This is a genomic window from Cereibacter azotoformans (assembly GCF_021391315.1).
Classification (GTDB): Bacteria; Pseudomonadota; Alphaproteobacteria; order Rhodobacterales; family Rhodobacteraceae; genus Cereibacter_A; species Cereibacter_A azotoformans.
The window spans coordinates 1937933-2162261 of the sequence record NZ_CP090021.1 but is presented as its reverse complement, the minus strand read 5'-3'; the positions used below and the strand labels follow the sequence as shown (position 1 = coordinate 2162261).

Below are 224329 nucleotides of genomic sequence, written 5' to 3'. Positions count from 1 at the left end.
TGTCCGCTCGGGCGCGGTCAGCCTGATCGTGGTGGATTCGGTCGCGGCTCTGACGCCGAAGTCCGAGATCGAGGGCGATATGGGTGACATGCAGATGGGCTCGCAGGCCCGTCTGATGAGCCAGGCGATGCGAAAGCTGACCGCCTCGATCGGCCGATCCAACTGCATGGTGATCTTCATCAACCAGATCCGGATGAAGATCGGCGTCATGTTCGGCAGCCCCGAGACGACGACGGGCGGCAACGCCTTGAAGTTCTATGCCTCTGTCCGGCTCGACATCCGCCGAACCGGCGGGATCAAGGACCGCGACAATGTGATCGGCAACACGACCAAGGTGAAGGTGGTGAAGAACAAGGTGGCCCCGCCGTTCCGCGAGGTCGAGTTCGACATCATGTATGGCGAGGGCATCTCGAAGACGGGTGAACTGGTCGATCTTGGTGTCAAGGCGGGCGTTGTCGAGAAATCCGGCTCCTGGTATTCCTACGGCGACGAGCGGATCGGGCAGGGGCGCGAGAACGCCAAGGCTTTCCTCCGCGCCAATCCGTCGGTTGCAGGTGACATCGAGGACAAGATCCGCGCCTCGCACGGGCTCGATTTTTCGACCGGAGAGATCGGCAAGGACGACGATCTGGTGGACATGTGACGCTTCTGCGCGTCGAGGTGGACAGCCCCGGCGCGCAGCATTAAACGAGACGGCGAACCGCAGATCCGCCTGACAGAGGCTTCCTTCATGCCGTCCTTGAACGATATCCGCTCGACCTTCCTCGACTATTTCCGACGCAACGGGCACAGGGTCGTGGAGTCGAGTCCGCTCGTCCCGCGCAACGACCCGACGCTCATGTTCACGAACTCGGGGATGGTGCAGTTCAAGAACTGCTTCACCGGGCTTGAGCATCGTGACTACACCCGGGCGACAACGGCGCAGAAGTGCGTCCGTGCGGGCGGCAAGCACAATGACCTGGACAATGTGGGTTACACGGCCCGGCATCACACCTTCTTCGAGATGCTGGGGAACTTCTCCTTCGGCGACTATTTCAAGTCGGAGGCCATCCCCTTCGCATGGGAGCTTCTGACCAGGGACTTCGATATCCCGCGGGAAAAGCTGCTCGTTACCGTCTATCACACCGATGACGAAGCCGCCTCGATCTGGAAGAAGGTGGCGGGCCTGCCGGATGACCGGATCATTCGCATCCCGACCAACGACAATTTCTGGATGATGGGTCCCACGGGCCCGTGCGGTCCCTGCACCGAGATCTTCTACGATCACGGTCCCTCGATCTGGGGCGGTCCGCCCGGCTCCGCGGATGAGGATGGCGACCGATTCATCGAGATCTGGAACCTCGTCTTCATGCAGAACGAGCAGCATCCCGATGGGTCGATGACGCCGCTGCCCAAGCAGTCGATCGACACCGGGATGGGGCTCGAGCGGATCGGCGCGCTCCTCCAGGGCAAGCATGACAACTACGACACCGACCTGATGCGCAGCCTGATCGAGGCTTCGGCGCATGCGACTTCGACCGATCCGGATGGCACGGGCAAGACTCACCACCGCGTCATTGCCGACCATCTCCGCTCGACCTCCTTCCTGATCGCCGACGGGGTGATGCCGTCGAACGAGGGGCGCGGCTATGTGCTGCGCCGGATCATGCGCCGCGCGATGCGTCATGCCCATCTTCTGGGCGCACAGGATCCCGTCATGCACCGCCTGGTGCCCGCCCTGGTTCGGCAGATGGGGGCCGCCTATCCCGAACTGACCCGTGGTCAGGCGCTGATCGAGGAGACGCTGAGGCTCGAGGAAACCCGCTTCCGCCAGACGCTCGACCGCGGTCTGCGGTTGCTTGAGGATGAACTGGATCGTCTGCCGGAGGGCTCGCCGCTGCCGGGCGAGGCGGCCTTCAAGCTCTACGACACCTACGGTTTTCCGCTCGACCTGACGCAGGACGCGCTCCGCGAAAAGGGGCGCAAGGTGGATGTCGAGGGCTTCGAGGCGGCGATGGCCGAGCAGAAGGCCAAGGCTCGCGCCAGCTGGTCCGGCTCGGGTGAGACCAAGGATGCGGCGATCTGGTTCGATCTGGCCGAAAAGCGCGGCGCGACCGAATTCCTGGGCTATGATACGGAAAAGGCCGAGGGGCAGATCCTCGCGATCGTTGCGGGCGGGGCGGAGATCGCTTCGGCCACGCCCGGTCAGACGGTTCAGATCATCCTCAACCAGACCCCCTTCTACGCCGAATCCGGCGGTCAGGTCGGGGACACGGGTGAGTTGCGCACCGACACCGGCCGGGCCCGGATCACGGATGTCAGAAAGGGGCAGGGGCTCTTCCTGCATTTTGCCGAAGTGACGGAGGGCGAGATCCGGCCGGGTCAGGGCGCGGCGCTCGAGGTGGATCACGCCCGGCGTTCGGCGATCCGGGCGAACCACTCGGCCACCCACCTCCTGCACGAGGCGCTCCGGCGGGCGCTCGGTGATCATGTCGCGCAGCGGGGCTCTCTGAATGCTCCCGACCGGCTACGCTTCGACTTCAGCCACTCCAAGGCGCTCAGCGCCGAGGAACTGGCCACGGTCGAGGCCGAGGTGAACCAGTTCATCCGCTCGAACGGAATGGTCGAGACGCGGATCATGTCGCCCGACGACGCGCGGGCGCTCGGCGCCCAGGCGCTCTTCGGCGAGAAATATGGCGACGAGGTGCGCGTGGTCTCGATGGGCACGCTCGCCGGCTCGGGCAAGGGCATGGACGGCCAGACCTATTCGCTGGAGCTGTGCGGTGGCACGCATGTGGCGCGGCTGGGCGACATCGGTCTGTGCGTGATCCTCGGCGACTCGGCTTCGTCCGCCGGTGTGCGTCGGATCGAGGCGCTGACCGGGGAGGGCGCGCTGGCCCATCTCAACGAGCAGATGCAGCGGCTGGCCCAGGTGGCGGCCACTCTGAAGGCGTCGCCAGCCGAGATGGTGGACCGCGTCAAGGCGCTGGTCGAAGAGCGTCGGCAGCTTCAGAACGAGGTGGCGCAGCTGCGTCGTGAGGCGGCCATGGGCGGCGGTGCCGCCGCCGAGGCCAAGGACATCGGCGGCGTGAAGTTTCTGGCCCAGATCGTCCAGGGTGTGCCGGGCAAGGACATGCCGGGGCTCATCGACGAGATGAAGGCGCGCGTGGGCTCGGGCGCCGTGCTCCTGATCTCGGACACCGCCGGCAAGGCGGCACTGGCCGCCGGTGTCACGCCGGACCTGACCGACCGGCTGTCCGCGGTGGCGCTGGTCAAGGCCGCGGCCGAGGCGCTCGGCGGGCGCGGCGGCGGCGGGAGGCCGGACATGGCGCAGGCGGGCGCGGCCGACGCGTCTCAGGCCGAAGCGGCGATCCGCGCGGTTGAAGCGGTGATCGGAGGCTGAGATGGCGACTGCGCTCTGGATTGCGAATGTGGACGTGACCGACGCCGAGGCCTATGGCCGTTACGCCAAGGGCGCGGGCCCGGCGATTGCCGCGCACGGGGGTGTCTTCCTTGCCCGCGGCGGCCGCCATGTGCAGCTCGAGGGGCGCGACCGTTCCCGCAACGTTGTGGCGCGCTTTCCGTCGGTCGAAGCGGCGGTGGCCTGCTATCACTCGGCCGAATATCAGGCGGCGCTCGATCATGCGCGGGGTGCATCGGTCCGGGATCTCGTGGTGGTCGAAGAGGTCGAGTGAGGACGCGGCCCCTGCGCTCTCTGTCGCGGGGGGCGCTATAGTAACGGTTTCCTGATGCGACGGCTCGTGGTTCGGGGTATCGTGGCCACGAGCAGTAGATGGGGCAGGGCGAACATGCCGGAACCGCTGCGCGCCGGCGGAGCGCGTTGATCATGTGCCGTTGGGCCGCCTACATCGGGGCGCCGATCTTCCTCGAGGAAGTCGTGAGCCGCCCCGGACACTCGCTGATCCACCAGAGCCACTGCGCGACGGAATGCGGCACGGCGATCAACGCCGACGGCTTCGGCATCGCCTGGTATGGCGAGCGGCCCGAGCCGGGGCTCTATCGCGACGTCTATCCGGCCTGGAGCGATCCGAACCTTCGCAGCCTCACCGCGCAGGTGAAGTCGGGCCTGTTCCTCGCCCATGTCCGCGCCTCGACCGGCACCGCCACCAGCCGCAACAACTGCCATCCGTTCGTGGTCGGCCGCTGGAGCTTCATGCACAACGGGCAGGTCGGCGGTTACGACCTGTTCCGTCGCGATGCCGACATGCTGATCCCGGAGGCTCTCTACGGGCACCGCAAGGGGGCCACGGACAGCGAGGTGCTGTTCCTCGTGGCCCTGGCCGAGGGTCTCGAGCAGGATCCGAAGGGCGCGCTCGAGCGGGCGGTTCAGGGGCTGGAGCGGCTCTCGCGCGAGAAGGGGAACGTCCCCCACATCCGCCTCACGGCGGCGCTCTCGGACGGCGAGCGGCTTCATGCGGTGCGCTATGCCTCGGACGATCAGGCGCCCACGCTCTATCACCGCTGGAGCCTGCGGCGCGGCGGCCGGGCGGTCGTGTCCGAGCCGCTCGAGCAGGACGAGGGCGACTGGCTGCCCGTGGCCCCCGCCTCCTTCTGCACCTTCGAGGGTGAGGCGGTCAGGATCGAGCCGTTCCGACCCGCCGCCCAGGCCGAAGCGGCCTAACGAAAAAGGGCGCCGCGGGGGCGCCCTCCGTCACTCGGCGGCCTTCGCGGCGCGCTTGCGCTCATGCGGATCGAGATGGCGCTTGCGCATACGCACGATCTTGGGGGTCACCTCCACCAGCTCGTCATCATCGATGTAGGCGATCGCCTGCTCGAGCGAGAGCCGGACCGGGGGCGTGAGGCGCACGGCCTCGTCCGTGCCTGAGGCGCGGACGTTGGTGAGCTTCTTGCCCTTCAGCGGGTTCACCTCGAGATCGTTCTCGCGCGAGTGCTCGCCGATGATCATGCCGACATAGACGGCTTCCTGCGCGCCGATGAAGAGATGGCCCCGCTCCTCGAGGTTCCAGAGCGCATAGGGGACCGAGCTGCCGTTTTCCATCGAGACGAGCACGCCGACGCGGCGGCCCTCGATCGGGCCCTTGTGGGGCGCCCATTCGTGGAAGACGCGGTTCAGCACGCCGGTGCCGCGGGTATCGGTCAGGAACTGGCCGTGGTAGCCGATCAGCCCGCGCGAGGGCACATGCGCAATGATCCGGGTCTTGCCGGCGCCCGCCGGCTTCATCTCGACCAGCTCGCCCTTGCGCGGCCCGGTCAGCTTTTCGATCACCGCGCCGGTGAACTCGTCGTCCACGTCGATGGTCACTTCCTCGATCGGCTCCATCCGCTGGCCGTTCTCTTCGCGGAAGAGCACGCGCGGGCGCGAGATGGAGAGTTCGAAGCCTTCGCGGCGCATGTTCTCGATCAGCACGCCCATCTGCAGCTCGCCCCGGCCCGCGACCTCGAAGGCCTCGCCGCCGGGCGTGTCGGTGACCTTGATCGCGACGTTGATCTCGGCCTCCTTCATCAGCCGCTCGCGGATCACGCGCGACTGGACCTTGTTGCCGTCCTTGCCGGCGAGCGGCGAATCGTTGATCCCGAAGGTCACCGAGATGGTGGGCGGGTCGATCGGCTGCGCCGGCAGCGGCACATCGACCTCGGGTGCGCAGAGCGTGTCGGCCACGGTCGCCTTGGACATGCCGGCCAGGGTCACGATGTCGCCCGCCTCGCCCACCTCGATCGGGGTCTGCGAAAGGCCGCGGAAGGCCAGCACCTTCGACACCCGGAACTGCTCGATCCGGTCGCCGGTGCGCGAGAGCGCCTTGAGCGTGTCGCCGGCCTTGACCGTGCCGGCCTCGACCCGCCCCGTCAGGATACGGCCGATGAACGGGTCGGCCGAGAGCGTGGTGGCCAGCATGCGGAAAGGCTCGTCGCGGGCGGCGAGCTGTTTCGGCGCCGGCACATGGCGCAGCACCAGCTCGTAAAGGGCCGACAGATCCTTGCGCGGCCCGTCGAGCTGCTCATCGGCCCAGCCCGAGCGGCCCGAGGCGTAAAGCACGGGAAAATCGAGCTGATCGTCATCCGCGCCGAGGTTGGCGAAGAGGTCGAAGACCTCGTTCAGCGCGCGGTCGGGCTCGGCGTCGGGCTTGTCCACCTTGTTCAGCACCACGATCGGCCGCAGCCCCAGCGCCAGCGCCTTCGAGGTCACGAACTTGGTCTGCGGCATCGGCCCTTCGGCCGCATCGACCAGCAGCACCACGCCGTCCACCATGTTCAGGATGCGCTCGACCTCGCCGCCGAAATCGGCGTGACCGGGGGTATCGACGATGTTGATGCGCTTGCCCGACCATTCGAGCGAGGTGCATTTCGCCAGGATGGTGATCCCGCGCTCGCGTTCGATGTCGTTGCTGTCCATCGCGCGCTCGGCCACGGCCTGGTTGTCGCGGAAGGCGCCGGACTGCTTGAGGAGCTCGTCCACGAGGGTCGTCTTGCCATGGTCGACGTGCGCGATGATGGCGATGTTGCGAAGCTCCATCGGGGTTCTCTCTCGGGTAGGGATCAGGGGTTCGTGCGCGGCGTTACATGACGCGGCGCAGAAAGGCCAGAGTTTTCCGGCGGGGCGGAGAAGAAGCGTCAGGTCGCGATATAGCGATCACGGCGGTGGTTGATCGCGATCACCAGGTTCACGACCAGCGCGCCGAGGAAGGACCAGGCGACAAGCGGCCACTCCCGCAGCAGGAGCGCCACGGCAAAGAGCACGGCATCAAAGGCGAGCTGGGTCCAGCCGGCACGAAAGCCGGTCCTGTCCTGCAGATAGAGCGCGAGGATCCCGATCCCGCCAAGGCTCGCACCATGGCGGAAGAGCGCGAGGAGCGCCGAGCCCGAGGTGAGCCCGAACAGCACCGCTCCAAAGGCCGGGTCGAGATGCGCAAACGAGATCCACTGGGGCATGACCTGCGCCAGCGCCGACAGGAGCGCCACTGACAGGAAGGTCTTGATCGTGAAGGCCGGCCCCATCCGGCGGTAGCCCAGCCAGTAGAAGGGGATGTTGATCGCGAAGAAGACCGGCGCAAATCCCCATCCGGTCGCATAGGAGATCAGGACCGCGAGGCCCGCCGTCTGGCCCGTCACCAGGCCAAGATGCGTGAGGATGGTGATCCCGAAGGCTGCCATCGTGCAGCCATAGGCGATGGCCTGCGCGTCTTCGAGTCTGGTATGGGCGGTTGCCTCGGTCATCACAGGATCCATCGTTTAACTCAGGGCGATCCCCCGAACAGGCCTGCCCCGTCTGCAAAGCCCCCCCAACAGCCACGTCCCTCGCAAACATCAGCCGGAACGGCCGCACAAGCGATGCCCCACGGAAGGCCGGCCCCTTCGCACTTTCACTCTGGAAAAATATCCTCGGGGGGTCCGGGGGGCAGACAGCCCCCCGGCTTTCGGCGCATCTCAGGCGCCGAGGGCGCGGTCGAGATATTCGTCCACCTTTTCCAGATAGCCCATCGTCGTCAGCCACTTCTGGTCCGGCCCCACCAGAAGCGCGAGATCCTTGGTCATGAACCCGTCCTCGACCGCCTGCACCGTCACCCGCTCCAGCGTCTCGGCGAAGCGCATGAGTTCCGCGTTGTCGTCGAGCTTCGCCCGGTGCTTGAGCCCGCCCGTCCAGGCGAAGATCGAGGCGATCGAGTTGGTCGAGGTCTCCTTGCCCGCCTGGTGCTGGCGGTAGTGCCGCGTCACCGTGCCATGCGCGGCCTCGGCCTCCACCGTCTTGCCGTCCGGCGTCATCAGCACGCTCGTCATCAGCCCGAGCGAGCCGAAGCCCTGCGCCACCGTGTCCGACTGCACGTCGCCATCGTAGTTCTTGCAGGCCCAGACATAGCCGCCCGACCATTTCAGCGCCGAGGCCACCATGTCGTCGATCAGCCGGTGCTCGTAGGTGATGCCCGCGGCCTTGAACCTGTCGGCAAATTCCTCCTCATAGACCTTCTGGAAGAGGTCCTTGAAGCGGCCGTCATAGGCCTTGAGGATGGTGTTCTTGGTCGAGAGATAGACCGGCCAGCCGAGGTTCAGCCCGTAGTTCATCGAGGCCCGCGCGAAGTCGAGGATCGACTCGTCGAGGTTGTACATCGCCATGGTCACGCCCGAGCCCGGCGCGTCGAAGACCTCGCGCTCGATCACCGTGCCGTCCTCGCCCACGAACTTGAGCGTGAGCTTGCCCTTGCCGGGGAAGCGGAAGTCGGTGGCGCGGTACTGGTCGCCGAAGGCGTGGCGGCCGACGACGATCGGCTTCGTCCAGCCCGGCACGAGGCGCGGCACGTTCTTGCAGATGATCGGCTGGCGGAAGATCACCCCGCCGAGGATGTTGCGGATGGTGCCGTTCGGGCTTTTCCACATCGACTTCAGGCCGAACTCCTCGACCCGCGCCTCGTCGGGGGTGATGGTCGCGCATTTCACGCCGACGCCGTACTGCTTGATCGCGTTGGCCGCGTCGATGGTGATCTGGTCCTCGGTGCGGTCGCGCTCCTCGATGCCGAGATCGTAGTAATGCAGGTCGATGTCGAGGTAGGGCAGGATCAGCTTCTGCTTGATGAAGTCCCAGATGATGCGGGTCATCTCGTCGCCGTCGAGTTCGACGACGGGGTTGGCTACCTTGATCTTCGACATGGTGAGGCTCCCGGAATGATTGATCACGCCCCGCATAGCGGAAAAGCCCGCTGGAGAAAAGCCCGGTATGCCAAGGTATACCGGATCAGCCCGCGGGGGCGTCGAAATAGCGCCGGGTCAGGGCGCGGACATGGTCCCAGAGGCGCGGCGCGCCTCGGGCGATCTTGACGCCGACTCGTGCGTCGAGTTGGTCGGAGCTGACGTTGAAATCGCGCCAGGTGCCGCCGCCGGACTCGAGATTCTGCATGACCGGCTGAACCCGGTCGATGGAGCGGGCGAAGATCGCATCGGGCGAGACGCCCTCCTCGAACTCATCCCACAGCGCCCGGAGGGTTCGTGCCTGGTCCTCGGGCAGAAGGCCGAAGAGTCGGTCGGCCGCCGCGGATTCGGCCTCGGCCACCGAAACCGCGTCATGGCTGCCGTGGATCGGCGTGTCGCCGCAGTCGATCTCGACGAGATCGTGGATCAGCAGCATCTGCAGGACGCGGTCGATCCGCACCTCGGGCCGCGCCTGATCGGCCAGCACGAGGGCATAGAGCGCGACATGCCAGGAATGTTCGCCCGAATTCTCGCGCCGCGAGGCGTCGCAGAGCGTGTTGGCGCGCAGGACGGATTTCAGCCGGTCGGCCTCGGCCAGGAAGGCAAGCTGCCGGCCGAGCCGATCGCTCACCGCGAGACCTCGGTGAGCCGCCGCTTCACATAGTCGGACACCTTGGCGACCATCGGGTTCATGTGCGCCTCCTCGTCCTTGAAGAAGTGGTCGGCACCCTCGATCTGCTCGTGGGTGATGGTGATGCCCTTCTGCTCGTGCAGCTTGTTCACCAGCGAGACCGTATCCTTCGGCTGCGCCACGCGATCGGCGGTGCCGTTGATGATCAGGCCCGACGAGGGGCAGGGCGCCAGGAACGAGAAGTCATACATGTTGGCCGGCGGAGCCACCGAGACGAAGCCCGTGATCTCGGGCCGGCGCATCAGGAGCTGCATCCCGATCCAGGCGCCGAAGGAAAAGCCCGCGACCCAGCAGTGTTTCGCGTTCTGGTTCATCGACTGGAGATAGTCGAGCGCCGAGGCCGCATCCGACAGTTCGCCGATGCCCTGGTCATACTCGCCCTGCGACCGGCCGACGCCGCGGAAATTGAAGCGCAGGACTGTGAATCCGAGCCGGTAGAAGGCATAGTGAAGGTTGTAGACGACCTTGTTGTTCATCGAGCCGCCGAACTGCGGATGCGGATGCAGAACGATGGCGATGGGGGCGTCACGGTCCTTCTGGGGGTGGTAGCGGCCTTCGAGCCGGCCCTCTGGGCCTGCGAAAATGACTTCGGGCATCGCCTCGCCTTGCCTGTTTCTTCCGGGCGTATTCTTGACAAAAACGCTCGGGCAAATTAGAACCATTCCACCTGGGCGGAGGACCCGCCCCGGAACCGTAACGAGTTAAGCGGCCTGCTGCTTGGCGTCAATGGATTTGGCGGAAACAGAAAAATGAAACTCTCGACCAAGGGTCGGTATGCGATGGTGGCGCTGGTGGATCTGGCCCTCGCGCAGAAGTCGGGCAACGAGCTTGTCTCGCTTGCGGAGGTCTCGAAGCGGCAGGACATTTCGCTGCCCTATCTGGAACAGCTTTTCGTCAAGCTGCGGCGCGCGGGGCTGGTCGAAGCGGTGCGCGGGCCGGGCGGCGGCTACAAGCTGGCGCGGGACGCGCAGGAGATCCGGGTCAGCGAGATCATGGAAGCGGTGGAAGAGACGGTCAATGCGATGCATACCGGCGCTGGTGCAAGTGGAGGCGTTTCGGGCTCGCGTGCACAATCCTTGACCAACCGGCTGTGGGAGGGGCTGTCGGCGCATGTCTATGTCTTCCTTCACCAGACCCGTCTGTCGGACATCATCAAGAACGAGATGCGTCCATGTCCGGCGGTGCCGGCGCTGTTTCGAGTTGTTGTCGAGGATTGAGCGGTTGGTGTCGCGGCCGGTCGCCGGGGGCTGCCGCCCCCGGGCCCCCGCGGATATTTCCGCCAGAATGAAGGGTGAAGGGTGAGGTCGCGCATCTATCTGGACTGGAACGCCACGGCACCGCTGCGCCCCGAGGCGCGGGCGGCGATGGCCTCGGCGATGGATCTGGTCGGCAATCCCTCGTCCGTCCATGCCGAGGGCCGTGCGGCGAAGGCGCTGATGGAGCGCGCGCGGGCGCAGGTGACGGCGGCTCTGGGCGCCGATGGCGCCGATGTCGTCTTCGTCTCGGGCGCCACCGAGGCCGCGGCGCTGGCCTGTGCCGGTCGCGGCCTGCTGTGCGCCGAGGTCGAGCATGAGGCGGTGTCGGCCTGGTGCCATTCGTCGCTGCCGGTCGATGGGGACGGTCGGGTTAGGGTGGATGATCCTGCCCGGACCGCCCTGCAGATGGCCAATTCCGAGACCGGGATCCTGCAGGATCTGCCCGAGGGGCTGGCCGTCTCGGACCTGACGCAGGCCTTCGGAAAGGTGCCCTTCGCCTTCAACTGGTTGGGCTGCGCCATGGGATTCGTTTCGGCGCACAAGATCGGCGGGCCGAAGGGCGTGGGGGCGCTGGTGATCCGGCGCGGGCTCGATCTGGAGGCGCGGCTGAAGGGGGGTGGCCAGGAGATGGGGCGCCGGGCCGGGACGGAGAACCTGATTGGAATCGCAGGGTTCGGGGCCGCGGCGGAGGCGGCCGCGCGCGATCTGGCGGCGGGCGCATGGGAGTCTGTCCTTCAACTTAGAAATATTCTAGAATTGTCGTTGTGCGAGGACGGCAAAGGAACTATTTCTGTCGGGAAAGCGGCCCGTCGGCTTCCGAACACGCTCTGCCTTGTCACGCCCGGCTGGAAGGGCGAGACGCAGGTGATGCAGATGGACCTTGCGGGATTCGCCGTCTCGGCCGGCTCGGCCTGTTCGTCGGGCAAGGTGAGGGCGAGCCGGGTGCTGCGGGCGATGGGACTGGACGAGACGTCCGCCGCTTCGGCGCTGCGGGTGTCGATCGGGCCGGGAGTGACGGAGGCCGAGGTGATGCGCTTCGCCGAGGCCTGGCTCCGGGCGCGCGACCGGCACAGGGCCCGCGCCGCCTGATGGATCGGGCCGCCCCGCGGGGGCGGTGCAAGTGGCAAGACGGGGCCGCGCCCCTTGGAACGGAGACTGAGACCGATGGCGACACTGGAAGAGACCGTGGTTCCCGAGGTCCGCGACGGCGTCGATCGTGAGACGATCGAGACGGTCCAGGCGATGGCCGGCAAGTACAAGTACGGCTGGGAAACCGAGATCGAGATGGACTTCGCCCCCAAGGGGCTGAACGAGGACATCGTGCGGCTGATCTCGACGAAGAACGATGAGCCGGAGTGGATGACCGAATGGCGGCTGGCGGCCTATCGGCGCTGGGTGCAGATGGAAGAGCCCCGCTGGGCGATGCTCAACTACCCCGAGATCGACTACCAGGACCTCTACTACTACGCCAAGCCCAAGAGCATGGACGTGAAGCCGAAGTCCCTGGACGAGGTCGATCCGAAGCTGCTGGAGACCTACAAGAAGCTGGGCATCCCGCTGAAGGAGCAGGCGCTTCTGGCCGGGGTCGAGGGCGCCGACGGCCCGGACGCGCCGCGTCAGGTGGCGGTGGATGCGGTGTTCGATTCGGTTTCGGTCGGCACCACCTTCAAGGCGGAACTGGCCAAGGCCGGGGTGATCTTCTGCTCGATCTCGGAGGCTGTGCGCGAGCATCCCGAGCTGGTGAAGAAATATCTCGGCTCGGTCGTGCCGCAGTCGGACAACTATTTCGCGACGTTGAACTCGGCCGTCTTCTCGGACGGGTCGTTCGTCTATATCCCGCCGGGCACCCGCTGCCCGATGGAGCTGTCGACCTATTTCCGCATCAACGCCGAGAACACCGGCCAGTTCGAGCGGACGCTGATCATCGCCGACAAGGGCGCCTATGTGAGCTACCTGGAAGGCTGCACCGCGCCCAAGCGCGACACGAACCAGCTTCACGCCGCGGTGGTGGAGATCGTGGTGCTGGAGGACGCCGAGGTGAAGTATTCCACGGTGCAGAACTGGTATCCGGGTGACGAGGAAGGCCGGGGCGGCATCTACAACTTCGTGACCAAGCGGGCCGACTGCCGCGGGGCGCGGTCCAAGGTGATGTGGACGCAGGTCGAGACCGGCTCGGCGATCACCTGGAAATACCCCTCCTGCATCCTGCGGGGCGACGACAGCCAGGGCGAGTTCTACTCGATCGCCATCGCCAACAACGCCCAGCAGGCCGACACCGGCACCAAGATGATCCATCTGGGCAAGAACACCCGGTCGCGGATCGTGTCCAAGGGGATTTCGGCCGGCAAGGCCCAGAACACCTATCGCGGCCTTGTGTCGATGCACCCGAAGGCCACGAACAGCCGCAACTACACCCAGTGCGACAGCCTGCTGATCGGCGACAAGTGCGGGGCGCATACCGTCCCCTACATCGAGGTCAAGAACAACTCGAGCCGGGTCGAGCACGAGGCCACCACCTCGAAGGTCGATGACGACCAGCTGTTCTACTGCCGCTCGAGGGGCATGGACGAGGAAGAGGCGGTGGCGCTGGTGGTGAACGGCTTCTGCAAGGAAGTGCTGCAGGCCCTGCCGATGGAGTTCGCCATGGAGGCGCAGGCGCTGGTCGCCATCAGCCTCGAGGGGAGCGTCGGGTGATCGCGGCGCCGGCCCATGACTCCCTTTGTGGTGCAGGCGCTGATCCTCGGCACGGGCGTGGGCGCGGGGCTCTGGCTTGTCTGGTGGCGCGTGGGGCAGCCCTCGGGCCTCAGGCGCTGGGGCATGGCGCTGGCGGCGGGGCTCTTCTGCGGGGCGGCCTCGTTCGTGATCTCGCGCGCCATCGCCTCGGTCTGACGGAGGCCGGGCGATGATCGTGACCACCACCCCCGGCGTCGAGGGCCATCAGATCGCCACCTACCACGGGATCGTGACGGGCGAGGCGATCCTCGGCGCCAACGTGATCCGCGACCTCTTCGCCGGGATCACCGATTTCATCGGCGGGCGCTCGGGCGCCTACGAGAAGGAACTGGGCCGCGCCCGCGAGACCGCGCTGTCCGAGATGGAGCAAGCCGCGCGGGCGAAGGGCGCGAATGCCGTCGTCGGTGTCGATCTCGATTACGAGGTCATCAACAACATGCTGATGGTGTCGGCCTCCGGCACCGCCGTCACCATTGCCTGAGGAAGAAAGATGCTCGAGATCAAGAACCTGCACGTCAAGCTTGAAGAAGAGGACAAGGTGATCCTGAAGGGGGTCAACCTGACGGTCGAGGCCGGCAAGGTCCATGCGATCATGGGGCCGAACGGCTCGGGGAAATCGACGCTGTCCTATGTGCTCGCGGGGCGCGACGGCTATGAGGTCACCGAAGGCTCGGCCACGCTCGACGGCGAGGAACTGCTGGAAATGGAACCCGAGGTGCGGGCTGCGGCGGGCCTCTTCCTGGCCTTCCAGTATCCGGTCGAGATCCCGGGCGTGGGCAACATGACCTTCATGCGCACCGCTCTGAACGCGCAGCGCAAGGTGCGCGGCGAAGAGGAGATGAGCGCGGGCGACTTCCTCAAGCTCGTGCGCGAGAAGGCCAAGGCGCTCAAGATCGACGCCGACATGATGAAGCGCCCGGTCAATGTGGGCTTCTCGGGCGGCGAGAAGAAGCGCAACGAGATCCTGCAGATGGCGGTGCTGGAGCCCCGGATGTGCATCCTCGACGAGACCGACTCGGGGCTCGACGTGGACGCGCTGAAGCTGGTCTCGGAAGGGGTGAACGCGCTGCGCGACGCGGGCCGCGGCTTTCTCGTGATCACCCACTACCAGCGGCTGCTGGATCATATCCAGCCGGACGTGGTGCATATCATGGCCAATGGCCGGATCGTGAAGACCGGCGGGCCGGAGCTTGCGCTCGAGGTCGAGAAGAACGGTTACGCCGACATCCTGGCGGCGGAGGAGGCGTGATGGCCGAGGCTCTGCCGAAGGACGATCTGCTGGCGGCGCGGATCGCCGGCCTGTCGTTCCCCAATGAGGGTTGGCAGGCGCCGGCCCGCTTCGACGCGCTGGCGCGGCTGACCGCCATGGGCCTGCCGGGGCGGCGCGACGAATACTGGCGCTACACCGATCCCGCCAGCTTCAACCGTGCCGAACCGTTCCCGGCCCCCACCTTCGACGACGACGGCGAGGGGATGGTGTTCGAGGGCATCGACCGGCTCAGGCTCGTCTTCGTCGATGGGGTGTTCGATGCCGAGGCCTCGGATCCGCTGGCGCTCGATCATGTCGAGATCGGGCTTCTGTCGGCGGCGCAATCCGACATCCACTGGGCGCGCGAGCTTTATGGCGTGCTCGAGGCGCGCGGGCAGGTGCCGGTGAAGCGTCCCTTCGCGGCGCTGAACACGGCCTTTGCGACCGAAGGGGTGCTGATCCGGGTTACCGGCTACGTTCCGCGGCCGATCGCGCTGATCTACATCCATTCCTCCGACACGTCGGACGCGATGCTGCACCATTGCATCCGCGTCGAGAGCGGGGCGGACGTGACCATCCTCGAGAGCGGTCCGGCGGCGGCGCGCTTCACGAAGGTGATGGAAGTGGACGTGGCCGAAGGCGGGCGCTTCCACCATATCCGGGCGCAGGGCCGCGACCATGACCGGCGCGCCTCGACCCACATCTTCGCGCGGGTGGCGGGCAAGGGGCTCTTCAAGTCCTTCACGCTGACGGCCAATGGCGTGATGACCCGCAACGAGGCGGTGATCGAGCTGGTGGGCGACGAGGCGGTGGCCCATGTTGCGGGCGCAGCAATGGGCGACGGCCGCTTCCACCACGACGACACCGTGTTCGTCACCCACGAGGGCGAGTGCTGCGAAAGCCGCCAGGTCTTCAAGAAGGTGCTGAAGAACGGCGCCACCGGCGTCTTCCAGGGCAAGATCCTGGTCAAGCCCGGCGCGCAGAAGACCGACGGCTACCAGATCAGCCAGTCGCTGCTGCTCGACGGGGATTCGGTCTTCCTCGCCAAGCCCGAACTCGAGATCTACGCCGACGATGTGAAATGCTCGCACGGCTCGACCTCGGGGGCGATCGACGAGACGGCGCTCTTCTATCTCCGCTCGCGCGGGGTGCCGCTGAAAGCCGCACAGTCGCTTCTGGTGCTTGCCTTCCTCGCCGAAGCCATTCAGGAAATCGAGAACGAGGAAATCGCCGAGGACATCCGGCAGCGGCTGGAGAACTGGCTGGCGCGTCACGAGCATTGAATGGCTGTTACCACCGACATCGTCCAGAGTTATCGTCACCCCCGCACCGTCATCCGGCGGTATCTCGATGCCGGTGAGAACGAGGGGCGGGCGCTTGTCATCCTGATGGGCGCCTGCCTGCTGATCTTCGTCTCGCAATGGCCGATCCTGGCGCGGCAGGCCTATCTCGATCCCTCCCAGCCGCTCGAGGCGCGGATGAGCGGGGCGCTGATGGGCACGGTCTTCCTGCTGCCACCGATCTGCTACGGGATCGCGGCGCTCAGCCATCTGGTCGCCCGGCTGTTCGGTGGCCGGGGCAGCTTCTTCGGCGCGCGGCTGGCGCTGTTCCTCGCGCTGCTCGCCACCGCGCCGCTCATGCTGCTGAACGGCCTTGTCGGCGGCTTCATCGGTGAAGGGACGGGCGTGCTGATCGTGGGTTTCCTCGTGCTGGGCGGGTTCCTCGCCATCTGGCTTTCCATGCTGATGGAGGCCGAGCGATGAGCCTCTCCCTCGGCGATCTGCTGCGCCTGGCGCGCTTCACCGTCACCAGCCCGCGAGAGGGCGCGCGCGCCCTCATGGCGATGGGCCTGCCGATGGAGGCGCGCTGGATCGCGCTGGTCCTGACGGCGGTCGGCGCGGCGCTCGTGACCTTCATCGGTCTCACGCTTCTGCCGCAGGACGTGCGGAACCTGATCGGAGACGACCTGCCGAGCCCGCTCTTCAGCGCGGGGCTTCAGGTCGGGCTGCTGGCGGTGTCGGCGGGGCTCATCTACCGGATCGGGGTCTGGCGCGGCGGCCGTGGCAGCTTTCCCGATGCGGTCCTGCTTGTGGCGTGGCTGCAGTTCATCCTGCTCTGCCTCGAGGTGATCCAGCTTGTGGCGCAGCTCATCCTGCCGCCCTTCGCGGATCTGCTCGGCGTGGTGGGGATCGTGCTCTTCTTCTGGCTCCTGACCCATTTCGTGGCCGAGCTGCATGGCTTCACATCCACCGTCGCCGTCCTTGGCGGCATCCTGCTCACGCTCTTCGGCATGGCCTTCGTGCTGGCCGCGATCCTGATGCCCTTCCTGGGCGGCTGAGGTTTTCCATGTTCGACGTCGATGCCATCCGGCAGGACTTTCCGATCCTCGCGCGCGAGGTGAACGGCAAGCCGCTCGTCTATCTCGACAACGGCGCCTCGGCCCAGAAGCCGGCCGCGGTGATCGAGGCGATGAACCTCGCCTACAGCCACGAATATGCCAACGTCCACCGCGGGCTGCACTACCTGTCCAACCTCGCGACCGACAAGTACGAGGCCGTGCGCGCGACCATCGCCACCTTCCTCAACGCGCCTTCGCCCGAGGAGATCGTCTTCACCACCGGCACGACCGAGGGGATCAACCTTGTCTCCTACGGCTGGGCGGCGCCCCGGCTTCAGCCGGGCGACGAGATCGTGCTCTCGATCATGGAGCATCACGCCAACATCGTGCCCTGGCACTTCCTGCGCGAGCGGCAGGGCGTGGTGCTGAAATGGGTCGATGTGGATCAGAACGGCGACCTCGATCCGCAGGCGGTGCTGGATGCCATCGGGCCCAGGACGAAGCTCGTGGCGGTCACGCACATGTCGAACGTGCTGGGCACGGTGGTCGATGTGGCCGCAATCTGCGCGGGTGCGCGCGAGAAACGCGTGCCGGTGCTGGTGGACGGCTCGCAGGCGGCGGTGCACATGCCGGTCGATGTCAGCGCGATCGGCTGCGACTTCTACGCCATCACCGGCCACAAGCTCTACGGTCCCTCGGGGTCGGGCGCGATCTGGATCCGCTCCGAGCGGATGGAGGAGATGCGCCCCTTCCTCGGCGGCGGCGACATGATCCATGAGGTGACGCGGGATACCGTCACCTACGCCAAGCCGCCCATGAGGTTCGAGGCGGGCACCCCCGGCATCGTCCAGCAGATCGGCCTCGGCGTGGCGCTGCATTACATGATGAACGTGGGCATGGCCGAGATTGCCGCGCACGAGCGCATCCTGCGCGATCACGCGCGGGACCGGCTGGCCGCCCTCAACTGGCTGGATGTGCAGGGCAACTCGGCGGGGAAGGGAGCGATCTTCTCCTTCACCATCCGGGGGGGCGCGCATGCGCACGACATCTCGACCGTTCTCGACCGCAAGGGCGTGGCGGTGCGGGCGGGCACCCATTGCGCCATGCCGCTGATGCAGCATTACGGGCTCGGCGCCACCTGCCGCGCCTCCTTCGCCATGTACAACACCACTGACGAGGTGGACCGGCTGATCGAGGCGCTTGAACTCTGCCACGACCTATTCGGCTGAAAGTCTGCCTCAGGCGGCCGCCACCAGCAGGAACAGAAGCGCGAGCAGCCCCATCCCGCGGCGATAGAGCGTCAGGCCCAGACGCAGCTCGGCGGCGCCAGGGTCGGGGTCACCGGCATTGAGCCAGGGCTCCGCCGACACCCGATCGCCATAGTTCCGCGGGCCCGAGAGCCGCACGCCCAGCGCACCCGCCATCGCGGCTTCGGGCCAGCCCGCGTTGGGCGAGCGGTGGGCGCGGGCGTCGCGCCGCATCGTGGCCAGCGCCGTCCGGGGGCTGCGGGAGACCAGCGCGAACAGCACCCCCGTCAGTCGCGCCGGGATCAGGTTCACCCAGTCGTCCGTCCGCGCCGAGGCCCAGCCGAAGGCCTCGTGCCGCGGCGTGCGATGGCCGATCATGGAATCGAGCGTGTTGATGGCCTTGTAGGCCGCGATCCCCGGCAGGCCGAACAGCAGGCCCCAGAAGAGCGGCGCCACGATCCCGTCCGAGCTGTTCTCGGCCAGGCTTTCAAGCGCGGCCCGCGCCACGCCCGCCTCGTCGAGCTGCGCGGGATCGCGGCCCACGATCATCGAGACCGCCCGCCGGGCTTCGGGAAGGTTCCCCCGTTCCAGCGGGTCCGCCACGGCCTCCACATGCTCGTGCATCGAGCGGAGGGCCACGAGGGGCCAGGCCAGGAGCCCGGTCAGAACCGCCCCCATGAGGCCACCCGGCAGGAGCGTCTGCACCAGCGCCGCAGGCAGGGCCGCAGCCAGCACCGTGACCCCGAGCGCCGCAACGCCCGCGCGCCGACGCTGAGGCTCGGTGCCGCGGTTCCACCGAGCATCGAGGGCCGTGATCAGCCGACCCATCCAGACGACCGGATGGCCGATCCGGGCGTGGATCCGGTCGGGCCAGCCGAGCGCCGTGTCCGTGGCCATCGCCACCAGCATCGCACCCGCATGGAACATCGCCTGACCCTCGATTTCCCGGCGGCCAGAGGGGCCGTCCGGGCCTCGCCTTTCAGCGAAATCGGTCGCTTATGCAAGTGCCGATCCATCCGTTCGACGGTCAGCCTGTCGGTTTGGGCAAGTCGCGTTTCGCGGCGCAAACAGGTAGAACGATTCCAGCAAAGCAACCGTCAGGTCGATTGTCTCTCGTGTCCCGGAGTATCCCGATGCCGCAGTTCCATCATCGTGACAATGCCCGCCTTGTTCGCCACGGGCGCTGGGTTCTGGGTCTGTCGCAAGAGGATTTTGCGGCACGCGTCGGTCTTGACGTGACGGATGTGCGGGCGCTGGAAGCCGGTCGCTCGGGTTCCAAGACCAACTCGGTCTCGGCCCTGGAGACGCTGCTCGCCGCGGGCTTGCAGGGCATGCCGGCCGGTCGCGGCTGATCCCTCCCTCCTGTTTGTCCGCAAGCGCACCCTTGGGTGCGCTTATCTGTATCCGGCGGCCTGAAGTTCGAACAGTTCGGCGTAGCGCCCGGGCCGTGCCACCAGTTCGTAATGCGTGCCGCTGGCCTCGACCCGACCGTTCGCCAGCACGAGGATCCGGTCCGCCATCCGCACCGACGAGAAGCGGTGCGAGATCAGAACCGCCGTCCGTCCGGCCGACAGCTCCTTGAAGCGCTGGAAGACCTCGAACTCCGACCGTGCATCGAGCGCGGCCGTGGGTTCGTCGAGGATGAGCACCTCGGCATCGCGCATGTAGGCGCGGGCGATCGCGAACTTCTGCCACTCGCCGCCCGAGAGCTCGATCCCGTCGCGGAACCGCTTGCCGAGCATCTGGCCGTAGCCTTCCGGCATCCGTGCCACGATCCGGTCGGCGAGGCTGCGGCGCGCGGCTTCCTCGATCCGCGCCGGCTCGTCTCGGTCCTCGATCCGGCCGACGGCGATGTTTTCGCCCGCGCTCAGGGAGTAGCGCACGAAGTCCTGGAAGATCACCCCCATCGCCCCGCGCAGCGCCACCGGATCGAAGCTGCGCAGATCCTGCCCGTCGAGCAGGATGCGCCCCTCGTCGGGATCGTAGAGCCGCGCCAGGAGTTTCACGAGCGTGGTCTTGCCGGCGCCATTTTCGCCCACGAGCGCGAGCGTCTCGCCGGCCCTCAGCTTGAAGGACAGGTCGCGCACGGCCCAGCTCTCGGCCCCCGGATAGCGGAATCCCACGCCCTCGAAGCGGAAGCCCTCGCGGATGGGCCGGGGCAGGGCCCGCGGTTCGGCCGGGGGAAGGATCGTGGGCTTCTGGCGGAAGAAGCCGAAGAGATCCTCGAGGTAGAGCGCCTGGGAGGCGGTGGTCGAAAAGCCGGTGAGCAGCCCCTCGACAAGGCCGCGCAACCGGAGGAACGAGCCCGCAAGGAAGGTCAGGTCCCCGATCGACAGCCGCCCGGTGAGGGTGGCGCCGATCATCCAGAGATAGGCGAGGTAGTAGCCCGCCGTCCCCAGCGCGCTGAAGAGCGTGCCCCAGGCCGCGCGCGCCGAGGCGATGCGCCGCCGGGCGCGGTAGAAGCTCTCCGAGAGGGTGCGGTAACGCTCGATCAGGAAGGGGGCGAGGCCGAAGATCTTGATTTCCTTGGCTGTCTCCACGCCGGCGGCCGTGACGCGGATATAGTCCAGCTCGCGCCGCTCGGGCGTGCGGCGGAAATCGAGATTGTAGTTCTGCGCGTTGAAATGCGCCTCGCCCAGAAAGGCCGGGACCAGCGCCGCCACGAGGAGCAGGATGAGCCAGGGGTTGTAGAGCACGAGGCCCCCGGCCAGCGAGGCCACCGTCACCCCGTCCTGCATCAGCGTGAGGATCTGGCCGGTCAGCGTCATGCGCCCGCCGGACTGGCGCCGGGCCCGCTCGAGCCGGTCCTGGAACCCCGCATCCTCGAAGGCGGCAAGGTCGAGGCTGGCCGCATGATCCATCAGCCGCACCGACGAGGCCATCGTCAGCCGCTCGGTCAGCAGCGTGTCGATGAGCCCCCCGAGCCGACCGAGCAGGTCCGAGAGGATCGCGAGCAGGAACTCCGCCCCAAGGAGGAGGACGAGCGTGCCGGTGCTGTCCGTGCCGATCCAGCCCAGCGGTCCCGTCTCGGGCGCAGGTGTCGCGGCAAGGCGCACCACCTCGTCGATGATGAGCTTGCCGAACCAAAGGGCCGTCACCGGGATCAGCGCCCGCACCAGCCGGACGAGCAGGCTCAGGACCAGCAGTCCGGGGCTGGCCTGCCAGACCATCCGCAGGAAGGGCGGCACGTTGCGCAGCGCGGCCCAGCGGGCGCGGAAGCCGGGAAGGTCGGGGGCGGGATCGGATCTCATCGGCGGACCTTTGGCCGCTTCGGCGGCAGAGTCAAACCGCCCCGCGCCGTCGCGGCCGGGGCCCGCGTGCCGGCGGCTGCGGCCCTACGCCGCAAGTGACCGGGTCGCCTTTCGCCCCCGGTGGCGGGGGGCCTAGAAGGCGGCCATGACTCACGTCCCCACCCAGATCTCTCCGGCCGATGCCGGGGCGGGCCGCCAGCCGTGGCCCGAGCGGCTCGGCCGGTGGCTGCGCGACCATCAGCGGCTGGTGGGGCGTCTGCAATGGGGGATGGTGGCCCTTTATCTGCCGCTGGTGTTCCTGCCGCCGTTCCTGCCCGACACGGGGCAGGGGGCGCAGGTCGGCGCGACCTTCACCCTGTTTGCCCGGATCCTGCTCTGGGGGATCTGGCTTCCCGGAGTGCTGGTGTCCGTCCTTGTCCTGGGCCGGCTCTGGTGCGGGCTTCTCTGTCCCGAGGGCGCTCTGACGGCGGCCGCCTCGCGCCATGGGCGTGGTCACGCGATCCCACGGTGGATGAAATGGCCGGGCTGGCCGTTTGTGCTCTTCGCTGCGGTGACGGTCTACGGGCAGATGATCTCGATCTACGACAACCCGCGGTCGGTGGCGCTGATCTTCGGCTTGACGACGGGCTCGGCCCTGCTGGTGGGCTGGCTCTACGGCAAGGAAAAGCGGGTCTGGTGCCGCTTTCTCTGCCCGATGAACGGGCTCTTCGCCATGCTCGCCAAACTGGCGCCCATGCACTACCGCGTGGATGCCCGCGCGTGGGACGCCTGCAGCCCGGCGCGCGCGCGCGCCATGCGCTTCAACTGCGAGCCGATGGTGCCCGTCCGCACGATGGAGAGCGCCTCTCCCTGCCACATGTGCGGCCGCTGCGCGGGCTTTCGCGACGCGGTGCGCCTCGAACTGCGTGGATGGGGCGCGGAGGTGACGAGAACGCCCGGTTCGCCCGCCGAGAGCCTGCTTGTGATCGCCGGCCTGATCGGTCTGGGCTCGGCCGTCTTCTGGTGGCCGCACGCGCCCTGGCTCGGCGCCCTGACGGAGACCCTGGCGATCGAGCGGCCGGCGCCCTGGTTCCTCTTCGCCGCCGCGGACTCCGGCATGACGATGGGCGAGGGGGTGGCGCGTCTCCTGACGCTGGCGGTCCTTGCGATCACCCTGTCGGCGGTCGTGGCCCTGCCCCTTGCGGTGGCGGATCGCGGCAAGGGCCGCTTTCACCGCCTCGCCCTGACGCTCCTGCCGCTCGCGGCCGGGGGCCTCATCGCAGGGTTTGCGCGGAGCGCCTGGGCCTTCCTGCCTCCCCACGCTGCGCCGTTCGACGCGCGGCTGGTCTGGAGCGGCCTTCTTCTCGCCTCGGCCGTCTGGTCCTTGGGCCTGGCCCGGCGCCTTTCGGGCGGCGCCATGCGCGCCATCGGCGCGGCGCTGGTGATTCCCGTCGCCGGATGGCTGCTGGTGATCTGGTCATGACCCGCTTGTCCGATTGGCGGAAACAATCGCCGCAGGTGCAGGGTGCGAACAGGTGCCGCAGGTTCGGCACGTCCGGTCTTTATCCCTCCGCAGCGCAACAATGTCCGCTTTGCCGAGGCCCTGCCCCCATGAGGATGCCGGCCGCCAAGGAGTTGGGCACAAGTTGGCTGTATGGTCAAAGAGCCGCGTCATTTTGTCGCTTGCCATGCCGCCCCGGTCCTCGGGTAAGGTGCATGGGGATGGCAGTTTTTAATTTAAATTTGAATGGGCTTAGGGGGTAAACGGTGGACGGAAGCAAAATGGATGAACGCATGACCGCCTCGCGACGGTTTCATAGCGTTGCCCAACTCCGGGAGCTTCTACTTGGACTGGAACATGATCTGGGCATATCCGATCTGTCGCGCAATGAGCTGGACGTGCTCTATGCGGTGAAGCTCCTCGGGGAATCAGAGGATTCAATCGTCCGTTCGGATGCGATCCGGCGCCATTCCCTTTGCAGCGCCATCGCCACGCCGACCTTCCACCGCGCCCTCCGTTCGCTGGTGGAGAAGGGCTTCGTCGATCACGCGCCCATGACCAAGGCGCGGGCCTACAAGCTGGGCAGCCGCGCCGCGCAGATCGCCCACTGAGGCCGGCGGTCACGGTCAAGAGGAAGTGCGCGGTGGCGGGTTTTCCCCGCACCGCGAACCGCCTATCAGAGACCCATGACCATTGTCCTGCTCGTCACCGCCCTGGCGGCCCTGTTCATCGTGATCGCCGCCTGCGAGCCCGTCGCCGCGCGGCTCAGGCTGCCCTATACGGTGGTGCTGGCCGTGGTCGGAGCGGCGCTCGGCACGCTCGCGCTCTGGCTCCAGCGCAGCGGCGTGGCGGCCACCTTCCCGCCCGAGGTGGCCGAGTTGCTCTCGCTGCCGATCCGCTCGAGCGTCTTCCTCTTCATGTTCCTGCCGACGTTGCTGTTCCAGGTCTCGCTGAGCCTGAACATCCGGCGGATGATCGACGACTGGGTGCCGATCCTCGTGATGGCCGTGGTGGCGGTGCTGGTCTCGACGCTGGCCATCGGCTTTGCGCTGCAGCCCTTCAGCTCGATGTCGCTGGCCGCCTGCCTGTTGCTCGGCGCCATCGTCTCGACCACCGATCCTTCCGCGGTCGTCTCGATCTTTCGCTCGATCGCCGCCCCGCAGCGGCTGACGCGGATCGTCGAGGGCGAGAGCCTGCTGAACGACGCCGCGGCCATCGCGCTCTTCGGCTTTTTCCTGACCTTCGTCATGGCCGGCGTGCCCGATCCGACGCTGCGCGACGCGGTCGTCCAGTTTCCGCTGCTGATCGTCGGAGGGGTCGCGCTCGGCTATGGCATGGCCCGCGTCGCCCTGTCGCTGATGACGCGCATGGCGTCCTACCCCACGGCGCAACTCTCGCTCAGCCTCGCGCTGCCCTACCTCACCTATGTCCTGGCCGAGCAGGGGCTTCAGGTCTCGGGCGTGATCGCGGTGGTGACGGCGGGGATCGCCATGAACCTCGCAGGCCCCGGACGCCTCAGCCCCGCCACCTGGAAGCTTCTCAGCGACACATGGGAGATGCTCTCGCACTGGGCGGGCTCCCTCATCTTCATCGTGGCGGCGCTGCTCATCCCGCGGCTGATCGGGCGCGCGACGGAATGGGATCTCGTGCTGATCGGGGTGGTTGCGCTGGCGGCGATCGTGGCGCGGGCGGTGATGCTGTCGGGGCTGCTGCCGCTTCTGACCCGGCTCAACCTCTCGCCCAAGGTCGAGCGGCCCTACCGCGTGGCGATCCTCTGGGGCGGGCTGCGGGGCGCCGTGACGCTGGCGCTGGCGCTGGCGGTGACCGAGAACCCGATGGTGCCGCCGCATGTGAAGCGCGAGGTGGGCATCCTCGCCACCGGATTTGTCCTGTTCACGCTGATGGCGCAGGGCACCACGCTCCGGTGGGTGATCCGGCGGCTCGGCCTCGCGCGGCTGACTCCGCTCGATCTGGCGCTTTCGAACCAGGTGATCGCCGTCGCGCTGCAGAACGTCCGCGAGGAAGTGGCCGCGACCGTGCGTGAGCGCGAGCTTGACCCCCAGATCGTGCGCGCCGAGGCCAAGAGCTTCGGCCAGAGGCTGACCCGCGCGGTGGAGCTGGCCGATGACAGCGCCGACGACATCCCGGACCGCGACCGGATCACGCTGGGGCTCCTGGCGCTGGCGGGGCGCGAGCGGGATGCGATCCTGGCCTCCTTCCGCCAGCAGATCATCCCGCCCCGCCTCGCCGAGGCGATGCTGGTCGATGTGGACCGCCTGATCGAACGGACGCGCCTTCAGGGCCGCGACGGCTACCGCTCGGCCGGCCGGCTCGCGCTCGGCTACGGGCGGCGGCATCGGGTGGCGGTCTGGGCCCACAACCGGCTGAAGATCTCGCGCTGGCTGAGCCAGCTCACCTCGGACCGGTTCGAGATGCTGCTGACCCAGCGGCTGATCCTCGGTGACCTGCACAAGCTGATCGACGGCAAGATCCGCCGCATCCACGGCCGTCGGGTGGCCGAGATCCTGCATGAGATGCTCAAGCGCCGCGAGGATGAGACCGAGCAGGCGCTCGAAGCGCTGCGCCTGCAATATCCGGGCTATTCCGGCGAGATGGTGCGCAGCTTCATCCGCCGGACCGCGCTGCAGCTGGAACTGCGCGAATACGAGACGCTGCGCGATGACGGCCTCATCGGGCAGGAGCTGTTCATGACGCTGCGCCAGCGCATCCAGATCGCGCGCGGCAAGAAGGAGCGGCGGCCGCGGCTCGATTTCGCGCTGCAGAAATCCGAGCTGGTGCGCCAGTTCCCGCTCTTTGCCGAGATGGAAGAGGATCAGCTGCGCGTGCTCGAGCGGCTGCTGCAGACGGTCTATGTCCGGCCGGGGGATGTGCTCCTGCGCCGCGGCGACGTGCCGCGCAAGGTCTTCTTCATCGCCTCCGGCGCCGTGGAATCCGATGTGGCGGGGCAGAAGGTGCGCCTCGGGCGCGGCGAGATGTTCGGCCAGCTCGCGATCCTGACCCGCAAGGCCCGCCGCGCCCAGGTGACCGCGATCAGCCACGGCACGCTCCTGAGCCTCGACGAGACCCGTTTTCTGGAACTCCTGCGCCGCAACAAGGCGCTGCAGCAGGCCGCGGTGGACAGCGCCGCGCGCCGCAACGTGACCATCGACCTCAGCGCGACCTGACGCCGGTCGCGCCGGCGCAGCCTGAAAGGAGTGCGCCTTTCAGTCTGGCTCAAATATCCTCGGGGGGAGTCCGGCCGCAGGCCGGGCGGGGGGCAGACAGCCCCCCTCTTCGCGTCCCAGACGACGGGTGCCCGCGTCTCAGGTGCGGACGCCGGCAAAGCGGGTCTGCCACTCGGCCCGTTCCTCGTCGGTGATCTTGCGGAAGAGCACGTCCGGCGTCGTGAAGGCATGGCCCGCCGGGAGCCGCTCGAGCGCCGCGGCCACATCGGTGGGCCAGCTCCAGTCGTCGCAGCCGAGCGAGGCCATCGTCGAGGCCGCCGCATCCGGGATGAAGGGCCGCGAGATCACCGCGTAGAGCCGGATCAGGTTCAGCGAAAGGCGGATCATCGCCTGTGCCCGCTCGGGATCGGTCTTGACCACCGTCCACGGCGCGGCGGATTGCAGGTATTCGTTCCCGGCGACCCACAGCGCCCGCAGCTCGGTCGCGGCCTTGCGGATCTCCATCGCCTCCATGCAGGATTCGTAGGCGGCCAGCCGCTCCTGCAGCTCGGCGATCAGCTGGTGCTCGCGCTCGCCGAAGGCCCCGCCCGCAGGCACCGTCTCGCCGAACTTCGAGCGGCAGAACTTGGTCACGCGGCTGACGAGGTTGCCCAACACGTCGGCCAGATCCTTGTTGACCGAGGCCTGGAAGTTCTCCCAGGTGAACTCGCTGTCCGAGTTCTCCGGCGCGTGGGACAGAAGCCACCAGCGCCAGTAGTCGGCAGGCAGGATCGAGAGCGCCTGGTCCATGAACACGCCGCGGCCCTGGCTGGTCGAGAACTGGCCGCCGTCATAGTTCAGGTAGTTGAAGGACTTGATGTAATCCACCAGCTTCCACGGCTCGCGCGAGCCCATGATGGTCGCGGGGAAGGAGAGCGTGTGGAAGGGCACGTTGTCCTTGCCCATGAACTGGACGTAGCGCACATCCCCGGCGCCCTTGTCGGTGCGCCACCAGCGTTCCCAGTCGGCCTCCGTCTTGCCGTTGGCGTCGGCCCATTCCGCGGTGCCGGCAATGTATTCGATCGGCGCGTCGAACCAGACGTAGAAGACCTTGCCCTCCATCCCCGGCCAGGGCTGGTCGCCCTTCTTCACCGGCACGCCCCAGTGCAGGTCGCGCGTGATGCCGCGGTCCTGCAGCCCGTCGCCGTCATGGAGCCACTTCTTCGCGATCGAGGTGGTCAGCACCGGCCAGTCGGTCTTGCTGTCGATCCAGGCCTCGATCTCGTCCTTCAGCGCGCGCTGGCGCAGGTAGAGGTGCTTGGTCTCGCGCACCTCGAGATCGGTCGAGCCCGAGATCGCCGACCGCGGGTTGATCAGGTCGGTGGGGTCGAGCTGCTTGGTGCAGTTCTCGCACTGGTCGCCGCGGGCCTTGTCATAGCCGCAGTTCGGGCAGGTGCCCTCGATGTAGCGGTCGGGCAGGAAGCGGTTGTCGGCGACCGAGAAGACCTGCCGCTCGCTGACTTCCTCGATGAAGCCGTTTTCGGCGAGTTGCCCCGCGAAATGCTGGGTCAGCCGGTGGTTCCGCGCGCTCGACGAGCGGCCGAAGTGGTCGAACGACAGGCGGAAGCCCGCGGCGATCTCCTTCTGGATCTCGTGCATCTCGGCGCAGTAGACCTCGACCGGCTTGCCGGCCTTGGCGGCGGCCAGCTCGGCCGGCGTTCCGTGCTCGTCGGTGGCGCAGATGAACATCACCTCATGGCCGCGGCCGCGCATGTAGCGGGCGTAGAGATCGGCCGGAAGCTGGCTTCCGACGAGATTGCCCAGGTGCTTGATCCCGTTGATATAGGGGATCGCCGAAGTGATGAGTATCCGCGCCATGCCCAGAAATCCCTGTGTCCCGACCGCGCGCTGTTTAGCGCCGGACGCACGCGAGGGCCAGAGGATGATTGCGCGGCCGGCGCATCGGGTCGCCCTGCGGGTCGGGGTCAGTCGGGGGCGCGGCTCTCGATCTCGAGCCCCTGGCGCGCGCGGCGCAGGAACCAGCCCGCCGGCGGCTCCATCCGGGCGCGGAGGCGGCCAAGCCGCCAGCGCCCGCCCGGCGCGGGGGCAAGCTGCCAGCGCGTCTCGATCCCCGTCGCCCCGCCGGCCGGCGTGAGCAGCAGCCCGATCGGCGGATCGGCTCCGGCGGCCGCCGCGCCGGCTTCGGCGGCCAGATGCAGACGGCGCACCGGCGTCAGCGGCGGCGGCTCGGGCAGTTCGGCCACCACCAGCGGCACCGCGCCCGACCGCAGCGCCTCTTCCATCGACCAGAGCAGATCCTCGGGCCGCCGGGTGCGGGCGAGGATCAGCCGGCCCGGTTCGGCAAAGGCGCAGACCCCGTCGGGATAAAGCCGCTCGGGCCGCCATCCGGGATGGATCCAGACCACCGGCCCCCGCATCTCGGCCATCAGCAGGATCGCGAGCAGCCGCCGCGCCGGGCCGCAGAATTCGTGCACCCTTCCCCGTGCGAGCGAGAGATCGCCCACCAGCCGCTGCATTGGCCGCACCCGTGCGCCCTGAGGGTCGAGAAGCTGAGTCGTCATGCGCCAACCCTTGCATGTTCGCCCTGTGTTCTCAATCCCTCTGGCCGGGGCAACCTTGCCATCGCGGGTGGGTGGGCTAGGCTGCATCCGCAGAAAAGGAGCCCCATGATGAAGCTGATCCCGCTGGGTCGCACCGACCTGACCGTCTCCGAATTCTGCCTCGGCACGATGACCTGGGGCAGCCAGAACAGCGAGGCCGAGGCCCATGCCCAGATCGATCTCGCGCTCGATCAGGGGGTGAATTTCCTCGACACGGCCGAGATGTATCCCACCAACCCCGTCCTGCCCGAGACCGTCGGCCGGACCGAGACGATCATCGGACACTGGCTTGCCGCGCGCGGCGGGCGCGACCGGATCGTGCTTGCGAGCAAGATCACCGGCGAGGGGAGCCCCGCCGTCCGCGACGGCGAGCCGGTGACGCCGACGAGCCTCCGCCGGGCCCTCGAAGGCTCGCTCGGGCGGCTGAAGACCGATCATGTCGATCTCTACCAGATCCACTGGCCGAACCGCGGCTCCTACCATTTCCGCAAGATGTGGAGCTACGCGCCCCCCGGCGGCGCCGAGGCCGTGCGCGAGAACATGCTCGCCGTGCTCGAGGAGGCGCAGGCGCTGGTGGCCGAGGGCAAGGTGCGCCACATCGGCCTGTCGAACGAGACGGTCTGGGGGGCGGCGCAATGGCTCTCGCTGGCCGACCGGCACGGGTTGCCGCGGATGGCGACGATCCAGAACGAATATTCGCTCCTCTGCCGGCAGTTCGACACCGACTGGGCCGAGCTGTCCGTGCTCGAGGAGATGCCGCTTCTGGCCTATTCGCCGCTGGCGGCGGGGCTTCTGTCGGGAAAATATGCGGGCGACGTGACGCCGGACGGTTCGCGGCGCGAACGCAACGCGACGCTGGGCGGGCGGGTCACCCCCACCGTCTTCGAGGCGGTGGCGGGGTATCTGGGCATCGCCGCGCGGCATGGGCTCGATCCGTGCCAGATGGCGCTGGCCTTCTGCCGCACGCGGCCCTTCCCGGTGATCCCGATCATCGGCGCGACGTCGCTCGACCAGCTGCGGACCAACCTCGGCGCGGCGCGGCTGGTGCTCGATCCCGAGGTGCTGGCCGAGATCGCCGCCGCGCGTCGCGCCTGGCCCGCGCCCTTCTGAAAGCCCTTGCAGAGGCGCCCGCCTTCGCGTCCTCTGGCCCGGAGGACGGGCGGGCCGCCCTTGGGGGACGAAACGAGACGACATGCGCCGATCGCTCTTCCTTGTGGCATTGATTGCACTGGGTGCATGCAGCCTCGGCTCCGGCTCCGGCTCGGGCGGGGACGATGCCCGGTCGCTGGCGACGCCAGCCGTCGAGGAGACGGCGCTGGCCGAGCCCGAGGCGGCGGCCGCCGTGCCCGCCCCCCCGGCGACGTCCCCGACCGAGGCCGCCCCTGTGGCGAAATCCCCAAGCCAGCTTGCCTGCGAGGCAAGCGGCGGGCGCTACCTGCGGGTGAAGGCGCTTTTCACCTGCGTGAAGACCCCGCGCGACGCCGGCAAACGCTGCACGCGCGAGTCGGACTGTTCGGGCCGGTGCCTCGCCCGCTCGCAGAGCTGTGCGCCCTTCGATCCCCTCCTGGGCTGCAACGACATCCTGGACGATGAGGGGCGGAGGACCACGCTATGTCTCGACTGAGGCTTCTGCCCCTGCTGCTGCTGGCCGCCTGCGCATCCCGCGCGCCGGAACCCCCTCCTGCCAGCTTCCGCGATACCGGCCAGCCGATCTGGTCGAACGCGGTGTTCGAGCCGGCGCGCATCGCGGGCGAGTGGCGCGAGGTGGCGGCCTTCGCACCCCCCGGCGCCTGCCGTCCCGGCGGTGCCTCGATCCAGCCCGCGGCGGGAGGGCTCGAGATCCGCGGGCGCCTCTGCCTTGGCGGGCGCGAGACCGCGCTTGCCGGTCCGCTGGACGTCACCGGGCCCGGCCGGCTTCTTCCTGCGGGGGGAACCGAGCCCTGGTGGGTGCTGTGGGTGGATACGGACTATCGCACCCTCGCCATCGGCACGCCCTCGGGCCGGTTCGGCTTCGTGCTGAACCGGGGCGGGCCGCTGCCGCCCGACCGTCTGACCGCGGCCCGCGAGATCCTCGAATGGAACGGCTACGACCTGGGGCGGTTGGCCCTGTTCTGACGTCAGGAGTGCTCATGCTGCGACCGACCCTCGTCCTTCTCTGCCTGGCCATGCCCGCCCTTGCCGACGAGAGCCCGTGGCTCGGCGACTGGGCCGCCGACCCGGACTGGTGCGCGCAGGCGGGGCGGACGGGCGAGGTGCCCGAAGCCCCCATCCGCATCACCGACAGCGAGTTGCTGGGCTACGAGAACCGCTGCCGGATCACCGAAACCGACCCGTTGCAGATCCTGCCCGGAGCGGAGCTGGTGCTCGAATGCGTGGCCGAGGGCGAATCCTTTGCCGATGCGCGGCTGCTGGTGATCGACGCCGCCGACTCGATGCTGATGCTGGTTCCGGGGGCCGAGCCGCTCCGTCTCAGCCGCTGCCCGGACGGCGCCGCTGCGGAGTGAGGCGGGCTCACACCAGCCGGCGGAAGGTCGGAACCGGCCCGGAATTGTCGAAGAAGGGCACGCCGGCCGAGCCCTCGCCGTTCGCCAGCAGGGCAGAGACTTCGGCCAGCACCACTTCGGTGATGAAGGGCAGATCCAGCCGCCGCGCCTGTTCGAGAGGCAGCCACTGAAGATGCGAAAGCTCGTCGCAGGCGGCCGAGAAATCCTCGGGATCGCCGGCCAGGCGCGCGGCATCGGCCAGGAAGAAGCGCGCGTCGAACCGGCGCGGGCGGCCGGGCGGCGTGATGGCGCGGAAGACGAAGCGCAGCGCCGAGCCATCCGGCACAAGCCCGCGGGCCGCGAAACCGCGCCAGCCCTGCGGGGCCTCCCAGCGGCCGGGCAGGCCGAGCGGCAGGCCGGTCTCTTCCCACAGCTCGCGGATCGCGGCGGCCGCCAGGGCCGAGGCGCCCGGCGCGTCCTGGCCCAGCCGGCGCAGGCAGTCGGGGGCCGGCAGGGCCGCCAACGGCACGTCGGCGTCCACCGCATCCACGGCACCGCCCGGAAAGACGAACTTCGACGGCATGAAGGCCGCGGCCGCGCCGCGCATTCCCATCAGGACCTGCGGCCCCGACGCCCCGTCGCGCAACAGGATGACCGTGGCCGCGGGCCTGATCCGCGTCTTGTCATCCGCTGCCGGTTCTGCTGCCAAATCCATGCATCCTCTTCGCCCATTGCAGGCCCACCATGGCGCCTTTGAGGCGGGGCAGCAAGAAGAGCGAGAGGGCGACCGTGCCGATCCCGAAGATGGTGGCCAGCATGGCCGGATCGGGGCGGAACTCGACGAAGGCCCACAGGATGACCGGCGCCATCAGGTGGCCGACAATGAGGATGGTGAGATAGGCCGGCCCGTCGTCGGCGCGGTGGTGATGGAGGCTCTCGCCGCAGACCGGACAGTTGTCGCGCACCGTCAGATAGCCACGCATCATCGGACCCGAGCCGCAGCGGGGGCAGACCCGGTTCCACCCGCGCCAGAGCGCGGGACCGAGAAGCCGCTCTTCGTCCTCGGCTTCGAAATCCAGTGAACCGTCCCGCATGCTGCCTCCGACTCGCAAGCACTCTCCGGATGCCGAACGTGCGAGGCAGCGCCCTGTTCCGATATGGCGCGGATCTTAATCCATGTGTTTCGGATTCATCTATTGCGATTTTCGGCCAAGCCGCGACGGAACCCCGGCCGGGGGGCGTATGAGATGCGCAAACAGGCAGCAGCGGCTGTCGCGACGCAAGGAGATACAGAGATGACTCGTTCCACCATGCTGAAGGCTGCAGCCCTCACGGCCCTTGTCCTGTCTGCGGGGGGCGCGATCGCCCAGCAGGGTCAGGGGATGGGCCCGGGGGCCGGACAGGGTCAGGGGATGGGCCAGATGGGCCAGATGGGCCAGGGGCAGGGAATGGGGCCCGGCCCTTGCGCGCAGGGCGCCGACTGCCCCGCGGCGGGCATGGGTATGGGACCCGGCGCGGGCGCTGACCGCGGCCGGGGCGGCTTTGGCCCGCGTGGCCCGATGATGGACTTCGAGGCCCTCGACACGGATGGCAACGGCACGGTGACACGGGCCGAACTGGAAGCGGCCCGCGCGGCGCGCGTGGAGAATGCCGATGCGAACGGCGACGGCCTGCTTTCGGCCGAAGAGCTGACCGCGCTGCATGCCGCACGGATGATGCCGCGGATCGAGGCCAAGACCCGGCGCATGATCGAGCGGTTCGACGCGAACGGCGACGGGATGCTCTCGGTTTCGGAACTGGCCGCCGGGCCCGGTCCGCTGATGTTCTTCGACCGTCTGGATGCGGATGGCGACGGCACGCTGACCCGGGAAGAGGCGCAGGCCGCCGGGAAGTCCCGCGGCCGCGGCCACCACGGCCACCACGGCCCGCGGTTCTTCGACCGCTGAGACGGTGTCTCCCGCCCGGCGCCGTGTGTCGCCGGGCGGGAAATTGCAGGTTCGGCACGGTTGCGCTAGTCCGGGAACAGGATGGAAATGCCGTTCGACGCCCTTTCCGACGTCTCTGACGAGGCGTTGCTCGTGCTCTACGCCAACGGTGACCCGGCGGCGGCGCGGGCGCTGACGCTGCGGCTGGCTCCTCGGGTGCTGGCCGTGGCCACGCGGATGCTGTCGGACCGGGCCGAGGCCGAGGATGTGACGCAGGAGGCGATGCTCCGGCTCTGGCGCGTCGCGCCCGACTGGCGGCAGGGCGAGGCGCGGGTCTCGACCTGGCTCTACCGGGTGGTGTGCAACCTCTGCACCGACCGGCTGCGCGGCCGTCGCCGGCGGGCCTCGACGACCCTCGATGATGCACCCGAGCCGTGCGACGCCGCTCCGGGTGTCGAGGCGGCCATGATCGAGGGCGATCGGATGCGGGCGCTCGACGCGGCGCTGGCGGCGCTGCCCGAACGCCAGCGGCAGGCGGTGGTGCTGCGCCACCTCGAGGGGCTCTCGAATCCCGAGATCGCCGAGGTGATGCAGGTCGGGGTCGAGGCGGTCGAGAGCCTGACCGCGCGGGGCAAGCGGGCTCTGGCGGCGCTGCTCGCGGGGCAGCGGGCCGAACTGGGTTATGGAGAAGGCTGAGATGCGCGACAGCGATCTGGACGATCTTTTTGCCGAGGCGCGGCGAGAGTCTCCCGCGCCCTCCGCCGATCTGATGATGCGGATCCTTGCGGATGCGGCTGCCGAGATGCCGGTGCAACCGGCGCCGGTCCGGTCCGTGCCGCGGCGGACGGCAGGCGCCCGGTTCGCGCTCTTCGGCGGCGGAGGGCTCTTTGCCGGCCTCGCGACCGCAACGCTGGTCGGGGTCTGGATCGGCATCGCCCAGCCGCCTGTTGCCGAGGTGCTCTGGCCGGGCACCTCGGGCGACCCGCTGGAAACGATGGACCTCGCGCCCGGTTACGAACTCTTTGCAAGCCTCGACGCGCCGGTGGAAGGCTGAGACATGACCGAGATGACACCCAAGCCCACGCCGCGCTCGCCGCTCTGGATGAGGATCGCGCTGGCCGTTTCCCTTGCTGTCAACCTGGCCATCGTCGGGGTCGCGGGAGGATCGTTCTGGCGCGTGCATTCCGAGGGCGGGATGCGGGGCCCGGTGCGCGACCTGGGTTTTGGCCCCTTCTCCGAGGCGCTGGCGCCCGAGGATCGCAGGGAGATGCGGCAAGCCTTCCTCGACCAGCGGGGCGACTTCCGCCAGGTGCGCCGCGAGATGCGCGAGGATTTCCGCACGATGCTGGCGACCCTGCGGGCCGAGCCCTTCGATCCCGTCGCCCTGCAGGCCGTCCTCGACCGGCAGCAGCGGCGCGGGGCCGAGGCCGCGGCGCTGGGCTCGCGGCTTCTGGCAAGCCGGATCGAGGCCATGACCCCGGCCGAGCGTCGCGCCTTCGCCACCCGGCTCGAGGCGAGCCTGACCCGCAAGGGCCATCACGGCGAGCGCCACGAGGCGCGCGGGCGCGACTGATCCCCGCGCTTCTGTCGCACTGCGGCATCCCACGGGAGCCGCCGCGACGGCGCCAGCGCGACTCCTGGTTCGGCCGAAGGATCAGGCCACGGCGCTTCGCTCGATCGTGACCTGGTTCCGCCCGCCCGATTTCGCGATCAGAAGCGCGCTGTCGGCGCGGTTGACCACTTGATCCACCGTCTCGACCCGGCGCCCCCCGTCATCCAGCGAGAAGGCGAGACCGACCGAGATCGTCACCCGCAGGCTGCCGCCGCAGGGGAGGCTCACGGGCTGTTCCTCGATGGCCTCGCGCAGCCGTTCGGCCACCGCGCGGGCCTCGTCGGGACGCCGGACGTCGGGCAGAGCCACCAGAAACTCCTCGCCGCCGATCCGGGCGATCAGGTCGCCGGGGCGGAGGTTGGCGTGAAGCCGCCGCGCCACCTCGACCAGCACGGCGTCACCCGCCCCGTGGCCCCAGCGGTCGTTCACCGACTTGAAGCGGTCAAGATCGATCACCATCACCGCGAACCGCTCGCCGGCCGCCTGCGCCCTTTCGGCCACGGCCGCGAGATGCGCGCCGGCGTAGCGGCGGTTGTAGAGCCCCGTCAGCGGATCGACGACCGCAAGGCGCAGCCCGTTCTGCAGGGTGGCCCGCGTGGCGTCGGCCCGGCGCTTGCGGCGCAGGAGGTTCCTCAGCCGGAGCCGGGCCTCGCGCGGGTCGAAGGTCGCCGGCAGCAGGTCGTTCGCGCCGAGGTCGTAGGCCATCGCGGCGCCTTCGCCCGCCACCTCGCCCCGGACGATGCAGACGGCCGCGTGCCGCGTCCCCGCCCGGCTCCGCAGGTCGGACATGAGCCGCAGCCCGCCCCCGGGGCCGTCGAGGTCGGCATCGATCAGGAAGATGTCGGGGGTGGTGCCGCCCTCGGCCAGCGCCTCCTCGCGGCTCTGGACCAAGAGGCGGTCCGGCATCAGCGCCTGCAGCTCCTTCCGCCAGCGCATCGCAAGCTCGGTCCGGCCGGCGACCAGCGCGATCAACCCCGGTCCCTCGAAGGCCTCCGCCTGCTCGGCAAGGCCGAGCGCCCGGAGCGCCGCGCCGCGGATCGCCCCCTCTCCGGGCGTGTCGCGCAGCCGCATCAGCCGCCGCAGCCGCGCCATCAGCACCAGATCGTCCACCGGCTTGGCCATGTAATCGTCCGCCCCCTCGGCCAGCGCCTCGAGCCGGATCCCGGCATCGCGCGAGGCCGAGATCATGATCACCGGGATGTCGCGGGTGACCGGGTCCCTGCGCAGCCGGCGCAGCACCTCGATCCCGTCCAGGTCCGGCAGGCTGCAGTCGAGAAGGATGAGGTCGGGGATCTCCGCCCGCGCCAACGTCAGGCACGAGGCCCCGTCGCCCGCCAGAAGCGGACGGTAGCACGCCGCCGCCAGCTTGACCTTGAGGACGATGCGGTTCGTCGCAACATTGTCCGTAATAAGAACCTTCCCGCCCATTACGTTTGTATTCCTGCCTCGCCAGGCCCACAGATTGGGGCGGAAACGGTTAAAACTTCCTTTCGGATCTACCGTGGATGTGCTTTGACCGGGGCGCGCAGAATGACACGGGGGATCATCATGCGGCAACAAATCGCCGAGACGCTGGCGCTGGAGGCCCTCGGCTGGATCGCGGCCCAGGAGGGGTTGCTCGACGCCTTCCTCCACATGAGCGGCGCCACGATCGAGGATGTCCGCCGCGACGCCGGAAAGCCGGCCTTCCTGATCGGCGTGCTCGACTTCCTCATGGCGGAAGATGCCCGCGTCATGAGCTTTTGCGACGCGCATGGGCACGATTATGAGGCGCCGATGCGCGCACGCGCCGCACTGCCGGGCGGTAGGGCCCATCATTGGACATGATCCCGTTGCAAAGGTTTTGCAGCTTGCGCACTGTTTCCGCGCGTAGGGAGGACGCGACATGATCCACGGCATCATCTTCGACAAGGACGGCACCCTGTTCGACTTCCGCCGGAGCTGGGGGGCATGGTCCGCTCATCTGCTGCGCGAGATCGCCGCGGACGAGGGCCAGGCGCGCGGGCTCGCGGAGGCGATCGGATACGACATGGAGACGGGCGCCTTCGCCCCCTGGAGCCCGGTGATCGCCTCGACCGCCGACGAGATCGCCGACCGGCTTTTGCCGCTGCTGCCGGGCTGGGACAAGCGCGCGCTGGTGACACGGATGAACCTGCTCGCGGCCGGGGCAGAGATGTCCGAGGCGGTGCCGCTGGCGCCGCTGCTGGCCGCCTTGCGGGCGCGCGGGCTGAAGATCGGCCTGGCCACCAACGATTCCGAGGCTCCTGCGCGGGCCCACCTTGGCCGGCACGGGCTGACCGAGCTTTTCGACTTCATCGCGGGCGCGGATTCGGGCCATGGCGGCAAGCCCGAGCCGGGAATGCTGCTGGCCTTCGCCGACCGCGTGGGCATCGCGCCGGGCAATGTCGTGATGGTGGGGGACTCCGCGCATGACCTGCTGGCCGGGCGGGCGGCCGGCATGAGGACGGTGGCGGTCCTGACCGGAATCGCGGTGGCCGAAGAGCTGTCGGAACATGCCGATGTGATCCTGCCCGACATCGGCGGCCTTGCCGACTGGATCGACGGCCTCGCCGCCGCCTGAACCGCCCGCGCCTGAGCGGACGGCCGCCGGGCATCTGGAAGCCCGCGCCCGATCGGGTTAGCGTCGCGCTCGCGCGGCAGGCGCGCCGGAGCGGCGGAAGGCGATGGATCGGAACATGCGGCAGCGGCTGATGATGGCGGCGATGGGCGGGCTTGCGGGCCTCTGCCTGCATCTGCTGCTCGAGGTCTCGCAACAGAACCTCGTGCCCGAGCGGCTGGCGCTGGCGGCGACCGGCTTTGCCGCCGTCTTCTTCGGCGGCTGGCTGAGCCTGACCGGCCCGCTGCCCGTGCGGCGCGCGGCGTTGGGGGCAGGGGCCGTCGCGGCGGTCGTGACCTTCTTCCTTCTGCTGACGAGCCTGCGCTTCGACGGGACCAGCGCCATGTTCGACACGGGCGGCAGCGTCCTGCCGGTGCTGGTCCTGGCGCTGGTCCCCTTGCCCTTCCTCGTCGCGCAGGCCAGCGGCCACTGGCGCGACTATCCCACGCTCTTCACCGCCGCCTGGACCATCGTGGTCCGCATGGCGGCGGCCTGGCTGTTCACCGGGCTCGTCTGGGTGCTGATCCTGCTGTCGGATGCGCTGCTCGAACTGGTCGGCGTGAACCTGATCGGGAAGATCACCCATTCCGAGGTGGGGCCCTGGCTCATCACCGGCCTGTCGCTGGGCGTGGCCCTGGCCGTGGTGATGGAGTTCGCCGACCTGATCTCGCCCGCGCTGGTGCTCAAGCTGTTGCGGCTGGTGCTGCCGCCGGTGCTGCTGGTGATGGTCCTCTTCATCCTGGGCCTGCCCGCGCGCGGCTTCGACACGATCATCGGCAGCGTGCCCGTCGCGCAGACGCTGATCGTCATGGCGGCGACGGCGGCGCTTCTGGTGACGACGGCCGTGGACCAGAGCGACGCCGAGGCCGTGCAGGGCGCCTTCATGCGCCGGGCGACCCAGGCGCTGGCGCTGATCCTGCCGGTGCCGGCGGTGCTGGCCGGCTGGGCCCTCTGGCAGCGGGTGGACCAGTTCGGCTGGACGCCCGAGCGGCTGGCCGGGGCGGTGGCGGCCCTCGTCGCGCTGGCCTACGGGGTGATCTACGCCGGGTCCGTCCTGTCGGGCCGCCGCTGGATGGAGCGGATACGCTCAGGCAACATGATCATGGCGCTGGCGCTGCTGGCGGCGGCCGCGGCCTGGCAGTCGCCCCTGCTCGACGCGACCCGCATCTCGGCCCGCGACCAGCTGGCGCGGGTTCTCGACGGCCGGACCGGGCTGGCCGATCTTGATCCCTACACCATCGGCCGCTGGGGCCACGAGGGGGCCTCGGCCCTCGAGGCCCTGCAGCGCAAGGCGTCCGAGCCGGGTCAGGAGGCGCTGGCCGACCGGCTCATCCATCCGGCCGTGCCGGGGCGGGAGAGGGCGGCCGAGGATCTCTCGGTCGAGATTGCCAACCTGATGGAGGTCCGGCCCTCGGGCAAGGAGGAGATGCGCGAGGCCATCGTGGCGCGGCTGGCTCCGGCCGAGCGGAGGCTCTGGCGCGACGCCTGCCGCCAGAGCCTGCCGGATGGCCGGCCGGGCTGCGTGATGGTGGTGGGCGACTTCCTGGCCGAGCAGCCCGGCGACGAGGCGCTGGTGCTGATGCTCCGGCGCGGCGGTCTCGACATGGCGGCCTTCTCTCTGCGCGACGGGCTGCTTGAGGCGCTGTCGGTCCATTCCATCGGCCGGGGCGACTGGGGCGAGGCGGCCGAGCTGATCGCGGCGCAGCTCGACGGCGCGCCCGACATCGCGCCCGCGCCCGTGAACCGGCTGAGGCTCGGCGACACCTCGGTGATCCTGGTCCCCTGAGCCCCTTCGCCATTTGTTAACGGCGCGACGCTAGGCTTCCTGCCGACAAGGGGGTGCGGTCCATGCATGGCTTGGTGAACAGGGCGCTCGAGTGCTTTCTGCGCGACACCTACAGCCCCGCGCTCTGGGCCGAGGTGGCGCATGGCGCGCGGCTCGGCTTCGGCAGCTTCGAGCCGATGCTGATCTATGACCTCTCGCAGACAGAGGCCGTGATCCTGTCCGCCGCCTCCCGGCTCGACCGCCCGCGCGAGGCGCTGCTCGAGGATGTGGGGACCTATCTCGTCTCGCATCCCACGACCGAGCGGCTGCGCCGCCTGCTGCGCTTCGGGGGCGTGACCTTTGCCGATTTCCTGCATTCGCTCGACGATCTGCCCGACCGTGCCCGCCTCGCACTGCCCGAGCTGGAACTGCCCGACCTGCGGCTGACCGCCACGGGGCCGCATCGGTTCCGTCTGGTCTGTGCCTCGCCGATCGCGGGAATGGGGCATGTGATGCTGGGCCTGCTGCGGGCGATGGCCGACGATTACGGCGTTCTGGTGCTGCTCGAACATCGCGGCCAGAGCGCCGAGGGCGAGGTCGTGTCGATCGCGCTTCTCGATGCGGCCTTCGCCGCGGGCCGGCCGTTCGATCTGGCGGAGCGTCTGGGCTGATGGGGGCCGCGGCGACCGGGATCGGCATTGGCGCGGGCGGGCTGGACCTGCTGATGCCCATGCATCTGCGGCTCGATCCGTCGGGTGCCATCTCGGGCTGCGGGCCGACGTTGCGCAAGCTGTTCCCCGAGCCTCCGCTGGGCCGGCCCTTCTTCCATCTCTTCGAGGTGTGCCGACCCGCGGGCATCGAGACCACGTCCGCCCTCTCTGCCCGGTCCGGCACGCGGCTGCATCTGGCGGCCCGCAACGGCAGCGGCGTGTGCCTGCGCGGCGTGGTCACGCCGCTGCACGACGGGCGCGGCCTGCTGCTGAACCTCTCCTTCGGGATCTCGGTGCTCGAGGCCGTGCGCCGTCACGGGCTGACGAACGGCGATTTCGCGGCTACCGACCTGACGGTGGAACTGCTCTATCTGGTCGAGGCCAAGACCGCCGTCACCGAGGAACTCCACCGCCTGAACCGTCGGCTCGAACAGGCGCGCCGCGCCGCCGAGGAAGAGGCGCTGACGGACGAGTTGACCGGCCTGCGCAACCGACGCGCTCTCGATCAGGCGCTCGAGGCGGCGATCCTGACGCGCCAGCCCTTCGGGCTGATGCATCTCGACCTCGATTTCTTCAAGGAGGTGAATGACAGCTTCGGCCACGCCGCGGGCGATCATGTGCTGCGAAGCGTGGCGCAGGTGCTCGCGCGCGAGACGCGCTCGGGCGATACGGTGGCGCGGATCGGCGGCGACGAGTTCATGATGATCTTCCCCGGTGTCGCGGATGCCGAGCGTCTGAGGAAGGTTGCGCGCCGGATGATCGCCGAGGTGGACAAGCCGATCCTGTTCGAGGGCCGCCCCTGCCGCGTCGCGGCCAGCATCGGCATGACGCTCTCGGTGCTCCATGATCCGCCGGAACCGGCCCGGATCCTCGCCGATGCCGACGCCGCGCTTTATGCGGCCAAGCGGGCGGGCAGGGGGGTGGCGGTCATGCGACAGGTCGGAGGCCGGCGGCCGGCCGGCGCGCAGCCCGGCCCCTAGCCGTGCGCGCCTGAGGCTTGTGCCGCCTCGTCCGTTGCAGGCCGGCCCGCGCCCTCGCTCCACCAGACCGGCATGGCGGCAAGCTCGGCCCAGATCCGCCCCGCCTTGCGCAGCGATCGGCTGTCCCCGCCTTCGCCTGCCTCCGCCCCGCCGAGCATCGCAAGATCGTTCAGATGGCCCAGCTCGTCCTGCAGATCCTTCATCCGATCGAGGAAGGTTTCCTGGGGCTCTCCCGGCCAGACCGGGCTGAAGAACTCGGCCGTGTAGCGCATCGTCTTGAGATCCTTGCGCAACTCGTGGCGCGCCTCATCCGGCATCGCCTCGAGGTCGATGCCGTGCGACAGGCAGGTGGCCCAGGCATCGCCCAGGGCACGACCGCCGATCAGCGCGGCCGGCGCCTCGGCCAGCACCTGCGCGCGGCGGCCGCCACGCGTCCAGCCCTTCCCCGCGAGCGTCTTGCCGAGCTTCGGCGTGAAACAGACCGCCTTGCGCTTCTTCAGCCGCTTGCGCACCTTCTGCCGGATACGGTCCGTCCGCTCGGACTCCTTGCCCCGATGGTCGTCCCGCACATCGGCATCCCGCAGATCGCCGATGATGCGAAACAGGTCGCGCGCCCGTCGGCCGGACTTCCGCGCGAACTTCGGAGCGAGGATCGGATCGAAGGCCATCAGGGCCGTTCGCAGCCGCCGCAGGGCCACGCGCGCCTTGTGCGGGCCCTCGGGGTCGTCCGTCTCCATCATCCGGGCAAGATGGGCGTCAAAGGCCGAGCAGCACTCCTCGGCGACCTGGCGCAGCATGGCCTCGGCCGTCCCGCAAGCGGCCTCTTTCTCTTCCATGTCGCGCGCCATCCGTTCCTCCTCTTGCACCACCGACCCTCAGCCCCGGAAGATCCGCAGCGTCGCCATCCCGGCGTCGGCCAGATCCATCACCCGGGCAAGATAATGCTCGCGTGCGACAAATCCGCGACGGCCCGAGCCGGTGAACTCGTCCTCGAGCGCGTCGATCAGCCGGTTCAGGCGCCGCTGGTGGATGCCGAGCCAGCTCTGGACCGGATCGGCCAGGACGCCGGCGAAGGCCGCGAACACCGAGCCCGCCAGCATGAGGGCGACCACCACCGCGACGGTCTGAAGCGGCGAGGCCACCGCCGGAAAGAGCCCGAGCCAGACCGACCCCAGCATGCCGCCCAGTGGGAACGCGGCCAGCGCCGCCTGATGGGCCAGGATCGCCGAAAGCGTGGGCGCAAGCGAGAGGACGCCCGGGGTCAGCGTCTTGAAGGCAAGCGCCCCGGCGCCCAGGGTGCTGACGGCCGTTGTCATCTCGGCCACGGCCGACCGGGTGCCGGTGTAGTCGCCGAGCCGCGCCGCCACCCGCGTCTCGACCCCCGCCTCGAGCCGCTGCCGGATCAACGGGCGCAGCGCAGGTTCGGCCAGCAGCGCCTCGGCCAGCGCATCGCGTGACGAGGCGCGGCCGCACGGCAGTTCCAGCAGGTCCACGACGATCCGGCGCTCGGTCTCGCGGGCGACGGCGGTGGGCAGCAGGATGCGCCGGGCGCGGAGCCAGCACGCCACCCCGCGCGCACGAACGGCATCGGCCGCCAGCGCGCCCAACCGCGTCGCGATGAACAGCGGAGACAGCGCCACATTCAGCGGCGCCTTCAGGATGTCCCAGCCGAGGGCGTGGCGATGCAGCCCCAACGTGCCGACGAGCCCGAAGTTGCGGCGGACAAAGCCCGGCACCTTGTCGCGGCGGCGGCGGAAGTAGCTGCGCCCCGCCCCGATCAGCGCAGCCTCTGTCTCGGCATCCATCTCCGGCTCTCCTTCCCGAGTGGGAGAGATGGGAGGCGCGCCCTGACGCCGCAAGCGTCAGGCGAGCCGCACTTCCTCACTGGTGCCATCCAGCGCCATGAGCCAGCCGCGCACGGCCAGTTCGGGATGGCGCTGCTTCACGGCAAGCGCAAAGGTGCGCATCATCTCGGTGTGGACCAGCGTCTCCTTGTCGGGCGTGTCCACCGCCTCTTCGCCGAGCGCGAGCTTGTAGGCGCCGCAGTCGCGGTGATCGAGGACGATGACCTCCTCGATGTGGTGGAGTTGGATCGCCACGTCGAGATGCGACCAGAAGGTCGAGCGCCAGGCGGCGAAGCGGTCGCTGATCGCGCCGAGCGACGCGCCGGCCAGGGTGACGTGGTCATAGGCGTCATGCAGGCCCTTGTCCTCCATGAAGCGCACGAAATCGTCCACCAGCCGGTAATCCATGCACGAGAGCATCAGCGCCCGGGCCTTGCCCGAGGCTGCTGCGGGCGTGCCGGCGAGCAGACCGGCGCCGGCTCCGGCCGCCGCGAGCCGCATGAACTGCCGCCGCGCGATCGCGCCGTCGCGGGCCTTGGTCGAACATCCTTCACACATCGTTTGCCACCTTTACGATCCCGACGGCCCTGCGGCCGCATCCTGTGCCTCTCGCTATGCACGATCCGGTGCGGCGGGCAAGCTTTGGGTTGACGCCCCCCTGCGGCATCGCATTAGCCTTTGCAAAATGACAAGAAGGAGCCTGCCTTGGACGTCGCCATCTTCAGCGCCAAGCCCTATGACCGCCAGTTCCTGACCGCCGCGAACGAGGACCGTCACCGGCTGGCCTTCATCGAGGCGCGCCTGTCCGAAGAGACGGTGCGCTTTGCGGGCGGGGCCGAGTGCATCTGCGCCTTCGTGAACGATCAGGTGACGGCGCCCGTCGTCACCGAGCTTGCCGCGGCGGGGACGCGGCTGATCGCGTTGCGCTCGGCCGGCTTCAACCATGTGGATCTGGTGGCGGCCGAGGCTGCGGGCCTGACGGTCGGGCGGGTGCCGGCCTATTCGCCCCATGCGGTGGCCGAACATGCGGTCGCGCTGATCCTGACGCTGAACCGCAACACGCACCGCGCCTTCAACCGTGTGCGCGAGGGCAATTTCGCGCTCGAGGGGCTGCTGGGGTTCGACCTGTGCGGAAAGACGGTGGGCGTCGTGGGGACGGGTCTCATCGGGCGCACCTTCGCGGGCATCATGCGCGGCTTCGGCTGTCGGGTGATCGCCTCCGACCCCTATCCGTCCGACGAATGCGCGGCCATGGGCGTGACCTATGTGCCGCTCGAGCAGCTCTTTGCCGAGGCCGACATCATCAGCCTGCAATGTCCCCTGACGCCCGACACGCACCACCTGATCGACGACCGCGCCATCGGGCTGATGAAGCGCGGGGTGATGATCGTGAACACGAGCCGCGGCGCCGTCGTCGATGCAAGCGCGGTGATCCGGGGCCTTAAGAGCGGCGTGATCGGCGGGCTCGCCCTCGATGTCTATGAGGAGGAGGCCGATCTCTTCTTCGAGGATCTCTCGCAGAAGGCCATCCAGGACGATGTCTTTGCGCGTCTCCTGACCTTTCCGAACGTGCTGATCACCGGCCATCAGGCCTTCTTCACCCGCGAGGCGCTGACCGGCATCGCCCGGACGACGATCGACAACATCAACGCCTTCGAGGACACGGGCCGCGTTCTTCATCCCGTGCTGGCGCCGCGCTGAGGCGCGGCATCCGCAGGATTCTCGGATCGGCAGCGGCGCCCCGCTGATCCGCCGGGGTTGCCGGTTGCAGCGGTCGGACAAGTGGGGCAAAAAGGGCCATCGGCGTCCGATGCGCCAGAATCCATGGACCGCATCCGGTGGCACTGGCTCTCCATCTGATAAACAGTTTCGCCATGATGGGCGCGATCGCGCTCATCTATGGCGGGGTCCAGCGACTCGGCTGGTCGCGGCCCGCGCGGCATGTGCTGCTGGGCCTGGCCTTCGGCTTCGGCGCAAGCGTGCAGATGATGCAGTCGCTGACGCTGGCTCCCGGCATCATCGTGGACAGCCGGGCGCTCTTCATCGGCTTTGCCGGGGCGTTTCTCGGCCCGCTCGGGGCGATGGTGGCCCTCGTGTCGAGCGCCATCCTGCGCATGTCGTTCGTGTCCACCGCCTCGCCGGTCATTGCCATCGTCTCGATGTGCGTCGCCGCCCTCATGGGCTCGCTCTGGCCGCCCGTGCGGAGCTGGCTCGGTCTCGGAGACCTCGGCGGGCTCGTGCTGCTGGCTGCGATGATCTCGCTGCCGCTCGTCGTGCTGGCGTGGCTGCCGGTCGACCCGGAACATTCCCGCCTGATGATCGGGATGATCCTCGTCCTTCTCAATCTGGCGGGGGCGCTTGTCTTTGGCACGCTTCTGCAGCGGGAACGGTCCGCCGCGCAGCGTGAGCGGGCGCTGGTCGCCGAAACGCAGACGGACGCCCTGACCGGCGTGCTGAACCGGCGCAGCTTCGAGCGGCGGTTTTCCGATGCGGACGGCCTCGCCGGGTCGCGGGGGACGGGCCTGATGATCGTGGACATTGACCATTTCAAGCGCGTGAACGATGTCCATGGCCACGAGGCGGGCGACATCGTGCTGCGCGCCGCGGCCACCCGCCTGCGCAATGCGGTGCGGCCCGGGGACAGCGTGATCCGGCTGGGCGGCGAGGAATTCGCGGTGCTTCTTCCCGACGTGGATGCGCAGGAGGCCGAGCGCGCGGCGCATCGGCTGCAGCGGATGCTGACGATGAACTGCCGGATCGACGAGGCGCGGCGCGTGGACATCACGGTAAGCATCGGCGTGACCCATCTTCCGCCCGGAAGCGCCGCCCTTCCCGTGGCCAGCCGCACGGCCGACGGCGCGCTCTACCGCGCCAAGAGCGACGGCCGGGCGCGGGTCGTGTTCTGCCCCTGCACCTGAGCCACCCCGGTCATTCGCGCTTCGCGGATGACGGGATCAGCCCCGCGCCTCCTTGACGGACTCCATCGCCACATGGGTCGAGGTGGAGGCGACGAAGGGCAGCGTCGAGAGTTTCTCGCCCAGCACGCGGCGGTAGTCCTGAATGTCGGCGGTGCGCACCTTCAGCAGATAGTCGAAGCGGCTGGCGATCATGTGGCACTCCTCGACCTCCGGCACCGCGAGCACGGCACGGTTGAACGCCTGCAGCGCCGTTTCGCGCGTGTCCGACAGCTTGACCTCGACATAGGCCACATGCGCGAGGCCCATGCGGATCGGGTCGAGCCGCGCGCCGTAGCCCGTGATGACGCCCGCGGCTTCGAGCCGCTTCATCCGCGCCTGCGTCGGCGACTTGGTCAGCCCGATGCGCCGGGCCAGCTCGGTCGCGCTGACGCGGCCGTCGGCGGCCAGAACCCGAAGGATCGCGCGGTCGAAACGGTCGAGTTCCAGCGCCATGCGGCCTGCCTTGCATTCTACATTCAGCCGATCCGGCCGCCCATCTTCGAAAATCAGGACGAACGGCTTTCGGTTGCAGGATAATCTAGGCGAAAGAGGAGTTCCCGTCCATGCTCGCCGCCGTCCCGCAGCCGCCCCTGAGCGACCGCCCCACCGAGGCCGACCTCGTCGCCCGCCTGATCGCCGAGGCCGATCTCGATGCCGAGGCCCGTGCCCGCATCGTGGCCCGCGGCGCGTCGCTCGTCCGCCGCATCCGCCAGGGCTCTCGCCCCGGCCTGATGGAGGGGTTCCTCGCGGAATACGGCCTCTCCACCGACGAGGGGATCGCGCTCATGTGTCTGGCCGAGGCGCTGCTGCGGGTGCCCGACGCCGACACGATGGACGCGCTGATCGAGGACAAGATCGCGCCGTCCGACTGGAACCGCCATCTCGGGCGATCGGCCTCGAGCCTCGTGAATGCCTCGACCTGGGCGCTGATGCTGACGGGCAAGGTGCTTGACGACCGCGAGCCGGGGGTGGCCGGGCATCTGCGGGGGCTCATGAAGCGGATGGGCGAGCCGGTGATCCGGGCGGCCGTGGCGCGCGCGATGAAGCAGATGGGGCGGCAGTTCGTGCTGGGCGAGACGATCGAGGACGCGCTCGACCGCGCGGCCGAACTGGAGGGCAGGGGCTACAGCTACAGCTACGACATGCTGGGCGAGGCCGCGCGGACCGAAGCCGATGCGCGGCGCTATCATCTGGCCTATTCGCGGGCGATCACCGCCATTGCCGCGGCCGCCCGCAGCCGCGACATCCGCGACAATCCGGGGATCTCGGTCAAGCTCTCGGCGCTTCATCCGCGCTACGAGGTCGCCAAGCGCGCCCGTGTCATGGCCGAGCTGGTGCCGCGCGTCACGGCGCTGGCGGGGCTCGCACGGGCGGCGGGGCTGGGCTTCAACATCGACGCGGAAGAGGCCGAGCGGCTGGACCTCTCGCTCGAGGTGATCGAGGCCGCGCTGTCCGAGCCGTCGCTGGGCGGCTGGGACGGGTTCGGCGTGGTGGTGCAGGCCTACGGCCGCCGCGCGGGCGAGGTGCTGGACCGGCTTTACGGGATGGCCGTCCGGTTCGATCGCAAGCTGATGGTGCGGCTGGTGAAGGGCGCCTACTGGGACGGCGAGGTCAAGCGCGCGCAGGTGCTGGGGCTGGAGGATTTCCCGGTCTTCACCCGCAAGATGGCGACGGATGTGAGCTACATCGCGCAGGCCCGCAAGCTCTTCGCGATGTCGGACCGGATCTATCCGCAGTTCGCCACCCACAATGCCCACACGGTCGCGGCGATCCTCGAGATGGCCGAGGGCCGCCCGTTCGAGTTCCAGCGCCTGCACGGCATGGGGGAGCGGCTGCACGATCTGGTGCTGGCCGAGGAAGGGACGCGCTGCCGGATCTATGCGCCGGTGGGCGCCCACCGCGATCTGCTGGCCTATCTCGTGCGGCGGCTGCTCGAGAACGGGGCGAACTCGAGCTTCGTCAACCAGATCGTCGATGAGAGCATCCGCCCCGAGGCGGTGGCGGCCTGTCCGCTGACCGCGATGGAGGGGATGACGCCGGTGCCGAATCCGGTGCTGCGCACGGGCTCGGATCTCTTTCCGGGGCGGCGCAATTCGCGCGGCTTCGATCTCGCCTCTGAGGCCGATCTCGCGCTGATCGACAGCGCCCGCGCCCCGCACCAGACGGCGCTGTTCGACGCGCGGCCGTTGCTTGCGGGCTCGCTCGCCGGCGGCCAGCGGCGCGAGGTGGCCAATCCGGCGACGGGCGCGCGGGTGGGCAACGCCATCCCGGCCAGCCTGCCCGATGTCGAGGCGGCGCTGCACCATGCGGTGCCGTGGGAGGCGCGCCCGGAAGATCGGGCGGAGGTCCTGCAGCGCGCAGCCGACCTGTACGAACAGGCGTTCGGCCCCATCTTTGCCCTTCTCGCGCGCGAGGCCGGCAAGACGCTCCCCGATGCGGTGGGCGAGCTGCGCGAGGCGGTCGATTTCCTGCGCTACTATGCGGCCGAGGGCGCAGCGCTGGACGGGGCCCCCCTCGGTACGGTTGTCTGCATCAGCCCGTGGAACTTCCCGCTTGCGATCTTCACCGGCCAGATCGCGGCCGCGCTGATGGCGGGCAACGCGGTGCTGGCCAAGCCCGCGGAACAGACGCCGCTGATCGCGGCGCTGGCGGTCGAGCTTCTGCACCGGGCGGGCGTGCCGACCACCGCGCTCCAGCTTCTGCCGGGCGAGGGGGGAACGGTCGGCGCGGCGCTGACGCGCGATCCGCGGGTGAAAGGCGTGGTCTTCACCGGCTCGACCGAGACGGCGCTGGCGATCCGGCGGTCGATGGCGGAGCATCTCGATCCGTCCGCGCCGCTCATCGCCGAGACGGGCGGGCTGAACGCGATGATCGTCGATTCGACCGCGCTGCCCGAGCAGGCGGTGCGCGACATCCTCGCCTCGGCCTTCCAGTCGGCGGGCCAGCGGTGCTCTGCCTTGCGCTGTCTCTACCTGCAGGAGGATGTGGCCGAGGGCGTGCTCGAGATGCTCTTCGGCGCGATGGACGAGCTTCGGCTGGGCGATCCGTGGGATCTTGCGACCGACGTGGGCCCCGTGATCGACGCCGAGGCGCAGGCCGGCATCCGCGACTGGATCGCCACGGCGCGCGCCGAGGGGCGCGTGCTCAAGGAACTGCCGATGCCCGAGGGCGGCACCTTCGTCGGGCCCACGGTCATCCGGGTCGCCTCGATCCGCGAGATGGGGCGCGAGATCTTCGGGCCGGTCCTGCATGTGGCGACCTTCCGGGCCTCCGGGATCGACCGGGTGATCGAGGAGATCGAGGCCACCGGATTCGGGCTGACCTTCGGCCTGCATTCGCGGATCGACGACCGGGTGCAGACCCTCGTGGGACGGCTGCGGATCGGCAACATCTACGTCAACCGCAACCAGATCGGCGCGGTTGTGGGCAGCCAGCCCTTCGGCGGCGAGGGTCTGTCGGGCACGGGGCCCAAGGCGGGCGGGCCGTCCTACCTGGCCCGGCTCCGTGCCCGGCCCGCACCGCCCTCGATCGGAGCGGGTGCCGATCACGAGGCGGGCGAGGCCGAGGTGCAGGCGGCGCTCGACCGGCTGGCCGATGAGGTGGGCCTGTCGCTCTCCACCCATGTCCTGCCGGGGCCCACGGGCGAGTCGAACCGCCTGTCGTGCCTTCGCCGCCCGCCGCTCCTGTGCCTCGGGCCGGGGGCAGAGGCCGCGCGGGCGCAGGCCGAGGCGGTCCGGGCCCTCGGCGGGCTTGCGATCGAGGCGCCGGGTCTGCCGGCCACGGCGCTCGGGCGGCTTGGCGGCTTTTCGGGGGCGCTGCACTGGGGCGGGGCCGAGGAGGCCCGGCCCCATGCGCTGGCCCTCGCGGGGCGGGCGGGGCCGATCCTGCCGTTGATCGGAGGGTTGCCGGACGACGCCCATGTGGTCGTCGAGCGGCATCTGTGCGTCGACACCACCGCATCTGGGGGCAATGCCGAACTGCTCGCGGCCGCCTCGGCCACGGGCTGAGGGCTGCGCCGGTCGGTCCTGCCGCCGCAGCCCCGGCGTCGGGGCGGCCCATCCCGGCTTGACGCCGCGCCGCGGATCGGGAACGCTGCGCCATGTTCCCCATCCGCGACCACAATCCCTCCGGCCGCACGCCCTATGTCACCTACGCGCTGATCGCGGCGAACGTCCTGATCTTCCTGCTGATGCATTACGGCGCCCCGTCACGGCTGGCGCTCGAGGCGGCCTTCTTCAACTGGGGTCTTGTCCCGGCCGAGCTTCTGCAGGGCACGGGTTACGAGGGGATCTTCACCTCGATGTTCCTGCACGGCGGCTGGGCGCATCTGCTCGGCAACATGCTCTTTCTCTACATCTACGGGGACAATCTCGAGGATGTGATGGGCCACGGGCGCTTTGCGGGCTTCTACCTCGCCTCGGGCCTTGCGGCGGCGGCCGCGCAGGTGCTGGCCGATCCCTTTTCGTGGATCCCGATGGTGGGCGCCTCGGGGGCCATTGCGGGGGTGATGGGGGGCTACCTGCTGCTCTTCCCGCGGGCGAGGGTCGATGTGCTGATCATCATCGTGATCTTCTTCCGCATCATCCCGGTGCCCGCCTTCCTGCTGCTCGGGCTGTGGTTCCTGTTCCAGATCATCTCGGGCGTGGCGGTGCCGACCGATCAGGGCGGCGTCGCCTACTGGGCCCATGCGGGAGGGTTCGGCGCGGGCATCCTGCTCACGCTGCCCTTCTGGCTCGCCCGTGGCGGTCCGGCCTTCTGGCGGCGCACGCACGGGCTGCCGCCCCATCCCCAGACGGCGCTGCCGCGATCGCGCGTGCCGCTGGTGCGCAGGCGGAAATGAGGCGCCGCCTCATTCGCCCCGGATGATCTTGCGGAAGGGCTCGAACAGGTTCTGGTTGCCGCAGATCAGCGAGCCGTCGATCGGGTTCTGGTCCTGGCGGATGCCCGAGATCAGGCCACCGGCCTCGCGCACGAGCACCACGCCCGCCGCCACGTCCCAGGCGCTCACGCCGCGCTCCCAGTAGCCGTCGTAGCGCCCCGCCGCCACGTAGGCGAGGTCGAGCGCGGCCGAGCCCCAGCGCCGCACGCCCGCGCAGGCGGGCATCAGCCGCGCCAGATCCTGCAGGGTCGCGGGCAGGGTGGGACGACCGCCGAAGGGCACGCCGGTGGCAAAGATCGCCTCGATCATGTGGCGCCGGCCCGAGACGCGCAGGCGGCTTTCGTTCATCCAGGCGCCGGCGCCCTTCTCGGCCCAGAACATCTCGTCCTTGGCGGCGTCGAAGATGACGCCCGCCACGATCTCGCCCTTGTGCTCGAGCGCGATCGAGACCGCCCAGTGCGGCAGGCCGTGGAGGTAGTTCGTGGTCCCGTCGAGCGGATCGACGATCCAGCGGCGGGTCGGATCCTGTCCGGCCGTCTCGCCGGTTTCCTCGCCCAGCCAGCCGTAGGTGGGGCGGCCGCCCATCAGCTCCTCGCGGATGATGCGCTCGGCCTCGCGGTCGGCCTTCGAGACGAAGTCGCCGGGCCCCTTGGCGGAGACCTGAAGGTTCTCGACCTCGCGGAAGTCCTTCACGAGCGAGCGCCCCGCCTTGCGGGCCGCCTTGATCATCAGGTTGAGGTTCGCGCTGCCTTGCATCCGTCCGGCTCCATCCGTTCAAGGGCGCTGCTATAAGGCGAGGCGAGGCGGAAGGGAAGGGAGGAACGCGGCCCCCGCCGCCGCGCCCTCGGCCCCTCAGCCCGCGAAGGTGCGCAGTGCCACGAAGACCGCCCCCGACAGCAGCGCCGTCGCCGGCACGGTGACAACCCACGCCGCGCCGATGGTGAGGAAATGCGCCCGCCGCACCAGCTTGCGGCGCTTGCGTTCGTCGGGCGGCAGCGGCTTGCCCTTGATCAGCCCGAGGGCCCGGCTGCGACGTTCGGCCTGCCATTCGCGGTAGAAGCCCACGCCGAAGATGCCGCCCACCGCGATGTGGGTCGAGGACACGGGCAGCCCCAACCCCGACGCCACGATGACAGTGATCGCAGCCGAGAGGGCCACGCAATAGGCCCGCATCGGGTTCAGCTTGGTGATCTCGGACCCGACCATGCGGATCAGCTTCGGCCCGAAGAGCACGAGGCCGAAGGAGATGCCGCCCGCGCCGATGATCATGACCCAGAGCGGGATCGCCACCCTGGCCGCCGTGTCGCCGTTCGAGACCGCATGGACGATGGCCGCCAGCGGGCCCACCGCGTTGGCCACGTCGTTGGCGCCATGGGCAAAGGACAGCAGGGCCGCCGACACCACCAGCGGCAGTCCGAACAGCTTCTTGAGCGATTTCTTGCGGTTCTCCATCCCCTCGGACTGGCGCCGCACCAGCGGCCGGGTGAGGAAAACCGTCGCCACGCCGATCGCGAGGCCGATCATCACCGCCGCCGGAAGCTGCACCTCCATGACCTTCCGCAGCCCCTTGAGCGCCAGATAGGTCGCAAAGGCGGCCGCCATCACCCCGATCAGCAGCGGCACCCACAGGCGGGCGGCCGCGATCTTGTCCTCGGCGTCGAGCAGCCGGTTCTTGATGAAGGCGAGGAAGAGCGCCGCAAAGACGCCGCCGAGGACGGGAGAGATCACCCAGCTCGCGGCGATCTGGCCCATCACCGGCCAGTTCACCGCCGACATGCCGGCGGCCATGATCCCCGCCCCCATGACGCCGCCCACGATCGAATGGGTCGTCGAGACCGGCGCGCCGATGGCGGTCGCGATGTTGAGCCAGACCGCCGCCGCGATCAGCGCGGCCATCATGGCCCAGACGAAGATCCCCGCCTCGGCGACCGAGGCCGGATCCACGATCCCGCCCGAGATGGTGCTCACCACATCGCCGCCCGCGATCAGCGCGCCCGCCGTCTCGAAGATGGCGGCGATGGCGAGCGCCCCGGTCAACGTCAGGGCATTGGCACCGACCGCGGGGCCCATGTTGTTGGCCACGTCGTTGGCGCCGATGTTGATCGCCATGTAGGCGCCGAAGGCCGCGGCCGCGACGATCACCAGCGAGTTGGGCGTCCCTCCGGTGATCAGCGAGGCCGCCACGCCCGCCACCACGATGAAGACGAGCGCGACCCCGATCGAGATCAGGGGGCGGCCGACGAACTGGCCGGCCTCCTCGAGCTGGACGATCCGCTTCAGGTCCTTGTCGAGTGTCTTCCACTGGTTGATCGAGGGGCTCGCGCCGTCGGGCGTCGTATCGGCAGGACGGGTCGGTGGGAGGGTCATTCCAGGCCTGTCATGTGAGTTTTGCGCGGTGGAGGTATCGTTTTGCGCTTCTTCGGGCAATGTGATTCCGCCCGGTGGCGCGCGGCGCCATCCGGTTGCGACGTCGTGTGCGCGGCTTTGTTCCCGTCAGCTTCTCTGCAGCTTGACCGGCTCGGTCCGGCCCAACCTCAGGAAATGGGCCATGAAAGGCTTGGTCGCATCCTCGGCCCGCGTCGCGGCATAGAGGCGTTTGGTCACCGTCTGCGGCCCCAGCGGGCGGGTCACATAATCGGCATGGCTGCGGATGTCGCGCAGCACCCAGTCGGGCAGCACGGCCACTCCGCGATTCGAGGCCACCAGCATCAGGATCACGGCCGTCAGCTCGACCTGCCGGGTTCCGCGCGGCTCGACCTTGGCCGGTGTCAGCACCTCGGTGAAGACATCGAGCTTGTCGCGCGAGACGGGGTAGGTGATCAGCATCTGGTCGCGGAAATCCTCGGCCGAGATGAAATCCCTTTGCGCCAACGGGTTGGAGGACGCGGCGACGAAGGTCGGGTGGTAGTCGAAGAGCGGATTGAAGACCATGCCCTCGACCGTCACCGGATCCGAGGAGATCACGAGGTCCACCTCCTCGCGCATCAGCGCGGGCAGGGCCTCGAAGGCGAGGCCCGCCCGGATGTCCACGTCGATCTCGGGCCAGGCGTGGCGGAACAGCTCCAGCACGGGAAACAGCCACTCGAAACATGCATGGCATTCAATGGCGATATGCAGCCGCCCCGTGCGCCCCGAGCGGAGCGCGCGGAACTCGTCTTCCAGCGCGTCGATCTCGGGCAGGATGCGCTCGGCCAGCCGCAGCATCCGCACGCCGGCGGCCGACAGCTTCAAGGGCTTGGAACGGCGCACGAAAAGCTCGATCCCGGCCTGGTCCTCCAGCCCCTTGACCTGATGCGACAGGGCCGACTGGGTCATGTTCAGCATGTCGGCCGCGCGCGCCAGACCCCCCGCCTGATGGATCGCGCGGATGGTGCGCAGGTGGCGGAGTTCGAGGTGCATGTTACAATTCGCCTCATATTGATCTTGAGCATTATGAATTTGTCTCACATGGCCGATGCTGCCACAAGAGAGGCAAGGAACAGGAGACAGTCCCATGGCCAGACCGCGCATCTCGTTCGAGTTCTTCCCGCCGCAGACGCTCGAGGCGTCCTTCCGGCTGTGGGAGACGGCGCAGATGCTGGCGCCGCTGAAGCCCGACTTCGTGTCGGTGACCTACGGCGCGGGCGGCACCACGCGCAAGCTGACCCATGATGCGGTCGAGACGATCCACAACCACTACAAGCTGAACGTGGCCGCGCACCTGACCTGCGTCGATGCGACGAAGGCCGAGACGCTCGAGATCGCGAATTCCTACGCCGAGGCCGGCGTGACCGAGATCGTGGCGCTCCGGGGTGACGCGCCCAAGGGGGCCGAGCGGTTCACGCCGCATCCCGAGGGCTTTGCCAATTCCATCGAGCTGGTCGAGGCGCTGGCCGCCACCGGCAAGTTCAAGCTCCATGTCGGCGCCTACCCCGAGCCGCATCCCGACTCGGCCGACACGCTGGCCGATGTGCGCTGGCTCAAGCGCAAGATCGAGGCGGGCGCGAGTTCGGCCATCACCCAATTCTTCTTCGAGGCCGATACCTTCCTGCGCTTCCGCGATCTCTGCGTGAAGGAGGGGATCCGCGCCCCGATCATTCCCGGCATCCTGCCGATCGAGAACTGGTCAGGGGTGAAGAAGTTCGCCGCCCGCTGCGGGGCGCAGGTGCCGGGCTGGCTCGACGAGGCCTTCGCCAACGCCAAGCGGGACGACCGGGAAGAGCTGTTCTCGGTGGCGCTTTGCACCGAGCTGTGCGACCGGCTGCTGTCGGAAGGGGTGGAGGATCTGCACTTCTACACGCTGAACCGCCCGACCCTGACGCGCGAGGTCTGCCACGCGCTCGGCATCCTGCCCGAGGTGGCCCTGCAGAACGTGGCCTAATCGGCCGGCAGCGTAGGGAAGGACGCCCGGGGAGCTCCCGGGCGCCGTCGTTTCAGGCGCGCGAGAGCACCATCCAGGGCCGGACCTGCTCAAGCCCGCGGGTCACCAGCGCGGCGGCGACGGCCTTGATCAGGTCGCCCGCCAGGAAGGGCGTCAGCAGAAGCGCGGCCTCGGGCAGCGTCTTGCCCAGTTTCCAGGCCATGCCCACCACGCCAAAGCCGTAAAGCACCACGATCCCGCCGAGGATGCTGCCGGCCAGCGCCGACCATGTCACCGGGGCGCGCCATTTCTCGACCACGAGGCCGGTCACGAAGGCCGCCACCGGGAAGCCCACGACAAAGCCCGCCGTCGGGCCCGCCAGCACGCCGATCCCGCCACGGCCGCCCGACAGAAGCGGCAGCCCGAGGAACACCAGCACCAGGAACAGCAGCACCGCAAGGGCGCCCTTGCGCGCGCCGAGAACGGCGCCGCAGAGCATCACGCCCAGCGATTGCGCGGTGATCGGCACGCCCGACATGAGCGTGATCTGCGGCACGAGGCCGAGCACGGCGATCAGCGCCGCGAAAAGCGCCACATAGGCGACGTTGCGTTCCATGAAGTCCTTCTCCCTACAATCCGCCCCGGGCGCGCAGCGCCTCTGCCACCTGTTCGGCATCGTCGAGCGCCCCAAGGGCCAGCGGAACGACGATCCTCCAGGTGGGGCGTCGCGCGCTTCGTGCCCGCCAGGCTTCAATGAGCCGCTCTGCACGCGCAAGTAGCACCGGCGTGAAGCGGATGACAAGCGCGATGGAAACGGCCAGCAGGTGCGGCTCGAGTCCGAGGCGACGCAGCGGCCGGGCGAGCCGCTCGAGCACGGCGATCATCGCGTCGAGCCGTGTCGTCATGGTCACCAGATTGGCCAGCGCCACCGCGATCAGAAGCTTCACTCCGATGCCGGCGCCGCGCTCGATCTCGCCCGTCCAGCCGTGCCAGAGCGCGAGGATGAGCAGAAACGGCCAGAGCGGCCGCAGCATCCTGAGCCCGTGGCGCGCAAACTCGAGCCCCTGTGCCGCATAGAGCGCGAGTGTGCCCGCCAATGCCGCCCCCAGCGCCGGCAGCCCCTCGAGCGGGGCGAGGGCCACCGCAGCCAGCGCCAGCGCCCCGAGCTTCAGCCCCGCGGGCAGGCGGTGCAGGCGGGTCTCAACCGGCGAGGTCAGCGTCAGCATCGAGGCCCCCCAGATGCTCCATCTCGGCCCGGAAGGCCGAAGCCACCTCGGGCGCGGGTCCATCCGCCCGTACCCGGCCCTGTTCCAGCCAGATCACCCGGTCATGGTCTGCGACCGCGGCCGGATCGTGCGAGATCGTCACGAGGCGCTGGGGCAGCGCGGCCAGCCTGCGCGACAGGCGGATCTGCGTCGGAAGGTCGAGGCCCGAGAAGGGCTCGTCGAGCAGGATGGTGCGCGGCGCCATCGCCAGCACCGACAGCAGGCAGAGAAACTGCTTCTGGCCCTGCGACAGGGTGGCGACCGACGCCGCCGCCCAATGGGCGCGCCCGTGGGCGGCCAGCAGGTCGCGCGCCGCCCGGCGCGCCTCGGCGGCGCTGCGTCCCATCTGCTTCAGGCCGAACGCGAGCTCCTCCTCGACGGTGGGAAAGATGATCTGGTGCTCGGGGTTCTGGAAGAGGATGCCGATCGCCCCCAGCATCGCCCGCCGGTCCGAGGCGGGCTCGATCCCCTCGACCGTCACCCGGCCATCGGTCGGCGCCACCAGCCCGGCCATCAGGCGCAGGAGCGTCGTCTTGCCCGAGCCGTTGGGTCCGAGGATGCCGATCCGCCGCTCGGTCAGATGCAACGAGATCCCCGACAGAATCGTGCGCCCGCCAGCCGCGTAGGTGGCGCGATCGAGGCGGATGCCCATGTCCGAAGGCGAGGAGGCGTGCTGCATTCCGGCCTCTTAGCCGCGCCGGGCACGGCTGTCAAGCGGCAGCGCCACGCGATCTGAGGCATTCACCTGTCGTTAATCATTCGTCGCCATTGTCCGACGCTGGTCCATCCGAGGCAACCATGCGGCCACAGGCACAGAATCCCTCCTTTCCCGACCGCGAGCGCGTGGACCGGCTGCGGCTGATCCGCTCGCGCCGGGTGGGGCCCGCGACATGGCGGCGCCTGATGGCCGAGCATGGCAGCGCCACCCAGGCGCTCGAGGCGCTGCCCGGCATCGCGTCCGCGGCCGGGATCGAGCGGTACGAGGTCTGCCCGGTTCCCGTCGCGCTGAAGGAGATGGCCGCCGGACGCGCGCAGGGGGCCGCAATGATCTGCCTCGACGATCCGGCCTATCCCGCCGCGCTGGCCCAGATCGCCGATGCGCCGCCGATCCTCTGGCTGCAGGGAGACGCCGCGCTTCTCGCGCGGCCGATGGTCGCGCTGGTGGGGGCGCGCAACGCCTCGAGCCTCGGGCTCAGGATGGCGCGCAAGCTGGCGGCGGCGCTGGGCGAGGCGGGTTATGTGGTCGTCTCGGGCCTCGCCCGCGGGATCGACGCCGAGGCGCATGAGGCCGCCCTCGACCGTGGCACGGTCGCGGTTCAGGCGGGCGGGGTGGATGTGATCTATCCTTTGGAAAATGCGGCGCTGGCCGGCCGTATCGCCGCCGCCGGCTGCCGGATCTCCGAGCAGCCGATGGGGCTCGTGCCGCAGGCCCGCCATTTCCCGCAGCGCAACCGCATCGTCTCGGGGCTGGCGCAGGCGGTGGTGGTGGTCGAGGCCGCGGCCCGCTCGGGCAGCCTCATCACCGCAAGGGAGGCGCTCGAGCAGGGGCGCGAGGTGCTGGCGGTTCCCGGACACCCGTTCGATCCGCGGGCGGCCGGCGGCAACCAGCTCATCCGAGAGGGTGCGACCCTCGTGCGCCATGCGGCCGATGTGATCGAGGCCATCGGCACCCTTCGGGCCGCCGCGCCTTCCGATCCGCAGCCCGATCCGCCGCGGCGCCCGCTTTGCGATGTGGCGCCTGTCCACAGCCTGATCTTCGACCGGCTCGGCCCCGTTCCCGTGCCCGAGGATCAGCTGATCCGCGACCTGTCGCTGCCCGCGGGGCGCGTCGCGCAGGAGCTGGTGGCGCTCGAACTCGAGGGTCGCATCCAGCGCTATCCGGGGGGCCTCGTGTCCCGTCCGGCATGATCGGCCACCTCGGTCGCCCCCGAGCCGCGCATTGACATTGGCGCGTGATCCCCCACATGGTTCCGCGCCAATCCGCAGAGAGGGTTCCATGGCTGTCGTCGTCGTCGAAAGCCCGGCCAAGGCCAAGACTATCAACAAATACCTGGGCTCCGACTATACGGTTCTGGCCTCTTACGGGCATGTCCGCGACCTGCCGGCCAAGGATGGATCGGTCGATCCCGAGCATGAGTTTGCCATGACCTGGGAGGTTGCGGCCGACTCGAAGAAACACGTCCGCGCGATCGCCGAGGCGCTGAAGACCGATGACACGCTGATCCTCGCCACCGACCCCGACCGCGAGGGCGAGGCGATCTCGTGGCACCTGCAGGAGGCGCTGGCCTCGTCGCTGAAGAAGGGCAAGACCGTCAGCCGGGTGACCTTCAACGCGATCACCAAGGCCGCGGTGACCGAGGCGATGAAGGCGCCGCGGCAGGTCGATACGGCGCTGGTCGAGGCCTATCTCGCCCGCCGTGCGCTGGATTATCTGGTGGGCTTCACGCTGTCCCCGGTGCTCTGGCGCAAGCTGCCGGGGGCGAAATCGGCGGGGCGGGTGCAGTCGGTCTGCCTGCGCCTGATCGTCGAGCGCGAGATGGAGATCGAGGCCTTCCGTGCCCGCGAGTTCTGGACCGTCTCGGCCGTGCTCGTCACCCCGCGCGGGCAGGAGTTCGAGGCGCGTCTGACCGGTCTGGGCGGCAAGAAGCTCGACAAGTTCGACCTGCCCACCGCCGAGGCCGCGGAACTGGCGGTGCAGGCCGTGACCTCACGGCCCCTCAAGGTCGCCTCCATCGAGGCCAAGCCCGCCAGCCGCAACCCGTCCGCGCCCTTCATGACCTCGACCCTGCAGCAGGAGGCGAGTCGCAAGTTCGGCATGGGCGCGAAACAGTGCATGTCGGCGGCGCAACGGCTCTATGAGGCCGGCCACATCACCTACATGCGGACGGACGGCATCGACATGGCGCCCGAGGCCGTCATGGCCGCGCGCGACGAGATCAAGCGGCGGTTCGGGGCGGACTATGTCCCCGACAGCCCCCGCATGTACAAGAACAAGGCCAAGAACGCGCAGGAAGCCCACGAGTGCATCCGGCCCACCGACATGTCGGCCTCGCCCGAGAAGCTGGGTCTGACCGACGCCGACCAGCGCAAGCTTTACGAACTGATCTGGAAGCGGACGCTGGCCAGCCAGATGGCGGCCGCCCGGCTGGAGCGGACCACGGTCGAGATTGCCTCGGCGGACGGGCAGGTGGGGCTGCGCGCGACGGGGCAGGTGGTGCTCTTCGACGGCTTCCTCAAGGTCTATGAGGAAGGCCGCGACGACCGCGGCGAGGGCGACGAGGACGAGGGCCGCCTGCCGCAGATCATGGCAAACGAGGCGGTGGACAAGAAGTCCATCACGCCCGAGCAGCACCACACCCAGCCGCCGCCGCGTTATACCGAGGCGACACTGGTCAAGCGGATGGAGGAACTCGGCATCGGCCGGCCCTCGACCTATGCCAGCATCGTCTCGACGATCCAGGACCGGGAGTATGTGCGGAAGGACAAGAACCGGCTGATTCCCGAGGACAAGGGGCGGCTGGTGACAGCCTTCCTTGCGAACTTCTTCCGCAAATATGTCGAATACGATTTCACCGCCGATCTGGAAGGCGAGCTTGACGACGTCTCGGCCGGCGAGCGGAACTACAAGGAAGTGCTGGCGCGGTTCTGGCGCGATTTCTCGGCGGCGGTGGCGGAAACGGCCGATCTGCGTATCGGCGAGGTGCTCGACAAGCTCGACGATTTCCTCGCGCCCCATCTCTACCCGCCGCGGCCCGACGGGTCCGATCCCCGGATCTGCCCGACCTGCGGCTCGGGGCGTCTGCATCTGAAGACGGCGCGGGGCGGCGGGGCCTTCATCGGCTGCGGGAACTACCCGGAATGTCGCTACACGCGGCCGATCTCGGTCACGGGCGATGAGGACAACGCGATCTCGCCCGATGGCAAGCTCCTTGGTCATGACGAGGATGGCCAGCCGATCACGCTGCGCTCGGGCCGGTTTGGTCCTTATGTGCAGAGGGGCGAGGCGACGGCCGAGGTGCCGAAGCCGCCGCGGGCCAGCCTGCCCAAGGGCTGGGCGCCGGACTCGGTCGATCTCGAGCGGGCGCTGATGCTGCTGAACCTGCCTCGGCTGGTCGGGCAGCACCCCGAGGACGGTCAGCCGGTCGAGGCTGCGATCGGCCGCTACGGACCTTACGTCAAGCACGGCTCGACCTATGCGAATCTGCCCGATGTCGAGGACGTCTTCACCATCGGCATGAACCGCGCCGTCGAGGTTCTGGCGCAGAAGGCCGCCGGCCGGCGCGGTGCCTCGGCCCCGGCGCAGCCGATCAAGGAGTTGGGAGAGCATCCCGACGGCGGAGTTCTGGCCGTGATGCCGGGGCGTTACGGGCCTTACGTCAAGTGGGGCAAGGTGAACGCGACCCTGCCGAAGGGGGTCGAGCCCGAGGCGATCACCCTTGAGGAGGCTCTTGCGCTGGTGGCCGAGAAGGCGGGCAAGGCGCCGAAGAAGAAGGCACCCGCCCGGAAGGCCGCCAAGGCCGAGGGAGAGCCGAAGAAGGCCACCAAGGCCGAGGGCGAGGCGAAGAAGGCCGCGCCGAAGAAGGCCGCGGCCAAGAAGGCGGCCCCGAAGGCCTCTGGGAGGAAGAAGACGGCGCCGGACACCGACGCCGCCTGATCAGACCGTTCCGCGCGGATCGATCAGACGGCCCATGACCGAAGCCGGGCGGATGGTGCCGATCACCGATCCGCCCTCGGTCACGGCAAGCTCGTTCGCGCCGTCGCGCAGCTTCTCCATCACCGTCCGCACCGTGGCGTCGGCGCCGACGCTCTGGCCCGCGGCGGAGGGCCCGGCCTCCATCACGTCGCGCGCGGTCAGCACGCCCAGCGGGTTCATGTGGGCCACGAAATCGGCGACGTAATCCGAGACCGGGTTGGCGATGATCTCGCGCGCGGTGCCGCACTGGACGATCCGCCCGCCCTCCATCAGCGCGATGCGGTTGCCGATCTTGAAGGCCTCGTCGAGGTCGTGGCTGACGAAGATGATGGTGCGCCGCAACTTGCGCTGAAGGTCCAGAAGCTCGTCCTGCAGGCGCGAGCGGATCAGCGGGTCGAGCGCGGAGAAGGGCTCGTCCATCAGCAGGATCGGCGCCTGGGTCACGAAGGCGCGGGCGAGGCCCACCCGCTGCTGCATCCCCCCTGACAGCTCGCCCACCTTGCGGTCGGCCCAGGCCGAGAGGTTGACCAGCGTCAACTGCTCGTCCACCAGCGCCCGCCGGTCCCGCGCGGACATTCCCGCCATCTCGAGACCCAGCCCCACATTGTCGCGCACCGTCCGCCAGGGCAGGAGGCCGAACTGCTGGAAGACCATCGCGATATGGCTGAGGCGGAGCCGGCGCAGGTCGGCGGGGGTGGCGTTCGTCACCGACATCATCCGGTCGCCGTCCGACACCCGCACCTCGCCCCGCACCACCGGGTTGAGCCCGTTCACGCCGCGCAGCAGCGTGGACTTGCCCGAGCCGGAGAGGCCCATCAGCACGAGGATCTCGCCCTCGGCCACGCTCAGCGAGCAGTCGTGCACGCCCAGCACCTGTCCGGTCTCGGCCTGCACTTCGGCCCGGCTCCTGCCCCGGTCCATCAGCGGCAGGGCGCGTTGGGGATCGTCTCCGAAGACAATGGAGACCCGGTCGAATTCCACGGCGGTCATTTGCGCGTGACCCTCAGCATGCGGTCGAGAATGATCGCCACCACGACGATGATGAAGCCTGACTCGAAGCCGAGCGCGGTGTTGACGGTGTTGAGCGCGCGCACCACCGGCACGCCAAGGCCGTTCGCCCCCACCAGCGCCGCGATCACCACCATCGACAGCGACAGCATGATGGTCTGGTTGAGGCCGGTCATGATCTGCGGAAACGCCCAGGGCAGTTCGACCTTCCAGAGCCTCTGGCGCGGAGTGGCGCCAAAGGCCGTCGCGGCTTCCTTGAGGGCGAGGGGGGTGGAGGAGACGCCGAGATGCGTCAGCCGGATCGGGGCGGGCAGCACGAAGATCACGGTGGCGATCAGGCCCGGCACCATGCCCAGGCCGAAGAAGACGATGGCCGGGATGAGATAGACGAAGGTCGGCAGCGTCTGCATCAGGTCGAGGATCGGGCTCATGACCTGGTAGAGGCGCGGCCGGTGCGCCGCGGCGATCCCGAGCGGCACTCCGATCGCCATGCAGGTGACGCAGGCGAGCAGGATGAGCGTGAGGCTCTGCATCGTCTCGCGCCAGTAGCCCTGGTTCAGGATGAAGGCGAAGCCCACCACCACCAGGGCCGCCACGCGCCAGCTGCGCTGGAGATACCAGGCGAGGCCCGCCAGGATCGCGATGATCAGGAGCGGAGGCGAGGCCCCGAGCACGCCCAGTATCGCGTCGATCACCGCCTGCATCATGCGGCTGATCAGGTCGAAGAACGGCCCGCCGTTCGCGTTGAGCCAGTCGAACATCATCTTCGACCAGCGGCCGACTGGCAACTTGTGGTCGGTCAGCCAATCCAGCATGCGCACCCCGTCTGTTGTGGATCGATCCGAGGCGGGGCTTCGGGCGGGTCGGGGCGATCTGCCCGGACGGCCGAAGCCCCGGAAGCCGCGCCCCGGGGGCTGATCCCTGCGGAACGCGGCCGGAGGCGCAGCCTCAGAGGCCGAGGGTCTGCTTCACCACCGGAAGGCCTTCCTGGCCGTCGGTCGTGGTCACGCCCGCGAGCCACGGGTCGATCGTGTCCGGGTTGGCCTTCAGCCATTCGAGCACGGCCGCGTCGGGCTCCATCCCGTCGTCGAGGATCTTGCCCATGATCTCGTTTTCCATGGGCAGGCTGAACTTCTGCTGCGACAGCAGTTTGGTCACGTTGGGGCATTCCTCCTTGAAGCCCTTGCGCGCCACGGTCTTGACCACGCCTTCCTCGCCGAAGAAGTCCTCGCCGCCCGGCAGGTATTTCAGCGAGAAGGTGGCGTTCATCGGGTGCGGCTCCCAGCCGAGGAAGACCACGCCCTTTTCCTGCGGGTAGAAGCGGGCGACCTGCGCCAGCATCCCCTGCTCGGAACTCTGGACGACCTCGAAGCCCTCGAGCGGGTTGCCGGCTTCGGTCAGGCTGAGGAGATATTCGTTTCCCTCGTTGCCGGGCTCGATCCCATAGACCTTGCCATCCAGCTCGTCCTTGAAGCTGGCGATGTCGGCATAGGTCTTCAGGCCCTTGTCGTAGAGGTAGGTGGGCACGGCGAGCGTGTATTTCGTGCCCTCGAGGTTGATCGTGATCTCCTCGATCGTGCCCTTCTCGAGATAGGGGCCGATCGCCCCCTCCTGCGCCGGCAGCCAGGTGCCGAGGAACACATCCACGTCGCCCTTGTCCATCGAGGCATAGGTGACCGGCACGCCGAGGATGTCCACCTCGACCTCGTAGCCCAGGGCCTCGAGGATCTGGCGGGTGGCCGAGGTGGTCACGGTGATGTCGGTCCAGCCGACATCGGAGAAGGTCACCTCGCGGCACTGGTCCTGGGCGAGCGCAGGTCCCGCAAGGGCCAGGGTGGAGGCGGCGGCCAGCAGGGCCTGTCGGATGGGCGTCATGGTGTCTCCCCGTTTTTTGTTGATTGACGAGTCAATAAACTTCACGATAGCTCCCGGCTTGGCAACCACAAAATCAGGTGTCCTTCACATGCCGAAACTCGGGATGGAGCCTATCCGAAAGGCCGCGCTCGTCAAAGCCACGATCGCCGAGATCGGCCGGGCAGGTTCTCTCGATGTGACGGTGAGTCAGATCGCTCGACAGGCCGGCATGTCTTCCGCGCTGGCGCATCACTATTTCGGTGGGAAGGAAGCCCTTTTCCTTGCGGCGATGAGTCACGTCCTGTCGCTCTATGGGGCCGAGGTCCGCGGCGCGCTGAAGGGGGTTCGCACGCCCGAGGCGCGGATCACCGCGATCCTGCAGGCCTCGTTCTCGCCCACCAATTTCCGCCGCGAGGTGGTGGGGGCCTGGCTGAATTTCTATGTGCTGGCCCAGACGGTGCCCGAGGCCCGGAGGCTTCTCGGGATCTATCAGCGCCGGCTGCGGTCGAATCTGCTTGTGGGGTTGCGGCCCTTGGCCGGGGCGCAGGCGGGCGAGCTGGCCGACGGGCTCGGCGCCCTGATTGACGGCCTCTATCTGCGCGAGGTGCTGAAGGACGGCCCGCCCGATGGCGCGGCCGCCGTCGCCTGTGCCCGCGCCTATCTGAAATCCCATCTGAAGGAACCGACCCCGTGAGAGCCCAGCCCGCCGCCAGCCATTTCGTTGACGGCCGCCCGCTCGAGGATGCGGCCGGCGCGCCGATCCCCGTGATCCACCCGGCCAATGGCGAGGAGATCGCGCGCCTGCACGAGGCCACGCCCGCCGTGATCGAGGCGGCGCTGGCGTCCGGCGCGCGGGCGCAGAAGGACTGGGCCGCGCTGCGCCCCGTCGAGAGGGCCCGCATCCTGCGCCGTGCCTCGGACCTGATCCGCGCGCGCAACGAGGAGCTGAGCATCCTCGAGACGCTCGACACCGGCAAGCCGCTGCAGGAGACCCTGGTGGCGGACTGGCCCTCGGGCGCGGACGCGCTGGAGTTCTTTGCGGGCCTCGCGCCCGCGGTGACGGGCGAGACGGTCCCGCTGGGGCAGGATTTCGTCTATACAATCCGCGAGCCGCTGGGTCTCTGCGTGGGCATCGGGGCCTGGAACTACCCCAGCCAGATCGCCTGCTGGAAGGCGGCGCCGGCGCTGGCCCTCGGCAATGCGATGGTGTTCAAGCCGTCCGAGGTGACGCCGCTCGGCGCGCTGAAGCTGGCCGAGATCCTGATCGAGGCGGGCCTGCCGCCGGGGCTGTTCAACGTGGTGCAGGGGCGCGGCGCGGTGGGCGCTGCGCTGGTGAGCGACAGCCGGGTGGCCAAGGTCTCGCTGACGGGCTCGGTGCCTACGGGCCGGCGCGTCTATGCCGCCGCGGCCGAGGGCGTGCGCCATGTCACGATGGAACTGGGCGGCAAGTCGCCGCTGATCGTCTTTGACGACGCCGATCTCGAAAGCGCCATCGGCGCGGCGATGCTGGGCAACTTCTATTCGTCGGGCCAGATCTGCTCGAACGGGACGCGGGTCTTCGTGCAGAGGGGCCTCAAGGAGGCGTTCCTTGCGCGTCTGGCCGAGCGCGCCGATGCGATCCGCATGGGCGATCCGCTGGACCCCGAGGTGCAGATGGGCCCGCTGGTGTCGCAGGCGCAGCTCGAGAAGGTGCTGGGCTATATCGAGAAGGCCCGCGCCGAGGGGGGGCGGCTGGTCTGCGGCGGCGAAGCCTCGGTCAGCCCGGGCTGCTACGTCCAGCCCACGGTCTTTGCCGATGTGACGGACACCATGACCCTCGCGCGCGAGGAGGTCTTCGGGCCGGTGATGGCGGTCCTCGACTTCGAGACCGAGGAGGAGGTGATCGCGCGGGCGAACGCCACCGACTTCGGGCTTGCCGCCGGGGTCTTCACGGCCGATCTCACGCGGGCGCACCGGGTGGTGGCGCAGCTGCAGGCCGGGACCTGCTGGATCAACGCCTACAACCTGACGCCGGTCGAGGCGCCCTTCGGCGGGGTCAAGATGTCGGGCGTGGGCCGCGAGAACGGCCGCGCGGCCGTCGAGCACTACACGCAGGTGAAGTCGGTCTATGTCGGCATGGGGCCGGTGGACGCCCCCTACTGAGGAACCGCGATGTTCGATTATGTGATCGTGGGTGCCGGCTCGGCCGGCTGTGCCATGGCCTACCGGCTGGGCGAGGCGGGCCGTTCGGTGCTGGTCATCGAGCATGGGGGGACCGATGCCGGCCCCTTCATCCAGATGCCGGCGGCGCTCTCCTATCCGATGAACATGGGGATCTACGACTGGGGCCTGAAGACCGAGCCCGAGCCGCATCTGGGGGGGCGGGTGCTGGCCACGCCGCGCGGTAAGGTGATCGGGGGCTCGTCCTCGATCAACGGCATGGTCTATGTCCGCGGCCATGCGCGCGACTTCGACCACTGGGCCGAGGCGGGGGCTGCGGGCTGGGGCTTTGCCGATGTGCTGCCCTATTTCAAGCGGATGGAGAACTGGCACGTTCCGGGCGACGTGGACTGGCGCGGCCATGACGGGCCGCTGCATGTGACGCGGGGGCCACGTTCGAACCCGCTGTTCAACGCCTTCATCGAGGCGGGCCGGCAGGCCGGCTATCCGGTCACCGAAGACTACAACGGCGCCGCGCAGGAGGGCTTCGGCCCGATGGAGGCCACGATCTGGCAGGGCCGGCGCTGGTCGGCGGCCAACGCCTATCTCAAGCCCGCCATGAAGCGGTTCGGCGTCAAGGTCACGCGCGCGCTCGCACTGCGCGTGGTGATCGAGGAGGGCCGGGCGGTCGGCGTCGAGGTTCAGCGCCGCGGTCGGCGCGAGGTGATCCGGGCGGGGCGCGAGGTGATCCTCGCCGCCTCCTCGATCAACACGCCGAAACTGCTGATGCTGTCGGGCATAGGGCCGGCCGCGCATCTGGCCGAGCATGGGCTGCCCGTGGTGGCCGACCGGCTGGGCGTGGGCCGGAACCTCCAGGATCATCTGGAGGTCTACATGCAATACGCAAGCCTCCTGCCGGTCACGCTCTTCAAGCACTGGAACCTGCGCGGCAAGGTGATGGTCGGCGCGCAGTGGCTGTTTACGGGGCGCGGCCTTGGCGCCTCGAACCAGTTCGAGGCCTGCGCCTTCATCCGCTCCAGGCCCGGGGTGGATTATCCCGACATCCAGTATCACTTCCTGCCGATCGCCGTGCGCTATGACGGCAAGGCCGCGGCCGAGGGGCACGGTTTTCAGGTCCATGTCGGACCGATGCGCTCGCCCTCGCGCGGGTCGGTCACGCTGCGGTCGGCCGATCCCGAGGCCGCCCCGGTAATCCGCTTCAACTACATGTCCACGCCCGAGGACTGGGACGACTTCCGCCGCTGCATCCGCCTCACGCGCGAGATCTTCGGGCAGGAGGCCTTCCGCCCCTTCGTGAAGGGCGAGATCCAGCCCGGGCCGGCCTGCCAGTCCGATGACGAGATCGACGCCTTCATCCGCGAGCATGTCGAGAGCGCCTACCACCCGTGCGGCACGGCGCGGATGGGGCGGGCGGACGATCCGATGGCGGTGGTCGATCCCGAATGCCGGGTGATCGGCGTGGCGGGGCTGCGCGTGGCCGACAGTTCGATCTTCCCGCGGGTGACGAACGGAAACCTGAACGCCCCCTCGATGATGGTGGGCGAGAAGGCGGCGGACCATGTGCTCGGCCGGACGCCGCTGGCGCCCTTGAACCACGAGCCCGTGGTGAACCCGAACTGGCGCGTGGCGCAGAGGTGAAGTTGAGGTTTTCAACGTTCCTTAGCTCTTCCTTAATCCTTTCTTAACCCTTCCTTAACTTCCGGCTTGCCTTTCGGCGCCCGAGCGTCGAAGCCTGCCGGCATGTTAAGACTTTGTTCGCTTCTCGTTCTGCTCGCCCTGATGCCGTCCGCCGGGGCCGCTGCGGCCCTCGAGGGACCCGCGCGCGTCATCGACGGAGACACGCTGGAAATCGAGGGCGTCCGCGTGCGCCTGTTCGGAATCGACGCGCCCGAGCGCAACCAGACCTGCGGCGAGCGCGATCTCCTGTGGTCCTGCGGGGAATGGGCGACCGAGCGGCTCGAGCTGTTGCTGGGCGGCGGGCAGGTCCGCTGCACCGGGGCCGAACGCGATCGCTACGGGCGGCTTCTCGCCACCTGCGAGGTGGATGGGCAGGATGTCGGCGCGCGCATGGTGCGGTCGGGTGCGGCGCTCGCCTACCGGCGCTATTCCATGCGCTATGTCGGCGAGGAGGGGCGGGCGCAGGCGGAGGGGACGGGCGTCTGGTCCGGGCCGATGCAGCGCCCCGAGGATTATCGCCACAGTCCGCCGGCGCCGCCTCCGCCGGGCGAGTGCGCGATCAAGGGCAATGTCTCGAAGAACGGCCGGATCTACCATCTGCCGGCGCAGGCGGATTACGATCGCACCGTCATATCCGGCCCCGAGGAACGGTGGTTCTGCAGCGCGCGCGAGGCCGAGTCGGCGGGCTTTCGCCCGGCGCGCCGCTGACATTGATGCGCGTCAAGGCGCGAAAAGAATCTCCGGGCTAGCTTTTCCTTAACGAAACCAAGAGGGAGCACGGCATGATCCACACCCCGCACGAGCTGATGGCGGATCTTCCGGACGTGACCGGGACGAGCGGCACCCTCAGGAAATCCGACCCGCATTTTGCGCGTCTTGTCTGGAATGAACGCGGCTGAACCTCGTGGTTCACAGGGTCCCACCTCGGACCGCTGACCCGGGCACGCACCGGATGAGGATCGCGCCATGAGCGCGTGCATATGAGACGGCTTGCAGGCCGCCCATGGGCGACCTGCTAATCGACAATCTCGTAGGGCAACAACCCGCGCCGGTCGGGGTCCACCCGAAGGCGCTTTTCCAGCGGCGGCACAGACCGCTGGTGGCACTCCTGCCGGTCACAGATCCGGCAGGAGATGCCGATCGGCTCGAACCTCCCCTTCAGATCGAGCCCGTCCGCATAGACCAGCGCATCGGCGTGCTGCAGCTCGCAGCCGAGCCCGATGGCGTAGCGGCGCACGGGCGCCGTGAACGACCCCCCCGGTTTCGACACGTCCCGCGCCAGCAGCAGGTAGCGCACTCCGTCAGGCGTCTGGGCGAGCTGGCGCAGGAACTGGCCCGGCGTCTCGAAGGCGCGGTGGACGTTCCACAGCGGGCAGGCCCCGCCGAAGCGCGCGAACTGGAAGCGCGTGGCCGAATGGCGCTTGGTGATCGTGCCCGCCTGATCCACCCGCACGAAGAAGAAGGGCACGCCCTTGGCGCCGGGCCGCTGCAAGGTGGACAGCCGGTGCGCCACCTGCTCGATCGAGGCGCCGAACAGGTCGGCCAGCCGCTCCAGATCGTGCCGCGTCTCGGCCGCCGCCTGCAGGAAGGGGCGGTAGGGCAGGAGGGCCGCCCCTGCGAAATAGTTGGCCAGACCGATCTTGGCGATCTCGCGCGCCTCGGGCGTCTGGAACCGTGCGAGATCCAGCGTCGCCTCGAGCAGGTCGTTCTGCGTCAGCAGCGCCACCTGATGCAGAAGCTGGAACCGCTGTGTGGGCGCGGCGGCGCGTGCCGACAGGCGCAGCGCATTGCCCTCGCGGCTGCGGATGGCCGGCATGTCCGAGATCTGCAGCTCGATCCCCGCCCGCGCCAGCGTCTCCATCGCGGCGGCGAGGATGTCGCGCCGGACCCCGCCGGGGGCTGCGTAATGTTCGGCCGCGCGGTCCACCGCGTCGATGTAATTGTCGCAATAGTGGAAGAAATCGCGCACCTCCTCCCAGGGCGAGGGGCGCAGGTCGGCCTCATCCCGCCCCAGCGCCTCGTCGAGCGAGGCGAGGCGCTCGTGCGTCTGGCGGTAGGCGCGGTGCAGGTCGAGAAAGGCCCGCGCCAGCGCCGGGGCGTTCGAGGCCACGAGCCTCAGGTCGGCGAGCGGCGGGCTGTCGGTAAAGATCGGATCGGCCAGCGCCTCGCGCATGTCGGTGACGATCCGCTCGGCCTCGGAGGTGGTGAGCTTGGTCACATCCACCCCGAACTCCTGCGCAAGCGCGAGGACCACGGTGGCCGAGACGGGCCGGTGGTTGTTCTCCATCTGGTTGAGATAGGGCAGCGAGGCGCCCAGCCGCTCGGCAAAGACCTTCTGCGTCAGGCCGAGCTTGACCCGAAGCTCGCGCAGTTTCGCCCCGGCGTAGAGTTTCTGCGCCATCTCCGGCCTCCCTTTGCAAAGCTGGTTGTGCCTTTGCAAAGGGTGCGCGTCAACGGCCCCGTCAGGTGGGCAGGCCGAGCGACCGGGCGCGCCGGATCACCCACAGGATGGCCGCGATCGAGGCGAGGCCCGAAACCAGCATGATGACGATCAGCGGCATCTCTCCGCCTTCGACGGTCAGCACCGCACCGGCGAGCGCGGCCAGCGCCGCGCCGCCGCCGATCATGATCGCGCCGCCGAGGCCCGAGGCCGTGCCCGCAAGCTGCGGATGGATCGACAGCATCCCGGCGTTGGCGTTGGGCAGCACCATGCCGTTGCCCAGCCCCACGGCCGTCATCATGCCGAAGAAGAAGGTGGGATGGTGCAGCCCCGCCAGCGTGCCGCCCATCAGGATCGCCAGCCCGCCGGTCGTGGCCACCGACCCCCAGAGCACCATCCGGTTCATGCCCATGCGGATCGAGTAACGGCCCGACAGGAAGTTGCCGACCGCGTAGCCGATGGCGGGGGCGGCGAAGTAGATTCCCACCTGCGAGGAGGAGAGGTGGAAGATCTCGGTCCCCACGAAGGGCGCGCCGCCGAGATAGGCGAAGAAGCAGCCCGAGGCGAAGGCCGCGCAAAGCACATAGCCCCAGAACCGCTGCGAGCCGAGCAGCGCCGGATATTGCCGCATCTGCGCCCCGAAGCTGACCGGCCGGATCTCGGATGTCTCGCCCAGATCGGCCCAGACCAGCGCCGTGACCGCCACCCCCAGCGCCAGCAGCAGCGCAAAGTTCGCATGCCAGCCGAACAGCTCGTCCAGCACGCCGCCGATCACCGGCCCGATCATCGGCACCAGCGACATGCCCATCGTGACATAGCCGATCATCGAGGCCGCCTGCTCATCCGGCACCATGTCGCGCACGACCGCCCGGCTGACCACGATCCCTGCGGCAATCACCGCCTGCGCCATGCGGAAGAAGAGGAAGACCTCGGCCGTGGGCGCCACGAGCGTCCCCACCGTCGCCAGAAGGAAGAGCCCGAGCGACCACAGGATCACGCTGCGCCGCCCGAACCGGTCCGAGATCGGCCCGACCAGCACCTGCAAGACCGCGCTCAGGCCGAGATAGAGCGCGACCGACAGCTGGAGCAGCTGGTAGGGCGCCTCGAACCAGGCGGCCATGCCGGGCAGCGAGGGCAGGAAGATGTTCATCGACAGCGCCGCAAGCCCCGTCAGCATCACGAGCGTGATGATGTGGGGCGGCGACTGCCGGTTCAGGAAGCGGGGAGGGGGCAGGGCAAGCATCGTCGAGAGTTAGGCCTCCTGCGACGAACTGTCCATCAGCTCCAGCGATGGAAGATGAAGAAAGCCCCCAGCCCGATGAAGGCAAATCCGAGCAGATGATTCCATTGCAGCGGCTCCTTCAGGTAGAGCACCGAGAAGGCGGCGAAGACGGCCAGCGTGATCACCTCCTGGATGGTCTTGAGTTCGGCGGCCGAGAAATGGCCGTGTCCGATCCGGTTCGCCGGCACCTGAAGGAGATATTCGAAGAAGGCGATCCCCCAGCTCGCGAAGATGACGATGAGAAGCGGCGCGGTCTTGAACTTCAGGTGCCCGTACCAGGCGAAGGTCATGAAGATGTTCGACGCGAGAAGAAGCCCGATGGTGACGAAAGGCACCGGAAGCGTAGGCATGGAGGGGTCCTGTTTGCGGATTTGCGATTTGCACGCTGCGCTGGCAAAGTAATTTGCAAATATCCCGAAATTTTCTTTCGCAGCAGCGGGCTCCTGACTATGGTGCGCCGAAATTCGGGGGGCAAGGCCATGAAAGACATTCTCCAGGAACTCGAAGATCGTCGCGCGATCGCCCGCGCCGGGGGCGGGCAGCGCCGTGTCGATGCCCAGCACAAGCGCGGCAAGCTGACGGCCCGCGAACGGATCGAACTGCTTCTCGATGAAGGCTCGTTCGAGGAGTTCGACATGTTCGTGCGCCACCGCTGCACCGATTTCGGGATGCAGGACGACCGGCCCGCAGGCGACGGCGTCGTGACCGGCTGGGGCACGATCAACGGCCGCATGGTCTATGTCTTCAGCCAGGACTTCACGGTGTTCGGCGGCTCTCTGTCGGAGACGCACGCCCAGAAGATCTGCAAGATCATGGACATGGCGATGCAGAACGGCGCGCCGGTGATCGGGCTGAACGACTCGGGCGGCGCGCGGATCCAGGAGGGCGTGGCCTCGCTCGCCGGTTATGCCGACGTGTTCCAGCGCAACATCATGGCCTCGGGCGTGATCCCGCAGATCTCGGTGATCATGGGGCCCTGCGCCGGCGGCGCGGTCTATTCGCCCGCCATGACCGACTTCATCTTCATGGTGAAGGACACCTCCTACATGTTCGTCACCGGCCCCGACGTGGTGAAGACCGTGACGAACGAGGTCGTGACCGCCGAGGAGCTGGGCGGTGCCTCGACCCACACGAAAAAGTCCTCCGTGGCCGATGGCGCCTTCGAGAACGACGTGGAAGCCCTTTACGAGATTCGCCGTCTGGTCGATTTCCTGCCGCTGTCGAACCGCACGCCCGCCCCGGTGCGCCCGTTCTTCGACGACGTGGCCCGGATCGAGGACAGCCTCGACACGCTGATCCCGGACAACCCGAATCAGCCCTACGACATGAAGGAACTGATCCTGAAGATCGCGGACGAGGGCGACTTCTACGAGATCCAGAAGGACTTCGCGGCCAACATCATCACCGGCTTCATCCGCATGGAGGGCCAGACGGTCGGCGTGGTGGCGAACCAGCCGATGGTGCTGGCGGGCTGCCTCGACATCGACTCGAGCCGCAAGGCTGCGCGCTTCGTGCGCTTCTGCGACGCCTTCAACATCCCGATCCTGACGCTGGTGGACGTGCCGGGCTTCCTGCCGGGGACGGGCCAGGAATACGGCGGCGTCATCAAGCACGGCGCGAAACTTCTGTTCGCCTATGGCGAGGCGACCGTGCCGAAGGTCACGGTCATCACCCGCAAGGCCTATGGCGGTGCCTATGACGTCATGGCCTCCAAGCACCTGCGCGGCGACTTCAACTACGCCTGGCCCACCGCCGAGATCGCGGTGATGGGCGCCAAGGGCGCGACCGAGATCCTCTATCGCTCCGAGCTGGGCGATGCCGAGAAGATCGCGGCCCGCACCAAGGAATACAAGGATCGGTTCGAGAACCCCTTCGTGGCGGCCGAGCGCGGCTTCATCGACGAGGTGATCATGCCGCATTCGACCCGTCGCCGGGTGTCGCGCGCCTTTGCCAGCCTGCGGAACAAGAAACTCAGCAATCCTTGGAAGAAGCACGATAACATCCCCCTCTGACACCACGGAAGGGGAGGGGAAGATGAGACGTGTCGTCGCGCCGGGCGCTGCAGGGGCGCCCGGATCCGCCGCGGCCCTGATCGGACAGGCCGCAGAGGCCCGGCCGGATCGGCGGTGCACGGCATGACGGATGCGGCAGGGCTGATTCCGGTGCCCTCGGGCCAGGTGGTCACGCTTCTGGACACGATCTGGAACGAGCCGGGGCCTTCGGGCCTTACGTTCCGCTTCCGCTTCCTCGCCCCCGGCATCGGGAGCGGCGGAGGGATCGACTATGACACGGCCTTCGCGGACATGCTCGCGCTCTGCCAGGCTTATGTCGTGCCGAAGATCGCCGACGTCCTGCCCCAGCCGGAGCAGGTGATCATCTCCTTCTCGGACCGGCCGCTGCCCTTCGGCGCCGCCGACCCCGAGGCGACACAATATTTCGAGGCCTTCAGCATTCAGGATGGCCACTGTATCTTGGAGGCCTTCTGATGACAGCACCATCTATTGTGGTCCCTTTCGGCGCCGAGCGGCGGGCTGATGTAGAAGAGTCACAGGGCGACGGTTTGAAACGCATGATGTGTCAATCGCTTGGGGGATCAGATACGATGGTGGACGACCGAACCCAAGCGGTCTATGCCTCGCAGGAAGTCCACGGAGAGGAAGGATCCTCTGCGTCGGCTTGCAATGATAAATGGAGTAGAGGATGTCGAAGAGCACTGTTGTTTTCGCGCTGTGCATGGTTGCGTTCGTCGCTGCCTGCGCGAAGAAAGAGGAAACGGTTTACGTGGAACAGCCGGCCGTCACGGCTGAGCCGGTCTACACGGGCAAGTACAAGTAATCTGCCCGGGCGGGCCGTCGAGCATCTCCGGCCCGCCTACCTTCCCGCCCTCCTGACCGGGGAGGGCGTGGCATGCTGAAGCATCGGGGCTTCCCCAGCCGCTATCCCGGCACCGACCTTCAATACACGATCCGCCGCGCCAACAAGGACGGCGCCACGCGCATCATCCGGCGCGAGCGTTACCGCGACCGCAAGGCCGTGGACCGGGCCGCCGACCTGGGCTTTCTCACGGCCCTGTGGGAGCATTTCGGCGAGGAACCGTTCGAACGTGGCAACCTCGACGCGGGGCGCCTCTCGTGGCTCTTCGGCCGCGAAGTGGTGCCGGCCGAGGATCCGTTCGATCCCGAATCCTACGACGCGCTGCTGCGGATCGACCGGCGCAAGGCCGAGGCCGCCTTTCCCGAGATCTTTGCCCCCGACGCATCGACCTCCTTCCAGGACGAGGACGATTGGGGCGACGAGGAGGAGGAATAGGCGTGCTTCCGCGCAAGCTCCTGCTCCTGCGGCCGAATTTCGCGCATCGCGAACCGCACGCCTTCGTGGGCTTTGCCAGCGGGGGGGCGGTGCCCCATCTTCTGGGTGCGGATGTGGCCGTTCCGGCGGATCGCTTCCCGCGAGACTGCGACCCTTCCCTTTCCTTCCGGTCCGGCGCCCCGCGCCCCGGACCGGCCTTTTCCCTGGGTGAGCGGCATTCGGCCGACCTCGCCGGTTGCAGCCTTTTCGGCTTTTCCATGCCGCAGGTTGCGGTAATTCTCTGCTCCGACATAACAGAAGCCGGAGGCAGAGCATGTCCAACATCACGAAATTCCTTCTTCTCGGCGCCATCGCCGCAACCGTCTCGGCCTGCGACACGGCCACGGGCCGGGCTGGCGGCGGCGCCCTCGCGGGGGCGGCGCTGGCCGACGCGACCGACGAGAACATGGTGGCCGGTGCCGCTCTCGGCGCCCTCGCCGGCGCTGCCAGCTGCGGCGTGCCGGGCCTGCCGCCCTGCCGCTCGGGCGGCAACTACTACTGAGTCCGGCGCCGCTCCGGCGGCAACCGCTCACGCCATCCGCGCTGCCGCGTCGGCGCAGGACATTCCGCAGGGACCGTCCGGGCACTCGCCCGGGCGGTCCTTTTCGTTTTCGCGCCTCCGGGCGTGCTGCTGACAAAGGGACGATGATGTTCAAGAAGATCCTGATCGCGAACCGGGGCGAGATCGCCTGCCGCGTCATCAAGACCGCCCGCAAGATGGGCATCAAGACGGTGGCCGTCTATTCGGACGCCGACCGCAACGCTCTCCACGTCAGCATGGCGGACGAGGCGATCCACATCGGGCCGCCGCCCGCCAACCAGTCCTACATCGTGATCGACAAGATCATGGAGGCGATCAAGGCGTCGGGCGCCGAGGCCGTCCATCCCGGCTACGGTTTCCTGTCCGAGCGGATGGATTTCGCCGCCGCGCTGGAGAAGGCCGGTGTCGTCTTCATCGGCCCGCCGTCCCCGGCGATCGAGGCGATGGGCGACAAGATCACCTCGAAGAAGCTGGCGAAGGAGGCCGGCGTCTCGACGGTGCCGGGCTACATGGGCCTGATCGCCGACGCCGACGAGGCGGTGAAGATCTCGGACGAGATCGGCTATCCGGTGATGATCAAGGCCAGCGCCGGCGGCGGCGGCAAGGGGATGCGGATCGCCTGGAACGCGCAGGAAGCGCGCGAAGGCTTTGAATCCTCGAAGAACGAGGCCGCCAACAGCTTCGGCGACGACCGGATCTTCATCGAGAAATTCGTGACGCAACCGCGCCACATCGAGATCCAGGTGCTGGCCGACAAGCACGGCAACTGCGTCTACCTGCACGAGCGCGAGTGCTCGATCCAGCGCCGGAACCAGAAGGTCATCGAGGAGGCGCCCTCGCCGTTCCTGGATGAGGCCACCCGCAAGGCGATGGGCGAACAGGCCGTCGCGCTGGCCAAGGCCGTGGGCTATGCCTCGGCCGGGACGGTGGAGTTCATCGTGGACGGGCAGAAGAACTTCTACTTCCTCGAGATGAACACCCGGCTGCAGGTCGAGCATCCGGTCACCGAGCTGATCACCGGCATCGACCTCGTCGAGCAGATGATCCGGGTGGCGGCGGGCGAGAAGCTGCCCTTCCAGCAGTCGGACCTGAAGATCAACGGCTGGGCGATGGAAAGCCGGCTTTATGCCGAAGATCCCTATCGCAACTTCCTGCCCTCGATCGGTCGCCTGACCCGCTACCGCCCGCCGGTGGAAGCGGTCACGCCCACCTCGGTCGTCCGGAACGACACCGGCGTCTTCGAGGGCGGCGAGATCTCGATGTATTACGACCCGATGATCGCCAAGCTCTGCACCTGGGCGCCGACGCGGGACGCGGCGATCGAGGAGATGCGTCTGGCGCTCGACACGTTCGAGGTTGAGGGGATCGGCCACAACCTGCCCTTCGTGGGCGCGGTCATGGACCATCCGCGCTTCGTGAGTGGCGACATCACCACCGCCTTCATCGCCGAGGAATATCCCGAAGGCTTCCAGGGGTCGACCCTGGATGAGCCGACGCTGCGCCGGGTGGCGGCGGCCGCCGCCGCGATGAACCGCGTGGCCGAGATCCGTCGCACCCGCATCTCGGGCACGATGGACAACCACGAGCGGACGGTGGGCGACGACTGGGTGGTGTCGCTGCAGGGCGAGGACTTCCGCGTCGGCATCGCCGCCGACCGCGAAGGCTCCACCGTGACCTTCTGCGATGGCTCGTCGCTGCGCTGCACCTCGGACTGGACGCCGGGCCAGCCGCTCGCCCGCGTGATGGTGGACGGCAAGCCGCTGGTGATGAAGGTCGGCAAGATCCCGATGGGCTTCCGGGTGCGCCTGCGCGGCGCGGACCTGAAGGTGCATGTCCGCACCCCGCGTCAGGCGGAACTCGCGGTCCTCATGCCCGAGAAGCTGCCGCCGGACACCTCGCGCTTCCTGCTCTGCCCGATGCCGGGTCTGGTGGTGAAGATCAACGTCGCGGAAGGCGACGAGGTGCAGGAGGGCCAGGCGCTCGCCACCGTCGAGGCCATGAAGATGGAGAACATCCTGCGCGCCGAGCGCAAGGGTGTGGTCAAGCGCATCTCCGCCGCCCCCGGATCGAGCCTGCGCGTGGACGACATCATCATGGAGTTCGAATGAGCTACCGGCCGGCCGGGTTTATCTCGAGCAGTTCGTCCCTCCTGAGGGGGAACTTGTCGATGGCCCGGCCGATCTCGCGCACGTCCCAGGGCAGGGGCTTGCGCAGCTTCACCTGCCCGTCCTTGTCGAGGATCACCAGCGAGAAGCCGCGCGGATGCAGCGTGCGGCGGAGTTCGGAGGGTTCGGCCGGGTCGGTGTCGGTGATCACGATCACGTCCCGCTCGGCCAGATGGTCGAGCCGGGCGGCGATCATCTGCATCTGCCGGACGAAGTTCGGATCCGCGGGCGTGTCGGCAAAGACCACCACGGGCCGCTGCGTCCACAGGAACTGCGCGAGGGTCAATCCCTCGGCCTCGACCGGCCCCGGTCCAGTCACCGAGAGATCGCCGGCTGGCGCGGCGAATGGCAGAAACGCAGCAAGAGCAAGAATTTGAAGGGGTTTCATGCGGCCTCCCGCCTTCATATAGGCCGGCTTCCGCGGAAACCCAAGTCTCAACGCGCGGCCCCGGGCCCGCGGTCAGGAAAAGGGAAGACCCGATGACCGAAAATCTGGATGCGTGGCGCAAGCTCGCCGAGAAGGAACTGAAGGGGAGAAACCCCGACAGCCTGACCTGGAACACGCTGGAGGGCATCCCGGTCAAGCCGCTCTACACGAAGGCCGATCTCGACGGGATCGACCATCTGGGCGGGCTGCCCGGCATCGCCCCCTTCACCCGCGGCGTGCGCGCGACGATGTATGCCGGCCGGCCCTGGACCATCCGCCAGTATGCGGGCTTCTCGACCGCCGAGGCCTCGAACGCCTTCTACCGCAAGGCGCTTGCGGCCGGTCAGCAGGGCGTCTCGGTCGCCTTCGACCTCGCGACCCACCGCGGCTATGACAGCGACCACCCCCGCGTGGTGGGCGACGTCGGCAAGGCGGGCGTGGCCATCGACTCGGTCGAGGACATGAAGATCCTCTTCGACGGCATCCCGCTGGAAAAGATCAGCGTCTCCATGACGATGAACGGCGCGGTGATCCCGGTGCTGGCGAACTTCATCGTGACCGGCGAGGAGCAGGGCGTGCCGCGGGCCGAGTTGTCGGGCACGATCCAGAACGACATCCTCAAGGAGTTCATGGTCCGCAACACCTACATCTATCCGCCCGAGCCTTCGATGCGGATCATCGCGGACATCATCGAATACACCTCGAAGGAGATGCCGAAGTTCAACTCGATCTCGATCTCCGGCTACCACATGCAGGAGGCGGGGGCGAACCTGGTGCAGGAGCTGGCCTATACGCTGGCCGACGGGCGCGAATATGTCCGGGCGGCGCTGGCGCGCGGCATGAACGTGGACGATTTCGCGGGGCGGCTTTCCTTCTTCTTCGCCATCGGCATGAACTTCTTCATGGAGGCCGCGAAGCTGCGCGCCGCCCGGCTCCTCTGGCACCGGATCATGTCCGAGTTCGAGCCGAAGAAGCCCGGCAGCCTGATGCTGCGCACCCACTGCCAGACCTCGGGTGTGTCGCTGCAGGAGCAGGATCCCTACAACAACGTGATCCGCACCGCCTACGAGGCGCTGGCCGCGGCGCTGGGGGGCACGCAGTCGCTGCACACCAACGCGCTCGATGAGGCGATCGCGCTGCCCACCGAATTCTCGGCCCGGATCGCGCGCAACACCCAGCTCATCCTGCAGGAGGAAACCGGCGTCACCAAGGTCGTCGATCCGCTGGCGGGCAGCTACTATGTCGAGAGCCTGACCAACGAACTGGCCGAGAAGGCCTGGGCGCTGATCGAGGAGGTCGAGGCGATGGGCGGCATGACCAAGGCCGTGGCCTCGGGCATGCCCAAGCTGCGGATCGAGGAATCCGCCGCTCGCCGGCAGGCCGCCATCGACCGCGGCGAGGATGTGATCGTCGGCGTGAACAAGTATCGCCTCGCGAAGGAGGATCCGATCGAGATCCTCGACATCGACAACGTCGCCGTTCGCGAAGCGCAGATTGCACGGCTGGAGAAGATGCGCGCCACCCGCGACGAGGCCGCCTGCCAGAAGGCTCTGGACGAACTCACCCGCCGCGCGACCGAGGGCGGCAACCTGCTCGAAGCCGCCGTGGCCGCCTCGCGCGCCCGCGCCTCTGTCGGAGAGATCAGCATGGCCATGGAGAAGGTGTTCGGCCGCCACCGCGCCGAGGTGAAGACACTCTCGGGCGTGTATGGCGCCGCCTACGAGGGCGATGACGGATTCGCGCAGATCCAGCGCGACGTCGAGGCCTTCGCGGAAGAAGAGGGCCGCCGCCCGCGGATGCTGGTGGTCAAGATGGGTCAGGACGGCCACGACCGCGGCGCCAAGGTGATCGCCACCGCCTTCGCCGACATCGGCTTCGATGTGGATGTGGGCACTCTGTTCCAGACGCCGGAAGAGGCGGCGCAGGACGCCATGGACAACGACGTGCATGTGGTGGGCATCTCGTCGCTCGCCGCCGGCCACAAGACGCTGGCGCCGAAGCTGATCGAGGCGCTGAAGGAAAAGGGCGCGGGCGACATACTGGTGATCTGCGGCGGCGTGATCCCGCAACAGGATTACGAGTTCCTGCACAACGCGGGCGTCAAGGCGATCTTCGGGCCGGGAACCAACATCCCCTCGGCCGCCAAGCACATCCTCGACCTGATCCGCCAGGCGCGGACCTGAAGACCCGGCGCCGCCCCCTCCGGGGCGGCGTCCCCGGCGCGCCAGGAAGGCAGCCCTTTCATTCTGGCTCAAATATCCCGGGGGTGCGGGGGCAGCGCCCCCGCTCTCTCGCGCCGGATCCGCGCCGCAGCCGTCATGTCGCCCATGCCGGCCAAAGCGTCGCGTTTTTCCTCTGGACAGGTGCTTCGTGGCCGGGCTAGGTGACTCCCATCAGGATCGGGAGAATCCGGGGCAACCCGGTGCCGAAGGAGCAACCGCCCCGGTAAACTCTCAGGCGCAAGGACCGTCCTGACACGAAGACTCTGGAGAGAGGCCGGAAGGCCCGCCGAAGGGATAACGATCTCAGGCGCAAGGGACAGAGGGGGCACTGCGGGACGGGATCCGTCCATGCGGTGCCGCGCATTCCGCCGGCATCGAAACCAGGAGGGCGGCGTGAGCGACGATACCCAAGAGCTGCGGCGGCTGCCGCTGCATGACCTGCATGTCAGTCTGGGTGCCCGGATGGTGCCCTTCGCCGGCTGGGAGATGCCGGTCCAGTATCCCGCGGGCGTGATGAAGGAGCATCTCCACACCCGCGCGGCGGCCGGCCTCTTCGACGTGAGCCACATGGGCCAGCTTCTGCTGCGGCCGAAGGGGGCCATGGCCGACCTGGGGGCCGCGCTGGAACGGCTCATGCCAGTGGATGTGCTGGGCCTGCCCGAAGGCCGCCAACGCTACGGGATCCTCACCAGCGACACGGGCGGCATTCTCGACGACCTGATGTTCGCCAATCGCGGCGACCATGTCTTCGTCGTCGTCAACGCGGCCTGCGTCGCCAACGACACGGCCCATCTGCGCGAGGAACTGCGCGAGGTGGCCGAAGTCGCCTCGGTGGAAAGCCGCGGGCTTCTGGCGCTTCAGGGCCCGGCGGCCGAGACTGCGCTCGCGCGGCTGGTGCCTGCGGTCGCCGCCCTGCGCTTCATGGATTTCGCCGTCGCCGACTGGCAGGGCGAGGCGCTCTGGATCTCGCGGTCGGGCTATACCGGCGAGGACGGGTTCGAGATCTCGGTCCCGCGCGGGATCATCGCGCCCTTCGCCGAGGCGCTTCTCGCCATGGAGGAGGTGGCGCCCATCGGGCTCGGCGCCCGCGACAGCCTCCGGCTCGAGGCGGGGCTCTGCCTCTACGGCCACGACATCGACACCACCACCTCGCCGATCGAGGCGGGCCTTTCCTGGGCGATCCAGAAGGTGCGGCGGCCGGGCGGGGCCCGCGCGGGCGGCTTTGCCGGCGAGCAGCGCATCCTGCGGGAACTCGAGGCCGGCCCCGAGCGTCTTCGCGTGGGCCTGCGCCCCGAAGGCCGGGCGCCGATGCGCGAGGGGACCGAGCTTTACACCCCCGACGGCACGCCCGTCGGCCGCGTCACATCCGGCGGCTTCGCGCCCTCGCTCGAGGCTCCGGTCGCCATGGGATATGTGGCCGCCGCGCAGGCCGCGCCGGGCACGGCCCTTGCGGGCGAGGTGCGCGGCAAGCGCCTGCCCGTGATGGTGACCGACCTTCCGTTCCGACCCTCCACCTACAAACGCTGAGGCTGAAGATGAAATACACCAAGGAGCATGAATGGCTGCGGGTCGAGGGCGACCTCGTCGTGGTCGGCATCACCGAACATGCGGCGACGCAACTTGGCGATGTCGTGTTCATCGAACTCCCCGAGGTCGAGACCATGGTGGCGGAGGGCGACGAGGTGGCCGTGATCGAGAGCGTCAAGGCCGCGTCGGACATTCTGGCGCCGATGGATGGCGAGATCGTGGCCGTCAATGAAAAGCTCACGGACAAGCCGGGGCTCGTGAACGCCGATCCGATGGCCGCATGGTTCTTCAAGATGCGCGTCGAGGATCTGTCGGTGCTCGACGATTTCATGGACGAGGACGAGTATCAGGATCTGATCGGCTGAATCATGACCTTCACCCCCACCGACTACAACGCCTACGATTTCGCCAACCGCCGGCACATCGGCCCGTCGCCCTCCGAAATGGAGGAGATGCTGCGCGTGGTGGGGGTGTCCTCGCTCGACCAGCTGATCGAGGAGACGGTGCCCGCCTCGATCCGGCAGAACCAGCCGCTCGACTGGGCGCCGCTGGCCGAGCATGAGCTCTTGCAGAAGATGCGCGAGGTGGCGGCGAAGAACCGCGTCATGGTCTCGCTGATCGGGCAGGGCTATTACGGCACCGTGACGCCGCCCGCGATCCAGCGCAACATCCTGGAAAACCCCGCTTGGTACACGGCCTACACGCCCTACCAGCCCGAGATTGCGCAAGGGCGGCTCGAAGCGCTTCTGAACTACCAGACCATGGTGGCGGACCTGACGGGCCTGCCCGTGGCGAACGCCTCGCTCCTCGATGAGGCGACGGCGGCGGCCGAGGCCATGACCATGGCCGAGCGCGCCGCGAAGTCGAAGGCGCGGGCCTTCTTCGTCGATGCCGACTGCCATCCCCAGACGATCGCCGTGATCCGCACCCGGGCAGAGCCCCTGGGGATCGAGGTCATCGTGGGTCACCCGGCGCAACTGGTGCCCGAGGACGTGTTCGGCGCGCTCTTCCAGTATCCCGGCACCTACGGCCTCGTGCGCGACTTCACCCGCGAGATCGCGGCGCTGCACGAGGCGAAGGCGCTGGCGATCGTGGCGACCGACCTTCTGGCGCTCTGCCTGCTGAAGGAGCCGGGCGCCATGGGCGCCGACATCGCCATCGGCTCGAGCCAGCGCTTCGGCGTGCCGATGGGCTATGGCGGCCCGCACGCGGCCTTCATGTCCTGCCGGGACGAGCTGAAACGTTCGATGCCGGGGCGGCTGGTCGGCGTCTCGGTCGATGCGCGCGGCAACAAGGCCTATCGCCTCGCGCTCCAGACGCGCGAGCAGCACATCCGGCGCGAGAAGGCGACCTCGAACGTCTGCACCGCGCAGGCGCTTCTGGCGGTGATGGCGAGCTTCTACGCCGTCTTCCACGGCCCCAAGGGCCTGCGCCACATCGCCGAGCGGGTGCATCTGAACACCGTACGGCTGGCTCAGGCGCTGAAGGAGGCCGGCGCCCGCGTCAGCCCCGAGGCCTTCTTCGACACGATCACCGTCGAGGTGGGGGTGGGGCAGGCGGGCATCCTGGCCGCCGCGCGCCACCGTGGCATCAACCTGCGCAAGGTGGGCCGCGACCGGGTGGGCATCTCGCTCGACGAGACGACCGACGCAGGTGTGATCGCCCGCGTGCTGGACGCCTTCGGCATCCATGATCCCGCACCCGCGAGCGTGGGCCTCGGCTTCCCCGAGGCGATGCTGCGCGAGTCCGCCTATCTGAGCCACCCGGTCTTCGACATGAACCGGGCCGAGTCCGAGATGATGCGCTACATGCGCCGCCTGTCGGACCGGGATCTGGCGCTCGACCGCGCGATGATCCCGCTGGGAAGCTGCACGATGAAGCTGAACGCCGCGGCCGAGATGATGCCGATCACCTGGCCCGAATTCGCCACCCTTCATCCCTTCGCGCCACCCGAACAGGCGGCCGGCTACACCGAGGCGATCCGCGACCTCAGCGACCGGCTCTGCCGCATCACCGGCTATGACGCCATGTCGATGCAGCCGAACTCGGGCGCGCAGGGGGAATATGCGGGGCTGCTCACGATCCTCGCCTATCACCGCGCGCGGGGTGAGGGCGAGCGCACCATCTGCCTCATCCCGATGTCAGCCCACGGGACGAACCCGGCCTCGGCGCAGATGGCGGGGATGAAGGTGGTCGTGGTCAAGTCGGCGCCGAACGGCGACGTCGATCTGGACGACTTCCGCGACAAGGCGGCGGCGGCGGGCGACCGGCTCGCGGCCTGCATGATCACCTATCCCTCGACCCACGGCGTCTTCGAAGAGACGGTGCGCGAGGTCTGCCGCATCACCCACGAGCACGGCGGGCAGGTCTATATCGACGGCGCCAACATGAACGCGATGGTGGGCCTCGTGCAGCCGGGCGCCATCGGCGGCGACGTGAGCCACCTGAACCTGCACAAGACCTTTGCCATTCCGCATGGCGGCGGCGGTCCCGGCATGGGGCCGATCGGAGTGAAGGCGCATCTCGCGCCCTACCTGCCGGGCCACCCGGAGACGGGCGGCCCCCTGGCCGGAGGCCAGATCGTGGCTACGCACGAGGGGCCGGTCTCGGCCGCGCCCTATGGTTCGGCCTCGATCCTGCTGATCTCCTGGGCCTATTGCCTGATGATGGGCGGCGAGGGGCTGACGCAGGCGACGCGGGTGGCGATCCTGAACGCCAACTATGTCGCGGCGCGGCTGAGGGGGGCCTATGACGTGCTGTTCATGGGCAACCGCGGGCGCGTGGCGCATGAGTGCATCCTCGACACCCGCCCCTTCGCCGAGGCCGGCGTGACGGTGGACGACATTGCCAAGCGCCTGATCGACAACGGCTTCCATGCCCCCACCATGAGCTGGCCCGTGCCCGGCACGTTGATGGTGGAGCCGACGGAATCCGAGACCAAGGCCGAGATCGACCGCTTCATCACGGCGCTTCTCGCGATCCGCGAGGAGATCCGGGCGGTCGAGGCGGGCGAGATCGCGGCGGCCGACAGCCCGCTGCGCCACGCGCCCCACACGGTTGAGGACCTGGTCGCCGACTGGGATCGCAACTATCCGCGCGAGCAGGGCTGCTTCCCGCCGGGCGCCTTCCGGGTGGACAAATACTGGCCGCCCGTCGGCCGGGTGGACAATGCCTGGGGCGACCGCAACCTCGTCTGCATCTGCCCGCCGGTCGAAAGCTACAGCGTCGCGGCGCAATAGGCGGAGAGGGGCAGGCACTGCCCCTCCCCATCCCGTTCCGGCAGCATTCGCTTCAGGCCGCGCGGGCGCGGGGCGCGAACCGGCCGTAGAAGCTCTCGCCCTGCCGGGCCATCTCGACCAGCAGTTGCGGGGGTGCAAAGCGTGCGCCGTGCCGGCCTGCAAGGTCCTCGCACAGCTCGACAGCCCGCGCCGCGCCGATCATGTCGAGCCAGCTGAAGGGACCGCCCGACCAGGGCGCAAAGCCCCAGCCGAGGATCGCCCCCACATCCCCCTCGCGGATGTCGGTGAGCACGCCCTGTTCGAGCGCACGCACCGCCTCGAGCACCTGCGCAAACAGGAGGCGATGCTGCACCTCGGTCAGTTCCGGCTGCAGTGGCGCGACCGGCCAGCGGTCCGCCAGCCCGCTCCAGAGACCCTGCCGCTTGCCCGCCTCGTCATAGGCGTAGAAGCCCGCCTTTGCCTTGCGCCCCATGCGGCCCTCGTCGGCCAGCCGGAAGATCACCTCGTCCACCGCCGAATCCGGGTAGGCATCGCCCATCGCGGCGCGCGTGGCCTTGGCGATCTTCACGCCGAGGTCGATCGAGGTCTCGTCCACCAGTTGCAGCGGTCCGAGCGGCATCCCCACGAGCCGCGCCGCATTCTCGAGGAGGGCCGGCTGCACGCCCTCGGCCACCATGCGGATCCCTTCGTTGAGATAGGGGATGATGCAGCGGTTGGCGTAGAAGAAGCGGGCGTCGTTCACCACGATCGGCGTCTTGCGGATCTGGCGCACGAAGTCGAGCGCCTTGGCCACGGCCCGGTCGCCGGTCTGCTTGCCGCGGATGATCTCGACCAGCAGCATCTTGTCCACCGGCGAGAAGAAATGGATGCCGATGAACTGCGCCGGATCGCGGCTGGCCTTGGCGAGTCCCGAGATCGGCAGGGTCGAGGTGTTGGTGGCGAAGATGCACTCCGGCCCCACCACGGCCTCGACCTTCTGCGTGACCTCGGCCTTCACCGACGGATCCTCGAACACCGCCTCGACGATCAGGTCGCAGCCCGCGAGCGTTCCGTAGTCGGTCGTCGCAAGGATGCGGGCCAGCACCTCGGCCTTCTTCCCGGCCGTGATCTTGCCCCGCTTCATCCCCTTGTCGAGCACCCCTTCCGAATGCGCCCGCCCGCGGTCGGCGGCCTCCTGCGTCGAGTCGATCAGCACCACCTCGATGCCGGCGCTGGCCGCGACATGGGCGATGCCCGCGCCCATCATGCCCGCGCCGATCACGCCCAGCTTCCGCACCGACTGGTCGGGCAGGGCAGGGCGGACGGCGCCCTTCTCCAGCGCCTCCTTGTTGATGAAGAGCGACCGGATCATCGCCGAGGAGGAGGGGTTCATCAGCACATGGGTGAACCAGCGGGCCTCGATCTTCAGCGCCGTGTCGAAGGGCACCAGCGCGCCCTCATAGACCGCCGACAGCAGCGCCTTCGCCGCCGGATAGACGCCCATGGTCTTGCCCATCACCATGGCCGAGGCGCCCACGAAGGTCATGAAGCCGCCGGGATGGTAGGGCGTGCCACCGGGCATCTTGTAGCCCCTGGCGTCCCAGGGCTTCACGAGGTCGGCGTCCGTTGCCGACAGCACCCATTCCTTCGCCCGCGCGAGAAGCGCGTCCGCGGGCACCACCTCATCCACGACGCCCACGGCCTTCGCGCCCCTGGGATCGTTCAGCTTGCCCTCGAGCAGCAGCGGCGCGGCCATCATGGCGCCCAGCTTGCGGACAAGCCGTGTCGTGCCCCCGCCGCCGGGGAAGATCCCCACCATGATCTCGGGCAGGCCGATCTTCGCCTTCGGATTGTCGGCGGCGATGATGCGGTGGCAGGCCAACGGCAGTTCGAGCCCGATGCCGAGCGCGGTGCCGGGCAGCGCCGCCACGATGGGCTTGCCGCCCTTGTGGGTCTTGGGATCCATGCCCGCGCGCTCGATCCGGCGCAGGACGGCGTGCATCTGCATCACGCCTTCGAACACAGCCTTGGCCGGATCGTCGCCGCCTTCGGCCTTCATGCGGGCGATGACGTTGAGATCCATCCCCCCGGCAAAGTCCTTCTTGCCCGAGGTGAGGATCACCCCCTTCACGCCCGGATCGGCGAGGGCCGCGGCGATCAGCCCGTCGAGTTCGGCAAAGCCGTCCATCGACATGACGTTCATCGACTTGCCCGGCACGTCCCAGGTGATGGTGCAGACGCCGTCGGCGTCGGTCTTGCTCGTGAAATCGGTCATCTGGTTCCCCTCCCTCAGACGCGCTCGATGATGGTGGCGGCACCCATGCCCGAGGCCACGCAGAGCGTCGCGAGACCTACCCCCTTGCCCGTCCGTTCAAGCTCGTCGAGCAGCGTTCCGATGATGATCGCGCCGGTGGCGCCCAGCGGATGGCCCATGGCGATCGCGCCGCCGTTCACGTTGACCCGGCCCGGATCCACGTCGAACGCCTGCTGGAAGCGCAGGACGACCGCGGCGAAGGCCTCGTTGACCTCGAACAGGTCGATGTCCGAAATCTGCATCCCCGAGTCCCTGAGGATCTTTTCGGTGACGGGGACCGGCCCCGTCAGCATGATGGTCGGATCGGTGCCGATCTTGGCCGTCGCCCGGATGCGCGCGCGCGGTTTCAGCCCGTGCGCCTCGCCGAACGCGCGGCTGCCGATCAGCACCGCGGCAGCGCCGTCCACGATCCCCGAGGAATTGCCCGCATGATGGATGTGGTCCACCCGCTCAAGCTCGGGATATTTCATCATCGCCAGCTTGTCGAAGCCCGGCATCTGCTCGCCCATCTCCTTGAAGGCGGGGCGGAGCGAGCCGAGCGACTGCATGTCCGTGCCCGGCCGCATGTGCTCATCCCGTTCGAGGATCGTCACGCCGTTCTGGTCGCGCACCGGCACGACGGACCGGGCAAAGCGGCCCTCGGCCCAGGCGGCCGCGGCGCGGCGCTGGCTTTCCACCGCCAGCGCGTCGGCCTCGTCCCGGCTGAAGCCGAAGCGGGTCGCGATGATGTCGGCCGAGATGCCCTGCGGCACGAAATAGCTTTTCATCGCCAGCGAGGGGTCCACCGCGATGGCCGCCCCGTCCGATCCCATCGCGACGCGGCTCATCATCTCGACGCCGCCCGCGATATAGGCCTCGCCCGCGCCGGCGCGCACCTGGTTGGCGGCGAGGTTCACCGCCTCCATCCCGCTCGCGCAGAAGCGGTTGATCGAGAGCCCCGGGATCGTCTCGTCGAGATCCGACAGCAGCACCGCCGAACGGGCAAGGCAGCCGCCCTGTTCGCCGACCTGCGTGGCATTGCCCCAGATCACATCCTCCACCGCGGCGCCGTCGAGGTTGTTGCGCTCCTTCACGGCGTTCAGCACCCGCGCCGAAAGCGTGAGCGCCGTCACCTCGTGCAGCGCACCGTCCGGGCGGCCCTTGCCGCGCGGCGTGCGCAGGGCGTCATAGATATAGGCTTCCGTCATCTGTCCTCCTCGGCCCGGCTGCGATGGCCCGGCCCTGCTGGTCGGTTCGCGCGCCCCCTCTCGGGCACGCGGTCAATCTTCGGGGGCCTGATGCGAGACGACCCGGGCGAGCAGCTCCGGTCGCGTTTCCCGGTCGCGCTGGTGGGGCAGCGATGCCAGCCACGCCACCCGCCCCTCGACGCCCGAGTTCAGCACCGGCCGGAAGTCGAAGCCCGACAGCGCGCCCGCCATGAACTCGGTCGTGTCGCCGTCCTTGTCCCGGAAGAAGAGGGGCGTGCCGCAGATGGCGCAGAAGCCGCGCTCGGCGACGCTGGACGAGGCCCAGACCGCCGGTTCGCCCTGCCAGACGATCCCCGCGCTCGTCACCTCGAGAAGCGGCGCGAAGGCGTTGCCCGTCGCGCGCTGGCACATCCGGCAGTGGCAGACCGACGCGAGCTTCGGCCCGGCCGGCACCTCGTAGCGCACCGCGCCGCACTGGCAGCCGCCTCGCGCGGCCGGTTCCTCTGTCCATCCCTCGCGCATCATCCCCTCCCGGATGTGGCCTCAGAAGGCCTCGGCGGGCAGGCCCATCACCGGCTCTGCCCCGGTCTCGATCCGCGCCAGATGCAGCGCGGTCGCGGGCAGGTGGCGGGCCATGTAGTAGCGCCCGGTCGCGATCTTGGCCTCGAGCGCATCCCGGTCACCGCGGCCCGCGTCGAGCGCCGCCAGAGCGGCCTTCGCCATCCTTGCCCACATGTAGCCGAGGCAGAGATGCCCCATCATCGTCATGAAGTCGTAGGACCCCGCCAGCGCCTCGTCGGGGTTCTTGATCCCCTTCTCGGCAAAGAACAGCGCCGCCTTCTGCGTGTCCTTCGAGGCCTGCTTCAGCGGTTCGAGGAAGCCCTTGAGCCGGGCATCCTCCTCGTTCTCCTTCAGGAAGGCGCGGATCATGTGGAAGAAGGCCATGGCCGGCTTGCCGCCGTCCGCCGCCAGCTTGCGCCCCACGAGGTCGAGCGCCTGGATGCCGTTCGCGCCCTCGTAGATCATGGCGATCCGCGCGTCGCGGACGAACTGGCTCATGCCGTTCTCCTCGACATAGCCGTGCCCGCCCCAGACCTGCTGCGCGGCCACCGCGCTTTCGAGACCCTTGTCGGTCTGGAAGCCCTTGATGACCGGCGTCAGCAGCGAGATCAGCCCTTCGGCCTCGGCATCCCCCAGCCGCACCGAACGGTCGATGAGCTGCGCGCCCCAGAAGGTCAGCGCGCGGGCGCCTTCGACGAAGCTCTTCTGGTCCATCAGGTTGCGGCGGATGTCGGGATGCACGATCAGCGGATCGGCCGCCCCCGCTGTCGTCCCCTGACCCGAGAGCGAGCGGCCCTGCAGCCGGTCACGGGCGTAGGCGACGGCGTTCTGATAGGCGGTCTCGGCCACGGCATAGCCCTGCAGACCCACGCCGAGCCGCGCCTCGTTCATCATGGTGAACATGGCGCGCATCCCCTTGTGCAGCTCGCCCAGAAGCCAGCCCTTGGCGCCGTCGTAGTTCAGCACGCAGGTCGCGTTGCCGTGGATGCCCATCTTGTGCTCGATCTTGCCGACCGAGACATGGTTGCGGTCGCCAAGCGAGCCGTCCTCGTTCACGAGATATTTCGGCACGATGAAGAGCGAGACGCCCTTGGTCCCCTCGCCGCCGCCCGGCGCCTTGGCCAGCACCAGATGGACGATGTTCTCGGCCAGGTCGTGATCGCCCGCCGAGATGAAGATCTTCTCGCCGGTGATGAGGTAGGAGCCATCCTCCTGCGGCTCGGCCTTGGTGCGCATCATGCCGAGATCCGTGCCCGCATGGGGCTCGGTCAGGTTCATGGTGCCGGTCCAGTCGCAGGTGACCATCTTGGGCAGCCAGGTGCGCTTCTGCTCCTCCGTGCCGTGGGTGTGGATCGCGGAATAGGCGCCGTGCGTCAGGCCCTGATACATGTTGAAGGCCATGTTGGCCGAGACGAAGATCTCGCCCACCGCCGTCTGCATGATGTAGGGCAGGCCCTGGCCGCCATATTCGGGGTCGCAGTCCAGCGCGGTCCAGCCGCCGTCCTTGAGCTGGGCGAAGGCCTCGGCGAAGCCCTCGGGCGTGCGCACGACGCCGTTCTCCAGCCGGCAGCCCTGCGTATCGCCCACCCGGTTCAGCGGCGCGAGCACGTCCCGGGCCAGCTTGCCCGCCTCTTCCAGCACGGCCGAGGTGAAGTCGGGTTCCAGCTCGTCATAGCCGGGAACCTCGGACCCGGACACGTTCAGCACCTCATGCAGGATGAACTGCATGTCGGTCACGGGTGCGTTGTAGATTGGCATCGTCTCCTCCCCCTCTGTCCTTACTCTGCCGCCGCGCGGCGGAAGGCGGCCAGCGCCTCCTCGCCCCAGGCCAGCTGGTCCTTCAGCTCCGCGATCGCCTCGTCGAGTTCGGCCCGCTGCCGCTCCATCTGCTCCAGCCGCTGCCGGGCCACCTGATAGGTGCGCTCGAGCTGCAGCTCCTGGCTGCCGTCGCGGTCGTAGAGGTCGAGAAGCTGACGGATCTCCTCGAGGCTGAAGCCGAACCGCTTGCCGCGCAGGATCAGCTTCAGCCGCGCGCGATCCCGCCGCGTGAAGAGGCGTCGGGTGCCGTCCCGGATCGGAAACAGCAGTTCCTTCGACTCGTAAAAGCGCAAGGTGCGGGGCGTCACGTCGAACGCGTCGCACATTTCCCGGATGGTCATCACGTCGCTGGTCATCACTCTCTCGCACGGTCCGGTGGGGCAGTTCTGCCCTCCAGATGGATCGCCGAGACAGGGTTACCAGAGGAGTTGACGTTGACGTAAACGTGACGTGACGTCAAAGTCTCCTGTGACGTCGTGTCAGCTTTCGGGGGCGGCCAGTTCCGCAGCGGTCGAGTCCCGCAGCGCCTGCAGATCCGCGATCGTGACATCGAGTTCCGCCCGCTGCCGGGTCAGTTCCCCGAGCTGCCGGTCGGCCATCTCGATCCAGGCTTCCAGCTGGGGCCGGGTGCCCTTCTGCTGGTAGATGAGCAGCCATTGCCGGATTTCCTCGAGGCCGAAGCCGAAGCGGCGGCCGCGCAGGATCAGCGTCATGCGGGCGATCTCGCGCGGGCCGTAGAAGCGGGCGCGGCCATCCTTCTCGGGCTGCAGCAACTCGATGTATTCGTAGTAGCGCAGGGTCCGGGGCGTGACGTCGAACCGGGCGCACATTTCCTTGAAGTTGAGACGCGTTTCCGACATGGGCTTCCTCCGTGGCCGCACCGTAAGCGCAAGGCGGTGCGGGTGCAATCTGGCCTTGCGGCCCGCGTGCGATGGGCGATGATGCAGGCCTCTGAGGAAGGTGACCCATGACAGACATCACGCTCGCCCGGCAGTTCATCGAGGCCATCCCGCATTCGCGCGCGCTGGCCATGCATCTGGACGAACTCGGAGAGGGGCGGGCGGTGATCTCGATGCCGTGGGACGCGCGCTTCGTGGGCGATCCCGCGACGGGGGTGATCCACGGCGGCGCAGTCTCGGCCCTGATGGACACGGCGAGCGGCGCCGCCGTCATGTCCCATCCCGAGGCCGGACCCTCGACCGCGACGCTCGATCTGCGCATCGACTACATGCGGCCCGCCGCGCCGGGGCAGCGCATCCGGGCGGTGGCCGAATGCTACCATGTCACCCGCACCGTGGCCTTCGTGCGGGCCGTGGCGACCGACGAGGACGAGAGCCGGCCCGTGGCCACCGCCTCGGGCGCCTTCACCGTCGAGCGCCCGCGCAGGGAAGGCGAGGCGGGTGCCACCACGGCCGTCGCGGGGGCGGCCGAAGCGAAGGGAGAGACGCAATGAGCCGGCCGCAGCCCGAACCCGTTCAGGTGGTCAAGCAGCGGCGCGACGCGGCGCTGCGCGCGCTCGTCTCGGGCGTGCCCTACATCACCTATCTCGGCATCCAGTTCGACCGGCGGGGCGACGAGCTGACCGCCGTCCTGCCCTTCGATGAAAAGCTGATCGGCAACCCGATGCTGCCCGCGATCCACGGCGGCGTGACGGCGGCCTTTCTCGAGGTGGCCGCGATCATCGAACTGTCCTGGTCGGTCCTCTGGCACGAGATGGAGCAGGGCCGTCTCGACCCCGCCCAGATCGAGGCGCATCTGCCGCGCCTGCCCAAGACCATCGACTTCACGGTGGATTACCTCCGCTCGGGCCTGCCGCGCGACGCCTATGCGCGCGCTCGGGTCAACCGCTCGGGCCGCCGCTACGCAAGCGTCCATGTCGAGGCCTGGCAGGACAACCGCCTGCGCCCCTTTGCGCAGGCCACCGGCCATTTCCTGATGCCCACGCGCAACGGCTGAGAGCGGCCGTCAGCGCACGAAGCGGAAGGCCGCCGCAGCGCCCCAGCCGGCGACCACCGCCAGAACCAGCGACAGAAGGCCGTAGATCAGCGGCTGCTCGTGGGCAAGCGCGTGGATGAACCGCTCGACCCCGGCCTTCTGCACGCCGATGCTGTCCTCGAACACGTCCACCACCTGACCGTCACGGGTCAGAAGCACCCGCACGCCATAGTTGCCCTCGGTGAGATTGACCGGAAGCTGGATGTCGGTGCGAAAGAGCGTGCCCGCGGTCAGCCGCACGGCCCCCTCCTGCATCGCATAGAGCCCCTCGTTCGTGCGGATCCGTTCCAGCGCCTCCACGAAGGGCGGCGCATTTTCGGCCTGCGCGCTGATCCCGATGGCGCGGATGGCGCGGGGGATGGCGATCTTGTAGCGCAGGTTGTCGGTCTCCGAGAGCACCTCGTCGAGCGGCCCCGAGGTCGCCACGGCGTAGAAGCTCGGCGCGCGGCCGATCCGCACCTTCTCGCGGTTGATCCAGATGCCGACCCGCCGCTCCTTCTTGCGGACCATGACCTGCGTGGGCGGTCCCGAGACGGTCACGATCACGCCGAGATTGCCCTCGGGTTCCGGGCTGTAGCGCTGCACGGCGCCGTAGATCATGATCTGCGAGCCCTGGAAATTCGCGGTGATCGCCACCCGCGTCTCCGAGAGGCCAAGCACGATGCGCTCGTCCTGCGCCAGCGCGGAGGGCGCGCAGAGGGCGAGGATCAGGACGAGCAGCCGGATCATGGCAGCACCCCCACGGTCAGGCTGTAAAGCTCGTTCGGCCGGATCAGCAGGTCGGCCGCGATCTTGCCGCAGACGGCGAGCACCAGAAGCGAGAGCAGGATGCGCAACTGCTCGGCCCGGAGGCGCACGCCGATCCGGGCGCCCACCTGCGCGCCGATGACCCCGCCCAGGATCAGCAGCAGCGCCAGCGCCATGTCCACCGTCTGGCTGGTGACGGCGTGCATGACCGTGGTGAAGGCCGTCACGAAGATGATCTGGAACAGCGAGGTGCCGATCACGATCTTGGTGGGCATCCCCAGCAGGTAGATCATGGCGGGCACCATGATGAAGCCGCCGCCCACCCCCATGATCGCCGCAAGGAAGCCCACGAAGGCCCCCACGAGCAGCGGCGGGATCACCGAGATGTAGAGGCCCGAGGCCCGGAACTTCATCTTCAGCGGCATCTTGTGCGCCCAGCCATGCTGGCGCGAACGCCGGACGGGCGCATCGGTCCGCCGGGCCCGTCTCAGCGCCCGGATGCTCTCTTGAAGCATGAGGGCGCCGACGAGGCCGAGGAACAGCACATAGGAGAGCTGCACGAAGAGATCGACCTGCCCGAGCGTGTTCAGCCGCGCAAAGACGGCGACGCCGAAGGCCGATCCCGCCACGCCTCCGGCCAGCAGCACCATCCCCATTCGGAAATCGACCGCCTTGCGCTTGATCTGCGCCAGCACGCCCGAGACCGACGAGGCCACCACCTGATTGGCGCCGGTGGCCACCGCCACGGCGGGGGGAATGCCGATGAAGAACAGAAGCGGCGTGATGAGGAACCCTCCGCCCACGCCGAACATGCCGGACATGAAGCCGACGATCCCGCCGAGCCCCAGAAGGAGGAAGATGTTGACCGACACCTCGGCGATGGGCAGGTAAAGCTGCATGGAGCCGTTCACGAGGGGGAGGGGACGTGCTCAAGACATGCGCGCTGCGTCATGACTTGTCAAATGGCGGGTCTGGCGGGTGCCTCATCGCAGCCGGCGCAGGAACTCCCGCAGCAGCGTCTCGAGCTTGGCCGCTCCGAGGGGCGCCATCGCCTTGGTGTGCTCGTGGCTGATCGCCTCGTCGGACAGGCCCGCGCCCATGTTGGTGATGGTCGAGATCGCCGCGACGCGCAGCCCGAGGAAGCGGGCGAGGATCACTTCGGGCACGGTGGACATGCCGACCGCATCCGCGCCGAGGGTCCGGGCCATGCGGATCTCGGCCGGCGTCTCGAAGGAGGGGCCCGAGAACCAGGCATAGACCCCTTCGCTAAGATCCACGCCTGCGGCGCGGGCGGCCTCGCGCAGCCGCGCGCGCAGGGCCGGATCGTGGGCGTCGGTCATGGGCACGAAGCGGGCGTCCGACGGCTCGCCGATCAGCGGGTTGGCGCCGGACAGGTTGATATGGTCCGACAGCAGCATGAGGCTGCCCGGCGGCAGGTCGGCCCGCAGGCTTCCGGCCGCATTGGTCGCGATCAGCGCCTCGGCCCCCAGTTCCTTCAGCACGGCCAGCGGCAGGCGCATCGCGGCCGGGTTGCCGCTCTCGTAGTAATGGGCCCGCCCGCCGAAGACGGCCACGCGCACCCCCTCGAGGGTGCCCACCACCAGCTTCGGATTGTGGCCCGAGACACCGGCATGGGGAAAGCCCGTCAGCTCCTCGTAGGGCAGCGCCACGCCCTCGACCGCTTCGGCCAGATGGCCCAGCCCCGAGCCGAGCACGAGGCCGAGCCGCACCGGCTCGTGCCCCGCACGCGCCCGGATCTGGCCTGCGATCGTCTCGACGGGCATCTCAGCGCTCCTTCACATAGGGTTGGCCGCCGGCGCGCGGCGGGATCGCCTTGCCGACGAAGCCGGCCAGGATGATGACGGTGAGAATGTAGGGAAGCGCCTGCATGAACTGCACCGGAAGCGGCACCCCCCAGAGGTTCAGCGACTGGTAACGGTTGGCCACCGCCTCGAGCAGGCCAAAGAGCATGGTCGCCCCCAGCGCCTGCCACGGCCGCCACTTGGCGAAGATCAGGGCGGCGAGCGCGATGTAGCCGCGCCCCGCCGTCATCTCCTTGACGAACCCCGCCGAGAGCCCGCAGGCGAGGTAAGCCCCCGCGAGCCCGGTCAGAAGCCCGCAGATCGCCACCGCGGCGTAGCGGATGCCCACCACCGAGACGCCCGCCGTATCGACCGCGGCCGGGTTCTCGCCGACGGCGCGCAGCCTCAGCCCGAAGCGTGTCCGGTAGAGCAGCCACCACGACAGCGGCACGAGCGCGAAGGCGACATAGACGAGGGCGGTGTGTCCCGAGATCAGCTCGTAATAGATCGGGCCGATCACCGGCACCTCGCGCAGCTCGCGCGCGAAGGGCAGCGTGATCGGCATGAACCGCGCCGCTCCCTCGAGGGAGGGCGTGCGGCCCCCTAGCGCGAACCAGTACTGTCCCAGCAGCACCGTCAGCCCCGAGGCGAGGAAGTTGATCGCCACGCCCGAAATCAGCTGGTTGCCGCGGAAGGTGATCGAGGCGAGCCCGTGGATCGCCGACATCATCAGCGCCGCCACCAGCCCGGCCAGCACGCCCAGCCAGACCGATCCGGTCACGAAGGCCACCGCCGCCGAGAGGAAGGCCGCCGAGAGCATCTTGCCCTCGAGCCCGATGTCGAAGATCCCCGCGCGTTCCGAAAAGAGCCCGGCAAGGCAGGCCAGCAACAGCGGCGCGCCCAGCCGGATCATCGAATCGAGGATCTGGAGGAGGGTCGGCAGATCCATCACTTCGCCCCCTTCCGCGCGCGCAGGAACAGGGCCTCGACCGGCTGACGCACCATGTTGTCGAGCGCCCCGGTGAAGAGGATCACCAGCGCCTGGATCACGGTGATCAGCTCCCGCGGGATCGAGGTCCAGAGCGCAAGCTCCGCGCCCCCCTGATAGAGGAAGCCGAACAGCAGCGCCGCCAGCAGCACCCCGAACGGGTGGCTCCGCCCCATCAGCGCCACCGCGATGCCGATGAAGCCCGCCCCCTCGACCGAGTTCAGCACCAGCCGCTCGGCCTCGCCCATCACGTTGTTGATCGCCATGAGGCCCGCCAGCGCCCCCGAGATCAGCATGGCCAGCATGGTGATGCGGACGGGCGAGATCCCGGCATAGACGGCGGCCTTTTCGGACTTGCCGAAGGCGCGGATCTCGTAGCCGAGCCGCGTCCGCCAGATCAGCGCCCAGACGAGGATGCAGGCCCCGATCGCGACGAAAAGGCTGATGTTGGCGGGAGTCGTCCGGGCGAAGGGGATGCCGATGGCGGTGAGCATGTCGCCGATGCCGGGCAGGTTCGTGCCCGCGGGAAAGCGCGCGGTCGCCGGGTCCATGCTGCCGGTCGGGCGCAGCACGTTGACAAGGACGTAGTTCAGCAGCGAGGCGGCGATGAAGTTGAACATGATCGTCGTGATGACGATATGGCTGCCGCGGCGGGCCTGAAGCCAGGCGGGCAGGGCGGCCCAGAGCGCGCCGAAGGCCGCGCCCATCGCCGCGGCCCCGATCAGCGCCAGCGACCAGTGCGGCCAGGGCACGAAGAGGCAGGCGAGCGCCACCCCGAGCCCGCCCAGCGTCGCCTGACCCTCGCCGCCGATGTTGAACAGGCCCGCGTGGAAGGCCACCGACACGGCCAGCCCGGTGAAGATGAAGTTCGTCGCGTAATAGAGCGTGTAGCCCCAGCCGTAGCTGGAGCCGAGCGCCCCCGTCACCATGAGTTTCATCGCCTCCCACGGGTTCTCGCCGATGGCGAGGATCACCAGCGACGAGATGGCAAAGGCCACCAGAAGCGAGATCAGCGGCACGAGGAGCGCATCCGCCCAGCCCGGCATCCTGTCCATCAGGCGGCCCCCCTCGTGTCGTCCACGCCGGCCATCAGCAGGCCCAGCTCGCGCTCGTTCGTTGCCGCCGGGTCGCGCAGGCCCATGATGCGACCGTCGAACATCACCGCGATCCGGTCCGAGAGGCTCAGGATCTCGTCGAGTTCCACGCTGACCAGAAGGATCGCCTTGCCCGCGTCGCGCAGCGCCACGATCTGCTTGTGGATGAACTCGATGGCGCCGATGTCCACGCCGCGCGTCGGTTGCCCGATCAGCAGCAGATCGGGGTTGCGCTCGATCTCGCGGGCCACGATCAGCTTCTGCTGATTGCCGCCCGAGAAACTCTTGCCCTCAAGCGAGGCGATGGGCGGGCGCACGTCGAAACGCGCCATCTTGCCCTCGCAGTCGGTGCGCAGCGCCTCATTGTCCATGAAGAACCGCCCCGAGCGGTATTCCGGCGCGTCCTGATAGCCGAAGGCTACATTCTCCCACGCCGCGAAGTCGAGGATCAGGCCCAGATGCTGCCGGTCCTCGGGCACATGGGCGATGCCGGCCGCGCGCCGGGCGCGCCCGTTGCAGCCCCGCCCCGAGAGATCCAGCTCGGTCCCGTTCAGCCGCACATGCCCCGTGCCGCGCGCGATCCCGCCCAGCACCTCCAGAAGCTCGGACTGGCCGTTGCCCGCGACGCCGGCGATGCCGAGGATCTCGCCCGCGCGCACCGCAAGGCTCACGCCCTTGAGCCGCTCGACGCCATGAGCATCGCGCACCCGCAGATCCTCGACCTCGAGCACCGTCCGGCCCGGCGCGGCCGGTGCCTTGTCCACGCGCAGCAGCACCTTGCGCCCTACCATCAGCTCGGCCAGCGCCTCGGGGCTCGTTTGGGCCGTCCGCACGGTCGCCACCATCTCGCCGCGGCGCATCACGCTCACCTCGTCGGTGATCTCCATGATCTCGCGCAGCTTGTGGGTGATGAGGATGATGGTCTTGCCCTGCTGCTTCAGCCCCCCGAGGATGCGGAACAGATGGTCCGCCTCGGCGGGTGTCAGCACGCCCGTGGGCTCGTCGAGGATCAGGATGTCGGCCTGCCGGTAGAGCGCCTTGAGGATCTCGACCCGCTGCTGGTGGCCGACCGACAGATCCTCGACCAGCGCATCGGGATCGACGTCGAGCTCGTAATCCTCGGCCAGCCGCGTGAGCTCCCTCCGAGCCTTGGCCAGCGCGGGGCGCAGCCGCGGGCCGTCCTCGGCGCCCAGGATGACATTCTCGAGCACGGTGAAATTCGGGACCAGCTTGAAATGCTGGAACACCATTCCGATGCCGGCGCGGATGGCGCTCTGGCTGTCGGGAATGGCGGTGGGCTTTCCGCCGATCAGGATCTCGCCCGAATCCGCCCGGTAAAAGCCGTAGAGGATCGACATGAGCGTGGACTTGCCCGCCCCATTCTCGCCCACGATGCCGTGGATCGTGCCGCGGGCGACCCTCACCGAGATGTCGCGGTTCGCCTGCACCGGCCCGAAGGCCTTCGAGATCCCCCGCAGTTCGATGGCCGGGGGAAGGGCGGCCGCCTCCGGCCGCCCCTGTGCCTGCCGCTCGGCCATTCTCAGAAGGTCGCGGCGGGGCAGGTGTTGTCGGACATGTAGTCGTGCACCTCGATCTCGCCCGACTTGATCTGTTCGGCCGCGGTATCGACAGCGGTCTTCATCTCCTCGGTCACGAGAGCGGCGTTGTGTTCGTCCAGCGCGTAGCCGACGCCGTCGCCGGCCAGATCCGCAACGAACGTGCCCGTCTCGAGGTCGGTGCCCGCCACGAAGGCGTCATGCACCGTATTGTCCACCCGCTTGATCATCGAGGTCAGCACCTTGCCCGGATGCAGGTGGTTCTGGTTGCTGTCCACCCCGATCGAGAGGATGTTCTCGTCCGCCGCCGCCTGCAGCACGCCCAGGCCGGTCGAGCCCGCGGCGGCATAGATCACGTCCGCCCCCTGCGAGATCTGCGACCGGGCCAGCTCCGCGCCCTTGACCGGATCGGCCCAGGCCGCCGGGGTGGTGCCGGTCATGTTGATCACGACCCGCGCCTCGGCGTTCACCGCCTTCACGCCCTGCGCATAGCCGCAGGCAAACTTGCGGATCAGCGGGATGTCCATGCCGCCCACGAAGCCCACGGTGGCCGTCTTCGAGGCCATGGCCGCCATCATCCCCACGAGATACGAGCCCTGATGTTCGGAAAAGATCACCGAGCGGACGTTGGGCTGGTCCACCACCGCGTCGATGATGGCAAAGCGCGTGTCGGGATAGTCCGGGGCCACCTTGTCGAGAACCTCTCCGAAGGCAAAGCCCGTCATCACGATCGGATTGGCGCCCGTCTCGGCCAGCCGGCGCAGCGCCTGCTCGCGCTGTGCCTCGGACTGCATCTCCAGTTCCTTGTAGCTGCCGCCGGTCTCCTGCACCCAGCGTTGCGCGCCGTTGAAGGCCGCCTCGTTGAAGGACTTGTCGAACTTGCCGCCCAGATCGAAGATCAGCGCCGGATCGGCCAGCGCGGCCCCTGCGGTCAGCGCAAGGGCCGCGGCAGTGCCGGCAAGGGTCTTGGTGAAGGTCATGGAGCTCTCCCGGTTGTCGTTTCGCGCGGCCGGCTCTTTGCCTGTCCGGTCGCGGCAGGTCCGGCTCAATCTAGGGCCGAAGGGTGCAACAGGGTCAACAGGATTCTGCAAGGCGGTGCGAGGGCTTCCACTGCGGGCCTCCCGTGCCGCGGCGTCAGCCCAGGCCGCGGCTCATGACGATCGCGTCGAGCCGCTGGCCGTCGGGCGTCCGGTAGTAGCCGCGCCGGCGCCCGGCCTCGCCAAAGCCCGCCGCCGCGTAGAGGCCGAGGGCAGGGGCATTGTCGGCCGCCACTTCGAGAAAGGCCCTCTCGGCTCCGCGCGCGCGGGCGGCCCCGAGAAAGGCTTCCACCAGCTGCCGGCCAAGGCCGCAGCGCCGCGCGCCGGGATCCACGGCCAGCGTCAGGATCTCGGCCTCGCCCGCGATGGCGCGCCCGAGCAGGAAGGCCCGAGGCTCCCGCCCCTGCACCGCCTCGGCGGTCGAGCCGGGCTGCGGCAGGGCCAGCAGAAAGACGGAGGGCTCCCCCAGCAGGGCCCGGAAGTCGCCGGCGGCCCAGGGGGGCGGCGTCACGAACACCCGGCCGTGGAGCGCCGCAAGCGCGGTGGGCCCGGCCGGCACCATCGCGGCCGCCTCGCTCACAGGATCACCGGCGGGGGATCGGCCGCGGGAGCCGCATCCGCCCCGCGCAGATAGAACGGAGCCGGCCGCGGTTGCGGCTCCCCCAGTCGGGCGAGCGCCACGCGGCCGATGGCCTCGGCCAGCGGGTAGAGCGGGGCCACCACATCCGCAAAGGCCGCACTGCCCACCTGCCGGCGCGCCGCCACCTGCAGCCCCGTGCGCGCGACCAGCCGGGCCGGCGCCTCCCCATCCTTCAGATAGACCTCGTCCCGCCGGGCATCCTCGATCACCGCGACGGGCCCGGCCAGCCCCAGCGCCAGCGCCTCGAAGCGCGAGACCCCCAGCGCGGGCCGCCCGAGCGCCAGCGCAAGCCCCCGCGCCGCGGCGACCGCGATCCGCACGCCGGTGAAGTTGCCCGGCCCGGTGCCCACCGCCAGCGCGTCCAGATCGGCCCAGCCCATCCCGCCCTCGACCAGCAGCTCCGCCAGAAGCGGCATCAGCCGCTCGGCCTGGCCCTTCTCCATCGGCTCGAGCCGGCCTGACACCAGACGGTCGCCCGAAAGCAATGCGGCCGCGCAATGCGCGGCCGACGTGTCGAAGGCCAGGATCCTCGGCTCAGGCCGCAACCGGGCGCACCTCGAGCACTTCGGGGATATAGTGCCGGAGCAGGTTCTCGATCCCCATCTTCAGCGTCAGCGTCGAAGAGGGGCAGCCCGCGCAGGCGCCCTGCATGTGCAGATAGACGATGCCGCGGTCAAAGCCGTGGAAGGTGATGTCTCCCCCGTCCTGCGCCACGGCCGGGCGCACGCGCGTGTCAAGCAACTCCTTGATCTGGCGCACGATCTCCTCGTCCGGCCCGTCATGGGTCGCATGACCCGAGGCCGCCTGCTCGCCCTCGAGCACCGGCGCCCCCGACTGGTAGTGCTCCATGATGGCGCCGAGGATCGCCGGCTTCACATGGTCCCAGACGACCTCATCCTCCTTGGTCACGGCGATGAAGTCCGTGCCGAAGAAGACCGAGGCCACACCGCCGGCGCCGAAGATCCGCCGCGCAAGCGGGGATGTCGCCGCCGCCTCGGCGCTTGCGAAATCCGCGGTGCCCGCCTCCAGCACCATCTGGCCGGGCAGAAACTTCAGCGTCGCCGGGTTCGGCGTGGATTCGGTCTGGATGAACATGGGGCAGCCTCCGCGATCAGGTCCCGATATGCGCTTCCCGACCCCCCGAGTCAAGAAAGGCGCCCGCACAGCGCGCAGATCGTCCGCCCGATCCCGGACCTGCGCCCTTCATTCTGGGCCAAATATCCCGGGGGTCCGGGGGCAGAGCCCCCGGCCCTTGGCCCCGGCACGACCGCCAAAGGCTCAGGTGATCGCCTCCAGCCGCTCCTTCGACATCTCGCCGGGCACGATGGTGATCGGGATCGGCAGGTTGCCCGAGTTCCGGCTCATCTGCGTGACCAGCGGGCCCGGCCCGGCCTTCTCGGTCGAGGCGCCGAGCACGAGCACCCCGATCGCCGGATCCTCCTTCACCTGCGCAAGGATCTCCTGCACCGGATCGCCCTCGCGGATCACAAGCTCGGGATCGATCCCCTGCCGGTCGCGCATCCACTTGGCGAAGACCTCGAAATGGGCCTCGATCCGTTCGCGCGCCTCGCTGCGCATCAGGTCGGCGACGCCCATCCAGTGCTGGTATTCCTCGGGCGGGATGATCGACAGGATCTGCACCCCCGCGCCCGTGTGGGCGGCGCGCAGCGCGGCAAACCGCATCGCGTTCAGGCATTCGCGGCTGTCGTCCAGAACGACCAGAAACTTGCGCATCACACCCTCCCTGACCGCCGGATCATGGCGAAGCCCGCCCGAGGAGGCAAGCCTCAGCCGGCCGAACGGGCCCAGTCCCAGTAAAGCTGCCGGGCCAGCCGCGTCACGGAACCCACCTGATAGGTCGTGCCGTCGAACTCCGTCACTGGTGTCACCTTGGCGAAGTTGCCCGACAGGAACACCTCGTCCGCCCCGTGGAAATCCTCGAAGGTCAGCACCGTCTCGACCACATCCACCCCGTCCCCGCGGAGGTTCGCGATATGGCGCGCGCGGGTGATGCCGGACAGGAAGGTGCCGTTGGCCACCGGGGTGAAGACCACGCCGTCCTTTACCATGAAGACGTTCGCCGTCGCCGTCTCGGCCACATTGCCCATCGCATCGGCCACCAGCGCGTTGCCGTAGCCTTTCGACCGCGCCTCGACCAGCATCCGCGCATTGTTCGGATAAAGGCAACCCGCCTTGGCGTTGCAGACATTGTCCTCCAGCACCGGGCGGCGAAAGCGCGTGCGGGTGAGGGTGGTCGTGGCCTCGGGTGCGGGCATCGGCACTTCCTCGAGGCAGAGGGCGAAGCCGGTCGAGCCCGGCTTTGGCGCCACGCCCAGGTCGGACCCGTCGAGCGCCCAGTACATCGGCCGGATATAGACAGCCTGATCCCGCCCGTAGGCCCTGAGCCCGTCGCGGGCGATCGCCACCATCTCGTCGGTGGCCACGGTCGGCGTGATCATCAGCGCCTCGGCCGAGCGGTTCACGCGGGCGCAGTGGGCCTCGAGGTCCGGCGCCACCCCGTCGAAGAACCGCGCCCCGTCGAACACCGAAGAGCCCTGCCAGATCCCGTGATCGGCCGCGCGCATGACCGGCACGTCGCCCTCGTGCCAGCGGCCCTCAAAGAAGGTGCGGATGTTCTTGCCGAATGCCATTCTGGTCTCCTGCCTCTTGCGGCCGCCACTTAATCACCGGGCGGGGGCCGGGTCCAGACGGCTCCCGGCCCGCCCGCTCCCGCCCCGGTCGGCGGATTTCCCCAGCGGAAACGAAACGTGAGTTGCCCGGAGAAACGGCCGGCACCACCTTGTCGGCAAGGCGCGGCCAGAAGCGGCCGCCTGCAACAAAAACACAACGAGCAGGACCATTTCCATGCAGAAGCTCAACCTTCGACGGCGGGGGATCCTGTCGGCTTTGGCGGCCGCCGCAGCCGGGATCGCGCTGGCCGACGGGGCCCGCGAGGCTCAGGCCGCGCCACAGGCGCCGGTCCGTTGGCGCGATCATTTCCCGTCGCTCGCGCGCGGGGCGATTCTGGCCGACCTGCGGCAGCGCGCCGTCCTCTTCTGGTCCGAGGATGGAACTGTTCACCGCCGCTTTCCCGCAGCCGTGCCGGCGGCGCGCGATCTCTCGCGGGTGGGAGTGACGCGGATCATCCGCAAGGTCGAGGGCCCGACCTGGCGCCCGACGCCCGCCATGCGCGAGCGCGATCCGGGCCTGCCGGTGAGCCTTCCGCCGGGACCGGGCAATCCGTTCGGGACCCACGCGCTCTGTCTCGAATGGGACCATTTCCGCATCCACGGGATCTCCGATCCCGCTCTGTTGGGTGGCGAGGTCGCTCATGGCTGCATCGGGCTGCACAATGCCGACATCGCCGAGCTTTTCAGTCTGGCGCGGGTGGGCACGCAGGTCCGGCTGATCTGACATCACCGGCGGCCGGGGCGCATCACTGGGTCGGCACGCGCCAGCGACGGTGGATCCAGAACCACTGGTCGAGGTGATCGCGCACCACCGCCTCAAGCGAGTCGTTCAGCGCCTGCGTCATCTCGGCCGGCGTGCCCCGTGCGATCGGATCCCCCACGCGGATATCGAAGTCGAGGCCGTTCTCGGCGCGGATCGCATAGACCGGCACCAGCGGCGCGTCATATTTCAGGGCCAGCTCTGCCGCCGAAAGGGCCGTCTTGGCCGGATGGCCGAAGAAGCGCAGCACCGCGCCGTCGCGCATGTGCACATCGATCAGCAGCCCGAGCATGCCCCCGCCCTTCAGGTGGCGCAGCATGCCCGCGAACCCCGCCTTGCCGCGCGGGAAGACGGGGCCTCCGATCGCGGCCATGGCCTGAACGTAATGCTCGTTGAAATAGCGGTTGTTCATCGGCCGGTAGAGGCCCCCGATGCGGAACCCGCGGGCCCGGAGGGCTGCCCGGCTCGCGTCGTAATTGCCGAAATGCCCGGTCACGAGGACAACCGGCCGCCCTTCGGCATGGGCGGCCTCGAGCGTGGCAAGACCCGGACCCGTGACGGGATTGCGCGACGCGCGTTCGACAAAGGCCTGGCCCGAGTAGGATTCGATCACCGCCCGCCCGACATTGTCCGGCACCTTGCGCATGAGGCGGCGAACCTCGGCCGGCGGCAGGTCGGGCAGAACGCGGGCGAGATTGTCCCTCACCCGCCGGTCCCAGCCCGCAAGGGGGGCGATCAGGCGCGACATGACCCAGCCGCAGAGCGGAACGCGCCACTCGTAAGGCAGCAGGAGCAGCGCACCGATGAGGGTGCGCAACAGGCGATCTTGCGCCCAGGCGGCGGGTCCGGTTCGTCTGGAAGCCATCATCTCCGCGGCCAGCGCCGCATTTGTGGGACAGGGCAGACATAGAGACGCCCGCCCGGAAGCTCAAGCCGAGGGGCCGGAACCCCTGCAGGAGGCCCGGCTCGTGCAGGGGCGGCTCGGCGGGCAGCCCATGCGGAGGGGCTGCTTTCCCCCTGCGTCGGCTCCCGGGAGAGCTGCGCCGCGGACGGCGGATGGCGAGGCGGCAAGGGGCCTGCCTAGTCGGCCTCACCCTCCACCACGAGCACCAGCTCGCCTGCGACTTCGAGTTGGCGGATGCCGGCAACGACCGAATTCATCGCCTCCTCCGCCTCCTTGTCCTTTACCCGGCCGCGCGCCGTGGCATCTTCGCGCAGCGCCTGCGCGAGCCGCTGCGACATGTTGGAGAGGAGGAATTCCACCCCCTCCGACAGGTCCGGCCGCGTCGAGGCGGCGGCCACCACCGTGACCAGACGCCCCTGATCCACGACGCGCGCCACCTTGGGCACGTCGCGCGCCAACAGCCGCCGGGGCACATGCTGAAAGGTGAAGATCGCCTTCCGCACCTGTTCGGCGAAGGCCGCGTCGGTCTCGTCGAGGCCTTTCAGCACGTCGTCGCGGGTCATCGCGGCCGAGACGTTGAGGATTGCGCCCACCCGTTCGACAGGCGTGGCTGTGAAGGCGCGCGCAGGCTCGGCGTCAAGCTGCGTCAGCAGCGAGATCCCGATCCGGCGGACGGTCTCGGGCTCGACCGAGCCGGTCATCGAGACGGCGTAGGCCACGCGCCGCGCCTTCTCGCCCGGCAGCTTGCCGAGAAGGTCCGCGGCCTTGGGCACCGGCAGTTTGGACAGCATGACGGCCGCCACCTCGACGCTTTCCTCTTCCAGCACCTTGAGCAGCGATTCGGCGGGCATCGTGACCAGACGTTCCCACGGATCGCCCTTCGCGCCGGCCTGGCGCCGCAGGCGGGTGGCCGCCGTCGGGCTGATATGGCCGTCCATCACGGCCAGCGCCCCTTCGAGCCCGCCGGGGAAAGAAAGGCCCACGGCCTCAAGCTCGCCCACGAACTCTTCGACCACGGCGGTCATGGTCGCGCGGTCGATCGTGCGCATCCGGGCCATCTGCTCGGCGAGGCCCTCCTGCATGTCCTCGGGCAGGGCGGTCAGCAGCAGGGGCGCACCCTCCGCCAGCAGAAGCCGCACGATGATGGCCGCCTTTTCGCGGCGGGAGAGGGGGCGTGGCTCCCCCTCGTCCCTCTCGATGGGAACCGCCCGCTGAACCGGGCGTATTCGTGCCATAGCCTGTGACATGCTGCCCCGAATCGCTGTCTCTACCGGGGCAGCTTGGCCGGCGGGCGGTTAATGCCGCCTTAGCCGGTGACGGTCGTGCAGGCCTTGGCCACCGGATCATAGACCTGCCCGTCGCCACAGATGGAGACGGTGGTCTGGTGCTTCATCGGGCAGTCCGCCAGAGCGAGCGCGGGTGCGGCGATGAGGGCGAGGGTCGCGAGGGTCAGCTTCGTCATTCATTCCTCCTGTCAGGGGTGGGATGGCAAAGGCCGGCGTCAATCGCACCAACGAAGGCTAACATGATTCGCCCCGCGGCCAGAGACCGCGGGGCGTCACGCACGCGTGAAGGGCAGACTTTCCCGCTCAGGCTCCGAAGACGCGGGCGAAGATCGTATCGACGTGCTTGAGATGGTAGCCGAGGTCGAACTTCTCCTCGATCTCGGCCGGGCTCAGCGCGGCCGTCACTTCGGGATCGGCCAGCAGCTCCTCCTTGAAGTCCTTGCCCTCTTCCCAGACCTTCATCGCGTTGCGCTGCACGAGGCGATAGCTGTCCTCGCGGCTCACGCCGGCCTGCGTCAGGGCCAGCAGCACGCGCTGGCTCATCACGAGGCCGCGGAACTTGTTCATGTTCTTCAGCATGTTCTCGGGATAGACCACGAGCTTTTCCACCACACCCGCCAGCCGGTGCAGCGCGAAATCCAGCGTGATCGTGGCGTCGGGGCCGATGGCGCGCTCCACCGAGGAATGCGAGATGTCGCGTTCGTGCCAGAGCGCCACGTTCTCCATCGCCGGGATGACGGCCATCCGCACCAGCCGCGCAAGGCCGGTCAGGTTCTCGGTCAGCACCGGGTTGCGCTTGTGCGGCATCGCCGACGAGCCCTTCTGGCCGGGCGAGAAGAACTCTTCCGCTTCCAGCACCTCGGTGCGCTGCATGTGCCGGATCTCGATCGCGACGTTTTCGATCGACGAGGCGATGACCCCCAGCGTGGCGAAGAACATGGCGTGCCGGTCGCGCGGGATCACCTGGGTCGAGATCGGCTCGGGGAGGAGGCCCAGCTTCTCGCAGACATGCTCCTCGACGCGGGGGTCGATGTTGGCGAAGGTGCCGACGGCGCCCGAGATCGCGCCGGTGGCGACCTCGGCGCGCGCATTGACGAGGCGCGTGCGGTTCCTCGCCATCTCGGCGTAGAAGCGCGCGAAGGTCAGGCCCATCGTCGTCGGCTCGGCATGAATGCCGTGGCTGCGCCCGATGCGGACGGTGTCCTTATGCTCGTAGGCACGGGTCTTCAGCGCCGCCAGCACCCGGTCGAGGCCGGCCAGCAGCAGGTCGGCCGCGCGCACGAGCTGGATGTTCAGCGTGGTGTCGAGCACGTCCGACGAGGTCATGCCCTGATGGACGAAGCGCGCCTCGTCCGATCCCACGATCTCGGCCAGATGGGTCAGGAAGGCGATCACGTCATGCTTGGTCACCGCCTCGATCTCGTCGATGCGGGCGACGTCGAAGGTGGCGTCGGCGGCCTTCCAGACGGCTTCGGCATTGGCCTTCGGGATCACGCCAAGGGCGGCCTGCGCGTCGCAGGCATGGGCCTCGATCTCGAACCAGATGCGGAACTTCGTCTCGGGCGACCAGATGGCCACCATGTCGGGGCGGGAATAGCGCGGGATCATCGGGGCCTCTCCTTCTACCGGCGCGGTCGCCTTAGCGCCGGGCGCCGGTGCTGGCAAGGCTTGCGCAGGCGCGGCTGCGGTCGCGGGCCGGTCAGGCGGGCCGGTGGGCGGTGTCAGAGCGGCTCGGCGTCGCGGTAGAGTTCCCACTCCTCGAGCGTGCGGCCGTCGGGCAGGTGGCAATAGCCCGTGCTGCCCGCACCCTCGGCGCGGATCTCGAGCCGGCCCCCCTGGCGGGCGCAATAGACCGAGGCGGGATTGGCCATGCCGGGCCGGTGGAGGTCGGCCGTCGCGGCGACGGGGGCAGGGTCCGGGCTTCCTCCGCAGGCGGGCAGGGCGAGAAGCAGCAGGATCGGGGCGCGGGAACGAAGCATGGGGCTGGCCTTCGGCGGAACGGATCAAGCGGGCGCGCAACAGGGCGGGCGAGAGGCGATCTTCGCCTGCCACCGCCGTCCCCGCAAGGCCGCACGAGGGCGCCGGGGGACGGGGAGGCGGGGCACCGCCTCCTCGCGGATCATTCGGCGGGCACCGGCTCGGCCGGCTTCGCGCCCGGCTGGGTTGCCTCGTGCAACTCGCGCAGCAGCCGGCTCTGCTCCTCGGCCTTGGGTTTGGACAGACCCGCGAGCAGAAGATAGGCCACCGGCGTGAGATAGAGCGTGGCGATGGTGGCAAGGCCCAGCCCGCCGACGATGATCCAGCCCAGAACCTCGCGCGCCTCGGCCCCTGCGCCGAAGGCCAGCACCAGCGGCAGGCCGCCCAGCACCGTGGCGATCATGGTCATCATCACGGGGCGGAGCCGGATGGCGCAGGCATCCTCGATCGCCTGCCGTACCGAATACCCCTCGTCCCGCAGCTGGTTCGCGAACTCGACGATCAGGATGCCGTTCTTGGCCATGATCCCCACCAGCAGCACCAGACCGATCTGGCTGTAGACGTTGAGGCTGCCGCCCGTGGCCACCAGCGCAAAGACCGCGCAGGCCAGACCCAGGGGCACGGTGGCCATGACGATGAAGGCCGAGACGAAGCTCTCGAACTGGGCCGCCAGCACCAGAAGGACGATGACGATGGCAAAGCCGAAGGTCGCCGTCAGCCCCGAGGAGGTCTCGCCCAGCGTGGCGGCCTCGGCCAGAGGCTCGATGCGGCTGTCGCCCGGCAGGATGTCGGCCGCGAGACGCTCGACCTCGTCCAGCGCCTCGCCCAGTGCCATGGCGGGCGTCAGGCTTGCCGTCACAGGCACCGCACGCAGCTGCCCCTCGCGCGAAAGCTCGGGCGCCACCGCGCGTTCGGTCAGCGTCACGAAGCTCGAGATCGGGACCATCTGCCCGTCGCCGGCCTGCACGAAGATCCGCTCGAGATCGCCCGGATCGTTCACCGGCTCGGCCGTGGAGAGCATCTGGATGTCGTAGCTCGAATCGTCGAGGAACACCGTCCCGACCGTCCGGCCATCGAGCACGGCCTGCAGCGCGTCGCCAAGGCCGGTGATCTCGATGCCAAGGTCGGAGGCGCGGGTGCGGTCCACCTCGATGTAGAGCTGCGGCTGGGTCGTCTCGTAGCCAAGGCGGACCTGGCCGAAGGCGGGATTCTCCTCCATGCGCTCGACCAGTTGTTGCGCGCTCTCCGCAAGACGGGCGTAGCTGTCGCCCACCACCGCGAAGCTCAGGCCCTGGCCCGCGCCGCGAACCCCCAGCGAGTTCGGCTGGATCGCAAAGGCGCGGATGCCCACGATGTCGCGCAGCCCCCGGTTCAGCTCTTCCGCGATCTCCTGCTGGCTGCGGTCGCGCGCCTCCCACGGCGCGAGCGAGATCACCATGAAGCCGCGGTTGTCGCGGCTGCCCGACCCGGCGATGGCAAAGACATTGACGACCTCGCCGCGGTCGCGGAGCGGCCCGATCAGATCCTCGATCTCGCGCATCTTGCGGTCGGTGTAGTCCAGCGCCACGCCCTGCGGGGCCTGAACCGACATGAGGATCACCGAACGGTCCTCGGGCGGGGTCAGCTCCTGCTTGAGCGTGCCGAAGAGGAAGGTGGCGGTCAGCGCAAAACCCGCCGCGATCGCCAGGACGACGAAGGGCGCGTCGAGTGCCCAGTGCAGCGTCCGCCGGTAGAAGGCCGCCAGCGTCCGCCCGAGCCAGACGACCGGGCCGCGGGCCTCGCCCCCGTCGCCTGCGCGCAGGAAGCGGCTGGCCAGGACCGGACAGAGGCTGAGGGCGGTGATCGACGACAGCAGGACCGAGATCGCCAGCGTGAAGCCGAACTCGCGGAAGAGCCCGCCAGTCTGGCCCGGCAGGAAGGAGAGCGGAATGAAGACGGCGGCCAGCGTCGTCGTCGTGGCGATGACGGCGAAGAACACCTGCTGCGTGCCGAGCACGGCCGCCGCCCGCGCGCCGATCCCCTGCGAGCGCCAGCGCACGATGTTCTCGAGCACCACGATCGCATCGTCCACCACCATCCCGGTGGCCAGCACCAGCGCGAGCAGCGTGAGGATGTTGATGGAAAAGCCCGCCAGCCAGATGGCCGCCAGCGTGCCCACCAGCGCCACCGGAATGGCCAGCGTCGGGATCAGCGTGGCGCGGAAGTCGCGCAGGAAGAGATAGATGATCGCCACCACGATCAGCACCGAGATGCCGAGCGCGATCTCGACCTCGTGGATCGCGCCGTTGATGAAGGTGGCATCGTCCGAGGTCACGAAGATGCGCACGTCGTCGGGCAGGTCGTCCTGCAGCCCGGCCACGATCTCGCGCACCGCCTTCGAGATTTCGAGCGTGTTGCTCTGGGCCTGCCGGATGATGCCGAGGCCCACCCCGTTCTGGCCGTTGGCGCGCAGGTAGGAGGCGCCGGGCTCGGGGCCGATCTCCACCGAGGCCACGTCGCCGAGCCGCACGTTCGGCGCGATCTCGAGGGCTTCGAAGGCCGCGGGCGTCGAGACGGTCGCGGTCGTGCGCACCACGAGGCTCTGCCGGTCGGAGGTGAGCGAGCCGGCCGGCGCGTCATAGGCCACATTGGCGAGCGCCGTCCGCAGGCTGGCGAGCGTCAGCCCGCGCGAGGCCAGCTGCATCAGGTCGATGTCCACCCGGAAGATCGGCGCACGGTCGCCGTAGATCTGCAGGTCGGCCACGCCCGGCGCGGCCAGAAGGCGGCTCTCGATCTGGTCCTCGACCAGCTGGGTCAGCTCCTGCGCCGAGCGGCGCGGCGAGGTCACGGCCACGCGCATCACGGCCTCGGAATTGGCGTCGGCCTTCACGATGCGCGGTTCGTCGGCGTCATCGGGCAGGTTGTTGCGGATGCGCGAGATCGAGTCGCGCATGTCGCTGGCCGCCACGTCGAGGTTGGTGTCGTCGTTGAACTCGACCGTCACCTGGCTGCGCCCGAAGCGCGAGCTGGCCGAGATCGACTTGACGCCCGCCACCCGCGAGGCCGCGCCCTCGATCTCGTCGGTCACCTCCTGGTCGATCGTCTCGGAGGATGCGCCGTCGAAGGTGGTGGTGACGGTGATCACGGGGCTGTCCACGTCGGGCAGCTCGCGCACGTCCGCGCCGTAGAGGGCCGCAAGGCCCGCGATCAGGATCAGCGCGTTCAGCACGAAGGCCAGGATCGGCCGGCGGATGAAGAGCGCCGTGTTGGAATGGGCCAGTTCGCGCTCGTCGGGTTCGGGAAGCGTGGACATGGCGTCAGCTCTTCGATCCGGTCGAGGCGGCGGCGAGGGCGCCCGACTGCTCGACCAGCTCGACCGGCCCGCCGGGGCGCAGGGTCTGGACGCCCTCGATCACCACGAGGTCGTCGGGACGCAGCGCGGCCTGGATCAGCACGGCATCGGCATCGCGTTGCAGGATGCGCACCGGAACCTTCTGGGAAACGCCCTCGCGGACGACCCAGACGAAGGCCCCGTCCGCGCCCCACTGGATCGCCAGAGGATCGACCGCCGGCCGCGGCTCTCCCGGCAGTTCGAGCCGGATCGAAAAGGACATGCCGGCCCGCAGCCGGTCGTCCGCGTTGGGGATGGTGGCCCGGATGCGCAGGGTCCGGCTGGCTTCGTCCACCCGGTTGTCGAGCGCGCTGATCCGGCCCTCGAGCGGATCGCGCGCCCCCGACAGCGGCGTCGCCGTCACGAGATCGCCGATCGCCACCTTGCCCACCACCCGCTCGGGCAGGCGGAAGTCCACCAGCAGGCTCGAACGGTCGTCGAGCCGGGTCAGCACCTCGCCCCGGCTGATCTGATCGCCGACCTCGTGCTCGAGGATGCCGACCCAGCCCTCGAACGGGGCCACGATCCGGTGTTGCGAGAGATCGAAGCGGGCCTGCTGCAGTTCAAGCTCGGCCGTGCGCACGGCGAGCAGCGCCTCCTGCCGGGCCAGATCGCTGGTGACGCCCGAGCCGGCAAGACGCTGTGCGCGCGAGAGATCCTCTTGAGCGTCCGCGAGGATCAGTTCGGCCCGGTTGACCGCGATGCGCGCCGCCTCGCTGTCGAGCGAGGCGATGAGCGCGCCGGCCGCGACGCGTCCTCCCGGTTCCGCGCCGAGCGCATCGATCCGGCCCTCGATCTCGGGGGCGAGGGTCACGGCGCGCACCGCCCGCGCGCTGCCCACCGCGGTGACGACGGCATTGAGCGAGCGCTCCTCGACGGGACGGGCGATGACGCGGGTGAGCGGTGCCCCGCCCGCGGCCTGCGGGCCGGGCGCGGCCGCCGCCTCGGCATCCTCGGCCACGATCCCGAGGCGCGCCATCGGCTCGAGCAGGCCCGCGCGGGCCAGCATCGGCCGCGCCGCCGGCACATAGAGCACCCAGATGATCAGCACCGCCGCCGCGACGGCCAGAACGAGCAGGCTCTGCTTCACCAGTGACATCGTCTCTCCTTGGTTGTGGCGGGCCTGATACGCCCGCCCCTGCCTGTTCCGTCGTTTCTTGTAGCGCGGGCGGCGCCGAGATCGCGTGCCAACTCCCCGGTGGCCGGGCACATCCTGCCACAAATGCGTGATCTGCACCGCCAGAGGCAGATGCGATCATCGTGCAAGAGCGGCGGGAACTTGATTGCCGCCACGCACTCCTATCATTCATGCAGAGCCAGTGTGAGGCCCCATGTTCATCGTCAGCCCGTCCACCGTCTGGAACCGGAGCGCGCTCGAGACCCGGCAGGTGCCGCGCCGGATCTTTGGCCGGGTGCTGCTCCTGCCGCGCCGGGGCTTTCCGCTGCGCCTGATCTGGCGGATCGTGTTCGAGACGCAGATGCTGCGGTTCCTGGCCGTGCTGGCACCCTTCGTCGTGGCCATGCTGATCTGGCGGCAGAGCGCGCTGGCCATCGCGCAGGCGCCCCTGCTGATGATCGTGGCGATCCTGTTCGTCGAGACGAACGTGCTGCGCATCCCCAAGGAGCGGCGCGAGAAGATCATCGACCGGGCCGAGGCCGATCGCGGGCTCGACCTCCTGCAGGTGCGGGGGCGGACGATCCTGACCCGCATCGCCGCGCGCCGGAAGCTTGAGAGGGGCGTGCTGCATCTGGTGATCGAACAGTCGGACATGGCGCACATCACGCCGCTGACCTTCGTCTCGGTCCAGTCCGAGGCCGGCCCCGAGATCGTGCGTCTGAGCCGGGAGGAGGAAGCGATGATCCGAAAGACGCTGTTCGAGGCGCCCCTCAGCGAGCGAAAGCTGCTGCGGATCAATCTCCTGGAGAATGTGTTCCTGCGCGACGTGACCCTCGACATGCGCGGCGTCTCGGCCCACGCGCGGCTGGCGGCCCTTTCAACCTGAGGGCGCAAGGCCGGGGGCTCTGCCCCCGGACCCCCGGGATATTTGGGCAGAGTGAAAGCCGAACGGGGGAGGTGCGCCAGCGCGGGGGTGTCGGGCGGCCGGTCTAGTCGGGGGCGGCCAGGACCATCACGCTCTGCCAGCCAACCGCCAGGGTGCCTTCGGCGGGCTCGTCGCAGGCGATCGTCTCGCGCGCGGTGTCGATCTGCAGCCGCCACGCGCCCTCGGGCAGCGCGAACTCGCCATCATCGCCCGCATTGAGCAGGATCAGAAGGTCGCGCCCCTTCGGCAGGTCGAGTCGCAGGCCAAAGAGCCGCAGATCGCCGTCGTTCCAGTCGCCCTCCTCCATGTCGCGGCCGGCCGGGTGCAGCCAGCTTGCCACCGGCGTGTCGTGCTGCACCGCGTCCGGCCCCGCCGCGAAGCGGGCGCGCGCCAGCCCGCCCTCGGCACGGCGGAAGGCCGCGAGGTCGGACACGGCCCGGATCAGATCCGCGCGCGCGTTCGGCCAGTCGAGCCAGGCGATCTCGTTGTCCTGACAGTAGGCGTTGTTGTTGCCCTGCTGGCTCTGGCCGAACTCGTCGCCCGCGAGGATCATGGGCACACCTTGCGACACGAAGAGCGTGGCCAGCATCGCCTTCACCCGCCGCAGGCGCGCCTCGAGGATGCCCGGATCGTCCGTCGGCCCCTCGACGCCCAGATTGTGCGAGAGATTGTGCGAGTGCCCGTCGCGATTGTCCTCGCCGTTGGCCTCGTTGTGCTTCTCGTCGTAGGAGACGAGGTCCCAGGCGGTGAAGCCGTCATGCGCGGCGATGAAGTTGATCGACGAGGTCGCCGGCCGGTGCGAGTGCGAGAACTGCACCGGCGAGCCCAGCAGCCGCTGCGAGACGTCGCCCGTCAGGCCCGGATCGCGGCGCCAGAAGGCGCGCAGGTCGTCGCGCGCCTTGTCGTTCCACTCGCGGAAGGGCCAGGGGAAGCCGCCGACCTGGTAGCCGCCCTCGCCGATGTCCCAGGGCTCGGCGATCAGCTTCACCATGGAAAGCACCGGGTCCTGCCGGATCGACGCGAAGAACGAGCCGCCGCGCTCGAAGCCCTGCGGCTCGCGCCCCAGCGTCGAGGCGAGGTCGAAGCGGAAGCCGTCCACATGCATGACTTCGACCCAGTAGCGCAAGCTGTCCATCACCATGCGCAGCACCATCGGATGGGCCACGTTCAGCGTGTTGCCGGTGCCGGTGGTGTCGAAGGAATGGCGCTTCGCCTCGGGCGAGAGCAGGTAGTAGGAGGCGTTGTCGATGCCGCGGAACGAAAGCGTCGGGCCCTTCTCGTTGCCCTCGCAGGTGTGGTTGTAGACCACATCGAGGATCACCTCGATGCCCGCGTCGTGGAACCGCTTGATCGCCTGCTTCACCTCGCGCATCGAGCCGGACCGGGTGTAGGGCCGGTAGGGGGCGAAGAACGAGAGCGTGTTGTAGCCCCAGTAGTTCGACAGGTCCTTCTCGATCAGGTGGCGGTCGTTGAGGAAACCGTGCACCGGCAGAAGCTCGATCGCGGTCACGCCGATGGCCTTGAGATGGTCGATGACGGCGGGCGAGGCGAGGCCGCGGAAGGTGCCGCGATCCTCGTCCGGCACGCCTGGATGGCGCATGGTCAGGCCCTTCACATGGGCCTCGTAGATCACTGTCTCTTCCCAGCGGTGACGCAGCGCCTTGTCCGCCTCCCAGTCGAAGGCCGGATCGACCACCACCGCCTTCGGCATGAAGGGGGCGCTGTCGCGGGGATCGAGCTCCAGATCGTCGCCGCCCACCGGATAGCCGAAGAGCGCGTCGTCCCAGACGAGGTCGCCGCGCAACTCGCGCGCGTAGGGGTCGATCAGCAGCTTGTTGGGGTTGAAGCGGTGGCCTTCCTCGGGCGCGTGGGGGCCGTGGACGCGGTAGCCGTAGGCCTGCCCCTCGCGGATGCCCGGAAGATAGCCGTACCAGATGCCGCCCTCGTAGGCGGGCAGGTCCATGCAATGCGTCTGGTTTCGGCCCGTCTCGTCGAAGAGGCACAGCTCCACCCGCGTGGCGTTTTCCGAGAAGAGCGCGAAGTTGGTGCCCTCGCCGTCGAAATCGGCGCCCAGCCGGTTCGGATGACCGGAGGAGATGTCGAACTTGAGGGGGGGCGCGGGGCGGACCGGGCGCTTCATGCCGAGCGTCCCATGCGCGAGTCGGCAAAGGGCGCCACGGGACGGCCACGGTCGGCGGCGCGGCGGGCGAGCATCTGGGTCGTCACGAGCACGGTGCCCTCCTCGGTGCGGCGGAACCAGCGGGCATCCTCGTCCGCGTCCTCGCCGATCACGAGGCCCGCGGGCACCGACGTGCCGGGCGCGACGATGGTGCGGGTCAGCCGGACGCCGGGCGCGACGCGGGCGCCGGGCAGCAGGACGCTTTCATCGAGCATCGTCCAGCGGCCGGGAGTGTCCGCGCCCAGCCGCGGCGCATGAAGCGACATGCCGCCGGTCTGCATTCGGAAGGCGAACTGGATCAGCTCGCCGCTGGCGGCCCTCATCTCATGCTCGCTGGCGCCGATCCGGGGCGGCAGGGCGCAGGGCGGCTCGCCGCGCTGAAACTCGAGCTGGGCCAGCCGGTAGGCGTCGAGCGTGCCCACGTCGCGCCAGTAGAACCCCTCATCTGGCACGCGATAGGCGTTGGCCTCGCCGAGCGCGACCGCCAGCGGCAGGATGTCGTTGCCGAAATCCTGCGCGGTGCCGGGGATGATCCGCAGGACCGAGGCGAGCCAGTCGAGGTCGAAGACATAGATCCCCATGCTCACCTGCGCGCGTCCGGGGAGGGCGGGATCGGCCGGCACGGGATCGGGCTTCTCGAGAAAGCTCTCGATCCGGCTGCCCTCGCTGGTGCGCACCACGCCGAAGGCCGAGGCCCTGTGGCGCGGGACGGTATCGACGGCCACCGTTGCAGAGGCGCCCGAGGCGCGGTGCGCGGCCACCATCCCGGCATAGTCCATCGCATAGACATGATCGGCGGCCAGAACCACCAGCTCGCGCACGCCTTCGGCCTGCAGCTCGTCGAGGTTGGCGGCCACCGCGGCCGCCGTGCCGCCGTAGCCCTGCGGGGTGCCGGTGACGGCCGTGCCCTCGCGCAGGCGCAGCGCGCCCGGCGCGAACTGTCCGGCCCAGTGGGTCTTCAGATGCCGCGCCAGTGTCTCCGGGCGGTATTGCGTGGCCACGATCATCCGCCCCAGCCCCGAGCGGACGGCGTTGGCGAGGGTGAAATCCACGATGCGCCGGGGACCGGCGAAGGGCAGGGCGGGCTTGCATTCGCGCGAGGTCAGTTCGTGCAGGCGGGAGCCGCGACCTCCCGCCAGAAGCACCGTGGCGGTGGCGGTAAGGTCCGGGCGGCGGGCGTCGCGCATGGGGTTCGCATCCAGTTGTCGTGAAGTTGCGCGCTTCAACCGGCTGCGACAGGCCGCGGTTCCGCACCGCCGAGCGAAAATCTCGATCTTCCGCCGTGGCGGGAGCGGGCGCGCGTTCCGCCTCGGGGGTGTTCAGCGGAACCGGCGGTGCGGTGCGACGTTCGTCAGGCTGACCGCGAGAGGCTAAAGGCTTGGAGATCGACCGCAAATACCCCGACGGCACCGGATTTCGCGCGGCATGCGCCCGCCGTCGCTCAGCCTCGCCGCTCCCAGGCGCGCACCAGGGCCGCCGCCGCCTGGGCAAGATGCCGGCGGCTGTCCATCTCGAGCCGGGCCGCCACCGTCCCAATCCGCGCCAGCTCGCCGGTCAGCGCCCCGGCATGGCCGGCCGCGGCGGCCTCCTCGGAATTGCCCGATCGCCCAAGCTCGAACTGCGAGCCGAGGAAGTAGTCCGGCGCGTCCGGCCGCCCGCCCACGGGATGCAGGAAGAGCAGGTTGTCGAACGGCTCGTCATTGGCGCGGTAGTTGCGCAGCACCACCTGCAACTCGCGCCCCAGCTTCAGCGCGTCGCGGATGTCGGCGCGGGCCTGCGCATTCTCGTCTCCCCGTTGCAGGAAACGGCAGTTGAAGCCGAGGATCTGCCCTTCGGTATAGCCCGTCATGCGCAGGAAGGGCGGGTTGGCCAGAACAAGCGGCTGCTCGGGCAGGGACATGTCCACGAGCGTCAGCGCCACACCCGAGCGATCGAAGACTGCGCGGATCTTCTCGAACTGTTTTTGATCCATGTCCTCTCGCCTCTTGCGTTGCCGGAGCGTATGCGTCGGCTTGTCGCAGTTCCAGACGAAAGTTGACAGCATGACGGAAAAGCTCTCCGAAGTCGAATCCGGAGCCGACCAGGAGCTGATCCTCCTCGGGGTCGGGGCTTCGGCTGGCGGGCTCGAGGCGTTCCAGAGCCTGCTGGGGGCGCTGCGTCCCACGGACCGCTTTGCCCTGATCCTTGTCCAGCATCTCGATCCCGAACATGAGAGCCTGCTGCCTGAACTGCTCTCGAAGCGCACGCGGCTGCCGGTGCGGTCGATCTCGGACGGGATGGAGGTCGAGGCCGGCAACATCTACCTGATCCCGCCGGCCTACGGTCTCGATATCCGGGGCCGGGTGCTGAAGCTGGAGGAGTTCGAATCCCCGCGCGGCCTTCGCCGTCCGATCGATGATTTCCTTCAGGCGCTCGCCCGCGAGCACGGGGCGAATGCGGCGGGCGTGATCCTGTCGGGGACCGGATCGGACGGGGCCAACGGCGTCCGGGCGATCAAGGAGGCGGGGGGCCTTGTCTTCGCGCAGGATCCCAGGGACGCGCGCTATGACGGGATGCCGCGCGCGGCGATCGCCACGGGCGCCGTCGATCTGGTGCTGCCGGCGGGCGAGATGATCAGCATCCTGCGCGACTTTCACGACCGCGCCTCGGGGATCGCCCCCACCATCGAGAGCGACGCCGAGTTCATCGAGAAGGTGGTCCGCAACGTCCGCTACCGGACCGGCCATGATTTCGCGGGCTACAAGAGCGGCACGCTGCTGCGGCGGATCACGCTGCGCATGTCGGTCCTGGGGCTGGAGGAACCGGGCGACTACCTGCGCGAGCTGGTCCAGAACCGCAGCGAGGCCGACCGTCTCTTCCGCGACCTGCTGATCAACGTCACGAGCTTCTTCCGCGATCCGGCCGCCTTCGAGTCGCTGGCGCGGGTCGCCGTGCCGGCCATCCTCGAGAGCAAGGACCGTGGCGACGAGGTGCGGATCTGGGTGCCCGGCTGCTCGACGGGACAGGAGGCCTACACCGTGGCGATGATCGTGGCGGATGCCATGGCGCGGCTCGACGTGCGGGCGCGGCTGTGCGTCTTCGGCACGGACATCGACGAGGAGGCGCTGGCCGTCGCGCGTCGGGGGCATTATCCCAACTCCATCGCGGCCGAGGTGCCGCCCGAGTTCCTCGAACGCTATTTCACGCCGACGCGGAACGGCTTCGAGGTGCGGGGCGAGTTGCGCGATGCGGTGCGCTTTTCCTCGCAGAGCCTGGTGAAGGACCCGCCGTTCTCGCGGCTCGACCTCGTGACCTGCCGCAACCTGCTGATCTATTTCGATCACGAGCTTCAGGAACTGGCGCAGCGCGTCTTTCACTATGCGCTGCAGCCGGGCGGGTTCCTGATGCTTGGCCCCTCGGAGACGGCCAGGGCCGAGGGCGAGCCCTTCCTCGACGTGGTGCCCGAACACCGCATCTACCGCCGCAACGAGGGCGCTGCGCGCTCGCTCGATCTGCCCCGACGCTTCCGTGGCATCTCGACGGGGACAGAGCCCTCGCACGAGGTCTTGCCCGAGCAGGTGTTCGGCATTCCCTATTCGGCCGCCGAGGCGCTGCTGGCGCGTCATGTGCCCGCCTTCCTGCTGATCGGCCCGCAGGATGAGGTGACGCGCGTGGGGCCCGGCGCCGAGTCCTTCGTGCGGCTCAATCCGGGGAACACCTCGCTGGGCATCCGGTCGTTGATCCTGCCCGAGCTTGAGCAGCCGGTGAAACGGCTGCTGACGGCGGGGGCGATCGCGGGGGGCGGCTACCGGCAGACGCGGGTCGCGTTTGCCGACCCCTCGGGCGCGCGGGATGTGCTGATCGGGGTCGAGACGCTGCCGGACGGCTCTCGCCTCGTCACCTTCGGCGCCACGGCCGCCGTGCCCGAGCCCGAGAACCGGATCGTGCTCGACGAAGCCTATGTAAGCCAGCTCGAGGACGAGCTGGAAGAGGCGCGCCGGATGGTGCGCACCACGGTGGAGGAACTCGAGACCTCGAACGAGGAGCTGAAAAGCTCGAACGAGGAAATGATGTCGATGAACGAGGAGCTCCAGTCGGCGAACGAGGAGCTTTCGACCACCAACGAGGAGTTGCAGACCAAGCTGATGGAGCTGGCCGAGGCCAACGCGGACCTTGCCAACTTCATGTCCTCGACCCAGATCGCGACCGTCTTTCTTGATCGCGACCTCAGGCTGCGCAGCTTCACCCCCGAGGCGGCCAGCTGGTTCCGCTTCGTGGATCAGGACCGCGGACGCGAGATCACCGACATTCGTGCGCGGCTCGACATGGGCGTGGTGGCCGAGGTGAGCCGGCGCATCGCCGACGGCGGCGCGCCCGAAGAGGTGCGGCTGGCCTCGTCGGATGGCGAGGCCGAGGTGATCGTGCGGTTCGCGCCCTACCGCAACGCCTCGGGCGACCGGGGCGGGGTGGTCTTCTCGGTGTTCGACGTGACCGCGGTTGCCCGCTACGCGCGGGCGGCCGAACGGGCCTCGGCCGAGGCCCGCGCCAGCGCCGAGGAGATCGAGGAACTCTACCTCGGCAGTCCCGGCGCGATGGGCCTTGTGGACCGCGACTTCCGCTACCTGCGGGCGAACCCGAAGATGGCCGAGTTCAGCGGCCTGCCGGCCGATGCGATCGTCGGCCGCTCGATTTCGGAGGTGCATCCCGAGATCGCGGGGCGGATGGTGGCGTCGGTCCGCAAGGTGTTCGACACGGGCGAGCCGGTGCTGCGGCAGATGGTGCGCGGCACGACGCCGGCCGAACCGGGCGTGGCGCGGGTCTGGGAGGTGGACTGGTATCCCGTCCATCGGTCCGACGGGGTGCGCGCCGTGGGGTTCAACGTGACCGACGTCACCCGCCTGCTCGAGTTGCAGGCCGACCTGCGCCGCATCATGCGCGAGCTGCAGCACCGGGTGAAGAACATGCTGTCGAACGTGATCGCGCTGGTGAACCGCGCGCGGCGCGAGCAGGGCGACCCGCAGGAGATCCTCGAGACGCTGGCGCAGCGCATCCGCGCGCTGGCCAACACGCACAACCTGCTGACGGCCGAGAACTGGGCCTCGACCGCGCTGCGCGACATCCTCGCGCTCGAGCTTCTGAACGTCTATGGCGAAGAGCGGGTGATGCTGCGCGGGCCCGACATGCGGCTCAACGCCCGCGCCACGCTGAGCCTCGGGATGGTCATCCACGAGCTTGCGACCAACGCCTCGAAATACGGTGCCTTCGCCCGCCCCGAGGGCAAGGTGTCCGTCCGCTGGTCGCGCGTGGACGAGGGCGAGGGCGAGGAGTTCCGGCTGGTGTGGCAGGAGAGCGGCGGTCCGGCAGTTAATGCGCCCTCGCGAGAGGGATTCGGCACCCAGCTCATGCGCTCCATGGTAGAGGGCTCCTTCAACGGCAGCATCGACAGCCACTGGGAACCGGCCGGACTGCGCCTCGTTGTGGCCGTGCCCTGGAATGCAGCAACCGAAGTGGACTACGACAGTGACATGGACCCCCTCCGCCATGCGGATCCTCTACCTTGAAGATGAAGCCATCATCGCGATGGAAACGGTGGAGACCCTGCGGGAGATGGGGTTCGAGCAGATCGACATGGCCTATTCGTTGCCCGCGGCCGAACGGTTCGTGGCCGACGCCCGCCCCGACATCGCGCTGCTGGACGTGAACCTGAGCCACGGGCGGACCTCGTTCGACCTGGGCAGCCGGCTTCTGGGCGAGGGGGTGCCGGTGGTCTTTGCCACGGGCTACGCCAGCTCCAGCCTGCCCGCGGACCCGCGCGCCACGGTGATCGAGAAGCCCGTCACCCCCAGCGCGCTGGAACGGGCCCTCAGCCAGGCGGCCGGCGCCGCCGAGGGCTGACGGGAACTGTCGCTGCCTGCGGGCGTTGTCCTTCAAAGGCGGGTGCTCCCGTCGCATCGGAGGATGAAGCCCATGTCCAGCGAGACCCTCGCCCTGACCCTTGCATTCGCCGCGGCTGCGAGCCTGATCCTCGCGGCGCTGGCCCTTGTCCGCAGCCCGAAGCGCGCCACCGTGCCTGTGGCGGTCCGCCGCCGGAGCCGCTGATGGACCGACTGAGCATCATCCTGACCCTGATGACCGGCGCGGTCATCACCGGCGGTCTCGTGATCCTGTTCTTCACCTTCGGCTGGTATGGCTGGCTGCCGATCGCGATCGGCGCCGTGGTGGGCATCGTGCTGTCCTGGCCGGCGGGATACGTCATCTCGCGCCGGATCAAGCGCACGGATCCGCAGTGGGACGAATCCCGCGTCGAGCGGGTCGAGAGCACGGTTCCCAAGCCGGACGCCCCCGAAGTCTGAGCCCCGGAAGGACCGGAATCTGGCGCGCGTCAGTCCAGCGTGCCAAGCAGGGCATGGGCCGCGGCCAGATCCGCACGGAAGCGGCGACGCTCCTCCGTCTGGGCCGCGGCGTCGGGCAGGCGCAGGATGTAGGAGGGATGGACCGTCACGAAGACCGGCGTCCCGTCTTCGAGTCGTTCCACCGTTCCGCGCCGCCTGAGGATGCCGGCGCCCGTCCCGGTCAGCGAGGCCAGCGCCGTGGCGCCCATCGCCACGATGAGCCGCGGCCGCACGAGATCGCGCTCGAGATCCAGCCACCAGCGGCAGGCGGTGACTTCGCCCGCGTCGGGCTTCTGGTGGATGCGGCGCTTGCCCCGCGGCGAGAACTTGAAGTGCTTGACCGCGTTGGTGACATAGAGCGTCGAGCGGTCGAGCCCGGCGGCGGTGGCCTCTTCGTCAAGGAGCTGCCCCGCGGGCCCCACGAACGGCCGGCCGGCCAGATCCTCGCGGTCCCCCGGCTGCTCGCCCACCATCATCATCCGCGCACGGGGCGGCCCTTCACCGAAGACGACCTGCGTCGCATGGGCCCAGAGCCCGCAGCGCCGGCACGCCTCGGCTTCGGCCTTCGCCTGCGGAAGGGCCGCGGGCTCTCCCGCGCCGGCCCTGCGGGCAGAGCCTTCGGCCGCCGCCTCTCTCCGTCGCGCCATGGCGGCGGTGCGGGCGGGCGGTTCGGTCGGTGCGGCCGCCTGCATCGCCGCGGCACGCCCGGCCGCGCCCCGGATCAGGTCGGGGATCAGGCCGGCCTCGGGCAGGTTCTTCCAGTAACGCTTCGGCATCTCGGACTGCATCGCCTTCACCATCAGCCGGGCGGGGTTGAAGATGTTGGCGTAGTAAGTGCGCCAGAGGTCTTCCGTTCCATCGGGCGGCGGCGGCGTGCGGTCCTCGGTCAGCACATGTTCCAGCGTGCCGTTCACGAAGCGCGACGTCACCTCTGGGGTGACGATGGCCCAGTCCATGTCCCCGAAGCGGCGGGTGAAGAAGGGGGCTGCGGCCTCCTCGACCGGGTGATCGGGTTCGAACCAGGCGGCGAAGGTGCGGCGGGTGCCGGTCGCGGGCAATTCGCGGAACCGCACGAAGGCGTGCATCTTGTGGATCTCGCGCCGGACGGTCTTTTCCTGCGCAAGCAGCCGGCGCAGGGCCGGGTCGCTGCGGTCTCCCCACCGCACCGACCCGTCCGCCAGCCGCAGCAGAAGCGCGTAGCTGCGCGCAAAGCGCTCGGGGTCCGCGTGGCAGAGCGCGGTCTCGATCACCTCCACCGCCTCGCGCGGCAGGCGGATCTCGCGCGGCGGCGCCGAGGCGCGGGCGGGCTCGCTTGCGAAAAGGTCGGGCTCTCCCGCGCCGATGCGCCAGACGACGGCCTCGGCCGGGATGCCGGCGCGCGCCAGCCGCCGCGCCTCGGTGCGCCAGGCGGCCACCGTTCCCAGCCGCGGCAGGACCACCTCGGGCATCAGAACAGGCTCAGCTGTTCCGGCGGCGCGACGAAACGGGCGCGCAGGCTGGCATCGTCCAGCCCCTGAGGCCGCCATCCGGGGGCCACGATGAAGGGCCGCGCGTGCTTGAGCACCGCGCCCATCGCCGGAAGATGTTCGTAGCGCACCGCCCCGTGCGCCCGCGCGGCGAGAATCCGGCCCACGGTCTTGGTGCCGAAGCCCGGCACCCGCAGCAGCATCTCACGCGAGGCGCGGTTCACATCGACGGGAAAGGCCGCCCGGTGCGCCAGCGCCCAGGCAAGCTTGGGATCGACCTCGAGATCGAGCATCCCCCCTTGCGCGATCTCGTCCACCGCAAAGCCGTAGAACCGCAGCAGCCAGTCCGCCTGATACAGCCGGTGCTCGCGCAGAAGCGGCGGGCGCACCAGCGGCAGCGCCTTGGACGCGTCCGGGATCGGGGAGAAGGCCGAGTAATAGACGCGGCTGAGCCCGTAGTTCGCATAAAGCGTCGAGGCATTGCCGAGGATGGCGGCATCGTCCGCCCCGTCCGCGCCCACGATCATCTGGGTGGATTGCCCGGCGGGCGCAAAGCGCGAGGGCCTGCGGCCCCGAAAGCTCGGCTCGCGCGCGGCTTCCCGCTTCAGCCGCACGTCGGCCATCGCCTTGCGGATCCCCAGCGCGGACTTTTCGGGCGCGAGGCGGCTGAGGCCGGCCTCGGTCGGCAGTTCGACATTGATCGAGAGCCGGTCGGCGTAAAGCCCCGCCTGCTCGATCAGCTCGGGCGCGGCATCGGGGATGGTCTTGAGGTGGATGTAGCCGCGAAAGTTCTCACGCTCGCGGAGCGTACGGGCGATGCGCACCATGTCGCCCATCGTCTCGTCGGGTGAGCGGATGATGCCCGACGACAGGAACAGCCCCTCGATATAGTTGCGCCGGTAGAACTCGATCGTGAGCGTCACCACCTCCTCGACCGAAAAGCGCGCGCGCTCGACCCGCGACGAGGCGCGGTTGACGCAATAGGCGCAGTCGAAGATGCAGAAGTTCGTCATCAGGATCTTGAGCAGGCTGATGCAGCGACCGTCGGGCGCATAGGCGTGGCAGATGCCGGTGCCGCCCGCCGAGCCGAGGCCCTTGCCGTCCTTCGAATCGCGCCGCTCGCCCCCGCTCGAGGCGCAGGAGGCGTCGTATTTGGCGGCGTCCGACAGGATCGCCAGCTTGCGGGCCAGGTCACGCTTCATGTGTTCTTAATATGTTCCTGCGTGCGCGTGATCAAGCGCCGGCGCCGTGGCTGACCGAAACGTGACTCAGGCGCTGCGCAATTCGGGCACGGCCACCTCGCCGATCAGCCGCATGAGATCGCCGAAGTAGCCCCCGCTGCGGGCGGGCTGGGTGGCGTCCGAGGTGACGACCATCGTCGCCTCGAGATCCGGCAACAGGCACACGAGCTGGCCTCCGTAGCCGCGGGCCAGCGCGATCCGCTCGTTGCCCGCGCGGCCGATGAACCAACCATAGCCGTAGCCCAGGCCCGAGAAGGGCGACCGCGTCCTCGCCTGCAGCGAGCGCCGCACCCAGTCTTCCGAGAGCACCTGCGCGCCGTCGTGCCGGCCGCCCCGCCGGACCATCTCGCCGAAGCGCAGCAGGGCGAGCGGCGACAGCGCCATCTCGTTCCCGCCAAGATAATATCCCTGCGGATCGCGCGTCCAGGCGGGGATGTCCACCCCGAGCGGGCGGCCCAGCCACTCGCGCGTCATGGCGAGCAGACTTTGCCCGCTGGCCTCGGCCAGCACGGCGCCCAGCACATGGAAGCTGCCGGTCGAATAGAGCATCCGCCCGCCGGGGTCCGCCACCATCGGCCGCGAGAGCGCGTAGGACACCCAGTTCCGGCTGGAGACCCAGGCGCCGTAATTGCCGCCCGACGTGCGCTCGAGCCCCGCCCGCATCGTCACCAGATCCTCGAGCGCAAGATCGCGGACGCGCGGATCGGCGCCGGGCGGGATCAGCCGGGGCGCAACCTCTCCGATGGTGGTCCCGATCCCCGGCACCACCCCGCGGTCGAGTGCGGCGCCCAGCACCGCGGCCACGATGGTCTTCGAGACCGACTTCACATTCACCGCCCGGTCCGGGGCGGGGCCGCGCACGGCCTCGGCCAGCAGCGTCTCGCCGCCCTGCGCGATCACCAGCGCGCGCAGCTGGTCGTGCCGGCTGGCGGCGGCCAGCGTGCGCGACAGCCGGGGCCGCCGCGGCGCCTGCGCGCGGATCGAGGTGGGCAGGGCAAGCGATGCTCCGGCGGCGAGGAACAGGCGGCGGGAGAGGGTCATGCGGACGGTCCTGAGGGCTCCCTGCGCGACATGGGCCCCGCGGGGTCCGCATCAACCGCGCCTTCCCCTCACGATTTCGCGCGCGCAGCAGCGGCGGCTTGAATGATAAGCAGGCTTATTATATCCGAGGCACATGAAAAAGGACACGGACAGATTGGGACTCCTGCTGCACGACGCGACCCGCGCCGTCCGCAAGCGCTTTGAAAGCCGCACGAGCCACCTCGGCCTTTCGACGGCGCAATGGCGGCTTCTGGCGCAGCTTTCGCGCGAGCCTCGGGCGACGCAGGCCCGGCTCGCGGATCTGCTCGACATCGAGCCGATCAGCGTCTCGCGCCTGATCGACCGGATGGAGCAGGGCGGATGGGTGCGCCGCGAGCCCGACCCCTGCGATCGGCGGGCCCGCCTCGTGGCGCCGACGGAAAAGACGCTGGCCGCCTATGCGGGCATCCAGACCATCGCCGACGAGGTCTATGACGAGGCTCTCGAAGGCATTCCCGCCGAGCGCCGCGGCGAACTGGCCGCGATGCTGCGGACCATCGTCATCAATCTCCACGACGCGGAGGCGGAGGACCGCCATCCCTGCATCAAGGCCAGCCGATGAACGCCCAGACCTCTTCCGACTCTCTCCGCGCAACCCCGGTGGTGACCGAGCCGAAGCCCCGCCGGGCGCGCCGCATCCTGCTGATGGCGGCCCTGCCGGCCGCGCTCCTTGGCGGCGCCGGCGCCTGGTGGATCACCGGCGGCCGCTACGAGACGACCGACAACGCCTATCTGCATCAGGCGGTGGTGGCGATCGCGTCCGAAGTCTCGGGCCGCGTGACGGAGGTGTCGGTTGCCGACAACCGGCCCGTGCAGAAGGGCGACATCCTGTTCGTGATCGACCCCGAGCCGCGCCGCCTCGCGCTGGCCAAGGCCGAGGCCGCCGTCGCCGCGGCCCGGCTGCAGGTCGAGCAGCTGAAGGTGGCCCATGCGCAGGCCGTGGCGCAGGAGAATCTGGCCGCCGACGATGCGGCCTACCTTGCCAACGAACTTGTGCGCCAGCAGGCGCTTTCGACGAAGGGCGTGTCCGCGACGACCGCGCTCGACGATGCCCGCCACGAGGCGCAACGCGCGGCCGAACTGCTCGTCGTCGCGCGGCAGGCCACGGCGAGCGCGCTGGCGGCCCTGGGTGGCGTGGCCGACGGCCCGGTGGACGATCACCCGTCGGTGCGCTCGGCGCTGGCGGCTCGCGACGAGGCCGCCTACCAGCTCTCGCTGACCGAGGTGCGCGCGCCCGCCGATGGTGTGATCTACCGCGCGGCGTCGTTCAAGCCGGGGCAGATGGTGACGGCGGGCCAGTCGCTCTTCGCGCTGGTCGAGACGCAGGATGTCTGGATCGACGCCAACTTCAAGGAGACGCAGCTGGCGGGCATCGCGCCCGGCCAGAAGGCCGAGGTGACCTTCGACCTGCGCCCCGACCGGCCCTACGAGGCGACGGTCGAATCCGTGGGCGCGGGCACCGGCTCGGAGTTCTCGCTGCTGCCGGCGCAGAACGCGACCGGCAACTGGGTCAAGGTGACCCAGCGGGTTCCCGTTCGCCTGCGGTTCGAGGAGGGGGCCGAGCTGGCGGGCCTCGCCTCGGGCCTCTCGGCCGAGGTGTCGGTCGATACCGGCCGCGTGCGCCACATCCCGGGGCTCGCGAGCTTCGCCGCCACCGCCGACTGAGGTTGCCATGACCCATGCCCTGAAACAGCCCGTGGAGCACCGCGGGCTGATCACCCTCGTGATCATGCTCGCCACGATCATGCAGGTGCTCGACACGACGATCGCGAACGTGGCGCTGCCCTCGATGACGGGGGACCTCGACGCCTCGGCCGACACGATCAACTGGGTGCTCACCTCTTACATCGTGGCTGCCGCCATCATGACGCCGGTCACGGGCTGGCTCGCCGACCGCATCGGCAAGCGCGAGCTGTTCCTCGTCTCGATCGTGGGCTTCACGCTGGCCTCGATGGCCTGCGGCCTGGCCTGGAGCCTGCCCTCGATGGTGGGGTTCCGCCTGCTGCAGGGCGTCTTCGGCGCGGCCATCGTGCCCTTGTCGCAGACGTTCCTTCTCGACATCAACCCGCGCGAGAAGGCGGGGCAGGCGATGGCGCTCTGGGGCGCGGGGATCATGGTGGGGCCGATCATCGGGCCCACGCTCGGCGGCTGGCTGACCGAGAGCTGGGACTGGCGCTGGGTCTTCTTCATCAACCTGCCCGTGGGGATCGTGGCCTTTCTCGGCTGCGCCGCCTGGCTGCCGAGGGCCGAGCGGGTCGTGCGCCGCTTCGACTTCTTCGGCTTTGCCATGCTTGCGATTGCGCTCGGCGCACTGCAGCTCATGCTTGACCGGGGGGCCGAGGTGGAGTGGTTCGCCGCCCTCGAGATCTGGATCTACCTGTTCCTGATGATCACCGGCTTCTGGATCTTCGTGATCCACATTCTCGGCGCCGAGAAACCCTTCCTCGAGCCCGCAATGTTCGCCGACCGCAACTTCGCCACCGGCCTCGTCTTCATCTTCGTGGTGGGAATCATCCTGCTGGCAAGCCTCGCGCTCCTGCCGCCGATGCTGTCGCACATCTTCGGTTATCCGGTGATCACCACGGGGCTCGTGATGGCCCCGCGCGGAGTGGGCACGATGATCTCGATGCTGATCGCAGGGCGTGTCCTGCGCCATGTCGATGCGCGGCTGATGGTGACGGCGGGTCTCGCGCTCACGGCCCTCTCGCTGGACATGATGACGGGCTTCAGCCCGCAGATGGACAGCACGCCCATCATCCTGTCGGGCGTCGTGCAGGGGCTGGGCCTCGGCCTCGTCTTCGTGCCGCTCTCGACCGTGGCCTTCGCCACCATCGCGCCCCGCTTCCGGGCGGACGCCACAAGCCTCTTCAGCCTCGTGCGCAACATCGGCTCGTCGGTGGGGATCTCGATGGTGACGGTGATGCTGACCCACAACAGCCAGATCAACCACGCCGAGCTGGGCGCGCATGTCTCGCCCTACAACCCGCAGCTCTGGCGGATCTCGCCCGAGGCGGCGCAGGGCGCGGTGCAGCCGCTGGCGGTGATGGACCAGCTCGTGACGCAGCAGGCGACGATGATCGGCTATGTCGACGACTTCCGCCTGATGATGCTGATCACGCTCGCGGCGCTTCCGCTCGCGCTTCTGTTGCGAAAGCCGCAGGCGGGCGGGGCGCCGGTGACGGCGCATGCGGACTGACGGGACGCGGAAGATAAAGGGCCGCGGGCGCAATGGGGAGGTCGCCCGCGGCCAAAGCCCTCGGTGCGGAAGGGACACGCGAAAGGGCCGTCGCAAACCGACATAAGCATCCGCCGGCCGGCCGCAAGGGTCGGGCCTTGCGGCGCTTTGACCCGGAGACGGGTCCGCGGCCAGCCGCCCTCCCCTGTGCCTCAGAAAGCCCGGAGCGTGCCCGAGAGCAGGGCCGTCACGGCGCCCCCCGCAAGAGAGATCAGGACGGCGTGCGCGCCGATCGCCAACCGCGAGCGGAAGTCGGAGGGCGGCTCGGCCGGGCTGTGGTGCCTGTGCTGCGGATGGGCGTGCACGGGCCCCGTGCGGTCGGGTGCGTCTGGCAACAGGTGTCTCCACCGATTTCACTGGCACCATGTTTTGCCCGCAGGCAGGGCCGTTCAACGCGGCGAAATGGCCCTCCGCCCGCGGATCATGCGGCAAAAAGCCCGGTCCCGGCCGTCATCTGCCAACGCGCCCGAAGGCGATCCGACGCGTTCAATGTCAGGAGGATGGTGGGCGACCCTGGAATCGAACCAGGCATGAGTCGCCTCGGCGGAGTTACAGTCCGCTGCCGCACCTTGCAGCACGTCGCCCACTGGCGGCGTGATTATCCGAGGGTCAGCAGAGGGTCAAGGGCCCATCGACGCATTTCTTTCGGCTTGCGCCGCGTGGTCGCAAGGATCATTCTGCCCCCCGTTTTTCAGGAGTTCCCGATGCCGAAACCCGTCAAGCCCGCCTGGGTGATCGAGAAGGAGCGCGCGCGGCGCACGACCGCGCAGGAAACCGTCTGGCTCTTCGGGATCCATGCAGTGCGCGACGCCCTCATCAATCCGAGCCGGGAGAAGCTGCGTCTGGTGCTGACGAAGAACGCGGCCGACCGGCTGGGCGAGGCCGTCGCGGCCGGGGGGATCGAGCCCGAGATCGTGGATCCCCGCAAGTTCTCGGCGCCGATCGACGAGGGCTCGGTGCACCAGGGCGCCGCGCTCGAGGTCAGGCCGCTCGACTGGGGCAGCCTCGAGGACCTGGCCGCCTCGGGCGAGGGCGAGCCGCTCGTCGTGCTGCTCGACCGCGTGACCGACCCGCACAACGTCGGCGCCGTGCTGCGTTCGGCCGAGGTCTTCGGCGCCCGGGCGGTCGTCGCGCCGCACCGCCACTCCGCCCCGGAAACCGGGGCGCTGGCCAAGACGGCCAGCGGCGCGCTCGAACGGCAACCCTATCTGAGGGTCGGCAACCTGGCCGAGACCATGGAGAGGCTGAAGGCGATGGGCTACATGCTGCTCGGGCTCGACTCGGAAGCGCCCGCCACGCTGGCCGAAGGGCTTGCGATTGCCGGCAAGCGGCCGGTGGGGCTCGTGCTCGGGGCCGAGGGGCCGGGCTTGCGCGACAAGACCCGCGACACCTGCGATGTCCTGGTGCGCATCCCCGCCGCCGGAGGCTTCGGCTCGCTCAATGTCTCGAACGCGGCCGCGGTGGCACTCTATGCGGCCGCAAGCCGATAAATCATCACGGATACGCGACCGCCACTTTTCTTCGGCCTTGTGGCCCCCATGTTACAGGAGGAACGGGGCCGGAACCCCCGTTCTACCTTCACTGTCCCTCGTTCCGCACTGGCGCCCGGCCGAATGGCCAGGGCGCTTTTTTTTGCCAAGGCGCCTGTTTGCGAGGGCGCCTTCTTTGACGGAGGGTTCTCATGACCGATGACGCGCTGCGCCAGATCCTGACCTCGACCCGGACCATAGCACTTGTGGGCTGGTCGCCCAACCCCGAGCGGCCGAGCCATCGGGTGGCGGCCTTCCTCAGGAAGCAGGGGTACCGGGTCATTCCCGTCAATCCGGGCCAGGCCGGTCGCGAGGCGCTGGGAGAGACGGTCCGGGCCGGGCTCGCCGACCTCGCCGGAGAACGGGTGGACATGGTGGACATCTTCCGCCGCTCGGAACATGTGCCCGAGGTGGTCGCGGCCGCCCTTGCAAGCCTGCCCGACCTGCGCACGGTCTGGATGCAGCTCGGCGTGTCGAACGCCGATGCCGCAACCCAGGCCCGCGCGCGCGGCGTGGCCGTGGTGGAGAACCGCTGCCCCGCCATCGAGATCCCGCGCCTCGGCCTCTGAGCCCGCGCCCCGAGGCGTCGCGCGCCGCTTTCATTCTGGCCCAAATATCCCCGCCGGAGGCTCCGACCGATCCGCGCGGCGCTCCGGCGGGCGGGATTTCCCCCGAACGGCCCCGGCGTCAGCCCCGCCCGGCCTTTTCGGCAATGCCGGATGTGCCCTCGCGCCGCTCCAGCTCCGCCATCACCTCCGCCAGCGTCACGTCGCGGGCGGCGAGCATCACGAGGAGGTGGTAGAGGACATCCGCCGCCTCGGAGGCGAGCCGGGCGCGGTCGCCGCGCACCGCCTCGATGATCGCCTCGACCGCCTCTTCGCCGAACTTCTCGGCGCATTTCTCGGGCCCCCTGGCCAGGAGCTTGGCCGTCCAGGAACTGTCGGGATCGGCGCCCTTGCGGGCCTCGACGGTGGCGGCGAGCCGCTCGAGCACGCTCATGCGAGCCTCACGGGGATGCCGGCCGCGGCCATGTGCGCCTTGGCCTCGCCGATGGTGAATTCGCCGAAGTGGAAGATCGAGGCGGCAAGGACCGCCGAGGCGCCGCCTTCGGTGACGCCTTCGACCAGATGGTCGAGCGTGCCGACGCCGCCGCTCGCGATCACCGGGATGCGCACCGCGTCCGAGATGGCGCGGGTGAGCGGCAGGTTGAAGCCCGAGCGGGTGCCGTCGCGGTCCATCGAGGTCAGCAGGATCTCGCCCGCGCCCTTCGCCGCCACATCCTGCGCGAACTCGACCGCGTCGATGCCGGTGGCGCGCCGGCCGCCATGGGTGAAGATCTCCCACCGGCCCGGCGCCACGGTCTTGGCGTCGATCGCGACCACGATGCACTGGCTGCCGAAGCGGTCGGCCGCCTCGGCCACCACGTTCGGATCGGCCACGGCGGCCGAGTTGAAGCTGACCTTGTCGGCGCCCGCGAGGAGCAGCGCGCGCACGTCCTGCTGGGTGCGCACCCCGCCGCCCACGGTGAGCGGCATGAAGCACTGCTCGGCCGTGCGGGTGACGAGATCATACATCGTGCCCCGGTTCTCGTGGGTGGCATGGATGTCGAGGAAGCAGAGTTCGTCGGCGCCGGCGGCATCATAGGCGCGCGCGGCCTCGACCGGGTCGCCGGCGTCGCGCAGATCGACGAAGTTCACGCCCTTGACCACGCGGCCGTCGGCCACGTCGAGGCAGGGGATGATGCGGGTCTTGAGCATGGCGGATCTCCTGGAGCCCTGGCCGGCCGCGTTCCCGGGCTTCCTAGCGCCTGGGGCGGGCCGGGGGAAGGGGGCTCTGCCCCCTCGCCGCCCTGCGGCTCACCCCCGGGATACTTGAGCCAGAATGAAAGGCGCGCCGGATCAGGCGCGCAGCGTCCGCAGCGCCTCGGCGAGATCGAGGGCGCCGTCGTAGAGGGCGCGGCCCGAGATCGCGCCCGCGATGCGGCCGGTGTCGCGCAGCGCCACCAGATCGGCGAGCGAGGAGACACCGCCCGAGGCGATGACCGGGATCGAAACCGCGCGGGCCAGCGCGTCGGTCGCCTTGATGTTGGGCCCGGCCATGGCGCCGTCGCGGTCGATGTCGGTGTAGATGAGGGCCGCCACGCCCGCATCCTCGAAGGAGCGCGCGAGGTCGGTGGCCGTCACGTCGGTCTCGGTTGCCCAGCCCTTGGTGGCGACGCGGCCCTTGCGAGCGTCGATGCCGACCGCGACCCGGCCGGGGAAGGCGCGGGCGGCCTCGCGCACGAGGGCCGGATTCTCGACCGCGACGGTTCCGAGGATCACCCGCGCGAGACCCTTCTCGAGCCACAGGGCGATGGTCTTCATGTCACGGATGCCGCCGCCGAGCTGGGCGGGCACCGTCAGTCGGGCGAGGATCGCCTCGACGGCGGCGCCATTCACCGGATGACCCGCGAAGGCGCCGTTCAGATCGACGAGATGCAGCCATTCGCAGCCCGCGGCCTCGAAGGCCGCCGCCTGGGCGGCCGGATCGTCGCCGAAGACCGTCGCCGCCTCCATCTCGCCGCGCAAGAGGCGCACGCACTGGCCGTCCTTGAGGTCGATGGCGGGATAGAGGATCATGGCGCTCTCCGGTCTGTCTCTGTGAGGCGGCTTCTGGCACGGCGGACCCGTGATGCCAAGGACCCCGCACGAGGCCGGCCGCACGGGGCGCGCGGCCGCGATCCTCGGCCGCATGGGCTGCCGCGGGCCTGCCTGCCTGCGGGATCCCGTCCTGTTCTCAGGGCTTCCAGCTCAGGAAGTTGGCGATGAGCCGCAGGCCGGTCTTCTGGCTCTTTTCGGGATGGAACTGTGTGCCCACCATCGTCTCGCGGCCCACGATGGCGGTGATGGCCTCGCCGTAATCCGCATGCGCCAGCCGGTCGTGATCGTGCGCCACGCGGAAATGGTAGGAGTGGACGAAATAGGCGTGATCGCCCGTCTCGATCCCGGCCAGCACCGGGTGGGGATGGTCCACCGTCAGGTCGTTCCAGCCCATGTGCGGCACCTTGAGATGCGGATCGGAGGGCGCGATCCGAACCACCTCGCCCTCGATCCAGCCGAATCCGGGCGTTTCCTCATATTCGAGGCCGCGGCTCGCCATCATCTGCATCCCGATGCAGATGCCGAGGAAGGGGCGCGCGCGGCGCGTCACGGCCTCCTCGATGGCCTCGGAGAGACCGCCATAGCTGCCCAACGCGCGGCGGCAGGCCGGAAAGGCGCCGTCGCCCGGCAGCACGATCCGGTCGGCGCGGGCCACATCCTCGGGCCGATCCGAGACGATGACCTGCCCGGCCCCCACCTCGACGGCCATGCGCTGGAAAGCCTTTTCCGCCGAATGGAGGTTGCCGCTGTCGTAATCGACCAGAACCGTCAGCATCAGAGCATCCCCTTGGTCGAGGGAATGGCGGAGGCCGCGCGCGGATCGGGCTCCACCGCCTCGCGCAAGCTGCGCGCCACCGCCTTGAAGGCCGCCTCGGCGATGTGGTGGCTGTTCAGCCCGTGGATCATGTCCACATGCAGCGTGATGCCGCCGTGGGTCGAGAGCGCCTGGAAGAACTCGCGCACCAGCTCGGTGTCGAAGCTGCCGATCTTGGCGGTGGGGAAGGGCAGGTTGCAGACCAGATAGGGCCGTCCCGACAGGTCAAGCGCGCAGCGCACAAGCGCGTCGTCCATCGCGAGATGGAAGCTGCCGTAGCGCCGGATCCCGCGCTTGTCGCCCAGCGCCTGCGTCAGTGCCTGCCCGAGTGCGATGCCGCAATCCTCGACCGTGTGGTGGTCGTCGATGTGCAGGTCTCCCTCGCAGCGGAGCGTGATGTCGATCAGCGAGTGCCGGGCAAGCTGGTCCATCATGTGGTCGAAGAAGCCCACGCCCGTGCGGATGTCGTAGCGCCCGGTTCCATCGAGATCGACCTTCACCGAGATGGCGGTCTCGGCGGTCTTGCGGGTGATGTCGGCCTGTCGCATCGGCGGCTCCTCTTCGGTCGGCCACCTTATAGGAAACTGCCGTGGCCGAGGAAAGGCCATGGCTTCGGGGGATTTCCATTGATTCAGGTCAAGGCAGCAGGGGCAGCGCGGGTGGAGCAATTGGCTCAGGCGGGCCACGAAACACTGGCCAGACTTCCGGCAAAGACGCACACTGAGCCGGGGAGAGGCGCCTTTGCGGCTCTCCGCCTCCGGATTGTGCGATGGGAGAACGATCCATGAGCCATCAACCATCAGGCCCGCGCTGCGCCGCACTGGTCGGCAGCTACACCTGCGGCAAGACGACCCTCTTCGAGGATCTGCTCTTTGCCGCGGGCGCCATCGACCGGCGCGGCGCTGTCAAGGACGGCAACACGGTGGGCGACGCCGCCCCCGAGGCGCGGGCACGCCAGATGAGCACCGAACTGTCGGTGGCCCATTTCGACTATCTCGGCGAGCCCTGGGCGCTGATCGACTGCCCCGGCTCGGTCGAGCTGACCCATGACGCGCAATGCGCCATGATGGTGGCCGACATCGTGGTGGTGGTCGCCGAGCCCATGCCCGAGCGGGCCGTCACGCTGTCGCCGATCCTGCGCTTTCTCGATGATCGCAACATCCCCCACCTTGTCTATGTGAACAAGATGGACCTGCCCGAGGCCACGGTGCGCGGCACGTTCGAGGCCCTGCAGGCGGTGTCGGCGCGCCCCCTCGTCCTGCGCGAGATCCCGATCCGCGACGCGGCGGGCAAGGTCACGGGAATGGTGGATCTGGTGTCCGAGCGCGCGTGGCGGTGGAACCCGCACAAGCCTTCGGATCTGGTGGCGCTGCCCGACGCGATGGCGGATGCCAGCGGCGAGGCGCGGACGGGGATGCTCGAGGCGCTGGCCGATTTCGACGACGGGCTGATGGCGGAACTGCTCGAGGATGTGGTGCCCTCGACCGACGAGATCTATGCCAACCTCACGCGGGATCTGCAGAAGGACCTGATCGTGCCCGTCTTCTTCGGCTCGGCCGAGAACGAGAACGGCATCCGGCGGCTGCTCAAGGCGCTGCGGCACGAGGCGCCGGGCGTGGAGGCCACGGCCGAGCGGCTGGGCATCGCCCCCGCAGGCACGATGGCGCAGGTCTTCAAGACGATCCATGCGGGCCAGTCGGGCAAGATGTCGATGGTGCGGATCTGGTCCGGCGAGGTCAGGGACGGGATCACGCTCGGGCAGGACCGGGTGGGGTCGGTCATGGCGCTGACGGGACGCCGCACCTCCGCGCGCGGCGCGGCCGGGCCGGGTGAGGTGGTGGCTCTGGGGCGGATGGCCTCGGCCGCGACGGGCGACCTGCTGACGGAAACGGGCGTGGCCGAGGCGGACTGGCCGGCGCCGCCCGCGCCGCTCCATGCGCTTGCGATCCGGGCCGAGAAGCAGGCCGACGAGGTGAAGCTCGCGGCGGCGCTCGCCCGGCTGGCCGAGGAGGATCCTTCGCTCGCGGCGGCCCATCAGGCCGAGACGGGTGAACTGGTGCTGAGCGGGCAGGGAGAGATGCAGCTTCAGATCGCCCTGTCGCGGATGAAGAACGAATATGGCCTGAGCGTCACCGCGTCGCGGCCCGCGGTGCCCTACCGCGAGACGATCACCAGGGCCACCTCGATCCACGCCCGGCACAAGAAGCAGTCGGGTGGACACGGGGAGTTCGCCGACATCCATCTCGAGATCCGGCCGCAGCCGCGCGGCGAGGGCTTTGCCTTCGACGACCGGATCACCGGCGGCGTCGTGCCGAAGAACTACATCCCGGCGGTGGAAAAGGGGGTGCAGTCCTACCTGGGCAAGGGGCCCCTCGGGCATCAGGTGGTCGATGTGGCCGTGACCCTGACCGACGGCAGCTACCATACGGTGGACAGTTCGGACATGGCCTTCCAGAAGGCCGCGCTGAAGGGGATGACCGAGGCGATGCCCTCGTGCGGGCCGGTGCTTCTGGAGCCGATCCTCGCGGTGGCGATCTCGGTCCCGTCGGAGTTCACGCCGCGGGTGCAGCGGATCGTGACCGGACGGCGGGGGCAGCTTCTGGGCTTTGACGCCAAGTCGGGCTGGCCGGGCTGGGACGAGGTGCAGGCGCTGATCCCGCAGGGCGAGATGGACGGGCTGATCGTCGAGATCCGCTCGCAGAGCCTGGGCGTCGGCACCTATGCCTGCCGGTTCGACCATCTGCAGGAGCTGCACGGCCGCGAGGCGGAACGGGCGCTGGCTGCGCAGGGCGCCTGAGGAAGGGGGGCTTTGCGCCCCCCGGTCTCCGCAGGCGGAGACCTCCCCCCGCAGGATATTTGCGCAGAGTGAAACTCAGGCGCGGCGCGCGAGATGAAGGACGAGCGCCCCGACCATCAGGAGCGCGGCCAGAAGGAACGGCGCGCCGGGCAGATGCAGCGGCGCGCCGTCCTGCGTGAAGGCGCGGAACGTGGCCGTCATCACGAGCGGTGAGGTGATCATCGCGACGGCATTGAGAGAGGCGAGCAGGCCCTGCAGCTCGCCCTGCGCATCGGCGGGCGTGCCGCGCGACAGGATGGATTGCAGCGCAGGCACCACGACGCCGCCCAATGCGGTCAGGGGGATGACGAGAAGCGCGCCGGTTCCCGAGGCCAGGAAGCCGAAGGCGGTCAGCGTGAGGATATCGACCCAGATGCCGAAGAGCGCCGTGCGATGCTCGCCGAGGCGGCGGATCGCGGGCCCGACCAGCGCCACCTGTCCCACGGCGAAGCTGATGCCGTAAAGCGCGAGCGAGGCGCCGACCATGGCCGCGCCCCAGCCGAAGGCGGCCTGGCCGTAGAAGGCCCAGACGGCCGGGTAGACGTTCATCGCGATCCCCAGGATCAGGAAGACCGCGAGCGGGCGGCGCAGCTCGGGCAGGCGCGCCACGGCCCGCAGCGCGCCGAGCGGGTTGGCGCGGGCGAGAGAGAAGGGGCGGCGGGTGGCGTCGGTCACCGTTTCGGGCAGGATGAGGCTGCCGAGGATGAGGTTCAGCACCGCCATCAGCGCCGCCGCATGGAAGGGCGCGCGCAGGTCGATCCCCGCCAGCAGGCCCCCCATGGCGGGGCCCAGCACGAAGCCGATCCCGAAGCCCGCGCCGATCAGGGCGAATCGCTTGGCGCGGTCCTCGGGCGGGGTCACGTCGGCGATGAAGGCCGAGGCCGTGGCGTAGGTGGCCGAGACGATCCCCGCCACGATCCGCGCGGCCAGCAGGATCGCCATGGTGGGGGCCAGCGCCATGGCGAGATAGGTGGCCGCCATGATGACGAGCGAGCCGAGCAGGATCGGCCGGCGCCCGAACCGGTCCGACAGGCTTCCGATGGTCGGGCCGAACAGGAACTGCATGACCGCGAAGGAGGCCGACAGGAGCCCTCCCCAGACCGCCGCGTCCGACAGGGGCTGGCCGGTGATCTCGAGGATCAGGTCCGGCATGACCGGAAAGATCAGCCCGATCCCGATCGCATCGAGCGTGACGGTGATCAGGATGAAGGCAAGGGCAAGCCGGGGCTTTTGCATGTCGCGTCCGCGGGGAAGGGCGGGCGGACCCTAGCCGGGGGTGGGGCGGCAGGAAAGCGGATTTGCCGCAACCGAGATGAGACGTTTTGCCAGAGCCTCGGGGCAGGACAGGAAGGGCGAATGGGCCGCGGGCAGGGTCGAGACCGTCCCCTCGGGCCAGCCTTCGGTCATGGCCTCCTGATGCTCGGGCGGGATGGCGCGATCCTCGAGGCAGCGGATGTAGTGCCGGGGCGTGGCGTGGTAGCGGGCGGTCAGCCGGATCGGCTCTTCCTGCGGAGCCGTGGGCTCGGGGACCAGGCGCGCGAGGGCGACGGCGCGCACCTCGGGCGGGCAGTCGTGGAAGAGGCGGTCGCCGGCAAGCGCGGGATCGAAGGAATAGGTGCGGCGATCCGGCGCCACCCGGATGGCGGGCCGCAGCGGCTGGCGCGTCTGCTCCCTGCGCAGGGACGCCACCGAGGCGCCATCGCGCGGCGCGTAGGCGCACAGGAAGATCAGCCGCTCGATCAGACCGGGCGGGGCGCGCTCGGCTGCGGCGGCGATGGGAAAGCCGCCGGCGGAATGGCCCACAAGGGTTACGGGCTCATGGATTTCCGCAAGGATCGCATCGGCATAGTGGCCAAGGCTCGGGTCCTGCATGAAGTGACGGGGCAGGTCGAGGGCGCGGGCCGTGTGGCCCCGGATCTCGAGCGCGCGGATCGTCTCGTCCCAGCACCAGGCGCCATAGCCCGAGCCGTGGACGAGCAGGAAGTCAGACATGGCCGATCGAGTGCAGGAACTCGGTCAGGAGCCGGGCCATCTCGGACGGCTTGTCGATCGAGGGCACATGGCCCGCGCCGCGGATGATCTCGAACCGGCTGCCCTTGATGAGTCCGGCCGTCTCGCGCACCAGGTCGGGCGGGGTCGAGCCGTCCTCGGAGCCGACGAGGACGAGGGTGGGCAGCGTGAGGCTCGCGGTCGTCGTGTAGAAGTCGGTTCCCGCAATGGCCGCGGCGCCGCCGGCGTAGCCGTCGGGATCGCCCGCCATGTAACGCTCGCGCCAGAGCTGGCCCTCGGGGCTCGCGCGGAAGGCGGGCGCGAACCAGCGTTTCATCGTCGGGTCGGCGAGGGATTCGAGCCCGTAGCTGCGCACCTGGGCGATCCGGTCCTGCCAGATCTCGGGCGTGCCGATCTTGGCCGCCGTGTCGCAGAGCACCAGCGCCCGGATCAGGTCGAGCCGCTTGACCGCGATCCCCTGGGCGATCATCCCGCCGATCGAGCAGCCGACAAAGACCGCATCCCGGATCGAGAGCGCCTCCATCAGCCGCTCGGCGTCGCGGATGAGCGCGCCCATCGCATAGGGCGGCTCGGGCGTCGAGGAGCCGCCGTGGCCGCGCAGGTCGTAGCGCACGAGCCGCAGGGACGGGGGCAGGAGGGGAAGGATATTGTCCCAGATCCGCAGGTCGGAGCCGAGTGCGTGGGCGAAGACGACGGGCGCGCCGGTCGGGTCGCCCTCCTCGCGGTAGTTCAGGTGAAGGTCGCCGAGTTCGAGGTCAGGCATCGGTGCGTTCCATCTGGCCGGGTGTGGGGCGGACGCGTCCCGAAGGCGCGGGGGAACGTTCCTCCCTCCACTTCGCGGCGTCAAGGCGCGACCGCCCACCGGCGCCAGGCATTTGGCGAAGCGCGAATTGCCGCCTCAGTCCGGGAACCGGGCGAGGGCGCGCGCGAAGACGGACGGATCGACATTGCCGCCCGATGCGACGCAGATCACCGCGTCCCCGGCGATGGCCTCGGGCCGGAACAGCGCGGCGGCCAGCGCCACGGCGCCCCCCGGCTCGAGCACGATCTTGAGGCGCAGGAAGGCCAGCGCCATGGCCTCGAGCGCCTCCTCGTCCGACACGGCAAGCCCCGGCCCGCACAGCCGCGCGAGGATGGGAAAGGTGATCTGCCCCGGTTCCGGCGTCACAATGGCATCGCAGATCGAGCCGGTGAGGGCGGCGTTGCGCCGGATCGCCCCCGCCGCGAGGCTGCGGGCGGTGTCGTCGAACCCCTCCGGCTCGGCGGGGCGGGCGCGCAGGCCGGGCGCATGGGCCTCGAGCGCCAGCGCGATCCCCGCGGCAAGGCCGCCGCCGCCGCAACAGGTGAGGACATCGGCCTGCGTCACGCCCTCCTCGGCGGCCTGCGCGGCGATCTCGAGGCCGGTGGTGCCTTGCCCCGCGATCACCAGCGGCTCGTCGAAGGGCCGGATGAGGGTGAGGCCGCGCTCTTCCGACAGGCTGAGGCCGATCGCGTCGCGGTCCTCGGTGGCGCGATCGTAGAGCACCACCTCGGCCCCCAGCGCGCGGGTGTTCTCGATCTTGAGCCGGGGCGCGTCCGCCGGCATCACGATCACCGCGGGCGCCCCGTGGCGCGCCGCCGCCAGCGCCACCCCCTGCGCATGGTTGCCCGAGGAGTAGGCGATCACCCCGCGCGCCCGCCGGCCGGGGTCGAGGGCCGAGACCGCCGACCAGGCGCCGCGGAACTTGAACGAGCCGGTGTGCTGAAGGCATTCGGCCTTCACCAGAACCCGCCGGCCCGCGATCGCATCGAGGAACGGGGACGAGAGCAGCGGCGTGCGCCGGGCATGGCCTGCGAGCCGTGCGGCCGCCGCTTCGATCATCGCGATGTCGGTCATGCCACGGCCCTCAGGAAGCCGCGGATCGCCGACAGGCTTTCAGGTTCGTCGAGGAAGGGGATGTGCGCCCGCCCGGGCACCTCGGCAAAGATCATGTCGGGACGTCGCCGCCGCATCTCGGCCACCGAGGTGGGCGACAGGAGGTCCGAGTTCGCGCCGCGGATCAGCGCGAGCGGCAGGGCGGCGCAGGCGTCGAACAGCGGCCAGAGATCGGCCGGCTCGCCCTCGAAGGCGGCGAGGAAGGCCTCGCGCAGCGTGGGGTCGTAGGTGATGCGCAGCCCGTCGGGCCCCTGACCGTAGTGCAGGCGCGCCTCGGCGAGCCAGCGGTCCGGGGGCACCTGCTCAAAGCCCGTCATCAGCCGGGGCAGGGCCTCGGCCAGATCCTCGTGGGTTGCGAAGGCGGGGTTGCGGCCGACATAGGCAAAGATCTTCTCGAGGCCCGCCCGCTCGATCTCGGGCCCGACGTCGTTGAGGCAGAGGCCGGTCAGGCGCTCCTTTGCGATGGCGGCGAGGAACATGCCGATCAGCCCGCCGCGCGAGGTGCCGAGGATGGCGACCTGCGCAAGCCCCAGATGGTCGAGCAACTCCAGCGCGTCGCGTGCCTCCTGCGGGACCGTATAGGTGGCGGCGCCGGTCCAGTCCGACGCGCCGCGCCCGCGATAGTCCGGCCGGATCAGCCGGACCCCCGGCAGGTGGGGCGCGACATGGTCGAAGTCCGCCCCCGTCCGTGTCAGGCCTGGAAGGCAGAGCAGCGGCAGCCCCTCGCCCTCGTCGGTGAAGGCAAGGCGGGCACCGTCGCTTGCGGTGAAGAACTGGGGCATGCAGAGGCTCTCCTGACAGTCGGCGGGAGCCTCGCACAGGTTCGGGCGAGGGAAAAGCCCGGGCGTGCCCTCGCGCGGGCGAGACCCTGTGCCGTCGGGTCAGCCGACGACCCTGCCGAAGGGTGAGCTTGCCGCGAGGGCCATTGCGCCCTAAACCACGGCCCGACAAGAGGAGGACGGGACGCATGGCACGAAGACCCACCACCCAGCTCGAGGACCGTCCGACGTCACGGAGTATGGGCGCGCTGCGGGGCCTCGTTCCGTTCCTCGCCCCCTACCGAAAGCTGACCCTTGGGGCCATCGGGGCGCTGATCCTCACCGCGATCATCAGCCTGATCCTTCCGGTAACGGTCCGGCGCGTGGTCGATGGCTTCATGGAGAACAACGCCGAACTGCTCGACCAGTATTTCGCCGCGGCGCTGCTGATTGCGGCCGCGCTCGCGGCGGGCACGGGCCTGCGCTACTACCTCGTGACGCGGCTTGGCGAGCGGGTCGTGGCCGACATGCGCCGCGCGCTCTTCGACCGGATGATGGGCATGAGCCCCGCCTTCTTCGAGCGGATCATGACGGGCGAGGTGCTTTCGCGGTTGACGACGGACACGACGCTGATCCTGTCGGTGATCGGCTCGTCGATCTCGGTCGCGCTGCGCAACCTGCTGATCCTGATCGGCGGCATGATCCTGCTGCTCTTCACCTCGACGAAACTGAGCGGGCTGGTGCTGCTGCTGGTGCCGCTCGTGGTGGTGCCGATCGTGATCCTCGGCCGCAAGCTCCGCCGCCTCTCGCGCGAGAACCAGGACTGGATCGCGCAAAGCTCGGGCAACGCCTCCGAGGCGCTGCTGTCGGTCCAGACTGTGCAGGCCTTCACGCACGAGCGCCAGTCTCGCGCCTTCTTCGGCGACGTGACCGAGAAATCCTTCCTCTCGGCCAAGGAGCGGATCGGAACGCGGGCGATCATGACGGTGATCGTGATCTTCCTCGTCTTCACGGGCATCGTGGGGGTGCTCTGGGTCGGCGCGCGCGACGTGCGCGCGGGCGAGATGACGCCGGGCGAGATGGTGCAGTTCCTGATCTACGCGGTGATGGTCGCAGGCTCCGTCGGCGCCCTGTCCGAGATCTGGAGCGAGCTGCAGCGCGCCGCGGGCGCGACCGAGCGGCTGAACGAGTTGCTGACGGCCGAGGATCCGGTGCAGGATCCGGCCGAGCCGGTGACGCTGCCGCGGCCCGTGAAGGGCGAGATCCGCTTCGAGGGGGTGCGCTTCCGCTATCCGGCGCGCCCCGAGGTTTCGGCGCTGGACGGCGTCGATCTCGAGGTGCGGCCGGGCGAGACGGTGGCGCTGGTTGGCCCGTCGGGTGCGGGCAAGACCACCATCCTCCAGCTTCTGCTGCGCTTCTACGATCCGCAGCAGGGCACGGTGCGGATCGACGGGATCGACCTGCGCGACATGGCCCGCGACGATTTCCGCCGCGCCATTGCGCTCGTGCCGCAGGATCCGGTGATCTTCGCCACCTCGGCGCGCGAGAACATCCGCTTCGGCCGGCCCGACGCCACGGACGCCGAGGTGGAGGCGGCCGCCCGCGCCGCCGCCGCGCATGATTTCCTGAGCCTGCTGCCGCAGGGCTACGACACCTATGTGGGCGAGCGCGGCGTGATGCTCTCGGGCGGGCAGAAGCAGCGCGTGGCGCTGGCGCGGGCGATCCTGCGGGGGGCCAAGATCCTGCTGCTGGACGAGGCCACTTCGGCCCTCGATGCCGAGAGCGAGCGGGCCGTGCAGACGGCCGTGGAGGCGATGGCGCACGACCGCACGACGCTGGTCGTGGCCCATCGGCTCGCCACGGTGAAGCGTGCGGACCGGATCGTGGTCTTCGATCACGGGCGTATCGTGGCCACCGGAACCCACGATGCGCTGGTGGCCGAGGGCGGTCTCTATGCCCGGCTCGCGCGCCTCCAGTTCACGGACGGCACCGTCTGACGTTGCGTTTGTCGCGGACAGTTGCCTTGCCGTCCGCGGCAAAACACCCCATCGTTCCTCGCAAAGACGGGGTTTCCGAAGAACGGGAACCGGGAGGAGGAAAATATGGGGAGTTTCGCCTGCGCCGCCGACCTGAAGGCGATCGAGGCTGAAGGGGCATGGGCGGATCTCGACAATCCGCGCACGATGCACCGCTTTCTGGGCCGCGCGGCGGCCGAGCATGGCGACCGCCCGGCGGTCAGCTTCCAGCTTCTCTCGGCCCCCAAGAGCCGGGCCGAGACGCTGACATGGAGCCAGCTTCACCGGCAGGTCACGCAGGCCGCCAACCTGTTCCGCAGCCTCGGCGTGGGGCCGCGCGACGTGGTGGCCTTCGTGCTGCCCAACTGCACCGAGACCGTGGTGACGCTGCTCGGGGGGGCTGTGGCGGGGATCGTGAACCCGATCAACCCGCTGCTCGAGCCCGACCAGATCGCCTCGATCCTGCGCGAGACGAAGGCGCGGGTGGTCGTGACGCTGCGGGCCTTTCCCAAGACGGATGTGGCGCAGAAGGTGGCCGAGGCGGTGCGCCACGCGCCCGAGGTGCGGGCCGTCCTCGAGGTGGATCTGCTGCGCTACCTCGGCCCGCCCAAGAGCCTCATCGTGCCGCTGATCCGGCCGAAGGTGAAGCCCGGCCACCACGCCCGCGTCCTGTCCTTCGCCGCCGAGCTGGCCCGGCAGCCCGCGACGCTCGGCTTTCCCGACCCCGAGGACGACCGTGTGGCGGCCTATTTCCACACCGGCGGCACCACGGGGATGCCGAAGGTCGCCCAGCACAAGGTGTCGGGCATGATCTACAACGGCTGGTGCGGCAAGCGGCTGCTGTTCCGGCCATCCGACACGGTGATGTGCCCGCTGCCGCTGTTCCATGTCTTTGCGGCCTATCCGATCCTCATGTCGATGATCGCAAGCGGCGCGCAGGTGGTCTTTCCCACCCCCGCGGGCTACCGGGGCGAAGGGGTCTTCGACAACCTGTGGAAGTTGATCGAGCGGTGGCGCTGCACCTATCTCGTGACCGTGCCCACCGCGCTTGCCGCCCTGATGCAGCGGCCCATCGATGCCGATGTGAGCACGCTGCGCGGCGCCTTCTCGGGGTCGGCGCCGCTGCCTGTGGAGCTGTTCAACCGGTTCGAGAAGGCCACCGGCGTGCAGATCGTCGAGGGCTACGGGCTGACCGAATGCACCTGCCTCGTCTCGGTGAACCCGCCCGAGGGGTCCAAGAAGATCGGCTCGGTCGGGCTGCCCTTCCCGCACACCCATGTCCGCATCCTCCATTCCAACGGCAACGGCCATGTGCTGAGGGAATGCGGCGTGGATGAGGTGGGCGAGATCTGCGTGGCCAACCCCGGCGTCTTCGAAGGCTCGACCTACACCGAGGAGGACAAGAACCACGGCCTCTTCGCCGAGGATCGCTTCCTGCGCACGGGCGATCTCGGGCGCATCGACTCGGAAGGGTATCTCTACATCACGGGGCGGGCGAAGGATCTGATCATCCGCGGCGGCCACAACATCGACCCGGCGGGGATCGAGGCCGCGCTGATGTCGCATCCGGCCGTCAGTTTCGTGGGCGCGATCGGCCAGCCCGACGCCTTCGCGGGCGAGCTGCCCTGCGCCTATGTCGAACTCGTCAAGGATGCCGATGTGGAGGCGTCCGAGCTGCTCGAACATGCCCGCGCCCACATCCACGAGCGGGCGGCGGTGCCCAAGCATATCGAGATCCTGCCCGAGCTGCCGAAGACCGCGGTGGGCAAGGTCTTCAAGCCCGACCTCCGCAGGCTGGCCATCGCGCGGGTGTACAATGCGGCGCTCGAGGCTGCGGACCTGCCCGCGCGGGTGGCCGATGTGGTCGAGGACCGAAAGCGCGGCCTCGTGGCCCGGCTGGAGCGGACGGGCGAGGTTGACGAGGAGCGTCTGTCGCACGTTCTCGGTGAATATACCCGTCCCTGGGACTGGGCGTGAGCGCGCAATCGTTCCCTCCGGCTGAACCCGAGACGGGCGGGGCGGATGCGGCGGGGGCCGAGCCCGCCCGCGGCCTCGCCGGGGTTCCGGCCCGGAGCGCCGGTCAATTCTCGCGCTGGGCCGTGTCCATCCAGATCGTGACCGGGCCGTCGTTCAGCAGGCTCACCTTCATGTCGGCGCCAAAAAGCCCCTTGGCGGTGGGCACGCCCTCGGCCTGCATCCGCGCCGCGAAATGATCGTAGAGCCGCTCGCCCTCGGCGGGCGGGGCGGCGGTCGAGAAGCCGGGGCGGTTCCCGCGGCTGGTGTCGGCGGCCAGCGTGAACTGGCTGACCACGAGGGCCGATCCCCCGATGTCACGGACCGAGCGGTTCATCTTGCCCGCCTCGTCCTTGAAGATCCGCAGTTTCGCGATCCGGGCCGCCAGCGCGTCGGCCTGTGCCTCGCCGTCGCCCTGCATGGCGCAGACAAGGATCAGGAGGCCGGGGCCGATCGCGCCGATCGTCTCGCCCTCGACCACCACCGAGGCGTCGCGCACCCGCTGGATCAGCGCCCGCATCAGAGCTCGTCCGCCCAGGGCGGATTGGCGCCCGGACGCGACACGGTGACGGCGGCCGCCCGCGTGCCGAGCGACAGGGCCGCGTCGAGAACTTCGTCGGGCAGGGACGCCACCGAAGCCTTCGACAGCGCGCCCGCCTCGTGCAGGGCGGCAAGGATGCCGGCGTTGAACGTGTCGCCCGCCCCCACCGTATCGGCCACCGCCACCGGGGTCGCCGGGCAGAACCGCTCCTGAGTGGCCGTGATCGCATGCGCCCCGCGGGCGCCCTCGGTGATCAGGACAAGCCGCGGACCACGCGCGAGCAGCGCCCGTGCAAGGGCCGGGATCTCGCCCGGCCCTTCGAGCCAGTGCAGATCCTCGTCGGACAGCTTGACGATGTCGGCCAGGGCGATCATCCGGCCGATCCGCGCGCGGTAGGCCGAGGGGTCGGTGATGAAGCCCGGACGGATGTTCGGATCCAGCATCGTGACCCGCGCCCCCGCCTCGCGCGCCATCAGCGCCTCGTAGGTGGCGGCCGCGGGCTCGTTCACAAGCGAGATGCCTCCGAAGAAGAGCGTGCTCACGCTGTCGGGCAGGGCGGGCAGGTCGGTCGGGGCCAGCAGTCGCCCGGCGGTGTTCTCGTCGTAGAAGGCGTAAGTCGCCTGCCCGTTCACCAGCCGCACGAAGGCCAGCGTGGTGGGCCTGTCCGAACGGGCGCAGAGCGCGCTGTCCACCTGGCTTGCGGCCAGCGTGTCGGCCAGCTGCGTCCCGAAGAGGTCGGTCGAGAGGCCCGAGAAGAAGCCCGCCGGGGCCCCGACGCGCCCCAGCGCGATCGCCGTGTTGAAGACCGCGCCGCCGGCGTAGGGTGCAAAGGCCTGTTCCCCCGCCGCTGTCTCGCGCGGCAGCATGTCGATCAGGGCCTCGCCGCAGCAGAGGATCATGGGCGTCTCCCGTCAGCGGGTGAAGAAGGGGGCCAGATTGGCGCGGATGCGGTCGAGCGGCGTGGCGCCCGACAGGTCCGGCTCGAACGGCCGGCCGGTGATGGTCTCGAAGGCCTCGACATAGACGTCGGAGGTGCGCCGGATCATCTCGTCGGGGATCTCGGGGATCGCATCGCGATAGGGGTCGCAACGGGCGGCGACCCAGGCGCGGATCACGTCCTTGTCGAACGAGGGCGGGCGAGAGCCGTCGCGGAAGGCCTCGTCATAGCCCGAGGCGATCCAGTAGCGGCTGGAGTCCGGCGTGTGGATCTCGTCGGCGATCAGGATGCGGCCCTCGTCGTCGAGCCCGAACTCGTACTTGGTGTCCACGAGGATCAGCCCGCGCTCCGCCGCCATCTTCTGGCCGCGCGCGAAGAGGGCGAGCGCATGGGCCGAGACCTCGTCCCATTGCGCGGCGCTCAGCAACCCTTGCGCGACGATCTCGGAGGCGGTCAGCGGCTCGTCATGGCCGCCGTCGAAGGCTTTTGAGGTGGGGGTGATGATGGGCTGAGGCAGGGCCTCGTTGTCGCGCAGCCCGTCGGGCAGGCGATGGCCATACATCTCGCGCGCGCCCTTTTTGTAGAGCGTCAGGACCGAGGTGCCGGTGGTGCCCGCGAGATAGCCGCGCACCACGATCTCGACCGGCAGGATCGTCACCCGCTTGGCCAGCACCACGTTCGGATCGGGATAGGAGATCACATGGTTGGGGCAGATGTCGGCGGTCGCGTCGAACCAGAAGCGCGCGGTCTGGGTCAGGACCTGGCCCTTGAAGGGGATCGCGGCGAGGATGCGGTCGAAGGCCGAGATCCGGTCGGACGAGATCAGAAGCCTTCGCCCGTCGGGCAGGTCGTAGCAGTCGCGGACCTTGCCGTAATAGGGGTTCGGAAGCTCGGGGATATGCGCCTCGGGGAGGACGCGGGAGAGGTCGGGCATGGGGCCTCCGTGACTGGTTCCGGCTCTATCGGCCCGGCGGTTGCGGCTGTCAACCTTGGAGGGGCGATCTCCGCCGTCAGGCGTGGCCCTTCCGGCGGTCAACCCGCCACCGCGGCGAAGCCCGCGGCCAGCAGGGCGTAGCGGGCGGCCTTGCCGATCCCCACGAGGATCAGGAAGGGCCAGAAGCCCACCTTGAGCGCGCCGGCCGCCACGGTCAGCGGATCGCCCACCACCGGCACCCAGGCGAACAGGAGCGACCAGAGCCCCCAGCGCCGATAGCCCCGCTGCGCCCGTTCGAGCGCCGCCTCGGACACGGGAAACCAGCGGCGGTCGCGGAACCGGATCAGGAAACGGCCGAGCGCCCAGTTCACCAGAGATCCGGCGAGGTTGCCTGCGGTTGCAACGGCCACGAGGGGCCCGGCGGCATGACCGGCGGCCAGGAGGGTGAGCAGCAGCGCCTCGGACGAACCGGGCAGCAGCGTGGCCGAAGCGAAGGCGCTGAGCGCGAGGAGGGCTGCGGCGGGCAGATCGTCCACGGGTCAGCGCATCTGCGTGATGAGGGCGGCGATTCCGGCCGCGATCAGTGCGAGCAGAACGGCAAAGGCGATCTTCCACGCCGACCACGGCCGCTCGCCCTGCACACGGCCGGTCTGGCCATTGACCACGAAGCGGTAGCTCTTGCCGTTGTAGCGGTAGGCGGCCATCCAGACCGGCAGAAGCACATGCTTGAAGCTCTCGCGGTCGTAGCTTGTCTCGACCCGGCCGATGCGCTGTTCGTCGCCGCCGATGGCGCGGGCGACATCGCCCCGGATGGTGCGCGCCATGATCTCCTGCCCGCGCTGCCACCCTGCGGGCAGGTCCACCGTATAGCCCTCCGCGGTGAAGCCCGCGAGCCAGTCGGGCCGGTAGGGGGTCAGTGCCGACAGGTCCCACGGCTCGAGCGCCTCGGTGTAGCGGTGCGGCAGGCTTTGCGAGGCCAGCACCAGCACATCGTCGAAGTCGCGCGCCACGCGGCCCGACACGGGCGTCCAGCGGATCTGGCGCACCTGCTGGGTCCGGCGTTGCGGGCGGCCGTCCACCTGGACCGTGACGGTGCGGGTCGTGTAGTAGGCGTCGCCCCGCTGGCCGGTGTAGCGGCTGCGGGTGGCGGCGTCGAAGGTCCAGTAGGGGACGTAGATGCCCGACAGCGCGCGCCCCTTGCGGGCATATTGCACAAGGCCGTTGGGCGCGAACCAGAGCCGGCCGAGCCAGTCCACCATCGCCTGCCGCGCCTCGCGTTCGGTCAGGCGGAAGGGGATCACCGCCTGCGGCTTGATCAGCCGCGTCTCGCCGGTGCCCACCACGACCGGCGTGGCGCAGAAGGGGCATTCGGTGGCATGGATCGCGCCCTGAAACTCGACCAGCGCCCCGCAGGAGGGGCAGGGCGTGGTGCGCACCCGCTCGCAGGCCGAGGCGGGCAGCCGGTCGTCCAGCGCGGCCCGCAGGTCAAGCTCGCCCATGCCGCGACGGTCGGCGGGGGCGGTCTCGGGGATATCCTGCACATGGCCGCAATGGTCGCAGACCAGCCGCGTCTGTCCCGGCGCAAAGCGGAGATCGGCCCCGCAGCTTTCGCAGGGCCAGTGCCGCACGTCCTGCACCTCAGGCCCCCGGCGGCAGGGGCGGCGGCATGTGCGCGAAGAGCCCGGCGAGTGCGGGAACCTCGCCCGCGGGTTGCCAGCCTTCCTGTCCCGGCGTCCAGACGAGCGTCGCGCGCGTCAGGGTGCCCGCCGAGACGCGGGCGGCCAGATCGGCGCGGGCGAGGGGGCCTTCGGACTGGCCGTTGGCCGCCACGTGCCAGACCGGCTCGGCCGGCGGTGGGGGCGGAGGTGGCGCGGCCTGCGCAGCCGCCTCGGGGGCGGCGCCCCAGGGGCCCATGCGCTGCGCCATCCCGAGGCCCATGGCCGCCCCCATGCCGCTCGCCACCGCGGCGCCCGCGGCCGAGTTGGGCGCCGACAGGGCCTCGGCCGCGCTGTATTGCGTGAACCGGCCGAGATCGCCCACGATGCCCATGGAGGTGCGCTTGTCGAGCGCCTTCTCGACCTCCTGCGGCAGCGAGATGTTCTCGATGTAGAGTTCGGGGATCGAGAGCCCGTAGGCCGCCACGGTGGGCGCGATGGCCTGCGCCACCAGCTTGCCCAGATCGGCCGTGTTGGCCGCCATGTCGAGGACGGGGATGGTCGAGGCCGCCAGCGCGCGGCCCATCTCCTGCACGATCACGTTGCGGATCTGGAAGCTGATCTCGTCGGCGGTGAACTCGCCGTCGGTGCCCACGATCTCGGTCATGAAGCGGCCGGGATCGGTCACGCGCATCGAATAGGTGCCGAAGGCGCGCAGGCGCACCGGGCCGAACTCGGGGTCGCGGCAGATGATCGGGTTCTTCGTGCCCCACTTCTGGTTGTTGAAGCGGGTGGTGTTGACGAAATAGACCTCGGACTTGAAGGGCGAGCGGAAGCCGTGGTCCCAGTGCTGCAGCGTGGTCAGGATCGGCAGGTTGTTGGTCTCGAGCATGTAGAGACCGGGGCCGAAGACATCGGCGAGCTGCCCCTCGTGGATGAAGACGCCGGCCTGTCCCTCGCGCACGGTCAGCTTGGCGCCATACTTGATCGCATGGCCCTGCCGCTCGAAGCGCCAGACCATCGTGTCGCGCGTGTCATCGACCCAGTGGATGACGTCGATGAACTCTCCGCCGAGGAAATCGAAGATCGGCATGGCTCTCCCTCTTGTGCGTCAGCTTTCGCCGCCGAGCAGCTCGTAGGCGATGGTCTCGACGATGGGGCGCGCCTCGGCCACGGTCATGCCGGGGCGAAGGCGTCGGTCGTAGAGGATCTTCAGCATCAGCTCGTCCTGCGTCGTCAGCAGGGCAAACTCCTCGTCATCGTTGAAGATCGAGGGCCGGGCGTTCGGGCTGTCGTTGGCCAGCCCCAGACCTTGCGCGATCTCCTCGTGCAGGCAGGCCAGGCGGAGAAGGTCGGGATGCTCGGCCCGGATCACCGCGAAGGCCCGGTTGTAGATGCTGGTGGCATCGTCCGAGAGGGCATAGACCAGACAATAGGTCGTGGTGCTCATCTGCGTGATGCCCGCGATCTCGGACGCCGAAAGCGTGGGCAGCGCCTCGGCCACCTGCGGGCCCAGCGCCCGCCGCTCGTCCTCGGCGACGACATGGAGCCAGAAGTTCACGCCGCTGTCCGACAGGCCGATCGGATGGCCGGTGATCTTCGACAGCCGCGCGAGATAGGAGGAGATGCGGGCGCGATCCGTGGCGCGGCGCTCTTCGGGCACCGAAGGTCCGAACCGCAGCCCCACGCGCACCGGCACCTCCCAGCGGCGCAGGTGGCTCTCGACCTCGCGCTGGGCGAAGCCGCCGTCCCGACGCTCGTATTCGTCATAGAGCGCGATGCGGAGGAAATTCTCGGCGAGCATCCGGTCGTTGTAGGGCGTATCGCGCCCGCCGCCATCGGTGCGCAGCAGGCCCTGCGCCAGAAGGTCGGTCTGGACCTTGGCAAAATAGGCCCGCATGGCCTGCGACTCGGGGCTCTCCTTCACCGGGCCCTGAAGGTTGGCCGGGCGGGCGCGTGGCGCGATCCCCTGCGGCTGATCGGGCGGCGGCGGCGGCGTGCAGGCCGCCAGGACGGCGCAGGCGGCCAGCGGCAGGCCACCGCGCAGAAGGGTCGAGAGGCGGGCGCCCCGGTGCATGACGGTCTTTCCTCAGGGTCGGACGGCGGTCCCGGCCGTATCGCCGGGCCCGGTGCGGCGCGCGCGGGCCGAGGCGAGCGTCTCGCGCAGCTCGGCCTCCATCCGCTGGAGATCGGCCTCGGCCGCGGCGCGACGGGCACGGCCCTCGTCGGCGATGGCGAGGCTTTCGTTGATCGTGGTGATCAGGATGGCGTTGGCCTTCTTCACCGCCTCGATGTCGAAGACCCCGCGCTCCATCTCCTTGCGGACGATCCTGTTGGCCTGCTGGAGGTTCTCGGCATTGGCCGTCAGCAGGTCGTTGGTCAGGTCCGAGGCCCCGCGCACCGCCTCGGCCGCCTCGCGCGAGCGCTGGATCGTCACCGCCTGCGCCAGTTGCGTCTCCCACAGCGGCACCGTGTTGACGAGGGTCGAGTTGATGCGCGTGACCAGCGCCTTGTCGTTCTCCTGCACCAGCCGGATCGAGGGCAGCGACTGCATCGTGACCTGCCGGGTCAGCTTGAGGTCATGGACCCGCCGTTCCAGATCGTCGCGGGCGGCGCGCAGGTCGCGCAGTTCCTGCGCCTTGATCATCCGGTCGCCCTCGGGCGTGGCCGCGACCTCGGCCTCCTTGGCGGGGATCACCCGGGCGTCGAGATCGGTCAGCACCTCATCGCCCGCCGCGATGTAGAGCGCCAACTCGTCGTAGAAGTCGAGCGTGCGGGCATAGAGGATGTCGAGCCCCTTGATGTCCTTGAGCAGCCGGTGCTCGTGCATGAGCAGCGACTGGGTGATGCGGTCGATCTGCGACTGGACTTCCTCGTAGCGGGCGACAAACTTTGCGAAGGGGGCGGTGCGGCCGAGAAGCCGCTCCCACCAGCTGGCGTTGCGCCGCACGTCCAGTTCCGAGATCGAGAAGCCGCGGATGGTCGAGACCACCTCGCGCAGGGAATCGCCCGCCGGCCCCACGTCCTTGTTCTTCACGTCGGCCAGCATCTGCTGGCTGATCGTCTGCAACTCGGACTGGGCCTTCGAGCCAAAGCCGATGATCGACTGCGAATCGCCGATGTCGAGCTCGGCCATGCGGCGGCGGATCTCCTGCGCCTTCTCGGGCGGTGCCGAGGCCAGCGGGGTCACGGCCGGCGCAGGCTCGGGCAGGGCGGGCGCGGTGATCTCTTCGATCTGCAGGAGATCCTTGGCGGCCTCACGGCGGATGCTGTCGGTCATGGGTAGAACCTCGCTCTCTGGGATGATCGCTACAGGCCGCGCCGACGTAGGCGTCGATCTCCTGTATAGCAGGCCCCCGGACCTACTCAATCGGCGCGGAGGGACGTGGGCGAAGCGGCGCGCGGGCGATGCAAGCCTGCCGCAGGCGGCGGCGCATCGCCTAGGATTCGCGCCGCAGACGCTCGCGCAGCACCTCGATCTCGAGGTCGAGGCCCGCCCGGTCGTTCGACAGGAGCAGCTTCGTGCGGTCGGCGAAACTGGAGCCGAGATCGTCGAGCAGCCGCTCGTAATCTGCGCGGACCTTCGGATCGCGGCCGCGTTCGTAGAGGTCGGCGAACTTGAGCGTCGCGTCGCGGGCGCCCATCAGATAGACGCCGAGATAGCGGCGGGCCGCGGTCAGGTCGCGCGGGTCGGCCTCGACGCTGCGGAAAAGCTCCCGCGCGGTGCCGGCGAACCCCTCGACCCGGCGTTCGAGCGCGGGCTCGCGCAGGCGGGCCACCGCCGCGCGCATCGCGGTCAGGTAGGTCTCGGCCTCGGCCACGGCCCGGCTCACGCGATCGCTCTGGAAGCTGTCCACGCCCTCGGGGATCTTGTCCTTGAGCGGGTCGGTGCCGAAGGCCGCCAGATGGAGGAGGGCGCCGAGCCCGCCCCAGGCCGCCGCCGTGACGAGGCCCGCGTCCCCCAGAAGCCCGCCGGCGAAAAGGCCGGCCCCGGTCAGCACCGAGGCGAAGATCTTGCGCGGGATCGCCGGGCGCCGGGCCACCGGGCGCGCGTCATAGGCTTCTTCGGCGAGGATCCCCTGCCGCGTCAGCCAGGCCGCGAGAAAGAGCGAGCCGAAGGCCGCGAAGGCGGGGATCAGCCCCTCGGCCGGCCCGAGGAAGCCGTTGGCGAGAAAGAGGAACGGCAGGATGAACAGGATGTTCGACCGCCCGCCCGCCCGGCTGCGGCGCTTGCGGTCCCAGCCGTTCCGGTCCGGCTTGGCGGGCGCGTCGCGGCGGGCGTTGGGCGGGCTGAAACGGCCGCCGTAGCGTTGGGCCATCTCAGGCGCCTCCCTGTGCCGCGACGTAGATGGTCAGCCCCACCAGCAGCAGGAAGGCGAGCGTGCGCAGGCTCTTGGAGGTCATGGGCGGCCCTTTCCGGTCATCATCCAGAGCAATATAGGAAGCCCGGACCCGGCCTGCCAATGCAAGGGGTCAGCCCTTGCCCGGCCGCCCCTTCGGCCCGCGGGGCGGAGGGCCGCCGCTGCCGCCCGGTCCACGCGACGGGCCGCGCGGGCGCCCCTCGGACGGCGGCTTGCGAGGGGCGGAGGCCGCAGGCTTGCCGGTGCGCGCGCTGCCTGCGCCGGCCGGGCCGCCGCGCCCCTCGTCCGGCCCTGTCCGGCGAGGCGCCTTGGCCGGAGCCGACTTCGGGCCCTGCCGAGGCCCTCCCGAAGCCGGGCCCGTCCCGGGACCCGTTCCGCGGGGCGCGGGGCCAGGCGGCCGGCGGCCGCCCGCCTTGGCCGGTCCTGTCGCGGCCGGAGTACCGGCCGGAGTGCCGGTCGGGCGCGAGGATGTCGGCCTGGCACCGCCGAAGACGCGCCCGGACGGCGCCTTTGCGGCACCGGCGGCGGGGCGTGCCCGGGGCCCGGACGGCCGGGCGTCGATGGCGGCCTCGGGGAGAGGGTCGCGGCGACGGGCCGGTCCGGCCGATTTCGGACCCGCCCCGGCACCGCGGCCGTGCGGGGCGCCTTTCGACCCGCCGCGCGCTTCATCGGGCGAGAGCGGTTTCGATGCCGCGGGCCGGGCACCCGGATGGGAGCGGCCGGAGGTCGCGCCGGCCCCGCGCGGAGGCCGCGCAGCCTTGGGCGGACGCCCATCCTCTTCGCGCGGATCGAGGCCGAGCTGGTCGCGCAGGACCTTGGGGCGGACCTCCTCGACCATGCCCGGCTGCAGCTCGTTCAGCCGGAAGGGGCCGTAGCTGATGCGGATCAGCCGGTTGACCGTCAGGCCGATGGCCGACATGGCGCGCCGGATCTCGCGGTTCTTGCCCTCGCGCAGCCCGACGGTGAGCCAGGCGTTGGCGCCCTGCACCCGGTCGAGCGTGACCGTCATCGGCTGGAACCTCTCTCCCTCGACGGTGATGCCCTTGCGCAGCGGCTCGAGATCGGGATCCGTGGGGTTGCCCTTCACCCGGACGCGATACTTGCGCAGCCAGCCGGTCGAGGGAAGCTCGAGCCGGCGCTTGAGTTCGCCGTCGTTGGTCAGGAGCAGCAGCCCCTCGGAGTTGAGGTCCAGCCGGCCGACCGACATGACGCGGGGCAGGTCCTCGGGCAGATGGTCGAAGACCGTCTCGCGGCCCTTCTCGTCGGCGGCCGACGTGACGAGCCCCTCGGGCTTGTAATAGAGCCAGAGCCGCGCGGGCTCGGGCGGGGCGAGGGGCTGGCCATCGACGGTGATCCGGTCCTTCGGACCCACGTTCAGCGCGGGACTGTCGATGGTGCGGCCGTTCACGGCGACGCGGCCGAGTTCGATCATCCGCTCGGCGTCGCGTCGCGAGGCGACGCCGGCGCGGGAGAGAACCTTGGCGATGCGCTCGCCGTCTGTGCTGTCGGTCATGGAGGGTCCCGGGTTGAGGATGTTCCGCTGGCGGAACCCCCGGGGGTTTTCCACCCCCGGACCCCCGGAGGATATTTGGACCAGAGCGAAAGGGCAAGGCGGGTGCCGGGGCGGCGGTCGGACTTGCGCGGGGGCGGAGGGCGCGGCAAGAGGGGGCATGAGCCGGTTCAGGAGTTTCATGGGCGAGGCGCTGGCCGAGGCGCAGGCCGCGGGGGCGCGGGGCGAGGTGCCGGTGGGCGCCGTGGTCGTGGCGCCCTCGGGTCGGGTGGTGGCGCGGGCGGGCAACCGATGCCGCGAGTTGTCCGATCCCACGGCCCATGCGGAGATGCTGGCGATCCGGGCGGCCTGCGCGGAACTGGGCGAGCGGCTGACCGGCTGCGATCTCTATGTGACGCTGGAGCCCTGCCCGATGTGCGCGGCGGCGATCTCGGCGGCGCGGATCGCGCGTCTCTATTACGGGGCGGCCGACCCCAAGTCGGGCGGTGTGGCGCAGGGGGCGCGCGTCTTCGCGCATCCGCAGTGCCATCATGTGCCAGACGTCTATGACGGGATCCGCGAGGAGGAGGCCGCGGCCCTGCTTCGCGGCTTCTTTGCCGCGCGGCGCGCGGTCTGATCCGGGCGATGGGGAGAACAGCCTGAGGAGCGGGGGGCCGCGGGGGCCCCCGCGGGTCAGATCGTGATCGGCTCGAGCACCTCGGGCTCGAGGACCTCGACCCCCGGCAGGCTCTGGCGCAGGGCCTCGGCGGATTGCTCGAGGAGCGGGAAGGTGCGGTAATGGCAGGGGATCACGGTCCGGAAGTCGAAATATTTGCGGGCCGCGAAGGCCGCGCGCTTCATGTCCATGGTGAAATGGCCGCCGGCTGCGAGGATGCCGATGTCGGGGCGGTGGTACTCGCCCATCCAGCCCATGTCGGCCATGATGTCCGTGTCGCCCGAGACATAGATCACATGGCCCTCGCCCGCGATCATGTAGCCCGATTCGGTGCCGGTATAGACCGGGCCCGCCTCGCCCATGATCGAGGAGGAGTGGGTGGCATGGACCATCGTGACGCGGGCGCCGTCGAGCGTGACCGTGCCGCCCTTGTTGAAGCCGATGCCGTCCAAGCCGTCGCGCGACTGGAGCCAGGTGACGAGGTCGTAGATGCCCACGATCGGCAGGCCGAGCTCGGAGGCGATGGCGACGGCGTCGCCGGAATGGTCTCCGTGACCGTGGGTGAGCAGGATGTGGGTGGCGCCTGCGATCGCCTCGTCGCGCCGCTCGATGGGGAACATCGGGTTGCCGCTGAGCCAGGGATCGACGAGCAGCACGGCCTCTTCGATCTCGATGCGGAAGCCGGAATGGCCAAGCCAGGTGATCTTCATGCAAGCTCCTTCTGACAGGGTCATGGTGTGACCGGGGTGCCGGCCCTCTGCGGTCGGCGGCTCGGGGTGGACAGGTTCGGCCGGAACGCGGCCAAGGGCAAGGGAGAGTGCAGGCGATGGACTGGTTCGCGCCGATTGACAGCTATTGCGAGCGGCTTGGCCCCGCCTACTGGGCCGAGCCGGTGAATGCGCTGACGAACCTCGCCTTCGTGGTCGCCGCCGCGGTGGTCTGGCCGCGCGTGCGGGGCATCGGGCGGGCGCTGGCGGCGGTTCTGGCGCTGATCGGGCTGGGGTCCTGGCTCTTTCACACCCATGCCAATCGGCTGACCGGGCTGATGGATGTGCTGCCGATCCTGGCCTTCATCCTGCTCTACATCTTTGCGGCCAGCCGGGACATGCTGGGGATGCGGGGCTGGCAGGCGGGCCTCGCCACGGCGGCCTTCCTGCCCTATGCGGCGCTGACCGTGCCGCTCTTCCAGCGCGTGCCGGGTCTTGGGTCGTCCGCGGCCTATGCGCCGGTGCCGGCGCTGATCCTGCTTTATGCGCTTCTTCTGGTCCGTCGCGCGCCCGCCACGGCGCGGGGGCTGGCGGCGGGGGCGGGGCTTCTGGTGCTGTCGCTCACCTTCCGCACGCTGGACGGGCCGCTCTGCGCGGCGCTGCCCCTGGGCACGCATTTCCTGTGGCATCTGCTCAACGCCCTCATGCTCGGCTGGATGATCGAGGTCTGGCGCCGGCACCGGCTTGCAGCGGAAGGGCGGCCTCGCTAAACGGACCCAAACGGCAAGCGGAGCGAAGGACATGTCGATCGACATCGAGACCGCGCGGCGGGTGGCGCATCTCGCGCGGATCCGCGTGGACGAAGCGGACCTGCCGGCCCTGGCCGGCGAGCTTTCGGGCATCCTCACCTTCATGGAGCAGCTGAACGAGGTGGATGTCGAGGGCGTCGAGCCCATGACCTCGGTCACGCCCATGCGGCTGAAGCGGCGGCAGGACGTCGTGACGGACGGCGACATGCAGGACAAGGTGCTGGCCAATGCGCCCGACGCCCGGGAGGGCTTTTTCGCCGTGCCGAAGGTGGTGGAATGAACGCGAACGAACTGACGATCGCCGAGGCCCGTGACGCGCTGGCGAAGGGCGAGCTTTCGGTGGTGGACCTGACCATGGCCTGCCTCACGGCCATCGACGCGGGCACGCCGCTCAATGCCTTCGTGCATCTGACGCCCGAGATCGCGCTGGATCAGGCGCGCGCCGCCGATGCCCGCCGCGGCGAGGGGGCGGGGGCGCTGAACGGCATCCCGCTGGGGATCAAGGACCTGTTCTGCACGCGAGGCGTCGCCTCGCAGGCGGCCTCGAACATCCTCAAGGGCTTCAAGCCGGAGTACGAGTCGACCGTCACCTCGAAGCTCTTCGAGGCGGGGGCGGTGATGCTCGGCAAGCTCAACATGGACGAGTTCGCGATGGGCTCGTCGAACGAGACCTCGTGCTACGGCGATGCGGTGAACCCGTGGAAGGTCGATGACCGGAAGCTGACGCCCGGCGGCTCGTCCGGCGGTTCGGCCGCGGCGGTGGCGGCGGATCTCTGCCTTGGCGCCACGGGCACCGACACTGGCGGCTCGATCCGGCAACCGGCGGCCTTCACCGGCATCGTGGGGATCAAGCCGACCTATGGCCGCGTCTCGCGCTGGGGGATCGTGGCTTTCGCCTCGTCGCTGGATCAGGCCGGGCCGATGACCAAGACGGTGCGCGATGCGGCGATCCTGCTGGGCGCGATGGCCGGGCACGACCCGAAGGATTCGACGTCCGCCGATATTCCGGTGCCGGACTTCGAGGCGGCGCTGACCGGGGACATCCGTGGCAAGAAGATCGGCATTCCGCGCGAATACCGCATGGAGGGCATGCCCGCCGAGATCGAGGCGCTCTGGGCCAAGGGACGCGAGATGCTGGCCGATGCCGGCGCCGAGATCGTGGACATCAGCCTGCCGCACACGAAATACGCGCTGCCCGCCTATTACGTCATCGCACCGGCCGAGGCGTCCTCGAACCTCGCGCGCTATGACGGGGTGCGCTACGGCCACCGCGCCAAGCTCGGTCAGGGCGACGGCATCGTGGACATGTATGAGAAGACCCGCGCCGAGGGCTTCGGCAAGGAGGTCCAGCGCCGGGTGATGATCGGCACCTATGTGCTCTCGGCCGGCTTCTACGACGCCTATTACAACCGCGCGCGGAAGGTGCGGGCGCTGATCAAGCGCGACTTCGATCAGGTCTTTGCCGAAGGCATCGACGCGATCCTGACGCCGGCCACGCCGTCCTCGGCCTTTGGCCTCGGAGAGATGGCCCATGCCGACCCGGTCGAGATGTATCTCAACGACGTCTTCACCGTGACGGTGAACCTCGCCGGGCTTCCGGGGATCTCGGTGCCGGTCGGGCTCGACGCCAAGGGGCTGCCGCTCGGGCTGCAGCTGATCGGGCGGCCCTGGGACGAGGCGGGGCTGCTCAATCACGCCCATGTGCTTGAGCAGGCGGCGGGATTTGTGGAAAAACCCCGGAAATGGTGGTAAGGGCCCCCGGATCCATGCGTCACAGGACGAAAGCCATGCGCGCTTCCGCGGCCCTTCTTCTCGTCGTTGCCACCGCCGCCTGTCAGCCGACGGTGCCCGACTCGGGCGCCGGGTTCGAGGATTATTCCTCGTATCTCCAGCGCCGCGAGGCCGAGCTGATGGGCCAGCGCGGCGCGTCCGCGATGCCACAGATGGGGGCACCCGCCGCGCAGCCGCAGTTCTCGCCCGAGATCATCGGCTCGGCGATCGACTCGGCCGAGCAGGGCGGCGGCGCGCGCGCGCCGGCTTATGGGGCGCCCGGATCGACCAATCCGGCCGCGCCCGCACCCGGGGCGCTGATCGGCGGCACGACGAGCTACACCACCGGCGAGGCGGGGTTGCCGGCCAATCGCCCGCGGGGGAACGCCCCGGCCGGGATCCGCACCGAGTCCGGCGAGATGGCCGGCGCGGGCAGCCACACCGGGATCTCGGACGAGAATGACTTCAACGCCGTCTCGGAACGCCGGAGCCGTGAGGACGATGCCGAGTTCATGGCGCAGAACCGGGCCAGCTACACGGTGATCCCGCCCCAGCCCGTGCCCGAGCGGGTGAATGCGAACGGGCCGAACATCGTGCAGTTCGCCCTCTCGACGAGCCACAATCCGGGCACGCCGGTCTACAAGCGGTCGTCGCTGCGCCTGTCCAATCCGGGCTCGGCCTGCGCGAAATACGCCTCACCCGATCTTGCGCAGCAGGACTTTCTCGCCTCCGGCGGGCCCGATCGCGACCGCAAGGGGCTTGATCCGGACGGCGACGGCTTCGCCTGCGGCTGGGATCCCCGGCCGTTCCGTGCCGCCCGCTGAGGCGTGAGTCTGTCGCTCAATCACGGGCCGCGGCGCGATGGCGCCCGGCCCGATCTCGTGGTGATCCACTACACGGCGATGGCGAGCGCCGAGGCGGCCTGCGCGCGTCTCTGTGATCCGGCGGCCGAGGTTTCGGCCCACTGGCTGATTTCCGAACCGGGAGAATGCCGGGCGCTTGTTCCCGAAGAGCGGCGGGCCTGGCACGCAGGGGCGGGCGCATGGGGCGCGGTGACGGATGTCAACTCGCGCTCGATCGGGATCGAGCTGGCCAATCCGGGCGATCGGCCGTTCCCCGAGCCGCAGATGGCCGCGCTGGAGCGGCTTCTGGCGGGCATCCTCGACCGCTGGTCGATCCCGCCCGAGCGGGTGATCGCCCATTCCGACATGGCGCCGGGGCGCAAGATCGATCCAGGCCCGCGCTTCGACTGGCGCAGGCTTGCGCGTGCGGGGCTGTCGGTCTGGCCCGAGCCGCGCGCGCCCGGCGACTTTCGCGCCGCCGCCTTGGCCTTCGGCTATCCCGATCTGCCGGAGGAGCTGATCCTTGCCTCCTTCCGCCTCCGGTTCCGCCCCTGGGCCTGCGGACCCCTGCAGGCCGAGGATGCGGCGCTCGCCGCCGATCTTGCGGCGCGCTTCCCGGTTGACGGGCGCGGGGCGGCGGCGTAAGCCCCCGTCGTGCGGGTGGCCGGATGACCGCGTGCCTTCGGGCGCGAGGAAAGTCCGGACTCCATGAGACAAGGGTGCCGGGTAACGCCCGGCCGGGGCAACCCGAGGGAAAGCGCCACAGAGAAGAGACCGCCCCACCGGCCGAAAGGCCCGGGGCAAGGGTGAAACGGTGGGGCAAGAGCCCACCGCGGGACTGGCAACAGGACCGGCACGGCAAGCCCCACCCGGAGCAATGCCGAATAGGGGTCTCGCGCGGGGCTGATCCGTCAGGATATCGCCGCAGGGAAGTCTCAGCCCGAGAGACCCGGGTTGGCAGCTCGATCCCGTCGGCAACGGCGGGGCCAGAGGAATGGTCATCGAAGGGGGCAACCCCGGAACAGAATCCGGCTTACAGGCTGCCCGCACAACCCACTCCGGCCCGCGCCGGGGGCTTCGCGCCCCCGGACCCCCGCGGGATATTTGGGCAGAGTGAAAGACGGGGCCGGCCGGGGACCCGTGTCTTCGTGCGGCGGGGGGCGTCAGCCGTAGGTTCGACGGTCCTCGATCACCTTGCCGTCGTTGGGCAGCGTGCCGGGCGTCACGATCTCGATCCGGCCGCGGAGCTTCAGCGCGGCGAGAACCGAGGCCTCGTACACCGCCGGGTTGGTGGCGCGACTCTCGATCTGGACCGTCATCGCGTCCATCTCGCCCTCGCGGGTGGCGATAACGCGGGCGCGGCTGACCTCGGAGTGCCGTGCCACGAGGTCGGCCACCTGTTCGGGGCGGACGAACATGCCCTTGATCTTGGTGGTCTGGTCGGCGCGGCCCATCCAGCCACGGATGCGGCGGTTGGTGCGCCCGCAGGGGCTGGTGCCGGGCATGAGCGCGGAGAGGTCTCCGGTGGCGAAGCGGACCAGCGGATAGTCGCGGTTCAGGGTGGTGACGACGACCTCGCCCACCTCGCCCTCGGGCACCGGGTCGCCGGTGCCGGGGCGGACGATCTCGACCAGCACGCCCTCGTCGAGGATCATCCCCTCCATCGCCTCGCTCTCGTAGGCGATGTTGCCGAGATCGGCGGTGGCGTAACATTGCAGGGTCAGGATGCCACGGTCGGCATAGTCCTTGCGCAGGCTGGGAAAGAGCGCGCCTCCGCCGACGGCGGCGCGGATGATCCTCAGCCGCTCGCCCATCTCCTCGGCGCGGTCGAGGATCACCTTCAGATAATCCGGCGTGCCGGCATAGGCGGTGGTGCCGATATCGGCGGCGGCGCGGACCTGAAGGTCGGTCTGGCCGGTGCCGGCGGGCAGGACGCGGGCGCCGACCGCGCGGGCCCCGGATTCGAAGATCATGCCCGCAGGCGTCAGATGGTAGCCGAAGCAGTTCTGCACGATGTCGGCCGGACCCACGCCGCAGGCGTGCAGGAAGCGGCCCATCCGCCACCAGTCGGGCGTGGTGCGGCCGATCTCGTAGATCGGGCCCGGAGACTGAAAAACATGTTCATAGGCGCCGCCCTCGGGGGTGAAGCCGCCAAGCGGCGGGTGCGCCTTCTGCGCCGCCGTGAGGTCCGACTTGCGGATCACAGGAAGGCGGGCCAGCGCCTCGAGGCTGGTGACGCCGGCGGGATCGACACCGGCCAGCGGCTCGCGCATGGCGGGCGTGGCCCGGGCGTGGGCGATCAACTGGGGCAGGTCCCGGGCGATGGCGGCCTGGCGTTCGTCGGCGGAACGGGTCTCGAGCTCGTCGAAATGGGTCATGATTCGTTCTCCCCTCATGCCAGCCACCGCTTGCGCCGCCGGTAGGAGCGCACGTCACGGAAGGACTTGCGGCCCTTGTCGGACATGCCGAGGTAGAATTCCTTCACGTCAGGGTTCTCGCGCAGCTCCTGCGCCGAGCCCTCCATGACCACGCGGCCGCTCTCGAGGATGTAGCCGGTGTGGGCGTAGCGCAGGGCCACGTTGGTGTTCTGCTCGGCCAGAAGGAAGGTGACGCCCTCGCCCTCGTTCACCGCCCGGACGATTTCGAATATCTGTTCGACGAGCTGCGGGGCGAGGCCCATCGAGGGCTCGTCGAGCAGGATCATCTCGGGACGGCTCATCAGGGCGCGGCCCATCGCCACCATCTGCTGCTCGCCGCCCGAGGTGTAGCCGGCCTGGCTTTTCCGCCGCTCTCGCAGGCGCGGGAAGTAGGTGTAGACCATCTCGAGATCGTCCATGATCGCCGCCCGCCCGTCCGTGCGGGTGTAGGCGCCGGTCAGCAGGTTCTCCTCGACGGTCAGATGCTCGAAGCAGTGGCGTCCTTCCATCACCTGGATGACGCCGCGCCGGACCAGCGTCGCCGGGTCCAGATCCTGCACCCGCTCGCCGCGGTAGAGGATCGAGCCCTTGGTGACCTCGCCGCGCTCGGACTGCAGGAGGTTCGAGATCGCCTTCAGCGTGGTGGTCTTGCCCGCGCCGTTGCCGCCCAGAAGCGCCGTGATGCCGCCCTTGGGCACATGCAGGCTCACCCCCTTCAGCACGAGGATGACGTGGTTGTAGATGACCTCGATATTGTTGACCTCGAGCAGCGTCTCGGTCGCGGCGGGGGGGCGTTCGTCGAACATGGGTCTGGCCTCGGCGGGGGAGGGGGAGGCCCCGGACGGGGCCTCCCGTGTCGTCAGTTGCAGCGTTCGGTGAGACCCGCTTCCTTGGCGTAGGCCGCGGAATCCTCCATCACGAGCGGGGTCAGAACCTCGTCATCCGGGGCGATCCAGTCCGAGATCAGCGTCCACTTGCGCTCGTTGGCGTCCCATTGCTGGATGCGCGCCATGCCGGGGCCGCCGTGGTCCTCGCAGGAGGCGGCGAAGGGCTGGCCGAAGTCGGGCAGGCCGAGTTCCTCCATCCGCGCCTCGGTGATCTCCAGCGCCTCGAACCCGTCGCGCACCTGCGCGGCATTCACCGCCGAAGTGCCAGCCAGTTCCTGCGCCTTGCGGATCGCCTCGGCGATGACCATGGCCGCATACATGCCGCGCGAGTAAAGCACCGTGCCCACGTTCGAGCCGTCGCCCGCGGCCTTGCCCGCGTCGTGCACATACTGCTTCAGGTCGGCATAGACCGGATAGTCCGAGCCCACGCCATGCATCGTCAGCGACTTGTAGCCGTTCGCGCCCGCGCCCGCCGGGATCACGTCATTCTCGGAGCCCGACCACCAGATGCCGATGAAGTTCTCCATCGGGAAGCGGATGTTGGCGGCCTCCTGGATCGCGACCGAGTTCATCACGCCCCAGCCGTAGAACACCACGAAGTCGGGCTTTTCGCGGCGCACCTGGAGCCACTGGCTCTTCTGTTCCTGTCCGGGGCTGTCGATGGGCAGCATCGAAAGCTCGAAGCCGTGCTTCTCGGACAGTTCCTCCAGCGTGCGGATCGGCTCCTTGCCGTAGGCCGAGTTGTGGTAGAGCAGCGCGATCTTCTTGCCCTCAAGGCTGCCGCCGTTCTCGTCGAGAAGGTATTTCACCGCGACCGAGGCGGCATCCCAGTAGTTCGCGGGATAGTTGAACACCCATTCGAAAACCTTGCCGTTGGCGGCCGAGGTGCGGCCGTAGCCCGGCGTGTAGAGCGTGATGCCGTCGGCCTGCATCTTGGGGATGAGCTGGTAGGTGATGCCGGTGGAGAGCGGGTTGTAGACCAGCGCGCCCTGGCCCTTGGTGGCCTCGTAGCACTCGACGCCCTTTTCGGTGTTGTAGGCGGTTTCGCATTCCGGCGTCAGCACCTTCTCGCCGCCGATGCCGCCGTCACGCTCGTTCAGCAGGGTGAAGTAATCCTGGAACCCGTCGGCGTAGGGGATGCCGCCGGCCGCGAAGGGTCCGGTGCGGTAGCTGAGGTTCGGCACGACGAGATCCGCCTGCGCCGCACCCGCCGCTCCGGCCGCGATGGCCGCCGCCGCGAGCAGGGTGAAACTCTTTTTCATGGACACTCCTCCCGTTGGTCCTTTGCCGGTTGGCCCGGCGTTCATCCGGCCGCGCCCCGCATCAGTGCGGGAAGGGCCACAGTCGCAGTTTCTCCTTCAGCACGCGCCAGAGCTGGGCCAGCCCGTGCGGTTCGAGGATGAGGAAGCCGATGATGAGGCCGCCCAGGATCATCAGCTCGATGTGGGCCGCGAGATCCGAGGGCCAGCCAAGGCCACCCACCAGCACGTTCTTCAGGAACACCGGCAGCAGGACGAGGAAGGCCGCGCCCGCGAAGCTGCCGAAGATGCTGCCGAGGCCCCCGATGATGATCATGAAGAGGATCAGGAACGACTTCTGGATGCCGAAGGCCTCGCCCACCTCGGCCGCGCCCAGATAGACCGCGAAGAACAGCGCCCCCGCGATGCCGATGAAGAAGGACGAGACGGCAAAGGCCGACAGTTTCGCGGCCAGCGGGTTCACCCCGATGATCTCGGCCGCGATGTCCATGTCACGGATCGCCATCCACTTGCGCCCGATGGTGCCGCGGGTCAGGTTGCGGGCGATCCAGGCGAGGGCGAAGAGGAAGACCGCGCAGAAGAGATACTTGGCCCAGGCCGGCGTGTTGGCCCCGGTGACGGCGATGCCGAAGAGCGTGCGTTCGGGTGCGGTGATCTGGCCCGAGGCCGAGTAGTTGTAGAACCACGGCACCTTGTTGAAGAGCCAGACAAGGAAGAACTGCGCGGCCAGCGTCGCCACGGCCAGGTAGAAGCCCTTGATCCTGAGCGAGGGCAGGCCGAAGAGCACGCCCACGGCCGCGGTGATCCCGCCGGCGAGGATGACGTGGATCACGATCGAGACCTCGGGGAAGGAGGTCATCAGCTTGTAGACCGCATAGGCCCCCACCGCCATGAAGCCGCCGGTGCCGAGGCTGACCTGTCCGCAATAGCCGGTCAGGATGTTCAGCCCGATCGCCGCGATCGCATAGATCAGGAAGGGCACGAAGACGGCGTTGGCCCAGTAGTCGGTCATGAAGAACGGCAGGACAAGGAAGCCCACCACAAGGGCCACCTGATACCAGAGCCGGTCCCACCAGATCGGGAAGGTCTGGCTGTCCTGGGCGTAGCTTGTCTTGAATTCGCCCGCTTCACGGTAAAGCATGGATCAGACCCTCTCGATGATGCGTTCGCCGAACAGGCCCTGTGGCCGGAAGACGAGGAACAGGAGTGCGAGGACGTAGGCGAACCAGTTCTCGGTCGCGCCGCCGATCAGCGGGCCCGCAAAGAACTCGAACAGCTTCTCGCCCATGCCGATGATCAGCCCACCGACGATGGCGCCGGGGATCGAGGTGAAGCCGCCCAGCATCAGCACCGGCAGCGCCTTCAGCGCGATCAGGCTCAGCGAGAACTGCACGCCCGACTTGGTGCCCCACATGATGCCCGCGATCAGCGCCACGAACCCCGCGATCGACCAGACCAGCACCCAGACGAAGCGCAGCGAGATGCCGACCGACAGCGCCGCCTGATGGTCGTCGGCCACCGCGCGCAAGGCCCGGCCATATTTGGTGTATTGCGAGAAGAGGGTCAGCGCCGCGACCAGCGCCGCCGCGACGAGGGCGGCCACCACATCGAGCTTGTCGATGAAGAAGCCATAGCCGAACCAGGCGTCGGTGACGCTTTCGATGCTTTCCGAGATGCCCTGCGGCAGGCCCACGTCCAGCTTCTTGATGTCGGCGCCCCACATCACGTCGCCCAGGCCTTCGAGGAAGTAGGCCAGCCCGATGGTGGCCATGAAGAGGATGATCGGCTCCTGGTTGACCAGATGCTTCAGCACCAGCCGCTCGATCAGATAAGCGAGGCCGACCATCACCAGCGCGGTGAGCGCGATGGCCACCACGCTCGGCAGCGTCCAGCCGAAATGGTGCAGCTTGGTGCCGAAGGTCGCGTTGATGAGATGGGCAAAGGGGATCTGCCCGTTCTGGAGGCCCACCAGCGTCAGGGCGGCAAACAGCGCCAGCACCCCCTGCGCATAGTTGAAGATGCCCGAAGCCTTGAAGATCAGCACGAAGCCCAGGGCCACGAGCGCATACATCACGCCCGCCATCAGGCCGTTCAGCGTGACCTCCATCGCGAAGAGAAGCTGGTCAGGCAGCATCGGGGCGGACCTCCTCGGGGCGAGTGCTGGGGCCGCGGGGGCCGGGAACGGGGGCGGGGGGCGGGGTGTCGTCGGCCAGCAGGCGCGGCCTCGGGATGACGATCAGCTCGTCGGGGTAGCGGCTCTCAGTCATGCTGCACCCCCAGATAGGCCTCGATCACCGCCTGGTTGCTGCGCACTTCGTCGGGCGTGCCGTCGCCGATCTTCTTGCCGTAGTCCATCACCACGACCCGGTCGCTGAGGTCCATCACCACGCCCATGTCATGCTCGATCAGGCAGATGGTGGTGCCGAACTCGTCGTTGGTATCGAGGATGAAGCGGCACATGTCCTCCTTCTCCTCGACGTTCATGCCGGCCATCGGCTCGTCCAGAAGCAAGAGCTTCGGCTCGGTCGCCAGCGCGCGGGCCAGTTCGACCCGCTTCTTCAGGCCGTAGGGCAGGCGGCCCACCGGCGTCTTGCGGATGTGCTGGATTTCCAGGAAGTCGATGATCTTCTCGACCTTGGCGCGGTGCTCGACCTCCTCGGCCTGGGCGCGGCCCCACCAGAGCGCCTGGCTCCAGAGGCCCGTCTTCATCAGCGTGAGCCGCCCGGTCATGATGTTGTCCAGCACGCTCATGCCCTCGAACAGCGCGATGTTCTGGAAGGTGCGGGCGATGCCCTGCTGGGCGACCTCGTAGGGCTTCATCTGCGGGCGGCGCTTGCCCTTGAACCAGACCTCGCCCTCCTGCGGGACGTAGAAGCCCGAGATCACGTTCAGCATCGAGCTTTTGCCCGCGCCGTTCGGGCCGATGATGGCGCGGATCTCGCCCTCGCGGATGTCGAAGCTGATGTCGGTGATCGCCTTCACGCCGCCGAAGCGCAGGGTGATGTTCCTCATTTCCATCAGAACCCCGCCGATGCGGGGGGCGTCGGCTGCGGCCGGGGCCGCCTCAATGTCCATCGCGTTCATTCCGCTGCCATCCTCTGCGCGGGGCCGGGTTGCGTCGTGGCCTCCTCGATCCTCAGCGTGGCGCGGATCGCGCCCTTGCGGCCGTCCTCGTAGGTGACTTCCGTCTCGGTGTAGATGCTGGTCCGCCCGTCATAGAGCGCGGCGATCAGGTCGTGGTATTTCTCCTCGATGATCTTGCGGCGCACCTTGCGGGTGCGGGTCATCTCGCCGTCGTCGGCATCGAGTTCCTTGTGCAGGATCAGGAAGCGGTGGATCTGGCAGCCCGACAGCATCGGGTCGGCGGCGACCGAGGCGTTCACCTCCTCGACATGGCCGCGGATCATGTCATAGACGGCCGGGTTCGCCGCCAGCTCCTGATAGGAGGAATAGGCGATGTTGTTGCGCTCGGCCCAGTTGCCGACGGCGTTCAGGTCGATGTTGACGAAGGCGGTGCACATCGGCCGGCCATTGCCGAACACCACCGCTTCGAGGATCGAGGGGAAGAACTTCAGCTTGTTCTCGACATATTTCGGCGCGAAGAGCCGGCCGTCGGCCATCTTGCCCACATCCTTGGCGCGGTCGATGATGCGCAGGTGGCCCGTCGCCTCCTCGAAGAAGCCCGCGTCGCCGGTGGCGACCCAGCCCTCGGCGTCCTTGGTCGAGGCGGTGCTTTCGGGGTTCTTGTAGTAGGAGACGAAGGTGCCGGGCGAGCGGTAGAAGACCTCGCCATTCTCGGCGATCCGCACCTCCACCCCCGGCGAGGGCACGCCCACCGTGTCCGAGCGCACCTGCCCGTCGGGCTGCTGGGTGATGAAGACCGAGGCTTCCGTCTGGCCGTAGAGCTGCTTGAGGTTGATGCCGAGCGAGCGGTAGAAGTCGAAGATCTCGGGTCCGATCGCCTCGCCGGCCGTGTAGCCCACGCGCACGCGGCTGAATCCCAGCGTGTTCTTCAGCGGGCCGTAGACCAGCTTGTCGCCGATGAAATAGGCCAGCCGGTCGGCCATGCCCACGGACTTGCCGTCGAGGATGTCGGGGCCGACGCGGCGGGCCACCTTCATGTAATGGTGAAAGATCGCCTTCTTGATCCGGCCCGCATCCTCCATGCGGATCATCACGTTGGTCAGCTGGCCCTCGAACACGCGGGGCGGCGCGAAGAAGTAGGTCGGCCCGATCTCGCGCAGGTCGTTCATCATGGTGGTGGCGCTTTCGGGGCAGTTCACGCAGAAGCCCGTCCACATCGCCTGGCCCACCGAGAAGATGAAGTCGCCCACCCAGGCCATCGGCAGATAGGCCAGGATCTCGTCGCCGGGGCGCAGCCGGTCGAACTCGGCCGAGTTCTTCGAGGTCTCGATGATGTTGCGGTTCGACAGGACCACGCCCTTCGGCTTGCCGGTCGTGCCCGAGGTATAGAGCATCACGCAGGTCGAGTCGTAGTCGAGTTCCGCGATCCGGTGGTTCAGCTCCTCGTCGAAGCGCCAGTGCGCGGCGCGCCCCTCGGCCACCACGTCGGCCAGCCAGTTCATGCGGGAATGGTCGTATTTCCGCATGCCGCGCTTGTCGACATAGACCACCTGCTCGATGTGGTGGATGCGGTCCTGAACCTCGATGACCTTGTCCACCTGCTCCTGATCGCCGCAGACGACGAAGGTGGCGCCGCAATGATCGAGCACATAGGCCATCTCGTCGGCCGCCGCGTCCTGATAGAGCGGCACCGGAACCGCGCCGCACATCTGCGCCGCCACCATCGACCAGTAGAGCGCGGGGCGGTTGCGTCCGACCACCGCGACGAAGTCGCCGCGCTTCAGCCCCAGCGCCATGAAGCCCAGCGCGATCGCGCGGATCTCGTCGGCAGCCTCGGCCCAGGTCCAGACCTGCCAGATGCCGAATTCCTTCTCGCGATAGGCGGGCTGGTTGGCAAACTGGCTTGCGTTGCGCGCCAACAGCGCCGGAATCGAGACGAGATCCCCCGTTTCGGCCATTCCTCTCCTCCCTGATGCGGCCTGCCTCCTCCTCCGGGGCGGGCCGGGCCGAGGGATGGTTCTTCATGACCCTTTCCCTCGCACACAGACCCTCGCCCGCAATGGTTGCGCGACTTTTTCGCAATCCTTGCGAATTGTAACAGGCCGCCGACGGCGCCTGTCCGCTCGTCCCGCGCGCCGTGACGCGGCGCCCTGACGGCCGGAACCCTCTTCCGTGGAGCGCCCGTGCAATGCTAGCCAATCTTCGGGGAGGACATGCGATGCCGGAGAGAGAGGAGGCGCTCGAGGCCCTGACGCGGGCCGGGCTGAACCTGATTCAGCAGGCGCTGTCGATCTATGACAGCGACCTGAAGCTCGCCGTCTGGAATCGCCGCTTTCGCGAGATGTTCGACCTGCCCGAGCGGCTGGCGACCTCGGGCGCCGACTTCACCGAAACGATCCGCTATCTCGTCGAGCGGGGGGAATACGGCCCGGTGGACGATCCCGAGCAGGCCGTCCGCACCCGGGTTGCCGCGGCGCGCACCTTCCAGCCGCACTACATGGAACGCGAACGCCCCTCGGGACGCTGGATCTCGGTCGAGGGGGCGCCCCTGCCGCAGGGTGGCTGGGTTACCGTCTATACCGACATCACCGAGATCAAGCTGCAGGAAAGCCTGCTCCGGGCGCGGTCCGAGGTGCTCTCGGGCGAGGTTCTGGCCAATGCCGAGCGGCTGGCGCAGGCGAACCGGGCGCTGGCGGCCACCAACGCCGCTCTGGAAGAGGCGCAACGCGAGCTGACCGAGATGGAGGCGCGCACCCGGCTGACCACCGAGATGATGCCGGCCCATATCGCCCATGTCGGCCGCGACCTGCGCTACACCTATTCCAATCGCCGGCTGTCGCAGGTGATCCCGGGGCGCCCGTCCGACATCCTCGGCCTGACGGGACGCGAGGCCCTGGGCGACGAGGTCTTCGCCCGGATCCGCCCCTGCCTGCTGCGCGCGCTGGAGGGCGAGCCGTCGGTGCTGGAATTCACCGCGGAAGACAGCGGCACCCGCATCCGGTCCGCCTTCACGCCCGACCGGATCGGCGAGGGGCCGATCAACGGCGTCTATATCCTGTCGATGGACGTGACCGCCGAGACGCAGGCCCGCGAGGCGCTGATCCAGACGCGCAAGCGCGAGCTGACGGCGCAGCTGACCAGCGGCCTCGCGCATGATTTCGCGAACCTCCTGACCGTGATCCTGGGATTGCAGGGCCGGCTCGAGCGCATGGACCTGTCCGAAGAGGGCCGGCAACTGGTCGCGGCCACCATCGCCGCGGCACGGCGGGGCGGGGGGCTTCTCGACCAGATCGCCTCGATCTCGGGCAAGCGCGCGCTCAACCCCGTCGCCACGGTGCTTGCGCGGTTCCTGTCGGACCTGAGGCTGATGGCGGGCCCGACCCTGCCCGACGGGGTGGCGCTCGAGATCGTCATGCCCGATCCGATCCCGCCCGTCATGCTCGATGCGGGGGCGCTGCAGGATGCGGCGCTGAACCTGATCCTGAACGCGCGGGACGCGATCGGAGGGCGGGGGGGCACGATCCGCCTGACGGCGCGGGCGGTGCGCGACACCTGGATCGAGATCCTTGTCGAGGACGACGGGCCGGGCTTTTCCGAGCCGGCGCTCGAACATGCGCTCGACCCGTTCTTCACCACGAAGGGCGGCGTGGGATCGGGCCTCGGCCTCTCGATGGTCTATGACCAGATCAAGCTGGCGGGTGGCACGGTGCGGATCGGCAACCGCCCGGGCGGCGGGGCGGCGGTGCAACTCCGCCTGCCGCTCCGGCGCGCGGACGAGCCCGCCGCGCCGATGCTGGTGCTGCTGGTCGAGGATGATCCCGACATCCGCGAGGCGGTGCGCGGGATGCTGCGAGCCGCCGGGCACAGCGTGATTGAGGCGGCTTCGGCCGACGAGGCGCTGACGCTGATCGACCTGCCGGGGGTGGGGCTCGTCCTGTCGGACGTGAACCTGCCCGGCCAGCGGTCCGGTCTCGACCTCGCCGCAGAGCTGGCGGCGCGAACCCATCCCGCGCGGCTGGTCCTGATGACCTCTCTGCCCCCGGGCAACGCCCGACGCCAGAGCGCCGAGGCGCTGGCGCCTGTCCTCGCCAAACCCTTCGACGCCACGCAACTCGCCGCCTGCCTCGGAGCGTCCGCATGAGCCGCGTGCCCCATGTCGCCATCCTCGACGACGAGCCGGAGATCCGGCGGATGCTGGCCCTCGCGCTGGAAGAGGCGGGGTTCCAGACCACCGCCTTCGGCCGCGCGACCGAGTTCGAGGCGGCGCTGAAGCGGCGGACGCCGGACGTGTGCCTCGTGGATCTCGGGCTTCCCGACCGCGACGGGCTGGCCGTCGTCCACCGGCTGGCGCTGGAATCGGGGGCGGCGATCATCATCGTCTCGGGCCGGGCGCAGGTGCAGGACCGGGTGACGGGCCTCGAACTCGGGGCCGACGACTACATCATCAAGCCCTTCGATCCGGCGGAAGTGGTGGCGCGGGTGCGGGCGCGGCTGCGCAAGGGCCGGGCCGAAAGCGCCCCCGCCACCCAGACCGCGCGATTCTCGGGCTGGACCGCCCATTTCGGCCGCTATCTCCTTGTGGCGGATGACGGGACCGAGGTGGCCTTCAGCCATGCCGAGGGCGAGGTGCTGCGGCTGTTCCTCGAAAGTCCGCGCCGGCTGATCTCGCGCGCGCAGATGCAGGAGAGCCTCGGCGGCGCGGCCGGAGAGAGCTTCGACCGGGCCATGGATGTGCGGATCTCTCGGCTGCGCACGAAGCTGGGTGAGGATCCGCGCAACCCGACCCTGATCAAGACGATCTATGGCGCGGGATACATCTTCCTCGGCGAGGTGGAGTGGCGCTGACCGAAACGGCCTGCGGGGTGCGCCGGTGCCTGGGTCGGGGGCGTTGACTCTCCATCCGGGGCCTGTATAAGCGCGCATCCCCGGGCATTCGGCCCGGGGTTTTCATTGGTGTTGGTGGCCCCCGCAAGGGGATGACCTGTCGCCCGGGTTCCGGGAAAGGACAACGCCCTTCACGCTCGAAGGAGATCAGCGGTGACCAAACGCACCTCTGCCAAATACAAGATCGACCGCCGCATGGGCGAAAACATCTGGGGCCGTCCGAAGTCCCCGGTGAACAAGCGCGAATACGGCCCCGGCCAGCACGGCCAGCGCCGCAAGAACAAGCTGTCGGACTTCGGCACGCAGCTGCGCGCCAAGCAGAAGCTCAAGGGTTACTACGGCGACCTGACCGAAAAGCAGTTCCGCAAGATCTATGCGGAAGCCGAGCGCGTCAAGGGCGACACCGGCGAGATGCTGGTCGGCCTGCTCGAGCGTCGGCTTGACGCCATCGTCTATCGCGCCAAGTTCGTGCCGACCGTCTTTGCCGCGCGCCAGTTCGTGAACCACGGCCATGTGACCGTGAACGGCCAGCGCGTGAACATCGGTTCCTACCGCTGCAAGGAAGGCGACGTGATCCAGGTGCGCGAGCGGTCGCGCCAACTCGCGATCGTTCTCGAGGCCACCCAGCTCGCCGAGCGTGACGTGCCGGATTACATCGAGGTCGATTACTCGAAGATGACGGCGACCTTCGTCCGCACCCCGTCGCTGGGCGACGTGCCCTACCCGGTGGTGATGGAGCCGAACCTGGTCGTCGAATTCTACGCGAAGAACTGATCCTGAGGCCCGCGGCGCCACCCGGCGCCCGCGCCCGGGGACCTTCCGGCCGTTCCGCTTGCGGAGCGGCCTTTTTCTTCCGCTACATGCGGGATGGGCGGCTAGCCCTTGTGGCCTGCGGGTCGCATCGCCCCAGCGCCTTCTGTTCCTGATCAGTTCGCACTGGTCTCGTGACCTCGCCCCGGCTAGAACCCGCTGGCAGAGGAAGGTGACCCATGAGCGACGCGATACGCCCCCAGCCCGGAATTCTCGACATTGCCCTTTACGAGGGCGGCAAGAGCCATGTGGCAGGCATCCAGAACGCGCTGAAACTCTCGTCGAACGAGAATCCCTTCGGGCCCTCGCCCAAGGCGAAGGAAGCCTTCCTGCGCTCGGTCCATACGCTGCACCGCTACCCCTCGACCGATCACGCCGGCCTGCGCCAGGCCATTGCCGAGGTGCACGGGCTCGATCCGGCGCGGGTGATCTGCGGCGTCGGCTCGGACGAGATCATCACCTTCCTGTGCCAGGCCTACGCCGGGCCGCACACCGACGTGATCTTCACCGAGCACGGCTTCCTGATGTACCGGATCTCGGCCCTTGCGGTGGGCGCGAACCCGGTCGAGGTGCCCGAGCGCGAGCGCACGACGGACGTGGATGCGATCCTCGCCGCCTGCACGCCCCACACGCGGCTCGTGTTCCTGGCCAATCCGAACAACCCCACCGGCACGATGATCGGGCAGGCCGATCTGGCGCGGCTGGCCGAGGGGCTGCCGCCGCAGGCGATCCTCGTGCTCGACGGGGCCTATGCCGAATATGTGCCGGGCTATGACGCGGGCCTCGCCCTGGTCGAGAAGCGGACGAATGTCGTCATGACGCGGACCTTCTCGAAGATCTACGGGCTTGGCGGGCTGCGGATCGGCTGGGGCTACGGGCCGAAGGCGATCATCGACGTGCTGAACCGGATCCGGGGGCCGTTCAACCTCTCGACCACGCAGCTCGAGACGGCCGAGGCCGCGGTGCGCGATCAGGACCACGTTGCCCGTTGCCGCGCCGACAACGCCCGCTGGCGCGTCTGGCTGGCCGAGGCGCTGGCCGAGATCGGCGTTCCGTCGGACACGTCGATGGCGAACTTCATCCTCGCGCGCTTCTCGGACAGCGAAGAGGCCGAGGCCTGCGACCTCTACCTGCAGAGTCAGGGGCTGATCGTGCGGCGCGTGGCGGGATACAAGCTGCCGCACTGCCTGCGGATCACGATCGGCGATGAGGCCTCGTGCCGCCGGGTGGCCCATGCGATCGCCCAGTTCAAGAGGATGCGCTGATGGCGCTGCATGACCGCGTGGCGCTGATCGGGCTGGGGCTCATCGCCTCGTCGATGGCGCACGCGATGCGCGGGGCGGGCCTGTGCCGCGAGATCGTGGGCCATGCCCGCAGCGCCGAGACGCGGGCGACGGCGCTCGAGATCGGCCTCTGCGACCGGGTGTGCGAGACGGCGGCCGAAGCGGTGGAGGGGGCCGACCTGATCGTGCTCGCCGTGCCGGTGGGCGCCATGGGCGCCATCGCCGCCGAGATCGCGCCGCATCTGAAGCCCGGCGCCACGGTCACGGATGTGGGGTCGGTCAAGCAGGCCGTCATCACGGCGGTCGCGCCGCACATCCCCGAGGGGGTGCATTTCATCCCCGGCCACCCGCTCGCCGGCACCGAACATTCCGGCCCGCGATCGGGCTTTGCCACGCTCTTTCGCAACCGCTGGTGGCTGCTCACGCCGCCCGAAGGCGCCGATCCGGCCGCGGTCGCGCGGCTTCGGGCGCTGTGCGAGGGGATGGGCGCCAACGTCGAGGAGATGGACGCGGCGCACCACGATCTGGTGCTGGCCGTCACGAGCCACACGCCCCACCTGATCGCCTACACGATGGTGGGCGTGGCGGATCACCTCCGCCGGGTCACCCAATCGGAAATAATCCGCTACTCGGCGGCGGGTTTCCGCGACTTTACGCGCATCGCGGCCTCGGACCCCACGATGTGGAGGGATGTCTTCTTGACAAACAAGGAGGCGACGCTGGACATTCTCGGCCGTTTCACCGAAGAACTTTTCGCGCTGCAGAGAGCCATTCGATTGGGTGATGGGGATCATCTTTTCGAATATTTCACGCGCACGCGCGCCATCCGCCGGGGGATCATCGAGGCGGGTCAGGACACGGCAGCACCGGACTTCGGCCGCGCGGCCGAGGCGACCAACGGGACAGGGAAGGGCTAGGGACGATGCGGGCATTCGGGGTGATGGTTCTCGTCACGGGATTCATGGCAGGAACCGCGCTCGCAGATGCCCCCTCGGTATCCCCGCGTCCTTCGGCGCGCCCGGCTGTCGCCGCCGCGCCGGCTCCGGTCGCCGCCGCATCCGAGCAGACGCTGCGCCCGCGGGCCCGTCCGGCCCTGAAGGTCGCGGCGGCCGAGGCCCTGCCGCGCGGTCCGGCCATGATGAGCCTTGTCGCGCCCGCACGGGCGGAGCCGCGGCGCGCGGGGTTTCTCGAGACGTTCTTCCGCCCGAAGGCCCGCCCGCCCGAGACCGTGACCCGGGCCGCCGCCGTCCGCACCGTGCCGGGCGGCGCCATGATCCAGAGCCGCAAGGGCTCGGTCTGCGGCGATCCGACGATCCGGGGCGCCACCCTCGCTCCCATCGTCGGAAAGATCCGCGGATGCGGCATCGCCGAGCCGGTGCAGGTCACCTCGATCGACGGGGTGGCGCTGAGCATGGCCGCGACCATGGATTGCGGCACCGCCCGCGCGCTCAAGACCTGGATCAACCGGGGCCTGCGTCCGAACGTGCCCTCCGACGTCGTGAGGCTGGAGATTGCCGGCGCTTACACCTGCCGCAGCCGCAACAACCAGCGCGGCAACCCGATCAGCGAGCATGGCCGCGGCAAGGCGGTCGATATCTCGGGCTTCACGCTCGCCAATGGCAAGTCCGTCAGCATTGCCCGCGACTGGGGGCGCGAGAAGATGATCCGCGCCTCGCACAAGGCGGCCTGCGGGATCTTCGGCACCACCCTCGGCCCCGGCTCGGACGGGTTCCACGAGGATCACCTGCATTTCGACACGGTCGCGCGCCGCACGCCCTACTGCCGCTGAGCGATGCCCCGGCCACTCTGGGTCTTTGGCTACGGATCGCTGATCTGGAACCCCGGCTTTCCGGTCGAGCAGAGCGTGACCGCGCGGCTCGACGGGTGGCGCCGCAGCTTCTGCATGACCTCGATCCACTACCGTGGCACCCTCTCCGTGCCGGGGCTGGTGCTGGCCCTCGATGCGGCGCCCGGAGAGGGATGCGCGGGCGTGGCGTTCCGGGCCGCCACGGGCACAGAGGCCGAAACCCTCGCCGCCCTGCGCGAGCGTGAACTGATCAGCCGAGCCTATCTCGAGCAGTGGCTGCCGGTGGAGCTGACCACGGGCGAAACGGTCGAGGCGCTCGTCTATGTCATCGATCCCGCGCATCAGCAATATTGCGGCCATCTCGATCTCGAGACACAGGCCCGGATCATCGCGCGCGCCGCAGGCGAGCGGGGACCGAACCGCGACTACCTGCTGAACACGGTGGCGCATCTGGAGCAACTGGGCATCGACGACCCCGACCTGTGCTGGCTTGCAACACGGGTGCGTGCATTGGGCAACGAACCGGCGTCCTGACACTTTCCCCCGTTGGCAGCCGGTGGTGCCGCGCCTATTGTGCACTGGCAGAAGAAAGGGGCCTAACCCGCAATGCCGAGAACCGCCGTCGAGGCCGAGCCGCACTTCACCCAGCCGGTCCGGCAGATCGTGATGATGCTCGTCGTCGTCGCGCTGGTCGCCGTCGGCGCCTTCGTGGCCTTCACCACGCTCGAGCGGGTGTTCCTCTCGAACCCCTATCTCAACGCCCTGATCTTCTTTGTTTTCGTACTGGGGCTCTCCACCTGCTTCCTCCAGATGGCGCAGCTCGTCCAGTCCGTGAGCTGGATCGAGAATTTCGTCCGGGACCGGCCGGGGTTTGAATATGTGCGCGCGCCCCGCCTGCTTGCCCCGCTCGCCTCGCTTCTGCGCTCGCGCGGCAAGCGGATGCAGATCTCCTCGACCTCCTCGCGCTCGATCCTCGACTCCGTCGGCACGCGGCTGGACGAGGCGCGCGACATCACCCATTATCTGGCCAGCCTGCTGATCTTCCTCGGTCTGCTGGGCACTTTCTACGGGCTTGCGACCACCGTCCCGGCGCTCGTTCAGACCATCCGCGCGCTGTCTCCGCAGGAAGGCCAGAGCGGTGTCGAACTGTTCGGCGAACTCATGGAAGGGTTCGAGAGCCAGCTGGGCGGCATGGGCACGGCCTTCTCCTCCTCGCTGCTGGGCCTTGCGGGCTCGCTTGTCGTGGGCCTGCTCGAACTCTTTGCCAGCCACGGGCAGAACCGCTTCTATCGTCAGCTCGAGGAATGGCTGTCCTCCTTCACGCGCCTCTCGCCCGCGGGCGTCGAGGGCGACGGGGCGGACGCCTCGCTGGTGGCGGGCGTGCTCGAGCAGATGATGCAGCAGATGGACCGGATGCAGGAGCTTTACGCCCGGGCGGACGTGAGCCGGAGCCTCGTCGATGCGCGGATGGCCGATCTTGCCGGCGCGGTGCAGACGCTGGCCGAGCGGATCGAGGGTCAGACGAGCGGTCAGGCCGAGCTTCTCGAGCGGGTGGCCGCAGGGCAGGAGCGGCTGGTGACAGCGCTTTCCGGGGCGGAAGCTTCGGCCTTCGCGGATGCCGAGGCGCGCATGCGCCTGCGGTCGATCGACGTCCAGCTTCTGCGCATCCTCGAGGAGATTGCGGCCGGCCGGCAGGAGAGCACCTCGGACCTGCGCAGCGACCTCGCCGCGCTGACCGGCGCCGTGCGACAGCTGTCGCGCTCGGCGGCGGCGCGAGGCTAGGCGATGGCGCTGGTGCGGCGAAACGGGCGGCGCGAGACCAACATCTGGCCCGGCTTCGTCGACGCCATGACGGCGCTGCTTCTGGTTCTGATGTTCGTGCTCACCATCTTCATGGTGATCCAGTCGGTCCTGCGCGAGACGATCAGCACGCAGGACACCGAGCTTGACAGTCTGACCGGTCAACTGGCCGATCTCGCCGACGCGCTGGGACTCGAACGGCAGAAGACGTCGGACCTGACCGCGGCGGTCGATGCGGCCCGCGCCGAGGGGGAACGGCAGGCCGCCACCATCGCCACCCTGACGGCAACCCTGTCCGCCCGCGAGGGAGAGCTGTCGGCCGCCCAGGGCCGCATCGCCTCGTTCGAAGAGCAGGTGGCGACGCTCCTGTCCGAGCGCGATCGGGCGAGGGGCGAGGCGGAGCGGCTGTCGGCCTCTGTCGAGGAACTGGAGGCGGCGCGGGCCGCCCTCATCTCGGATCAGGAGGCGGCGCAGCTTGCACTGGCTCAGGCGCGCAGCGAGATCGATGCGCAGGCCGAGGCGGCGCGTCTGGCCGCCGCCCGGCGCGAGGCTCTCGACGCGCTCGTGGCGGATCTGCGCGGCCAGATCGCGGAAAGCGAGAAGAAACTCTCCGACGAAGAGGCCGCCCGGCTCGCCGATGCGGCCGCGGCCGAAGCCCTGCGGGCGCGTCTCAGGGCGTCCGAGACCGAACTGACCGCCATGACGCTGGCGCTGGAAGAGCAGCGCAAGCGGGCCGAAGAGACCCTGACTCTGCTGGCGGCCGCGCGCACCGACGCGGCCCGGGCGGCGACCGAGGCGGAAGAACGGGCGGCCGCGCTGGCCGCCGCACGCGAGGTTCTCGCGTCCCGGGAGGGGGAGGGGGCCGAAGCGGCCCGGCGCGTGGCGCTTCTGAACGAGCAGGTCGCCGCCCTGCGGGCGCAGCTCGGCTCGCTGCAGGGCCTCCTGGATGCGGCGCAGGAACGCGACGAGGAGAACAGGGTCCAGCTGCAGAGCCTCGGGACCCAGCTCAACTCGGCGCTGGCGCAGGTGGCGGCCGAGCAGAAGCGTCGTGCCGAGCTTGAGGAGGCAGAGCGCCTCCGGCTCGAGGCGCAGAACAAGGATCTGGAACGCTTCCGGTCCGAGTTCTTCGGCCAGTTGCGCCAGGTTCTGGCCGGGCGCGAGGGGGTTCGGATCGTCGGCGACCGTTTCGTCTTTTCCTCCGAAGTGCTGTTCGAGCCGGGCTCGGCCCAGCTTGCCGCCGAGGGCCGGACGCAGATCTCGGGCGTGACCCGGACGCTGAGCGAGATCCGCGAGCAGATCCCGGAGGGGATCGACTGGATCATCCGTGTGGACGGGCACACCGACGATGTGCCGCTGTCGGGCTTTGGCGCGTTTCGGGACAACTGGGAACTGAGTTCGGCCCGCGCGCTCTCGGTCGTGCGCTACATGCAGCAGACGCTGGGCTTCCCGCCCTCGCGCCTGGCCGCGACGGGCTTTGGCGAGTATCGCCCCGTGGTGGAAGGCAGCAGCCCCGAGGCGCGCGCCCAGAACCGCCGCATCGAGCTGAAGCTGACCGAACGTTGAGCCGTCTCTCGGCCGCGCGAAACCCCGACGGATGAGGAGTGAGGCCGGATCACGCAGAAGGGCGGGGTTTCCCCCGCCCTTTGCACCCGTCTTCGGCCCGGAGAGACCGTCGATCAGTCCGCCGTCAGCAGCGGCGGCTTGGAGCCCGTCAGGCGCGGTTTCGGCTCTTCGATCCTGAGATCGATCGTGCCGTCCTTGACGCCCACCTTGACCAGCCCGCCCTTCACCAGCCGGCCGAACAGAAGTTCCTCGGCCAGCGGCTTCTTGATGTTTTCCTGGATCACGCGGCCCAGCGGTCGCGCGCCCATCTTGTCGTCGTAGCCCTTGTCGCCCAGCCAGGCGGCGGCCTCCGGCGACAGCTCGATATGAACGCCGCGGTCCATCAGCTGCGCCTCGAGCTGGAGGACGAACTTCTCGACCACCTGCAGGATGATCTCCTTGCCGAGCGGGGCGAAGGAGATGACGGCGTCGAGGCGGTTGCGGAACTCGGGCGTGAAGGTCCGCTCGATCGCGGCCGTATCCTCGCCCTCGCGCCGGTCGCGGCCGAAGCCGATGGCCGACTTCGCCAGTTCCGCCGCCCCCGCGTTCGAGGTCATGATCAGGATCACGTTGCGGAAATCCACCGACCGGCCGTTGTGGTCGGTGAGCTTGCCGTGGTCCATCACCTGCAGCAGGATGTTGTAGACATCCGGGTGAGCCTTCTCGATCTCGTCGAGCAGCAGCACGCAATGCGGATGCTGGTCCACGCCGTCGGTCAGCATCCCGCCCTGGTCGAAGCCGACATAGCCCGGAGGCGCGCCGATGAGGCGCGAGACCGCGTGCTTCTCCATATATTCCGACATGTCGAAGCGCAGCAGTTCGACGCCGAGAATCGAGGCGAGCTGCTTGGCGACCTCGGTCTTGCCAACGCCGGTGGGGCCGGCGAAGAGATAGTTGCCAATCGGCTTCTCGGGCTCGCGCAGGCCCGCCCGAGCCAGCTTGATCGCCGAGGACAGCGCCTCGATCGCCTTGTCCTGCCCGAAGACCACCCGCTTGAGCGTCTTTTCCAGATCGCGCAGCACCTCGGCATCGTCCTTCGAGACGCTCTTCGGGGGGATGCGGGCGATCTTGGCCACCACGGCCTCGATCTCGCGCGGACCGATGGTCTTGCGGCGCTTGCTGTCGGCCAGCAGATGCTGGGCCGCGCCAGCCTCGTCGATCACGTCGATCGCCTTGTCGGGCAGCTTGCGGTCATGAATGTAGCGCGCCGAGAGTTCCACCGCCGAGCGGATCGCATCCTGCGTGTAGCGCAGGTCGTGATGCTCCTCGAAATAGGGTTTCAGACCCATCAGGATCTTAACCGTATCCTCGACCGAGGGCTCGTTCACGTCGATCTTCTGGAAGCGCCGCGACAGCGCACGGTCCTTCTCGAAATGCTGGCGATACTCCTTGTAGGTGGTCGAGCCCATGCAGCGCAGCTTGCCGCCCTGCAGCGCGGGCTTGAGCAGGTTCGAGGCGTCCATCGCCCCGCCGGAGGTGGCGCCGGCGCCGATCACCGTGTGGATCTCGTCGATGAAGAGGATGGCGTCGGGATGATCCTCCATCTCCTTCACCACGGCCTTCAGCCGCTCTTCGAAGTCGCCGCGGTAGCGGGTGCCGGCCAGCAGTGCGCCCATGTCGAGCGAGAAGATCGTGGCGCGGGCGAGGATGTCAGGCGTCTCGCCGTTGACGATCTTGCGCGCGAGGCCCTCGGCGATGGCGGTCTTGCCGACGCCCGGATCGCCCACCAGCAGCGGGTTGTTCTTCCGGCGGCGGCAGAGCACCTGGATGCAGCGTTCGACCTCAAGCTCGCGGCCGATCAGCGGGTCCACGTCGCCCTTGCGGGCCTTGACGTTCAGGTCAACGCAATATTTGGACAACGCAGACTCCTTCGCTTCGCCAGCTTCAGCCTTAGGGGTCTCATGATGCTCCTCCGCGCCGCTGACGGGGCGGGGCTCGCCATAGGACGGGTCCTTCGCCACGCCATGCGCGATGAAGTTGACCGCGTCGTAGCGGGTCATGTCCTGCTCCTGCAGGAAATAGGCGGCGTTCGACTCCCGTTCGGCGAAGATGGCGACCAGCACATTGGCGCCCGTCACCTCGGTCCGGCCGGAGGACTGCACATGGATGGCGGCGCGCTGGATCACGCGCTGGAAGGCGGCCGTCGGCACGGCCTCGGACCCTTCGACGGTGGTGACGAGGGTGGACAGGTCGTCGTCGATGAAATCGACAAGCGTCTTGCGCAATTCGTCAAGATCGACCGAACAGGCCTTCATCACGCGCGAGGCGTCGGGCTCGTCGATCAGCGCCAGAAGCAGATGCTCCAGCGTGGCGAGTTCATGACGGCGGGCATTCGCAAGCGCCAGAGCGCCGTGGATGGCTTGCTCGAGAGTGGTCGAAAAAGATGGCACGATCGGGTGCTCCTGTCCTGCGGGTCGAAGGGGCATCAGCTCCTCGGACCTTGGCCTCGTAAGTTTAAAGTTCGGTTTTCTTTGCCGCCCTTCAAGTGTTATTTCGGACAAGTTCTGCTTTCTGACAGCCTCCTCGCAAAAAGTGATCGTCCCTTCGCGGACGCATCAGAAATTATCCTTCCGCCTTCGGATTTCGGCGAAAACCTCGGCATCTTCTGCATCGGCCATGCCAACGGCAGCCTTCAGTGCGGCTTCTCCCGCCCGAAGGAAGGGATTGGTCGCGATTTCATCGGAAAGTTGTGAGGGAACGGTGGGACGACCCTCTTTTCGGGCCGCAGCGATGGATCCGACCCGAAAGATAAGCACCGGATTCTCGGGTTCAAGGGTGCAGGCAAAGCGGGCATTTGCCTGCGTATATTCATGGCCCGAGCAGATCAGCGTGTCGGCGGGCAGTGCCGAAAGTTTGCGCAGGCTCTGCCACATCATCCGGGGCGTGCCCTCGAAGAGCCGCCCGCAGCCCATCGCCATCAAACTGTCCCCGGTGAAGGCAAGGCCGGAGTCCGCGAAGTGAAAGGCGATATGCCCGACCGTGTGGCCGGGCACCTCCAGAACCGTGCCGTCCTCGGAGCCGATGCGCACCCTGTCGCCCTCGGCCAGCGCGAGGTCGAGGGGTGGCAGGCGGTAGGCGTCGGCCGCCGCGCCCGCGACCCGGGCGCCGGTGGCCTCGCGCAGCGCCGCCACTCCCGCCACATGATCGCCGTGGTGGTGGGTGAGGAGGATCTGCGTCAGGTGCCAGTTCCGCTCCGCGAGGGCCGCCATCACCGGCCCGGCCTCGGGCACGTCCACGACGGCGGTCTCTCCGCTCGCCCCATCATGGACGAGGAAGGCGTAATTGTCGCTGAGGCAGGGCACCGTTACCAGTTCGAGCGGCATGGTTTCTTCTCCCTTTCCTTAGTAGTGTGGCCCTGACCTCTGCCCGGACAAGGCTTGCCCGCAATGCATCTCGACGTGCTCGACCTGCACAGCTTCTACTACAGGACACCACTCGGACGGGTTGCGCAACGCGCCGTGCGGGATCAGGTCCAGAAGCTCTGGCCCGATGCCAAGGGCCAGACGGTGGCGGGCTTCGGCTTTTCGGTGCCGCTCCTGCGACCGTATCTCGAGCAGGCCCGCCGGGTCATTGCCCTGATGCCCGGACCCCAGGGCGTGATGCCCTGGCCGGTGGGGATGGGGAACGTCTCGGTGCTCTGCGACGAGGGCTCCTGGCCGCTCTCGACCGGGATGGTGGACAAGCTGGTGATGCTGCACGGGCTGGAAACGTCCGAGCACCCGTCCGAGGTCCTGGCGGAAGCCTGGCGCGTGCTGGGGCCCGGCGGAAAGGCGCTCTTCATCGTGCCGTCGCGCTCGGGGCTCTGGGCGCGCCGGGACGGCACGCCCTTCGGCTTCGGCCGGCCCTATTCGTTCAACCAGCTCGAGACGCAGCTGAAGCGGCACGACTTCACGCCCGAACGCACGCTGGCCGCGCTCTTTGCGCCGCCGCTTCACCAGCGGTTCTGGCTCAAGACGGCCGACTTCTGGGAGACGGGGGGGCGGCGCTTCGCGCCCTGGCTGGTGGGAGGGGTGCTGATCGTCGAGGCCTCCAAGCAGATGTATGCGCCGACGCGCTCCGGGCTCAAGTCCGTCGTCACCAATCCGCTGCGCGCGCTGGAGGGCATTCCGCAGCCGCTGCCTGCGCCCGCAAGCCGCACTTCGGGCCCGTCGGGACCCTGCGGCGACGGATGTTAGCGGCACCACGATTCCGATGTTAGCGGCACCAGCGCCGGTCATCTCGTCGCATGACAGAAAGCGACCTTGAAAGCCCTTTCCGCAGGCATCGTGCGAAAGGCGGGGGAGGCCACGGAGCGCCAAGGAAACAAAGGCTTCGCCCCGTCGCCGGAGGGCTGACCTTCGTGGTTGCGAGGCTGCAAGTCCTCTGCTACACCCGCCGCGAAACTTGAGACGCGCGGGAAAGATCCTTCGCGCCACACAGTGCCTCTGGCCTGCGGGACGCAAAACCCGCTTCCGGGGCCAAGATATCGAAAGGGTTGACGTGTCCGAACCGGCTTCGATTTCCTCTGGCATCGCCGCGCGCTACGCCGCCGCCGTCTTCGAACTGGCGAAGGACGAGGGTGCCCTGCCCGCACTCGAGAAGGATATGGACGCCCTCGGCGCCGCCTGGGCCGAGAGTGCGGATCTGCGGGATCTCGCCACCTCTCCGGTCTATGCGCGCGAGGATCAGCAGAAGGCCATCGCCGCGATCGCCTCGAAGATGGGCCTCTCGTCCCTGACCTCGAACACGCTCGCCCTCATGGGCTCCAAGCGCCGCCTCTTCGTGCTGCCCCAGATGGTGGCCGACGTGCAGAACCGCATCGCGACGGAAAAGGGCGAGATCACTGCGGAGGTGACCGCCGCCGCGCCGCTCAGCCCCGAGCAGGCCGCCCGCCTCGCCGCCACGCTGAAGGCCCGCGCGGGCAAGGATGTCAAACTGAAAACCACCGTTGATGAAAGCCTCATCGGCGGTCTTGTCGTCAAGCTGGGTTCCTCCATGATCGACACCTCGGTCAAGGCGCGGCTCGCAGCTCTCCAGAATGCAATGAAAGAGGTCGGATAAATGGGTATCCAAGCTGCTGAGATCTCTGCGATCCTCAAGGAGCAGATCAAGAACTTCGGCCAGGCTGCCGAAGTCGCCGAAGTGGGGCGCGTTCTCTCGGTGGGCGACGGGATTGCCCGCGTTCATGGCCTCGACAACGTGCAGGCCGGCGAGATGGTGGAGTTCCCCGGCGGGATCCGCGGCATGGCGCTCAACCTCGAGGTTGACAACGTCGGCGTCGTGATCTTCGGCGACGACCGCTCGATCAAGGAAGGCGACACTGTCAAGCGCACCAAGTCCATCGTGGACGTGCCGGCCGGCGACGCGCTGCTGGGCCGCGTGGTCGATGGCCTCGGCAACCCGATTGACGGCAAGGGTCCGATCGCGGCGACCGAGCGTCGCGTGGCCGACGTGAAGGCCCCGGGCATCATCCCGCGGAAAGGCGTGCACGAGCCGATGGCGACCGGCCTCAAGTCGGTCGACGCCATGATCCCGATCGGCCGCGGCCAGCGCGAGCTGATCATCGGTGACCGCCAGACCGGCAAGACCGCGATCGCGCTCGACACGATCCTGAACCAGAAGAGCTACAACGAAGCCGCCGGCGACGACGAGAGCAAGAAGCTCTACTGCATCTATGTCGCGATCGGCCAGAAGCGTTCGACCGTCGCGCAGCTGGTGAAGAAGCTGGAAGAGACCGGCGCCATCGCCTACACGCTCGTCGTGGCCGCGACCGCCTCGGACCCGGCGCCGATGCAGTTCCTCGCGCCCTACGCCGCGACCGCGATGGCGGAATATTTCCGCGACAACGGCCGCCACGCGCTGATCATCTACGATGACCTCTCGAAGCAGGCCGTCGCCTACCGCCAGATGTCGCTGCTGCTCCGCCGTCCGCCGGGGCGCGAAGCCTACCCGGGCGACGTGTTCTACCTCCACTCGCGCCTGCTCGAGCGTTCGGCCAAGCTGAACAAGGAGCATGGCTCGGGCTCGCTGACCGCGCTGCCGATCATCGAGACGCAAGGCGGCGACGTGTCGGCCTTCATCCCGACCAACGTGATCTCGATCACCGACGGCCAGATCTTCCTTGAAACCGAACTGTTCTACCAGGGCATCCGCCCCGCCGTGAACACCGGTCTGTCGGTGTCGCGCGTGGGCTCCTCGGCCCAGACCGACGCGATGAAGTCGGTCGCGGGCCCGGTGAAGCTGGAACTGGCGCAATATCGCGAGATGGCGGCCTTCGCCCAGTTCGGTTCGGACCTCGACGCCGCCACCCAGCAGCTGCTGAACCGTGGCGCCCGCCTGACCGAGCTGATGAAGCAGCCGCAATATGCGCCGCTGACCAATGCCGAGATCGTCTGCGTGATCTTCGCCGGCACCAAGGGCTACCTCGACAAGGTTCCGGTCAAGGACGTCGGCCGCTGGGAGCAGGGCCTGCTCAAGCACCTGCGCACCAACGCCCGCGATCTGCTGGCGGACATCACCAACAACGACCGCAAGGTCAAGGGTGAGCTGGAAGACAAGATCCGCGCCGCGCTCGACACCTACGCCAAAGACTTCGCCTGAGGGCGGGGCAGGGAGATAACGGATGCCCAGCCTCAAGGACCTGAAGAACAGGATCGGAAGCGTCAAGAACACGCGGAAGATCACCAAGGCCATGCAGATGGTCGCGGCGGCCAAGCTTCGCCGCGCCCAGGAGGCTGCCGAGGCCGCCCGTCCCTTTGCCGAGCGGATGACCGCCGTCATGACGGGCCTCGCGGGCTCCGTCGGCTCTTCGGAAAGCGCGCCGCGTCTCCTTGCGGGGACCGGCAGCGACAAGGTGCAGCTTCTGGTGGTGATGACCGCCGAGCGCGGCCTCTGCGGCGGCTTCAACTCGTCGATCGTCCGGCTTGCCCGGGCGCATGCGGCGAAGCTGCTCGCCGAGGGCAAGACGGTGAAGATCCTCACCGTCGGCAAGAAGGGGCGTGAGCAGCTTCGCCGCGACCTCGGCCAGCACTTCATCGGCCATGTGGACCTCTCCGAGGTCAAGCGCATGGGCTATCCGGTGGCGCAGGGCATCGCCCGTGACGTGCTCGACCGCTTCGACAAGGGCGAGTTCGACGTGGCGACGATCTTCTTCGCCCGCTTCCAGTCGGTGATCAGCCAGATCCCGACCGCGCAGCAGGTGATCCCCGCCGTGTTCGAGGGCGAGGGCGAGGTCAGCTCGCTCTACGACTACGAACCGTCCGAGGAAGGCGTTCTTGCCGACCTCCTGCCGCGGGGCGTGGCCACGCAGATCTTCACGGCTCTGCTCGAGAACGGCGCCTCCGAGCAGGGTGCCCGGATGTCGGCGATGGACAACGCGACCCGCAACGCCGGCGACATGATCAACCGGTTGACCATCCAGTACAACCGGTCGCGTCAGGCTGCGATCACCAAAGAGCTCATTGAAATCATCTCGGGCGCCGAGGCGCTCTGATCCGACGGAGATACGACATGGCAACAGCATCCCAAGGCAAGGTGACGCAGGTCATCGGCGCCGTCGTGGACGTTCAGTTCGACGGCGGCCTTCCGGCCATCCTGAACGCGCTCGAAACGGTGAACAACGACAAGCGGCTGGTTCTCGAAGTGGCCCAGCACCTCGGCGAGAACACCGTGCGGACCATCGCCATGGACGCGACCGAAGGGCTCGTGCGCGGCGCCCCCGTGACCGACCTCGGCGGCCCGATCTCGGTGCCGGTGGGGGACGCGACCCTTGGCCGCATCCTGAACGTGATCGGCGAGCCGATCGACGAGAAGGGCCCCGTTTCGGGCGACTCGACGCGTGCGATCCACCAGCCGGCGCCGACCTTCGCCGAGCAGTCCACGACCTCGGAAATCCTCGTCACCGGCATCAAGGTGATCGACCTCCTGGCCCCCTACTCGAAGGGCGGCAAGATCGGCCTCTTCGGCGGCGCCGGCGTGGGCAAGACCGTTCTGATCATGGAACTGATCAACAACATCGCCAAGGTGCACTCGGGCTACTCCGTGTTCGCCGGCGTGGGCGAGCGGACCCGTGAAGGGAACGACCTCTACCACGAGATGATCGACTCCGGGGTTATCAAGATCGACAACCTGTCGGAATCGAAGGTGGCGCTGGTCTACGGCCAGATGAACGAGCCTCCGGGGGCGCGTGCCCGCGTGGCGCTGACGGGCCTCACGCTCGCCGAGCAGTTCCGCGACCAGTCGGGCACGGACGTGCTGTTCTTCGTGGACAACATCTTCCGCTTCACCCAGGCGGGTTCGGAAGTGTCGGCGCTTCTTGGCCGTATTCCTTCGGCCGTGGGCTACCAGCCGACGCTCGCCACCGACATGGGCGCGCTGCAGGAGCGCATCACCTCGACGAAAGCCGGCTCGATCACCTCGGTGCAGGCGATCTACGTGCCGGCCGACGACCTCACCGACCCGGCTCCGGCCACCTCGTTCGCCCACCTCGACGCCACGACCGTGCTGTCGCGTGCGATCTCGGAACTCGGCATCTACCCGGCCGTGGACCCGCTCGACTCGACCTCGCGGATCCTTGACCCGCAGATCGTCGGCGAAGAGCACTACAACGTGGCGCGCGCCGTGCAGGGGATCCTCCAGCGCTACAAGTCGCTGCAGGACATCATCGCGATCCTCGGCATGGACGAACTGTCGGAAGAGGACAAGCTGACCGTGGCCCGCGCCCGGAAAATCCAGCGTTTCCTCTCGCAGCCGTTCGACGTGGCGAAGGTCTTCACCGGTTCGGACGGGGTTCAGGTCCCGCTCGAGAAAACCATCGCCTCCTTCAAGGCCGTGGTGAACGGTGAGTATGACCACCTGCCGGAAGCCGCCTTCTACATGGTCGGCGACATCGAAGACGTAATCGCCAAGGCCCAGCGTCTCGCGGCGCAGGCGGCGTAAGGGGGCAACATGGCGGGAACGCTGCAATTCGACCTCGTGTCGCCCGAACGGAGGCTTGCCTCCTTCGCCGCGACCGAGGTGCAGGTCCCGGGGACCGACGGCGACATGACGGCGATGGAGGGGCATGCCCCCACCATCACCACCCTGCGCCCCGGCATCCTGCGGGCCCAAGGGCCTTCGGGCGTGCAGGCCTACGCGGTGACCGGCGGTTTCGCCGAGATCAACGCGACCTCGATCTCGGTCCTGGCCGAGAAGGCCGTCGCGGTCGAGGAACTGACCGGCACGGTGCTCGACGAGTTCATCGCCGAAGCGCGGGAACTGGTCTCGGTCGCTCTGCCCGAGGACAAGGACATGGCCGAGCGCACGCTGAACGACATGTTGGCGCTGAGAGCCTCGGCCGGTCACTGACCCCGGTCCAGATAAGGAAAAGGCCCCGGATTTCCGGGGCCTTTTTCGTTGTGGTCCCGGACGGTCGGGTCTCGGCAAGCGCCACCCTCGACAACGTCCGGGCCGGAATCGAAAGGCTGCCGGAGGAGGACCTCCGGCAGCCGTATGAGGAGATCGGCCGCACGCCGCCCCGCAGGGATCAGCCGCGCTGATACATGCCTTCGTAGATGGGGACGAGCGTCTCGGTCTCGAACAGGGACGAGACCGAGGTGCCGCTCCAGATGTTCAGGATCGCCTGGGCGAAGATCGGCGCCGTGGGCACGATGCGGATGTTTGGTGCGCCGCGGACGGCGGCCGAAGGTTCGATCGAGTCGGTGATGACAAGGCTCTTCATGACCGAATTGGTCACGCGCTCGACCGCGGGACCGGAGAGGACGCCGTGGGTGATGTAGGAATGGACCTCGAGTGCGCCATTCTCGATCAGCACTTCGGCCGCCTTGCAGAGCGTGCCGGCCGTGTCGCAGATGTCATCGACGATGATGCATTTCTTGCCGGCCACATTGCCGATCACCGTCATCTCGGCGATCTCGCCCGGCTTCTCGCGGCGCTTGTCCACGATGGCGAGCGGCGCATTGATCCGCTTGGCGATCTCGCGCGCGCGGGCCACGCCGCCGACGTCGGGCGAGACCACCATCAGATCCTGCATCTGGCCCTTGAAGTGATGCTCGATGTCCAGCGCGAAGATCGGCGCGGAATAGAGGTTGTCCACCGGAATGTCGAAGAAGCCCTGGATCTGGGCCGCGTGCAGGTCCAGCGTCAGCACGCGGTCGATCCCGGCCTCGACGATCAGGTTCGCCACCAGCTTGGCCGAGATCGGCGTCCGGGCCTTGGCGCGGCGGTCCTGCCGGGCATAGCCGAAGTAGGGGATCACCGCGGTGATCCGGTCCGCCGACGACCGACGCAGCGCGTCGGCGATGATCAGCAGTTCCATCAGGTTGTCGTTGGCCGGGTTCGAGGTCGGCTGGATCACATACATGTCCTCGCCGCGGACGTTCTCGTAAACCTCGACGAAGATCTCCTGATCGTTGAACCGTTCGACCCGCGCATCGACCAGCGAGACCGCCATGCCGCGATGAACCGACATCCGCCGCGCGATGGATTTCGCAAGCGTGAGGTTGGCATTGCCGGAGATCAGCTTCGGCTCGTTCATGGCTGGCATCGGATATTCCTCGAGGAGGTCGCAGGAGCGCGGATTCGTGACTGTGCCCCCCCTCTAGCATCGGTCCGGGGGCTTGGAAACCGCACCGAAAGCGCCGTTCCGAATTGCCGTCCGCTCAGAACGAGAGCGGCCAGGACAGGTTCAGGCGAGGGCCGCGACGAAGGCATCGACCTCGGCGTCGGACGTGTTCCAGGAACAGACGAGCCGCACCCGCACGCGGTTCCCCTTGCCGCCCATGTCGTAGAACACGGCACCGGCGGCGCGGGCGCGGTGGGCGAGGGGCTGGGGCAGCTCGGCGAAGATCAGGTTGGCCTCGGCCGGGGCCACGAGGCGCACGTCGGGCAGGGCCGCCAGCCCCTCCGCCAGCCGGGCCGCCGCCGCATTGGCGTGGCGGGCGAGCCGCAGCCACAGCCCGTCGGCCAGACAGGCCCGCATCTGCAGCGCGAGATAGCGGTGCTTCGACATCAGATGTCCCGCACGCTTGCGCCGGATGCGCAGTTCGTCGGCCCGGGCGGGGTCGAAGACCACCACCGCCTCGACCCCCATCAGCCCGTTCTTGGTGCCACCCAGCGACAGGATGTCGATGCCCGCCCGCCAGCTCATCTCGGCCGGAGAGGCATCGGCCGCCACCAGCGCATTGGCAAAGCGCGCCCCGTCGAGGTGGCAGCCGAGGCCCCGCGTCCGCGCCACGGCGGTGAGGGCCGCGATCTCGGCCGGGCGGTACAGGGTGCCAAGCTCGGTCACATTCGTCAGCGACAGGGCGGCGGGCCGTGCCGCATGCAGATCGCCCGGTGCGAAACGGGCCAGAGCGGCGGCCAGCGTCTCGGGAGCGAGCTTGCCCTGCTCGCCGGGCAGGGTGACGAGTTTTCCTCCGCCGGAGAAGAACTCGGCGGCGTTGCACTCGTCCGCCTCGATATGGGCCTCCTCGCGGCAGAAGATCGCGCCCCAGGGCGGGCTGAGGGTGGCGAGTGCCAGCGCGTTGGCGGCCGTGCCGCTGGTGACCAGCGCGACCTCGGCCTCGGGCGCCTCGAAGAGGGTTCGGATCATGGCGGTGACCTCCGCCGTCACCGGGTCCGCACCATAGGGCATCGCCGGCCCCGGATCGGCCGCCAGCGCGGCCAGCACCTCCGGCGCGACGGCCGAGCCATTGTCCGAGGCAAAGAACATCAGGGCGTTTCCTCGATGATGTGGTCTTCCCAGTCCTCCTCCTCGACCTCGAACTCGGGCACCGTCCAGCCCTGGACCGAGGCGCCCGCGTCATGGACCGAGTTGGGGTCTCCGGTCAGCAGATGGTGCCAGCCGGGCAGGGGCTTGCCCTCGTGAAGCAGCCGGTAGGCGCAAGTGCGCGGCATCCAGTAGGCGATCTTCGGAAGCGTCGCGGGCGAGAGCTGCACGCAGTCGGGCACGAACTGGCGGCGGATCTCGTAGTTCGAGCAGCGGCAGCTGTCGCCGTCGAGAAGCCGGCAGGCGATGCGGGTGAAGGCCACCTCGCCTGTGTCCTCGAACTCGATCTTGTTCAGGCAGCACTTGCCGCAGCCGTCGCAGAGCGCCTCCCATTCGGCGGGCGTCATCCGGTCGAGGGGCACGCGCTCCCAGAATCGCGCGCGGAGGGCAGGGGGCTTGGTCATCGCCGCTAGATGCGCGCTCGCGCGCCGAAAGGGAAGGGGTCAGCTGCCGACGATGTCTCGGGCGCGCGCGCAATCGGCATCCATCTGTGCGACCAGGCCGGGCAGGTCGTCGAAGACCATCTCGGGGCGCAGATAGTCCACGAAGGCCACCGAGAGGTGCTGGCCGTAAAGATCGCCCGAGAAATCGAACAGGTGGCTTTCCAGATTGGGGCGGTTGGTGCCGAACATCGGCCGGACGCCCAGACTTGCGGCGCCGGCGTAGCTGCCCTTCTCTGGCCCGGTCAGCACGTCCACCTTCACCGCATAGACCCCGAGCCGGGGCAGATGCAGCCCGCTTACCGACATGTTGGCCGTCGGATAGCCGAGGTCGCGCCCCCGCTTGTCACCGTGCAGCACCTCTCCCTCGATCCGGTGCCAGTGGCCGAGCATGGCGGCCGCATCCCGCGGCCTGCCCTCGCTGAGCGCCGTGCGGATCGCGGTCGAGGAGATCTCGAGATGCTCGACCTTCAGCAGATCCGCGATGGTGACGTCAAAGCCGTGCCGACGCCCGAGGTCCACGAGGTCCGCGGTCGTGCCGGACCGGCCCTTGCCGAAGCAGAAGTCGGCGCCCACGACCACATGGGCCACGCCCAGACCGTTCGCCAGCACATCGCGCGCGAACTCTTCCGGCGTAAGCGCGGCAAGGTCGCGGGTGAAGGGCAGCTCGTAGAGCCGCTCGATCCCGAGCTTGGCGAGCCGGTTCGCCCGCGCCCCGGCGTTCATCAGCCGGAAGGGGGGCGCATCGGGGGCAAAGACCTCGCGCGGGTGGGGCTCGAAGGTGACGATGCCCAGGGGCCCGCGCCCGCGGGCCAGGTCGATGACATGCTGATGGCCGAGATGGACCCCGTCGAAATTGCCCATCGCGATCGAGGCGCCCCGGTCCGAAGCCTCGAGTCCTTGCCAGTGATTGTAGATGCGCATCGGTCCCCGCGGGCGGGGACCCCGCCGTCAGTCGAATTTCCGGCTCGGCGCCAGCACCAGCGCCTCGCCCTTCAGGACGGTGGTATTGCCCACCAGACAGCGGGTTTCAAGCGTAACCCGGCGCTTGGCATGGTCGATCGCGGTGACGGTCACTTCCGCAAGCACCGTGTCGCCCGGACGCACCGGGGCAAGGAACTTCAGCGACTGGCCGAGATAGACGGTGCCATGGCCCGGAAGCTGCTCGCCGATGACGGCCGAGATCAGGCCGGCGGTCAGCATCCCGTGGGCGATGCGCCCCTCGAAGATCGTGTCGCGGGCATAGTCGTCGTCGAGATGCACGGGGTTCCGGTCGGTCGAGACCTCGGCGAACAGCTCGATGTCACGATCGGTGACTTCCTTGCGGAGATGTCGGCTCATGCCGATCTCGAGGTCTTCGATGCAGATCGTCCCGCGGGGCATGTTGTCGAGCATCCTGCGAATCCCTTGACTGGTGCCGCGAACCTAGCTTCCGCTGCATTGCAGCACAAGACGCACCGGCAACATAAGTTCCGACTTGCGACTAAAGGCGCAAGAATATTGCCGCAACGTCAGGATTGCAGCCGGCTCGACGACGTCGCCGCCGCTGCACGCAAACAGGGGCCGCAGGGACACCTGCGGCCGGCGGACGCGCCGGGTGGCGTGGGTTCAGCGCAGGCGGGATATGGCGAGCGGCGGAGAAAGCTCGGCCTTGGCCAGCCAGTCATCGAGGCGGGGCTGCTCGAGCCGCTCGCCGTTCTCGCCGAAGATGTCCGCAGCGAGGCCCCCGGTGATGAAGAGCGAATCGAGCCCTTCGGCCACGGCGCCGCGGATGTCGGTCGTGATCCCGTCGCCCACGCACAGGATCTCGTCAGCGGGCACGCCGGGGCGGATCGCCTCGAGCCGGCGCCGCGCCAGATCGTAGATCGGCGGATGGGGCTTGCCGAAATAGAGGCTCTGGCCGCCCATCTCATCGTAGGCCGCGGCGATGGCGCCCGCGCAGTAGATCCGCTTGTGCCCGTAATCCACCACGATGTCGGGGTTCGCGCAGAGCAGCTTCAGCCCCTGGGTCTTGGCGTAGAGAAGGGTCGCCCGGTAGTCCTCGGGCGTCTCGGTCAGATCGTCGAAGAGGCCGGTGCAGACGATGCCCTCGGCCTCCGCAAGCGGCACCTTCACGATCGGCGCCTCGGTCGCGGCCACCTTCTGCAGGTCGGGCGAGAGTTCGGTGAAGAAGCTGTCGTCCTTCGGCGGGCCGAGGTGATGGACGCGACGCCCGACGGCCCCGGTGATCAGCGCATATTGCGCCGCATCGCCCGACGAGGTGACCTCGTCATAGCAGTCGGCGGGCACGCCCAGCGTCTCGAGCTGGCGGACGATCGAGGGCTTGGGCCGCGGCGCGTTGGTCAGCAGCACCACGGTGCCGCCCTTGGCCCGGAAGGCGCGCAAGGCCTCGACCGCCTCGCCGAACGGGCGCTTGCCATCGTGCAGGCAGCCCCAGAGGTCGCAGAAGAGGGCGCTGTAACTTGCCGATACCTCGGAGAGCGAGGCGATGATGCGGGTCATCGGAAGGCCTTTCTGATCGGCGCAATCGGCCGGTAGCGGAGGACGGACGGGGCCGACCTGCGGAAGATGGGGCGCCCCACGCCTCTGTCGAGGAGGGGCCACCGAAGCGCGTCCGGTGGCCGCCGGACGGGTCAGAGCTTGAGGACGGGGATGATCTGCTTCTTGCGGCTCATGACGCCGGGCAGCACCACCGTATCGCCGGAGACGGTCGCGCCGAAGCTCTTCTCGGCCAGCTCTTTCACGAGATTGTTCGGCACGAGCAGAGTCGCCTCTTCGCGCAGGATATCGACGATGAAGAGCACGACCTGATCGGCGCCATCCTCGGCGGCGACGCCCGGCATCGAGGCCATCAGGCTGTCCTTGCGGTCGAGCAGCACCTGCGGCGCCGTGGTTTCCAGAACCGAGATGCGGAACTGCTTGCCCTCGATCTCGTATTCCTTCGAGTCCATGCGAAGAAGCTCGGCGTCGGAGAAGGCCGAGACGTCGGACTTGGCGGCGAACAGCTCCGCCGCGAAGGCGGGGATGTCCACGCCGAGATCGGCCGCCAGCGTTTCGGCCACGGCGCGGTCATGCGGCGTCGTGGTGGGCGAGCGGAACTCCAGCGTGTCGGACAGGATGCAGGACAGCATCGCGCCCTTGATCTCGCGCGGGGCGCGGGCGAGGTCCTCGCCCATCAGATCGTGCATGATGGTCGCGGTGCAGGCCAGCGGCCGGATCGTGATGTCGATCGGAGCCTTGGTCTTGATCCCGCCGACGAGCAGGTGGTGGTCGATGATGCCCACGACCTTCGCCTCGTTGATCGAGGGGGGCAGCTCGGCCGGGTTGTTGGTGTCCACGACCACGCAGCTGTCCTCGGCGGTCACGTCCGAGATGATCTCGGGCTTGTCGAGGCCCCAGTGGCGCAGCACGAAGGCGGCCTCGGTGTTCGGCTCGCCGAGCAGGACGGGCCGGGCCGGCGTGCCTTTGACCTCCGTGAGGTACCAGGCCCAGATGATGGCCGAGCCGGTCGAGTCGGTGTCGGGGGACTTGTGGCCGAAAACCTTGATCATGATGTTTCCCGATGCGGATGAGGTTGGCGGCCTTATAGAAGCCGCGAGACCTCTTGTCACGCCCGCGGCGGGGTCTGTGCTGCGATGCGGCATGAGGGCGGGTGTCGCGCTCGCACCGCGCCGGAAGAGCGTCTGATCGTGTCCGCCGGATCGCAGGCCCCGCGGAACGGGCCGGGTCCTCCACCTGCGGCACCGCGGGTGCGACGACAGGGAAATTGTGGGCCGTCCCTGATCGGCGCATCGTCCGCGTCAGGCCGCGACTCGTGCGGCATCAGGCGGCTCGGCGCCGCGACCGCAGACCCAAGGAGCTTGCCATGCGCGACCCGCGCTCTCACCTGCCCTACGAACTCGTCCTGGCCGAGCTGAGCCGCTCGCTCAAGCCCGCGGCTGTCTTCACCAGCCTCTTCGGCGCGCCCGGCCGCGGGTGATCCCCAAGGCTGTCGGGGTGGCGCTCCGCCTGCGGCCGCCCCGACGACAGGATCAGCCGAGCGGCTCGATCCGGTAGCCCGCCCGGTCCAGCAGTTCCAGCACGCCCTCCTGCCCCGGCAGGTGCAGGGCGCCCACCGCAACCACCACCGGGCCCTTGGTCGCGGCCTCTTCGATCACCGGCAGCCAGCCGTGGTTGCGCCGGCTGATCAGCGTCTGCTCCATCCGCGCGAATTCGGCATCCGCCGCCTCGGGCGTGTAGCCGGGCATGTCGTGCGCCTCGATCCGCATGTATTCCCAGACCAGGCGCGATTGACCGGCAAAGTAGCGGTCGGCCAGCGTCACGGCGAGATCCTCGACCCGATCCTCGAGCGGCAGCGCCGTCCGAATCATGGCCAGCTGCTCTTCCGGCGTCAGTTCGGCAAAGAGGTCGAAGACCGTGTTCCAGGGCTCGAGCGACCGAACCGGCACCCCCGCATCCTCGGCCGCGCGCATGGCGAGCCTGTCGAGCCCGTCGGGGTTTTTGGCCGCCTCGACGGCGCAGGGCGGCAAGGCGAGCGTCATCGAGACATACCAGGGCTGGAACTTCGAGGCGAGCACCGGGGGAACGCCGCGGGCGCGCAGCGCGTCCGACAGGGTCTGCCATTCCTCTTCGCTCAGCACCTCGGGCAGGGTGGGCCCGTCCGAGATCATCAGAGACGGATCGCGCGCCATCGCCTCCTTCAGCCGGGCTTCCTCTTCGGGGCCCGCCTCGACCAGCAGCGCCGAGGCCTCCGCGATCAGCGGCCGCAGCCGCTCGAGACTGGCGGCGTGCCGGGGGTCCGCCAGGTGGTAGGTGCCCGCGATCACGACCTGCCGCCCGTCGCGCGTGGCGCGCCAGAAGTTGCCCGTGGCGTAGGGCTGGGCGGCGGCCTCGGCCTCGACGCGCTCGCGCGCCTCGGACGGCAGGGCCGCGATCAGGTCGGTTCCGGTGCAGGCGGCCTGCGCCGCCGGGGCCGAGAGAAGGAAGAAAACACAGAGAAACTTCGTGAGACGCGCCATGCACCTTATCCTTTGGAGGGCACGCCAAGGGTGGCACGCCGTGCCCGCCGCGCCAAGGCCGCGCGTGCATTTTGACGCATCCTCCCCGTTGACAGCCGCGTGAGCCTTTCCTATCTCTCGCGGCGTTGGCACTCGCTGATGCTGAGTGCTAACCGGATTTAACCTGGAACCTAGGGAGTGTTCTCAGATGGCTTTCAAACCGCTGCATGACCGTGTGCTGGTCCGCCGCGTCCAGAGCGACGAAAAGACCAAGGGCGGTCTGATCATCCCCGACACCGCCAAGGAAAAGCCGGCGGAAGGCGAAGTCGTGGCCTGCGGCGAAGGCGCCCGCAAGGACTCGGGCGAGCTGATCGCCATGTCGGTGAAGGCGGGCGACCGCGTGCTGTTCGGCAAATGGTCGGGCACCGAGGTCACCATCGACGGTGCGGAACTGCTCATCATGAAGGAAAGCGACATCCTCGGCATCCTCAGCTGATCCCGAGCTGACCGCGGCTTGGCCCAGGGGGCTTCGAGCCGCGTCGAGACGATCGCATCAACCAGACAAACAGGAGCAACAACATGGCTGCCAAGGACGTCAAGTTCGATACCGATGCCCGCGACCGCATGCTGCGCGGCGTGAACATCCTCGCCGATGCCGTGAAGGTCACGCTGGGCCCGAAAGGCCGCAACGTCGTGATCGACAAGTCGTTCGGCGCGCCGCGCATCACCAAGGACGGTGTGTCGGTCGCCAAGGAGATCGAACTCTCCGACAAGTTCGAGAACATGGGCGCCCAGATGGTGAAGGAAGTCGCTTCCCGCACCAACGACGAGGCGGGCGACGGCACCACCACCGCCACCGTTCTCGCCCAGGCCATCATCAAGGAAGGCCTCAAGGCCGTGGCCGCCGGCATGAACCCGATGGACCTCAAGCGCGGCATCGACCTCGCCACTGCGAAGGTCGTGGAGTCGATCAAGGCCGCCTCGCGTCCGGTCAACGACCAGCATGAAGTCGCCCAGGTCGGCACCATCTCGGCCAACGGCGAAGCCCAGATCGGCCGCTTCATCGCCGACGCGATGCAGAAGGTCGGCAACGAGGGTGTCATCACCGTCGAGGAGAACAAGGGCCTCGAGACCGAAGTCGAAGTCGTCGAAGGCATGCAGTTCGACCGCGGCTACCTCTCGCCCTACTTCGTCACCAACGCCGACAAGATGACGGCCGAGCTGGAAGACGTGTTCATCCTGCTGCACGAGAAGAAGCTCTCGTCGCTGCAGCCGATGGTCCCGCTGCTCGAGTCGGTGATTCAGGCCCAGCGTCCGCTGCTGATCGTGGCCGAGGACGTGGAAGGTGAGGCCCTCGCGACCCTCGTGGTCAACAAGCTGCGTGGCGGCCTGAAGATCGCCGCCGTCAAGGCTCCGGGCTTCGGCGATCGCCGCAAGGCCATGCTGCAGGACATCGCGATCCTGACCGGTGGTCAGGTGATCTCGGAAGACCTCGGCATGAAGCTCGAGAATGTCACCATCGACATGCTCGGCCGCGCCAAGAAGGTCTCGATCAACAAGGACAACACGACCATCGTGGACGGTGCCGGCGAAAAGGCCGAGATCGAAGCCCGCGTGTCGCAGATCCGCACCCAGATCGAAGAGACCACCTCGGACTACGACCGCGAGAAGCTGCAGGAGCGTGTGGCCAAGCTGGCGGGCGGCGTGGCCGTCATCCGCGTCGGCGGCATGACCGAAGTCGAAGTGAAAGAGCGCAAGGACCGCGTCGATGACGCCCTGAACGCGACCCGCGCGGCCGTTCAGGAAGGCATCGTGGTCGGTGGCGGCGTCGCCCTGATCCAGGCGGGCAAGGTCCTCGACGGGCTGACCGGCGAGAACCCGGACCAGAACGCCGGCATCACCATCGTGCGCCGCGCGCTGGAAGCTCCGCTGCGCCAGATCGCCCAGAACGCGGGCGTGGACGGCTCGGTCGTGGCCGGCAAGGTCCGCGAGTCCGACGACAAGGCCTTCGGCTTCAACGCCCAGACCGAAGAATATGGCGACATGTTCAAGTTCGGCGTGATCGACCCGGCCAAGGTGGTTCGCACCGCTCTGGAAGACGCGGCCTCGGTCGCCTCGCTGCTGATCACCACCGAAGCCATGATCGCCGACAAGCCCGAGCCGAAGTCGGCTCCGGCCGGCGGCATGGGCGGCATGGGCGGCATGGACGGCATGATGTAAGCCTCTGCACCGCAGAGCCGACAGGGAAGGGGGCCTTCGGGCCCCCTTTCTCATTTTGTCCGTTCCGTCTTTGGCAAAGGGGATGCGTTCTGCCTCGTGCCCACGGGACTGCGGCCGGAGCGGTCGCGGAAGCGTCGGGCCTGTGGATGTGATCCTGCTTGGCCATGCCCGCCTTGCGCCCGATCGACGGCGCGGCCATTCCCGCGCGCCATCGGGCGCTGCCGGGGAGGGCGCGTCCGAAGCCCGTCCGAGAGTCTGAGGTGCCGGCAGGTCGTCCGGCCGGATGGGCCGGGCCGTTACTCGAGGATTTCGGCCGGATCCACGCCCCAGAGCGCCGTCTTGATCACCCAGCCGCGGTTGCCCTCGGCGCTGACGCGGCACCAGTCGCGGATGCAGGACAGCAGCCGGACCACCACGCCCCGCTGGACATGGACCGTGACGGTCGATCCGCTGGCCGGATCCTCATGCAGATCCGCCATTTCGGCCACGACCATTGCGCTGCGCACCCCCGACAGCAGCGAGTAATGCACCCAGCCCCCGGCGCCCTCGAAATCCTCGACGCGGCGCCAGTGCTCGTATTCCGCCGTCACGCGGAGAGGCATTCCCGCGCGGGTGAAGACCCAGTCGATCCGATGCGTCAGGCCCGGCCCGCGGCGCGCGTTGCCTTCGGAGGTCTTCAGCGAGACATAGCGCGGCAGGGGAAGGCTCGTGACCGGGCCGACACCGGCGACCGCTGCCGCCTGGGCCGCCGAGGCGAAGCCAGCGGGATCGTCCGCGGGAACGTCGGCTTCCTGTGCCGTGGCGCCGGTGGCAAGCGCCAGCGCCAACGCGAGCGCCTTGATCATGCGTCCCATCGCTCTTTTCCGCCTTTCACGCAGCCATGCCGTCATGCCGCGCCGTCCTGCCTCTGCCGGGGCTTGTGCCGCGCCCCGCTTGGCGGCACCTTGCCACCACATGTCCGGATTTGGAAGTGCAGGGGAGACAGAGAATGCCCGTGGAACGCCTTACTGTTGTCGTCACGCGACGCCTGCCGGACGTGGTCGAGACCCGCCTGAAGGAGCTTTTCGACGTGCAGCTCCGCGACCCGGACACGAAGATGTCGCGGGATGACCTGGTCGAGGCGATGGGGCGCGCGGATGTGCTCGTGACCTGTCTCAACGACGAGATCGACGCCACCATGCTGGCGCAGGCAAGCCCCAGGCTGAAGCTGATCGCGAACTATGGCGCGGGCGTGGATCACATCGATGTGGCCACCGCCCGGCAGCGCGGCATCCTCGTCTCGAACACGCCCGATGTGGTGGCCGAGGACACGGCCGACATGACCCTGGCGCTGATCCTCGCCGTCACCCGGCGCATCCCCGAAGGGCTCGCCGAGATGCAGTCGGGCAACTGGGCGGGCTGGTCGCCGATGGCGCATCTGGGCGGACGGCTCCGGGGCCGGCGGCTCGGGATCCTCGGCATGGGGCGGATCGGGCAGGCGGTGGCGCGGCGCGCGAAGGCCTTCGGGATGCAGGTGCATTACCACAACCGCAAGCGCGTCCGCCCCGAGATCGAGGAGGAACTCGGCGCGACCTGGTGGGAAAGCCTAGACCAGATGGTCACGCGGATGGACATCATCTCGGTCAATTGCCCGCATACGCCCTCGACCTTCCATCTGCTGAACGCCCGCCGGCTGAAGTTGCTCAAGTCCACCGCGGTGATCGTGAACACCTCGCGCGGCGAGGTGATCGACGAGAACGCCCTGACGCGCGGTCTGCGCGCCGGCGAGATCGCGGGCGCCGGGCTCGACGTGTTCGAGCACGGGCACGAGATCAACCCGCGGCTGCGCGAACTGCCGAACGTGGTGCTCTTGCCGCACATGGGCTCGGCCACGCTCGAGGGACGGATCGAGATGGGCGAGAAGGTGATCCTGAACATCAAGACCTTCGCCGACGGCCACCGGCCGCCGGATCAGGTCCTGCCCTCGATGCTGTAAGGCATGGGTCGTGCCGCCCGAGCAGGCGGCACGGCTTTCCTCAGAGAGGTTCGACCAGGGCGCCCGCGGCGAGCCGCTTGGCCCAGGCATGGACGTCGTCGCCGATCCGTTCGCGCAGGTCCTTGACCTGGGCCACCAGCGCCGCGGCGGCGCGCTCGCGCATCCCGGCCACATGCGACAGGGCGGATTCGCGCACCGGGCGCCAGTCGGTCTCCTCGTCCAGCCGCAGCAGCATCTCGCCGCCGATGTCGCGCACTTCCCAGCCGAGGCCGTAGAGGTCGAAGCCGTTCGCGCCGCCGGCCTCCTGATCCTCGCGGCGCCGGATCATGTGCATCCGCACATATTCCTCCAGCGCGTTGCGCGTGCGCTGAAGGATCTCGGCCGCGATCTCGGACCAGCCGGCCGCGAGGTCCGCCTCGAGTTCGCGCCAGGGTGAGGCCGCATCGGTGCGGAAGGCGAGCGCGTCGCTGTCTGGCCAGCCTGCGATTTCGTAGGCCGAGGCGCCGATCTTCAGGCGGGCGATGGGGTCCGGCCCCTGGCGAGGGGTGTCGGCCGCCGCCACCGAAGGCGCCGCAGGCTGCGGGCGGCTCTCGGTGTCGCGGCAGAGCACCGCCAGTCCTTCGGGCGTGATGGTCGGGTGACCCTGATCGAGCGTGACGAGCCCCGCGATCTGCAGGCTCGTGCGTTCGGCAAGTGTCGGCTGCTGGCCTGCTGCCAGCCGCAAGAGGCCGGTCAGCGTATGCGAGGCAGGGGCGCTGTCATATTCGCCGATGGCCCCGACCAGGGCCAGCATGCGCTGCGCCGTGGCCTGCGGAAGCGCCGTCTCGGGGGAGATGGGGGCTGGGGCGGCGTTCTCGGTCACGGCGGGTCCTCCGTCTTGGATGCTTCAGCACGCAAACGGACAAGCCGTCGCGGGATTTAGAGCGGGCACGGCATGCCGGGCCGCGCAGGCGCAAAAAAACCTTGCGGGATCCGGCGGCGTTAAGGCCTTGGAAGGGGGCTCCATACTTATTGTTGTAAAGGGCCATCCGCCTGTTGCGGGGTCCGAAGGACGCATTTGCACTAGGTTTGAGGGCGGCCGGGATCCGTCAGCCGCCCCCACCACAAGCGAGAGACCAGCATGAGCGACAGCCTCACCCTTCGTGCCCCGCGCCACGCGATCGCCGCCACGGCCCCTGCCGAGGCGGACGAGATCGCCGATCCCGAGGGCAAGCTGCCTTCCGGCTGGTGGCTGCTGCCGGCCGTGATCTGCGGCGTCTGCATGTGGGTGGCGATCGGGATGCTCATCTTCTGACGGCGCGTCGGGGCGCCTGTGACCAGTTCAGCCTGAAGGAGCGGCTCCGCCGATGACGGAAATGCCCAATCTGCGCAGCAGGCTGACGGGCCAGCCCCAGGGCCCGGCCGAGGAGTGCTGGGTGGCGCTGTTCGACGGCGTGGCGCATCCCGTCCTGATCAAGAACTCCGAGTCGCGCGTGATCTTCATGAACAGCGCGGCCTGCGAGCTGCTCGGATGCCAGCGGGGGGAGCTTGAAGGGCGCGCCGAGCATGAGCTTGTCGGCGGGCTGACCGCGGCCTGGCTGCGCGATCTCGACGCCGAGGCGATGCGCAGCGGCTCGCTCACCGTCGAGCAGGTGGTGCCGGGGCCCGCCGGCCTGCGCCGCTTTCTCGTGTCGCGCAAACCGGCCGGAGAGCATCTTGTCGTCACCTTCTTCGAGATCACGGAGCTTCGCCGGACGGAAGAGGCCCTGCGCGAGCGCGAGGCGCATCTGCGCGGCCTTCTCGATCTCAATCCTCTGGTTCCCTTCAGCATCTCCCCGGACGGGACGCTCTCGGACATCTCGGACCGCCTGGTGGATCTGACCGGCCTGCCGCGCGACACGTCTCATGTCGATGACTGGTGGGCGGCCATGCATCCCGACGACCGGCCCGAGCTTCGGGCCGCCTGGGCGCAGGCCGTGCGGGACGGGGCCTCCTTCGACGCCGAGCACAGGCTCCGCATGCCGGACGGCCAGTATCGCTGGTTCCGGGCGCGCGTCGTGGCGCGGCGCGATGAGGAGGGGCGGATCGACCGCTGGTTCGGCATCCTCGAGGATGTGCATGAGCGCCACCTCTCGCTCGACCATCTGCGCGAGAGCGAGGCGCGCTTTCGCGCCTTCGCCGACGATGCGCCGGTCATGATCTGGGTGACGGATGTGGAGGGGCACAATGTCTTCGTGAGCCGGAGCTGGCTGAAGGTCACGGGGCAGTCGCCCGAGGAGGCGGTCAACGAGGGCTGGGCCGCTGTCATCCACCCCGAGGATCGCGACGCCGTGGTCGCGATCTGGGAGAGCGCCCTGCGCCGCCGAGTGCCCTTCACGAACGAATTCCGGGTGCGCCGGCAGGATGGCAGCTGGTGCTGGGTGATCGACGTGGGGCAGCCGCGCGTTCTCGCGGACGGCACCTTCATCGGCTACATCGGCTGCTGCGTGGACATCAGCGCCCGCCGCCAGGCCGAGGATGACCGGGTGATGGCGCAGCTGCAGGTCTTCCACATGGCGCGCCACGACATGCTGACCGGCCTGCCCAACCGGCACTATTTCGGCGACTGCTACGAGGAGGCGGTGGCGGCTCTTGCGGCCGGCCGCTCGGTGGCGGTTCACATGCTGGACCTCGACGGGTTCAAGGCGGTGAACGACACGCGCGGGCATCCGGTGGGCGATCAGGTTCTTCGGCAGGTCGCCGACCGGCTGCGCACCTCGGTGCGCAGCACCGACACGGTGGCCCGACTGGGCGGCGACGAATTCGCCGTGATCCAGACGCCGGTCCGGACCGAGCAGGAGGCCTGCGATCTGGCCCGCCGCCTGATCGCGGCCGTCTCGAAGCCGTTCAACATCGACGGCACCGTGCCCGAGGTGGGGGCGAGCGTCGGCATCGCGTTTGCGCGCGGCCGCGGCGACAGCGCCGAAGAGGTCATGCGCTTTGCCGACGTGGCGCTCTATGCCGCCAAGCAGGCCGGCCGCGGCACCTTCCGCGTCTTTGACGAAGCGACCGACATCCATCTCCAGAGCCGGCAGAAGATGAAGTCGGCGCTGCGGGCGGCCCTGGGGCAGGGCGAGCTGTCGGTGTTCTACCAGCCGCTGATCGGGCTGGCCGACGGGCGCGTCACCGCCTGCGAGGCGCTGATGCGCTGGCACCGCAAGGGGGCGGGCTGGATCACGCCCGACCAGTTCATTCCCGTGGCCGAAGAGGCGGGCCTGATCGGCGTGATGGGCGAGTGGGTCCTGCATGAAGCCTGCGCCCATGCCGCCCGCTGGCCCGACAACGTGTCGCTCGCCGTGAACCTCTCGCCGCTCCAGTTCCACGGCGGCGGGCTCGTCGATGTGGTCGTGTCGGCCCTGCGCGCCTCGGGCCTTCCGCCCGAGCGGCTGCAACTCGAGATCACCGAGTCGGTGCTGCTCGACCCGACCGACCGCAACATCACGGTGCTGCAGGAACTGCGCGCGGTGGGTGTGAAGATCGTGATGGACGATTTCGGCACCGGCTATTCGTCGCTGGGCTACCTGCGCAGCTTTCCGTTCGACAAGATCAAGGTGGATCGGTCCTTCATCCGCGATCTTCCTCATGCGCGCGAGGCGCTGGCGATACTCAAGGCGGTGGCGGGCCTCGGCCGCAGCCTCGACATGCGCACCACCGTCGAGGGGGTCGAGACCCAGGCCCAGCTCGATTGCGCCATCGCCGAAGGGGTGGACGAGGCGCAGGGCTTCTTCTTCTCCCGCCCGCTGCCGGCGCCCGCGATCACCAGCTTCATCTCCGGCCGTCTGGGCCGCAGATTTGCGGCCTCGAAAGGCTCGGAAGGGGCGGCCTGACGCGGCGGTGCGTCGGTCAGGCCATCCGGCCGGTCTCGGCCAGCCGGACGTGCCAGGACAGGGCTTCCTCGAGCACATGCGGCGTGTGGCCGCCGCGCTGGCAGGCGCGCGCGACATAGTCCTGCAGCATCGGCTGATAGTCGGGGTGGACGCAGTTGGCGAGGATCGTCGCGGCTCGCTCGCGCGGGGCCAGGCCGCGCAGGTCGGCCAGCCCCACCTCGGTCACGAGAATGTCCACGTCATGCTCGGTATGGTCCACATGGCTCACCATCGGCACCACCGACGACACCGCCCCGTGCTTCGCGATCGACTTCGTCACGAAGACCGACAGATAGGCGTTCCGTGCGAAATCGCCTGAGCCGCCGATCCCGTTCATCATCTGCGTGCCGGTGACGTGGGTCGAGTTGACGTTGCCGTAGATGTCGAACTCGAGCGCCGTGTTGATGCAGATGAGGCCGAGGCGCCGCACGACCTCGGGGTGGTTCGAGATTTCCTGCGGGCGCAGGATCAGCCGCGGCTTGTAATCGGACAGGCGCGACAGCACCTCCTGATACTTCCGCGCCGAGAGGGTGATCGACGAGCCCGAGGCAAAGCGGAGCTTGCCCGCGTCGAACAGATCGAAGGTCGAGTCCTGCAGGACTTCGGAATACATTTTCAGATCGTGGAAGGGCGTGTCGATGAAGCCATGCAGCACGGCGTTCGCGATCGTGCCGATCCCGGCCTGCAGCGGCTGGAGCGTCTGGTCGAGCCGCCCCGCCCGCACCTCGTGCAGCAGGAACTCGGTCAGGTGGCCGGCGATGGCGCGCGTATCCTCGTCGGGATCGAGGATGGTGGCCGAGCTGTCGAGTTTCTCGGTGACGACGATCGCCGCGATCTTCTCGGGCGGGATCGGGATGAAGGGAAGGCCAACCCGGCTCTCGGGCGTCACGACCGGGATCGGCATCCGGTTGGGCCGGTAGGTCGGGATGTAGATGTCGTGCAGCCCTTCAAGCTCGGCCGGCTGGCTGAGGTTGATCTCGACGATGACCTTCTCGGCCAGGATCGCGAACGAGGCCGAGTTGCCGACCGAGGTGGTGGGCACAATGCCGCCGTTCTCGGTGATGGCCACCGCCTCGATCACCGCCACATCCACCCTGGGCAACTGCCGGGTGCGCAGCATCTCGACGGTTTCGGACAGATGCTGGTCGATGAACATGACCTCGCCCCGGTTGATCGCCTTGCGGAGGGCGGGATCGGACTGGAACGGGATGCGTCGGGCCAGCACATGCGCCTCGGTCAGCGTCTTGTCGAGGTCATTGCCGAGGGAGGCGCCGGTCATCAGCGTGATCTTCAGCGGCCGGGTCCGCGCACGGGCGGCGAGCGCCATGGGCACGGCCTTGGCCTCGCCCGCGCGGGTGAAGCCGGACATGCCGACCGTCATGCCATCCTCGATCAGCGAGGCTGCCTCTTCCGCGCTCACCAGCCGGCTGCGCAGGCCGGTGTGACGGATCCTCTCGTTGTAAACGCCGTCCAGCATGGGCCCCTCCTCCCTGAGAAAGCAATCCGGCCGACGGGAAGTTGCGCGGACCTTCAGCCAGCCGGCAACTTTCGTAGTTGTCCGGCCGGCGCTTCACAACCGAAGCTTCGCCTTCGGAGGGGCATGGCAGCCATGCAATTTACGCATGACGTATGCGCAGGGGTCATGGGTCGCGGCGTCGTGCTAGGATCGCGGCGGTTGCGAGCGCGGCTCCGGCAAGGAGAAGGCCACCCGCCGCAAGGCCGGTCCGCGTGGTCGGGCCGGAGAGGCTGAGGACGCTGTCGGAAGCCTCATCGCCGAAGCGACCGGCGGCCCCCATGTCGCGCTCGACGGGTTCCATCAGATTGTCGGCTCTCGCTTTTCCCGGCCCGATCTGGCTGTCCCAGGCCTTGCGGGCCATCATGCGGTCCATCCAGCCGGGTGCCACCATCGTCCCGAGGATCGCCTGCATCGAGGGGCCGCCGATCCAGATCTCGCGCGGGGCGGAGCGGGCCGCGGCGACCACCGCCTCGGCCACGGCCTCGGGCGTGTGGATCGGCGGGACGGGTTGCGGGCGGCCGTGGACATGGGTGCGGGCCCAGTCGAACTGGGGCGTATCGACGGCCGGAAGCTGCGCCATGGTGAGGCGGATACGGCTCTGGTCGTGGAGCAACTCGGACCGGAGCGAGTCGGTGAAGCCCCGGACGGCGGCCTTGGCGGCGCAATAGGCGGCCTGCAGCGGGATCGAGCGGTAGGCGAGGGCCGAGCCGATCTGAAGGATCGTGCCCCCGTCCTGCGGCCGCATGTGCCTCAGGGCGGCCAGCGTGCCGTGAACCGTGCCGAGATAGGTGACCGAGGTGACGCGTGCGTATTCCTCGGGCGTGGCGCGCTCGGCCGGGCCGAAGACCGTGACCATGGCGTTGTTGATCCACAGGTCGATGCGGCCCCATCGCTCCATCACCGCCTCGGCCGATGTGAAGACCTGCCCGGCCTCGGCCACATCGGCGCGCAGGGGCAGGGGCTCGCCGCCAAGCCGCGCCACTTCGGCGGCGGTCGCGGTGAGACCCGCCCGCCCGCGGGCCAGAACAGCCACCCGCCATCCCCGCCGGGCATAGGCCCGTGCCAGCGCCCGGCCGACGCCCGCCGTCCCGCCCGTGATCACGACAACCGGCCTCTGCCGCATCTGGAACTCCTCCGCTGATCCGCAGGCAGAACGGGCCGGCGGGGGGGATCGTTCCGTGGTCCTGCGGCTGCGGAGTGCCCGATCCGTCGGCAGGGCGCCGTGACGCAGGGCTTGACCGGCGCGCGCGGAACCGGCGGGCGGGGCGGGCGTTGCCGGGGCATGGACGAGTGAAGGACCAGTCCGACGAAGGCGCGCGGACGATGCGCCGCGCGGACAAAGTCATGCCTTTTTCCCGGAGAGACCGAATGAGCCGCGCGGCACCCTTTCTTGTCGATGACCTCCTGCCGGAAGGCGTGCGTCTGCGCGCCATCCGTCCGGTGAATTGCCGCCGCATTCCCGAGGCGCGGTCGGTGGCTGCCCTGGCGCTGCGGGACGGCGACGGCCGCAGTCTGGCGCGTCGCCTCGCGACGCTGGGGGAGGGCGTGACGGTTCTCGTGGCGGTGGAAACGCCGGCCGCGGCGGAAGAGGCGGTGCGCCTTCTGGCCGGGCAGGACCTTTCGGGTCTGGTCCTCGTGCTCGACGCACAGCCCGAGGTGGACTGGATCGGGCGGCTCCGGGCGCTGGCGGGGCGGCTTGTCCCGCAGGCGCCGCCCGCGGTGCAAGAGCCCGTGGGCGCGGATGCGCTGCGCTACCTCGCCAAGATGCGCGAACTCGAGGCGCTGATCGACCCGGACGCCGCGCAGGACGCGCCGTCGCGCGGGCGGCCCCTGGCCGATGCCCGGAGCTGGCATTCGCGCCTTCATGCGCGGGCCGTGGCGCGGTTTCTTCATGGTCAGGGGCGGGCTTCGCAACACGCCGTCCGGCTGCTCGACCGGACGGCGGTTCCCCGCGCGACGGAGCCGGGCACCTTCCGCGCCCTCTGGAGCGCGCTGGATGCCGGGCGTCCCTCCGCGAGCCTCGGGCAGGACGAGATCGCGCGGGAGGAGGCGCTGCTCGACGGCTTCATAGCGCAGGAGAAGGCCCGGCAGGCGGCGCTGGTGCGGCCCGCTCCGTGGCGCGGCCACCGCCGTTTGACGGCCATGGGCCTGCGCGCTTGACTTGCGCCCGGGGCTTTCCGATGATCTCGCAGTGGGAAAGTCGGGCGAAACCGGCCGAACGGATCAGCGCGGCAATTTCGGCCGCGTGACGGGCGCGAGGCGCTTCCCGACAGATTGACCGGCGTCTGCGTGCCGGACCATTTGCTTTGAAAAACGCCGCCAGACGGCACGAATTGATCGGAGATGTTGATGCCCCTGAAGGTCCTTTTCACAGGCGCGGACGGCTACGTCGGCGCCCTTCTTGGCCCCTATCTGCTGGAAAGAGGCATTGAGGCCGTGGGGCTCGATACGGGTTTCTACCGCAAGGGCTGGCTCTACCCGACATCGGCGCCGCGCCCGGCCGTCATCACCAAGGACATCCGGCAGGTCACGGCCGAGGACCTGGAGGGATTCGATGCGGTGGCCCATCTGGCCGAACTGTCCAACGATCCGCTGGGCCAGCAATCGCCCGGCCTCACGCATGAGATCAACCACGGCGGCTCGATGCATCTGGCCGAGGTGGCCCGCAAGGCGGGCGCGAAGCGGTTCGTCTACATGTCCTCCTGCTCGGTCTATGGGGTGGGGCGGCCCGACAAGATCCTCGACGAGACGAGCCCCGTCAATCCGCAGACCGCCTATGCCGAATGCAAGGTGAAGGTCGAACAGGATCTGACGGGCCGGGCCGGCGCGGATTTCGAACCCTGCTTCCTGCGCAACGCGACCGCCTATGGGGCCAGCCCGCGCCAGCGGTTCGACATCGTGCTCAACGACCTCTGCGGCCTGGCCTGGACCACGAAGAAGATCACGCTCCAGTCCGACGGCTCGCCCTGGCGGCCGCTCGTTCACGCGCTCGACATGTGCCAGGCGGTCTGGCGCTCGCTGATCGCGCCCGCCGATGCGATCACGGGCCAGTGCTACAACGTGGGCTCCAACGACCAGAACTACCGCGTGATCGAGATCGCCCGCATCGTGGCCGACAGCTTTCCGGGCTGCGAGCTTGAGGTGGGCCAGCCTTCGGCCGACAACCGCTCCTACCGGGTGAACTTCGACAAGATCCAGCGCGTGCTGCCCGACTTCCGGTGCGAATGGACCGCCGAGAAGGGCGCACGCCAGATGCGCCAGGTGTTCGAGCGCATCGACATGACCCCCGAGGAGTTCCGCGCCGAGCCCTACACCCGGCTCAAAATGCTGATGCGGCTGCGCGCCGCCCGGCTTCTCGACGACAAGCTCTACTGGGCCAATCCGGCTCTGGAGGCGGTGGCATGATCATCGTCGACAAGGCGCTGGCCCGGCGCGCGGCCGAGGGCCGGCCGATCCGCGTCGGCATGATCGGCGCGGGCTTCATGGGGTCGGGCATTGCGTTGCAGATCGCGAACTCGGTGCCCGGGATGCAGCTCGTGGCGATCGCGGCGCGGCGGGTCGAGCAGGCGACCGTGGCCTTCGAGTCCAGTCGGACGGGCGAGAGCGTGCGCCGTGTCTCCACACAGGCCGAACTCGAGGCCGCGATCGTGGCCGGCGAGCCTGCCGTCACCGACGATCCCGCCCTCGTGGGCTGCGCCCGCGGGATCGAGGCCATCATCGAGGTGACGGGCTCGATGGACTATGCGCTGCTCGCGGTCGAGGCGGCCATCGCCACCGGCAAGCATGTGATCCTGATGAACGCCGAGCTGGACGGGACCATCGGGCCGCTCCTGAAGAAGCGGGCCGATGCCGCGGGCGTGGTGATCACCAACTGCGACGGCGACCAGCCGGGCGTGCAGATGAATCTGATCCGGTTCGTGAAGGGGATTGGTGTCAAGCCGGTCCTGTCGGGCAACATCAAGGCCCTGCAGGATGAGTATCGCACCCCCGAGACCCAGCGCGGCTTTGCCGAGAAATGGGGTCAGAACGTCCATATGGTGACCTCCTTCGCGGACGGCACCAAGATCTCCTATGAGCAGGCGATCGTGGCCAATGGAACGGGGATGCGCGTCGCGCGGCGCGGAATGATCGGGATCGACCCCACGGGCAAGAACCCGACGCTGCCGCTGCGACCGCTCGAGGAATATGTCGCGATGTTCGCGCCGCACCTCGATCCCGAGGGGCCCGGCATCGTCGATTATGTCGTGGGTGCGCGGCCGGGGCCGGGGGTCTTCGTGATCGGCACCCACGACGACCCACGGCAAAAGCATTACCTCAATCTCTACAAGCTCGGCGAGGGGCCCTACTACCTCTTCTATACGCCCTACCACCTCTGCCATTTCGAAGTGCCGATGACGGTGGCGCGCGCGGTGCTGTTCGGGGATGCGGCGCTGACGCCGCTCGGCGCGCCGCAGGTGGGTGTGGTGGCGGTGGCCAAGCGCGATCTGAAGGCGGGCGAAGTGCTCGACGGGATCGGCGGCTTCACCGCCTACGGCCAGTGCGAGAACATCGAGGTGGTGGCCGCCGAGCGGCTGCTGCCGATGGGTCTCGCCGAAGGGGGGGTGCTGCTGCGCGACATCCCGCGCGACCAGGCGCTGACCTTCGGGGATGTGCGCCTGCCCGAGGGCCGGCGCATCGACGCGCTTTATGCAGAGATGGAGCAGGAGTTCGGCCTCGCGCAACCCGCCGAGACCTTTGCCCTGATCGGCTGACGGGCCGGAGCGCGGGCCTTCACCGCGCTCCGCCTGCGCCTATCCCGGCGTGTAGTCCGGCCAGGCCGCATCCTTTTCCGAGATCACCGAGACCCCGCCGGCCCATGCGATTCCGAAGGTCGGATCATCCCAGCGCACGCCGCCCTCGGCGCCCGGCGTGTATGCGGTCGAGACGAGGTAGGAGACCGCCGTCGCATCCTCGAGCGTCAGATAGCCGTGCGCGAACCCCTCGGGGATATAGAGCTGGCGGTGGTCCCCGGCGCGCAGGTCGAACCCTTCCCATTTCATGTAGGTGGGCGAATCCGGGCGCAGGTCGATGATCACGTCGTGAATGCGCCCGCGCGTGCAGGTGATCACCTTCACCTCGGCGTGCGGGCTGCGCTGGTAGTGCATGCCGCGCAACGTGCCGACCGCATGGTTGTAGGAGCTGTTGTGCTGGACGAAACGGGTGGCAAGTCCGGCCTTCGCCATCTCCTCCTCGCAGAAGGTTCGCTCGAACCAGCCCCGGTGATCCTCTCTCGGCTCCGCCTCGATGAGGACGGCATCCTTCAGCGTCGTCGGAATGAAGCGCATGCGGCAAGTCTCTCCTGTCAAGATCCGCCCCGGCCTGGTGCCGGCGTCGAAATGCGACGAAAGTCGGCGTGAGGGGACTGTGTCCGGGATTGCATCGGCGGGCAAGCGCCAAACGCCACTGGTTCGGACCGCTCAACGGTGGGCCGAATCGATTCGTCTCTCCTCGTTGTGATCATTTCGAGCGGAACGCCGCCGTATCGTGCGCAGCTTTTCGCTGAGCGAGAGTGAGTGGCGCGTGGCTCTCCCGCCGGTTGCGCCACAACCGGCTTCCGGTTGCACTTTTGGCTAGATGATGAAGGAAACGTTGACGCAGCGAGCGGAGGAATACACAAGTTAATGCACATTATCACTAAGAGTAGTGCCCAAACTTTCGAACGTATTCATTCGATAACGAAATGATTGTCGGCAAGAAGACGAAGGGGCGGCGGGAGCGAGCCGCCCCTTCGCTTTTTGTGGCGCCGGATCCCCGCGGCACGCCTTAACGGGATGGGGACACGTCCAACCAATCTTGCCCGGACGCCGCCGAGGCACTAGGGACGTCCGATCCGTCAGATCAGGAAGTGCCGTGATGACCCCTCTCGACCAAGCGCATGAAGCGATGGAAACGGCCCCCGGCGACGATGCCGCGCGGCTGCGCTTCTATGGCCAACTGGCGGATGGCGAGCTGTTCCTGCTGCTCGAGAGCGAGCCCGAGGATGAGACCCTGACCCCGCAGCTGTTCGAGCTGGAAGAGGGGCCCGTGGTCCTCGCCTTCGACCTTGAAGAGCGGCTTGCGGCCTTCACCGGCGTGCCCGCGCCCTACGCCGCCTTGCCCGGGCGTGTCGTGGCGGGGCTGCTGGCCGGGCGGGGGATCGGACTGGGGCTGAACCTCGGCGATGCGCCCTCGGCCATGCTGCTGCCGCCCGAGGCGGTGGACTGGCTGGCCGAGACCATCTCTCATGCGCCGTCCGAGGCCGAGGCGCGTCCCGCGGGCTTTGCCCCGCCGCAACTGCCCGAGCCGCTCATCGCGGCGCTGGATGGCAAGCTCGCCCGTGCGGGGGGGCTTGCTGGCCATGCCCTGCTTGCGGCCGTGCGCTACGAGGACGGGCGCGAGGCGCACATGCTGGCCTTCGTCGCGGCCCTCGACGGGGCGCAGCCGGCTCTGGCGCGCTCGGTCTCGGAGGCACTGACCTTTTCGGGGCTCGAGGCGGGGACGCTGGACGTGGCCTTCCTCGCCGAAGGCGACCCTGTCGCGGTCGCCATGGCCCGTGTGGGGCTGCGGTTCGATCTGCCCGTGCCGGCGGCCCCGGAACTGCGCGAGGAACATGTCCCCGTCGCGCCGGGCATGGATCCCGAGCGCCCACCGATCCTGAAGTAGCGCGCCCGCGGGCGGAAGATCCGCGACAGACTCCCGCTTTCCCGGGGCCGCGGAACGACTTGGCGTGGGGTATCTGAATACCTATTTTTCAGGCCATTGGAATCGCTGGATTATTCCGCGTGCGATCCTCTTGACCTGCGCAGCGAAATGCCGGAAACAGCCGCATCCGAATTCGCGGGGGCTGCCCTCGCTCCATTCCAGGAATTCCCGATGAAAACCTTCACCGCTACCCCGGCGGATATCGAGAAGAAATGGATCCTGATCGACGCCGAAGGCGTGGTTCTGGGCCGTCTCGCCACGATCGTCGCCAACATCCTGCGCGGCAAGAACAAGCCGACCTTCACCCCCCACATGGACATGGGTGACAATGTCATCATCATCAACGCCGACAAGGTGCAGATGACCGGCAACAAGCGCGCCGACAAGCGCTACTACTGGCACACCGGCCACCCGGGCGGCATCAAGTTCCGCACCGCCGCGCAGGTGCTGGACGGCGCCCACCCCGAGCGCGTGGTGATCAAGGCTGTCGAGCGCATGATCTCGCGCAACAGCCTCGGCCGTCAGCAGATGACCAACCTGCGCGTCTACGCCGGCGCCGAGCATCCGCACGAAGCGCAGCAGCCCACCGTTCTCGACGTCGCGTCGCTGAACCCGAAGAACACCCGGAGCGCGTAAGCCATGGCCGACATCAAATCCCTCGACGATCTGAAATCGGTCGTTGGCGACGCCCCGGTGGCCGAAGCCGCCGTCACGCGCGAGCCGGTGCGTGACTCGCTCGGCCGCTCCTACGCCACCGGCAAGCGGAAGGACGCGGTGGCCCGCGTCTGGATCAAGCCGGGCTCGGGCAAGGTCACCGTCAATGGCAAGCCGATGGACGAGTATTTCGCCCGTCCGGTGCTGCAGATGATCCTGCGCCAGCCGTTCACCGTTGCCAATGTGACGGGTCAGTTCGACGTCATGGCGACCGTCGCGGGTGGCGGTCTCTCGGGCCAGGCCGGCGCGGTCAAGCACGGCATCTCGAAGGCGCTGCAGCTGTACGAACCCTCGCTCCGCGCCGCCCTCAAGGCCGCGGGCTTCCTGACCCGCGACAGCCGCGTCGTCGAGCGGAAGAAATACGGCAAGGCGAAGGCCCGCCGCAGCTTCCAGTTCTCGAAGCGCTGATCCTCCGGTACGCTCTTTCGGAAAGGCCCGCCTCCTGGCGGGCCTTTTGCGTGTCGGCGGCGTGGGCCCCATCAACAAAAAGACCGGGCAGGGCCCGGTCCAGTCATGGGGACTTTTGGGCAGGATCACTCCTGCCAGAAGGGCTTGGACGCCTCGATCTCGGCGGCGCGCGCGGTCAGGCCGATGTCGCGCAGCAGGTGCGGGTCGAGCCGCGAGAGCCCGAGCCGCGTTTGGCGTCGCTCCTCCCAGCGAAGCACCAGCAGGCCGAGGCCGAACAGGGCGCGCGCCACGGGCGGCAGGGGCCGGTTCAGGGTCAGGGCGGGCGGGATTTGCGGGATCGCGCGAGTCATCGGAGCACCTTTGTATTGATACAATGAGGCGTATCAACTAATGAAAGCATACAAAGTTGTGTTTACTCGCTCCAGAGGAACATTGTGACTGATACAATATGGCGGCCGGATCTCGCACAATTTCCCGGTCCGAAGTATCTCGCCCTCGCACGCGCCCTGCGGGATGCCATCCGCGCAGGACGGTTGAAGCCCGGCGCGCAGCTTCCGACGGTGCGCGATCTGGCCTGGACGCTCTCGGTCACGCCGGGCACTGTCTCGCGCGCCTATCAGCTGGCGACGCAGGAGGGGCTGCTCGCGGCCACGGTCGGACGCGGCACCTTCGTCGCGGCCGCCGAGCCAAGGCTCGGGCCGACGCAGGAGCTGTTTGTCGAGCGCGATCCGCAGGAGGCGCCGGGTCTGCTCGATCTCCGCTCGCCGCAGCTGCCGGACGTGGGGCAGATGCCGCTGTTCTCCGCGGCCCTGAAGCGGGTGGCGGAGGGGCTGGGCGGTGACTGGCGCGACTATCCGACCCAGCGCGAAGAGGCGGCGCTGCGCGCGGCGGTGCGCGACTGGCTGGCCGACCGGGTGCTGGGGCCGATCGCCCCCGAGGACATCGCCCTCACCCATGGCGGGCAGAGCGCCATCGGGCTGGTGATGCTCTGCTGCCTGCGGGGGGACCGGCCCGTGGTGCTGACGGAAGAGCTTGCCTACCCCGGCTTCCGCCACGCCGCGCGGCTGGCGCGGGCCGAGGTGGTGGGGGTGGAGCTTGACCAGCACGGACTGCGGCCGGACGCGCTGGAAGCCTGCTGCCGAAAGCACGGGCCCCAGGTCCTTTGTGTGACGACCGAGGCGCAGAACCCCACCGCGGCCCGGATGCCCGAGGAGCGACGCGCCGAGATCGTCGCCATTGCCCGCCGGCACGAGCTGCAGATCATCGAGGACGATTGCTACACCGTGGCCGAAAGCACCCTTCCCGCCCTGCGCGCGCTGGCGCCCGAGCGGACCTGGTATGTGGGCAGCCTTTCCAAGACCGTGTCGGCGGCGCTGCGCTTCGGCTACATCCTGTGCCCGACGGGGCGCGGTGAGGCGGGACGGCTGACCGCGCAGCACGCCTTCTTCGCGCTTGGCCGGCCGGTGTCGGACCTCTGCCTCGACCTGTTCCAGAGCGGGCAGGCCGCCGAGATCCGCCACCGGGTCCAGAGCGCCTTTGCCGACCGTCTTCAGGCCGTCGTGAACGGGCTCGGCTCGCACGAGCTGTCCTGGCAGCCGGGCCTGCCCTTCGTCTGGCTGCGGCTGCCGGTCGGCTGGCGCACCTCGAGCTTCACGCGCACCGCCGAAAGCGAGGGCGTGCTGCTGCGCTCGGCCGATGAATATGCGCTGGTGCATGGCCGCTCGCCGAACGGGGTGCGGCTGGCCATTGCGGGGCAGGTGCCGCGCGCGCGGTTGGAAGCGGCGGTCGATCGGCTCTCGCGCCTGCTGGCGTCTCCCCCCTCCGAGCTTCCGGTGTGACGGCCTGGCTTCCCCGAGTCTCTTCCCTTGGCCCGCGAGCTATGCAAGAAGTTCAAGGCACGGCGGAACGGGGGCGCGATGGAGCAGGAAACGCGGTGGAGTCGCTTGCGGCGGTCCGAGGCGGCTCATGGCTATCTTCTCGTGGGACCACCCGCCCTCTATGCGATCCTGCTGCTGGCGGCGCCGCTGGGGACGATTCTGGTCTACAGCTTTCTGACCGACGGCTACCTCGAGATCATCCGCGAGTTCACGCTGGCCAACTATCGTGAGGCCTGGACGAACGAGCTTTACCGCAGCGTGATGCTGCGCTCGCTCGGCGTGGCGATGGCGGTGACGACGGTGACCGTGCTGCTGGCCTTCCCGGTGGCCTATTTCGTCTCGTTCCATGTCGCGCCCGAGCGCAAGTCGCTCTGGCTGTTCCTGATCACCATTCCGTTCTGGACCAGCTACCTGATCCGCGTCTTCCTGTGGAAGGTGATCCTCGGGTTCAACGGGGTGATCAACTCTGGGCTGCTCGGGCTCGGGATCATCGACGAGCCGCTGACCTTCATCCTCTACAACGTGAACGCGGTGGTGATCACGCTCGCCCACGCCTACGCGCCCTTCGCGATCCTGCCGATCTTCGTCGCGCTGGAGAAGATCGACCGCTCGCTGCTCGAGGCCGGGCAGGATCTGGGGGAATCGAAGCTGATGACCTTCTGGCGGGTGACGCTGCCGCTGGCGATGCCGGGGGTGATCGCCTCGGTGCTGATCGTCTTCATCCCGACCATCGGCGACTATGTGACCCCGCAACTGGTGGGCGGACCCGAGGGGCGGATGGTGGCGAACCTCATCCAGCTCCAGTATCTGAAACTCGACAACTACCCGCTGGGGTCGGCCATCGCCGTCTCGGCCATGAGCATCGTCACGGTGGTGAGCCTGATCTTCCTGTTCCTGAACCGCCGCTTCCTCCGGGGGCCGAAATGAAGGGGGGCGGGTTTCGGATCTATGCGCTGGCCTACCTGATCTTCCTCTATGCGCCGATCATCCTGCTGCCGCTCTTTGCCTTCAACGAGGGCACGGTCATTGCCTTTCCGCTAACGGGCTTCAGCACCAAGTGGTTCGTGGCCGCGGCCAACCAGCCGACGCTGTGGCTGGCGGTGAAGAACAGCCTGATCATCGCGGCCTCGGCCTCGGTCATCTCGACCGCGCTCGGCGTCTTTGCGGCCCGCGCCTCGACGCGCTACCACTTTCCCGGCAAGGGGGGCGTCATGGGCCTCATCATGCTGCCGCTGGTGCTGCCCGAGATCATCGTGGCGGTCTCGCTGCTGGTGGTGCTGCTCGGGCTGGGGATCAACCTGTCGATCGTCACCGTCATCCTCGGGCATGTGCTGATCTGCACGCCCTTCACCATCGCGATCCTGACCTCGGCCTTCCAGTCGCTTGACCGCTCGCTCGAGGAGGCCGCCTATGACCTGGGCGAGACCGGGATCTCGACCTTCCGGCTGATCATCCTGCCGCTGGTCATGCCGGGGATCATCTCGTCGCTGCTGATCAGTTTCACCATCAGCCTCGACGAGTTCATCATCGCCTTCTTCCTCGCGGGCACCCAGCCCACGCTGCCGATCTACATCTTCTCACAGTTCCGCTTCCCGCAGGCGGTGCCCGTCATCATGGCGCTCGGAACGGTGCTCGTCGCCTGCTCGATCGTGCTGCTCGCCAGTGCCGAATATTTCCGCCGCCGTGGCCTTGCCCGTTCCGGCGCCAAGGATACCGGAGGCTTCCTGTGACCGCTGCCGCGAAACCCACGATGATCGAGTTCCGCGACGTCCACAAATACTACGGCGATTACCACGCGCTGCGCGGCATCACGGCGACGATCCGGGCGGGCGAGTTCTTCTCGCTGCTGGGCCCCTCGGGCTGCGGCAAGACCACGCTGCTGCGCACCATCGCGGGGTTCGAGGAAATCTCGTCGGGTGCCGTGATGATCGACGGCAAGCACATGGAGGGCGTGCCCGCGAACAAGCGGCCCACCAACATGGTGTTCCAGAGCTATGCGATCTTTCCGCACCTCACGGTGGCCGAGAACGTGGGATTCGGCCTGCGCCGCGCGAAGCTGTCCAAGGACGAACTGAACCGCCGCGTGGGCGAGGCGCTCGAGATGGTGGGGCTGCGGGGGCTTGGCGCGCGCGCGGCCCACGCGCTCTCGGGCGGGCAGCGGCAGCGGGTGGCGCTGGCCCGCGCGCTGATCCTGAAGCCCAAGGTGCTGCTGCTGGACGAGCCGCTCTCGGCGCTCGACAAGAAGATGCGCGAGCAGATGCAGGTGGAGCTGATCAAGCTGCAGCGGCAGGTGGGCATCACCTTCATTCTCGTGACCCACGACCAGGAGGAGGCGCTGGTCATGTCCGACCGGATCGCCGTCATGTTCGAGGGCGAGATCGCCCAGCTCGCCGATCCCGAGACGCTCTACCGTCGGCCCAACTCGCGCAAGGTGGCGGATTTCATCGGCACGATGAACTTCCTGCCGGCGCGGATCCTGTCCGAGGGCGAGCAGGGGATCGAGGTCGAGGCGCAGGGGCTGGGGCGGATGCTGCTCGACCCGAGCCAGGCGCCCGGTGCGGCCTCGGGCACGGGCAGCTCGGTCGGCTTTCGCCCCGAGACCGCCACCATGCTGTTCGAGGGCCAGAAGGCGGAACGGGAGGCGATGGGGACCGTCGAGGAGGTCGTCTATTACGGCGACATGACCTATTACGACGTGCGCCTTGACGGAACCGAGGCGCCGATCCGCATCTCGATGCGCAATGTCTTCGGCCGGCCGGTGCTCGAGATCGGGGCCCGCACGCGCGTCGCCTGGAGCCCGGGGGCGATCGTCCTGTTCCGCTGAGGGCGGTGGTTGCCGTTGGTCCGCTTCGGGGGATCGTTCGGCCGCCGGAACGCGCCGGGGGGCTGTCTGCCCCCCGGACCCCCCGAGGATATTTGGGCAGAGTGAATGGGTGGGGGCCTTCAGCGATCGGGGGGCAGGAGGCCCAGGCCGCGCAGATAGATGCCGATCCCGGCCTCGAGCAGATCCTCGGGCGGAAACGGGGATTTGGCGCCGGGGGCGCCGCGGGTGAAGAGTTCGACGACCCCGTGGCTGAGGGCCCAGACATGGGCCGAGAACATCGCGGGCGGCGGGCGCTTTTCGGGTGGGATATGTTCGGACAGGCGCGTCGCCGCCCGCTCGAGCACGTCCCGCGCCCTCTGGGCCGCCGCCGCAAGCTCGGCGTTGGACTGGAGGGAGATCCCGCTTTCGAACATGGCCATGTAGTGGCCGGGATATTTGCGCGCGAAGGCGAGATAGGCCCGCCCCGTCGCCTCGAAGGCCGCGAGCGCCGAAGGGCGGCCCTCATCGTAGGCGTACTCCATCAGCGCGCCGAAGATCTCGTAGCCCTGCCGGGCCGCTTCGGCGATCAGCTCGTCGCGTCCGGCGAAATGGCGATAGACCGCAGCCGGCGTGACATCGGCCGCCTTGGCCGCCTCGGACAGGGTGAAGCCCTGAGGCCCCTTTTCGGTGATGAGCCGGAGCGCCGCCTCGACCAGGGCCTGGCGGAGGTTGCCGTGATGGTAGCCGCGCTTGCTCATGATCGGCTGTGGCCGTCGCTCCAGAGACCCGGGCCGCCGCAGATCGCGGGATCGGGCGTGCCGATCAGCTCGTCCCTGCGGCCGTCGAAGGGGACGGCGCGCAGGATTGTCTGGATCGCCGCGATCCGCGCCCGGCGCTTGTCGTCGGACCGGATCACCGTCCAGGGCACGGTGCCGGAATGGCTGCGGCTCAGCGTTTCCCCGATCGCATTGCTGTAGTCCGGCCACTTCTTCAGCCCCTCGATGTCGATCCACGAGAGCTTCCACTGTTTCAGCGGGTCCTGTTCGCGCGCGAGGAAACGGCGGAGCTGCTCGGCGCGGCTGACGTTGAGCCAGAGCTTGACGAGCGTGATCCCGTCCTCGACGAGCATCTCCTCGAAGCCGGGAAGCTGGCAGAAGAACTGTTCGCGCTGGCGCTCGGTGCAGAAGTCGAAGACCTTCTCGACCACGCCCCGGTTGTACCAGCTGCGGTCGAAGAGCGCGATCTCGCCGCCCGCGGGCAGCCAGTCCACATACCTCTGGAAATACCATTGCCCCGCCTCGCGGTCCGAGGGGGCCGGCAGCGCCACGACATTCGCGACCCGCGGATTGAGGTTCTCGGTCACGGCCTTGATCGTGCCGCCCTTGCCCGCAGCGTCCCGGCCCTCGAAGACGACCACGATGCGTTTGCCCGACGCCTTCACATCGGCCTGAAGGCGCACGAGCTGCCTCTGCAGCCCCTCCATCCGCTCGGCGTAGGATTTCTTCTTCATCAGCGTCCGGTAGGGGTAGGAGGCGTCGAGAACCTCCTCGTCCGATCCGTCCTGGATCGCCTCGCGGATGTGCCGGGGGGCCTCGTTGCGAAAGTAGTGACTGATCGCCCCGTCGAACGGCAGCTCCATCGGATCCTCCCTCTCTGGCGCCAGTATGGCCAAGCCCGGCCTCAGCGCAATCCGGCCCGGGAGGCGGCGCGGTCGATGGCGGCGGCCACGGCGTCGGGCGCCACATGGTGCGGCATGTGGCCGATGCCCTCGAGGATCGTGACACGCGCCCCCGGTATCAGCCGGCCCAGAGGCTGGGCATGGATCTCGACCGGAACCACGCGGTCATCGCCGCCGTGCAGGATCTCGACCGGCATCGGCAGTTTGGGATAATTCGGCTCCATCAGCCTGAGGTAGGGCTTGAGCCCGGTCACCTGCCGCGCGTTGATCCGGAAGCTCTCGCGCCGCAGCGAAAGGCCCACGCCGAAATAGTCCGAATAGCCCGGCGGCACCTTCTGGGGCGCGAAGATCTGGCCCACGATGCGGTCGGCCCGGTCGGGCGAGACGAAGGCCGAGATGAGCGGCACCACCGCCGCCTGCCCGAAGCTGCTGGCCGTGAGCGAATAGACCGGGCCGAGATCGCCCGGCCAGGGCATCACCGCGCCCGAGACGGTGACGATGGCCGCCGTGTTGCCCGGGTCGCGCAGGCCCCAGGCCAGCGCCACCGCGGCGCCGTAGGAATGGCCGAGCACGATGGGCCGCCGCACGCCGAGCTGGGCGGCGGCCTTGCGCAGCACATCGGCCTGCACGAGCGGGCTGGTACCGTCCGGCCCGATATCGTCCGACCAGCCGAGGCCGGGCCGGTCGAGGGCGATCACCCGGTAGCGCCCCTTCATCTTCTCGACGAAGGAAAAGGTGAAGTCGCGTGTCGAGCCCGAGGCGCCATGGATCAGCACGAGGTCCGGCCCGCGTCCCTCGACATGGGCGTGGATCCGGTGGCCATCCACCTCGAGAAGCTGTCCGGTGGGCGGGTAGGAGGCCTCGGCCACCGCCTCGCGATCCGAGGCACGCTGAGAGACGGCGGCGCCGCAGCCTCCGAGTGCAAGCGTTCCGGCGATGAGGAGACTAACGGCCAATCTGTTGAATGTCATACGGGGTGGACTGATAGATCTCGTTGATCCAGTTTCCATATAGGAGGTGGGCGTGGCTTCTCCACCTGTTCAGCGGCGGTTTTGTCGGATCGTCGTCCGGATAGTAGTTGCGCGGCACGTTGATCGGCTTTCCGTTGCCGATGTCGCGGTCATACTCCTGCTTCAGCGTGTCGCTGTCATATTCGAAATGGTTGAAGATGTAGAGCGCGCGGTGGCCCGCATCCTCGACCAGACAGGGCCCGACCTCGTCCGAGGCGAGCAGCGTGCGCAGGCCCGGCGCCGCGTCGATCTCGTCCTCCCGCATCTCGGTCCAGCGGCTGACGGGGATCACGAAATCGTCCGAGAAGCCGCGCAGATAGGGCGAGACGGGCGCCACGTTGCGGTGGCGGAAGCAGCCGAAGGCCTTGGCCGCCAGCATGTGCTTCGGCACGCCGTGGAAATGATAGATCATCGCCATGCCGCCCCAGCAGACGCCGAAGGTCGAATGGACGTGGGTCTGGGTCCAGTCCATGACCTCGCAAAGCTCGTCCCAGTAGGTGACCTCCGAGAAATCGAGATGCTCGATCGGGGCGCCGGTGATGATCAGCCCGTCGAACTTCTCGTGCTTCACCTCCTGGAAGGGGCGGTAGAAGGCGGCCATGTGTTCGGCGGCGGTGTTCTTCGTCTGATGCTCGGTCATGCGGATCAGCTGGAAGTCGATCTGCAGCGGCGTGGCGCCGATCAGCCGGGCGAACTGGTTCTCGGTCTGGATCTTCTTGGGCATCAGGTTGAGAAGCCCGATCCGCAGCGGACGGATGTCCTGCCGCGCCGCCCGCTCCGGTGTCATCACCATGACGCCCTCGTGGGTCAGCACGTCGAAGGCGGGCAGGGTGGCGGGCAGGGTGATCGGCATGGGCGTCTCTCTCCGGGAGGGCGGGTTCTAGGCCTCGGTCCTGGCTCTGTCCAGCGTGCGGGCGATCAGATCGACGAAAGCGGGCGCATTGCCGGCCTCGGCCACCTCTTCGGCCGTGACCGTGATGCCCCAGCGCGCCATCGCCGCGTAGCGCGGCTGACGGTGGGCAAGGGCACGGGCGTAGGTCCAGCGGATGAAGTCGTCGGGATCGACCTGCTCCTCGGTCAGGCCCTTCTCGACGCGGTAGTCGGTCCAGGCGGCACGGAGGAAGGCCGGCTGGTAATACATCGGCTTCGGCGCCTTGTCGAAACGGCGGACCAGTTCCGCCGTATGCGCCTCGGAGCCTTTGATCCAGACCATCAGCAGGTTTCCGGCCAGATCCGACATCACCGGATCGTTCGGATTGTCGGGATCCACCACTTCGCAGATCGAGCCGCCCGAGTCGCAGACGAAGTTCTGGTAGCCGTAGATCTCGGTCGCGCGGCGGATGAAGCGTTGCGTGTCATGCAGCGCCGCCACCTCGGCCTCGCGATGCTGGCCCTGCCGTTCGAGATAGTCGGCGAAGGCGAGGCCGCCGCGGTTCGGGTTGCCGGGCTTGCCGAGGTAGGTCGAGAGCGGGGCCAGATTGTCGAAGGTGATGTTCGAGGCGATATAGACCGAGTCGGTCCGCAGCAGCTCGCGCAGGAACGGCACCTTCATCGCCTCGCGCTTGAAGTTGTCGGCGATATGCTCGCCCATGTAGCGGGTGCCGATCCGGTAATCGACCGAGTAGTGGAACCAGTCGCCGCTGTCGCGGAGCAGCGTCGAGACATGGGTCTTCCCCAGGCCCGACATGCCGAACAGCAGCACCCGCTTGGCCTGTGCCGCCCGCCACTCCGCTCCGGTCCTGTAGATCATCTCGCGTCCCCTGCCTCGGATCGCGCCCCTGTTACAGCGCCGGGCGCGGCAGTTCACGCGAAATCTGGGAGATGCGACGTCGGGCCGGGCGTCGGAAGGCGGCTTGCCCGATGCCGCCCTCGGATCGCAAAAGGGCCCCGCAAGGGGCCCCGCGCCGGCACGATCGGGAAGATCAGAAGGTGAAGCCAACCCGGATGCCGGCGGCCAGAGCCTCGTTGTCATCGAACTTGGCGCCCACCCCGCGCGTGTTGGCGCTGCCAAGTTCCACATAGCGGATGCCGCCGGTGATCTTCATGTTCTCGTGCGTGTAGGTGGCGCCGATGCCGATCGAGCGGAACCCGTCGTTCGGCCCGAGGTTGCCGGTATCGTCGCCTGTCTTGGGCTCGTAGGACACCGTCACCGCACCCGACCATTTCTCGGTGAAGCGACGGCCGAGACCCAGCGTGTAGGTCCAGCGGTCGGATTCGTAGGCCACCAGCGGAATGCCCGGGAAGTAGTACTGGTAGATCTCGGGATCGATCAGGAACTCCGTCCAGTCCACCCAGCGGACCGAGCCGAAGAGC

Annotated in this window: 216 protein-coding genes, 1 tRNA gene, 1 other RNA gene and 2 riboswitches (2 of these 220 cut by a window edge); of the genes, 105 read left to right on the top strand and 113 right to left on the bottom strand. The window is 68.8% G+C overall.

Features of this window, described 5'->3' with window-relative positions; all coding sequences use genetic code 11:
- The 4 genes from recA to LV780_RS10785 form a co-directional block, all read left to right on the top strand.
- Positions 1-643, top strand: partial view of a recombinase RecA gene (gene recA, locus LV780_RS10800; protein WP_011909333.1) — the 3' portion only. It extends 431 nt beyond the left edge of the window; 643 of the gene's 1074 nt are visible here — the last part of the coding sequence; its start codon lies beyond the left edge, outside the window; the stop codon is at positions 641-643.
- An 87-nt stretch (positions 644-730) separates the two neighbouring features.
- Positions 731-3382, top strand: coding sequence for an alanine--tRNA ligase (alaS, locus tag LV780_RS10795; RefSeq protein ID WP_108221024.1), 2652 nt, complete (start codon positions 731-733; stop codon positions 3380-3382).
- 1 nt (position 3383) lies between these two features.
- Positions 3384-3674, top strand: a complete 291-nt coding sequence (locus tag LV780_RS10790; RefSeq protein WP_101341776.1) for a DUF1330 domain-containing protein — start codon at positions 3384-3386, stop codon at positions 3672-3674.
- A gap of 152 nt (positions 3675-3826) precedes the next feature.
- Positions 3827-4621: a class II glutamine amidotransferase gene (locus tag LV780_RS10785; RefSeq protein ID WP_108221025.1), complete on the top strand. Its 795-nt coding sequence runs from the start codon at positions 3827-3829 to the stop codon at positions 4619-4621.
- Positions 4622-4651: 30 nt separating this feature from the next.
- On the opposite strand, the gene typA is transcribed toward LV780_RS10785, so the two are convergent.
- The 5 genes from typA to LV780_RS10760 form a co-directional block, all read right to left on the bottom strand.
- Positions 4652-6472, bottom strand: a complete 1821-nt coding sequence (gene typA, locus LV780_RS10780) for a translational GTPase TypA (protein ID WP_011909329.1) — start codon at positions 6470-6472, stop codon at positions 4652-4654.
- Positions 6473-6570: 98 nt separating this feature from the next.
- Positions 6571-7173, bottom strand: a complete 603-nt coding sequence (locus tag LV780_RS10775) for a YitT family protein (RefSeq protein WP_108221026.1) — start codon at positions 7171-7173, stop codon at positions 6571-6573.
- 210 nt (positions 7174-7383) lie between these two features.
- Positions 7384-8598 carry an NADP-dependent isocitrate dehydrogenase gene (locus LV780_RS10770; protein WP_108222811.1) on the bottom strand — a complete coding sequence of 405 codons (1215 nt, stop codon included), beginning with the start codon at positions 8596-8598 and terminating at the stop codon, positions 7384-7386.
- 85 nt (positions 8599-8683) lie between these two features.
- Positions 8684-9268: an HD domain-containing protein gene (locus LV780_RS10765; RefSeq protein ID WP_011909326.1), complete on the bottom strand. Its 585-nt coding sequence runs from the start codon at positions 9266-9268 to the stop codon at positions 8684-8686.
- The gene (locus LV780_RS10760) at positions 9265-9924 is read right to left on the bottom strand and encodes an alpha/beta hydrolase (protein WP_044248247.1); all 660 of its coding nucleotides are present in this window, start codon (positions 9922-9924) and stop codon (positions 9265-9267) included. Before LV780_RS10760 ends, LV780_RS10765 begins: the two co-directional genes overlap by 4 nt.
- A gap of 153 nt (positions 9925-10077) precedes the next feature.
- Between LV780_RS10760 and iscR the strand changes: the two genes are divergently transcribed.
- From iscR to LV780_RS10710, 10 genes are all read left to right on the top strand, one after another.
- Entirely contained in the window at positions 10078-10545 is a 468-nt protein-coding gene (gene iscR, locus LV780_RS10755; protein ID WP_011909324.1) for a Fe-S cluster assembly transcriptional regulator IscR, read from the top strand.
- Positions 10546-10626: 81 nt separating this feature from the next.
- On the top strand, positions 10627-11673 hold the full coding sequence (locus LV780_RS10750) for a cysteine desulfurase family protein (protein WP_117345022.1): 1047 nt from the start codon (positions 10627-10629) through the stop codon (positions 11671-11673).
- A 75-nt stretch (positions 11674-11748) separates the two neighbouring features.
- On the top strand, positions 11749-13278 hold the full coding sequence (sufB, locus tag LV780_RS10745) for a Fe-S cluster assembly protein SufB (protein ID WP_117345021.1): 1530 nt from the start codon (positions 11749-11751) through the stop codon (positions 13276-13278).
- A gap of 15 nt (positions 13279-13293) precedes the next feature.
- Positions 13294-13473, top strand: coding sequence for a hypothetical protein (locus LV780_RS10740; protein ID WP_117345020.1), 180 nt, complete (start codon positions 13294-13296; stop codon positions 13471-13473).
- A gap of 13 nt (positions 13474-13486) precedes the next feature.
- A complete protein-coding gene (locus LV780_RS10735; RefSeq protein ID WP_117345019.1) occupies positions 13487-13798 on the top strand; it encodes a heavy metal-binding domain-containing protein in 312 nt (103 codons plus the stop codon).
- A 9-nt stretch (positions 13799-13807) separates the two neighbouring features.
- The gene (gene sufC, locus LV780_RS10730; RefSeq protein ID WP_011909320.1) at positions 13808-14566 is read left to right on the top strand and encodes a Fe-S cluster assembly ATPase SufC; all 759 of its coding nucleotides are present in this window, start codon (positions 13808-13810) and stop codon (positions 14564-14566) included.
- Positions 14566-15849, top strand: coding sequence for a SufB/SufD family protein (locus LV780_RS10725; protein ID WP_108220308.1), 1284 nt, complete (start codon positions 14566-14568; stop codon positions 15847-15849). Before sufC ends, LV780_RS10725 begins: the two co-directional genes overlap by 1 nt.
- On the top strand, positions 15850-16329 hold the full coding sequence (locus LV780_RS10720; protein ID WP_108220309.1) for a YIP1 family protein: 480 nt from the start codon (positions 15850-15852) through the stop codon (positions 16327-16329). It begins immediately after the preceding gene.
- Positions 16326-16904, top strand: coding sequence for a Yip1 family protein (locus tag LV780_RS10715; RefSeq protein WP_011909317.1), 579 nt, complete (start codon positions 16326-16328; stop codon positions 16902-16904). The genes LV780_RS10720 and LV780_RS10715 overlap by 4 nt, the downstream gene beginning before the upstream one ends.
- An 8-nt stretch (positions 16905-16912) precedes the next feature.
- Complete coding sequence (locus LV780_RS10710; protein WP_108220310.1) at positions 16913-18133, top strand: cysteine desulfurase; 1221 nt, start codon at positions 16913-16915, stop codon at positions 18131-18133.
- Positions 18134-18142: 9 nt separating this feature from the next.
- On the opposite strand, the gene cbiB is transcribed toward LV780_RS10710, so the two are convergent.
- Positions 18143-19078, bottom strand: coding sequence for an adenosylcobinamide-phosphate synthase CbiB (gene cbiB, locus LV780_RS10705; protein WP_101341439.1), 936 nt, complete (start codon positions 19076-19078; stop codon positions 18143-18145).
- Positions 19079-19284: 206 nt separating this feature from the next.
- Between cbiB and LV780_RS10700 the strand changes: the two genes are divergently transcribed.
- The gene (locus LV780_RS10700) at positions 19285-19503 is read left to right on the top strand and encodes a helix-turn-helix domain-containing protein (protein ID WP_011909314.1); all 219 of its coding nucleotides are present in this window, start codon (positions 19285-19287) and stop codon (positions 19501-19503) included.
- A gap of 42 nt (positions 19504-19545) precedes the next feature.
- On the opposite strand, the gene LV780_RS10695 is transcribed toward LV780_RS10700, so the two are convergent.
- Positions 19546-21402 carry an ABC transporter ATP-binding protein gene (locus tag LV780_RS10695; RefSeq protein WP_117345018.1) on the bottom strand — a complete coding sequence of 619 codons (1857 nt, stop codon included), beginning with the start codon at positions 21400-21402 and terminating at the stop codon, positions 19546-19548.
- A 145-nt stretch (positions 21403-21547) separates the two neighbouring features.
- Between LV780_RS10695 and LV780_RS10690 the strand changes: the two genes are divergently transcribed.
- The 3 genes from LV780_RS10690 to LV780_RS10680 all read left to right on the top strand — a co-directional run bounded on the left by LV780_RS10690 (position 21548) and on the right by LV780_RS10680 (position 26067).
- Positions 21548-22864: a 4Fe-4S binding protein gene (locus LV780_RS10690; protein WP_108220312.1), complete on the top strand. Its 1317-nt coding sequence runs from the start codon at positions 21548-21550 to the stop codon at positions 22862-22864.
- A 299-nt stretch (positions 22865-23163) separates the two neighbouring features.
- Complete coding sequence (locus LV780_RS10685) at positions 23164-23493, top strand: hypothetical protein (RefSeq protein WP_011909311.1); 330 nt, start codon at positions 23164-23166, stop codon at positions 23491-23493.
- 75 nt (positions 23494-23568) lie between these two features.
- On the top strand, positions 23569-26067 hold the full coding sequence (locus tag LV780_RS10680; RefSeq protein ID WP_011909310.1) for a cation:proton antiporter: 2499 nt from the start codon (positions 23569-23571) through the stop codon (positions 26065-26067).
- A 138-nt stretch (positions 26068-26205) separates the two neighbouring features.
- On the opposite strand, the gene metG is transcribed toward LV780_RS10680, so the two are convergent.
- Entirely contained in the window at positions 26206-27924 is a 1719-nt protein-coding gene (metG, locus tag LV780_RS10675) for a methionine--tRNA ligase (protein ID WP_101341436.1), read from the bottom strand.
- Positions 27925-28031: 107 nt separating this feature from the next.
- On the bottom strand, positions 28032-28628 hold the full coding sequence (locus LV780_RS10670) for an ImuA family protein (RefSeq protein ID WP_108220313.1): 597 nt from the start codon (positions 28626-28628) through the stop codon (positions 28032-28034).
- A gap of 108 nt (positions 28629-28736) precedes the next feature.
- Between LV780_RS10670 and LV780_RS10665 the strand changes: the two genes are divergently transcribed.
- The 4 genes from LV780_RS10665 (at position 28737) to LV780_RS10650 (ending at position 31171) form a co-directional block, all read left to right on the top strand.
- Positions 28737-29777: an aldo/keto reductase gene (locus LV780_RS10665; protein WP_108220446.1), complete on the top strand. Its 1041-nt coding sequence runs from the start codon at positions 28737-28739 to the stop codon at positions 29775-29777.
- Positions 29778-29859: 82 nt separating this feature from the next.
- On the top strand, positions 29860-30291 hold the full coding sequence (locus tag LV780_RS10660; RefSeq protein WP_108220314.1) for a hypothetical protein: 432 nt from the start codon (positions 29860-29862) through the stop codon (positions 30289-30291).
- Entirely contained in the window at positions 30279-30782 is a 504-nt protein-coding gene (locus LV780_RS10655; RefSeq protein ID WP_108220315.1) for a lipocalin family protein, read from the top strand. The genes LV780_RS10660 and LV780_RS10655 overlap by 13 nt, the downstream gene beginning before the upstream one ends.
- 14 nt (positions 30783-30796) lie before the next feature.
- Entirely contained in the window at positions 30797-31171 is a 375-nt protein-coding gene (locus LV780_RS10650) for a hypothetical protein (protein WP_108220316.1), read from the top strand.
- 7 nt (positions 31172-31178) lie between these two features.
- On the opposite strand, the gene LV780_RS10645 is transcribed toward LV780_RS10650, so the two are convergent.
- Both LV780_RS10645 and LV780_RS10640 read right to left on the bottom strand, forming a co-directional pair.
- Positions 31179-31865, bottom strand: coding sequence for an NUDIX hydrolase (locus LV780_RS10645; RefSeq protein ID WP_108220317.1), 687 nt, complete (start codon positions 31863-31865; stop codon positions 31179-31181).
- Positions 31834-32244: a DUF983 domain-containing protein gene (locus tag LV780_RS10640; RefSeq protein ID WP_101341280.1), complete on the bottom strand. Its 411-nt coding sequence runs from the start codon at positions 32242-32244 to the stop codon at positions 31834-31836. Before LV780_RS10640 ends, LV780_RS10645 begins: the two co-directional genes overlap by 32 nt.
- 201 nt (positions 32245-32445) lie before the next feature.
- Here LV780_RS10640 and LV780_RS10635 point away from each other — a divergent pair, with 201 nt between their 5' ends.
- The 4 genes from LV780_RS10635 to LV780_RS10620 all read left to right on the top strand — a co-directional run bounded on the left by LV780_RS10635 (position 32446) and on the right by LV780_RS10620 (position 34648).
- Positions 32446-33096, top strand: coding sequence for an EF-hand domain-containing protein (locus LV780_RS10635; RefSeq protein WP_233863780.1), 651 nt, complete (start codon positions 32446-32448; stop codon positions 33094-33096).
- Positions 33097-33177: 81 nt separating this feature from the next.
- Positions 33178-33771 (top strand): RNA polymerase sigma factor, encoded by a 594-nt coding sequence (locus LV780_RS10630; RefSeq protein ID WP_011909300.1) that lies wholly within the window; start codon positions 33178-33180, stop codon positions 33769-33771.
- Between the two features lies 1 nt (position 33772).
- A complete protein-coding gene (locus LV780_RS10625; RefSeq protein WP_011909299.1) occupies positions 33773-34129 on the top strand; it encodes a hypothetical protein in 357 nt (118 codons plus the stop codon).
- 3 nt (positions 34130-34132) lie between these two features.
- A complete protein-coding gene (locus LV780_RS10620; RefSeq protein ID WP_108220319.1) occupies positions 34133-34648 on the top strand; it encodes a periplasmic heavy metal sensor in 516 nt (171 codons plus the stop codon).
- Positions 34649-34729: 81 nt separating this feature from the next.
- On the opposite strand, the gene LV780_RS10615 is transcribed toward LV780_RS10620, so the two are convergent.
- The gene (locus LV780_RS10615; protein ID WP_108220320.1) at positions 34730-36115 is read right to left on the bottom strand and encodes a diguanylate cyclase; all 1386 of its coding nucleotides are present in this window, start codon (positions 36113-36115) and stop codon (positions 34730-34732) included.
- Positions 36116-36235: 120 nt separating this feature from the next.
- Between LV780_RS10615 and LV780_RS10610 the strand changes: the two genes are divergently transcribed.
- The 5 genes from LV780_RS10610 to LV780_RS10590 all read left to right on the top strand — a co-directional run bounded on the left by LV780_RS10610 (position 36236) and on the right by LV780_RS10590 (position 40759).
- Positions 36236-36514, top strand: a complete 279-nt coding sequence (locus LV780_RS10610) for a DUF3572 domain-containing protein (protein ID WP_044248246.1) — start codon at positions 36236-36238, stop codon at positions 36512-36514.
- Between the two features lie 58 nt (positions 36515-36572).
- The gene (locus LV780_RS10605; RefSeq protein WP_011909296.1) at positions 36573-37268 is read left to right on the top strand and encodes an HAD family hydrolase; all 696 of its coding nucleotides are present in this window, start codon (positions 36573-36575) and stop codon (positions 37266-37268) included.
- Between the two features lie 103 nt (positions 37269-37371).
- On the top strand, positions 37372-39090 hold the full coding sequence (locus tag LV780_RS10600) for a DUF4153 domain-containing protein (RefSeq protein WP_108220321.1): 1719 nt from the start codon (positions 37372-37374) through the stop codon (positions 39088-39090).
- Positions 39091-39152: 62 nt separating this feature from the next.
- A complete protein-coding gene (locus LV780_RS10595) occupies positions 39153-39740 on the top strand; it encodes a heme NO-binding domain-containing protein (RefSeq protein ID WP_011909294.1) in 588 nt (195 codons plus the stop codon).
- Positions 39740-40759: a sensor domain-containing diguanylate cyclase gene (locus LV780_RS10590; RefSeq protein ID WP_108220322.1), complete on the top strand. Its 1020-nt coding sequence runs from the start codon at positions 39740-39742 to the stop codon at positions 40757-40759. The genes LV780_RS10595 and LV780_RS10590 overlap by 1 nt, the downstream gene beginning before the upstream one ends.
- Here LV780_RS10590 and LV780_RS10585 read toward each other — a convergent pair.
- The 3 genes from LV780_RS10585 to LV780_RS10575 are packed head-to-tail and all read right to left on the bottom strand — an operon-like array spanning position 40756 to position 43161.
- Positions 40756-41607 carry a CHAD domain-containing protein gene (locus LV780_RS10585; protein WP_108220323.1) on the bottom strand — a complete coding sequence of 284 codons (852 nt, stop codon included), beginning with the start codon at positions 41605-41607 and terminating at the stop codon, positions 40756-40758. The two genes, LV780_RS10590 and LV780_RS10585, sit on opposite strands and share 4 nt — an antisense overlap.
- 27 nt (positions 41608-41634) lie before the next feature.
- On the bottom strand, positions 41635-42564 hold the full coding sequence (locus LV780_RS10580) for a DUF6635 family protein (protein WP_108220324.1): 930 nt from the start codon (positions 42562-42564) through the stop codon (positions 41635-41637).
- Positions 42565-42621: 57 nt separating this feature from the next.
- Positions 42622-43161: a carbonic anhydrase gene (locus LV780_RS10575; RefSeq protein WP_108220325.1), complete on the bottom strand. Its 540-nt coding sequence runs from the start codon at positions 43159-43161 to the stop codon at positions 42622-42624.
- Positions 43162-43308: 147 nt separating this feature from the next.
- Here LV780_RS10575 and LV780_RS10570 point away from each other — a divergent pair, with 147 nt between their 5' ends.
- Positions 43309-44304, top strand: coding sequence for a 2-hydroxyacid dehydrogenase (locus LV780_RS10570; RefSeq protein ID WP_011909289.1), 996 nt, complete (start codon positions 43309-43311; stop codon positions 44302-44304).
- 137 nt (positions 44305-44441) lie between these two features.
- The gene (locus LV780_RS10565) at positions 44442-45521 is read left to right on the top strand and encodes a GGDEF domain-containing protein (RefSeq protein ID WP_181318457.1); all 1080 of its coding nucleotides are present in this window, start codon (positions 44442-44444) and stop codon (positions 45519-45521) included.
- A gap of 36 nt (positions 45522-45557) precedes the next feature.
- Here the strand turns inward: LV780_RS10565 and LV780_RS10560 are convergent, their stop codons facing one another.
- On the bottom strand, positions 45558-46013 hold the full coding sequence (locus LV780_RS10560) for an Lrp/AsnC family transcriptional regulator (protein ID WP_011909287.1): 456 nt from the start codon (positions 46011-46013) through the stop codon (positions 45558-45560).
- A 110-nt stretch (positions 46014-46123) separates the two neighbouring features.
- On the opposite strand from LV780_RS10560, the gene putA reads away from it, so the two are divergent.
- Positions 46124-49567, top strand: a complete 3444-nt coding sequence (putA, locus tag LV780_RS10555) for a bifunctional proline dehydrogenase/L-glutamate gamma-semialdehyde dehydrogenase PutA (RefSeq protein WP_108220326.1) — start codon at positions 46124-46126, stop codon at positions 49565-49567.
- A 92-nt stretch (positions 49568-49659) separates the two neighbouring features.
- Positions 49660-50400 (top strand): rhomboid family intramembrane serine protease, encoded by a 741-nt coding sequence (locus tag LV780_RS10550; RefSeq protein WP_101341289.1) that lies wholly within the window; start codon positions 49660-49662, stop codon positions 50398-50400.
- A 9-nt stretch (positions 50401-50409) separates the two neighbouring features.
- Here the strand turns inward: LV780_RS10550 and LV780_RS10545 are convergent, their stop codons facing one another.
- From LV780_RS10545 to LV780_RS10535, 3 genes are all read right to left on the bottom strand, one after another.
- Positions 50410-51195 carry an inositol monophosphatase family protein gene (locus tag LV780_RS10545; protein WP_011909284.1) on the bottom strand — a complete coding sequence of 262 codons (786 nt, stop codon included), beginning with the start codon at positions 51193-51195 and terminating at the stop codon, positions 50410-50412.
- Between the two features lie 96 nt (positions 51196-51291).
- Positions 51292-52806, bottom strand: coding sequence for an inorganic phosphate transporter (locus LV780_RS10540; RefSeq protein ID WP_011909283.1), 1515 nt, complete (start codon positions 52804-52806; stop codon positions 51292-51294).
- Between the two features lie 126 nt (positions 52807-52932).
- Positions 52933-53838, bottom strand: a complete 906-nt coding sequence (locus LV780_RS10535) for a LysR family transcriptional regulator (protein WP_011909282.1) — start codon at positions 53836-53838, stop codon at positions 52933-52935.
- 94 nt (positions 53839-53932) lie between these two features.
- On the opposite strand from LV780_RS10535, the gene metF reads away from it, so the two are divergent.
- A complete protein-coding gene (metF, locus tag LV780_RS10530) occupies positions 53933-54799 on the top strand; it encodes a methylenetetrahydrofolate reductase [NAD(P)H] (RefSeq protein ID WP_108220327.1) in 867 nt (288 codons plus the stop codon).
- Between the two features lie 52 nt (positions 54800-54851).
- On the opposite strand, the gene LV780_RS10525 is transcribed toward metF, so the two are convergent.
- Genes LV780_RS10525 through LV780_RS10515 form a run of 3 tightly spaced genes read right to left on the bottom strand, consistent with a single transcriptional unit; the run spans position 54852 to position 56722 of the window.
- Complete coding sequence (locus tag LV780_RS10525) at positions 54852-55394, bottom strand: biotin transporter BioY (protein WP_011909280.1); 543 nt, start codon at positions 55392-55394, stop codon at positions 54852-54854.
- A gap of 13 nt (positions 55395-55407) precedes the next feature.
- The gene (locus tag LV780_RS10520) at positions 55408-56004 is read right to left on the bottom strand and encodes an energy-coupling factor transporter transmembrane component T family protein (RefSeq protein WP_044248244.1); all 597 of its coding nucleotides are present in this window, start codon (positions 56002-56004) and stop codon (positions 55408-55410) included.
- Positions 55979-56722, bottom strand: a complete 744-nt coding sequence (locus tag LV780_RS10515) for an energy-coupling factor ABC transporter ATP-binding protein (RefSeq protein WP_108220328.1) — start codon at positions 56720-56722, stop codon at positions 55979-55981. Before LV780_RS10515 ends, LV780_RS10520 begins: the two co-directional genes overlap by 26 nt.
- 119 nt (positions 56723-56841) lie before the next feature.
- Between LV780_RS10515 and dprA the strand changes: the two genes are divergently transcribed.
- Positions 56842-57951, top strand: a complete 1110-nt coding sequence (gene dprA, locus LV780_RS10510) for a DNA-processing protein DprA (protein ID WP_108220329.1) — start codon at positions 56842-56844, stop codon at positions 57949-57951.
- Between the two features lie 88 nt (positions 57952-58039).
- Positions 58040-60697, top strand: coding sequence for a type I DNA topoisomerase (topA, locus tag LV780_RS10505; protein ID WP_108220330.1), 2658 nt, complete (start codon positions 58040-58042; stop codon positions 60695-60697).
- On the opposite strand, the gene choV is transcribed toward topA, so the two are convergent.
- The 3 genes from choV to choX form a co-directional block, all read right to left on the bottom strand.
- Positions 60698-61726, bottom strand: a complete 1029-nt coding sequence (choV, locus tag LV780_RS10500; RefSeq protein ID WP_011909275.1) for a choline ABC transporter ATP-binding protein — start codon at positions 61724-61726, stop codon at positions 60698-60700.
- The gene (gene choW / locus LV780_RS10495) at positions 61723-62559 is read right to left on the bottom strand and encodes a choline ABC transporter permease subunit (protein ID WP_108220331.1); all 837 of its coding nucleotides are present in this window, start codon (positions 62557-62559) and stop codon (positions 61723-61725) included. Before choW ends, choV begins: the two co-directional genes overlap by 4 nt.
- Before the next feature lie 133 nt (positions 62560-62692).
- Positions 62693-63619, bottom strand: a complete 927-nt coding sequence (choX, locus tag LV780_RS10490) for a choline ABC transporter substrate-binding protein (RefSeq protein WP_108220332.1) — start codon at positions 63617-63619, stop codon at positions 62693-62695.
- Between the two features lie 88 nt (positions 63620-63707).
- On the opposite strand from choX, the gene betI reads away from it, so the two are divergent.
- The 4 genes from betI (at position 63708) to LV780_RS10470 (ending at position 68143) form a co-directional block, all read left to right on the top strand.
- On the top strand, positions 63708-64292 hold the full coding sequence (gene betI, locus LV780_RS10485; protein ID WP_101341295.1) for a transcriptional regulator BetI: 585 nt from the start codon (positions 63708-63710) through the stop codon (positions 64290-64292).
- Entirely contained in the window at positions 64289-65740 is a 1452-nt protein-coding gene (gene betB, locus LV780_RS10480) for a betaine-aldehyde dehydrogenase (protein ID WP_108220333.1), read from the top strand. Before betI ends, betB begins: the two co-directional genes overlap by 4 nt.
- Before the next feature lie 9 nt (positions 65741-65749).
- Complete coding sequence (gene betA, locus LV780_RS10475) at positions 65750-67396, top strand: choline dehydrogenase (protein ID WP_117345017.1); 1647 nt, start codon at positions 65750-65752, stop codon at positions 67394-67396.
- A gap of 102 nt (positions 67397-67498) precedes the next feature.
- Positions 67499-68143: a thermonuclease family protein gene (locus LV780_RS10470; RefSeq protein WP_117345016.1), complete on the top strand. Its 645-nt coding sequence runs from the start codon at positions 67499-67501 to the stop codon at positions 68141-68143.
- A 307-nt stretch (positions 68144-68450) separates the two neighbouring features.
- On the opposite strand, the gene pccR is transcribed toward LV780_RS10470, so the two are convergent.
- From pccR to LV780_RS10455, 3 genes are all read right to left on the bottom strand, one after another.
- Complete coding sequence (gene pccR, locus LV780_RS10465) at positions 68451-69836, bottom strand: propionyl-CoA assimilation transcriptional regulator PccR (RefSeq protein ID WP_117345015.1); 1386 nt, start codon at positions 69834-69836, stop codon at positions 68451-68453.
- A gap of 61 nt (positions 69837-69897) precedes the next feature.
- Positions 69898-71118: a multidrug effflux MFS transporter gene (locus LV780_RS10460; RefSeq protein WP_108220336.1), complete on the bottom strand. Its 1221-nt coding sequence runs from the start codon at positions 71116-71118 to the stop codon at positions 69898-69900.
- A gap of 35 nt (positions 71119-71153) precedes the next feature.
- Positions 71154-71507 (bottom strand): DMT family protein, encoded by a 354-nt coding sequence (locus LV780_RS10455; protein ID WP_011909266.1) that lies wholly within the window; start codon positions 71505-71507, stop codon positions 71154-71156.
- Between the two features lie 129 nt (positions 71508-71636).
- Here LV780_RS10455 and LV780_RS10450 point away from each other — a divergent pair, with 129 nt between their 5' ends.
- From LV780_RS10450 to LV780_RS10430, 6 genes are all read left to right on the top strand, one after another.
- Positions 71637-73169 (top strand): acyl-CoA carboxylase subunit beta, encoded by a 1533-nt coding sequence (locus tag LV780_RS10450; protein WP_011909265.1) that lies wholly within the window; start codon positions 71637-71639, stop codon positions 73167-73169.
- 123 nt (positions 73170-73292) lie between these two features.
- Positions 73293-73643, top strand: a complete 351-nt coding sequence (locus LV780_RS10445) for a DUF6497 family protein (protein WP_108220337.1) — start codon at positions 73293-73295, stop codon at positions 73641-73643.
- 214 nt (positions 73644-73857) lie between these two features.
- Positions 73858-73992 (top strand): hypothetical protein, encoded by a 135-nt coding sequence (locus LV780_RS21940; RefSeq protein WP_044248239.1) that lies wholly within the window; start codon positions 73858-73860, stop codon positions 73990-73992.
- Positions 73993-74064: 72 nt separating this feature from the next.
- A complete protein-coding gene (locus tag LV780_RS10440) occupies positions 74065-74466 on the top strand; it encodes a hypothetical protein (protein ID WP_101341301.1) in 402 nt (133 codons plus the stop codon).
- Positions 74467-74779: 313 nt separating this feature from the next.
- The gene (locus tag LV780_RS10435; RefSeq protein WP_011909263.1) at positions 74780-75007 is read left to right on the top strand and encodes a hypothetical protein; all 228 of its coding nucleotides are present in this window, start codon (positions 74780-74782) and stop codon (positions 75005-75007) included.
- 146 nt (positions 75008-75153) lie between these two features.
- Entirely contained in the window at positions 75154-77154 is a 2001-nt protein-coding gene (locus LV780_RS10430; protein ID WP_101341302.1) for an acetyl-CoA carboxylase biotin carboxylase subunit, read from the top strand.
- A gap of 1 nt (position 77155) precedes the next feature.
- On the opposite strand, the gene LV780_RS10425 is transcribed toward LV780_RS10430, so the two are convergent.
- The gene (locus LV780_RS10425) at positions 77156-77599 is read right to left on the bottom strand and encodes a DUF4174 domain-containing protein (protein WP_011909261.1); all 444 of its coding nucleotides are present in this window, start codon (positions 77597-77599) and stop codon (positions 77156-77158) included.
- A 92-nt stretch (positions 77600-77691) separates the two neighbouring features.
- Here LV780_RS10425 and scpA point away from each other — a divergent pair, with 92 nt between their 5' ends.
- The 4 genes from scpA (at position 77692) to gcvP (ending at position 84626) form a co-directional block, all read left to right on the top strand.
- On the top strand, positions 77692-79821 hold the full coding sequence (gene scpA, locus LV780_RS10420; RefSeq protein WP_108220338.1) for a methylmalonyl-CoA mutase: 2130 nt from the start codon (positions 77692-77694) through the stop codon (positions 79819-79821).
- 207 nt (positions 79822-80028) lie between these two features.
- Positions 80029-80116: riboswitch (glycine riboswitch) on the top strand.
- Positions 80117-80121: 5 nt separating this feature from the next.
- A riboswitch (glycine riboswitch) is annotated at positions 80122-80182 on the top strand.
- Positions 80183-80253: 71 nt separating this feature from the next.
- Positions 80254-81387, top strand: a complete 1134-nt coding sequence (gene gcvT, locus LV780_RS10415) for a glycine cleavage system aminomethyltransferase GcvT (RefSeq protein WP_101341304.1) — start codon at positions 80254-80256, stop codon at positions 81385-81387.
- A gap of 8 nt (positions 81388-81395) precedes the next feature.
- Positions 81396-81752 (top strand): glycine cleavage system protein GcvH, encoded by a 357-nt coding sequence (gene gcvH, locus LV780_RS10410; RefSeq protein ID WP_011909258.1) that lies wholly within the window; start codon positions 81396-81398, stop codon positions 81750-81752.
- A gap of 3 nt (positions 81753-81755) precedes the next feature.
- The gene (gene gcvP / locus LV780_RS10405; RefSeq protein WP_117345014.1) at positions 81756-84626 is read left to right on the top strand and encodes an aminomethyl-transferring glycine dehydrogenase; all 2871 of its coding nucleotides are present in this window, start codon (positions 81756-81758) and stop codon (positions 84624-84626) included.
- A gap of 52 nt (positions 84627-84678) precedes the next feature.
- On the opposite strand, the gene LV780_RS10400 is transcribed toward gcvP, so the two are convergent.
- From LV780_RS10400 to LV780_RS10375, 6 genes are all read right to left on the bottom strand, one after another.
- Positions 84679-86880, bottom strand: coding sequence for a 3-hydroxyacyl-CoA dehydrogenase NAD-binding domain-containing protein (locus LV780_RS10400; protein WP_117345013.1), 2202 nt, complete (start codon positions 86878-86880; stop codon positions 84679-84681).
- A gap of 14 nt (positions 86881-86894) precedes the next feature.
- On the bottom strand, positions 86895-88106 hold the full coding sequence (locus LV780_RS10395; protein ID WP_108220340.1) for an acetyl-CoA C-acetyltransferase: 1212 nt from the start codon (positions 88104-88106) through the stop codon (positions 86895-86897).
- A gap of 72 nt (positions 88107-88178) precedes the next feature.
- Complete coding sequence (locus LV780_RS10390) at positions 88179-88628, bottom strand: GFA family protein (RefSeq protein WP_108220448.1); 450 nt, start codon at positions 88626-88628, stop codon at positions 88179-88181.
- A 21-nt stretch (positions 88629-88649) separates the two neighbouring features.
- The gene (locus LV780_RS10385) at positions 88650-90425 is read right to left on the bottom strand and encodes an acyl-CoA dehydrogenase C-terminal domain-containing protein (RefSeq protein WP_108220341.1); all 1776 of its coding nucleotides are present in this window, start codon (positions 90423-90425) and stop codon (positions 88650-88652) included.
- A gap of 20 nt (positions 90426-90445) precedes the next feature.
- On the bottom strand, positions 90446-90841 hold the full coding sequence (locus LV780_RS10380; RefSeq protein WP_011909252.1) for a MerR family transcriptional regulator: 396 nt from the start codon (positions 90839-90841) through the stop codon (positions 90446-90448).
- A gap of 123 nt (positions 90842-90964) precedes the next feature.
- On the bottom strand, positions 90965-91345 hold the full coding sequence (locus tag LV780_RS10375) for a MerR family transcriptional regulator (RefSeq protein ID WP_011909251.1): 381 nt from the start codon (positions 91343-91345) through the stop codon (positions 90965-90967).
- A gap of 107 nt (positions 91346-91452) precedes the next feature.
- On the opposite strand from LV780_RS10375, the gene LV780_RS10370 reads away from it, so the two are divergent.
- Together LV780_RS10370 and LV780_RS10365 are read left to right on the top strand one after the other, a co-directional pair.
- Positions 91453-91938 (top strand): PaaI family thioesterase, encoded by a 486-nt coding sequence (locus LV780_RS10370; protein ID WP_044248236.1) that lies wholly within the window; start codon positions 91453-91455, stop codon positions 91936-91938.
- The gene (locus LV780_RS10365) at positions 91935-92441 is read left to right on the top strand and encodes a PaaI family thioesterase (protein WP_011909250.1); all 507 of its coding nucleotides are present in this window, start codon (positions 91935-91937) and stop codon (positions 92439-92441) included. Before LV780_RS10370 ends, LV780_RS10365 begins: the two co-directional genes overlap by 4 nt.
- A 9-nt stretch (positions 92442-92450) precedes the next feature.
- Here the strand turns inward: LV780_RS10365 and LV780_RS10360 are convergent, their stop codons facing one another.
- From LV780_RS10360 to LV780_RS10305, 12 genes are all read right to left on the bottom strand, one after another.
- The gene (locus tag LV780_RS10360; protein ID WP_108220342.1) at positions 92451-93209 is read right to left on the bottom strand and encodes a TIGR02186 family protein; all 759 of its coding nucleotides are present in this window, start codon (positions 93207-93209) and stop codon (positions 92451-92453) included.
- Entirely contained in the window at positions 93206-94126 is a 921-nt protein-coding gene (locus tag LV780_RS10355; protein ID WP_011909248.1) for a sulfite exporter TauE/SafE family protein, read from the bottom strand. The genes LV780_RS10360 and LV780_RS10355 overlap by 4 nt, the downstream gene beginning before the upstream one ends.
- 84 nt (positions 94127-94210) lie before the next feature.
- Positions 94211-95011 (bottom strand): purine-nucleoside phosphorylase, encoded by an 801-nt coding sequence (locus LV780_RS10350; RefSeq protein WP_108220343.1) that lies wholly within the window; start codon positions 95009-95011, stop codon positions 94211-94213.
- Between the two features lies 1 nt (position 95012).
- Complete coding sequence (locus LV780_RS10345) at positions 95013-95978, bottom strand: ABC transporter permease (protein WP_181318458.1); 966 nt, start codon at positions 95976-95978, stop codon at positions 95013-95015.
- Positions 95978-97072 (bottom strand): ABC transporter permease, encoded by a 1095-nt coding sequence (locus LV780_RS10340; RefSeq protein ID WP_101341312.1) that lies wholly within the window; start codon positions 97070-97072, stop codon positions 95978-95980. The genes LV780_RS10345 and LV780_RS10340 overlap by 1 nt, the downstream gene beginning before the upstream one ends.
- Positions 97072-98649: an ABC transporter ATP-binding protein gene (locus LV780_RS10335; RefSeq protein WP_108220345.1), complete on the bottom strand. Its 1578-nt coding sequence runs from the start codon at positions 98647-98649 to the stop codon at positions 97072-97074. The genes LV780_RS10340 and LV780_RS10335 overlap by 1 nt, the downstream gene beginning before the upstream one ends.
- 2 nt (positions 98650-98651) lie before the next feature.
- On the bottom strand, positions 98652-99647 hold the full coding sequence (locus tag LV780_RS10330; RefSeq protein WP_108220346.1) for a BMP family lipoprotein: 996 nt from the start codon (positions 99645-99647) through the stop codon (positions 98652-98654).
- 154 nt (positions 99648-99801) lie between these two features.
- On the bottom strand, positions 99802-100266 hold the full coding sequence (locus LV780_RS10325) for a GNAT family N-acetyltransferase (protein WP_181318463.1): 465 nt from the start codon (positions 100264-100266) through the stop codon (positions 99802-99804).
- Between the two features lie 14 nt (positions 100267-100280).
- Entirely contained in the window at positions 100281-100889 is a 609-nt protein-coding gene (gene tsaB / locus LV780_RS10320) for a tRNA (adenosine(37)-N6)-threonylcarbamoyltransferase complex dimerization subunit type 1 TsaB (RefSeq protein WP_108220347.1), read from the bottom strand.
- Entirely contained in the window at positions 100879-101439 is a 561-nt protein-coding gene (locus LV780_RS10315; RefSeq protein ID WP_011909240.1) for a NifU family protein, read from the bottom strand. Before LV780_RS10315 ends, tsaB begins: the two co-directional genes overlap by 11 nt.
- Positions 101440-101622: 183 nt before the next feature.
- Positions 101623-102078 (bottom strand): universal stress protein, encoded by a 456-nt coding sequence (locus tag LV780_RS10310; RefSeq protein ID WP_011909239.1) that lies wholly within the window; start codon positions 102076-102078, stop codon positions 101623-101625.
- Between the two features lie 53 nt (positions 102079-102131).
- Entirely contained in the window at positions 102132-102995 is an 864-nt protein-coding gene (locus LV780_RS10305; protein ID WP_108220348.1) for a branched-chain amino acid aminotransferase, read from the bottom strand.
- 214 nt (positions 102996-103209) lie between these two features.
- Here LV780_RS10305 and LV780_RS10300 point away from each other — a divergent pair, with 214 nt between their 5' ends.
- Positions 103210-103758, top strand: a complete 549-nt coding sequence (locus tag LV780_RS10300; protein WP_108220349.1) for a L,D-transpeptidase — start codon at positions 103210-103212, stop codon at positions 103756-103758.
- A 22-nt stretch (positions 103759-103780) separates the two neighbouring features.
- Here LV780_RS10300 and LV780_RS10295 read toward each other — a convergent pair whose 3' ends face one another.
- From LV780_RS10295 to LV780_RS10265, 7 genes are all read right to left on the bottom strand, one after another.
- Positions 103781-104659 (bottom strand): lysophospholipid acyltransferase family protein, encoded by an 879-nt coding sequence (locus LV780_RS10295; protein ID WP_108220449.1) that lies wholly within the window; start codon positions 104657-104659, stop codon positions 103781-103783.
- 215 nt (positions 104660-104874) lie between these two features.
- Complete coding sequence (locus LV780_RS10290; protein ID WP_108220350.1) at positions 104875-105945, bottom strand: flagellar motor switch protein FliG; 1071 nt, start codon at positions 105943-105945, stop codon at positions 104875-104877.
- Between the two features lie 59 nt (positions 105946-106004).
- The gene (locus LV780_RS10285) at positions 106005-106160 is read right to left on the bottom strand and encodes a hypothetical protein (RefSeq protein ID WP_011909234.1); all 156 of its coding nucleotides are present in this window, start codon (positions 106158-106160) and stop codon (positions 106005-106007) included.
- Between the two features lie 127 nt (positions 106161-106287).
- Positions 106288-107592, bottom strand: coding sequence for an adenylosuccinate lyase (gene purB, locus LV780_RS10280; RefSeq protein WP_108220351.1), 1305 nt, complete (start codon positions 107590-107592; stop codon positions 106288-106290).
- Between the two features lie 113 nt (positions 107593-107705).
- Positions 107706-107963, bottom strand: a complete 258-nt coding sequence (locus LV780_RS10275) for a putative hemolysin (RefSeq protein ID WP_011909232.1) — start codon at positions 107961-107963, stop codon at positions 107706-107708.
- Between the two features lie 140 nt (positions 107964-108103).
- On the bottom strand, positions 108104-111253 hold the full coding sequence (locus tag LV780_RS10270; RefSeq protein WP_108220352.1) for an efflux RND transporter permease subunit: 3150 nt from the start codon (positions 111251-111253) through the stop codon (positions 108104-108106).
- 4 nt (positions 111254-111257) lie between these two features.
- Complete coding sequence (locus LV780_RS10265; RefSeq protein WP_108220353.1) at positions 111258-112430, bottom strand: efflux RND transporter periplasmic adaptor subunit; 1173 nt, start codon at positions 112428-112430, stop codon at positions 111258-111260.
- A 232-nt stretch (positions 112431-112662) separates the two neighbouring features.
- On the opposite strand from LV780_RS10265, the gene LV780_RS10260 reads away from it, so the two are divergent.
- Positions 112663-113334, top strand: coding sequence for a hypothetical protein (locus tag LV780_RS10260; RefSeq protein WP_101341331.1), 672 nt, complete (start codon positions 112663-112665; stop codon positions 113332-113334).
- 103 nt (positions 113335-113437) lie between these two features.
- On the opposite strand, the gene glgX is transcribed toward LV780_RS10260, so the two are convergent.
- The 3 genes from glgX to LV780_RS10245 all read right to left on the bottom strand — a co-directional run bounded on the left by glgX (position 113438) and on the right by LV780_RS10245 (position 117524).
- Positions 113438-115513: a glycogen debranching protein GlgX gene (gene glgX / locus LV780_RS10255; RefSeq protein WP_108220354.1), complete on the bottom strand. Its 2076-nt coding sequence runs from the start codon at positions 115511-115513 to the stop codon at positions 113438-113440.
- Positions 115510-116739: a sugar phosphate nucleotidyltransferase gene (locus LV780_RS10250; protein ID WP_108220355.1), complete on the bottom strand. Its 1230-nt coding sequence runs from the start codon at positions 116737-116739 to the stop codon at positions 115510-115512. Before LV780_RS10250 ends, glgX begins: the two co-directional genes overlap by 4 nt.
- A gap of 254 nt (positions 116740-116993) precedes the next feature.
- Complete coding sequence (locus tag LV780_RS10245) at positions 116994-117524, bottom strand: PAS domain-containing protein (RefSeq protein ID WP_044248232.1); 531 nt, start codon at positions 117522-117524, stop codon at positions 116994-116996.
- A 70-nt stretch (positions 117525-117594) separates the two neighbouring features.
- Here LV780_RS10245 and LV780_RS10240 point away from each other — a divergent pair, with 70 nt between their 5' ends.
- The 4 genes from LV780_RS10240 to LV780_RS10230 all read left to right on the top strand — a co-directional run bounded on the left by LV780_RS10240 (position 117595) and on the right by LV780_RS10230 (position 121884).
- A complete protein-coding gene (locus tag LV780_RS10240; RefSeq protein ID WP_108220356.1) occupies positions 117595-121092 on the top strand; it encodes a chemotaxis protein CheB in 3498 nt (1165 codons plus the stop codon).
- Positions 121073-121426, top strand: coding sequence for a response regulator (locus LV780_RS10235; RefSeq protein WP_044248230.1), 354 nt, complete (start codon positions 121073-121075; stop codon positions 121424-121426). The genes LV780_RS10240 and LV780_RS10235 overlap by 20 nt, the downstream gene beginning before the upstream one ends.
- Before the next feature lie 72 nt (positions 121427-121498).
- A complete protein-coding gene (locus LV780_RS21935) occupies positions 121499-121630 on the top strand; it encodes a hypothetical protein (protein WP_267964948.1) in 132 nt (43 codons plus the stop codon).
- Positions 121630-121884: a hypothetical protein gene (locus LV780_RS10230; RefSeq protein ID WP_108220358.1), complete on the top strand. Its 255-nt coding sequence runs from the start codon at positions 121630-121632 to the stop codon at positions 121882-121884. The genes LV780_RS21935 and LV780_RS10230 overlap by 1 nt, the downstream gene beginning before the upstream one ends.
- Positions 121885-121913: 29 nt before the next feature.
- Here the strand turns inward: LV780_RS10230 and LV780_RS10225 are convergent, their stop codons facing one another.
- The 3 genes from LV780_RS10225 to LV780_RS10215 all read right to left on the bottom strand — a co-directional run bounded on the left by LV780_RS10225 (position 121914) and on the right by LV780_RS10215 (position 125671).
- The gene (locus LV780_RS10225; RefSeq protein ID WP_108220359.1) at positions 121914-123371 is read right to left on the bottom strand and encodes a UdgX family uracil-DNA binding protein; all 1458 of its coding nucleotides are present in this window, start codon (positions 123369-123371) and stop codon (positions 121914-121916) included.
- Positions 123371-124591 carry a putative DNA modification/repair radical SAM protein gene (locus tag LV780_RS10220; RefSeq protein ID WP_101341337.1) on the bottom strand — a complete coding sequence of 407 codons (1221 nt, stop codon included), beginning with the start codon at positions 124589-124591 and terminating at the stop codon, positions 123371-123373. Before LV780_RS10220 ends, LV780_RS10225 begins: the two co-directional genes overlap by 1 nt.
- Positions 124592-124657: 66 nt before the next feature.
- Positions 124658-125671, bottom strand: a complete 1014-nt coding sequence (locus LV780_RS10215) for a serine hydrolase domain-containing protein (protein ID WP_101341338.1) — start codon at positions 125669-125671, stop codon at positions 124658-124660.
- Between the two features lie 133 nt (positions 125672-125804).
- Here LV780_RS10215 and LV780_RS10210 point away from each other — a divergent pair, with 133 nt between their 5' ends.
- Genes LV780_RS10210 through LV780_RS10200 form a run of 3 tightly spaced genes read left to right on the top strand, consistent with a single transcriptional unit; the run spans position 125805 to position 128906 of the window.
- On the top strand, positions 125805-126272 hold the full coding sequence (locus LV780_RS10210) for a MarR family winged helix-turn-helix transcriptional regulator (protein WP_108220360.1): 468 nt from the start codon (positions 125805-125807) through the stop codon (positions 126270-126272).
- Positions 126269-127375: an HlyD family secretion protein gene (locus tag LV780_RS10205; RefSeq protein WP_108220361.1), complete on the top strand. Its 1107-nt coding sequence runs from the start codon at positions 126269-126271 to the stop codon at positions 127373-127375. The genes LV780_RS10210 and LV780_RS10205 overlap by 4 nt, the downstream gene beginning before the upstream one ends.
- A gap of 7 nt (positions 127376-127382) precedes the next feature.
- Positions 127383-128906: a DHA2 family efflux MFS transporter permease subunit gene (locus LV780_RS10200; RefSeq protein ID WP_108220362.1), complete on the top strand. Its 1524-nt coding sequence runs from the start codon at positions 127383-127385 to the stop codon at positions 128904-128906.
- Positions 128907-129097: 191 nt separating this feature from the next.
- Here the strand turns inward: LV780_RS10200 and LV780_RS10195 are convergent, their stop codons facing one another.
- Positions 129098-129280, bottom strand: a complete 183-nt coding sequence (locus LV780_RS10195) for a hypothetical protein (protein WP_101341342.1) — start codon at positions 129278-129280, stop codon at positions 129098-129100.
- Positions 129281-129446: 166 nt separating this feature from the next.
- A tRNA-Tyr gene (locus tag LV780_RS10190) sits at positions 129447-129530 on the bottom strand.
- 119 nt (positions 129531-129649) lie between these two features.
- Here LV780_RS10190 and rlmB point away from each other — a divergent pair.
- The gene (rlmB, locus tag LV780_RS10185) at positions 129650-130435 is read left to right on the top strand and encodes a 23S rRNA (guanosine(2251)-2'-O)-methyltransferase RlmB (protein ID WP_101340945.1); all 786 of its coding nucleotides are present in this window, start codon (positions 129650-129652) and stop codon (positions 130433-130435) included.
- 191 nt (positions 130436-130626) lie between these two features.
- The gene (locus LV780_RS10180) at positions 130627-131043 is read left to right on the top strand and encodes a CoA-binding protein (RefSeq protein WP_101340946.1); all 417 of its coding nucleotides are present in this window, start codon (positions 130627-130629) and stop codon (positions 131041-131043) included.
- A gap of 118 nt (positions 131044-131161) precedes the next feature.
- Here the strand turns inward: LV780_RS10180 and LV780_RS10175 are convergent, their stop codons facing one another.
- The 5 genes from LV780_RS10175 to hisB form a co-directional block, all read right to left on the bottom strand.
- Positions 131162-131473, bottom strand: coding sequence for a phosphoribosyl-ATP diphosphatase (locus LV780_RS10175; RefSeq protein WP_011909214.1), 312 nt, complete (start codon positions 131471-131473; stop codon positions 131162-131164).
- The gene (gene hisF / locus LV780_RS10170) at positions 131470-132231 is read right to left on the bottom strand and encodes an imidazole glycerol phosphate synthase subunit HisF (protein WP_011909213.1); all 762 of its coding nucleotides are present in this window, start codon (positions 132229-132231) and stop codon (positions 131470-131472) included. The genes LV780_RS10175 and hisF overlap by 4 nt, the downstream gene beginning before the upstream one ends.
- A 141-nt stretch (positions 132232-132372) precedes the next feature.
- Positions 132373-133092 (bottom strand): 1-(5-phosphoribosyl)-5-[(5-phosphoribosylamino)methylideneamino]imidazole-4-carboxamide isomerase, encoded by a 720-nt coding sequence (gene hisA, locus LV780_RS10165; RefSeq protein WP_108220363.1) that lies wholly within the window; start codon positions 133090-133092, stop codon positions 132373-132375.
- A gap of 157 nt (positions 133093-133249) precedes the next feature.
- Positions 133250-133888, bottom strand: a complete 639-nt coding sequence (gene hisH / locus LV780_RS10160) for an imidazole glycerol phosphate synthase subunit HisH (RefSeq protein ID WP_011909211.1) — start codon at positions 133886-133888, stop codon at positions 133250-133252.
- Positions 133888-134475, bottom strand: a complete 588-nt coding sequence (hisB, locus tag LV780_RS10155; RefSeq protein WP_108220364.1) for an imidazoleglycerol-phosphate dehydratase HisB — start codon at positions 134473-134475, stop codon at positions 133888-133890. Before hisB ends, hisH begins: the two co-directional genes overlap by 1 nt.
- A gap of 236 nt (positions 134476-134711) precedes the next feature.
- Here hisB and LV780_RS10150 point away from each other — a divergent pair, with 236 nt between their 5' ends.
- The gene (locus LV780_RS10150) at positions 134712-136724 is read left to right on the top strand and encodes an elongation factor G (protein WP_108220365.1); all 2013 of its coding nucleotides are present in this window, start codon (positions 134712-134714) and stop codon (positions 136722-136724) included.
- 75 nt (positions 136725-136799) lie between these two features.
- Here the strand turns inward: LV780_RS10150 and LV780_RS10145 are convergent, their stop codons facing one another.
- From LV780_RS10145 to LV780_RS10125, 5 genes are all read right to left on the bottom strand, one after another.
- Positions 136800-137999, bottom strand: coding sequence for a TCR/Tet family MFS transporter (locus tag LV780_RS10145; protein WP_011909208.1), 1200 nt, complete (start codon positions 137997-137999; stop codon positions 136800-136802).
- Between the two features lie 30 nt (positions 138000-138029).
- Complete coding sequence (locus tag LV780_RS10140) at positions 138030-138755, bottom strand: alpha/beta fold hydrolase (RefSeq protein ID WP_108220366.1); 726 nt, start codon at positions 138753-138755, stop codon at positions 138030-138032.
- Positions 138748-139536, bottom strand: a complete 789-nt coding sequence (gene pcaD, locus LV780_RS10135; protein WP_108220367.1) for a 3-oxoadipate enol-lactonase — start codon at positions 139534-139536, stop codon at positions 138748-138750. The genes LV780_RS10140 and pcaD overlap by 8 nt, the downstream gene beginning before the upstream one ends.
- 135 nt (positions 139537-139671) lie before the next feature.
- Positions 139672-140649: a threonine ammonia-lyase gene (locus LV780_RS10130; protein ID WP_108220368.1), complete on the bottom strand. Its 978-nt coding sequence runs from the start codon at positions 140647-140649 to the stop codon at positions 139672-139674.
- A complete protein-coding gene (locus LV780_RS10125) occupies positions 140646-141470 on the bottom strand; it encodes an alpha/beta fold hydrolase (RefSeq protein ID WP_108220369.1) in 825 nt (274 codons plus the stop codon). Before LV780_RS10125 ends, LV780_RS10130 begins: the two co-directional genes overlap by 4 nt.
- A 185-nt stretch (positions 141471-141655) precedes the next feature.
- On the opposite strand from LV780_RS10125, the gene LV780_RS10120 reads away from it, so the two are divergent.
- Complete coding sequence (locus LV780_RS10120; RefSeq protein WP_011909203.1) at positions 141656-143443, top strand: ABC transporter transmembrane domain-containing protein; 1788 nt, start codon at positions 141656-141658, stop codon at positions 143441-143443.
- 105 nt (positions 143444-143548) lie between these two features.
- Entirely contained in the window at positions 143549-145438 is a 1890-nt protein-coding gene (locus LV780_RS10115; RefSeq protein ID WP_108220370.1) for an acyl-CoA synthetase, read from the top strand.
- Between the two features lie 103 nt (positions 145439-145541).
- Here LV780_RS10115 and dtd read toward each other — a convergent pair whose 3' ends face one another.
- The 10 genes from dtd to LV780_RS10065 all read right to left on the bottom strand — a co-directional run bounded on the left by dtd (position 145542) and on the right by LV780_RS10065 (position 155415).
- A complete protein-coding gene (dtd, locus tag LV780_RS10110) occupies positions 145542-145994 on the bottom strand; it encodes a D-aminoacyl-tRNA deacylase (RefSeq protein WP_108220371.1) in 453 nt (150 codons plus the stop codon).
- Complete coding sequence (locus LV780_RS10105) at positions 145994-146914, bottom strand: carbohydrate kinase family protein (RefSeq protein ID WP_108220372.1); 921 nt, start codon at positions 146912-146914, stop codon at positions 145994-145996. The genes dtd and LV780_RS10105 overlap by 1 nt, the downstream gene beginning before the upstream one ends.
- Before the next feature lie 12 nt (positions 146915-146926).
- A complete protein-coding gene (locus tag LV780_RS10100; protein WP_101340956.1) occupies positions 146927-147886 on the bottom strand; it encodes a phosphoribosylaminoimidazolesuccinocarboxamide synthase in 960 nt (319 codons plus the stop codon).
- Positions 147887-147984: 98 nt separating this feature from the next.
- Entirely contained in the window at positions 147985-148422 is a 438-nt protein-coding gene (locus LV780_RS10095) for a YqaA family protein (RefSeq protein ID WP_108220373.1), read from the bottom strand.
- Between the two features lie 3 nt (positions 148423-148425).
- Entirely contained in the window at positions 148426-149523 is a 1098-nt protein-coding gene (locus LV780_RS10090) for a primosomal protein N' (replication factor Y) - superfamily II helicase (protein ID WP_108220374.1), read from the bottom strand.
- A gap of 1 nt (position 149524) precedes the next feature.
- The gene (locus LV780_RS10085) at positions 149525-150634 is read right to left on the bottom strand and encodes an SPFH domain-containing protein (RefSeq protein ID WP_108220375.1); all 1110 of its coding nucleotides are present in this window, start codon (positions 150632-150634) and stop codon (positions 149525-149527) included.
- Between the two features lie 18 nt (positions 150635-150652).
- Positions 150653-151618, bottom strand: a complete 966-nt coding sequence (locus tag LV780_RS10080) for a DUF2927 domain-containing protein (protein WP_108220376.1) — start codon at positions 151616-151618, stop codon at positions 150653-150655.
- Between the two features lie 12 nt (positions 151619-151630).
- Positions 151631-152821, bottom strand: a complete 1191-nt coding sequence (locus tag LV780_RS10075) for a toxic anion resistance protein (protein WP_011909194.1) — start codon at positions 152819-152821, stop codon at positions 151631-151633.
- 160 nt (positions 152822-152981) lie between these two features.
- A complete protein-coding gene (locus LV780_RS10070; protein WP_108220377.1) occupies positions 152982-153860 on the bottom strand; it encodes a 5-bromo-4-chloroindolyl phosphate hydrolysis family protein in 879 nt (292 codons plus the stop codon).
- Positions 153861-154014: 154 nt separating this feature from the next.
- A complete protein-coding gene (locus LV780_RS10065) occupies positions 154015-155415 on the bottom strand; it encodes a pseudouridine synthase (RefSeq protein ID WP_108220379.1) in 1401 nt (466 codons plus the stop codon).
- A gap of 157 nt (positions 155416-155572) precedes the next feature.
- Between LV780_RS10065 and LV780_RS10060 the strand changes: the two genes are divergently transcribed.
- A complete protein-coding gene (locus LV780_RS10060; protein WP_044248223.1) occupies positions 155573-156028 on the top strand; it encodes a nucleoside deaminase in 456 nt (151 codons plus the stop codon).
- A gap of 56 nt (positions 156029-156084) precedes the next feature.
- Here the strand turns inward: LV780_RS10060 and LV780_RS10055 are convergent, their stop codons facing one another.
- Positions 156085-156777, bottom strand: coding sequence for a metal-dependent hydrolase (locus LV780_RS10055; RefSeq protein WP_108220380.1), 693 nt, complete (start codon positions 156775-156777; stop codon positions 156085-156087).
- Between the two features lie 116 nt (positions 156778-156893).
- Here LV780_RS10055 and LV780_RS10050 point away from each other — a divergent pair, with 116 nt between their 5' ends.
- The 6 genes from LV780_RS10050 (at position 156894) to rnpB (ending at position 161247) form a co-directional block, all read left to right on the top strand.
- On the top strand, positions 156894-157544 hold the full coding sequence (locus LV780_RS10050; protein WP_011909189.1) for a ceramidase domain-containing protein: 651 nt from the start codon (positions 156894-156896) through the stop codon (positions 157542-157544).
- A gap of 31 nt (positions 157545-157575) precedes the next feature.
- The gene (gatC, locus tag LV780_RS10045) at positions 157576-157863 is read left to right on the top strand and encodes an Asp-tRNA(Asn)/Glu-tRNA(Gln) amidotransferase subunit GatC (RefSeq protein WP_011909188.1); all 288 of its coding nucleotides are present in this window, start codon (positions 157576-157578) and stop codon (positions 157861-157863) included.
- Complete coding sequence (gene gatA, locus LV780_RS10040; RefSeq protein ID WP_108220381.1) at positions 157860-159335, top strand: Asp-tRNA(Asn)/Glu-tRNA(Gln) amidotransferase subunit GatA; 1476 nt, start codon at positions 157860-157862, stop codon at positions 159333-159335. The genes gatC and gatA overlap by 4 nt, the downstream gene beginning before the upstream one ends.
- A 35-nt stretch (positions 159336-159370) precedes the next feature.
- Positions 159371-160177: a hypothetical protein gene (locus LV780_RS10035; protein ID WP_108220382.1), complete on the top strand. Its 807-nt coding sequence runs from the start codon at positions 159371-159373 to the stop codon at positions 160175-160177.
- 3 nt (positions 160178-160180) lie between these two features.
- Positions 160181-160840, top strand: a complete 660-nt coding sequence (locus LV780_RS10030) for an N-acetylmuramoyl-L-alanine amidase (RefSeq protein WP_108220383.1) — start codon at positions 160181-160183, stop codon at positions 160838-160840.
- 11 nt (positions 160841-160851) lie between these two features.
- An RNA gene (gene rnpB / locus LV780_RS10025) (RNase P RNA component class A) lies at positions 160852-161247 on the top strand.
- Between the two features lie 111 nt (positions 161248-161358).
- Here rnpB and LV780_RS10020 read toward each other — a convergent pair.
- The 8 genes from LV780_RS10020 to LV780_RS09985 all read right to left on the bottom strand — a co-directional run bounded on the left by LV780_RS10020 (position 161359) and on the right by LV780_RS09985 (position 169800).
- The gene (locus LV780_RS10020; protein ID WP_117345012.1) at positions 161359-162573 is read right to left on the bottom strand and encodes a phenylacetate--CoA ligase family protein; all 1215 of its coding nucleotides are present in this window, start codon (positions 162571-162573) and stop codon (positions 161359-161361) included.
- A 14-nt stretch (positions 162574-162587) separates the two neighbouring features.
- Complete coding sequence (locus tag LV780_RS10015) at positions 162588-163418, bottom strand: ABC transporter ATP-binding protein (protein ID WP_011909183.1); 831 nt, start codon at positions 163416-163418, stop codon at positions 162588-162590.
- A gap of 53 nt (positions 163419-163471) precedes the next feature.
- Complete coding sequence (locus tag LV780_RS10010; RefSeq protein ID WP_101341067.1) at positions 163472-164761, bottom strand: ABC transporter substrate-binding protein; 1290 nt, start codon at positions 164759-164761, stop codon at positions 163472-163474.
- Between the two features lie 61 nt (positions 164762-164822).
- Complete coding sequence (locus tag LV780_RS10005; protein WP_011909181.1) at positions 164823-165899, bottom strand: branched-chain amino acid ABC transporter permease; 1077 nt, start codon at positions 165897-165899, stop codon at positions 164823-164825.
- A 3-nt stretch (positions 165900-165902) separates the two neighbouring features.
- Positions 165903-166892, bottom strand: coding sequence for a branched-chain amino acid ABC transporter permease (locus LV780_RS10000; RefSeq protein ID WP_011909180.1), 990 nt, complete (start codon positions 166890-166892; stop codon positions 165903-165905).
- Positions 166882-167025, bottom strand: coding sequence for a hypothetical protein (locus LV780_RS09995; protein ID WP_181318459.1), 144 nt, complete (start codon positions 167023-167025; stop codon positions 166882-166884). Before LV780_RS09995 ends, LV780_RS10000 begins: the two co-directional genes overlap by 11 nt.
- Positions 167018-167842, bottom strand: a complete 825-nt coding sequence (locus LV780_RS09990; protein WP_108220385.1) for an ABC transporter ATP-binding protein — start codon at positions 167840-167842, stop codon at positions 167018-167020. The genes LV780_RS09995 and LV780_RS09990 overlap by 8 nt, the downstream gene beginning before the upstream one ends.
- On the bottom strand, positions 167839-169800 hold the full coding sequence (locus LV780_RS09985) for a long-chain fatty acid--CoA ligase (protein ID WP_108220386.1): 1962 nt from the start codon (positions 169798-169800) through the stop codon (positions 167839-167841). Before LV780_RS09985 ends, LV780_RS09990 begins: the two co-directional genes overlap by 4 nt.
- Positions 169801-170060: 260 nt before the next feature.
- On the opposite strand from LV780_RS09985, the gene LV780_RS09980 reads away from it, so the two are divergent.
- The 9 genes from LV780_RS09980 (at position 170061) to LV780_RS09940 (ending at position 179989) form a co-directional block, all read left to right on the top strand.
- Complete coding sequence (locus LV780_RS09980) at positions 170061-171983, top strand: PAS-domain containing protein (protein WP_108220387.1); 1923 nt, start codon at positions 170061-170063, stop codon at positions 171981-171983.
- A complete protein-coding gene (locus LV780_RS09975) occupies positions 171980-172687 on the top strand; it encodes a response regulator transcription factor (protein ID WP_011909176.1) in 708 nt (235 codons plus the stop codon). Before LV780_RS09980 ends, LV780_RS09975 begins: the two co-directional genes overlap by 4 nt.
- A 192-nt stretch (positions 172688-172879) precedes the next feature.
- A complete protein-coding gene (rpsD, locus tag LV780_RS09970) occupies positions 172880-173500 on the top strand; it encodes a 30S ribosomal protein S4 (protein WP_011909175.1) in 621 nt (206 codons plus the stop codon).
- A gap of 215 nt (positions 173501-173715) precedes the next feature.
- Positions 173716-174801, top strand: a complete 1086-nt coding sequence (gene hisC, locus LV780_RS09965) for a histidinol-phosphate transaminase (protein ID WP_011909174.1) — start codon at positions 173716-173718, stop codon at positions 174799-174801.
- A complete protein-coding gene (locus LV780_RS09960) occupies positions 174801-175736 on the top strand; it encodes a prephenate/arogenate dehydrogenase family protein (RefSeq protein ID WP_101341072.1) in 936 nt (311 codons plus the stop codon). Before hisC ends, LV780_RS09960 begins: the two co-directional genes overlap by 1 nt.
- 5 nt (positions 175737-175741) lie before the next feature.
- Positions 175742-176608 carry an extensin-like domain-containing protein gene (locus tag LV780_RS09955; protein WP_108220388.1) on the top strand — a complete coding sequence of 289 codons (867 nt, stop codon included), beginning with the start codon at positions 175742-175744 and terminating at the stop codon, positions 176606-176608.
- A gap of 3 nt (positions 176609-176611) precedes the next feature.
- A complete protein-coding gene (locus LV780_RS09950) occupies positions 176612-177160 on the top strand; it encodes a gamma-glutamylcyclotransferase (RefSeq protein WP_117345011.1) in 549 nt (182 codons plus the stop codon).
- Between the two features lie 72 nt (positions 177161-177232).
- The gene (locus LV780_RS09945) at positions 177233-178408 is read left to right on the top strand and encodes a biopolymer transporter ExbB (RefSeq protein WP_108220390.1); all 1176 of its coding nucleotides are present in this window, start codon (positions 177233-177235) and stop codon (positions 178406-178408) included.
- Between the two features lie 3 nt (positions 178409-178411).
- Complete coding sequence (locus LV780_RS09940) at positions 178412-179989, top strand: peptidoglycan -binding protein (RefSeq protein WP_108220391.1); 1578 nt, start codon at positions 178412-178414, stop codon at positions 179987-179989.
- 113 nt (positions 179990-180102) lie between these two features.
- Here the strand turns inward: LV780_RS09940 and clpA are convergent, their stop codons facing one another.
- Positions 180103-182418, bottom strand: a complete 2316-nt coding sequence (clpA, locus tag LV780_RS09935; protein ID WP_044248217.1) for an ATP-dependent Clp protease ATP-binding subunit ClpA — start codon at positions 182416-182418, stop codon at positions 180103-180105.
- Positions 182419-182583: 165 nt separating this feature from the next.
- Positions 182584-183351 (bottom strand): hydroxyacylglutathione hydrolase, encoded by a 768-nt coding sequence (gene gloB, locus LV780_RS09930; RefSeq protein ID WP_108220392.1) that lies wholly within the window; start codon positions 183349-183351, stop codon positions 182584-182586.
- Positions 183352-183414: 63 nt separating this feature from the next.
- Between gloB and LV780_RS09925 the strand changes: the two genes are divergently transcribed.
- The 6 genes from LV780_RS09925 (at position 183415) to LV780_RS09900 (ending at position 189352) form a co-directional block, all read left to right on the top strand.
- Positions 183415-184203 (top strand): class I SAM-dependent methyltransferase, encoded by a 789-nt coding sequence (locus tag LV780_RS09925; protein ID WP_011909166.1) that lies wholly within the window; start codon positions 183415-183417, stop codon positions 184201-184203.
- A gap of 304 nt (positions 184204-184507) precedes the next feature.
- A complete protein-coding gene (locus LV780_RS09920) occupies positions 184508-185068 on the top strand; it encodes a F0F1 ATP synthase subunit delta (protein WP_108220393.1) in 561 nt (186 codons plus the stop codon).
- A complete protein-coding gene (gene atpA / locus LV780_RS09915) occupies positions 185069-186607 on the top strand; it encodes a F0F1 ATP synthase subunit alpha (RefSeq protein ID WP_108220394.1) in 1539 nt (512 codons plus the stop codon).
- Positions 186608-186629: 22 nt separating this feature from the next.
- On the top strand, positions 186630-187499 hold the full coding sequence (locus LV780_RS09910; protein WP_108220395.1) for a F0F1 ATP synthase subunit gamma: 870 nt from the start codon (positions 186630-186632) through the stop codon (positions 187497-187499).
- A 17-nt stretch (positions 187500-187516) separates the two neighbouring features.
- Complete coding sequence (gene atpD, locus LV780_RS09905) at positions 187517-188944, top strand: F0F1 ATP synthase subunit beta (RefSeq protein ID WP_011909162.1); 1428 nt, start codon at positions 187517-187519, stop codon at positions 188942-188944.
- A gap of 9 nt (positions 188945-188953) precedes the next feature.
- Entirely contained in the window at positions 188954-189352 is a 399-nt protein-coding gene (locus LV780_RS09900; RefSeq protein WP_011909161.1) for a F0F1 ATP synthase subunit epsilon, read from the top strand.
- A 178-nt stretch (positions 189353-189530) separates the two neighbouring features.
- Here LV780_RS09900 and LV780_RS09895 read toward each other — a convergent pair whose 3' ends face one another.
- The 8 genes from LV780_RS09895 to LV780_RS09860 all read right to left on the bottom strand — a co-directional run bounded on the left by LV780_RS09895 (position 189531) and on the right by LV780_RS09860 (position 197232).
- Positions 189531-190550 carry a ribose-phosphate pyrophosphokinase gene (locus LV780_RS09895; protein ID WP_011909160.1) on the bottom strand — a complete coding sequence of 340 codons (1020 nt, stop codon included), beginning with the start codon at positions 190548-190550 and terminating at the stop codon, positions 189531-189533.
- A 141-nt stretch (positions 190551-190691) separates the two neighbouring features.
- Positions 190692-191717, bottom strand: coding sequence for a threonine aldolase family protein (locus LV780_RS09890; RefSeq protein WP_108220396.1), 1026 nt, complete (start codon positions 191715-191717; stop codon positions 190692-190694).
- Positions 191717-192178: a YcgN family cysteine cluster protein gene (locus LV780_RS09885; RefSeq protein WP_011909158.1), complete on the bottom strand. Its 462-nt coding sequence runs from the start codon at positions 192176-192178 to the stop codon at positions 191717-191719. The genes LV780_RS09890 and LV780_RS09885 overlap by 1 nt, the downstream gene beginning before the upstream one ends.
- A gap of 39 nt (positions 192179-192217) precedes the next feature.
- Positions 192218-193138, bottom strand: coding sequence for a bifunctional riboflavin kinase/FAD synthetase (locus LV780_RS09880; RefSeq protein ID WP_011909157.1), 921 nt, complete (start codon positions 193136-193138; stop codon positions 192218-192220).
- Between the two features lie 27 nt (positions 193139-193165).
- Positions 193166-193609, bottom strand: coding sequence for a MaoC family dehydratase (locus LV780_RS09875; RefSeq protein WP_101341079.1), 444 nt, complete (start codon positions 193607-193609; stop codon positions 193166-193168).
- 213 nt (positions 193610-193822) lie between these two features.
- Positions 193823-194716 carry a TIGR01459 family HAD-type hydrolase gene (locus tag LV780_RS09870; protein WP_011909155.1) on the bottom strand — a complete coding sequence of 298 codons (894 nt, stop codon included), beginning with the start codon at positions 194714-194716 and terminating at the stop codon, positions 193823-193825.
- Positions 194717-194847: 131 nt separating this feature from the next.
- The gene (locus LV780_RS09865; RefSeq protein WP_101341080.1) at positions 194848-195765 is read right to left on the bottom strand and encodes a manganese-dependent inorganic pyrophosphatase; all 918 of its coding nucleotides are present in this window, start codon (positions 195763-195765) and stop codon (positions 194848-194850) included.
- Positions 195766-196245: 480 nt separating this feature from the next.
- Positions 196246-197232: a TraB/GumN family protein gene (locus tag LV780_RS09860; RefSeq protein WP_108220397.1), complete on the bottom strand. Its 987-nt coding sequence runs from the start codon at positions 197230-197232 to the stop codon at positions 196246-196248.
- A gap of 187 nt (positions 197233-197419) precedes the next feature.
- Between LV780_RS09860 and LV780_RS09855 the strand changes: the two genes are divergently transcribed.
- Together LV780_RS09855 and groL are read left to right on the top strand one after the other, a co-directional pair.
- A complete protein-coding gene (locus tag LV780_RS09855) occupies positions 197420-197707 on the top strand; it encodes a co-chaperone GroES (protein WP_011909151.1) in 288 nt (95 codons plus the stop codon).
- Positions 197708-197790: 83 nt separating this feature from the next.
- Complete coding sequence (gene groL, locus LV780_RS09850; protein ID WP_011909150.1) at positions 197791-199431, top strand: chaperonin GroEL; 1641 nt, start codon at positions 197791-197793, stop codon at positions 199429-199431.
- A 296-nt stretch (positions 199432-199727) separates the two neighbouring features.
- Here groL and LV780_RS09845 read toward each other — a convergent pair whose 3' ends face one another.
- The gene (locus LV780_RS09845; RefSeq protein ID WP_011909149.1) at positions 199728-200321 is read right to left on the bottom strand and encodes an SH3 domain-containing protein; all 594 of its coding nucleotides are present in this window, start codon (positions 200319-200321) and stop codon (positions 199728-199730) included.
- 98 nt (positions 200322-200419) lie between these two features.
- Here LV780_RS09845 and LV780_RS09840 point away from each other — a divergent pair, with 98 nt between their 5' ends.
- Complete coding sequence (locus LV780_RS09840; RefSeq protein WP_108220398.1) at positions 200420-201406, top strand: 2-hydroxyacid dehydrogenase; 987 nt, start codon at positions 200420-200422, stop codon at positions 201404-201406.
- A 40-nt stretch (positions 201407-201446) separates the two neighbouring features.
- Here the strand turns inward: LV780_RS09840 and LV780_RS09835 are convergent, their stop codons facing one another.
- A complete protein-coding gene (locus LV780_RS09835) occupies positions 201447-202268 on the bottom strand; it encodes a hypothetical protein (protein ID WP_011909147.1) in 822 nt (273 codons plus the stop codon).
- A gap of 258 nt (positions 202269-202526) precedes the next feature.
- Here LV780_RS09835 and LV780_RS09830 point away from each other — a divergent pair, with 258 nt between their 5' ends.
- Together LV780_RS09830 and LV780_RS09825 are read left to right on the top strand one after the other, a co-directional pair.
- On the top strand, positions 202527-202700 hold the full coding sequence (locus LV780_RS09830) for a hypothetical protein (RefSeq protein WP_011909146.1): 174 nt from the start codon (positions 202527-202529) through the stop codon (positions 202698-202700).
- 52 nt (positions 202701-202752) lie between these two features.
- The gene (locus LV780_RS09825; RefSeq protein WP_108220399.1) at positions 202753-205251 is read left to right on the top strand and encodes a sensor domain-containing protein; all 2499 of its coding nucleotides are present in this window, start codon (positions 202753-202755) and stop codon (positions 205249-205251) included.
- 16 nt (positions 205252-205267) lie between these two features.
- On the opposite strand, the gene LV780_RS09820 is transcribed toward LV780_RS09825, so the two are convergent.
- Complete coding sequence (locus LV780_RS09820) at positions 205268-206767, bottom strand: acetyl-CoA hydrolase/transferase family protein (RefSeq protein WP_101341085.1); 1500 nt, start codon at positions 206765-206767, stop codon at positions 205268-205270.
- Positions 206768-206930: 163 nt separating this feature from the next.
- Positions 206931-207929, bottom strand: a complete 999-nt coding sequence (locus LV780_RS09815) for an SDR family oxidoreductase (RefSeq protein ID WP_108220400.1) — start codon at positions 207927-207929, stop codon at positions 206931-206933.
- Positions 207930-208174: 245 nt separating this feature from the next.
- Here LV780_RS09815 and LV780_RS09810 point away from each other — a divergent pair, with 245 nt between their 5' ends.
- From LV780_RS09810 to LV780_RS09800, 3 genes are all read left to right on the top strand, one after another.
- Positions 208175-208966, top strand: a complete 792-nt coding sequence (locus LV780_RS09810) for a hypothetical protein (protein WP_108220401.1) — start codon at positions 208175-208177, stop codon at positions 208964-208966.
- A 189-nt stretch (positions 208967-209155) separates the two neighbouring features.
- Positions 209156-210211, top strand: a complete 1056-nt coding sequence (locus LV780_RS09805) for an NAD-dependent epimerase/dehydratase family protein (protein WP_108220450.1) — start codon at positions 209156-209158, stop codon at positions 210209-210211.
- Positions 210208-211557 carry an NAD(P)H-dependent oxidoreductase gene (locus LV780_RS09800; protein ID WP_108220402.1) on the top strand — a complete coding sequence of 450 codons (1350 nt, stop codon included), beginning with the start codon at positions 210208-210210 and terminating at the stop codon, positions 211555-211557. Before LV780_RS09805 ends, LV780_RS09800 begins: the two co-directional genes overlap by 4 nt.
- A 39-nt stretch (positions 211558-211596) precedes the next feature.
- Here LV780_RS09800 and rfbC read toward each other — a convergent pair whose 3' ends face one another.
- On the bottom strand, positions 211597-212130 hold the full coding sequence (gene rfbC, locus LV780_RS09795; RefSeq protein WP_011909139.1) for a dTDP-4-dehydrorhamnose 3,5-epimerase: 534 nt from the start codon (positions 212128-212130) through the stop codon (positions 211597-211599).
- A 568-nt stretch (positions 212131-212698) separates the two neighbouring features.
- Between rfbC and LV780_RS09790 the strand changes: the two genes are divergently transcribed.
- From LV780_RS09790 to rpsI, 3 genes are all read left to right on the top strand, one after another.
- Positions 212699-213487 (top strand): SseB family protein, encoded by a 789-nt coding sequence (locus LV780_RS09790; protein ID WP_108220403.1) that lies wholly within the window; start codon positions 212699-212701, stop codon positions 213485-213487.
- A gap of 210 nt (positions 213488-213697) precedes the next feature.
- The gene (rplM, locus tag LV780_RS09785; RefSeq protein WP_011909137.1) at positions 213698-214162 is read left to right on the top strand and encodes a 50S ribosomal protein L13; all 465 of its coding nucleotides are present in this window, start codon (positions 213698-213700) and stop codon (positions 214160-214162) included.
- 3 nt (positions 214163-214165) lie between these two features.
- Positions 214166-214648 carry a 30S ribosomal protein S9 gene (gene rpsI, locus LV780_RS09780; protein WP_011909136.1) on the top strand — a complete coding sequence of 161 codons (483 nt, stop codon included), beginning with the start codon at positions 214166-214168 and terminating at the stop codon, positions 214646-214648.
- A gap of 125 nt (positions 214649-214773) precedes the next feature.
- Here the strand turns inward: rpsI and LV780_RS09775 are convergent, their stop codons facing one another.
- Positions 214774-214998, bottom strand: a complete 225-nt coding sequence (locus LV780_RS09775; RefSeq protein WP_011909135.1) for a DUF1127 domain-containing protein — start codon at positions 214996-214998, stop codon at positions 214774-214776.
- An 84-nt stretch (positions 214999-215082) separates the two neighbouring features.
- Between LV780_RS09775 and LV780_RS09770 the strand changes: the two genes are divergently transcribed.
- From LV780_RS09770 to LV780_RS09755, 4 genes are all read left to right on the top strand, one after another.
- Positions 215083-216486 carry an aminotransferase-like domain-containing protein gene (locus tag LV780_RS09770; protein WP_011909134.1) on the top strand — a complete coding sequence of 468 codons (1404 nt, stop codon included), beginning with the start codon at positions 215083-215085 and terminating at the stop codon, positions 216484-216486.
- 78 nt (positions 216487-216564) lie between these two features.
- Positions 216565-217452: an ABC transporter permease gene (locus tag LV780_RS09765; RefSeq protein ID WP_011909133.1), complete on the top strand. Its 888-nt coding sequence runs from the start codon at positions 216565-216567 to the stop codon at positions 217450-217452.
- Positions 217449-218255, top strand: a complete 807-nt coding sequence (locus LV780_RS09760; protein ID WP_011909132.1) for an ABC transporter permease — start codon at positions 217449-217451, stop codon at positions 218253-218255. The genes LV780_RS09765 and LV780_RS09760 overlap by 4 nt, the downstream gene beginning before the upstream one ends.
- Positions 218252-219349 carry an ABC transporter ATP-binding protein gene (locus tag LV780_RS09755; protein WP_101341089.1) on the top strand — a complete coding sequence of 366 codons (1098 nt, stop codon included), beginning with the start codon at positions 218252-218254 and terminating at the stop codon, positions 219347-219349. The genes LV780_RS09760 and LV780_RS09755 overlap by 4 nt, the downstream gene beginning before the upstream one ends.
- Before the next feature lie 119 nt (positions 219350-219468).
- On the opposite strand, the gene LV780_RS09750 is transcribed toward LV780_RS09755, so the two are convergent.
- The 6 genes from LV780_RS09750 to LV780_RS09725 all read right to left on the bottom strand — a co-directional run.
- On the bottom strand, positions 219469-220086 hold the full coding sequence (locus LV780_RS09750; protein ID WP_011909130.1) for a TetR/AcrR family transcriptional regulator: 618 nt from the start codon (positions 220084-220086) through the stop codon (positions 219469-219471).
- Positions 220083-220967 (bottom strand): polyphosphate kinase 2, encoded by an 885-nt coding sequence (ppk2, locus tag LV780_RS09745; RefSeq protein ID WP_108220405.1) that lies wholly within the window; start codon positions 220965-220967, stop codon positions 220083-220085. Before ppk2 ends, LV780_RS09750 begins: the two co-directional genes overlap by 4 nt.
- A 41-nt stretch (positions 220968-221008) precedes the next feature.
- A complete protein-coding gene (locus tag LV780_RS09740; RefSeq protein WP_181318460.1) occupies positions 221009-221962 on the bottom strand; it encodes an alpha/beta fold hydrolase in 954 nt (317 codons plus the stop codon).
- Complete coding sequence (metA, locus tag LV780_RS09735; RefSeq protein ID WP_101341092.1) at positions 221952-222869, bottom strand: homoserine O-acetyltransferase MetA; 918 nt, start codon at positions 222867-222869, stop codon at positions 221952-221954. Before metA ends, LV780_RS09740 begins: the two co-directional genes overlap by 11 nt.
- Before the next feature lie 27 nt (positions 222870-222896).
- On the bottom strand, positions 222897-223766 hold the full coding sequence (locus LV780_RS09730) for an ATPase (protein ID WP_108220407.1): 870 nt from the start codon (positions 223764-223766) through the stop codon (positions 222897-222899).
- A gap of 172 nt (positions 223767-223938) precedes the next feature.
- Positions 223939-224329, bottom strand: partial view of an outer membrane protein transport protein gene (locus LV780_RS09725; protein WP_108220451.1) — the 3' end only. It continues 731 nt past the right edge of the window; 391 of the gene's 1122 nt are visible here — the last part of the coding sequence; the start codon falls outside the window, past its right edge; it ends in the stop codon at positions 223939-223941.

Coding starts and splice junctions, on each gene's coding strand:
- alaS (WP_108221024.1), top strand. CDS start 731: ATGCCGTCCTTGAACGATATCCGCTCGACCTTCCTCGACTATTTCCGA.
- LV780_RS10790 (WP_101341776.1), top strand. CDS start 3,384: ATGGCGACTGCGCTCTGGATTGCGAATGTGGACGTGACCGACGCCGAG.
- LV780_RS10785 (WP_108221025.1), top strand. CDS start 3,827: ATGTGCCGTTGGGCCGCCTACATCGGGGCGCCGATCTTCCTCGAGGAA.
- typA (WP_011909329.1), bottom strand. CDS start 6,472: ATGGAGCTTCGCAACATCGCCATCATCGCGCACGTCGACCATGGCAAG.
- LV780_RS10775 (WP_108221026.1), bottom strand. CDS start 7,173: ATGACCGAGGCAACCGCCCATACCAGACTCGAAGACGCGCAGGCCATC.
- LV780_RS10770 (WP_108222811.1), bottom strand. CDS start 8,598: ATGTCGAAGATCAAGGTAGCCAACCCCGTCGTCGAACTCGACGGCGAC.
- LV780_RS10760 (WP_044248247.1), bottom strand. CDS start 9,924: ATGCCCGAAGTCATTTTCGCAGGCCCAGAGGGCCGGCTCGAAGGCCGC.
- iscR (WP_011909324.1), top strand. CDS start 10,078: ATGAAACTCTCGACCAAGGGTCGGTATGCGATGGTGGCGCTGGTGGAT.
- sufB (WP_117345021.1), top strand. CDS start 11,749: ATGGCGACACTGGAAGAGACCGTGGTTCCCGAGGTCCGCGACGGCGTC.
- LV780_RS10740 (WP_117345020.1), top strand. CDS start 13,294: ATGACTCCCTTTGTGGTGCAGGCGCTGATCCTCGGCACGGGCGTGGGC.
- LV780_RS10735 (WP_117345019.1), top strand. CDS start 13,487: ATGATCGTGACCACCACCCCCGGCGTCGAGGGCCATCAGATCGCCACC.
- sufC (WP_011909320.1), top strand. CDS start 13,808: ATGCTCGAGATCAAGAACCTGCACGTCAAGCTTGAAGAAGAGGACAAG.
- LV780_RS10725 (WP_108220308.1), top strand. CDS start 14,566: ATGGCCGAGGCTCTGCCGAAGGACGATCTGCTGGCGGCGCGGATCGCC.
- LV780_RS10720 (WP_108220309.1), top strand. CDS start 15,850: ATGGCTGTTACCACCGACATCGTCCAGAGTTATCGTCACCCCCGCACC.
- LV780_RS10715 (WP_011909317.1), top strand. CDS start 16,326: ATGAGCCTCTCCCTCGGCGATCTGCTGCGCCTGGCGCGCTTCACCGTC.
- LV780_RS10710 (WP_108220310.1), top strand. CDS start 16,913: ATGTTCGACGTCGATGCCATCCGGCAGGACTTTCCGATCCTCGCGCGC.
- cbiB (WP_101341439.1), bottom strand. CDS start 19,078: ATGTTCCATGCGGGTGCGATGCTGGTGGCGATGGCCACGGACACGGCG.
- LV780_RS10700 (WP_011909314.1), top strand. CDS start 19,285: ATGCCGCAGTTCCATCATCGTGACAATGCCCGCCTTGTTCGCCACGGG.
- LV780_RS10695 (WP_117345018.1), bottom strand. CDS start 21,402: ATGAGATCCGATCCCGCCCCCGACCTTCCCGGCTTCCGCGCCCGCTGG.
- LV780_RS10690 (WP_108220312.1), top strand. CDS start 21,548: ATGACTCACGTCCCCACCCAGATCTCTCCGGCCGATGCCGGGGCGGGC.
- LV780_RS10685 (WP_011909311.1), top strand. CDS start 23,164: ATGGATGAACGCATGACCGCCTCGCGACGGTTTCATAGCGTTGCCCAA.
- LV780_RS10680 (WP_011909310.1), top strand. CDS start 23,569: ATGACCATTGTCCTGCTCGTCACCGCCCTGGCGGCCCTGTTCATCGTG.
- metG (WP_101341436.1), bottom strand. CDS start 27,924: ATGGCGCGGATACTCATCACTTCGGCGATCCCCTATATCAACGGGATC.
- LV780_RS10670 (WP_108220313.1), bottom strand. CDS start 28,628: ATGACGACTCAGCTTCTCGACCCTCAGGGCGCACGGGTGCGGCCAATG.
- LV780_RS10665 (WP_108220446.1), top strand. CDS start 28,737: ATGAAGCTGATCCCGCTGGGTCGCACCGACCTGACCGTCTCCGAATTC.
- LV780_RS10660 (WP_108220314.1), top strand. CDS start 29,860: ATGCGCCGATCGCTCTTCCTTGTGGCATTGATTGCACTGGGTGCATGC.
- LV780_RS10655 (WP_108220315.1), top strand. CDS start 30,279: ATGTCTCGACTGAGGCTTCTGCCCCTGCTGCTGCTGGCCGCCTGCGCA.
- LV780_RS10650 (WP_108220316.1), top strand. CDS start 30,797: ATGCTGCGACCGACCCTCGTCCTTCTCTGCCTGGCCATGCCCGCCCTT.
- LV780_RS10645 (WP_108220317.1), bottom strand. CDS start 31,865: ATGGATTTGGCAGCAGAACCGGCAGCGGATGACAAGACGCGGATCAGG.
- LV780_RS10640 (WP_101341280.1), bottom strand. CDS start 32,244: ATGCGGGACGGTTCACTGGATTTCGAAGCCGAGGACGAAGAGCGGCTT.
- LV780_RS10635 (WP_233863780.1), top strand. CDS start 32,446: ATGACTCGTTCCACCATGCTGAAGGCTGCAGCCCTCACGGCCCTTGTC.
- LV780_RS10630 (WP_011909300.1), top strand. CDS start 33,178: ATGGAAATGCCGTTCGACGCCCTTTCCGACGTCTCTGACGAGGCGTTG.
- LV780_RS10625 (WP_011909299.1), top strand. CDS start 33,773: ATGCGCGACAGCGATCTGGACGATCTTTTTGCCGAGGCGCGGCGAGAG.
- LV780_RS10620 (WP_108220319.1), top strand. CDS start 34,133: ATGACCGAGATGACACCCAAGCCCACGCCGCGCTCGCCGCTCTGGATG.
- LV780_RS10615 (WP_108220320.1), bottom strand. CDS start 36,115: ATGGGCGGGAAGGTTCTTATTACGGACAATGTTGCGACGAACCGCATC.
- LV780_RS10610 (WP_044248246.1), top strand. CDS start 36,236: ATGCGGCAACAAATCGCCGAGACGCTGGCGCTGGAGGCCCTCGGCTGG.
- LV780_RS10605 (WP_011909296.1), top strand. CDS start 36,573: ATGATCCACGGCATCATCTTCGACAAGGACGGCACCCTGTTCGACTTC.
- LV780_RS10600 (WP_108220321.1), top strand. CDS start 37,372: ATGGATCGGAACATGCGGCAGCGGCTGATGATGGCGGCGATGGGCGGG.
- LV780_RS10595 (WP_011909294.1), top strand. CDS start 39,153: ATGCATGGCTTGGTGAACAGGGCGCTCGAGTGCTTTCTGCGCGACACC.
- LV780_RS10590 (WP_108220322.1), top strand. CDS start 39,740: ATGGGGGCCGCGGCGACCGGGATCGGCATTGGCGCGGGCGGGCTGGAC.
- LV780_RS10585 (WP_108220323.1), bottom strand. CDS start 41,607: ATGGCGCGCGACATGGAAGAGAAAGAGGCCGCTTGCGGGACGGCCGAG.
- LV780_RS10580 (WP_108220324.1), bottom strand. CDS start 42,564: ATGGATGCCGAGACAGAGGCTGCGCTGATCGGGGCGGGGCGCAGCTAC.
- LV780_RS10575 (WP_108220325.1), bottom strand. CDS start 43,161: ATGTGTGAAGGATGTTCGACCAAGGCCCGCGACGGCGCGATCGCGCGG.
- LV780_RS10560 (WP_011909287.1), bottom strand. CDS start 46,013: ATGGCGCTGGAACTCGACCGTTTCGACCGCGCGATCCTTCGGGTTCTG.
- putA (WP_108220326.1), top strand. CDS start 46,124: ATGCTCGCCGCCGTCCCGCAGCCGCCCCTGAGCGACCGCCCCACCGAG.
- LV780_RS10550 (WP_101341289.1), top strand. CDS start 49,660: ATGTTCCCCATCCGCGACCACAATCCCTCCGGCCGCACGCCCTATGTC.
- LV780_RS10545 (WP_011909284.1), bottom strand. CDS start 51,195: ATGCAAGGCAGCGCGAACCTCAACCTGATGATCAAGGCGGCCCGCAAG.
- LV780_RS10540 (WP_011909283.1), bottom strand. CDS start 52,806: ATGACCCTCCCACCGACCCGTCCTGCCGATACGACGCCCGACGGCGCG.
- LV780_RS10535 (WP_011909282.1), bottom strand. CDS start 53,838: ATGCACCTCGAACTCCGCCACCTGCGCACCATCCGCGCGATCCATCAG.
- metF (WP_108220327.1), top strand. CDS start 53,933: ATGGCCAGACCGCGCATCTCGTTCGAGTTCTTCCCGCCGCAGACGCTC.
- LV780_RS10525 (WP_011909280.1), bottom strand. CDS start 55,394: ATGGAACGCAACGTCGCCTATGTGGCGCTTTTCGCGGCGCTGATCGCC.
- LV780_RS10520 (WP_044248244.1), bottom strand. CDS start 56,004: ATGCTGACGCTGACCTCGCCGGTTGAGACCCGCCTGCACCGCCTGCCC.
- LV780_RS10515 (WP_108220328.1), bottom strand. CDS start 56,722: ATGCAGCACGCCTCCTCGCCTTCGGACATGGGCATCCGCCTCGATCGC.
- dprA (WP_108220329.1), top strand. CDS start 56,842: ATGCGGCCACAGGCACAGAATCCCTCCTTTCCCGACCGCGAGCGCGTG.
- topA (WP_108220330.1), top strand. CDS start 58,040: ATGGCTGTCGTCGTCGTCGAAAGCCCGGCCAAGGCCAAGACTATCAAC.
- choV (WP_011909275.1), bottom strand. CDS start 61,726: ATGACCGCCGTGGAATTCGACCGGGTCTCCATTGTCTTCGGAGACGAT.
- choW (WP_108220331.1), bottom strand. CDS start 62,559: ATGCTGGATTGGCTGACCGACCACAAGTTGCCAGTCGGCCGCTGGTCG.
- choX (WP_108220332.1), bottom strand. CDS start 63,619: ATGACGCCCATCCGACAGGCCCTGCTGGCCGCCGCCTCCACCCTGGCC.
- betI (WP_101341295.1), top strand. CDS start 63,708: ATGCCGAAACTCGGGATGGAGCCTATCCGAAAGGCCGCGCTCGTCAAA.
- betA (WP_117345017.1), top strand. CDS start 65,750: ATGTTCGATTATGTGATCGTGGGTGCCGGCTCGGCCGGCTGTGCCATG.
- LV780_RS10470 (WP_117345016.1), top strand. CDS start 67,499: ATGTTAAGACTTTGTTCGCTTCTCGTTCTGCTCGCCCTGATGCCGTCC.
- pccR (WP_117345015.1), bottom strand. CDS start 69,836: ATGGCGCAGAAACTCTACGCCGGGGCGAAACTGCGCGAGCTTCGGGTC.
- LV780_RS10460 (WP_108220336.1), bottom strand. CDS start 71,118: ATGCTTGCCCTGCCCCCTCCCCGCTTCCTGAACCGGCAGTCGCCGCCC.
- LV780_RS10455 (WP_011909266.1), bottom strand. CDS start 71,507: ATGCCTACGCTTCCGGTGCCTTTCGTCACCATCGGGCTTCTTCTCGCG.
- LV780_RS10450 (WP_011909265.1), top strand. CDS start 71,637: ATGAAAGACATTCTCCAGGAACTCGAAGATCGTCGCGCGATCGCCCGC.
- LV780_RS10445 (WP_108220337.1), top strand. CDS start 73,293: ATGACGGATGCGGCAGGGCTGATTCCGGTGCCCTCGGGCCAGGTGGTC.
- LV780_RS21940 (WP_044248239.1), top strand. CDS start 73,858: ATGTCGAAGAGCACTGTTGTTTTCGCGCTGTGCATGGTTGCGTTCGTC.
- LV780_RS10440 (WP_101341301.1), top strand. CDS start 74,065: ATGCTGAAGCATCGGGGCTTCCCCAGCCGCTATCCCGGCACCGACCTT.
- LV780_RS10435 (WP_011909263.1), top strand. CDS start 74,780: ATGTCCAACATCACGAAATTCCTTCTTCTCGGCGCCATCGCCGCAACC.
- LV780_RS10430 (WP_101341302.1), top strand. CDS start 75,154: ATGTTCAAGAAGATCCTGATCGCGAACCGGGGCGAGATCGCCTGCCGC.
- LV780_RS10425 (WP_011909261.1), bottom strand. CDS start 77,599: ATGAAACCCCTTCAAATTCTTGCTCTTGCTGCGTTTCTGCCATTCGCC.
- scpA (WP_108220338.1), top strand. CDS start 77,692: ATGACCGAAAATCTGGATGCGTGGCGCAAGCTCGCCGAGAAGGAACTG.
- gcvH (WP_011909258.1), top strand. CDS start 81,396: ATGAAATACACCAAGGAGCATGAATGGCTGCGGGTCGAGGGCGACCTC.
- gcvP (WP_117345014.1), top strand. CDS start 81,756: ATGACCTTCACCCCCACCGACTACAACGCCTACGATTTCGCCAACCGC.
- LV780_RS10400 (WP_117345013.1), bottom strand. CDS start 86,880: ATGACCGATTTCACGAGCAAGACCGACGCCGACGGCGTCTGCACCATC.
- LV780_RS10395 (WP_108220340.1), bottom strand. CDS start 88,106: ATGACGGAAGCCTATATCTATGACGCCCTGCGCACGCCGCGCGGCAAG.
- LV780_RS10390 (WP_108220448.1), bottom strand. CDS start 88,628: ATGCGCGAGGGATGGACAGAGGAACCGGCCGCGCGAGGCGGCTGCCAG.
- LV780_RS10385 (WP_108220341.1), bottom strand. CDS start 90,425: ATGCCAATCTACAACGCACCCGTGACCGACATGCAGTTCATCCTGCAT.
- LV780_RS10380 (WP_011909252.1), bottom strand. CDS start 90,841: ATGACCAGCGACGTGATGACCATCCGGGAAATGTGCGACGCGTTCGAC.
- LV780_RS10375 (WP_011909251.1), bottom strand. CDS start 91,345: ATGTCGGAAACGCGTCTCAACTTCAAGGAAATGTGCGCCCGGTTCGAC.
- LV780_RS10370 (WP_044248236.1), top strand. CDS start 91,453: ATGACAGACATCACGCTCGCCCGGCAGTTCATCGAGGCCATCCCGCAT.
- LV780_RS10365 (WP_011909250.1), top strand. CDS start 91,935: ATGAGCCGGCCGCAGCCCGAACCCGTTCAGGTGGTCAAGCAGCGGCGC.
- LV780_RS10360 (WP_108220342.1), bottom strand. CDS start 93,209: ATGATCCGGCTGCTCGTCCTGATCCTCGCCCTCTGCGCGCCCTCCGCG.
- LV780_RS10355 (WP_011909248.1), bottom strand. CDS start 94,126: ATGCAGCTTTACCTGCCCATCGCCGAGGTGTCGGTCAACATCTTCCTC.
- LV780_RS10350 (WP_108220343.1), bottom strand. CDS start 95,011: ATGCCCGTCGAGACGATCGCAGGCCAGATCCGGGCGCGTGCGGGGCAC.
- LV780_RS10345 (WP_181318458.1), bottom strand. CDS start 95,978: ATGGATCTGCCGACCCTCCTCCAGATCCTCGATTCGATGATCCGGCTG.
- LV780_RS10340 (WP_101341312.1), bottom strand. CDS start 97,072: ATGGACAGGATGCCGGGCTGGGCGGATGCGCTCCTCGTGCCGCTGATC.
- LV780_RS10335 (WP_108220345.1), bottom strand. CDS start 98,649: ATGGCCGAGCGGCAGGCACAGGGGCGGCCGGAGGCGGCCGCCCTTCCC.
- LV780_RS10330 (WP_108220346.1), bottom strand. CDS start 99,647: ATGACCTTCACCAAGACCCTTGCCGGCACTGCCGCGGCCCTTGCGCTG.
- LV780_RS10325 (WP_181318463.1), bottom strand. CDS start 100,266: ATGGTGCCGGCCGGGCCCACCGCGCTTGCGGCGCTCCACGGCCGGGTG.
- LV780_RS10315 (WP_011909240.1), bottom strand. CDS start 101,439: ATGTTCATCCAGACCGAATCCACGCCGAACCCGGCGACGCTGAAGTTT.
- LV780_RS10310 (WP_011909239.1), bottom strand. CDS start 102,078: ATGCGCAAGTTTCTGGTCGTTCTGGACGACAGCCGCGAATGCCTGAAC.
- LV780_RS10305 (WP_108220348.1), bottom strand. CDS start 102,995: ATGGCATTCGGCAAGAACATCCGCACCTTCTTTGAGGGCCGCTGGCAC.
- LV780_RS10300 (WP_108220349.1), top strand. CDS start 103,210: ATGCAGAAGCTCAACCTTCGACGGCGGGGGATCCTGTCGGCTTTGGCG.
- LV780_RS10295 (WP_108220449.1), bottom strand. CDS start 104,659: ATGGCTTCCAGACGAACCGGACCCGCCGCCTGGGCGCAAGATCGCCTG.
- LV780_RS10290 (WP_108220350.1), bottom strand. CDS start 105,945: ATGTCACAGGCTATGGCACGAATACGCCCGGTTCAGCGGGCGGTTCCC.
- LV780_RS10285 (WP_011909234.1), bottom strand. CDS start 106,160: ATGACGAAGCTGACCCTCGCGACCCTCGCCCTCATCGCCGCACCCGCG.
- purB (WP_108220351.1), bottom strand. CDS start 107,592: ATGATCCCGCGCTATTCCCGCCCCGACATGGTGGCCATCTGGTCGCCC.
- LV780_RS10275 (WP_011909232.1), bottom strand. CDS start 107,963: ATGCTTCGTTCCCGCGCCCCGATCCTGCTGCTTCTCGCCCTGCCCGCC.
- LV780_RS10270 (WP_108220352.1), bottom strand. CDS start 111,253: ATGTCCACGCTTCCCGAACCCGACGAGCGCGAACTGGCCCATTCCAAC.
- LV780_RS10265 (WP_108220353.1), bottom strand. CDS start 112,430: ATGTCACTGGTGAAGCAGAGCCTGCTCGTTCTGGCCGTCGCGGCGGCG.
- LV780_RS10260 (WP_101341331.1), top strand. CDS start 112,663: ATGTTCATCGTCAGCCCGTCCACCGTCTGGAACCGGAGCGCGCTCGAG.
- glgX (WP_108220354.1), bottom strand. CDS start 115,513: ATGAAGCGCCCGGTCCGCCCCGCGCCCCCCCTCAAGTTCGACATCTCC.
- LV780_RS10250 (WP_108220355.1), bottom strand. CDS start 116,739: ATGCGCGACGCCCGCCGCCCGGACCTTACCGCCACCGCCACGGTGCTT.
- LV780_RS10245 (WP_044248232.1), bottom strand. CDS start 117,524: ATGGATCAAAAACAGTTCGAGAAGATCCGCGCAGTCTTCGATCGCTCG.
- LV780_RS10240 (WP_108220356.1), top strand. CDS start 117,595: ATGACGGAAAAGCTCTCCGAAGTCGAATCCGGAGCCGACCAGGAGCTG.
- LV780_RS10235 (WP_044248230.1), top strand. CDS start 121,073: ATGCGGATCCTCTACCTTGAAGATGAAGCCATCATCGCGATGGAAACG.
- LV780_RS21935 (WP_267964948.1), top strand. CDS start 121,499: ATGTCCAGCGAGACCCTCGCCCTGACCCTTGCATTCGCCGCGGCTGCG.
- LV780_RS10230 (WP_108220358.1), top strand. CDS start 121,630: ATGGACCGACTGAGCATCATCCTGACCCTGATGACCGGCGCGGTCATC.
- LV780_RS10225 (WP_108220359.1), bottom strand. CDS start 123,371: ATGCCCGAGGTGGTCCTGCCGCGGCTGGGAACGGTGGCCGCCTGGCGC.
- LV780_RS10220 (WP_101341337.1), bottom strand. CDS start 124,591: ATGAAGCGTGACCTGGCCCGCAAGCTGGCGATCCTGTCGGACGCCGCC.
- LV780_RS10215 (WP_101341338.1), bottom strand. CDS start 125,671: ATGACCCTCTCCCGCCGCCTGTTCCTCGCCGCCGGAGCATCGCTTGCC.
- LV780_RS10210 (WP_108220360.1), top strand. CDS start 125,805: ATGAAAAAGGACACGGACAGATTGGGACTCCTGCTGCACGACGCGACC.
- LV780_RS10205 (WP_108220361.1), top strand. CDS start 126,269: ATGAACGCCCAGACCTCTTCCGACTCTCTCCGCGCAACCCCGGTGGTG.
- LV780_RS10200 (WP_108220362.1), top strand. CDS start 127,383: ATGACCCATGCCCTGAAACAGCCCGTGGAGCACCGCGGGCTGATCACC.
- rlmB (WP_101340945.1), top strand. CDS start 129,650: ATGCCGAAACCCGTCAAGCCCGCCTGGGTGATCGAGAAGGAGCGCGCG.
- LV780_RS10180 (WP_101340946.1), top strand. CDS start 130,627: ATGACCGATGACGCGCTGCGCCAGATCCTGACCTCGACCCGGACCATA.
- LV780_RS10175 (WP_011909214.1), bottom strand. CDS start 131,473: ATGAGCGTGCTCGAGCGGCTCGCCGCCACCGTCGAGGCCCGCAAGGGC.
- hisF (WP_011909213.1), bottom strand. CDS start 132,231: ATGCTCAAGACCCGCATCATCCCCTGCCTCGACGTGGCCGACGGCCGC.
- hisA (WP_108220363.1), bottom strand. CDS start 133,092: ATGATCCTCTATCCCGCCATCGACCTCAAGGACGGCCAGTGCGTGCGC.
- hisH (WP_011909211.1), bottom strand. CDS start 133,888: ATGCTGACGGTTCTGGTCGATTACGACAGCGGCAACCTCCATTCGGCG.
- hisB (WP_108220364.1), bottom strand. CDS start 134,475: ATGCGACAGGCCGACATCACCCGCAAGACCGCCGAGACCGCCATCTCG.
- LV780_RS10150 (WP_108220365.1), top strand. CDS start 134,712: ATGAGCCATCAACCATCAGGCCCGCGCTGCGCCGCACTGGTCGGCAGC.
- LV780_RS10145 (WP_011909208.1), bottom strand. CDS start 137,999: ATGCAAAAGCCCCGGCTTGCCCTTGCCTTCATCCTGATCACCGTCACG.
- LV780_RS10140 (WP_108220366.1), bottom strand. CDS start 138,755: ATGTCTGACTTCCTGCTCGTCCACGGCTCGGGCTATGGCGCCTGGTGC.
- pcaD (WP_108220367.1), bottom strand. CDS start 139,536: ATGCCTGACCTCGAACTCGGCGACCTTCACCTGAACTACCGCGAGGAG.
- LV780_RS10130 (WP_108220368.1), bottom strand. CDS start 140,649: ATGACCGACATCGCGATGATCGAAGCGGCGGCCGCACGGCTCGCAGGC.
- LV780_RS10125 (WP_108220369.1), bottom strand. CDS start 141,470: ATGCCCCAGTTCTTCACCGCAAGCGACGGTGCCCGCCTTGCCTTCACC.
- LV780_RS10120 (WP_011909203.1), top strand. CDS start 141,656: ATGGCACGAAGACCCACCACCCAGCTCGAGGACCGTCCGACGTCACGG.
- LV780_RS10115 (WP_108220370.1), top strand. CDS start 143,549: ATGGGGAGTTTCGCCTGCGCCGCCGACCTGAAGGCGATCGAGGCTGAA.
- dtd (WP_108220371.1), bottom strand. CDS start 145,994: ATGCGGGCGCTGATCCAGCGGGTGCGCGACGCCTCGGTGGTGGTCGAG.
- LV780_RS10105 (WP_108220372.1), bottom strand. CDS start 146,914: ATGATCCTCTGCTGCGGCGAGGCCCTGATCGACATGCTGCCGCGCGAG.
- LV780_RS10100 (WP_101340956.1), bottom strand. CDS start 147,886: ATGCCCGACCTCTCCCGCGTCCTCCCCGAGGCGCATATCCCCGAGCTT.
- LV780_RS10085 (WP_108220375.1), bottom strand. CDS start 150,634: ATGCCGATCTTCGATTTCCTCGGCGGAGAGTTCATCGACGTCATCCAC.
- LV780_RS10080 (WP_108220376.1), bottom strand. CDS start 151,618: ATGCACCGGGGCGCCCGCCTCTCGACCCTTCTGCGCGGTGGCCTGCCG.
- LV780_RS10075 (WP_011909194.1), bottom strand. CDS start 152,821: ATGACCGACAGCATCCGCCGTGAGGCCGCCAAGGATCTCCTGCAGATC.
- LV780_RS10070 (WP_108220377.1), bottom strand. CDS start 153,860: ATGGCCCAACGCTACGGCGGCCGTTTCAGCCCGCCCAACGCCCGCCGC.
- LV780_RS10065 (WP_108220379.1), bottom strand. CDS start 155,415: ATGACCGACAGCACAGACGGCGAGCGCATCGCCAAGGTTCTCTCCCGC.
- LV780_RS10060 (WP_044248223.1), top strand. CDS start 155,573: ATGAGCCGGTTCAGGAGTTTCATGGGCGAGGCGCTGGCCGAGGCGCAG.
- LV780_RS10055 (WP_108220380.1), bottom strand. CDS start 156,777: ATGAAGATCACCTGGCTTGGCCATTCCGGCTTCCGCATCGAGATCGAA.
- LV780_RS10050 (WP_011909189.1), top strand. CDS start 156,894: ATGGACTGGTTCGCGCCGATTGACAGCTATTGCGAGCGGCTTGGCCCC.
- gatC (WP_011909188.1), top strand. CDS start 157,576: ATGTCGATCGACATCGAGACCGCGCGGCGGGTGGCGCATCTCGCGCGG.
- gatA (WP_108220381.1), top strand. CDS start 157,860: ATGAACGCGAACGAACTGACGATCGCCGAGGCCCGTGACGCGCTGGCG.
- LV780_RS10035 (WP_108220382.1), top strand. CDS start 159,371: ATGCGCGCTTCCGCGGCCCTTCTTCTCGTCGTTGCCACCGCCGCCTGT.
- LV780_RS10020 (WP_117345012.1), bottom strand. CDS start 162,573: ATGACCCATTTCGACGAGCTCGAGACCCGTTCCGCCGACGAACGCCAG.
- LV780_RS10015 (WP_011909183.1), bottom strand. CDS start 163,418: ATGTTCGACGAACGCCCCCCCGCCGCGACCGAGACGCTGCTCGAGGTC.
- LV780_RS10010 (WP_101341067.1), bottom strand. CDS start 164,761: ATGAAAAAGAGTTTCACCCTGCTCGCGGCGGCGGCCATCGCGGCCGGA.
- LV780_RS10005 (WP_011909181.1), bottom strand. CDS start 165,899: ATGCTTTACCGTGAAGCGGGCGAATTCAAGACAAGCTACGCCCAGGAC.
- LV780_RS10000 (WP_011909180.1), bottom strand. CDS start 166,892: ATGCTGCCTGACCAGCTTCTCTTCGCGATGGAGGTCACGCTGAACGGC.
- LV780_RS09995 (WP_181318459.1), bottom strand. CDS start 167,025: ATGACTGAGAGCCGCTACCCCGACGAGCTGATCGTCATCCCGAGGCCG.
- LV780_RS09990 (WP_108220385.1), bottom strand. CDS start 167,842: ATGAACGCGATGGACATTGAGGCGGCCCCGGCCGCAGCCGACGCCCCC.
- LV780_RS09985 (WP_108220386.1), bottom strand. CDS start 169,800: ATGGCCGAAACGGGGGATCTCGTCTCGATTCCGGCGCTGTTGGCGCGC.
- LV780_RS09980 (WP_108220387.1), top strand. CDS start 170,061: ATGCCGGAGAGAGAGGAGGCGCTCGAGGCCCTGACGCGGGCCGGGCTG.
- LV780_RS09975 (WP_011909176.1), top strand. CDS start 171,980: ATGAGCCGCGTGCCCCATGTCGCCATCCTCGACGACGAGCCGGAGATC.
- hisC (WP_011909174.1), top strand. CDS start 173,716: ATGAGCGACGCGATACGCCCCCAGCCCGGAATTCTCGACATTGCCCTT.
- LV780_RS09960 (WP_101341072.1), top strand. CDS start 174,801: ATGGCGCTGCATGACCGCGTGGCGCTGATCGGGCTGGGGCTCATCGCC.
- LV780_RS09955 (WP_108220388.1), top strand. CDS start 175,742: ATGCGGGCATTCGGGGTGATGGTTCTCGTCACGGGATTCATGGCAGGA.
- LV780_RS09950 (WP_117345011.1), top strand. CDS start 176,612: ATGCCCCGGCCACTCTGGGTCTTTGGCTACGGATCGCTGATCTGGAAC.
- LV780_RS09945 (WP_108220390.1), top strand. CDS start 177,233: ATGCCGAGAACCGCCGTCGAGGCCGAGCCGCACTTCACCCAGCCGGTC.
- LV780_RS09940 (WP_108220391.1), top strand. CDS start 178,412: ATGGCGCTGGTGCGGCGAAACGGGCGGCGCGAGACCAACATCTGGCCC.
- gloB (WP_108220392.1), bottom strand. CDS start 183,351: ATGCCGCTCGAACTGGTAACGGTGCCCTGCCTCAGCGACAATTACGCC.
- LV780_RS09925 (WP_011909166.1), top strand. CDS start 183,415: ATGCATCTCGACGTGCTCGACCTGCACAGCTTCTACTACAGGACACCA.
- atpA (WP_108220394.1), top strand. CDS start 185,069: ATGGGTATCCAAGCTGCTGAGATCTCTGCGATCCTCAAGGAGCAGATC.
- LV780_RS09910 (WP_108220395.1), top strand. CDS start 186,630: ATGCCCAGCCTCAAGGACCTGAAGAACAGGATCGGAAGCGTCAAGAAC.
- atpD (WP_011909162.1), top strand. CDS start 187,517: ATGGCAACAGCATCCCAAGGCAAGGTGACGCAGGTCATCGGCGCCGTC.
- LV780_RS09900 (WP_011909161.1), top strand. CDS start 188,954: ATGGCGGGAACGCTGCAATTCGACCTCGTGTCGCCCGAACGGAGGCTT.
- LV780_RS09895 (WP_011909160.1), bottom strand. CDS start 190,550: ATGCCAGCCATGAACGAGCCGAAGCTGATCTCCGGCAATGCCAACCTC.
- LV780_RS09890 (WP_108220396.1), bottom strand. CDS start 191,717: ATGTTCTTTGCCTCGGACAATGGCTCGGCCGTCGCGCCGGAGGTGCTG.
- LV780_RS09885 (WP_011909158.1), bottom strand. CDS start 192,178: ATGACCAAGCCCCCTGCCCTCCGCGCGCGATTCTGGGAGCGCGTGCCC.
- LV780_RS09880 (WP_011909157.1), bottom strand. CDS start 193,138: ATGCGCATCTACAATCACTGGCAAGGACTCGAGGCTTCGGACCGGGGC.
- LV780_RS09875 (WP_101341079.1), bottom strand. CDS start 193,609: ATGCTCGACAACATGCCCCGCGGGACGATCTGCATCGAAGACCTCGAG.
- LV780_RS09870 (WP_011909155.1), bottom strand. CDS start 194,716: ATGACCCGCATCATCGCCTCGCTCTCCGAGGTATCGGCAAGTTACAGC.
- LV780_RS09865 (WP_101341080.1), bottom strand. CDS start 195,765: ATGATCAAGGTTTTCGGCCACAAGTCCCCCGACACCGACTCGACCGGC.
- LV780_RS09860 (WP_108220397.1), bottom strand. CDS start 197,232: ATGGCGCGTCTCACGAAGTTTCTCTGTGTTTTCTTCCTTCTCTCGGCC.
- LV780_RS09855 (WP_011909151.1), top strand. CDS start 197,420: ATGGCTTTCAAACCGCTGCATGACCGTGTGCTGGTCCGCCGCGTCCAG.
- groL (WP_011909150.1), top strand. CDS start 197,791: ATGGCTGCCAAGGACGTCAAGTTCGATACCGATGCCCGCGACCGCATG.
- LV780_RS09845 (WP_011909149.1), bottom strand. CDS start 200,321: ATGACGGCATGGCTGCGTGAAAGGCGGAAAAGAGCGATGGGACGCATG.
- LV780_RS09840 (WP_108220398.1), top strand. CDS start 200,420: ATGCCCGTGGAACGCCTTACTGTTGTCGTCACGCGACGCCTGCCGGAC.
- LV780_RS09830 (WP_011909146.1), top strand. CDS start 202,527: ATGAGCGACAGCCTCACCCTTCGTGCCCCGCGCCACGCGATCGCCGCC.
- LV780_RS09825 (WP_108220399.1), top strand. CDS start 202,753: ATGACGGAAATGCCCAATCTGCGCAGCAGGCTGACGGGCCAGCCCCAG.
- LV780_RS09820 (WP_101341085.1), bottom strand. CDS start 206,767: ATGCTGGACGGCGTTTACAACGAGAGGATCCGTCACACCGGCCTGCGC.
- LV780_RS09815 (WP_108220400.1), bottom strand. CDS start 207,929: ATGCGGCAGAGGCCGGTTGTCGTGATCACGGGCGGGACGGCGGGCGTC.
- LV780_RS09810 (WP_108220401.1), top strand. CDS start 208,175: ATGAGCCGCGCGGCACCCTTTCTTGTCGATGACCTCCTGCCGGAAGGC.
- LV780_RS09805 (WP_108220450.1), top strand. CDS start 209,156: ATGCCCCTGAAGGTCCTTTTCACAGGCGCGGACGGCTACGTCGGCGCC.
- LV780_RS09800 (WP_108220402.1), top strand. CDS start 210,208: ATGATCATCGTCGACAAGGCGCTGGCCCGGCGCGCGGCCGAGGGCCGG.
- rfbC (WP_011909139.1), bottom strand. CDS start 212,130: ATGCGCTTCATTCCGACGACGCTGAAGGATGCCGTCCTCATCGAGGCG.
- LV780_RS09790 (WP_108220403.1), top strand. CDS start 212,699: ATGACCCCTCTCGACCAAGCGCATGAAGCGATGGAAACGGCCCCCGGC.
- rplM (WP_011909137.1), top strand. CDS start 213,698: ATGAAAACCTTCACCGCTACCCCGGCGGATATCGAGAAGAAATGGATC.
- rpsI (WP_011909136.1), top strand. CDS start 214,166: ATGGCCGACATCAAATCCCTCGACGATCTGAAATCGGTCGTTGGCGAC.
- LV780_RS09775 (WP_011909135.1), bottom strand. CDS start 214,998: ATGACTCGCGCGATCCCGCAAATCCCGCCCGCCCTGACCCTGAACCGG.
- LV780_RS09765 (WP_011909133.1), top strand. CDS start 216,565: ATGGAGCAGGAAACGCGGTGGAGTCGCTTGCGGCGGTCCGAGGCGGCT.
- LV780_RS09760 (WP_011909132.1), top strand. CDS start 217,449: ATGAAGGGGGGCGGGTTTCGGATCTATGCGCTGGCCTACCTGATCTTC.
- LV780_RS09750 (WP_011909130.1), bottom strand. CDS start 220,086: ATGAGCAAGCGCGGCTACCATCACGGCAACCTCCGCCAGGCCCTGGTC.
- ppk2 (WP_108220405.1), bottom strand. CDS start 220,967: ATGGAGCTGCCGTTCGACGGGGCGATCAGTCACTACTTTCGCAACGAG.
- metA (WP_101341092.1), bottom strand. CDS start 222,869: ATGCCGATCACCCTGCCCGCCACCCTGCCCGCCTTCGACGTGCTGACC.
- LV780_RS09730 (WP_108220407.1), bottom strand. CDS start 223,766: ATGATCTACAGGACCGGAGCGGAGTGGCGGGCGGCACAGGCCAAGCGG.